The organism is Comamonas sp. C11, from assembly GCF_024496285.1.
GTDB classification, from domain to species: Bacteria; Pseudomonadota; Gammaproteobacteria; order Burkholderiales; family Burkholderiaceae_C; genus Comamonas; species Comamonas testosteroni_F.
Map to the genome: position 1 here is coordinate 4,740,184 of NZ_CP101743.1, position 228,799 is coordinate 4,968,982.

Here is a 228,799-nt window from a genome sequence, read left to right on the forward strand (position 1 = left end):
AGGGAAATGAAAATGCCTGCGCAGAGGACTAGCACGCAGCTATCCTCACAGCAGGCATTTCCATGAAATAGCACTTTGCATTATGCAGTGACAGCCGGAGGCTGCATCGTAGCAAACAGCACAAAGCACAAATTCATGCCGTTTGGCGGCAGTGGCACGGCAAGTAATCAGCTTTGCAGCAGGGGCAGCAGACCGCCCTTGGCATCCAGCGCCATCAGATCGTCGCAACCGCCCACATGGGTATCGCCAATGAAGATCTGGGGTACGGTGCGGCGGCCGGTGACCTGCATCATGTGATCGCGGGCAGCAGTATCGAAATCGATGCGCACTTCCTCGATCTGTTCCACGCCCTTGGACTTGAGAATCTGCTTGGCACGAATGCAATAGGGGCAGACGGCGGTGGTGTACATCTTCACGGCTTGCATGAGCAACTTCCTTGTAGTTTTTGCAATGCAGCATGCTGTGCTGCAGTCGTCAGAGTTCTCAGTTGCGGCCGAATCAGGCTTTTTCAACCGGCAGGCCGGCATCGCGCCAGGCCTTCATGCCGCCAGCCAGCGCCTGGGCCTTTTCGTAACCCAGCTTCTTGGCCACGGCTTCGGCACGCGCAGCACGGGCGCCCGATGCGCACACCAGCACCACGGGCAGCTGCTTGTTCTTGACGGTAGTGGGCAGCTTTTCCTCCAACTGGCTCAGGGGCAGGTTCCTGGCTCCGTTGACATGGCCGGCTGCAAACTCTTCAGGCTCGCAGACGTCCAGCACCACGGCTTTTTCACGGTTGATCAGGTGCACGGCAGCCGCTGCCGACAGCGAACCGCCTGTCGCTCCGCGCAGTGCGGGCAGCAGCAGCATCACACCCGAAGCCACGGCAATCAGGATCAAATACCAGTTATCAATGATGAATTTCACGTCATTCCTTGGGATGGCAAACCGAACGATTTTAGAGGCAGGCTTGCCGACGGATCGCGCCAGAGGTCCACAGCCCCTTCCCTCGCAAGCCCAAACCCTCTGTTTATATGCCCTACGCCGCAAGTGAGTGCTCTGCACAATCCCCGAAGGGCCCAACAGGAATAGCTTGGTGGCCACCGCTGGGGCCGACCGGCTTACCTTGCCTCAAGCCCGGACAAAGGCCTGCCCCTAAAATGCACGGTTTTGACTTTGTGTCATTACTGCTTTGCTACTTTGAGAGAATCCATGTACAAGCTCGTTCTGATCCGCCACGGTGAATCCACCTGGAACCTTGAAAACCGCTTCACCGGCTGGACCGATGTGGATCTGACTGCCACCGGCGTCGAACAGGCCAAGAAGGCCGGCCAACTGCTCAAGGCAGAAGGCTATGACTTCGATGTGGCCTATACCAGCGTGCTCAAGCGCGCCATCCGTACCCTGTGGCATGTGCAGGATGAAATGGACCGCACCTGGCTGCCCGTGGTGCATAGCTGGCGTCTCAACGAACGCCACTACGGCGGTCTGCAGGGTCTGAACAAGGCCGATATGGCCAAGCAGTATGGCGACGAACAAGTGCTGGTCTGGCGCCGCAGCTACGACGTGCCGCCTCCCGCCCTGGAAGCCACCGACCCCCGCAGCGAACGCAGCGATGTGCGCTACGCCAAGCTGCAGCCCGAGCAGATCCCGCTGACCGAGTGCCTCAAGGACACGGTTGCACGCGTTGTGCCGTTCTGGGACGAGTCCATCGCTCCCGCCATCAAGGCCGGAAAACGGGTGGTTGTGGCCGCACACGGCAACTCCATCCGCGCCCTGATCAAGTATCTGGACAACATCGCCGACGACCAGATCGTGGGCGTGAACGTGCCCAACGGCATTCCTCTGGTCTATGAACTGGACGCCGATCTCAAGCCCATCCGCCACTACTACCTGGGCGACGCCGAAGCCGCAGCCAAGGCAGCAGCGGCAGTTGCAGCCCAGGGCAAGGCCTGAAGAGACCTCTTCACCGTTCCTGTTCAGGCCGCTTGCGCAGTCTGAACAGGGCTGACACGGCAAAAGGCCTGTGGAACCTCATGGGCCTTCCGCCGTCCAAGGTGTATATTGCGAATGGTTTAAGGGGTGCTATGGGTCAAAAAATCAAAATTGCAGGCTGGATCTCTGTGGGCGTGGTCGCCGGTGCGTTGACCACCGTATCCCTGCAGACGCTGGCTCGCGGGGGTGTGACGCCTCTGCCACTTGAAGAAATCCAGCAGTTGTCGGCCGTCTTCGGCCTGATCAAGACCGATTACGTGGAGCAGGTCAGCGACAAGAAACTGATCACCGACGCCATCTCCGGCATGGTCTCCAGCCTGGACCCTCACTCCCAGTACTTCGACAAGAAAACCTATAAAGAATTCAAGGAAGGCACTTCCGGCAAGTTCGTTGGCGTCGGCATCGAGATCACCATGGAAGACGGGCTGATCAAGATCGTCTCCCCCATCGAAGGCTCGCCCGCTTTCCGCGCAGGTCTCAAGACCGGCGACCTGATCACCAAGATCGACGACACGGCCGTCAAGGGCCTGACGCTCAATGACGCTGTCAAGCGCATGCGCGGCGAACCGAATACCAAGGTGCGCCTGAACATCCTGCGAAAGGATGAAAGCCGTAGCTTCCCCGTCACCATCACCCGCGAAGAAATCAAGACCCAATCGGTCAAGGGCAAGGTGATCGAACCCGGTTACGCCTGGATTCGCCTGAGCCAGTTCCAGGAACGCACCGTGGATGACTTTGTCCGCAAGGTCGAGGAAATCTACAAGCAGGAGCCCAATCTCAAGGGCCTGGTGCTGGACCTGCGCAATGATCCCGGCGGCTTGCTGGATGCGGCCGTAGCCATCTCCGCGGCCTTCCTGCCCTCCGATGTGCCCGTGGTCTCCACCAACGGCCAGTTGGCCGAAAGCAAGGCCGTCTACAAGGCATCGCCCGAGTTCTACGCCCAGCGCGGCTTTGGCGACCCCTTGCAACGCCTGCCTGCAGCACTGAAAAAGCTGCCTCTGGTGGTGCTGGTCAACGAAGGCTCGGCCTCGGCCAGCGAAATCGTGGCCGGAGCTCTGCAAGATCACAAACGTGCCACCGTCATGGGCAGCCAGTCCTTTGGCAAGGGATCGGTCCAAACCGTGCGCCCTCTGGGGCCCGATACGGCTCTCAAGCTGACGACGGCACGCTACTACACACCTAGCGGAAAATCCATTCAGGCCAAGGGCATCGTGCCCGATGTGATGGTGGATGAGACTGCAGACGGCGACTTGTTTGCTGCATTGAGCATGCGTGAAGCAGACCTTGAAAAGCATTTGTCCAGTGGACAGGGCGCGGAGGTCAAGAACGACTCACTTGAAAAGGCCCGCGAGGAAGCGCGCAAACGCCTGGAAGAGGAAGCCAAGAAGCCGGCCGCCGAACGCCGCCTGCCGGAGTTCGGGTCTGAAAAGGACTTCCAGCTGCAACAGGCACTGAACAAGCTCAAGGGCCAGCCCGTCAAGGTCAGCAAAACCCTGACGGAGCGCAAAATCGAAGAGAAGCCCGGAGACGCGACGGCTGCAGACAAAAAGCCCGCTGACAAGAAAGCGCCCGAAAAAGGCGAATCCGACAAGAGCAAAAAATAAGCACCGGGTTATGGAACCCGCTCAAAATCAGCCGGGCTTGCCCGGCTTTTTTCTTGGAACCATGGAAGCAAACCGATGAATGACGATCAATTGCTACGCTATTCCCGTCACATCATGCTCGACGAAATCGGCATCGAAGGCCAGGAGCGCATTCTGGCGGCGCATGCAGTGATCATTGGAGCCGGCGGCTTGGGCTCGCCTGCCGCACTCTATCTGGGCTCGGCAGGTGTGGGGCGCATCACCATCGTCGACAACGACGTCGTGGACATGACCAATCTGCAGCGCCAGATTGCCCACACGACCGAACGCATAGGCATGCCCAAGGTGGAATCGATCCGCACTGCCGTACATGCCATCAATCCCGGGATCGAGATTCGCTGCATCCAGCAGCGTGCAACCGAAGCCCTGCTCGATGAACTGCTGCCCGAGGCCAGCATCGTGCTCGACTGCACCGACAACTACAAGACCCGCCAGGCCATCAATGCGGCTTGCGTGCGTCACGGCATCCCCCTGGTTGAAGGAGCGGCCATCCGTGTCGATGGCCAGCTGATGGTCATTGATCCACGCAACCCCGACAGCCCATGTTATGCATGCGTCTTTCCGCCAGAGGCTGAATTCGAAGAGGTTCAGTGCTCAACCATGGGCGTCTTTGCACCGCTGGTTGGACTGATAGGCACCCAGCAAGCTGCAGAAGCACTGAAGCTGATTGTCGGTTTTGGCCGATCTTCTGTCGGACAACTTCAAATGCTTGATGCACGTTCCATGGAGTGGAGTAGGATGAAAATTGCTAGGGTTAAAACCTGTGATATCTGCGGAATGACAAACACAAATTACAAAAAATGACAATACAATGATTTTCTCATGGGCCGTAATTGATTTTCCACATCGAGAATTGAAATGACTCTCATCGCTTGATCCTTGGCGTCCACCTCATCAGCTTGCTAACGTCGTGAAACTGCGTACTTTTTTTGTTGAAGACAATCCCACGATTCGCGACAACCTGATTGCGACGATGGCGGAGCTTGCCGATGTGGAAGCGGTCGGGGTGGCAGAGACCGAAACCGATGCAGTACGCTGGCTCAGCCACAACTCTGACGCCTGGGACTTGGTCATCGTGGATCTGTTCTTGCGCGAGGGCAGCGGTCTCGGCATCGTCACAAGCCTTCAGCATCGACCACAGCAGAAAAAGCTGCTCGTGTTGAGCAATTATGCGACTGCAGATATACGACAGCGCTGCCTTGAGCTCAACGCAGATGCCGTATTTGACAAATCCAACGAAATCGATGCGCTTATCGATTTCTGTATTTATTTAAATACCAGTAAATCTTGAAAATAACGAAAAATAAAAAAGGCTTGAATCTCTCAAGCCATTTTTATTTGGACATCCATTAATCGATCAATCTATTTTTCAGCGCATAGTATGTCAGATCGCTATTTGAGGAAAGCCCCATTTTTTCCATGAGTCTTGTCCGGTAAGTGCTCACTGTTTTCACGCTCAACGAAAGCGATTTGGCAATGTCTCCAGCCGTCTCGCCGCGCGCAAGCTTCAGAAATACCTGAAACTCACGCTCCGACAATTGCTCGTGTGCCGGAACATCATCCTTGCGGTTGAGTTGCTGGGCCAGGAGATCTGCGACCGCCGGCGTCAGGTAACGCCTTCCCAGAGCCACGGTCCGGATGGCCTCTGCAATATCCTGAGGATCGCACTCCTTGTTGAGATATCCGCTGGCCCCCTGACGAATCAAGTTGATTGCGTAATGTTCCTCAGGGTATCCACTTAGTATCAGGATACCCATGTCAGGTGCCTTGGCTCTGAGCATGGCCAAGGCATCTATGCCGCTTTGCCCCGGCATGGACAAGTCCATCAGCAGCACGTCAATTTCATGTTCCCGAACCAAGTCAATGGCCTCCCGCCCATTGCCCGCTTCTCCCACGACCCTCAGATCTACATGTTCCGACAGGAATTGGCGTAATCCCGAGCGAACAATCGCATGGTCATCCACTATGCCTACTTTTATCATGAACACCTCTTTTCATGAAACTGCGCTCATCTCCAGGGCGCATCACATTTTAAGACCCGCACTATGATGTCAGTCGTTGACGCTACCGTTATGCAGAATATCAGGTAATTGCCTTGTAGGTGAGAGGATGTAGATGCGTTGGACCAATATCCGCAAAATTGCAGTCAGCCTGACGATCGCAGTCATTGCGGCAGTCTTAATGGTAAGCATTAATGAGGCAGGCTATAAGCGCTCGTTGCATGCTCTGGACACGCTCACCAAGACGCAAGCCACCAGAGCAAAGCTCAATTTGCTGATGCAGCAAATGCTGGATGCGGAAACCGGCCTGCGCGGCTACCTGCTGACAGGAGAGGAGCGCTATCTCGAGCCCTATAACTCCGCCTCCGCCGCTATCAGCAGCAGCATGGATGACCTGCGCGGCATCTTCATCATGGATCCCAAAGAGCTGGCAACCTTTACTCCGCTGGCCCGCCAGGTCGAGCGCAAGACCAGCGAAATGGAGCTGAGCCTGCGCCTCTATCGCCAGGGCAACGATGAAGCATGGCGCTTTGTGATGTTTACCGACGTAGGCATGGAAAACATGGATGCCATACGGGGCCACATCAAGACCCTGATGGACAGCATCGACCAGCGCGTCAGGTCCAATCTCGCGGATATCGAACAGACGCTGGGTCTGTCACGCCTGGGAATTGCGACAGTGACCGCCCTGGGGATTCTGGGCTTCTTCATGTATCTGCGACAGGCGAATGCGCTGCAGCATTCACATCAGCGCGAACAGGAGATTCAGCGCGATGAACGCAATCGTCTGGAGGAGGTGGTTCGCGACCGCACAGCGGCCCTCACCGAGCTGGCAACCCATTTGCAGCAGGTACGCGAGGATGAGCGGGCGCACCTGGCACGCGAGTTGCACGACGAACTGGGCTCGCTGCTGACCGCAGCGAAGCTGGACGTTGCGCGCCTCAAGTCCAAGATCGACACCTCGACACCCGACGTCTCCGAACGCATCACCCATCTGATCGAGACGCTCAACAGCGGGATTGCACTCAAACGCCGCATCATTGAGGACCTGCGCCCCTCTTCTCTCTCCAACCTGGGCCTGACCACCGCGCTGGAAATCCTGACCCGGGAGTTCGGTGAACGCAGCAACATCGAGGTGGAATGCAGCCTGGAGCAGGTGGACCTGCCTGAATCCACGCAGCTGACGGTCTATCGCGTCGTGCAGGAGTCGCTCACCAACATCGGGAAATACGCCAGGGCCAGCCATGTCATCGTCACGGTGCACAACTATCCCACCTATGTGGCGGTGCAGATCCAGGACGATGGCCAAGGCTTCGAGACGGCCAGCATGCGCCCCAACTCCCATGGGCTGGCAGGCATGAAGCACCGCGTTGAAGCTGTCGGCGGCAGGCTTACCGTGGCATCCCAGCCCGGCAAGGGAACCACTATCTCGGCAGTCATTCCTTTGACAATGGCAAACACCTGAACCGGGTGGACAGGTCAGCGCAGTCCTACATGACTGTCCCTAAATACCCCGACCCTGGTGACAGAAGCTCACCGTCAGGCACGGGCTGCTCAGTTCTCTACAGTCAATACATGGCCACACGGCAATGCCTGTCGGCCTGCATTCGAAAGGAGAAAACCATGTTGCACTACGCCATTGTCTTTCTGGTGATTGCCTTGATCGCTGCAGTTTTCGGTTTCGGCGGTATCGCGGCCAGCGCCGTAGGCATTGCCAAGATCCTGTTTTTTGTCTTCCTGGTCATGGCCGTCATCACCTTCCTGATGGGCCTGGTGAAGAAATAGCAACGGCACCGAATGTGTAGAACTTTGTTCGCTCACATTGCACAAACCACCAGTATTCGCCATGATCACACTCAACTTCTGCCTCCTGGAGGCAGGGTTCCGCAGACAGGCGTTACTGCACGCTGTCACGAAAATTTCTAGATTTCAGGGAGTTCCAAACAATGAGCCAAGCCGTAAAAGACGCCAAGGACACGGTTGAAGATCTCAAGGGCGCCGCCAAGGATGTGGCTGCAGACGTCAAGGACACGGCAAAGCACGCCGCCCAATCCGCCCAGGATGCTGCACACAAGATGTCCGATGCAGCACAAGATGCGGTGGACTCCGGCAAGCAGGCTGCCCAGAAGATGGTCAATGAAGCACGCGACGTGGCCGAGGATGTTGCCGACAAGGTTGAGGACACCGCACGCCGCGCAAGGCGCACAGCCTCCGAGGCGATAGACTCCACGGGGCGTCACATGCGCAATCTCGACGACAGCGAAAACCCGCTGATCGACAACCTGGCCAACCGGGCTCAGGACCTGGCCGAGCGCAGCATCAACTTCTGGGCCGACAGCTCGCACCGCGCACGTCGTCAGTTCAACACCGCAGCGGATGCGACCACCAAGTATGTGTCCGAGCAACCCGGGCGTTCCGTGCTGATCGCCGCCGCGACCGGCGCAGCCCTGGCGACGGCCTTCTTTCTGGGTCGCTCGCGCAGGAAATAACTCTTGGAACGTGCCGACGTTCCAAGCTTTCGCAGGCCTGCTCTGCGCCTTTTCAAAACCAAGGGAGAACCATATGAAGAATCTGACTCGCGCTTTGGCTTTCAGTCTGGTCGCTGCGACGACCGTGCTGGGTACCACGGCCTGTTCGGTTGCCCGTGACCAGCAGACTGTGGGCTCCTATGTGGATGACGCAGGCATCACCACTGCGGTGAAAGCCAAGATGGCCGAAGACAAGAATGTCTCCGCAACCGCCATCAGCGTCGAAACCATGAACGGCACTGTGCAGCTGTCGGGCTTTGCCAAATCCGAAGCAGAAAAAGCCCGAGCCGGCGAAATTGCCCGCACGACCAAGCATGTGCGTGAAGTGCGCAACAGCATCGTGGTCAGACCCTGATGATGCGCGCCTGAAGCAAGACTCTTTCTGAGGGCCTCACTTCCCGCCACAAAGCCAGCTTTTGAGCTGGCTTTGTTTTTTCCTACACCCGGCGGCTGACTTCGCCATTAAAGTGCTCGAATGCAAGTTTTCAACTGCGAAGCCTGCGGGCACCTGATCTATTTTGAAAGCCTGCAATGCGTGCATTGCGGTGCAAGCCTGGCCTTTCTGCCCGATCAGCTGCGCGTCGGCATTCTTCCCTCGGTCGGAGGCCACGACGCACGCTATCGCCCCTGCGCCCACCGCCACAACATCAGCCTGTGCAATTTTGCGATCGAGGCTTCAGACCCGCAGCCACTGTGCGTTTCCTGCCGACAGACCGAATGGCTGCCCGACGGAGGCGATCCCGCCAATGAACTGCGCTGGGCCAAGATCGAGGTCGCCAAGCGCAGGCTGTTCTACACCCTGGCCAAGCTGGGTCTGCTGGACCCGCATGGGCACCGCGTGGCCGAGCCGCGCTTTTCCCTGCTCGCAGACCTTCCCGGTCAGAACCCCGTCATGACCGGCCATGCCAGCGGCATGATCACGCTCAATGTCGTCGAGGCCGACGACGATGAGCGCACCAAACGCCGCCAGGCCTTGCACGAGCCCTATCGCACGCTGATAGGACATCTGCGTCACGAATCGGGACATTTCTACTGGGATCAGCTCATAGCGAACAGCGAGTATCTGGAGCGCTTCAGAGCATTGTTTGGCTATGAGAATCAGGACTATGCCCAGGCGCTGCAGCGCCATTACGGCAAGAATCCGCTGGACAACAGCTGGCGCGGCCAGTTCATCAGCGCCTATGCCACGTCCCACCCCTGGGAGGACTGGGCCGAAACCTGGGCTCACTATCTGCACATGGTGGACTTGCTGGAGACCGCCGCCAGCTACGGCACCTGCATTACCGTGCCGGACATCCCCGGCGCGGGCCAGCAACTCATTCAAAACCCGCTGGGGCCGGTGCCGCCCGATTTTTCGGTGATGCAATCCCAGTGGGTGCCGCTGACCCTGCTGCACAACAGTCTCAATCGCAGCCTCGGTCATGGCGACGCCTATCCCTTTGCCATTTCCGGCCCGGCCTGGGACAAGCTGCGCTTCGTACACGAGACCATCAGCAGCTATCGCAGCAGGGCGACTAGCCAGGGACGCTGAAAGCTCAGACCTTGCGGCCGACCTTGAGCATCAGGCGCTCATGCACGCCCTTGGAGACAAACTTGTCCACATCGCCATTGAGCGTGGCAATCTCGCGCACAAAGGTGGAGCTGATGAACTGATAGCGATCGCTGGGCGTGAGGAACACGGTTTCCACTTCAGGCATCAGCGTGCGGTTCATGCCGGCAAGCTGGAACTCATAGTCGAAGTCCGTCACCGCGCGCAGGCCGCGTACCATGGCCTTGGCACCGCGCGCGAGCACGAAATGCGCCAGCAGTCCGTCAAAGCTCTCCACCTCCACCTGCGGGTAATTGGCACAGGACTCGCGCACCATGGCAATGCGCTCCTCCAGCGTGAACAGCGTCTTTTTGTGATGGCCTGCCGCCACGGCCACGATGACCTTGCCAAACAGCTGTGCAGCCCGGCGCACCACATCTTCATGCCCCAGCGTGATCGGGTCAAAGGTTCCGGGGTAAACAGCAATCAGGTCCTGGCTCATGGCTTATCTCTCTCCTGCGGGTCTTGATGAGGGTGAGGGCTGCTGCAGTGCAGCGTAAAGAGATTATGCATTCAGGCCTGAAGAGTGCTGACCCATGCAAAAAAGAGCTGCTGGCGCCTCTGCTCGAAGCGCCGGCAGCTCCCGGTTCGGCAGCAAAGCCCTACTGCTTCTTCAGCAGATGCGCATGGACGGCGCCCGCCTTCAGATAGCGGTGCAGCGCAAGCCCCATCTCCAGCAGGCGCTCCTCGGCCCAGGCCTCGGGGGCTTCCAGGTAAATGAAGCCGCCGTCGTTCAAGGCCGCGGTGGCAGCCTTGAGCGCAGGCTCGAACAGCTCGGTCTGACCGAAGGGCGGGTCCAGCAAGATCAGATCCTGGCCCGCCACGGTCTTCAGGCAGCTCAGCGCATCACCGCGCTGCACCTTGACCATCCTGGCATCGAGCTTTTGCTGCAGACGCTGCAGCTGCTGCACCAGGGCCGCATCCTGCTCGTTCATGATGACGCTGGTCGCGCCGCGCGATGCGGCCTCGAAACCCAGTGCCCCCGTGCCCGAAAAGGCGTCGACACATTTCCAGTTGCTCAGATCCTGACCCAGCCAGTTGAACAGGGTCTCGCGCACGCGATCGGGCGTGGGCCGCAGGCCGGGCTTTTGTGCCACGGCCAGACGCGTGCGACGCCATTGCCCGCCGATGATGCGAATTTCACCGGCCCCCGTGGCGGCCGGCTTGGCTGCGGCAGGCTGGGCGGCCTTGGCTCCGGGGCGGGCCGGACGGCTGGCTGCCAATTCCTGTGCCTTGCGTTCGGACTCGTGAATCATCTTGTCCAGCGCCTTGCGGCCTGCGGGGGTATGTAGCTTGATGGCACTGCGGCTCATGGCTTGGCTCCGAGAGTGATGGTGACCATGCGCTCGGGCTGGACCATGCGCTGCATCGCCTCCTTCACGTCCTTGGCGGTCAGAGCCTGAACGCGATCGGTCCAGTGCTCCAGATAGTCGAGCGGCAGGCCATTCCAGGCGATATTGGCCACATTGCCCAGCAGCTTGCGATTGCTGTCTATGCGCAAGGCAAAGCCGCCGATCAGATTGTCCTTGGCCGCCTTGAGTTCCTTGTCGCTAGGACCTTCGGCTATGAATTTGCGCAACACGTCCTGCGAGACCTTGAGCGCCTCGGCCGCCTGATCGGGGCGGGTCTGCAGGCCGATGATGAAGGCGCCGCGATCCAGGCCCGGCGAGAAGTCGCTGGAGACACCATAGGTCAGGCCCCGCTTCTCACGCACCTCTTCCATCAGCCTGGAGGTGAAGCCGCCGCCGCCCAGAATGTGGTTGCCCACCATCACGGCGAGAAAATCGGGGTTGTTGCGCGCAATGCCGGGCTGACCTATGAGCACCTGGGCCTGGGCCGACTCGAACGGAATGTTCTCGACCTTGGCTTGCTGCAGGTCCTGTACCTTGCCCACGGCAGGCAGCGGCGGGCAGTCGTTGCCATTGGTGGCCTGCAGCGGTCCCAGCAACTGCTTGACCATGGCATCGGCCTGCTGGCGATTGACCGCCCCCACCACGCTGACCTTGGCGCGGCAGGCGGCAATCAGCTTGCGGTGAAAGTCCTGCATGGCCGAAACATCGATCCGGCCCAGGCTGTCGACCGTGGTCTGATAACCATAGGGCGAGCTGCCGAACACGGCCTTGCGGAAGGCCTTGGAGGCCACGGTGCCGGGACGGGTGTCGGCTTCCTTGATGGAGGCGCTCCAGCGCTCGCGATCACGCTGCCACACGGCTTCCGGCCAGCTTGGCGAGGCAATCTGGCGCGCCGCCAGGGCCACGGCCTTTTGCTGCAGATTTGGCTCGGTCAACGTGCGCAGGCCATAGCTGAAGCTGTCGCGCCCTGCACTGGCGCCAAAGCTGGCCCCCAGGTCGGCCCAGGCCTGACCCAGGCCGTTTTCATCCAGCGCAGGCGCATCGCCAGCCGCCTTGACGCCCTTGGAGGACATCATGGCCACGGCTGTCGCCAGGCCCACCTTGTCCTCGGGATCTCGGCGGCTGCCGGCGTCGAAGTCCACCTGCACATCCACCATGGGAATGCCGGGACTTTGCACCAGCCAGACCTGGGCGCCACTGGGCTGGATCCAATGCTCTATCGGCAGCAAGGCCCAGGCAGATTGGGTTAAAAAACCCATTCCAGCGCTTACTACAAAAGCGCCAGCAGCTATCTTTTTCATAGTTTTCATAGGTTTCTCCGCTGCGCTCAGTGCATGGATTTATCTGCATCCGCCTTGCCCGACATGGGACGCTGGGGCTTGCTACCCGCCGGCAGAGGCTGAGGCACCAGGGTGCCGACAGTAAGCTGGTCATCGCCAAAATATTTGGCGGCCACGGCCTTCACATCGTCAGAGGTGACTTTGCGCAGTTCGGCCAGCAGCTTGTCCTCGGCATCCAGCGGCATGTTCTGGATCCAGTAGTTGCCCAGGTTCTGGGCCTGGCCCATGACGGAATCACGCTCATAGACGTTGGAAGCCATCCACTGCGTCTTGACGCGCTCCAGTTCATCGGCCTGCACGCCCTCATCAGCCACCTTCTTGATCTGGGCACGCAGTGCAGCTTCCACATCGGCCGCGGTCTTGCCCTGGGCCGGAACGCCGGTCAGCATGAACAGGCTGGGCCCGCGCCCCATCATGTTGGCCGAGCTGCCGGCACTGTCGGCCACGCGGCCATTGGCCTGGCCTTCGCCCTGCACCAGGGCGCGCTCCAGGCGAGCGCCGTCATAACCGTCAAGCACGGCAGACAGCACCAGCAGCGCCAGCGCGTCCTTGTCCTCTGGCTGCAGCTTTTCAACGTTCTTCAGGGTAGGCGTGCGATAGGCCATGGCGATAAAGGCCTGCTCGGCAGGCTGCTTGACCTCGATGCGGCGCACGCCGATCTGTCTGGGTTCGGTCTGCGGCTTGCGCTGCGGCAATGCGCGCGCAGGAATGCTGCCATAATACTTCTCGGCCCAGGCACGCACCTGGTTGACGTTCACATCGCCCACCACCACGACGGCCGCGTTGGCCGGCACATACCAGCGCTTGTGGAAGTCGCGCACATCGCCGGGCGTCATGGAGTTCAGGTCGCTCATCCAGCCCACCACGGGGCGGCGATAGGGCGAGGCCATGAAGGTGGCCGCCATCAGCTGCTCCATCAGCATTGCGCGGGGCTGGTCGTCGGTGCGCATGCGGCGCTCTTCCTTGATGACCTCGATTTCCTTCTTGAATTCGGAGTCCGGCCACTGGTTGTTGGCAAAACGGTCGGACTCCAGCTTCATCACGTCTTCCAGACGGTTGGACGGAATCTGCTGGTAATAGCCGGTGTAGTCACGCCAGGTGAACGCGTTTTCCTGGCCGCCCAGCGCCGCCACGCGACGCGAGAAGTCTCCGGGCTTGACGCTTTTGGAGCCCTTGAACATCATGTGCTCCAGCGCATGGGCCACGCCCGTGGTGCCGTCGACCTCGTCCATAGAGCCCACACGCACCCAGACCATGTGCACGACCGTAGGCGCGCGCCGGTCGGGCTGCACGATCAGCTGCATGCCGTTCTTCAGCGTGAACTGCTGCACTTGCGGCGCTGCAGCCGTGGCGGCAGCAGGCACAGGTTGCGACGATGCGCCCGGTGCAGCCAAGGCTGCCCCAGCGCTCAAACAGGCCATTAAGCCCAGTACAGGGAGTGCGCGTACATGTTTCATAGAATGATGCGATTCTAAAAACCCGCCAATGTTCAGTTTTTTCAAGAAAAAGCCCAATTCACCCGATGCGGTGAACACCACGCCCGCTGCCGAGGCAGCCGCGGCGCCCGCTCCTGCTACGCAAACCAGGCCCGCTCCACAGGATACGCCTGCTACGCCTGCCGAAAATGGCAGCAGCTCCTGGTGGCGCAAGCCCTTTGGTGGCGGCGCGACGGCCAAGGCCGGCGAAGATCAGCCTGCTACTCAGGATTTTGTAGCAGCCCCCGAGCCTACCGCAAAGCCGCAAGCCCCAAATTCCCGTCAAAGCTGGATGGAACGCCTGAAAGCCGGTCTGCGCAAGACCGGCTCCAGCATTGCCACCGTCTTTACCGGCACGCAGATCGACGACAGGCTCTATGAAGAGCTGGAGGACGCGCTGCTGATGGCCGACACCGGCGTCAAGGCCACCCAGCATCTGCTGGAAGACCTGAAACGCCGCGTCAAGGAAACCAAGACCACCGAGCCCGCCGCCGTCAAGGCGCTGCTGGCCGATGCGCTGACCGATTTGCTGAAGCCCCTGGAAAAGCCGCTGAGCATCGGCGAGCACACACCGACCGTCATCATGGTGGCCGGCGTCAACGGTGCAGGCAAGACCACGTCCATCGGCAAGCTGACCAAACATCTGGCCGACAGCGAGCAATCCGTGCTGCTGGCCGCCGCCGACACCTTCCGCGCCGCCGCGCGTGAGCAGCTCGGCGTCTGGGCCAATCGCAACACCGTGGAGATCATCAGCCAGGACGGTGGCGACCCCGCCGCCGTGAGCTTCGATGCCGTTTCCGCCGGCAAGGCGCGCAAGAAGGATGTGGTGCTGGTCGATACGGCCGGACGCCTGCCCACGCAGCTGCATCTGATGGAAGAGCTCAAGAAGATCAAGCGCGTGGTGAACAAGGCCGACGGCACGGCGCCGCACGAGGTGCTGCTGGTGATTGACGGCAATACCGGCCAGAACGCCCTGACCCAGGTGCGCGCCTTCGACGATGCGTTGCAGCTCACGGGCCTGATCGTCACCAAGCTCGACGGCACGGCCAAGGGCGGCGTGCTGGCCGCGATTGCGCAGGAGCGCCCCGTGCCCGTCTACTTCATCGGCGTGGGCGAGAAGATCGAGGATCTGGAAACCTTCAGCGCACGCGAGTTCGCCCAGGCCCTGCTGTCCTGAAGCACAAGAACCATAGCTGTCAGCGCTTTATCTATAAAGATTTCCGATAGATTCAGTACTGAAACCCAATAAAGGAGCGCGCAAGGCGCTCCTTTTTTATTCGGTCTTCAGAGCTGAACCTGCTGCTTAAGCCATTTGGCATAGTCGTTCAGGCAGCGCTCGGTGCGCATGGTGATCTGCGGTACCTCATAGCTGTGATGGCTGCGCAGCAGCGCGGTCAGCCGCGGCAGTGCCTCTGGCAGGGTCTTGCAGATCAGCCGCCATTCGGGAGCGGTCTGCAGCACGCCGTCCCACTCGTAATACGAGGTGATGCGCTCGGTCTGCACACAGGCCGCAGCCTTGGCCGCGATCAGCGCCCGCGCCATGTCCTCGGCCTCGGCCGAATGCCCCACGGTCGTCGTCACCACGCACAGCGTGGCCCAATGGCTGTCCTGCGCAGGGGCGGACTTGAGAGTGGCGGTCTGGGTAGATGTGGTGCTCATGCCGCCTAGTCTAGGCCCAAGACCGCCCTGCCCGCCACCGCCCTACACCGGATACAGACCCAGTTGCTGCGCACGCAGCCGCGTCAGCCCCAGCAGTGCATCGGTGAACGGCGTGCTCATGCCGCACATGCCCCCCATCTCGCGCACGGCGCCCACCAGCGCGTCCAGCTCCACCGGCTTGCCGGCTTCCACGTCCTGCAGCATGGAGGTCTTGAAGCCGCCCAGCTTGAGCGTGACCTGATGGCGGTCCTGCGGGCTGTCGGCAATCGGCAGGCCGATGCGCGCGCCGATTTCCCTGGCCTCCAGCATCACGGCCGTGATGAAGTTGCGCACCAGCTCATCGCCCAGAATCCTGTCCGTGGTTGCGCCCGTGATCGCACTGACGGGGTTCATGGTCATATTGCCCCAGAGCTTGTACCAGGCGTCGCGCTGGATGTTGTCGCTGAGCCTGACCTCGATGCCGCCCGCGCGCAGCAGCTCGGCCAGCGCCAGCAGGCGCGGCGTGGGCGCATCGCCGGGCAGGGCCGTGGGCTCGCCGACGATGAGGCTGTTGCCGAAATGACGGCGCACCACACCCGGCGCATCGAGCGAGCAGCTGGCATGCACCACCGAGCCGAGCACCTGCCCGGTGGGAATGGCACGCGCGATCTCGCCCTGCGGATCCACGGCCCTGAGCTGCAGGCCGCGCAGGCCGGCATCCACGCCACCGGCCAGAAACCACCAGGGAACGCCGTTCATGGCGGTCAGCACCAGGGTCTGCGGGCCGATCAGCGGTGCGACGGCACGCGCCACATCGGGCATGGACGGTGCCTTGACGGCAATCACCACCAGATCCTGCACGCCCAGGGCGGCCGGGTCCTGCTGCGCATTGACGGCCACGGTCTCGCTCTCCTCGCCATGCACCAGCGTCAGGCCGTTGTGCTGCAGCGCAGCCAGCGTCTGGCCTCGCGCCACGGCGCTCAACTCGCAGCCGGCCCTGGCCAGCGCCACGCCCAGCCAGCCGCCAATGGCGCCGGCACCGTAGATACAGACTCTCTTCAGACTCATGCTCTTGTCTCTCCTGTCTTATATAGATCTCAAAAACAGTAGCTGCCGGTGCTTTACCGCAAAGCATCTGAAGACCATCCGCCCTTGAAACCAGGCGAGGTCTTCGCGGCCGCTGCTCATTGTTGATACGTTAACAGCAGTATCCACCCGCGCGACACTGAAGGCCGTTGACAGCTTGGCACCCCGCACTGCGCGCCAGGCCAGCTGCCCTGTTCATCGACATTTCAAGGACCGACTCATGAGCTCCAACACCACCGTCGTCAATCTCACAGCCCAGATCACGGCACTGGCCTCCGCCTTGCGCATCGTGCTGGACGCCAGCCCCCAGGCGGCCCAGACACGCGAGCAACTGGCTGCCGCGCTGGACAAGACCATTCACGATGCGCTGGAAGAAGGGGTCTGGGACAACGCCGACGGCGTCAAGACCATCAAGGCAGCGCTGCTGGGCTGATCAGCACCGCACCATCAAAAAGCCGGGCACCAGGCCCGGCAAGGAGAAGCAGCCAACCGGAGAACCCTTCAGGGGCACGCTGGTGGCCACCGAGACCCACGCCGAGCCGCGTGACGCCCAGGCCTTCACGGCCGAGATGGTCGATGCGCTTTTGTGCGACCTGGCCCAGGTCGAGGCCGGCGTCGAATGGCTGCGCGGCGCCGGGAGCGACCCGTTCAGCGAGCTGGTGGTGCCCGCCACCACCATACGTCTGGCCCAATGGGTTGGCCGCGCCATCCGCACCGAGGAAGACCACGCCCACGTGCACTGCCACGACAAGCGGCTGGTGCGCACGGGCCGTCCACGGGCGGCACGGTGCGCATGGACAACCTGCAGGCCGGCTATTGGGCGAAGCTGAGCCAGGGCTTCCGGCGGCCGTGACAGCCGCGCAGGGTCACAGCGAAAGTGTCGAGCCGTCGAACACCGCCAGGCGCTCGATGAAGGGCCCCATGTAGGTCTTCATGGCAACGTGGGCCGGGCTGACCTGATAGGCGTCGTGCGCTCGGGAGTCATCGAAGGTGGACACGACAGCATGGGTGTAGCCCTGGGCACGGGCCGCTTCGTTCGAGCCGAAATGGTAGAGCCGCACGCCTGCGCATTCCTGGCGGATGCGCAAGGCATAGGCCTGCACCTGCTGAAGAAACGCGTGATCGGCCTCAGGCGTGAACCCCAGCATGACGATATGCATGTACATGGACTGTGCTTTCAACAAAGAAATGTCACATGCGCGCCAGCATGCCGCCGTCGATGGCAAGCACATGGCCGTTGACGAACGCGCCTGCGCTGGAGGCGAGGTAGACCACGGCGGGCGCGATGTCGTCCGGCTCAGCCCAGCGCGCCAGCGGTACCGCGTTCTGCAGAAAATCGTCAAAACCTTCGCGCTCCTGCAAACCGCGTGTGAACGCAGTACGCACGAAGCCCGGGGCCAGCGCATTGCTGGTGATGCCCGCGCCGCCGTACTCCACGGCCAGCGCGCGCGTGAAGGCGGCAATGGCACCCTTGGCCGAGGCATAGGCGGCAATACCGGGCATGGTGGCCTGCCCCGCGACGGAGGACATCAGCACGATGCGGCCAAAGCCCTTGCGCACCATGTGCGGCAGTACTGCATGGGCGCAGTTGAAGGCACCGTTCACATGCACGTCGAACAGCGATTGCCATTCGGCCAAGGTCATGTCGATCACCGGCTTGCGGTTCTGGTTGCCTGCGTTGCTGACCAGGATGTCGGGTGCCCAGCCTTGGGCGGCGAGCGCATCGATCGCTTCGCGCACGGTCTCGGCCTGCGATACGTTGAACACGGCAGGGCGCGCTTCGATGCCCTGCTCGGCCAGCAGGCGCACGGCCACGTCGCAACGCTGTGCGTCCAAGTCGTTGATGGCGATGCGCGCGCCCGCCAGCCCCAGATGGTGTGCGATGGCGAGGCCCAGGCCGGAGGCGCTGCCTGTGATGCACGCCACGCGGCCCTGCAGGCCGAAAGTCCGCTCGAAATAGGATGCTGCCATGCGAATGCTTTCTTTCAACGCAAGGCTTGAATGCCTGCGCACACGTTGAGGCTCTGGCCGGTGAAGCTGCGACCTGCGCGCGAGGCGAGAAACAGCGCGGTGTCCGCCACGTCGGCCAAGGGCACTTTCCGATGCAGGGCCACGTTGGCAAGGATTTCGTCGAGCATGGCCGCCTCGCTGATCCGACGTGCTTGTGCCTTGGCCGCCGTCACGCTGCGCGAGCGCTCGCTGTCGACGATGCCGGGCAGGATGGCGTTCACGGTGATGCCGTCGGCGCCCAGTTCCAGCGCCAGGCTCTGCGTCAACCCGATCACCGCCCATTTGGATGCGGCATAAGGCGAGCGCAGCGGATAGCCCAGGCGGCCGGCCACCGAGCTCAGGTTGACAATGCTGGCGCGGGTGGAGGCACGCAGCACTGGTACCGCGCGACGCACGCATAGATACTGGCTGCGCAGGTTCACGGCCAGCGTGTTGTCCCACTGCTGGGGCGTGATGTCCTCTAAGCGCGCCGTGGGGCCGGCAATGCCCGCGTTGTTCACGAGCACGTCCAGTCCTCCCAGCGCGGGCAGGGCGTGATTGAACCAGGCATCCACGTCATCAGGGCTGGAGGCATCAGCGCACCATCCACCGCCCCCGGGCAAGGCGGGCAGTGCCTCCTGCACGGCGCTAGCTGAGATATCGCTGATCTGCACATGGGCGCCGGCCCGGGCAAAAGCCTGGGCAGTGACCAGGCCGATGCCCGAGGCGCCGGCGGTCACCATGACCCGCAGGCCACGGAAATCGTCGTTGTCCATGACGGGTCAGGGCGCCTTGCGCACTTTCTCGATTGTCGCCAGGGTCTCTTTCACGAGATCGGCGCCCAGCTCAGGCTTGTATTTCTCGATCACGAGAGCAGTAGCCCGCACCATGCGCTCCTGTTCGGCGGGCTCGATCTTGTTGAACTTCATGCCGGCCTTGACCAACTCCTGTACCACATCAGCCTCCATCTTGCGGCTGATCGTGCGGTGATAGGCCGAGGCCTCCTTGCAGGCGGAGTCCATGATGTCGCGCTCCGCCACGCCCAGCCTGTCCCAGAACTTCTTGCTCACCAGCACCACGGCGGGCAGGTAGACGTGGCGGGTTTCGGTCAAGTAGGTCTGGATGTCCTGGTACGAACTCGATTTGGTGACCAGGTAGGCACTCTCCTGTCCGTCGATGGCCTTGGTTTCCAGCGCGGTGTAGGTTTCCGGGTAGGGCAAGGGCAGCGGTGTGGCACCCAGAGCCTTGAAGATGTCGATGTACACGCGGTTCTGCAGCGTGCGCAGCTTCAGGTCGCTGAAGTCTTCCAGCTTCCGGATCGGGTGCTTGCTGTTGGTCACCTGGCGGAAGCCGTAGTCCAGGTAGCACAAGCCGATGAGTTTCTTCTCGGGGAATTTTTTGAGCAACGATTGGCCAACCTCGCCATCGACCACGGCGTCGGCTTCCTTCTCGTTGCGGAAGATGAAGGGCAGGTCAAAGATCGCCAGCTCCTTGACGTTGCCTGCGGCGCCCGCGGTGGAAACCACGGACATTTCCAGGATGCCGCCCTGGGCCGATGCCATCGACTGAATCTCATTGCCCAGCGTGGCATTGGGATAACCGGTGACCTTGATCTTGCCATCACTCTTCGTGCCGACGATCTCGGCAAATTTGTCCACTGCCAGGCCCATCGGGTTGTCCTTGGCGACGGGGTAGCTGAGCTTGATCTTGCGCTCCTTGATGTCCTGGGCATGGGCCTGAAAGGCGCCTGCGGCCAACAGGCCTGCGGCGATTGCCAGGCCAAGGCGGCGAATGCGTGGGTGGAATGCGCTCATGGTTTGTCTCCTGCGATGTATCGGGTGGTTTATTTCAGTTCCTGGCCGTCCAGTTCTCCGCCCAGGAACTTGTTGGGCTTGAGGAAGAAGCACAGCACCAGCGCTCCCTTGGGTGAGCGCGCGATATGGCGGTGACCCTTGGGCCGCCAGACGAAGTTACCGGCGGGGTAGACACCGTCGTCGTCCTCGAACTCGCCTTCGAGCACGTAGCTCTGCTCGATCTCGACGTGCTCATGCAAGGCCAGCTCGGTGCCCGGCTGCCAGCGGAACAGTGCCGTCAGCAGGCCGGTGTCTTCGTCCTGCACCAGTACCTTCATGTCAATACCTTTTGTGGGTGTGGGCTTCCAGGGCAGATCGTCCACGGCCATGTTGCGCGAGTCGAGCGGGCCGTACTTGTCGGCGTTGGGCAGGAAAGGGGTCATGAGGGTCATCTTGTGCTCCTTGTTGATCGGGGGGGACGGCTCAGTCCACGATGGCGTTGACCAGCTCACCAATGCCCTCGACGCGGGCACGCATGGTCTGGCCCACCTGCAGGCAGCGTGGCGGGCGCTGGGCAAAGCCCACGCCCTTGGGCGTGCCGGTGGCGATCACGTCGCCGGGCATCAGCGTCATGCCCGCGGAAAGCTGGGCGACGACAGTGGCGACATTGAAGATCATCGAGCTGGTGTTATCGTTCTGGCGCTCCTCGCCATCCACCTCCAGCGACAGCGCTAGCGCATCCGGGTTGGCGATAGCGCTGGCATGCACAACCACGGGGCCGATGGGGCAACTCGTGTCCAGGCCCTTGCCCTTGAACCACTGGCCATGCAGGCGCTGCAAGTCGCGCGCCGTCACGTCGTTGACGATGGTGTAGCCGAACACATGCTCGCGCGCCCGCTCAGCGGGAATGTCACGCCCGCCCCTGCCGATGACGATGGCCAGCTCGACCTCATAGTCCAAGCTGTCCGTCAGCTTGCCGTGGCGCAGCACTTGGCCCCGATGCCCCACCAGCGCCGTGCGCGGCTTGGTGAAGAACTCGATGGCGGATGGAAACGCCTCGGCCGGGCGGCCATTGGCGAGATTGCCCTCGATGATGTGCTCGCGGTAGTTGCGCCCCACGTTGAAGACATTGCGTCCGATCAGGGCAACTGGCGGCAGGACAGTTACGTCGGCGAAGGGCAGCATGCCCGCCGTGCCACCGGCCGCAGCAATGCACTGGCGCGCCAGTTCCACGGCAGCATCGCCGCCCGCGATGAGTTCGTCGACCGACGCTGGTGCGGGCTGAACCGGCCAGGCAGCGGTCAGGTCAAGCACATGTGCGTCGCTCAGCAAGGCACCCAGACGCGGACCATGCTGGGGGTGGAGGAAATTGAGAAATTTCATGGGGGCCAGTTCAGTTGGAGAGTGCTTGGGAAGGCTTGAGCGCCGCTTCCTGCTCGACCGCCACATACAGCTCGTGCACATGGGTACGCGCCAACGCCTCGGCCTGATCGGCATCGCGCCGCTCGATGGCACCGATGATGGCGAGGTGCTCTCGCAGCGAATCAGCGCTGCGATGCAGCCGGGCGATGGTCTTGCGGCGGTAGCTGGTCTGGCGGTGGCCAAAAGAGGCCCACACGCGCTCCAGCAGGCGGTTGTTGGCCAGCCGGATGATCTCGGTGTGGAAGGCGACGTTTGCTTGCGAATATTCCGCCGCTTTGGATTCGGCCGCGCCCGGCTCCAGGAAGGGCTCGAAAATTGCGCGCAGGGCCAGCACGTCGCGCTGCGAGGCATTGAGCGCTGCCTCGCGCGCCGCGAAGCCTTCAAGCTGCTCGCGCAGTTGCAACCACTCGAGATAGTCGCGGTCGCTCACGGGCTGCAGCAGCGCGCCGCGCCCCGGGCGCAGGCTGATGAAGCCCGTACTGTCGAGCCGGATCAAGGCCTCGCGCACGGGCGTGCGGCTCACGCCCAATTGGGTTGCCAGGTCTTCTTCCCGGACACGGATGGGTTCGGTGATCGCGGCGCGCAGTTCATTAAGGTGCGCGCTCACGGCCTCAAAGACACACTGGCTCGTGGGCTTGTTGGATTCTTGGGTACTCATGGCGGATCAGTTGTGCAGGAAGTTCAGCGGCACCATCACGATCGATGGAAACAGCACCAGCAGGAACATGACGATGAACTGGGCGATCATGAAAGGCAGCACGCCCTTGGCGACATCGTCCAGGCGCATCTTGCCCACGCCCGCCACCACGTTCAGCACCGAGCCGACTGGCGGCGTCACCAGGCCGATGGCGTTGTTCATGATGAACAGCACGCCGAAATAGACCGGATCGATGCCCGCCTCCTTGATAACGGGCATCAGCACGGGCGTGAGGATCAGGATGGTGGGCATCATGTCCATCGCCGTGCCAACGATCATCACCAGCACCATGATGGCCACCAACAGCAGGGTGGGGCTGCCCATGAAGGGCTTGAGCAGGTCGACGATCTGGTCGGGAATGTCGGCCACGGTGATCAGCCATGCGGACACCATCGACGCCGCCACCAGGAACATGATGACCGAGGTGATCTTGGCGGCGGATACGAACACCGCATAGAGCTGGCGCAGGTTCAGCTCCCGGTACACCACGGTGGCTACGAACAACGCATATACCGCCGCCACCACGGCCGCCTCGGTGGGCGTGAAAAAGCCGAACTTCAAACCGACCAGCACGATCACCGGCAGGCCCAACGCCCAGGCCGCTTCCTTGAGCGCAAGCAGCTTTTCGCGGGCACTCGACGCGGCGGGCAGCGCCACGTTCTCCTTGGCCGCCACCAGCCACCACACCACGGCGATCGACAAACCCATCAACAGCCCCGGCACGATGCCAGCCATGAACAGCTTGCCGATCGACACATTCGCCGCCACGCCGAACACCACGAAGCCGATGGAAGGCGGAATCACCGGCGCGATGATGCCGGCCGACGCGATCAGGCCGCCCGCCCGCGCCTTGTCGTGCCCCGCCTTGACCATCATCGGCAATAGCAGGGCGGCCAGAGCAGCAGTGTCGGCCACGGCGGAGCCCGACAGCGCCGCCATCAGACAGGCCGCGATGATGGCGACGAAGCCCAGGCCGCCGCGGCGGTGCCCAACCAGCGCAATCGCCAGGTTGACGATGCGCTTGGACAGGCCGCCCACGTTCATGATCTCGCCCGCCAGCATGAAAAAGGGCACTGCCAGCAGCGGAAAGCTGTCCGAACCATTGATCACGTTCTGCGCCAGGATCTGTGCATCGAACAAATCCTGGTGCAGCATCAAGGCCACGCCCGAGAACAGCAGCGCATAGGCAATGGGCATGCCGATGGCCATGGCAGCCAACAGCGCGCCAACGAAGATCAAAACCGTCATTGTCTGCTCCCATCTGTTGCGTCGTCGGTGGCAGGCAGCACCAGGTGCGCGGTTTCTTCCGATTCCTGGACCATCACCAGCTCGGCATCGGTCAGCTTGCCGCTGACCGTCAGCCAGAGCTGGTGCAGCAGGATCACCAGCGTGGACGCACCGAACAGCACGCCCGAAAAATAGAAGATCGATACCGACAGACCGCTGACCGGCGCCTCGGTGCCGCGGTTCACTTCCACTTGACTCCAACTGCCGGCGAGCATCAGCCATGTGATGTAGAGCATCGCCACCTGCGCCAGCGCCAGGCACGCACGCTGAACCCAAGCAGGCAGGCGCACGATCACCATGTCGGTGCCCATGTGGCCGCGCTCGCGCATCACCACCACCGCGCCCATGAACACCATCCAGACAAACAGCCAGCGCGAAACCTCCTCGGAAATCAGCCAGCCGGTGCTGAAGAAATAGCGCAGCACCACGTTGCCGAACACCAGCACCACCATCGCCGCCATCAGCAGCGCGCACGCGGCTTCCAGGGCCCGGCAATAGGCATCCAACAAGCGGCTCATGAACCAGCCCTTCCACATCCAATAGTATGCAATTTCATTTTTTGTATGCAAAACAAATCTTTGGTGTACAGATTCTCATATTGAATGCAAAAATTTCATCTTTGGGTTTTCACTGATTTTTCAAAAACCATTCATTTCGGGCACCGGGAGCAGGCGCGACAATCGGCGCAGCAGCTCGTGGAGCACAGCCGCACCGCCATCTCGTGCGTGCTGCACGGGCAGGACGACCAGCTCGTCGTGGTCGTCGCCCCCCCTGCTCCATCCACGACCATGGCCAGGACATGGAGTACGCGCGCCTGCTGAAAGAGCAGGCCGATGCGCTGGGCCAGGACCTGCTCGTCGTGATGCGCGTCTATTTCGAGAAGCCCCGCACCACCGAGGGCTGGAAGGGCTTCATTAACGACCCGCACCTGGACGACAGCTTCGCCATCAACGAGGGCCTGGAGCGCGCCCGCGTGCTGCTGCTCGACATCCTGGCGCGGGGCCTGCCGGTGGGCACGGAGTTCCTGGACCTGCTCTCCCCGCAGTTCATCAGCGACCTCGTGAGCTGGGGCGCGATCGATGCCCGCACCACCGAGAGCCAGAGCCACCGCCAGCTTGCCAGCGGCCTGTCGTGCCCCATGGGCTTCAAGAACGGCACGGACGGCGGCGTGAAGGTGGCCGCCGACGCCATCCAGGCCGCGCAGGCGCCGCACGCCTTCATGGGCATGACCAAGAGAGCCAGGCCGCCATCTTCGGGACGTGCGGCAACCGCGACTGCCAAGTGATCCTGCGCGGCGGCAAGGCGCCCAACTACGGCGCGGCCGACGTGCAGGCGGCCTGCGTAGATGCTGGAGAAGGCCGGCCAGCGCGCGCTCGCCCAGGAGCTCGGTGGCCAGCGTGAGCAGCTTCTGGTGCGATTCGCTCCAGTGCAGCTTGGTGGCCGAGCCCTCGGGCCCGGGCGGGCCACCGCGCAGCGCATGGGTCAGTGCGCGCCAGGACTTGAGTTGGAGCACATGGCTGTCCACTGCCAGGCGCGCGATATCGCGGCGCAGGTGCGGGCTGTCCAGCATGCTTGTGCCGCTGTCGTCCTGCGTTTTCGCAGCCAGTTGCTTGAGCGCCTCGACCTCCTGCGCAAAACGCACCTGGCGCGGGATGAAGTAAGTGCCGCGCTCGAAGCTGGCCGCCAGCAGCAGCGTGTGGGCGTCGGGCGTGGCGCGCGCCACGTAGTCGGAGGCGATCACCGTGCCCGCGCCGGGCTTGTTCTCGACGATCACCGGCTGGCCCAGCCGGGTGGCCATGCGCCAGGCCGGCGAGGTGCAGGCCGTGATGGCATCGCTGGTGATGATGATTGCTGGCGCCGTCAACGTGCTGGCTGCCCCCTGGGTACGTGTGATCTTCTTCTGAAGCCATAGCTTGCAACGCAGACGTTGCAGGCGCTGTGGCACCATCAAAAAGCCGGGCACAAGGCCCGGCAAGGAGAAGCAGCAAACCAGAGAGTCCTTCAGGGCCGCGCTCAGGCCAGCGTATAGGCCGTCTTCACCGTGGTGTAGAACTCCTGGGCATGGCGGCCCTGCTCGCGCGGGCCGTAGCTGCTGCCCTTGCGACCGCCAAACGGCACGTGGTAGTCCACCCCCGCCGTAGGCAGGTTGACCATGACCATGCCGGCCTGGCTGTGGCGCTTGAAGTGGGTGGCGTACTTGAGGCTGGTTGTGGCAATGCCGGCCGACAGGCCGAACGGCGTGTCGTTGGACATGGCCAGGGCCTCTTCGTAGTCCTTGACGCGGATCACGCTGGCCACGGGGCCGAAGACTTCTTCGCGGTTGATGCGCATGCCGGCTTCGGTGTCCACGAACAGCGTGGGCGCCATGTAGAAGCCGTCCTTGCCGCTGCCCGTGTGGCAGGCGACGCGGCTGCCGCCAGCGGCCAGGCGCGCGCCTTCGGCCTTGGCGATTTCCACATAGCTCAGATCCTGCTCCAGCTGGGCCTGGCTGACCACGGGGCCCATGTCGGTGCCGGCGGCGCGTGCATCGCCGACCTGGATGCGCGCCATGCGCGCCTGCAGGGCCTCGATGAAGGCCGGGTAGATCTTGTCGGTGACGATGAGGCGACTGGAGGCCGTGCAGCGCTGGCCGGTGGAGTAGAAGCCGCTCTGGGCCGACAGCTCCACGGCCTGGGCGAGGTCGGCATCGTCCAGCACGATCTGGGGGTTCTTGCCGCCCATCTCCAGCTGCACCTTCTTGCCGCTTTTGACGCAGGCTTCGGCAATGCCGCGGCCCACGCCCGTCGAGCCCGTGAAGCTGATGGCCGCCACATCGGCGTGGTTCACCAGGGCTTCGCCGATCACGCGGCCCGGGCCCATGACCAGGTTGAACACGCCGGCGGGGATGCCCGAGCGGTGGATGATGTCGGCCAGGGCCCAGGCGCTGCCGGGCACCAGATCGGCGGGCTTCAGGACCACGCAGTTGCCAAAAGCCAGGGCCGGAGCGATCTTCCAGGCGGGGATGGCGATGGGGAAGTTCCAGGGCGTGATCAGGCCGACCACGCCAATGGGCTCGCGCGTGATCTCCACTCCGATGCCGGGGCGCACCGAAGGCACGGTCTCGCCAGTGAGGCGCAGGCACTCGCCGGCAAAGAACTTGAAGATCTGACCGGCGCGGCCGACTTCGCCAATGGCTTCGGGCAGGGTCTTGCCTTCTTCGCGGGCCAGCAGCTCGCCGAGTTCGGCCTTGCGCGCCAGGATTTCCGTGCCGATCTTGTCCAGGGCGTCGGAGCGCGCCTGGATGCCCGAGGTGGACCAGGCCGGAAACGCGGCCGCGGCGGCGGCCACGGCGGCCTGCACATCGGATGCACCGCCCTGGGCGTACGCGCCGATCAGATCGGACAGATCGCTGGGATTGGTGTTGGGGCAATAGCTGTCAGCAGCCGTCCACTGGCCGTTGATCAGGTTGAGATGTGGGGTCATGGATATGCTCTTGATAGAGGAGCTTACTGCGCCTGTTATTCATAGATATCAGCATGAAAGGCATCTGAATTCCTGAATCAAAAAGCGTAACCAGCTCCTGTATTCATAGTCGATTCAACGGGCCCAGCGCAGCACCAGCGGATCCAGCCGGCGGGCGATGTCCAGCAGCTGGCGCCGCACCTCGGGATGCATGGGCGGCCAGGGCGAGCGCGGTGCATCGCAGGTGATGACACCGCCCTCCTTCATCAGCGCCTTGGCGGCGAGGAAGCCGGCCTGGCGGTTTTCGTGGTTGATCAGCGGCAGCCAGCGCTGGTACTCGGCAAAGGCCTTGTCCTTGTCGCCAGCGCGGTGCGCCTCGATGATGGGGCGAATGCCGTCGGCAAAGCCGCCGCCGGTCATGGCGCCGGTCGCGCCGGCTTCCAGGTCGGCCAGCAGGGTGATGGCTTCCTCGCCGTCCCACGGGCCTTCGATGGCTTCGCCGCCCAGGGCGATCAGCTCGCGCAGCTTGCCCGCCGCGCCTGCGGTTTCCATCTTGAAGTAGCTGACCTGTGCTATCTCCCTGGCCATGCGGGCCAGAAAGGCGGGCGACAGCGGCGTGCCCGCGGCCGGCGCGTCCTGGACCATGATGGGGATGTCGATGGCGTCGGACACGCCCTGGTAGAAGGCCTGTACCTGGTCTTCGCCAAAGCGGAAGGTGGCACCGTGGTAAGGCGGCATGACCATGACCATTGCGGCGCCCATGTCCTGGGCACGACGGCTGCGTTCGGCGCAGATCTTGGTACTGGTGTGCGTGGTGGTCACGATCACGGGCACACGGCCGCCCACATGCTCCAGCGCCGTGCGCGTGAGGATTTCGCGCTCCTCGTCCGAGATCAGGAACTGCTCGGAGAAGTTGGCAAGGATGCACAGGCCGTCCACGCCCGAGGCTACCATGAAGTCCAGACAGCGCTTCTGGCTGGCCAGGTCCAGCGTGCCGTCCTCGTGGAAGGTGGTGGGCACGACGGGGAAGATGCCCCGGTAACGGGGATTGGAGAGTGCTGGCATGCTGCGGCTCCTTACTCGATGATGTGGAACTGGTCCAGGTACTCGGTCTTGAGCGTGAGGCCCAGGCCCGGCACGTCGTCGCGCAGTTGCAGGAAGCCGTTGTCGGCAACCGGTTCGCCGTCGAAGATGTACCAGAACAGCTCGTTGCCGACTTCCACGTCGAAGATGGGGAAGTACTCGGCCATGGGCGAGGCCAGCGTGCTCATGGTCAGGTGGTAGTTGTGCATCTGGCCGGCGTGCGGGATCACCGGCACTGAATAGGCTTCGCACAGTGCATTGATCTTGTGCGCCGCCGTGATGCCGCCCACGCGGTTGGTGTCGTACTGCACGACGGAGACGGCCTTCCTGTCCAGCAGCTGCTTGAAGCCGTAGAGCGAAAACTCGTGCTCGCCGCCCGAGATGGGAACGATGTTCATGGCGTTGAGCTCGGCGTAGCCGTCGATATCGTCGGCGATCACGGGCTCTTCCAGCCAGCGCGGCTCGAACCTGGCGAGCTTGGGCAGCATGCGCTTGGCGTACTCCAGGTTCCAGCCCATATAGCACTCCAGCATCAGGTCGGTGTCGTAGCCGATCACTTCACGGATGGCCTCGACGGACTTGAGGTTCTCCTTCACACCTTCCTGCAAATGGGCGGGTCCGTAGCCGAAGCGCATCTTGAAGGCCTTGAAGCCCTGATCCAGGAATTTCTGGGCCTCGTCCTGCATCTCTTTCAGGTCGGTGCGGTAGAGCTTGCTGTAGTAGCAGGGAATCTTTTCCTTGGTGCGCCCGCCCAGCAGCTTGAACACGGGCTTGTTCACGCTCTTGCCCAAGATGTCCCAGATGGCCAGGTCCACAGCCGAGATGGCGGCCATGGTCACGCCCTTGCGGCCCCAGGCGTGGGTGGCGCGGTACATGCGCTGCCACAGGTATTCGTAGTCCCAGGGGTCCTGGCCGATGACCAGGGGCGCCAGGTACTCGTCGATGATGGCCTTGGCTATTCTTGGTGCCAGGGCCACATTGCCCAGACCGATGATGCCGTCATCGGTTTCGATCTCGACCACGGTCCACGAATGGAAGCGGAAGGTGCTCATGGACTCGGTGTTGGAGTACACCAGATCCATGGCGTTGGAGCAGAAGTTGCCCTGGGGCGGAACGGTCTTGCCCTTCCATTCATAGACACGGGCGCGGACGGACTTGATCTTCATACAGACCTCGGGAGAAAAGAGTGAGTGGGACAGGCGGCCCAAGCCGCCCGGGAAATGGACTCAGACGGCTGGAGCGGCCTGGCGATCGCGGTGGGCGACCCCCATGCGTGCGGCAATCTGCAGCGCCTGCCAGGTGGCTTCCACATTGGCCTTGCCCTGGCCTGCGATGTCGTAGGCCGTGCCGTGGGCCGGCGTGGTGATGGGAATCGGCAGGCCGCCCTGCACCGTCACGCCGCGCGAGAAGCCCAGCAGCTTGATGGCGATCTGGCCCTGGTCGTGGTACATGGTCACGATGGCCTGGTACTCGCCGGCCTGGGCCTTGAGAAAGATGGTGTCGGCAGGGAACGGGCCGTGGAACGGCGCATCGCTGGGCCAGTCGCGCGCCTGCAGGGCCTGCACGGCGGGCGCGATGATGTCGATTTCCTCGCGGCCACAGGTGCCGCCATCGCCGTTGTGCGGGTTGAAGCCGGCAATCGCCACCTTGGGAGCAGCCAGGCCGCTGGCGCGCAAGGCGTTGTAGATCAGCTCGGCCGCCTGGCTGATGCGCTCCACGCTCAGATAGCTGGCCACATCCTTGAGCGGCACGTGCGAGGAAATGCGCGAGGTCCAGAGATCGCCCAGCGTGTTGAACTCGCAAAAGTAGCCGGTCACGCCCAGGTACTCGGCAAAGTGGTGCAGCTCGTCCTCATGGCGCAGGCCGCCCAGCTTCATGGCCTGCTTGTTCAAGGGCGCAAAGCAGATGGCGTCGATATCGCCGGCCAGGGCCGCATCCATGCATTGTTCAAGCACCTGCAGCACCGAGCGGCCGCCCGCCGCCCCCACCTGTCCCTGCACCACATCGGCCTGGGCGACGGTGTCCACGGCCACAAAAGCCGGCAGCCGCGTATCGGCACGCTCGCGCGCGGCCGACAGGCCGGCCAGCGGAACGGTTGCGACCTGCAGGCCGGCGATGCGCTGACCCTGCTCCCAGAGCCATGGATCGCCGACCAGCACCAGGTTCGCCTGCTCGGTGGCTTGCGGCCTGGCGAGCAAGCGTGCAATCAGTTCGGCGCCGATGCCACAAGGATCGCCCAGGGTCAGGGCGACAACGGGAAGAGAAGCCTTTCTCATGCTCAGTCCAGCTTGATGTTGTTCTTGCGAATGATGTCGCCGAAGCGCTTGTACTCGGCGAGGTGAAAACTGCCGAAATCTGCCTGAGGCATGGGCCGCAGCTCGGCCCCAACGGCTTCGAGACGGGTCTTGGTCTCGGGCATGGCGATGACCTTGTTGACCTCGTCATGCACCTTCTGCTGCACAGCCTTGGGCGTGGAGGCGGGCATGTAGATGCCGTACCAGGCGCTGATCTCCACGTCGCGCAGGCCCGCTTCGGCCATGGTCGGCACCTGGGGCAACTGGGGGTTGCGCTGGGGCGAAGTGACCGCCAGGGCACGCAGCTTTCCGGCCTTGATCTGGCCTATGACCGAGGGCATGGTGTCGAAGCTCATCTGCACCTGGCCGCTGACCAGATCGACCAGGGCTGCGGCACTGCCCTTGTAGGGCACGTGGGTGATCTGAATGCCTGCGGCATCCTTGAACACCTCGGCGGCGATATGCTGGGTGCTGCCCGTGCCGCTGCTGGCGAAATTGATCTGATTGGGATTCTTCCTGGCCATGGCCACCAGCTCCGCCACCGTGTTGGCGGCAACGGAGTTGCCTACCACCAGCACATTGGGCACCGAGCCGACAAAGGCCACGGGAACCAGATCCCGGTTGTTGTCATAGCCGAGCTTGAGCAGATGCGGCGCGATGGCATGGGCCGTGACCACGCCCATGACCATGGTGTGGCCGTCCGTGGCCTTGGCCGTCATGTCCACGGCCAGCGTGTTGGAGACGCCGGGCCGGTTCTCCACGATCACCGGCTGCTTGAGCAGCGGCCCCAGCCTGTCGGCCACGGCGCGGGCCATGGCATCGGTGCCGCCTCCGGGCGCAGAGCCCACCAGCATGCGCACGGGCTTGACCGGCCAGTTCGCAGAGTCCTGGGCCTGGGCCTGCCAGGGCAGCACAGCGGTGCCGCACAAAGCGGCTATGGAAAGTAGATGACGTCTTTGCACATTTGTCTCCTTGGCTTTTTTATTTCATCGCAGCCCGATGCTAGGGAAGCCGCTGATATGCGTAAACTGAAAGTTATTGATTAATCGATAACCTGAAGCGATAAGAAGCCATGCCATGGGATCGATAGACAAACGCGACAACACGCCACAGCTGCTGAACCGGCTGCGCATGCGTCAGGTGGCCCTGATTCTGGCCATCGACGAGCGCCAGACCTTGCGCGCGGCTGCGGCCCAGCTCGGTCTGACCCAGCCGGCAGCCACCAAAATGCTGCAGGAGCTCGAAGACGCCCTGGGTCAGCCGCTGTTCGAGCGCGTGGGACGCCGGCTGCAGCGCAATGCGGCAGGAGAGCGGGTGCTGGAGTATTTCCGTTCGCTGCGCGGCAATATCGAGGCCCTGAATCGCGAACTGGGCGAGCTGCGCCAGGGAAGCGCCGGACGGCTGGCCGTGGGCAGCATCATGGCCGCATCACCCGGGCGGCTCACCCAGGCCCTGCTGGAGCTGAAAAAGCAGCTACCCCTGCTGGAGCTGGAAGTAGCCGTGGACACCAGCGATCGCCTGCTGGCCCAGCTGCGTGAGGGGGTGCTGGAGGTGGTCGTCGGGCGCATGACCAATGAAGCGGGCAGCGATTGCCGCTTTTGCCCGATCGACGACGAGCAACTGGCCTTCATCGTGCGCAAGGAGCATCCTCTGCTGTCGCTGCAGAGGCCCGGTCTGCAAGCCTTGCAGGGGCATGGCTGGGTGATGCAGCCGCCCGGCAGCCCCATGCGCAGCTTGATCGAGCAGGAGTTCCGCGAGCACAGTCTGCCGCTGCCGCGCGGTCTGATCGAAACCGGCTCCATACTCACCACCATCAATCTGGTGCGAAACTCGAACATGGTGGGCGTGATTCCGCGCACGGTGGCCGATCTTCATGCCGCCCACGGCATGCTGCATATCCTGCCGTATCGGACAAGGCGCAGTCTGGAGGCTTATGGCAGCCTGGTGCGCAAGGACAGGCCCGTCAGCCGCTCGGCACAGATGTTCCTGGATCTGCTGCACCGTCACGACGCAGCGGCCTGAACAAGGACCCAGCCTCCAGCAAGTTCGATTCTGCGCAAGGGCCGCTCCGATCCAGCGCCCCGTGTCTTGGCCCCTCGGATCCAAGGCGCTCAAGTGCAATGCCCAGCCCCTGGCGCAATGCCGCCGCCCGGCGCATGCGCCATCAAACCCGAGGCCTCGATGAACATGGGCTGCGCTTGCTGAAAACGACGCTATCGGTATGCCAGGCCGGCAAGGCCTCGGGACTTTTCTGCTCGCTGTACAGCGCCAGCGATTGAGCATATAGCGTCTGCGCCTGCTCCTCATGGCGAAGGGCCTCGGCCGGCCGCTCTTCAACGTGGCGGCACAGCAATGCTGATCACTCCCGTCAATCTGAAAACCCTTTTCACCGGCTCTAAGGCAGCCTTTCAAGGCGGCCTCAACGAAGCACAGAGCATCTACCAGAAGCCACGCAACCATGGTACCCAGCACAACCGGCACCGAAGAGTATGGCTGGCTGGGCCAGATCCCCGGCATGCGCGAGTGGATCGGCGAGCGCGTCGTTCATGGCCTGGAAACGCACGGCTATCTGCGGGGTGACTGGTTCTGAATGAAGGTGCGACAACTATAGAGATACCCGAAGCAGGCAGTTGCTTCGCACGAGGACTCGAGAACGGCTTGAAAAGATATGAAGTCCCACGAAAACCAGACCTTCCCGGTTGAACATCTAGTCCAGCCAAGGCGCCACATCCCTGCCCATGCGCACAGCCAGCTTCTTCAGTCGGGGAAGATAGCGGGCAAGCAACTCTTCCCTGGCGACAGCAGACTTCGGAAAGACCAGATTCAGACCTCCGATCAAACGACGTCCGCACTTCAATGGCACTGCGACTGCTCCAAACGGCGCTTGCTGATGCCAATCACCATCGCTGATGCCATATCCTCGCTGGCGCGTCTCCTCAATCAAACGCTCTACCGATGCTCTATCCCTTGCCATGGCACCTGTCGCATCGTCACGTTGAGCGAGCAACGAGAGCAAGCCTTCCTTCTCATCTTTGGTGCAAGACGCCAGATAGGCTCGTCCCATCGCCGTGAAGAACAGCGGCAATTTTTCTCCAATCATGCCGCGATGCTGAGACAGCCGGCTGAAACGGTGCGTGCTTTCACGCACAACCATGAAGCCGCCTTCCACGGTCCCCAGATCGCAAGGCCAAAGCAGCTCGGGCACGGCAGCACGCATCAGCGGTAGTGCGACCTGCTCAACCCAGGCATCATCGACAAGCCCTTCGCTAAGGCTGCGCACTGCAAAAGTCAGGTAGTACTGCCCGTCTTTCTCACCCCTGCGCACGAAACCCTCCGCCCGCAAGGTCTCCATCAATCGCTTGACGGTGGTGCGATGAATATCGCATGCCTGTGCCAGTGCCGTGGTTGAAGCGATGCCGCCAGGGGCTCTATTCATTGCCTGCAGCAGAGCCAGGCCTCGCGACAAGCTGCGTACATCCTTGTAGTCATTCATGGGACTGTGCTCAAAGTGCAGATTTCTTGGGAATGCCCAAGTATGAATACCGCAAGCCATACGACGCAATCGCCGGGTGCTCTGCTGCTGCGCTCAAAGAATACTCCGACTCGATGCTCAACCACGCGCAGCTTTGCCATTCATCACCCCGACGCCCACCTTACGAGTCTCACTTCAACGGATTGGTAGCCGGCGCAAGCGGTGACAGCAAGGGTATGCACCTAGCATTATGTGCACCAGGTGCACACTGTTTTCAGACTCCTCGAGTGTTTTGACAATTATCAAAACAGCACTCGATGCGCTCACCAAATACGGAGACTGACAATGAACGCCCCCCAAGAAAACCAAGCGAGCCAAGACGATGCCGATGTCCTGATCATTGGAGCTGGCCCGGTAGGGCTGACACTGGCAAACACTCTGGGGATGGCTGGCGTACGCGTCATCGTGGCAGAGAAGCTGCCGCAGATTATTGACTACCCCCGAGCCATCGGCATTGACGACGAATCGCTGCGCACGCTGCAGGCAGCAGGTCTGTCCGATCAAGTACAGGCACACATCACCCCTCATCACTGGATGCGCTTCTACACCGCCAGCGGCCAGTGCTTTGCGTCCATCGAACCTCGCACCGATGAGTACGGATGGTCCCGCCGCAATGCCTTCATCCAGCCTCAGGTGGACGACATCCTGTACCGGGGTCTGCAGCGCTTTGAACAGGTCCAGGTACTGCTGGATCAGGAGCTGCACAGCTTTATCCAGGACGATGCTGGCGTCACCGCCACTCTCAGGAGTTCCGAGGGCGTAGAGCGCACACTGCGCGCCAAGTACCTGGTCGCCAGCGATGGAGGCAACAGTCTGGTGCGTCGCACGCTGAACGTGCCCTTTGAGGGCCGTACCAAACCCAATCAATGGATTGTGGTTGATGTACGCAATGACCCCCTGGGAACCCCTCATATCGACATGCATTGCGACCCGGAGCGCCCCTATGTCTCTGCAGCCCTGCCGCATGGCATCCGCCGCTTTGAATTCATGGTCATGCCCGGGGAGACCGAAGAGCAGCTCTCAAAGCCGGAGAATCTTGCCCAGCTGATGCGCAAGGTCGTCGCAGATCCAGACAAGGTCGACTACATCCGCAAGCGCGTGTATACGCACAACGCACGACTGGCGGCGCAGTTTCGGGTCGGACGAATCTTGCTGGCAGGCGATGCCGCGCACATCATGCCTGTCTGGCAGGGCCAGGGCTACAACAGCGGTATGCGGGATGCCAGCAATCTCGCCTGGAAGCTGGCCATGGTCATCAAGGGAGAGGCCAGCAGCGGCCTGCTTGATAGCTACGAACAGGAACGCCGCGACCATGCCCGCAGCATGATCCATTTGTCCGAGGTGGCAGGCGACATCTTTGCCCCTGAAAGCCATACCGCAGCCAAAGTACGCGACACGGTGATGCTTGCCCTGAACGCGGTGCCGCCCGTCAAGCAGTATTTCGCCGAGATGCGCTTCAAACCCATGCCGCGCTACGAGCAGGGCGTGGTGCTGCACCACACGGGCACCGGCAATCAAGGAGCCAGGACACCGTTCGCTGGTCTGCTGGACCGCTCGGGCAACACTCCCTTGAGCCGCCTTCTGGGCCTGATGGCGGAAAAGAAGGAGTCTCTGGTGGGGCGTCTGGTGCATGGCCTGGAGACGGCGGCGTCCAGTCCCGTAGGTCGGATGTTCATTCAGCCTCGTGTTGCCACTGCGAACGGCCACTCTGGCCTGCTGGACGACTTTGTTGGACTGAATTTCTGCATTCTGGCCTGGGGTACGGACCCCAGCTATGGCATGGACAAAGAGGCTCTGAATTTCTGGCAGCGCCTTGGCGCTCGCTTCATTCGTGCCATGCCCTCTGGCCAGCTGCTTCATCCAACGCCGACCCGCGATGGCGTGCTGACCGTTGGCGACGAACAAGGCCGCCTCAAGGACTGGTTCAGCGCTCAGGGCAAGTCGGTGGTGTTCGTGCGCCCGGACCGCTTTGTCGCGGCTCTGGCATCTCCGCAGGAGGTCAGCGCTGTCACCCGTCAGATGGCCCGGGTACTGCACTCCCCACTGGAGGCATGAAGATGAGTGATAGCGCCATCGCCACTGCGCGCCGGGCATTTCTTGGCATGTCGCACTCGCCTTTGCTCGGTCTCAATCCTGTCGCGGCAGACGATCAGATCGCCATCGACAAGGCGATTGCTGCGGCGCGCGCGGCAGTTCATGAGTTCGCGCCAGAGCTCATCGTGCTGCTGGGGCCGGACCACTACAACGGCTTCTTCAATGAACTTATGCCGCCGTTCTGCATCGGCAGCCAGGCTACAGCCGTGGGCGACTATCTGTCTCCAGCCGGTCCTCTCAATGTGGCTGGAGAACTGGCCATCGCACTTGCCGACCACCTGATGGATAAACATTTCGATATCGCGGTGTCGCGGCGCATGTGGGTCGATCACGGCTTTTCGCAGGCCCTGCAGTTTCTGTGGGGGGACGAGATGGACACGCCGCCTGTCATTCCCATCTTCATGAATGCAGTGGCCCAACCCGGTATTGCGCGCATGGCCCGATGCAAGGCACTGGGAGAAGGCATTGGCAGCTTTCTCGACCGGTTGCCACAGCGCACACTGCTGATTGGTTCCGGCGGGCTGTCGCACGAGCCTCCCGTCCCGACGCTGACCCATCCTGACCCTGCCGTACGCGAGCGCATTACCGTCCGCTCCACGCCCACAAAGCAGGAGCGCGAGCTCAAGACCGAGCGCGTCAAGGCCGCCGGTCTGGCTCTGGCCAATGGCGACAGCTCGATGAAGCCGCTCAACCCCGAGTGGGATCTGCAATGGATGGACGCCATGGCCAGCGGCCAGCTGGACGGACTATGTGCGATGAGCGAAGCCTCGATCGGCGCCATGGCCGGCAACTCTGCCCATGAGTCCAAGACCTGGCTGGTGGCGCGGTCCGCACTGCCTGCCAACACCCGTCTGCCTTGTCCGGTACGGACCTACCGCGCCATTCCATCGCTCATTGCGGGCTATGGCGTGATGTTCATGCACCACTGATCCTCATTCTTTCATGACTGCCATGCAGACCACCAAGCAAATACAGGCCTGCGCCACGCGGAAGCCACCGCCACCCCCATTGCTCCCCTGCGCGAGGAGATCGCCGACAACGACAGCGCCTATGCCGTGCAACTGGCCAATGTGCAATATGCACAGAGTCAGGGCCGCCGGATCGTGGGTCGCAAGATCGGGCTGACATCCCTTGCCGTGCAAAAGCAGCTGGGCGTGGACCAACCCGACTTCGGCACGCTGTTCGCAGACATGCTCTATGGCGACGATGAGGTCGTGCCCCTGTCGCGGACGCTTCAGCCCAAGGTCGAGGCCGAGGTGGCGCTGGTACTGGCCAAGGATCTGGAGCGACCCGACACCACGCTGGTGGATGTCATCAGCGCCACCGCCTATGTGCTTCCGGCCATCGAGATCGTGGGCAGCCGCATTGCCGACTGGAATATCCGCTTCATTGACACCGTGGCCGACAACGCATCCAGCGGTCTGGTCGTGCTGGGCGCCGTACCGACTGCGCTCAACGCACTGGATCTCAAGCTGTGCGAGATGCAGATGACGCGCAATGGCGATGTCGTCTCCACCGGATCCGGTGGAGCCTGCCTGGGCCATCCCCTGAATGCCGCCGTTTGGCTGGCCCGCCGACTCGCCAGCCTCGGCCAGGCGCTGCGAGCCGGCGACCTCGTGCTGACCGGTGCCCTGGGCCCCATGGTCGCAGTGAATGCCGGCGATCGTTTCGAAGCCCGCATCAGCGGCGTCGGCTCCGTGTGCGCGCAGTTTGAACGGTAAATCTTCTAGAAAGCATTCCCGCCCCCGTTTTCCATTGCTCATAACGATTATTCAGGAGACAAATCATGTGGAATCGACGTCAATTGTTCGCAGCCGGTGCTGCCTCGCTCGCTGCCTGCGTGGGTACACCCGCCATCGCGCAGAATTTCCCCAACCGTGCCGTGACCATGGTCGTTCCCTTCCCGGCCGGAGGCATCACCGATGCCGTGGCGCGTGCGCTGGCAAGCAAGATGGGGGAGCAGCTTGGCAAGCCTGTCATCGTTGACAACCGGCCCGGCGGAGGCGGCCAGATTGCGGCGGCCTATGTGCGCCAGCAAGCGGCCGACGGCCATACCCTGTATGTCGGTGCCACCGAGATGTTTGCCATCAACCCCTCGTTGTTTCGCAATTTCTCATATGACCCGCTGAAGGATTTCAGTCCCGTCACTTCGCTGATCGCTTCGCCGTTGGTGCTTGTCGTCCCTGCCAATAGTTCACTGACCAGCGTCAAGGAACTCATAGCCCAGGCCAAGAGCCGCAAGGACGGACTGAACTTCGCCTCGCAGGGCATGGGCTCCATCGGCCATCTTCTCGGAGAGACCTTCCGCGGCAAGGTTGGCGGAAAGTTCAACCATGTAGCCTACAAAGGCTCCGCACCCGCACTGCAGGATGTGATGGGTGGACAGGTGGACTTCATGTTCGACCCGGTCATCACCACAGCCCCACTGGTGGCCGGCAAGAAACTCAAGCCCCTGGCGATTGCGGCCGACAAGCGTTCGCCACAAATGCCGGACGTACCCACCCTGGCCGAGCTTGGCGTGCCCGGTGTGAATGCCGGCGTGTGGTTCGGTGCCGTGGTCAAGACAGGTACCGCTGCAGCTGTGGTTGAACGTCTGAACGATGCCATCCACCAGGCCATGAAGGACCCTGAAGTGGTCAAGCGTTTTGCCGATCAAGGCATGCAGGCGTTCCCGTCAACCCCGGCCCAGTTTGGCAGCTTCATGCAGTCGGAGCTGACCAAATGGGGTCCTCTGGTCAAGGCCAGCGGCGCTTCGATCGAGTGAGCAGGCAGCCAATGTTGCATCGTCGAACTCTTTTGCAGTCGGCTCTGGGCTTGGGCAGCCTGTCGATCGGCGGCCTCGGCTCGGTGCAGGCCTTTCCCGGCAAGCCCATCACACTCGTGCTGCCGTTTTCCGCCGGCGGCATCAGCGATGTCATGGCCCGAGCCCTCGGTCAGCATTTGGCTCAACAGCTGGGCAAGCCCGTGATTGTTGACAACAAGCCTGGTGCAGGAGGGCAGATTGCGGCCAGCACCGTGCTTCAACAGGCAGCCGATGGACACACCGTGTATGTGGCTGGCACGGCCATGTTTGCCATCAACCCAACGCTGTTCCGCAAGTTTTCCTACGACCCTGTCAAGGACTTCGAGCCGGTAACGTCTCTGGTCACCTCTCCTCTGGTGCTCGTGGTTTCGGCAGACAGTCCTGTCAGGACGCTGAGCGAGCTGGTGGCGCTTTCCCGCAGCAGCAAGCAAGGCCTGACATTTGCCTCACAAGGCCTGGGCTCCATCGGCCACCTGCTGGGGGAGCTGTTTCGCGGCAAAACCGGTGGAAGCATGTCTCATGTGGCCTACAAAGGCTCGGTGCCGGCACTGCAGGACGTGATGACAAACCGGGTCGACTTCATGTTCGATCCCACGAGTTCAACCGAAGCGCTGATCCGAGGCAGAAAGCTGCGCGCGCTGGCGATTGCCTCTGAAAGACGCAGTCCCCAACTGCCCGATGTTCCCACCATGGCGGAGCTGGGAGTGTCCGGTGTCGATGCAGGCGTCTGGTTCGGCGCAGCCGTGCGAAGCGGAACTCCTGCCACGGTGGTCCAGACATTGAACCGTGCGCTGGTCGCAGCCTTGCAGGACCCGGGCATACAGAAACGCTTCGAAAGCCAGGGCATGCAGGCCTATCCGCAAACCCCGGAGCAATTCAGGCAATTCATCCACAGCGAGATCGCACGCTGGGCACCGCTGATCCGGTCCAGCGGAGCCGGCATCGACTGATTTTTTTTCTGAAGGTAAACGCTATGACGCGCAAACTCAAGGCCGCCATCATCGGCAGCGGCAATATCGGCACGGATCTGATGATCAAGATCCTGCGCCATGGCAAGCACATCGAGATGGGCGCCATGGTCGGCATTGACCCCAACTCCGACGGTCTGGCCCGCGCCGCCCGCATGGGCGTGGCCACTACCCACGAAGGCGTGGAAGGCCTCACGCGCATGCCCGGGTTCGCCGACATCGACTTTGTGTTCGATGCCACCAGTGCCGGCGCACATGTGAAGAACGATGCCTTCCTGCGCAGCCTCAGGCCCGGCATCCGCATGATCGACCTGACGCCGGCGGCCATCGGCCCGTACTGCATTCCCGTGGTCAACGGCGACATGCATCTGGACGCGCCGAATGTGAACATGGTCACCTGCGGCGGCCAGGCCACCATACCCATGGTTGCCGCAGTCTCTCGTGTGGCCAAGGTGCATTACGGCGAAATCATTGCCTCGATTGCCAGCAAGAGTGCAGGCCCCGGCACCAGGGCCAATATCGACGAATTCACCGAGACCACCTCCAAGGCGATCGAGGTCGTGGGCGGCGCCACCAAGGGCAAGGCCATCATCATCATGAACCCGGCCGAGCCGCCCCTGATCATGCGCGACACGGTCTACACCCTGAGCGCGCTGGCCGACGAGGCCGCCATTGCCGCCTCGGTGGAGCAGATGGCCGCTGCCGTGCAGTCCTATGTGCCGGGCTACCGCCTCAAGCAGCAGGTGCAGTTCGACCGTATCGACACCCCGATCCGCATCCCCGGCGTGGGCGATGCCCTCACGGGCCTGAAAACTTCGATTTTTCTCGAAGTCGAGGGCGCGGCCCACTATCTGCCTGCCTACGCCGGCAACCTGGACATCATGACCAGTGCCGGTCTGCGCACTGCAGAGCAGATGGCCGAACGCATGCTGGCGACGCTCGCCGTGGCCGCCTGAGGAGACGACACACCATGACGCCAACCAAGAAAATCTACATCTCCGACGTGACCCTGCGCGACGGCAGCCACGCCATTCGTCACCAGTACAGCGTGGAGCAGGCCAGGCAGATCGCCCAGGCCCTGGATGAGGCCCGGGTCGACTCGATCGAGGTCGCCCACGGCGACGGCCTGCAAGGCTCCAGCTTCAACTATGGCTTTGGTGCCCATACCGACCTGGAGTGGATAGAGGCCGTGGCCAGCGTGGTCAAGCACGCCAAGATCACCACCTTGCTGCTGCCGGGCATCGGCACCGTCCACGACCTCAAGGCTGCCTTCGAGGCCGGAGTCCGCGTGGTGCGGGTAGCCACCCACTGCACCGAGGCTGACGTGTCCCGCCAGCACATCGAGTACGCGCGCCAGTTGGGCATGGAAGCCGTGGGCTTTCTGATGATGAGCCATATGACCTCGCCCAAGGCCCTGGCCGGGCAAGCCAAGCTCATGGAGAGTTACGGCGCCACCTGCTGCTATGTCGTGGACTCCGGCGGTGCGCTGGGCATGAACGATGTGCGCGATCGCTTCAGGGCCTTCAAGGACATCCTCAAGCCGGAAACCCAGACCGGCATGCACGCCCACCACAACCTGAGCCTGGGCGTGGCCAACTCCATCGTGGCCGTGGAAGAAGGCTGCGACCGTGTGGATGCCAGCCTGGCCGGCATGGGCGCGGGCGCCGGCAATGCTCCGCTGGAGGTGTTCATCGCAGCCGCGGAGCGCCTGGGCTGGAACCATGGCACGGATCTGTACAAGCTCATGGATGCGGCCGACGACATCGTGCGCCCGCTGCAGGACCGTCCGGTGCGCGTGGACCGCGAAACACTGGCACTGGGTTACGCAGGCGTTTACAGCTCGTTCCTGCGTCACTCCGAAGCCGCAGCGGCCAAATACGGACTCAAGGCCGTGGACATTCTGGTGGAGCTGGGCAAGCGCCGCATGGTCGGGGGTCAGGAAGACATGATTGTCGACGTAGCGCTGGACCTGCTGAGGCAACGCGAAGCCGCCTCCCTCTGATCTTTTCACCATCCTCGCGGTCAGCCAGCCGTGGCTGCCGCCTTCACGGAGTCATTTATGAACGCCCCTAACACGGAAGCCTCCAGTAGTCGCTTTGTCACGATCACCGAGGCGGGACAGCCCCTGAGGCTGCACTACAACGATGTCGGCTCCGGCAGTGAAGTCGTGGTCATGCTGCACGGCTCCGGCCCAGGCGCCAGCGGCTGGGCCAACTTCCACCGCAATATCGAACCGCTGGTGGATGCGGGATACCGTGTCATTTTGCTGGACTGCCCCGGCTGGAGCAAAAGCGATACCATCGTCAGCACAGGCTCGCGATCGGATCTGAACGCACGCTGCCTCAAAGGCGTGCTGGACGCGCTGGACATTGCCAAGGTTCACATCATCGGCAACTCCATGGGCGGTCATAGCGCCGTGGGCTTTGCGCTGGCCAACCCCGAGATGGTGGGCAAGCTCATCCTCATGGGCGGCGGCACCGGCGGCCCCAGCGCCCTCGTGCCCATGCCCGCCGAAGGCATCAAGCTCATCGGCGCGCTGTACCGCGACCCTACGGTGGAGAACCTCAAGCGCATGATGAATGTGTTTGTGTACGACACCAGCAGCCTGACCGAAGAGCTCTATCAGCAGCGTCTGAGCAATATCCTGGCCCGCCGTGATCACCTCGAAAACTTCGTCAAGAGCGCCCAGATCAACCCGAAGCAGTTCAGCGACTACGGCGCGCGTCTGCCTGAAATCAAGGCCAGGACCTTGATCATCTGGGGCCGTGACGACCGCTTTGTGCCATTGGACATCGGCCTGCGCCTGCTATGGGGTATTCCCAACTCGGAATTCCACGTGTTCAGTCAGTGCGGCCATTGGGCACAGTGGGAGCACGCCGAAGTCTTCAACAATATGGTTCAAGACTTTCTCGCACGCTGACCGGCCAGTGAGCCAGCAAGAAGTGGGAGCAAGCCATTGAGATGCATGCCATGCATGGGCAACAGTTCAATGGCTTGTTTGGGATGCGGGGCAGGAATTCAGGTCAGCGGCCCAACCATCCCTGCCTCAGGCAGGCTCCGCCTCCGATTGAGCTAGCTGGATGCGACAGCCTGGCTGTCACACGGATATTGGCATCAATCAAGCGAAATTCCACGTTTCGTCGTCAGGATCACTTCGAAGCATTTCACTCACTGTGATCCTTCTGCGGCTCAAACACATCCGCCCGGGCCATGCTCCGCTAGTGGAAAAGCGCGGCCCTTACCGAGAACGGATTGAATTGCCGTTTTTTGCCACCGAATCATCATCGACATTCAGCAAAGCCGGAATTTCAGCCACCAGTGCATCGATGGCCACCCGCAACTTGCGACGCAATTGCCGTGTCTGCGGCCAGAGAGCATGGATCTCATAGGAGCGGGCCCGATAGTCGGGCAGGATATGTACCAGCTCTCCACGCTTGGCATAGCTGCTCAGCAGCCAGCAGGGTACCCAGGCAATACCGTAGCCGGCCACGGCAGCAGCGGCAATGGCCTGGATATCGTCCATGCTGATCTGGGAGCGCACTTGCAGGCGGTAGTCTGAGCTGCCGCCTCGCCCAGCAACTGGCGAAACATTCCACGGAGCGACGACACCCGAGCGCGAGTAACTGATGACCGCATGACCATCGAGTTCCTCCAGTTTGCCGGGCGTGCCGTGGCGTGCCAGATAGGCCGGGGAAGCTCCGATGCTGATGTGCTGTGTGCCCAGCAGGCGCGCAGACAAGGTGCCGCTGTCATGCAGGGGGCCTATGCGTATGGCCAGGTCAAATCCCTCCTCGATCAGATCCACTGTCCGGTCGCCAAACGACAGATCGATACTCAGCTGCGGATACAGACGCGTCAGATTCAGCAGTATTGGCGCCACGCACAGCTGCCCAAAGCCTTCTGGCACGCTGACCCGCAGGCGGCCGATGGGCTCCATGCGGCCACTGTCCAGATCTGCCTCGGCTTCATCCAGCTCCTTGAGTGCCCGAGTGCAGCGCTCGTAGTAGATCTGCCCCTCCTCGGTCAGGGTCTGGCTACGCGTATTGCGCTGCAGTAGCCGCGTGCCCAGACGTGCCTCCAGCCTCGCAACGGCCTTGCCCACGGCAGAGCGCGTCACACCAAGCCGCTGGGCAGCAGGGGTGAAGCCGCCCGCTTCCACCACCTGCACAAAGGTGGAAACTCCTTCCAGAGGGTCTTGCACAGCCATTTCTATTAGGTCCTTTCATTCCCCAAAAATGGGAAATCAATGCGTGAATTTAAGAATTTTATTCCCATAGACTCGCATTGAACGTTCTGCGTCAGAACGCCGTTTCCCTTTTCTGGAATGCGCAACCATGTCCTCGAATGATGTTGATCTCTTGAACACCAGCCGCCTGGAGCTGGCACCGAACCGGCGCAATCGCATTGCACTGCTATCGGTCTGTCTGGCCGCACTGATGTTCAGCCTTGAAATCTCCAGCGTGCCTGTCATCCTGCCCACGCTAGAGTCCGTTCTGCACAGTGACTTCAAAGGCATTCAGTGGATCATGAATGCCTACACCATCGCCTGCGTCTCGGTGCTCATGGCCACCGGGACACTGGCAGACCGGTTTGGCCGCAAGCGGGTCTTTCTGATCTCCATAGCCCTCTTTGCATTTTCATCGCTGCTGTGCGGCCTGGCATGGAACACGCCGATGCTGATTGCCAGCCGCGTGTTCCAGGGGGCCAGTGGCGGGGCCATGCTGATCTGCCTGGTAGCCGTCCTCTCGCACCAATTTCCACAAGGCGCCGAGCGCAGCCGCGCCTTCAGCACCTGGGGAGTCATGCTCGGCATAGGCTTGGGCTTTGGCCCGCTGATTGGCGGCATGATCGTCGCCCTATCGGGCTGGCGCTGGGTGTTCTGGGTACACGTGCTGATTGCCACGCTGACCTTCTTCCTGGCCGCCATCGCCGTGCAGGAATCGCATGACCCCAAGGCCGGCGCGCTGGATCTTGCGGGCATCGTCACGCTGTCCCTCGCGGTATTCGGCCTGGCCTTCTTTGTGACCCAAGGCTCCGACACCGGTTTTGGCAGCATGTCTGCTCTGGCCGCCATGGCTGTGGGTCTGCTGAGTTTTGCGATCTTTGTGTGGGTGGAACTGCGTGCCCAGCATCCCATGTTCGACTTCTCGGTCTTTCGGGTGTGCAATTTCTCCGGTGCGCTGATGGGCTCCATGGGCATGAACTTCAGCTTCTGGGCGTTCATCATCTACCTGCCCATCTATTTCCAGAGTGCGCTAGGTCAGGATGTCACGGCCGCTGGCGTCTCGCTGCTAGCCTACACCCTTCCCACGCTGGTGTTCCCGGTGGTCGGAGAACGCATCGCCATGCGCTATGGCCCACGCATCGCCATTCCGCTGGGGTTATTCGCCATCGGTCTTGGATTCATGCTGATGCTCGCTGGCAGCCAGCTCGCCCACAGCCACTGGCTTTACATGCTGCCGGGCTGCCTGATTGCCGGCGCAGGGCTGGGCATCACCAACACCCCGGTGACAAATACCACCACGGCAGCGGTCTCCAGCACGCGCGCCGGCATGGCGTCCGGCATCGACATGAGTGCCCGCATGATTACGCTGTCGATCAATATCGCGCTGATGGGCTTCCTGCTGGTGCATGGCGTACAGCAGCATCTGCAAACCGCATTGCGCGATCCTGTCGATGCTGCAGCGCTGCGCGAGGTGGCCAACGGCATTGCCTCTGGCAACCTGCAAGCCCTGTATACCCTGCAGGCAGGAGCTGGCGCCTCCACTTCGCCACAGGCGCTGACAGACATTGCCCGCGAGGCACTGGTACACAGCTTTGGCGGCGTAATGCTCTATGCCGCCATCGCCGTGTGGCTGCTGGCACTGTGCAGCTTTGTGATCTTTTCGGGTCGCAGTGCAGCCCGGTAGCTTTTCTGGCGCTCCAGGCCGATGGACAGTCCAGTGAATGTTACCGCTCGAACGCTATCGGCGAAATGTTGCCGAAGGCAGCCTGGCGACGTGTTGAGTTCTAGACCATTTCGATCTAGAGGACGTCGGTTTTGCCGAGCTGGCCTTCAAGCTTGGCGTCGGACGTCATGGGCTACCAAGGCTGAAGCAACGGGCTTGAAAACTTGAAAGAGCACTCAATGGCCTCCCATAGAGGTGGAGGTGATACGTAGCAGCTTGGCCAACTACTTCGGTGGAGTGGATATCGTCGGGCCCTAGGAGCAGAACCTCGCCAGAGCCCACTGCAACGTGGGTGGTTTCGACGACGATTCCGGACTTAGCGGACTTCGTGTAGAGGCGGTTCAATTCCAAGCCCCGAATGCCCACCACGACAGCCCATGTTTCGTGGCAGTGAGGAGGACTTGTGACGCCAACTCCATCCGAGACAAGATACAGTGCCGGCCGATCCCCAGCGACGGCAAGTTCATAGAGAGCCTCCTCGCCAACTCGAGCTACAGGATAAGGAGCTACTTGCCACATAGGGGAGTTCGCAAGGTGTAGAAGGCTGTCTGCAATAGCCTCGAAATCGACCGCAGACTTTGGCGGCGTGCTGATGCGATCGACTAATTGATGCGCCTGCTCGACTATCGTGCCTGGTGATTGCATCAGAATTCCCCAACTTCCTAACATGATGTAGACCGACTCTGGTTGCGCGAGACAGCAACACTGCTGCGTGATGGCGAAAGTCCATTGGCTCACCCATTCACATAAGTGACTGCTCAGGGCCGCAAGCCAGCCATGAATCGACTCGGTTAAATGAGTCCCCTTTAGGGGGAAATATTCCTGGATATCGACTTCTGAGAGAAACCCGCGAGGTCACATGACGGGTCGTTCGAGTGACAACCTATTTCCTTTCCCCCAGCCTCATTTGATAGACCGCTGCGCTCCAGTACCGCGTACCGCTGCTTTCTCGGCAAATCCACCCCGCAGACTCCAACTGCTTCGCGATCAATCGATTCATGAAGCCATGGCCAAGCAGCAGAACGGGGCCTTCATTTGCGATCAATTGAAGTCGCTGAGCCGCTGTATTAGCTCTTGCTTTAGCTTCTCGGGCAGACTCGACTCCTCCAGAAAAACCGCACAGCCATGCAATCCGGAGAAAAAATGCCCATGTAAATGGGAAAAAAAAAAGCGAGGTCGTCTCCATCTTCCGTGAGGCAACTTCGCCTCGCCAAAAATCTCATCTATAAGATGAGGTCGAAGGCCCAATGCTCGAACAGACGCCAGTGCTCGAGGTGCATTGCTCGAAATGATCACTTTTGCTGTGGCGGCCAAGCCTATGCTGGCCACAGGGACGGGATGTTCTACGATTTCGGATAGCTCGTAATGCTCAATCCAGTACCTCATGTCAAGTGCCGAAACCTTGCCGCCTGGAGCCAAGTTCGGCCGACCGTGGCGCATCAAAATAATTTCTCGATTCATTGAGTGGGAGCAGAGTTAATCGATTGCTTGTCAGCGGTCCAATCAATGGCCGACTTTTAGCCGTCGCATGAGCCAGTTCGCGGTGAACTCGAAGTGCTCTCGCATGTTCGACTCTGCCGTGTGGCCGTCATCTCCAAAGACCAGTTGCGTCACATTGAAGCCGAGAGCGGTAAGAGAAGTAGACTCATTTCTGGATACGAGATCTTCGCGGGCGCCGTTCACCATGAGGATGGGTTTGCGCAACTGCGCCGCGGTGGGCATCTTCAATTGATAGGAGAGTTGGAATGCTTCGTAGTATTCGCACATCGCCTGACGAGGTGTCGTCAGCGGATTCATGTTGGCAAACACGGTGTAGGGAGCGACGATCCATGCAGGCGCTTTCTCGCAATGCTCTTGTCCGAAGCTCGAATCGCTAGGGCCACCTACATTGACAATCGCTTGGTAGAAGTCGTTTCGCAGCCCGCCAAGAGTTCCCAAATAGCCCCCCATACTCCAGCCGTACACGGCCACTCGGCTTGTGTCTAGGTCGTGGCGCGTCTTGATGTAGTCGGCAACCGTGTCCAGCATTGCAGAGGACTCCGGACGGAATCCCAGCGGGTTCTCCCCGGTGTCTGGATTTTCCACAATGAGGGTCGCAAACCCGCGGCCCATGAAGTAGTCGCTATGCCGGATCATCTCCGTCTTCAGGTTGTCAAGGCCACCGAGAATGACCAGCACCGGAGGCTTCTTATTGCTGCTGCTTCGTGTCGACAGTGTTCGGAAGTAGCCAATGAAATCCTTTTCGCCGGTCCTGAATTTGATCCGCTGGAGCGGTTTTCCCAGGACTGCGTAAGCTCGTTCGGTTGCCGACAGATCCGCAATGGGGACCTGCTTGGGCAGTCGATTCATTCGCAGATAGAACGCGGCCTTTTTGTATTCGGCCGATGCACTCTCGCTCTCGCCGCGCGCTTCGGCCGCATGCGCTCGTGCTAGATGCACCTGGGCGGGCTTGCTAAAAGTCGCCTGCCAAGCCGCCTGCGACGGCCCCGCGTTCTCCGGTAACCTTCCAACGATGCTATCGAACGTGCTTGCTTCGATGCCTGCATCCTCGAGCCACCAACAGATGTTGAACTTGAACGAAGGATGCATGCGAGCGATGCCTTCCGGGTACTCCGCCTGTCCTTTCCTGCAAAACTCGGCCATGCTGTCCGCTGCCCTGACGGAGAAGATGCTCTGCGCAGCGGATTGACGCGGGGCAACCGCAGAAAGAACGACGGCTCCAAGGAGCGTCAAGAGTTTCAAGATCAATTTTTCCGTCACAGTCGTTCCTTGTTTGGCTTCGGCAAATCCCCCAGAACAAGGGCGACGAAGAGGTTTACCTGGCGTTATTGAGGTGACGCAATGGGTAGCCAACCATGGCGGCGATACCAAGCGACCGTATCGGCAACAGTTTGCTCAATGGGTCGAAATATCAATTGAAGTTGCTGTTCGCTCTTCGTGTGAATGAAATGACTTCGTCCCGCCTCCTTGCGCATGAGCCGTACCGTCGCCAAGCTGAGTAAGATGGGTTTACCGCTGATCTTCGCGTAGAGTTCCTGCGCCGCCGCCAGGAAATACAGAAGCAAGAAAGGCAAGTTGCGTGTCGGCGTCTTGATTCCCGCGATCTGCCCCACCAAGGGAACCAATTCCTGCATCGTCATGTGGCGACCTGCGGCGAGATAGCGCTCACCGCGCTGGCCGCGTTCCGCAGCTGAAATTTGCGCCTTCGCTACATCGCGAGCATCGACAACCGAGAAGCTCCCTGGCAGCAACCCAGGCAATTTGCCAAGCACCACATCGTTGACAAATTGTCCTGACGAGGTTGGGCCGATATCGGCAGGACCCCACATCCAGCCGGGCAAGACAAAGCTCGCATGCATGTCCGGATGTGTGTCAAGAAAGGCCGATACGACTTGATCGGCCAGTATCTTGCTTCGGTAATAGTCGTCGTCAGCATCTGCTAGGTCACGCAGACAAGTCTCATCGATGGGCGCACCCGGCTCGCCATTCAGCACTGCGATGGATGAAGTCTGAACGAAGCGCCGGATGCCGGCGTCGTATGCCTGCTCAATAAGCTGCTGCGTGCCGTCTACATTGATGCGTTTGAGCTCTTCCCAGTGGCTGCCGCCTTTGAAGTTGTCTCGAAAGAAGGCCGCAGTATGGAACACCACGTCACATCCTTGCAGCGCCCTGGAGAAAGCGGGCACATCTGCCATATCACCCTGCACCAGTTCCACGCCCTTCACTCCTGTGAACTGTTGCATACCTTTGGTTTCCGAACGGACGAGAGCCTTGACGAAGACGCCACGCGCGACCAGCTCACGCACAAGGTTGTTGCCAAGAAGGCCTGTGGCGCCAGTGACAAAAGCTGACTGCGGATTGCTGTACTTTTTCATTTCGACTGATCTTCAAATATCACTTGAAATTTAAATGTACCGCTGGAACTTTGAAATCTCAAGTGATATCTGAAATTATTTTGGCAAGCATTCACACGAGGTCACACAACGATCGATATCTGAATCTCATGTGATATCTTTAAAGCCATGAGCACCACGACTGCAAGAAGACGCCTGACCCGAGACGAAAGCCGGGCACAGACTCGCGAGCACCTGATCGACGCTGCACGGCACTTGTTTGTGACAAACGGGTATGGAGGCGCATCGATCCGTGACATCGCGAACAACGCTGGCTATTCCCAAGGCGCTTTTTATTCAAACTTCTCAAGCAAAGAGGATGTCTTGCTAGAGTTGCTGCGGCGGCACATGGATGCAGAAGCGATGCAACTTACTACGCTCATGGGCGACAACGCGCAGTTGCCCGAGCAAATGCTGGCCCGACTGGAGGCCTGGGCTTCTACCCTCAATCACGATGCTGACTGGTGCATGCTTTCCATAGAACTGCAATTGCATGCGAGGCGTAGCCCATCTTTCGCTACGGAGTACCAAAAGGTTTGGGACAAACACCAATCCGAGATCGGCGGCGTGATCGACCTATTGTTTAAAAAGCTTGGTCGCTCAACTCCTGCCGAGCCTCACGAACTAGCTGCTGCTTTTATGGCACTTTCACATGGGCTTGCACTGCAAAAGACCACCGACCGCCAGGAGCTGACTGGACGCTTGATCATGGTGTTTCTACGTGGATTGATCGCAAGTTCGACACTCGATGGAGCGAAGAAACGGGCATTCAGGCCGGTGCGTGGTGAACCACGCAAGCGAGTGGCCAGTTACGAGGGTGATGTGGCCGTTCAAGACACTTGACGTTCAACGACTGGTGTTGGCGATTGCTGCTGTTTAGGCACTGAGTCACGAACGGTAATCCCCCCAAAAATCCAATACGCGAAGAAGTAGAGACTCTCAAAGGAGAATCTCTACCATGAAGAAATCGCGTTTCGCCGACAGCCAGATCATTGATGCACTCTAGCAGGCAGAGGCCGCTCGGACGGACCCCGAGCTCTGCCGAGAGTTGGGTATCAGCTCGGCGACGTTTTACAAGTGGTGAACCAAGTTCGGTGGCATGGACGCCTCGCTGATGGCGCGCATGAAGGAGCAGGAGGAAGAGAACCGACGCCTGCGCAAGATGTACATCGAGGAGAAGCTCAAGGCTGAGGTCGTGGCGGAGGCTCTTGCAAAAAAGTGGTGAAGCCATCTTGCCGATGCGAGATGGCTCAACGAGCTGTGCAACAACGAGGGCTGTCGATCCGGGCAGCCTGCCAAGCCTTCAAGATCAGCCAGGCCTGCTACTAGGGTGGATTACCAACAAAGTACAAATTCAAGAAGAATCGACAGGCAGGTCACAACCTGCGCCGTCAAAAACCAACAAAAGCTGTGGGAACTTTGTCTTTAGCACTCTCTCTAACGGAGTGCTAATATGAAGATCATGGAAGAAAGGAAACCTGCAATGAAAACTGCCTCCGGCTCCATTGCTACTGCCCTGGCGCCCGCGAACCCCTGGGCGCTGGTACCTCCGCTGGGCAACCTGGATGCCTATATCTCGGCGGTCAATCGTATGCCAATGCTCACCCTTGAGGAAGAGCAGGACTACGCTCGCAAGCTCAAAGAACACAATGATCTGGACGCCGCCGGGCGTCTGGTGATGTCCCACCTGCGTCTGGTTGTCTCCATCTCGCGCCAGTACCTGGGCTATGGCCTGCCTCACGGCGACCTGATTCAGGAGGGCAATGTGGGCCTGATGAAGGCTGTCAAACGCTTCGATCCCGATCAGGGCGTGCGTCTGGTCAGCTACGCCATGCACTGGATCAAGGCGGAAATTCACGAATATATCCTGAAGAACTGGCGCATGGTCAAGGTCGCGACGACCAAGGCCCAGCGCAAGCTGTTCTTCAATCTGCGCTCGATGAAGCATGACCTGAAGTCCGATGCCGCCATGGCCGACGAAGAGCTGGCCCTGCGCGAAACCCTGACTTCGAACGAAATTGATGCGGTTGCTGCAAAGCTCAACGTCAAGCGCGAGGAAGTCATCGAGATGGAAACCCGTCTGGCCGGCGGCGATGTGCTGCTGGATCCTTCTCCCAGCGATGATGGAGAACAGGCCTTCGGCCCTATCGCCTACCTGGCTGATGCCAGTCACGAGCCTACAGCCATGCTTGAATCGCGCCAGCGCGATCATCTGGCAACCGATGGTCTGGTCATGGCCCTGGAGGGCCTGGATGACCGCAGCCGCCGCATCGTTGAAGAGCGCTGGCTCAAGGTCAATGACGACGGCTCTGGCGGCATGACGCTGCATGAGCTGGCTGCCGAATACGGTGTGAGTGCCGAGCGCATTCGCCAAATTGAGGTAGCCGCCATGAAAAAGATGAAAAAAGCGCTGGCCGAGTTTGCGTAAACGCCAACTTGCGCTTCAAGCCTTTAAAAGGCTGAAATGCTGAACCTCAAACCCGGATAATTTCCGGGTTTTTTATTTTTCGGCATTGGTGCATGCTTTCACGCACACCGATCGCCTATCAAGAATTCAAAAGAGACCTGCCATGCCTATTCGCACTTCGCGCATCTTGAAGAACCTGTCCCGCCGCAGCCTGGTTGCAGCAGGAGTCGCCATGGCGGCGACAGCAATGGCTCCGGCCGTCCTGGCAGCCGACAACTGGCCCGACAAGCCCCTGCACCTGATCGTGGGCTTCCCCGCAGGCTCCTCGCCCGACCTGACAGCCCGCGCGTTGGCCGAGCCATTGGAGAAGAAGCTGGGTCAGACCATCATCGTGGAAAACCGCGTGGGTGCTGGCGGCAATATCGCCGGCGAGTATGTGGCCAAGGCAGATGGCTACACCTTCAGCGTGATGATCAACGGCAATATGACCATTGCCAAGATGCTCAACCCTGCAGTGCGCTATGACCCCATCAAAGACCTGCAGCCCGTGAGCCTGATCGGCGTGGCTCCGCTGGTACTGGTGGCCCCTGCGTCGGCCCCACAAGGCAAGGCCTTCATGGAAGCGGCCGCCAAGGCTGGCGACAAATGGAGCTATGGCTCGCCCGGTGTCGGTACCGTGGGCCATCTGGGCATGGAACTGCTCAAGAGCCGCTCGGCCATCAAGGCCGTGCACGTGCCCTATACCGGCTATCCCCAGGTGTTCAACGGCATTCAGGGCGGCGATTTGAAGCTGTCCATGCTCCCTCCGGCACTGGCCATGGCACAGATTCAGGCCGGCAAGCTGCACGGCATCGGCGTGACCTCTGCAGCACGCAGCCCTCTGGCTCCCGGCCTTCCCAGCCTCAAAGAGCTCGGCGTCAACAACTTTGATCTGGAAATCTGGAACGCCGTCGCTGCGCCCAGGTCCATGCCCAAGGCCCATGTGGACAAGCTGGCGGCCGCCGTCAGCGAGATCGTGCGTACGCCCGAGATGCGCCAGAAGCTGTCCATGCAAGGCTGGCAAGCCGTGGGCAGCTCGCCCGAAGGCCTGAGCAACCGCATCCAGCAGGATGTGAAGGCGCTGGGCGCCATCATTCGCGAGCAGGGAATCACGGCGCAGTAAACACGCCCCCTGAGCCGCTTTGCGGCTTCCCCCGAGGGGGGACGACAGCCTCGCTGCGCGGCGGCGCTTGCTCGCTGTCACGCAGATGACGTGCGCCAGTTTTCCTCCATCCCACACGCTGACGCAACTGCGGGTATCAACGAGAGCTACTGCGGCGTCCTTTATCATGCGCCCGACAGGCATGGGTTTACGCTATGCCGTCGGGCGCATTGTTGTATCTAGGGCAGCGCCACCGCTTTTGGAGCCTTCATGGACGCTGGTACCTGGTTCACGCAGCTCAATGCCTGGCAAGTCATGGCATTGGGCCTGGTTTTTTTCGGGGGTATTTATCTGCTGGGCGGCCTGCTTATGGGCGCTCTGACGGCATCTCTTGCCCGTGCCGGTATTGGCAGGCCGCTGGATATACGTCCGCTCAAGCCCGACCAGTTGCAGCGTGAATGGCGCCAGTCCTTTCATTCCATACTGATCTTCGGCATAGGCATGATCGTTCCCTGGGGCTTTCTGCAACTGGGCTGGGCCCAGCTCTCGCCCACCGCCAGTGCCGGACGCATCGCTGTGGAGATCTTTGCGCTGCTGATCTGGAACGATGTGCACTTCTGGATCAACCACCGCCTGCTGCACACGCGCCGCCTGGTGCGCTATCACGGCGACCATCATCGCTCCGTGGTGACCACGCCCTGGTCCACCTACAGCTTTCACCCCATCGAGGCGCTGATGCTGGGCAATATCATCTTGCTGCCCATGTTGGTGCATGACTTCAATTTCTGGTCGCTGGCCTCCGTGCCGGTGTTGAGTCTGATCCTGAATCTGATCGGCCATTCCAACTACGATTTTTTCCCTTCAGTCCCCGACACCCATCCACTGGCCGCCAGCCGCCGTCACCATCTGCACCACGCGCGCCCGGCAGGCAACTATGGCTTTGCGCTGGCCTTCATGGACCAGCTCATGCGCACGCGGGTCGCAGACAACACCCCCAAAAGCTCCAGTCACTGAATGAGCAGGCACCCAGGCCAGCGCCGGTATCCAGTCCTGCGCCACTGGCGGGACTGGCAATCCGTCTTCTACATGCTCCTGCTGCCGCTGCTCGTGTGGTGGCAATGGAGGCATGGCTTCAGCTTCATTCTCTACAGCATCGAGCTGTTTCTGACATTGGGAGTAGGCGTGATTCACCACAACCACACCCATGTGCGCATGTGGTGGGGACGCTGGACCAACCGCTTCACCGACTACTGGCTGACCCTGCTTCAAGGTCACCCCACCTTTGTGTTCTGGCCCGCCCATGTAGCCAATCACCATCGATTTCGCCATGGACCGCGCGATCTGGCACGCACCTACCGGCCTGAATGGGGTGGCGATACCAATCACCTGTGGGGCTATCTGCTTCACCCTGTTCAGGCGGCTTTCGTGCTGTATCCGTTGTTCTTTCGCTGGCTGAACAATCTGCGCCGTCACTGGCCTGGCGCCTTTCGCTACTGCATGGGGCAATACGCGTTGTGGCTGGGCAGCTGGAGCTTCTTTCTCTGGCTGGACTGGCAAAAGGCGTTGATCTTCATCATCGTTCCCCAGTTGCACGGCCTGCATTGGCTGCTGGCCACCAACTATCTGCAGCATGCCCACGCCGATGGCCGACCGCTGACCAGAGCGCAACGCAGTACTCCGAGTATCGAGCTGAACTACGCGCGCAACTTTGAAGGCCTGGTCAACCCCCTGCTTTTTAATATTGGCCTGCACACCGCGCACCATGAATGCCCGCATGCCCACTGGTCCGACCTGAGCGGGCTGCACGAACGCATTTATCGGCAACGGGTCACACCTTCATTGAACGAGGGTGGCCTGCTGCCCTATATGGGACGCGTGTTTGTATTGGGTCTGGTCTGGCCCGCGGCAAGAACCAAGCCGCAGATGCCAACCGACGCTGTGAAGTAAAAACCTGTTGAGGATCTATGCCTGTTGCCTATTCCAACGTCTATCTGCAATCTGCCGGCATGTTTCTGCCCGGCGCCCCAGTGGACAATGCTGGCATGGATGCGTTTGTCGCACCGCTGAACCGCATCTCCGAGCGCATCAAGCGCCGCATCCTGGCCGAGAACGGCATTCAGACCCGCCACTACGCCATCAATGGCGAAGGCCAGACGGTGTTCAGCAACGCCCGCATGGCAGCCGGAGCGATCGAGGAGACCCTGGCTCTGGCTGGCAAGAAGCTCTGTGATATCGGCTTTCTGTCCAGCGGCTCTTCGGGGGGTGATACGCTGATGCCCGGCTTTGCCAGCATGATTCAGGGCGAGATGGCCGCCCCGCCCATGGAAACGCTGTCCGTGCACGGGGTCTGCGCCGCCAGTGTGGGCGCCATGCAGGCCGCTGCCATGGCCGTGGAAAGCGGCGCCCATGCGTTGGCCCTGTCGGTGGCCAGCGAAATGCCTTCGCGCCTTTTCAAGCGTTCGCGCTTTGCAGCACAGGGCTATGACACCGACTTTGACGCCCACTTTCTGCGCTGGATGCTGTCCGACGGTGCGGGCGCCGTGCTGCTGGGCGGCCCCAAGGCCCTGCCCCAGGCCAACGGACTGCGCCTCAAGCTCAAGTGGACGCACCAGCGCAGCTTTGCCGGCGACTATCCCGTGTGCATGCAACTGGGCCTGACGGCCGATCGTGGCACAAGCCATCTGGACTTCCCCGCCTGGAGTGATGCCGAGGCCGCAGGCGCTCTGGCACTGCGCCAGGACATTCGCCTGCTGCCGCACCTGTTCGATGTCTGCATTCACGAATATGCAGCCCTTGCCCACCAGGGCTGGGTTCCCGAACGCGGCATAGACCACTTTCTCTGCCACTACTCGTCGGAGCGCTTCATCCCTGTTGTCGACGAGCTGCTGGACAAGGCCCAGCTCAGCATTCCGCGCGAGCGCTGGTGGAGCAATCTGGCATGGCGCGGCAACACGGGTGCGGCCTCCATCTTCATCATGCTGTCGGAGTTTCTGCAAAAACAGGGCCAGCGTCTGAAGGCCGGCGACACAGTGCTCTGCTTCATCCCCGAGTCGGGCCGTTTCACAGCAGGCTACATGCTATGGGAAGTAGAGCCGGATGCGAATACCGAGCAAACGCCAGAGGCCAGTTTCCGTCGGAAATCTGCACAGTCGACAGCACTGCCGGATGATGCTCTTCCCGATGTATCCACCATCGCCGCCCCCCATGACCCGGCCGCTGCGCCATCGCAACTGGCGCCGCTGCTGACCGAGCTGGCCAGCATCTGGCAGGACTACCGCAGCAATGTCTGGCGCACGCCCCTGCTCCAGCGCATGCGCACGCGCCAGTTGCAGATTACCGACTATCTGCGCTGGATGAGCCACTGGATTCCCCAGGTGCGCGAAGGCAGTCTGTGGATGCGAGAAGGCGCGGCCTCGCTGACCGGTGACTACGCCACGCTGGCCTCGCTGATCGACCTCCATGCAGGCGAGGAGCAGAACGACTTCAAGATTCTGCACAGCGACTATCTGAAGGCCGGCGGCACCGAGACCGACATCAACCGCCTGCGCCGCAACCCCGGCGGCGAAGCGCTCAATGCCTATCTGCACAGCCTGGCTGCCACGCCCAACCCGATCGGCCTGCTGGGCGCCATCTACATCATCGAAGGCACGGGCCAGCGCATCGTTCCCAGCCTGCTGCCCCTGCTGCGCCAGAGCCTGCCGCTGCCGCCCGATGCCTTCCGCTTTCTCGAATACCACGGCGCCAACGACGAGAACCATCTGGAGCGCTGGCTGCTGGCCGTGCAGATGGCGCTGGAGCTGGACAGCGAAGGCACGGCCCAGCAGGCCATACTGCAAACTGCGCGCAATACGGCCGCCATGTACCTGATGCAGTTCCAACATGTGCTCGCCGAGCGATAACGAGAAACAGCAAGAAGCACCGGGAGGATTCATGAAGAACGAGTTCAACGACCATGTCTGGGACGAGCGCGACCCCAGCCCCTGGCTGGCGCTCTACCTCGACCAGAGCACACCTCTGCCCGATGACGTCAAGGCCGCCTGGCTGCGCGACTGCAGCAGCAGCTCGCGCCAGTTCTTTCTGCCGGCCATGCGGCCGCTGGCGCGGCTGTCCATGATCATCATTCAGGCGCTGAAGATCTTTCTGCCCAAGCGCTGGTCGCACTCCATGCTGCTGCACCGCCTGCTGGCCTTCGGCATGAAGAAGTTTCTCTCGCCAGAGGCCAACTGGCTCATCATGCGCCACTTTCACCTGGGCTCCCAGGTGCTGGCCTTCGTCGCCGCCAATGCCCCGACCAAGGTCAGCACCGCACCCTTGATGCCCATGGAAATCGACGATGTGAAGGACGAACTGTTTCTCAAGCACGACCTCAACCTCTTCAACTTCGTGATTCGCCTGAACAAGGCACTGCGTGAGAACGGGCAGGAACTGGTGCCCGTGGCCGAGCCCGATTTCTCCATGATCCGCGAGCCCGATCTCAGACTCGAAGACATGCCGCGCGGGCGCTTCAACGTCATCGACCTGCAAAGCGCCATCGAGCTGTACACGCCCATCTACCAGTTGTTGCTGACCGACAACGACTTCTGGCGCGCCAGCAACTCGCTGCAGCTCGACGAAACCGTTGCCATCTACTGCGCCAAGATCCTGGCATCGCCAGAGCATCTGGTGCTGCTCAACAACAAACACCCCATGGTGCCCCTGTCTACGCTGTATGCGGCTTACCGCCTGGTGCTGCACGGCCTCTCCACCGAGATGCTGCACTCACTGCTGACACGCATGGCCAACGGCGAGCACCCCATTCCCGCGCGCGAGCTAGCCAAGATGCACCAGGCGGCCGAGACGGTGATGGATCAGACCGCCGCACAAAGCTGAGCCATGGACCCACAGAGCAATCGCATCAAAGGCGTTCGCATCGACGAGCAGACCATCTGGCTTGCACTGGCGGATGGACGTGAACTGGCCGAGCCCATCAAGCGGCATATCCGCCTGGAAAGCGCCGCGCCCGATCAAAGGCTGCACTGGGTTCTGACCGACGAGGATCACGGTCTGAACTGGCCGGCGCTTTGGCAGCCGGCTCCCGCAGGCATGGTCAGCGTCTGGGACCTGGATCAGGACAGTCTCTACAACCAGGCCATGGGCGCGCTGGCCTCCGCCCAATGGGACGTCACCCTGATATCCCCGGCCCAGCATCAGCTGGTGGCTCTGTGGCGCATGGAAGCCGATATCAACAACGGCGGCTTTCTGCAGTTTCTGGGCAACTGGGGAGTGGCGAACCATCAGCTCACACTGCAGGCTCTGCATGCCATAGGCGCGCCCGTCACGCAGCAATGCCTGCAAGACATGTTTGCGGTGGTCAGGCGCTTTGAAGACATGCCAGAAAATGTGGACCTCTCCGATCTGCCTGCGCTGCTGACGGACGCCGAACACGAGCAGTTGCAGGAACTGGAAGAAGCCTTCTGGGACTACCCGGAGCCTTTGAACAAGCTCATGGTCATGCACTACGGACCCGCCCAATGAAGTCTGATAACCAATCCGGCAAGACCTATTCGCTGGCATTTCGCAAAGCCCTGGTGGACGAAGCGCTGAATCGCACACCCGGCGGCGGGTTTCCGGAGCTGGAAAAGCGCCACCGCCTCAGGCCCGGCACCCTGTTCGACTGGGTCGATGAGCTGGGCCCGACACCGCCGCCTGCGCCTTTTTCTGCACTGCATTTCTGGATAGGCAATACGCCGCTGGGCGAGCCGGAATTTGCCCGCTACTTTGAACATGCAGACAGTTACTGGGATCTGGAAGTCGAAGACATCGAGGGCAGCAGCGAAGATGTCACAGGCTGCGGCTTCTGCCAGGACCTGGGCAGAAAATTTCTGTTCGACGAAGACCTGCTGCTGGTGATCTGGCTGCCCGAGCCGGTCCCTGTCTCTGCCTTGGTGAGCCACAGCACCCTGGACTCCGATATATCGCTCGCACTCATCGTGCAGGCCTGCGAGGCCCAAGGCATTCGTACGGCCAACGCCATGTTTGTCTATGCCGACCCCTGCGAAACGATCACCGATCCGGACAAGCTCTACAACGGACTGAGCTACATCGGTCTTTTTGACGACTGACGCAGCTCAGACGCTTTTTCCATCTTCTTCATGCAAGACTTGATTGCCCAGATTTCGCAGCAATGGCTACAGCTGCCGGATTGCCAGGCCGAACACAAGGACGCAGCCAGAACACGCATTACCAGCAGCGCGGCAGCCGGCTCCATGGATGTCGAATTCTTTGTGCACCACGGTGGCAACGGTGCTTTCTCGGCCACCAGGTATGAGGAGGCCATGCAGCTGAGTGCGGAGCATCGGCTTCATGCCTGGATCACGCTGCGCGATGTGGCCGGTGAAGTCATACACCATGAGGTCAGCTGCAACCCCGGGCGCTTTGCACATCTGCTGCATGAATGGCGTATAGCGCCTGATGCAGCGCCGGAACAGGTCACCATCCAGGCCATGGCCTGCACTCCATCTCTCGCGGAAACTGAAGCCCGTGCCCCGTCAATGGATCAGGACCTGAACCTCGGCCTGCTGGACCAGCTCGCGGATGCCCAGCAGGCGCTTGAACGGCTCAAGGCCGATGTGGCCGCTGTCGACCTCATGCGCCTGCTTCAATCCTGGCCGCGCGATGATCGTGGACGACCTGCAGCGCGCACCACCGCCATACTCGCGGCCTATGGCCCTGCCACACGCAAGCGCCAGCCCTGCCTGCTGGTTCGATCGGTCATGCAGTCAAAGATGCCCTACTGGCAATTGCGTCTGTCGTCCGAGTTTCTCTACAACTGCCGCCATCAATGGAGCGATGCCCGCTGGCTGTGGTCGCCGGCAGAGCTCCCCAAGGACTCGGCTCTGGAGCGCAAGGCACGCAATCTGATGGCACAAGGCAAGGTCAGCGAGGCCTGCGCACTGTATGGCATCGAACTGCATGAACGCGTGCGTAGACTTGCCGCAGGTCAGTCATTCCAGCGCTTCTCCCCCGCGCCAGAGGCCTGGGGGCAAGAGCTGCGAGCTGCGCTCCTGCAACTGGCCCCGTGGCGTCTCACAGCAGGCCTGCAACGCATACAGGAGCACCTGATTCAGGCCAACCGCAAGCCTCCCCAGCCCGGCAGCTGGGAACGCAAGCTGTTCTGGTTCTCAGGCCAGCGCCAACAGGCGCGCTGGGGCCCCGGAGTGCGCTTCGACAGGGAGGGCAATCCGGCGCTGGACCTGATCGTCACCGCATCCAACGAGCATTTTCCCGAGCCTGACTGGAAGCAGCAGCCACGCTAATCCCGTCAAGCCACTGCCAGCCAGTCCCGCACCTGCTCGGCGGGCATGGCTCGCGAATGCAGCCAGCCCTGGAAAAACTCGCAACCGATGTCGCGCAGCAGCTGCAGCTGATCGAGCTCTTCTACACCTTCGGCCACGACCTCCAGATCCAGCGCATGGGCCATATGCACAATGCCGCCCATCAGTCTGTCCCGGCAAGGCGAGGGAAACAGAAACTCCCGCCCCAGCTTGACGCGCCGCAGCGGCAGATATTGAAGATAGGCCAATGACGAATGGCCGGTGCCGAAATCATCCAGTGCAATCGTCACTCCCAGCCGCGCCAGCCCCTGCAGCACTTCGCTCCCCTGAGCAGGGTTGCTCATGGCCTGGGATTCGGTCACCTCCAGCTCCAGCCATTGCGGCGGTACCTGATAGCGCTGCAAACAGCTGCTGACCTGCTCGACCAGATTCACCTGCCGCAGTTGATAGGCAGAAAGATTGACCGCAACCCGCAGCGGCGTGCCAGCCCTGAGCCACAGCGCGATCTGCTTGCAGGCTGCGTCGAGGACATAGTTGCCCAGAGCCACGATCTGGCCCGAGGCCTCGGCCACCGGAATAAAGCGCGCCGGGCTGACATTGCCCAGCAAGGGATCATGCCAGCGAAGCAAGGCCTCAACAGCCACCACTGTGGCGCTCTCGACCTTGACCTGGGGCTGGTAATGCAGCTGCAAACCACCATAGCTGAGCGCCATGCGCAAGCGCTCGGCCAGTTGCACGCGTTCGGCCATTTCCTTGCCCATGGCGGGCTCAAAAAATACCGCATGGCCGCGCCCCCGGGCCTTGGCGCTGTACATTGCCATATCGGCGAAACGCATCAGGTCGTCACCGGTCTGCGCATCGTCGGGATAAAAGGCAATGCCCACGCTGGCACCAAAATCCAGCGCCAGCCCGTCATGCTTGAAGGGGATGGAGAGCGCAGCCAGTATCTGCTCGCTCCAGAAGCGGGCTCGAGCCGCATTCTCACCCACCAGCAGCACCATGAATTCATCGCCCCCCAGGCGTGCCAGCACGCCCTCGCTGCGCAGCTGGGACTTCAGCCGCCTGGCGACCTCCCGCAGCAGCTGATCGCCTGCTGCATGGCCGTAGCCGTCATTGATGGCCTTGAAGTTGTCGAGATCCAGCTGCAGCAGGGCCAGTGCTTCGCCGTCGGCCTGCGCCAGCTTGAGTTGCTCCTGCAGCTCCTGGCCGAATTGCCAGCGATTGTTGAGTCCCGTCAAGGTGTCCTTGGTGGCCTGGAACTTCAGGCGTTGCTGCATCTGATGCAGCTCCGTCACATCGCGCACAAAGGCAATGGCCAGGCCTTTGTCGTCATCGCCAAAATAGCCAAGAGCAATGTCCACCGGCACGGCATTGCCCTGCTTGCGCTTCAGCCACAGCACACCGCCAAGTCCCATGGGCCGGCGCGATGGCTGGGCAAAGTAGCTGCGCAGGTAATGACCATGCCCGGCCTGAAACTCGGGCGGCAGCAGCATGTCCAGCGCCTGCCCTTCGAGCTCGCCGCGCCCATAGCCTGAAATGGCCTGCATGGCGGCATTGGCCGTCACGATGTTACCGTCGCGGTCCACCAGCAAAATGCCGTCCGGAGCGGCATCCAGCGCCTGCTGCTCACGCCGGCTCAGCATGGCAGAAAGACTCACCCCCTCCTGCCAGGCCGACATGGCCAGTCGCAAACGGCGCTGGCATTCCGCCAGCGCTGGTTCAGACACCGGTTTGAGCATTGAAGAAAAAAGGCACTCGGCCATACACAGACTCCAGATATCCACTCTGGCGTCCCTGCGTGCAGCCACTCCCCATGCTGCATCAACGGCCTGCATGCCCAACTCTAGGAAGCCGGATCGAGCCTTGCCAAGTGTTTGAAGCGCTCACTATGCGCGTGACATCGCACGCTCTCATTGCGCTATATCAAACACCAACATGTAACAATAAATTTCAGAACCCAAAACCAATGCTGCTGGTCGCAACCGCTTCAGCCCAGCAGTGTCTTCACGTCCTGAGTCAGCAACTGCGGCCCCGCGCCGTAGCGCTCGTACACACGCAACCGGCCCTGGGGATCGAAAAGATAGGTACCGGCCGAATGATCGAGGGTATAAGTTCCTTCGACCTTGCCTGGCACCTTCTTGAAGAAAATCTTGAAATCCTTGGCCACGGCAGCAATCTCGTCTGCCGTACCGCTGAGCCCCACAAAGCTCTCGTCGAAATTGGCCAGATAGGCCTTGAGCACTTCAGGCGTATCACGCTCGGGGTCCAGCGACACAAACACGGCCTGCAGCTTGTCGCCATCGGCTCCCAAGGCCTGCTTTACTTCAAGCAGTTCCTGCAGCGTGGTGGGGCAGACATCGGGACACTGGGTGTAGCCGAAGAACACAGCCACCACCTTGCCCGAGAAATCCTTGAGGCTGCGCTTTTTCCCGTGAACATCGGTGAGCGGAATGTCCTTGGCATAGTCTGCGCCCGTCACATCCACGCCCTGAAATTTGGGCTTTTTATCGTCCTTGCAGCCAGTCAATGTCAATGTGGCCGCACCGGCCAGTGTTGCGGCGCCTAAAGCACCGAGTACGCGCAGCACAGCTCGTTTATCCATGGTCAGTCAGGCTAGGTAGTGATCCACCAGCAGCGCAGCAAACAGCAGGCTCAGATGGATCAGGGAAAAGCGGAAGGTCTTGCGTGCCAGCGCATCCGAGTAGTTGCGCAGCAGTGCCCAACCATAACCGCAAAAGCCCAACCCCAGAATCACTGCGGCAAAAAGGTAGAGATAACCGCTCATTCCCACCACAAAAGGCAGCAGACAACCGGCAAACAGCACCAGGGTATAGAGAAACACCTGCAGTCGCGTGAAGGCATTGCCATGCGTGACCGGCAGCATGGGCAGACCGGCGCGACGGTAATCCTCCACACGGTACAGCGCCAGCGCCCAGAAATGCGGCGGCGTCCAGAGGAAGATGATGAGAAAAAGCAGCAGGGCTTCATGCCCTACCTGTCCGGTCATCGCCGCCCAGCCCAGCACGGGCGGCATGGCACCCGATGCCCCGCCGATGACGATGTTCTGCGGCGTCAAAGGTTTGAGTACCAGGGTATAGATCACTGCGTAACCAATGAAGGTGGCCAGCGTCAGCCATAGCGTGAGAGCATTCACGGCCAGCAGCAAGATGGCGGCACCTGCTGCGCACAGCAAGGCCGAAAACAGCAAGGCCTGGGAATGCGAGAGCTCGCCGCGCGCCGTAGGCCGCCAGGCCGTGCGCTTCATGCGCGCATCGATGCCGCGCTCGACCAGGCAGTTGAACGCCGCTGCTGCCGCAGCCACCAGCCAGATGCCTGCGCAGGCCGCCAGCATGCGGCCCCAATCCTGCCAGCCGGGAACGCCCGGCACGGCCAGCACCATGCCGATGAAGGCGCAAAAGACGATGAGCTGCACCACCTTGGGCTTGGTCAGCGCGTGGTACTGTGCCCAGCGCGAAGAAGCCGCCATGGCGTCTGGAACAGCACCTTTCAAATCCGAGATTTCTGCCTGCATGCGGACCTCCTCGCTGACCATGATTCAGATCGCTGATAGCGCTTGCGAGAGCCGGCTATCGCGGGCTTCAACAGCTATTTCTGCACCGTGTCGGCCGTGGCTCGCCCAGCCTCGTCCCACGAGGCGGAAGCGCGCAGCAACCGCTCCAGATCGCGCTTGGCCTTGCCTGCCGCGGCTTTGTCCATGCTTGCCGGAAAGCGCATCATCCAATGGCCCTGCGGATCGACCACATACAGATGCTCGTCCAGCGCATGCCCGGCCTCGGGCTTGAGCCAGTTGCCGATGACTGCTGCAGGTACACGTAACGTTGTGGCTTGCTCGGCAGCCGGCAAGATTTTTTCAGGCACGGGCTGCTGGTCGCTGATGAGCCAGACCCAGTCCAGCCGGTCTTTTTCACGACCCAGGGTTTCACGCAGCTGGCGCTGCAGATAGAGATGATCCTGACAGCGCTGTCCGCAGTCCCCGGCACTGGTGCTGATCAGCAACCACTGGCCCTTGAGGCTGTTCAGATTCACGCTGCGGCCGTCCAGCGTCGTGGCCTGCACTTCGGGCAGGCCGGGCTGCTCGGCAATCAGCTCGCCATAGCTGCGCTGCTGCGTAGGACGCAATACGTAGTAGGTGAAGTAGGAGGCCAGCACCGGAGCTGCACAGACCAGCAGCACGGCCAGCATCTTCCAGCGACCGCTACGCGCCTGCTGCATCTGCCGTGTCTGGCTCTGCGCGGGATCGGGCAGGCTGTGAACCGCAAAGCTCAGCGGTTCATCACTGTGGCCGCGCTGCGTGGCGGCCGGGGTAATAGCGTCGGACGAGTTGAAACCAGACATAGAGCAACACCACCAAGACACTGAGTCCGAACCACTGAAATGCATAGCCGTAGTGCTTTTGCACACCGGCATTGATCTGCGGCCAGTCGCGCTGCAAGCCTTCGCTGGCGCTGCCGCTTTGCACCACGCTCAGCCCCAGCAGCGGCAAGCCGCTTTGCTGCGCCCACTGGGCAATGTCTGCATTCTGTCGGATGCGCGACTTTTGCCCATCAGGGTCTGCCCCGCCATGGGCAGCCTCCAGCTCCATCAGCCTGGATGGCGGCGCTTGCAGCCTGCCCTCGATGCTGACCATGCCTGCAGGTGTCTGCACCTCGGGCAGGACGGCGCGGTCCATGAAATTGCGCGGTGCCCAGCCACGCTGCACGACGACGACCCTGTGTCCGTGAGGCGCATTCAGCCTGAATGGCGTGAGCACGTAGAAGCCGGCCCGGCCCTGCATCTGCCGGTTGTCCAGAAACACGGTCTGCTCGGCCAGCCACTGGCCCTGCAGCTGCACAGTGCGATGCAGCAGCTTCGCCTGCTGCGCTACGTCAATGGATTCGGCTGCCAGCGGCACCTCGGCGGCCAGCTCTGCGTTATGCCAGGGCTGAAGCGCCTGCTGGCGCTCGATGGCATCAAAGATGGCCTGCTTCTGCGCTGCCCGGCCCAGCTGCCAGACGCCCAGCGATGCAGTGACGGCCACGCAGGCCAGGGCCGCCAGGGAGATCAGGAGAAACCGCCAGAGGTCTGGAAATCGGGAAATGCGCACCAGATAATCCGTTCATGAAATTCGTGATCATTCTCGCTTTTCTCGCCATTTTGGCGAGCCTTGGCAGTGCGCTGTTCTTCATGATGCGCAGGGGCGACGGCAGCGAAAGCTCGGAGGCCGACGATGCCGAGCGCAGCCGCAAGATGTTCCGCGCCCTGGCCCTTCGCGTGGCTTTGTCGATTGCGCTGTTTCTCTGCGTTCTGCTGGCTGCCAAGATGGGATGGATACAGCCCACGGGCTGGCAGCCCGGGCAATAGCCGGCTTGCTTGAGCGCTTTTTGCGCTCCCAAAATAAAAGCGCCTTGCGCCTGCCTTTCATGGAGTTCAGCGTTGTTTAATGCTGAACTCCATGCCGGCCTTGCGCAAGACGCTTCTATTTTTGAGAGTCTTACATCCAGTACACGAGAATGTAAAGAAAGACCCAGACCACATCCACAAAGTGCCAGTACCAGGCCGCACCTTCAAAGCCGAAATGGTGCTTGTCGGTAAAGTCTCCCTTCATCAGACGGATGGTGATGAAGAACAGCATCAGCATGCCCACCAGCACGTGGAAGCCGTGAAAGCCCGTCAGCATGTAGAAGGTGGAGCCGAATACGCCCGAGTTGAGCTTGAGGTTGTAGTCGTTGTAGAGATGGTGGTACTCGTAGCCCTGCACGCACAGGAAGACAAAGCCCAGAATCACCGTCATCCACATGAAGCTGATGCAGCGCGCCCGGTTGTTGACCTGCAGCGCATGGTGGGCGATGGTCAGCGTCACGCCCGAACTCAGCAGCAGCGCCGTGTTGATGGTGGGCAGCCAGAACGGCCCCACGGTCTTGAAGGGCTCGACGATATTCGCGGGCGACGCCGTGGCACCGGGGGCAACGCTGGGCCACACGGCCTGGAAGTTGGGCCACAGCAGCTCGTTGGCCAGACTGCCCAGCGCCGGCACCGAGTGCGCGCGTGCCCACCACAGCGCGGTGAAGAAGGCGCCGAAAAACATCACCTCCGAGAAGATGAACCAGCTCATGCTCCAGCGGTAGGACAGGTCGATCTTGCGGCTGTTGAGACCGGCCTCGCTTTCGCGCGCCGCATCGCGGAACCAGACAAACAGCACGGCCAGCCACCAGACCAGACCGACGAACAGGGAATACATTCCCCAGTCATGACCATTGATCCAGGTGCCTGCGCCCAGAATCACAAAGAACAGACCGATGGCCGCCATCACGGGATGGCTGGATTCGGCTGGCACATAGTAGTAAGGGGTTGCGCCCTGCGGGGTTGCACTCATCACTCGGCTCCTGACTCTGTTGATCGTTGTTTTGACCGACGCTCCACTATCACTTGCACTGCATTCGCCACACCTGTTTCAGCAAAGGCTAAACGACCAGGTTGACGATCCATATCAACGCTAATACCAAGGCAAAAATCGCCACCAGCCCCACGGCAATCACATGCAGCGGCGTGATGCTGGCGAAATCCTTTTCGTACTCCTTGCCCTTGCGCACGCCCAGCATGGCCCAGGCGACGGCCACAATGCTTCGCCAGAATCCGGTCTTCTTGACATCCTGTGTCATGAGCTGCCTCCTGGCGTGACGACTGCAGCCGTGCTGCCTTCGGGCGCTGCCGGGGTCTTGCCACCGACCTCGAAGAATGTATAGGACAGCGTGATGGTCTTCACATCCTTGGAGATGCGCGGATCGATGACGAAGGCCACCGGCCACTCACGCTTCTCGCCGGGCTCCAGCGTGTACTGCGAAAAGCAGAAGCACTCCAGTTTGTTGAAGTAGGCCGTGGCCTGGCGCGGCGCATAGCTGGGGATGGCCTGAGCAGCCATGCGCCGGTTCTGCACGTTCTGGAATTCGTACATCACCGTGGCCAGCTCGCCGGGGTGGACCTGCACCGAACGCAGGGCCGGCTTGAAGTCCCAGGGCCCGCGTGCATTGGCATCGAACTCCACGGTGATGGTGCGGCTGGTGTCGATCTGGCTGTTGGGCGGAAGCTTCACGTCGCGGCCCGCCACGCCGGCACCGGGCACCTGCTTTTCGGACAGCGACAGGATGTTGATGCCCGTCAGCTCGCAGATATGCTTGTAGATGGGAATGAGCACATAGCCGAACGCAAACATGCCCAGGGCAACGATCGCCAGCTTGCCCACCATCTTCGCGTTTTCCTTGGCTATGCTCACCTCAAGCTCCTCCAATCGGTTGCCATCGGGCTGCCTCAATGCAGCCAGGCCATCTTCACCACAAAGCCGATAAAGAACACGGCAGCCGTGGAGGCCAGGATCAGTCCCAGCCTCAGGTTCGCCTTGCGCTGTTCCTGCGTCGTCATATGCGCCTCCTCAGGCTATCACCTTGGTGGCGGTTTCATCGAGCTTGGGCGGCGTCTCGAAGGTGTGGAACGGAGCCGGAGAAGGCACTTCCCATTCCAGGCCTTCGGCCGCTTCCCAGGGCTTTTGCGATGCCTTCTCGCCATGACCGCGCATCGCGGGCCAGACGACGAACAGGAAGAAATACACCTGCATCAGGCCGAAGCCAAAGCCGCCGATGGAGGCAATCATGTTGAAGTCGGCGAACTGCATGGGGTAGTCGGCATAGCGACGCGGCATGCCGGCCAGTCCCAGGAAGTGCATGGGGAAGAAGGTGATGTTGAAGAAGATCAGCGAGCCCCAGAAGTGGATGCGGCCACGTGTCTCGGAATACATCACGCCCGTCCACTTGGGCGACCAGTAGTAATAGCCGGCGAACATGGAGAACAGCGAACCGGCCACCAGCACATAGTGGAAGTGAGCCACCACGTAATAGGTGTCCTGCAGCTGGATGTCGATGGGGGCCATGGACAGGATCAGCCCCGTGAAGCCGCCCATGGTGAACACGAAGATGAAGCCCACGGCGAACAGCATCGGGGTTTCAAAGCTCATGGAGCCGCGCCACATGGTGGCCGTCCAGTTGAACACCTTCACGGCCGTGGGCACGGAGATCAGCATGGTCGCGTACATGAAGAACAGCTGACCCGTGACCGGCATGCCCGTGGTGAACATGTGGTGCGCCCAGACGATGAAGGACAGGATGGCAATGGCCGCCACGGCATAGACCATGGAGGTGTAGCCGAACAGCTTCTTGCGGCTGAAGGCTGGCACGATCTGGCTGACGATACCGAAGGCCGGCAAGATCATGATGTAGACCTCGGGGTGGCCGAAGAACCAGAAGATGTGCTGATACATCACCGGATCGCCGCCGCCCGCAGGATTGAAGAAGCTGGTGCCGAAGTGGCGGTCGGTCAGCGTCATGGTGATGGCTCCGGCCAGCACCGGCATCACGGCAATCAGCAGATAGGCGGTGATCAGCCAGGTCCAGGCAAACAGCGGCATCTTCATCAGCGTCATGCCTGGCGCACGCATGTTCAGGATGGTGACAATGATGTTGATCGCGCCCATGATGGAGCTGGCACCCATGATGTGCATGGCAAAGATGCTGGTGTCCATGGACGGGCCCATCTGCAGCGTCAGCGGCGCATACAGCGTCCAGCCGGCCGCCGGCGCACCACCGGGCATGAAGAACGAGCCCACCAGCATGATGCCGGCGGGAATCAGCAGCCAGAAGCTGAAGTTGTTCATGCGTGCAAACGCCATGTCGGACGCACCGATCTGCAGCGGCAGCATCCAGTTCGCGAAGCCCACGAAGGCCGGCATGATGGCGCCAAACACCATGATCAGCCCGTGCATGGTGGTGAGCTGGTTGAACAGCTCGGGGTTGACGATCTGCAGACCGGGCTCGAACAGCTCGGCACGGATCAGCATGGCCAGGATGCCTCCCACCATCAGCATGGTGAAGGAGAACAGCAGGTACATCGTGCCGATGTCCTTGTGATTGGTGGCAAACAGCCAGCGGCGCCAGCCCGAGGGCATGGCGTGGTGATGGTCGTCGTGCCCATGGTCGTGACCATGGCCCTCATGGGTGTGGACGGGAGGAACTACGGCGCTCATATTCTTTTCTCCAATCGGTCTCTATACCCGGGGCTTACTTCGCGGCCGTGATGTCAACACGGCGTGCCTGCTGGTCCGAGCCTGCAGCAGCCGTGATGGTCTCGGGCTTGCGCAGCTCGATGCGGTCTCCCGCAATGCCGCTGTCCTCCAGCAGCTTGGCCACGGCCTTGGCTCGCTCCTTGGCCAGCTCCGCGTTCTTGTCGGCATTGCCGGTGGAGTCCACAAAGCCCGACAGGGCAATCTTGCCGTCCTTGTGGGCACTCCAGTACTCGGCCGCCTTCTTCACCGCAGCCTGAGCCTTGTCGTCCAGCACGCTCTTGCTGGTCTCGAAAAAGACCTGATAAGGGCCGGCATCGCTGGCCGCAGCGGCTGCGCCTTGCGCAGGGGCGGCGGAGTCAGCCGCAGGAGCTGCGGGTGCAGTACTGCCTCCGCCTTCAGGAAACTTGCCGCCACGCGCAGCCACGAACTGGGCGGGCTGCACCAGCTGGCCGGTCTGGTTGCTCCAGTGGTTCTTGGCAAAGGTCACCACTGCAGCCAGTTCGGTGTCGCTCAGCTGCTTCCAGGCCGGCATGGCACCGTTGGCGCGGCCTTCGAGCACGGCATGCATCATGTCGGCCGTGGGGCCCAGCACCACGGGACTGCCGTCCAGCGGCTTGATGGGACCGGCCCCCTTGCCATTGGCCTGGTGGCAGGCTGCGCAGTTGGCTGCATAGACTTTTTCGCCACGTGCCACCAGATCGGCCAGCACCCAGACCTTGTTCGGATCATCGGCCTTGGCGGCCAGCTTCTTCTTTTCTCCGGCCACCCAGGCGGTGTAGGCTTCGGCAGACAGCACCTTCACGTGAATGGGCATGTAGGCATGTTCCTTGCCGCACAGCTCGGCACACTGGCCGTAGTAGTCGCCGGTCTTCTCGGCCTTGAACCAGGTATCGCGCACAAAGCCGGGAATCGCATCCTGCTTGATGCCAAAGGCCGGCACCATGAAGGAATGGATCACATCGTTGGCCGTGGTGATGATGCGCACCTTCTTGCCCACCGGCACGACCAGCGGGTTGTCCACCCTCAGCAGATAGTCGTTGGGCGCCTTGCTCACATCGCCGCTGTTGGACATCTGGCGCTGGGCGTTATCCAGCGTGGAGATGAAGCCCAGGCCTTCGCCCTCTCCGCTCAGATAGTCATAGCCCCATTTCCACTGATAGCCGGTGGCCTTGATGGTGAGGTCGGCATTGGTCGTGTCTTTCTGTGCCACCAGCACCTTGGTGGCAGGCAGCGCCATCAGAATCACGATGATGAAGGGAGCCACCGTCCAGGCCACCTCCACCTTGACCGACTCATGGAAGTTCGCGGCCTTGGCTCCCTGGGATTTGCGGTGCTTCCAGATGGAATAGAACATCACCCCGAATACCGCGATGAAGATCACCGTGCAGATGATGAGCATCATCCAGTGCAGCCAGTGCTGCTCCACGGCAATGCGTGTCACAGGCGGATGCAGATTGAGTTGGTTGACGGCAGGGCCTCCCGGCAGATCCTGCGCCGCATAGGCCATGGAACTACCCCACGCCGCCAAGGCCAAACTCCAGGGAACCAGCTTGGTGGAAATGTTTTTCATCGTTTTCACTTACCTCTAAGCCTCAGTTGTCCACTCGCTCACACCGCTTCGTGCCGCTGCCGGCCAGAAGGCTGTGACACTCACACTACCTCGCGAACTTCAACGCAGCATGCCCCAGAATTTGATAGCACTGTCTGCGCGCATTCACTAATGCATGTACCGGAAACTCATGCCAACCGGGCTTGCGCAGGCAAGCCTGACCGGACTTGAAACTCGTACTGGCAAGCGCATCTCACGGCAAGTGCCGGAGATGGCTGAAACTGGCCTGACAGCCAAGACAGAAGGGGAGAAGATGGGACGCTCCTGCACCGCGGCCACCGCCGGGCACAGGGATGCGTCAGCGCAGCAAAAGGCTGGCTTGTGGTGATGATGAAATGCGAAAACCGGCCGCTGTCGAACCCGCTGGCCAGTCCCCTTGGCAAAGCGAAACACCCGATATCTCCCCTGGCGGCTTGGGCCGCACTGTCTGTTTTCCTTCAGGCAGGAGAGAAGCCCGAAGAATTGCTGCTATCCATGAAATAACTTGGAGAAATTGTAGGCAGCTTTGTGTCGAATCAATGACCGGAAAACGACAGATGTGCTATCGCAAACCCGCGTTGCGTGGCTGCTTGAGCATGGCCTTCATGTCTTCCAGCGACACGGCGCTATTTGCTTCCAGACGCAGCTTGGGCTGCGGTTTGTAGGCGTGGCCATAGACGATCTCGAAGGTCAGCGAGAGCTGGCCATCGGGCTGCTTGTCGGCCCAGCGCTCCTCGATTTTCTGCAGCAGCCCGGCCTTCCAGCCACGACCGCGCAGGCCGGCAAAACGCCCGGGGTGCAGATTGCGGCCCAGTTCGCGCAGCTCCTGCAACAGACGCTGTGGCGTGGCAAAGGTCAGGGTGATGCGCTCCATGTCCATCACCGGTTCGGCAAAGCCGGAGTGCACCAGCATGTCGCCCCAATCATGCATATCGGTAAACGTATGACCTGCCGGCCCCCAGCCCAGTTCGGCGTAGAGCCGATGCAGTTGCTGCACGGTATCCGGCCCGAGGCAGGAGAACATGACATAGCCATCGACCTTGAGTGCCTTGTGCCAGCGCTCGATCAGAGTCTGCGGATCGGCTGCCGTATGCAGCAGCATATTGGCCCAGAGCATGTCCATGCTGCCGTCTGCAGGCGCGGTCATGTGAGCAGCAGCCCCCTTCCAGCGAGAGAGCTGCCACCAGCGGCTGCCGAGCTTGTCCTGCGCCACGACCTCGCGGCGAGCCACGGGTTCATAAATCGTGCATTCGGCCTGCGGATAGCGCTCGCGCAGCAACTGGTGTGCCTGCATGCCGCCGCGCACCGGCTCCCAGTGGCACCATTTCTCAGGCGGCTTCACTATCCAGTCCAGGCGCTGCTGCATGCGACTGGCCACCTCTTCGTGCAACCAGGGGGACTCGGCCGGAGCGGCCATTTGCCAATGGTTTGCAGCTGCAGAATCGATTGTTGGAGGCAGGACGTGGGACATGGGCAGACAAAAGCAGGCAGAGAGTCGAGCAAGCGAGCCGCTCGCCAACTGCCGGAGTGAAGATCAATGCGGCGCGAGTATATTGATTCCATGCCCGACCTTCATGCGACATGGCTTTCACACCTTCGCCGCCAGCAGCAGCGTTGGCTGGATGCCTTGCCCAGCCAGTGCGCAGTCTGTGGACGCTGGCCGGGGCCACGCGTCTGCCGCGACTGTCATGCACGCTGGGCTCTGCACAAGCACCGCTGCCACAGCTGTGCCCTGCCGCTGCCTGCACTGGTCAGCCTCTGCGGCAACTGCCTCAAGCAACCACCCCGACTCAAGCGCTGCACCGCCGCGCTGGACTATGCCTACCCCTGGCAAAACCTCATCACACGCTACAAATTTCAAGCCGATCTGGGGCTGGTGCGCAGTCTGGGCAGGCTGATGGCCAGTCACCCCGAAGTCAGGGAGCTGCTGCGGGCCTGCGATGCCTTGCTGCCCATGCCGGCCTCCAATGAGCGCGTGCGCGAGCGCGGCTTTGACCACAGCCTGCTGCTGGCACGCTCTCTCTCGGAGCAATACGACAGCCCTTTGCCCTTGCTGAGCGAGGCTGTGCAACGCCAACATCTGGAGCTGCCCCAACATGCCTCCAGCCGGGAACAAAGGCTGCGCCAACTGCGCGGCATTTTCAGCCTCGCCCCGGCTCGGCAGGCTCTGGTGAAAGGACGGGAGATTTTGCTGCTCGACGACGTGATGACCACCGGTGCCACGCTGGATGCACTGGCAGACTGCCTGCTGTCGGCCGGCGCTGCATCGGTAAGCGCCGTCGTGCTGGCACGCACGCCTTGACCCATATTCGCCAGTCTGGAACTGCGCAGGCGGCAGCGTGGGTAACAGCCGGACTGCACAATAGCGCCCCATGTTTCATATCGTTCTTGTGGCGCCCGAGATCCCACCCAACACGGGCAATGTCATCCGTCTGGCTGCCAATACGGGTTGCAGCCTGCATCTGATCGAACCGCTGGGCTTTTCCATGGAAGACCGGCATATGCGCCGCGCCGGACTGGACTATCACGAGTACGCCAATGTGGCCCGCCACGCCAGCTGGGACGTCTTCCTCGAAACCTGTCAACCGCAGCGCGAGCGCATGTTCGCCATGACCACGCATAGCAGCAGTCCGGCCCATACCATGGAGTTCAAGGCCGGCGACTGGCTGGTCTTTGGTTCTGAAAGCAAGGGCCTGCCGCCCGAAGTGCGCGCCCAGTTCCCCAACGAGCAGCGACTGCGCCTGCCCATGCTGGCCTCTCAGCGCAGCCTGAACCTGTCCAACGCCGTGGCCGTGACGGTGTTCGAAGCCTGGCGCCAGCAGGGTTTCGCGGGAGCTGCCCTTGCGGAGCCCAAGACGGCTCTTTAAGTTCCCGCTTATTGTCTCTATTTTCGGAACAATAAGTTGCGCAACAGGGGGTTTTTCTCGCAATTAGATCGTCCTAAAGTACGACTCATGGACTTGCAGCCGACCGACGATATCCGCCAAGACTGCAGGCCCGATGTACCCAAAGGACGAATCATGAAATACGCCAACCGCCTCGCCATCGTTGCCACTCTGGCCATGTCCGCCGCCGCTGCACAGGCCGCAGGCTTTGACTTCACCGGCGATCACTACCCTCCCGAAGTTGCAGGTCAATCCACCCTGACCCGTGCTCAGGTCAATGCCCAGGTGCAGGACGCCATGGCCAAGGGCCAGCTGCAGCTCGTTGGCGATGCCTATCTGCCCCTGTCCCAGCAACAGCAATCCAGCAACCTCAGCCGTGAGCAGGTGCGCCAGGAAACCATTGCCGCAGGCAAGGCCGGTTTGCTGGACAACTATGGCGAATGACAGACTCTGCGCAGCACCCTGCTGTGCAAGGTGCGGCTCAATAACAAAGCCCCAAGGCATAAGCCAGGGGGCTTTTTTCATGGCTTGAAAATTACTCCGCGAATCAGGCCGCGGCACCAAAGCTGCGCGCCAGCGACTCGGCCACGCACACAGGCTTGTCGCTGCCTTCGCGCTCCACCGTCACCAGCCAGGTCATCTGAATGCCCTCAGGCTCGATGCGCTCCGCTGCCTGCAAGGTCATGCGAGCCCGCAAGCGGCTGTTGACGGGCACGGGAGCCATGAAGCGCACGCGGTTGAGCCCGTAGTTCACCCCCATCTTGGCGCCTTCGATCTTGAAAGTGCCTTCGAAGAACTTCGGCAGCAGGGACAGCGTGAGAAAACCATGGGCAATCGGTGCACCGAACGGCCCCTGGGCCGCACGCTCGGGATCGGTATGAATCCATTGCTGATCGCCTGTAGCGTCGGCAAACATTTGAATCTGGGCCTGGGTGATGGTGATCCAGTCGCTGACGGCGACTTCCTGCCCAATCGAGGCCAGCACTTCGGAGTAGGAGCGAAAGGTTTTCATGCCCCCAATGTAGAAGCCCCCTGCCCTGCGCCATGTCTGACGCGGGACAAGGGGCTTACCCTAAATCATTCGATCCAATATACCGCTAGCTCAATCTACTCATACACTGGCAGCTATGCTTTTCAAAGCGGCTCAGGCTTCGCTGGAGCGCTGAACAAAAAACAGGCCAGTGCCCACGGCCATCAGCAGGCCGCCGAAGACGCGGTTCTGATTGCGCATGGCGCGTGCGCTGCGCATCAGACCACGCAAGGCGCTGGCACCTGCTGCATAGCTATGCATCACCGTGGTGTCCACAGCCAGCATGGTCACGGCCAGAATCGCCAACTGAGGGGCCAGAGGACGGCTGGTGGTCATGAACTGCGGCAGCACGGCCACCATGAAGATGATGCCCTTGGGATTGGTGGCATTGGTCAGAAAGCCCGTCAGCACGCGCTTTTTGAGACTGGCCTCGGGCACGGCCTCTTGCGTTGCCAACGGCGAGCCACCGGAACGCCACTGGCTGATGCCCAGATAGATGAGATAGCCGGCGCCCACGATCTTGACGGCGTTGAAGGCCCACTCGGACGCCATGAGCAGCGAGCCCACGCCGGCACCTGCTATCAACAGGATGAGCAGCAGACCAAGTTGCAGACCCATGATGGTGGCGCTGGTCTTGCGCACACCGTAGGACAGGCCGTGGCTCATGGACAGCACGGCACCCGATCCAGGCGAGACCGCAATGATCCAGGAGGCCACAAAAAAAGCAAACCAGGTGTGCAAATCCATACTCACTCCAAACGCCGATCTAAAGCGCCAGTCACAAAGCGCCTATCTTAAAAGTTGCGCTGCCGACTTGCAGACGCATGGTTGACCAGGCGCTATAAGCACCAGGTAACCATTCGTCCCATTTTTCTTTCTGTCAAAAATCTGACGCCTGGTTGCGGGTGCCAAAATGGAATCTTTCTAGGGTTAACACCACATAACATTCCCATGGAACACGGCTCTCCCATCTGGCTGACTTACGGCTTCATCTATCTTACGGCGGCGGTTCTGGCTGTCCCCATCGCCAGAGCCCTGGGCCTGGGAGCCATCATCGGCTACCTGGGCGCCGGCATTGCCATGGGCCCCTGGGGTTTTGGCCTGGTGCGCAATGTGGACGACATCCTGCACTTTGCCGAATTTGGCGTGGTGCTGATGCTGTTCGTGATCGGACTTGAGCTGCAGCCCAAGCGCCTCTGGGAGCTGCGGCGACCGATCTTTGGCTGGGGCATGGCGCAAATGGCGGTCTGCACCGGGATTCTGTTTCTGGCCGCCTGGGCCTTTGGTCTGTCCTGGCGCGTCAGCCTGATTGCGGGCATGGGCCTGGCACTGTCGTCAACCGCTGTCTGCCTGCAGATCATGGCCGAACGCAATCTGATGCGCACTCCCAGCGGACAGGCCGCCTTCTCCATCCTGCTGTTCCAGGACGTGGCGGCCATCCCCATCCTGGCGCTGATTCCGATTCTGGGCGCTTACAAGGCCGCCCATGCCAGCCACGGCGACAGCCATGTCTGGCTGGCCATTCTCAAGACCGTGGGCACGATTGGCGCCGTCATCATTGGCGGCCGATTGCTGCTGCAACCGCTGCTGCGCTGGATTGCGCGCAGCAAGACCCCCGAGATCTTCACCGCCACCTCGCTGCTGCTGGTCGTGGGCATTGCCATGCTGATGACGCAGGTGGGCCTGTCCATGGCGCTGGGCGCCTTCCTGGCCGGTGTGCTGCTGGCCGACAGCGAATACCGCAGCGAGCTGGAAACCAATATCGAGCCGTTCAAAGGGCTGCTGCTGGGCCTGTTTTTCATGGCCGTGGGCATGAGCATTGACTTTGGCGTCATCCTCCAGTCTCCCTGGGCCATGGTCGCCATGGTGACGGGCTTTATTGCACTGAAGGCAGTGATGATCTTCGGTCTGGCTAGATTCATGCAGATTCCCTGGCGCGAACGCCCGGTGTTCACGCTGATGCTGGCGCAAGGCGGCGAATTCGCCTTTGTGGTGTTTCAGACCGCGGCGCAGTACAAGGTGTTTCGCCACAGCGTGTCTTCCATGCTGGTCGCGGCCGTGGCTCTGTCGATGCTGCTGGGCCCGCTGCTGCTGGTGCTGCTGGACAAACTGCTGCTGCGCCGCTTTTCCACCATCAAGGATGAGGAATGCGGCTCCGACAAGGCCAAGGAGATCTCCGAGCCTCAGGACTCGCCCATCATCATTGCCGGCTTCGGCCGCTACGGCCAGATCGTGGCTCGCGTGCTGCTGGCCCAGGGCATACGTCCGACCATCCTGGACCACAGCGTGGAAATGCTGGAGGCCGCGCAGATCTATGGCCACCGCGTGTTCTACGGCGATGCCACACGCATGGACCTGCTGCGCATCGCAGGCGCGGCCCAGGCCCATGTGCTGGTGATTGCCGTCGACACCACCGAGCAGTCCCTCAAGATAGCCAGTCAGGTGCGCAAGCATTTCCCCAACCTCGAGATCGTGGCCCGTACCCGTGACCTGGATCACTGGTTCCGCCTGCGCGATCTCGGGGTCGAGCATGCCCAGCGCGAAGTCTTCGAATCCAGCCTGATCTCGGCCCAGTCGGTGCTGGAGCTGCTGGGTCAGAGTCCGGCCGAAGCCAAACGCATCACAGCACGATTCAGGGAGCACAATCTGGCGCTGGCCGAGCGCATGTACCCGCATTACAAGGACAAGAACCAGCTGATTGCGGTGGCCAAGCAGGGCCGCCAGCAACTGGTGGAGCAGATGGCCAAGGAGCGTGCAGATCTGCTGGCCGACAACGCCGATGCACCCGATACGCCCCTGGCCAGCGAGCAAGACCACAGTCCGGCCGACGCTCGGCAGCCGTGATACGCTGCGCGCCATCATGTTCAACCCCAGCCAAGCCGACGTACGGCGATTTTTTTGCGGTGTGCGCGCCAAGATGATCAGCGGCGCGCCCATGGAGGCCATCGAGACGCTGGCCAGCCTGTGGATAGACGAGCACCCCGAGTACTTCGACGAGCTCTCCGACGTGGATGCCGCCGTGGCGCGCAACTACGACGCGGAGACCGAGCGTACCAACCCGTTTCTGCACCTGTCCATGCATCTGTCCATCAGCGAGCAGTGCAGCGTGGACTCGCCACGCGGCATACGCCAGGCCGTGGAACTGCTGACCAGAAAGCGTGATCTGCATGACGCCCATCACGCCGCCATGGAATGCCTGGGCCAGATGCTCTGGGAAAGCCAACGTTCGGGACGCCCGCCGGATGGCGAGGCGTACGTCGCCGGAGTTCAGCGCCTGGCCACCACTGACGGCCGTTTTAAAAGTACCCCCTGATGCGCCGCGCAGCCTCCGCAGGGAGATGACACAATCGCGGCAGGAGGGCTCCAGCTCTGCCTCCCAAGCCCTGCGTACCGGGCCCCTGAGCTGCATACCGTTGAGAAAAAGCAAAAGCCCGTCTTCACGGGCTTTTGCTTTTTCTGAGACAAGGTCTATTTCTGGCCCAGGCGGAAGTGCGGCTGCGCCACTACCTGCATCTCGCTGTCCAGGCTACCGATGTACTTGGCGAGCTGCTGCAGCTCGTCGTTCTTGAACTGCTTGGCAATACCCGCCATCACGCCATTGCTGCGCCCGATGAGCGAATTGCCATCGGTTTTGTATGACTGCAAGGCGCGGAAAACATAGTCCGAATACTGCCCCGCCACCTTGGGGTAGGACGGGTCAATGGGTTTTGAAAAGCCTTCACCGTGACAGGAGAAGCAGGCACCTTTTTGCAGCAGCGCCGTGACGGCCGGGTTCGCCTCCTTGGCCTTGCCATCCTTGGCCTTGCTATGACCTGCATAGAAGGCCGCCACATCGGCCATGTCCTGCTCGCTCAGCGAGTCTGCAATGCCACGCATGGTGGGGTGTTTTCGTTCGCCTTTTTTATAGGCATTCAGGGCCGAGACGATATAGGCCTCATTCTGCCCGCCGATCATCGGCACCTTGTAAACCTCAGGGAAACTGGCCTGATAGCCAGTGATGCCGTGACAGCCTATGCACATGGCGATCTTGCCTTCGCCGGCCTTTGCATCGCCCTTGACAGCCTGAGCGTTTGCGATGCCGGTCACTGATGCGACAACTACTGCCAATACCGTGGTCCAAGTTTTTATCATTTTGCGCGCACAATCCTTCAAGAGTTCAGACGGGTGCTCAAATGCCTTGCTGCAGTGCAAACGATTATGGCAGTGAGAATTTCGCACGCTTATCAATACTTACGCTGATACCGCCCATGAAGTTTCAAGGTTCCGACAAATACGTGGCCACGCAAGATCTGATGCTGGCCGTCAACGCCGCCGCTACCCTGCAGCGCCCTCTGCTCATCAAGGGCGAGCCCGGCACGGGCAAGACCATGCTAGCCGAGGAAGTGGCTCAGGCGCTGGACATGCCGCTGCTGCAGTGGCATATCAAGTCCACCACCAAGGCACAGCAAGGCCTGTATGAGTACGACGCCGTGAGCCGCCTGCGCGATTCGCAGCTGGGCGACGAGCGCGTCAAGGACATTCACAACTACATCGTCAAGGGCGTGCTCTGGCAGGCCTTCACTGCGGAGCGCCCCGTAGCCCTGCTGATTGACGAGATCGACAAGGCCGACATCGAGTTCCCCAACGACTTGCTGCGCGAAATCGATCGCATGGAGTTCTATTGCTACGAGACGCACGAGATGATCCGCGCCAAACACCGCCCCCTGGTGTTCATCACCTCGAACAACGAAAAGGAACTGCCTGACGCATTTTTGCGCCGCTGCTTTTTCCACTACATCAAGTTCCCCGATGCCGACACCATGCGCCAGATCGTGAACGTGCATTTTCCCAAGCTGCAGGGCGAGTTGCTGAGCGCCGCCATGAAGGTCTTCTACGATGTGCGCAATCTGCCCGGCCTCAAGAAAAAGCCTTCGACCAGCGAGCTGATCGACTGGCTCAAGCTGCTGGTCGCCGAGGAAATTCCTGCATCGGCCCTGCAATCCGAGGAAGGCAAGGTCAGCGTACCGCCCCTGGTTGGCGCACTGCTCAAGAACGAACAGGATATGAGCCTGTTTGAAAAGCTGGTCTTCATGAACCAGCGCAACCGCTAACCTTCCTGAAGAACCGAGGAGACACAGCCCATGAGCACCGCACAACAACTGCTGCTGGAAGGCGGCTCCGACGCCATCGGCTTTGTGGGTGGAGCCCTGCTGGGCTGGGGCCTGTCCCATGTGCTGGGCCTTGACCTGTTTGCCCAGGGCTATGGTGCCGGCAGCATTGCCGCCATCGCCATGGTGGGGCTGGGCGGAGGCCTGGGGCTCAAGCTGGCACGACTCTGGCGCAGCAAGCGCAATCCACTTTGAGTGAGCAAGCTATGACCTTTGTAGAACCTGTGACCTTGCGCGACCGCGGCGTGCGACTGGAGCCGCTGGATCTGAGCCATGAGCCTGGACTGGCTGCGGCCGCAGCCGATGGAGAGCTGTGGAAGATTCGAGTGACTTCCGTGCCCGAGGCTGACGAGGTGCGCAGCTATATCGAAACCGCGCTGCTAGGCCGCGACCAGGGCCACCGCTTTGCGTTCGCCGTGCTCGACGATGCCACCGGCAAGGTGCTGGGCACGACCAGTTATCACGACATCGTGCCAACCATTCGCCGTGTGGAAATTGGCTACACCTGGTATGCCAAAAGCGTTCAGCGCACCCATGTCAACACTTCGGCCAAGCTGCTGCTGCTGGCCCATGCCTTCGGTACGCTGGGCTGCCATGTGGTGGGCTGGCGCACGGACAACTTCAACTTCGCCAGCCAGCGCGCCATCGAGCGGCTGGGAGCCAAGAAGGATGGCGTGATTCGCGGCCATGCTCTGCGCCGCGACGGCACGATTCGCGACACCGTGATGTACAGCATGCGCAGTGGCGAATGGCCTGAAGCCCGTGCACAACTGCTCTACCTTCTGGAGCAGCATGCACCCGCTGCATAAGCGCTGGAGGCATTTTTCATGCTGATCGATTTCTTCTATACCCTGCGTGCTGCCAAACTGCCTGTGTCGGTCAAGGAATTTCTGGCTCTGCTGGAAGCACTGGACGCGGGCATCATCGGCCCCAAGAGCGAGGATCGCTGGAGCCTGGACGACTTCTACCACCTGGGCCGAACCATTCTGGTCAAGGACGAGAAGCACTACGACAAGTACGACCGCGCTTTTTCCGCCTATTTCAAGGGCGTGGAGATGCTGGCCGACCTGACCAAGGAAATTCCGCAGGACTGGTTGCAAAAGCTTCTGGAGCGCGAGCTCAGCCCCGAGGACAAGGCCAAGATCGAAGCCATGGGCTGGGACGAGCTGATGGAGACGCTCAAGAAGCGCCTGGAGGAGCAAAAGGAGCGCCACGAAGGCGGCAACAAATGGATTGGTACGGGCGGCACCAGCCCCTTCGGTCATGGCGGCTACAACCCCGCGGGCATACGCATTGGCGGACCGGGCCGCAACAAGAGCGCCGTCAAGGTCTGGGAGCAGCGAGCCTACCGCGACTATGACGACACCCAGGAATTGGGCACGCGCAACATCAAGGTCGCTCTGCGTCGCCTGCGCAAGTTTGCGCGCCAGGGCAGCGAACTGGAATTGGACCTGCCGGACACCATCCGCTCCACGGCAGCCAATGCGGGCTATCTCGACATCAAGATGATTCCCGAGCGGCATAACAATGTGAAAGTGCTGCTGCTCATGGACGTGGGCGGCACCATGGACGAGCATATACAGCGCGTGGAGGAGCTGTTCTCAGCCGTGAAAAGCGAGCTCAAGCATCTGGAGTTCTATTACTTCCACAACTGTGTCTACGACTTCATGTGGAAGAACAACCGCCGCCGCTTTGCCGAAAAATTTCCGACCTGGGACATCATTCGCAAGTACAACAAGGACTACAAGCTGATCTTTGTCGGCGACGCGACCATGAGCCCCTATGAAATCCTGCAACCCGGCGGCTCGGTCGAATACATGAACGAGGAACCCGGTGCCGAGTGGCTGCAGCGCCTGACGAATGCCTTCCCGCACTTTGCCTGGATCAATCCGGAGCCACAGGGCGTATGGCAGTACCGCCAGAGCATCAGCATCATCCAGCAGCTGATGGGGGACCGCATGTACCCTTTGTCGCTCAAAGGCTTGGAAGACGCCATGCGCATGCTGTCAAAATAGGGGCATGCCCCAGACCTTGCCCTTGAAAAAGCCGGCCTTGAGGCCGGCTTTGCTTTTGGGAGCCGCCTTGCTCCTCAGCGGCTGCAGCCTGCTTTCCCCCAAAGACAAAGAAGCCGAAGCCCTGGGCATCGACACCAGCGGCCCCCCCGCCTTCACTCTGGAAGTCGATGCCCCAAAACAAGTCCGTGCGCTGCTGGAGCAGCATCTTGAACTCAAGCGTTTTCGCCACCAGCCCGATCTGCAGCGACGCGAGCTGACGCGCCTGCTGGGTGCGACCGATGCCAATGTGCGCGAGCTGATAGGCACCCTGGGCTATTTCAGCCCCACGGTGACCGTGGAGCTGACCGATACTCCCGAGGAGGAAGCACCGCGCAAAGTGGTGGTCAGGGTCGATCCGGGCCCACCCACCATCATTGAGAAATCCGAGGTGCGTTTTGCCGGCATCAATGCCAGCGACGAGCTGGGAACCTCTCAGCGCCTGCAGATCGAGGAAACCTGGCCGCTGCAGGCCGGCGAGCAATTCTCGCAATCGGCCTGGAGCAGCGCCAAGAGCGGTGGTCTCAAGGAGTTGCAAAAGCGCCGTTACCCGCTGGCCCGCATAGATACCAGTCTGGCCGATGTGGATGCCGACACCAACAAGGCCCAGGTCAGCGTGAGCTATGACCCCGGCCCAGCCTATACGTTCGGTCCGCTGCAGATTGATGGTGCCGAGCGTTACGACCCGGTGCGCACGGCCCGTATTGCGCGCCTTCCGGAAGGTCAGGAATATGACTTGCAAAGCATGCTCGATGCGCAACAGCGCCTGGTCAGCAGCGGCTATTACGACTCGGTATTTCTCTCCCTGGCCGATTCGCCGCAACAGGCCGCTACCGACGCTGAGCGCGACGAACAGCGCAAGAATCAGGGTGCAGCCATCACCTCGCCGGTAATTGCCAAGGTGCGCGAAGCCAAGCTGCAGAAATGGGTGTTTGGTGTGGGTCTGAGCACGGACACCGGACCTCGTCTGTCCATCGATCACACTTACAACAAGGTCCCCGGTCTGAACTGGCGCGCCGTCAGCAAGCTGCAGCTGGACAGGAAGAACCCGCTGATCTCCACGCAGCTGGTCGGCCTTCCCGGAGAGGATCTCTGGCGCTGGTTTGCCAGCGGCAAGCTCGAACGTGCGCCTGCAGGCGACTTCTACACCAACAGTGCACAGATGCGCTTTGGCCGCTCCAAGGCCGAGGACCGCATAGAGCGCAATATGTACCTGCAGTACGACTACGCCAAGACCCAGGGCGCAGGTGCTCCGCCCGGTGCCTCCTCGCTGTTGGCCAACTATGGCTGGACGGCCCGCTATTTCGACAACAATCTGCTGCCCACCTCGGGCTTCGGCCTGGCCCTGGAGGCTGGTGCTGGCACCACGCTGACGCCGCAGCGCTCGCCGTTCGGGCGCCTCACTGGGCGCTGGCTCAGCCTGATACCGCTGGGCGAGCGCGACGAGGAAACCAGGCGCCACAGCCGCCTGCAGCTCAAGGCGGGAATCGGCGCCGTCATGGCCAAGAAAGATGTGGATCTGCCCACCACCATCATGTTTCTGACGGGTGGCGACAACACGGTGCGCGGCTACGGCTATCAATCTATTGGCGCTCGCACGGAAAACGATCGTGTGATTGCGGGTCGCTATCTGGCCATGGGCAGCGTGGAATGGCAGCGGCCCATCACCATCAAGGGCAATACGCAGGACTTCGAGCACGCCGTTTTCATCGATGCCGGCACCGTGGGCGATGACATCAACCGCCTCTACACCCGCGTTGGTTTTGGCACCGGCATTCGCTGGAAAAGCCCGGTTGGCCCAATTCAAGCAGATCTCGCCTGGGGCGCACAGGAGCAGCAACTGCGCCTGCACCTGCGTCTGGGCTTCACGTTTTAAGCATGGCAGAACAAAACACCTCCCCTCCCGCCAAGGCCTCCTCTTCGCCTCTCAAACGCCGCCGCTGGCTACGCGCGCTGGGCTGGACCTTTGCAGCGACCCTGCTCGCCCTGGTGGCGGCGCTTGGCAGCCTGCTGTGGTGGATTGGCAAGGACGACTCGCTCAACCAGACGCTGCAGCGTGTGGCCGGCTGGATGCCTGCAGACCAGTCCCTGGTCGCCAAAGAGGTCACGGGCAGTGTCAAGAACGGCGGCCGCATCGGCTGGCTGCAATGGCAGAGCCCGACCATGAAGGTCGAGGTCAGGCAAGCTCAGATCGGCTGGCAGTTCAGGCCTTTGCTACTGTCGCGCACGCTCAAGCTGGGCGAGGTTCGTATTGCCGAGTTGCACATTGCCAGCACCCACGACCCCGACAAACCCGCCAGCGAACCGCTGCAGTCGCTGACCCTGCCCGTGAAGATAGAGCTGCCCTTCAAGGTCGACCAGATCATCTGGCAAGGCCCGCCCGAAGCCGTGGTGCAGGACCTGCACGGTCGCTATGAATACACGGGAACCAACCACGAACTCAAAGTCAGCAGCCTGCGCTTTGCCCAGGGCACCTATCAGGCCCAGCTGAAGCTGCAGGGCGCCGCTCCCATGGCTATGCAGGCCGAGGCCACCGGCGATGTGCAAATGCCCAACCCATTGGACAAGGACGGCGACGCCGGCGCCACCATTGCCGTGCAGGCCAGGGTGACAGCCGAAGGCACGCTGGCCACCGAAGCGGCGAGGCTGGAGATCAAGGCCAATGCCAGCGCCGAGATCTCCGGCGCAGACCGTCAAGGCAAAACAGCTCTAGCCCCCGAGCAGAGCAGCAACCGGCAGCCCTCAGGCTCGAAGTCCGGGCCAGCTGCAGACACTCCCCCCATGCAGGCGGATGTGGCGGCCAGCATCATGCCCTGGCGCGGTCAGCCGCTGCTGGCTGCCAAGGCCCAGCTACGCAATCTCGATGTCTCTGCATTCTGGCCTCAAGGACCGCGTACCCTGTTGACCGGCCAATTGCAGGCCGGCCCCGACGAAACGGTAGCTGCCGCTACGAACCTGGAGGCTCAGCCCTGGAACCTGAGCACCAGCTTCAGCAACGCGCTGCCCGGCCCCTGGGACCGGCAGCGCCTGCCCGTGGCCGAGCTGATGGCCGGAGTCCATTTCGACGGCCAGCAATGGCAGGTCGACGACTCTAGTATCCAGATCGGCAAGGGCAAAATCGCGCTCAACGGTCAGTTCACGCCGAGCACCCGGTTGTTTGAAGGCCTGGCGGTCGTGGAACAGCTCAACCCGGCCGATCTCTACAGCACACTGGAAGCCGCCCCTCTGGAAGGCGAAATCAGCGCCAAGGCTGTGCAAGCCGAGCCTGGCAGCGGCGATGCCGCTGCCAGCAAGATTGTGTTTGCCGCCAATCTGCATGCAGTGGACGGCAAGCGCGACAACAAGACGCTGCGCATTCAGACCCTGGCTGCCAAAGGCCAGTGGCAGGCCCCGCTGCTGCAGCTGGAGAAACTACAGCTAGAAGCCCTGCAGGCCAGCGTCGACGCCCAGTCCGTGGAGTTCAATACAGAAACCCAGCAGGCCAAGGCTCGACTCAAGGCTGCGGTGCCCGGTGCGCAACTGAACTTTGACGGGCAGATGAGCCCTGCCAGCGGCACTGTCCAAAGCCAGCTGCAGCTCAGCTCCATGAGCACGCTCACACAATGGCTGCGCAAACTGCCGGGCGTGAAGGACCCGCTGGGCGGCGCTCAACTCGATGGCAGCGCAGATTTGCAACTGGCTCTGAAGGGCGGTTGGGAAAACCTGCTCAAGCGCTTGAGCGCCTCCCATGGCGCGGCCATTCCCGCCAGTGGCTTGCAGATCCAGGCCAAGCTGCGCGCCGAGAAGATTCGTTATCTGCCTGCCGGCACCGCAGTCGACCAGGGTGCCGTCTTGCCTGCGCTGGCACTGAACATTGACGGCAGCCCCGAAAATGCCAGGATCGGTCTGACCGCGCAGGCCCAGCAAGCTGGCAAAAGCATACAGATCGACACCGCTTTGCAAGCCGGCCTGACGGGCGGCAAGGGCACGGCACCGCTGGACTGGCAAGCCAGTCTGCAAAAGCTGCAGGCCCAGCTCACACCCGACAAGAACAAGCCCGCCCCCTGGGTGGTGCAGTTGCAAGCCGGAGCCCCCGTGCTGATCAAGCAGCGCACCAGTGGCAGCACGGTGCTGAGCACCGTCTATCAGTTCAGCGCCGGCAAGCTGCAGATCACGCCCCCGAAGTTGGGCATCAGGCGTACCAGCAGCGAGCCGCTGGCACCTGCGCAACTGGCATGGGATGATGGCTCCGTCACCCGTACCGGCAGCGGCCAATGGGGGCTGCGCAGCGCAGGGCAAGCCCTTGGAATTCCGCTGGCCTGGGTCGATGCATTCAGCCTGGGCGATGACGATCCACCGCTGGAGGCAGCCGGCATTTCCGGCGACCTGAGCTTCAACACGCGCTGGAACCTGGACACCTTGGGCAAGGATCTCAAGGCCGATCTCACTGTCGAGCGTGCCGCAGGCGATCTGCGGCTGGCAGTAGACGATGGCTCCAGCACTACCGTCATCCAGACTACCGGCCCCACCGCCACACGCGCTGGCGGCACACGCACGCGCCAGATCAGCGGCGCAGGCATGCGCTCGCGCATCAAGGACATTCGCCTCAACGTGCAGGCACAGGGTAGTCAGGTCAACGCCAAGCTGCTCTGGGAGAGCGAGCGTGCAGGCAAGCTCAGCGCCGACCTGCGCACCCAGCTCAGCTATCAGCAGGACCGCTGGACGCTGCCCGCCACGGCGCCTCTGTCCGGTCAGTTGCACGCCAATATGCCAGATATGGGACTGTGGGCCCTGTTTGCGCCACCAGGCTGGCGCATTCAGGGCACGCTGGCGGCGGACGCCAGCATCAGCGGCACCTTGCAGGACCCCAAGTGGCAGGGCGATATCAAGGCCGATGGACTCAATATCGTGTCTCTGCTCGATGGCGTTGACCTGCGCGACGGCATTCTGCGTGCCAAGCTGCAAGGCACCAGACTGGACATCACCGAACTGCGCCTCAAGGGCGGCAAAGGCAGCCAGGCGCGCATTCTGGGATATAGCGGCAACCTGACCCGTGCCCCCGAAGACGGTGGCCAGCTCACCGGCACGGGATATGCCCAATTCACACCGCCGGGTACAGGGAGCGAGTCAGGCCTGAGCATGAATCTGCAGGCCAAGGCCAGCAAGCTGCAGGTACTTGTGCGAGCTGACCGCCAGGTCAGCGTCTCCGGCGATCTGCAGGCACGACTGGAGCAAAGCCAGTTCACGCTGCGCGGCGACCTCAGCGTCGACAGAGCCTCCATCATCCTGCCCGAGGAATCCGCACCATCGCTGGACAAGGATGTGGTCGTGCGCTCGGCGGCATCGCGCAAGGCCGAAGAGGAAGAACGCCACCGCGCCGAGCAACAGGCCCGCAAGGAGCAGGCCCGGGCCACGCCGCGCAAGGTACCCGACATTCTCGTCAAGCTCGACATGGGCCGTGACTTTGCTCTGCAGGGCTTTGGCATCACCACGCGGCTGCTGGGCCAGCTCGAAGTACGAGGTGCCAGCTACATCGGCGGCCCGCCCAGCGTGACTGGAGAAATCCGTACCGAGCAAGGTCGCTACCGGGCCTGGGGCCAGTCGCTGAATGTGGAAACCGGCCTGATCCGCTTCAATGGTCCCTATAACAACCCCTCGCTGGACATACTGGCGCTGCGCCCGAATATTGCCGTCAAGGCTGGCGTGCAAGTGCTGGGTACGGCCAGCGCACCACGCGTGCTGCTGTACTCGGATCCCGCTCTGCCCGATGCAGAAAAGCTCTCCTGGGTGGTCATGGGCCGTGATCCCGCCTCTGGTGGGGCCAGCAGCGCCTTGCTTCAGCAGGCCGCCATGGCCTTGCTGGCCGGCGGCAACAGCTCAAGCGGCAAGATTGCGGGAAGCCTGGGTCTCGATGAGGTCGGCTTCAAGGGCGGCGGCGACGGCACGGATGCTGCAGGTGCTGCACTGACCATGGGCAAGCGCATCTCGGACAAGCTCTACCTGACCTACGAGCAGAGCCTGTCGGGAGCCATGGGCATCATCTACATCTTCTACGACCTGTCGCGCAGCGTCACCTTGCGCGCTCAGACCGGCATGACCAGTGCCATGGACATCGTCTATACCGTTCGCAAGGACTAAGCATGAAAACATCCCTAACCCCTTTCCTCGCATACGATAAATGCTATCAATTTTGCTATGCCACGCAACCGCACCGCGCTTGAGCAAGCCGCAGGCAAGCTCATACTCCGCATCCAGCAGGAATGGATTCTGGAACTGGGTGAGCCTGCGGCCGCAGACAGCGAGCAAGTCATGAACCGCGCCCATGACTTGCTGCAGGCCGCATCGGCCCGCCGGCCCGGCCTCGGGCTGCAGCAGCAGTCGATCGAAGAATTTCTGGGCAGGCAATGGCTGCACGGCCATCCTGGCGTGCAGCCATTCGTCAACGATCTGGCGGCGCTGGTGCAGTCCTGATCCATCTATTCAGGCCCTCAGCGGCCTGCTGCCACGCCTTATTTGACGTAGGAACGCAGCACCTTCACGACCAGTTCCAGGTCCTGCTCACGCTGCTCGGCCGTCGCGGACTCGGCGCCCAAATGCTCGCGCATATGGCCTTCAAGCAACTCCAGCATCAGGCCATTGACAGCCCCGCGCACAGCCGCCAGTTGCTGCAGCACCACGGCACAGTCCCGCCCCTCTTCCAGAGCCCGCTCCAGTGCCTGCGTCTGCCCCTTGATGCGGCGAATGCGCGCGAGCAATGGTTTTTGATTCGAAACGGTATGCGACATGGGCAGGAATTGTAGTCCTCATGCCTGCGCGGAAAATATACTGGGGTAGAGTATATAAAAACAAGCCAGCCATGACCTCATACACCGCCACCCCATTTACCCGACAGCACTCCCATAGCTTTGACCAAGGCAATCCGCTAGGTGAAAAAAATGCCAAGCAGGCCATGTTGCTGACGCTTGCCATGATGATGTTGGAAATCACCGCCGGCTATTACTTCAACTCCATGGCCCTGCTGGCCGATGGCTGGCATATGAGTTCCCACGCGCTGGCGCTGGGCCTGTCCGTCAGCGCCTATGCCGCTGCGCGCAAACTGGCCAATGACAGACGTTTCAGCTTCGGTACCTGGAAGATAGAAATCCTGGCGGGCTACACCAGCGCCATCTGCCTGTTGCTGGTTGCCGGCCTGATGGCTTTTGAATCCATACAACGCCTGCTCTCGCCTGCCGCCATTCACTATCAGCAAGCCATAGGTGTGGCAACTCTTGGCCTGCTGGTCAACCTGGCCTGTGCCTGGCTGCTCAAGAACGGGCACCACCATCACCACGGCCATGAGCCTCACCACGAGCACGACCATGCACATGGCGACCTGAACCTGCGCTCCGCCTATCTGCACGTGATTGCAGATGCGGCCACATCGGTCATGGCCATCGCAGCGTTGCTGGGCGGCATGCTCCTGGGCTTTGCCTGGCTGGATTCGATCATGGGTCTGGTCGGCTCCGTGATGGTGGCCATGTGGGCCTTAGGCCTGCTGCGCGATAGCAGCCGCGTGCTGCTCGATGCCGAAATGGATGCTCCCGTCGTGGAAGAAGTGCGTGAAGCTGTTGCACAGGGTCCGCAACCCGTCAACATCACAGACCTGCATGTCTGGCGCGTGGGCAAAAACCACTATGCCTGCATCATCGCAGTCGAGGGCGCTGCCACGGTCACACCGGACTACATCCGCCAGTTGCTGTCGGTACACGAAGAACTCACCCACGTCTCCGTCGAAGTCAACCGCACAGAGCAGGCATAAATACGTCGGTTGAAATCCGCAGGCTGGTAACGCAGGTAGAATCCAGCGTCCCTCCCCGTAGTTCAATGGATAGAACGGTCGCCTCCTAAGCGACAGATACAGGTTCGATTCCTGTCGGGGGGACCAAATTCAAGGCCGCGAAGGTTCACCACCTTCCGGCCTTTTTCTTTTTCCTCTCGACAGTGGCAATTTTATTGTCCACCGTAGTCCACTGAAGTGCACGGCAATCCGGGGGTATCTGGGGGTACATCTGGGGGTACATTTTTCTAAACTGGGGGTACATCCAAATATCACCCATTCAAGACAGCACCAGGGGCAGGCCACCGGCCCAAGGCACCCCCTCCCCCCAAAACCTGCGCACGTAAAAATTTCACGAACCAGTCGGTTTCCGGTCTATGCGTTCTCAGACTTTCTTACCCCCCTACCCCTGCATACCCAGACTCAAACCCCCAGGGGGTAGTTTTTCCTGTCCATGAATTGCCGCCTAAGCGCTCGGTTTCCGATGGCACTGCGTCAAAGTTTTGACCCACCCCCACCCCACGCAGTAAGCCCCCCTACCCCTTTTTTCCCGCATTTTGCAAACGGAGAGTACCGGTCGGTCTAGAACACTCGGGCCTGCAAATTTCCGATAGCCCCTCCCCATTGATTCAATTGATGAATAAATCATCACCACCATGCCGCGAACTTTCTTCGGGGTATCGTTAAAAAATCTTGGGGACATTGGGGACAAATGCAAAAACAACACCTAAATCATTGTCATCATTAATAAAATCTGTCCCCAAATTTCTTGGGGACAGATGATTTTTGCTTGGGGACATTGGGGACAAATTGCCTATTTCCGGGGATAAATCGCCCTAAAAGCCACTCAAGAGGCGCATTCATGCATTGAAGCAAGCGCGGCACCTGTTTTTCTTGGTGCGGCTTTCTCGCTTGCCTTCGCGCACTCACGCCGGATTATTTATTCCATCGCGGAATTAAATCCCCCTGCGCCCCACACGGCGCGCGGCTGCCCACCTTGCGGCATGCACACGCATGCATAGGCACAGGACAAGCAGCCCAAGCCGCAATGACTGGCCGTACCGTGCAGCCTCATGTACAGGCACGGCTACCGCCGTGCAAGGCAACGATGGGCCGCCTGTTGCTACGCACAGGCACCCCGGCCATGCCCATGCATGCTGCAGATAGCAAAAGGCCCAGGGCTGTGAACCTTGGGCCTTTGTACTGCTATGCCGGTGCATGGCGGCTGGCGCTGGCGACTGGCTATATGTCCAGCTCCATGATGGCGGGGCTGATGCGATAGCACCAGGTAGGCCCCATGCCCGGCAGGCGCGGCTTGGCATCGACCTCCCGGCCCTTGTCCGGCTTGAGACAACCATGCTGCAGCAGAACCTTGCACACCGCCTTGTGGTCAAAGCCTCGGCATATCTCGGTGCGGAACACTTCGGGCAGCACAAAGTATTCAATGCGGGTCTGCTCGCCATCAATGGCCGTCAACTCGTCATAGATTTCCTTGTCGGCGCGCGGCGTGTAAACCGTCTTCTGCACTTTAATGGGCTGCCCCTCTTCATCAATCAGACGCCGGAATCCGGCCCGCATCAGCGTCTTGGCATTGTGGTCATCCATGGCCCTGTGCCACCAGGTAAAGCGCCCCTCGCCGTGCGCTTCCAGGAAGCCGCGCACCTGACGCAGCATGGCCTTCACCTCACCATTGCCAGCACCACCACGAGCCTGCAGCCAGGCATCAAAGCAGGCCTTGGCCGCGTCTTCGCTCTCACCTTCATCCCAGCCCGTTAAGGCCGCCTCAGTAGCCAGCGCGCCCGCCACACCCACCAGGGCAAAGCGCGCGGCCACGCGGGCCACCTGGCCACTGGCACCGCTGGGCACCCAGGCATAGGACAGAACTGCAGCCGCATCACGCACACGCCGGGCCAAGGTATCCGAATGCTGGGCCGCCCACTGCAGGAAGGCATGGCCCACGGCACCATGGCACTGCCCCGCCTCACGCGCCAGATGGGAAGAGAAGGCCGCACCATCACCCAAGCCATGCAGACACTCAAACGCGCCCATACCAGCGCCAGCATCAGCGGGAATATCGGCCATGCGCACCTCTTGCCCTGTGCGTGTTCGCTTGCCGCCCTCGGCCATGTGGTCGGCCAGGCCCAGCTCACCCGCACTCAAAAACAGCAAGCGCCAGGAAAGGCGGGAGCGTGCTGCACCGTTACGCGTGGCGCGCGCCTTGCTTTGCTCATTGGCCAGCATGTAGGCGCACTCGCCCGCCACCTTGCCTTCAACCTGCGCCAGCTCATCCAGTATCAGCAGGCTATCGCAGTGCTGTGCAGCAATAGCCTCAAGCGCGTTATCCGTGGTGCGCCAACGCTGCATATAGCTGGGGCCACCGTACACGCTGGCAGCCAGGCGCAGCGCCGTGGTCTTGCCACTAGAGCTATCTCCCCGCAAGTGAAACCCGCCAGATTCCATACCCGCAGGACGCAGCAGCGGCCCCGCAAAGGCACAGGACACCGCAAACACTAAGCGGCTATTGCCAACGCACAAGCGGCCTATACGGTCTGTCCAGTCCTGCGCCTCGCGCTTGATACGGAAGGTGTTTTCCATCTGGTTTTCAGACTGGAACACGATGCGCTCAGCATCATCGCCAATGGTTTCATGCGGCAGCACAAAGGCGCGGCCATGCCAGCCTATGCGGTCTGTGCAACTGGCGAACTCTTCGGGCTTGCGCGTCTGTATGTACTCGGTCAGCCGGTTGCGCGCTGCTGGCGCTGTGGCAATGCGTAGGCCCATATTCAGCAGAGCGGCTCGGTATTCGCCACCATCCCCACTCAACATGCGCGCGGGCATGGCCCACTGCTTTGGCACACCTAGGGGATCAGCAAAGGTCAGCAGATAGCCCCAGCCTGCGCCCTCTTGGTTACGCGTCAATGCCTCCACATGCAGCGCAGAGCACAGCCACAGCGGGCGGGCCGGGTTGCCGTCCTTGTCACGACCATGAAACCACACACCGCCGTCATCCAGGGTAAAAGGATCATCCCAGCCAGGCGCATCGTCTGGATCATTTGCCTGGCCTTTGCGCTTGCCGCCGCGCCCGCCACCATTGCCACCGCCTGAGGCAGAACTACCAGAACCACCAGCACCAGAAGAAGGCAGGCCAGCGCCACCACCTTGACCAGCACCAGCATCATCGCCACCCGTCCTGGCATGCAATGCATCAATGGCTTGCTGTACACACGTCTGCACAGCCTCTAGGCCGTGCGCTTGGTGCATATCGTTGAAGTCTTTGCCGCCGTCCGGCAGCTCAATAGGAAACACGGCCACACCGCCCACAACGCGCGCCACGGCTTCGGCCTTGTCACGGCCAGGGTTGCGGCCTGTACGGGCTTGCGTGCCCGTATCGTCATCACCGCACACCACCACCAGCGCGCCCGCGTGCTGCTCCTGCAGCGCCTTAGCTACATGCATCAGGTTGCCAGCATCAAACGCAACCACTACCGGCCAGCCTGTGGCCATGTGCAAGCTGGCCGCCGTGGCATAACCCTCAGCCACCAACACCACCGCAGCGCCAGCCAGATCACCCAGCACATGCCACAGACCCGACTTGCGCCCACCCTTGCCCAGGAACTTGTCTGTCCCCTTGGCTGGCTTGACCGGCGCAATGCGCTGCACATTCCACAGCCGGCCATCGACATCGCGCAGCGGCACCAACAGCCAGCCATCAGCCCCGTAGCGCACGCCAAAGCCTTGCACACCCTTGCGCACCAGGTAAGCGCTGGAGCCGATTTCACTGGCACTAGCCCACAGTGCCACAGCATCGCCCGCTGCTGCCTCTTGCGCGGCCTGTATCGCGGCATCCTCGGCCTGCAGGCGCTGGGCTCGCTCCTGCTCTTGCTGCTGGCGCTGGGCAGCGCTCACAGGCTTGGAGTCTTGACCCTGGCGCGGTAGCTTGAAGCCGTGCTGCTTGGCCAGGTAGAGCAAGGTAGACACACCCACACCGCCCCCAGCCTTGATGCTGCGCCAGGTGCTGCCCACGGCATTGGTATCAAAGCCGCTGCCAGCGCCCGCCTCGCTCCAGTCGCTAAAGAGCTGCAGACCCGTATCGTCTGGGTACTCGCTCTTGATCGCCATGCCCACGCGCGCCCATTCGTCGCGCGGCAGGTTCGCTGGCACAAAGCTCAAGGCATTGCGCAACAGCTCGGGAGTGATTGTGGTTTGAGACATAGACATTCAATTACGGACGCCAGGCCAAAGGCCGCAGCAACTCCAATTCCGCAGCCTGCGCATAACGCACGCTGTCGCACAGCACCCCAGCCTCTATCTGCTTTCGGTGCAGCGCTTCCATCAAAGGCAGCAGACGCTCAACACTCTCAGCAGGCAGAGCCTTCAACGCCTTGAACACATCGCCCAATTGGCGGTCAGCATCGGCACTGGCCATCAAAAATTTCATGCTCCGATCAGCAATCAGGCCACCAACATCACCAGGCGCAACATCAGCCCGCTCGAAGAGCGGCTTGAACAGCTCCACGTTTTGGTACTCCATCCAAACTTGCAGAATCTCGGCGCGCTCATCCTTTTTCATCGCACCCGCTCTGACGTTGGCACCACTCACCACGCGCTTGTATTTATCGGCAAGCTGCAGCCGGTAAGCCACCGACGGCGATGCAGGCAGCGCAGGCACTGCATAGACGGGTTGATTCGCTGCGTCCTGCTTCATGCTTGGGCACCTCCAATACGCTCCTGCACCCAGGTCAACACAGCCGACTCAGGCCAGGCAACCATGCGACTGGTGACATACACGCAGCGGGGAAACTTGCCCTCTTTCATCAACTTGTAGATGGTGCTTTTCTTGCACCCCGTAGCGGCCTCCACATCAGCCAGGCGCAACAAGCGATCACGGGGAACCACAGGGCGGGCGGAATGAACTACTTGCATCACAGACCTTTCAACGCCATCAACGCCAGCGCACCAACACGGAGCACCTTGAACGCAGACAGTCATTGAGGGAAAGTTTTCACGGCATGAGGTACGGCAGTCGCCCGGCAGCAGTCCGGCAAAGTCCGTATAGAGCACGGTGAACACTGGCGAACAACCAGATCTGCAGGACGTTGCCGGGCAAACTGAAGGGCATCAGGCAGCTTTACCGCCACGGCCACCCATGCCACTCCAAGGCGTTGCAGGGGCTTGCTGCTTTTCTCCCGTCGCTTGGTTGAAGTCGTGCTTTTTCAGCAACTCCCCCACCGTAGAACGCACAGCTCTTAGCTCGCCCGCTAAGCGGCCCAATGCACCGCGCCCCTGCCCGGCCTGATGCTCTTCATGCAATCGAGCCGCCAGGATTTCCACATGTCCTGGCAACCACACTGGGCGCTTCTGAGCTGCCACGCTGGCGAACTGCAATCGATACCGCACCAAGGAAGGCCAATCGATCACGTCCTGAACCTCAATAGCTGGCGCTGTATCAGCAACGACATCCGACTGCACCGCAGCAACTGCACGACCCCAGCCCCAAAGCTCGTATGCAACAGAGACTGGCACCGCCAAACGGCTCAGAGAGCGCACAAATCGCTGACACCGCTCCTTCCAATCCCCAAGGTTGATGTAGTAATCCTCGCGGTACTTATCCTCCCAAAGTCTTGGCAATTCGTTCGCCTTCGCTACTCCCTTCATTGCCTTGCAATACTCCACCCAGCCAGCACGGTAAAAGGGATCAGCATTTGCCACATACCCCGGCCAGGATTCAGCCCACACGTCAGCCATCTCCCTAACCGTGCCCATGGAGTAGGTGTGCCCATATGAAAACGGCATATCCCCCCAAACATCAACAGCCGCAGGGTTCAGCTTGTCGCCAAGAGATAGTGGATATGCGTAGCCCTCATGGTTGAGCAAATACAGCACTTGACGCCGGTACGGTGAGTCCGCCTCATCCCATTGAATCAATGGACTGAAAACGGCGTACACCGATTTATCCCTCGGCCATTCCTTTTTGAAAGCCATCCAGTGCAGTGCCTCATCAAGCCGCAAGAGTCGATCATTGACACCAGGGCCACAGCGCTGCAGACCGTAAGGGCCAACGACCTCAAAGCCTTCTTCCGGCTCGATCTCCGCGCTACCTGCGTCTTGCTCAATGCCAGCCTCCATATGCACACCTCTTTAAAAGAAAAACGCCAGTACTGTGTACACGTATGCACAGTGCTGGCGCTGGTTTACCGACTGGCAACGCGTGAATGCAGGTGCGTTGCCATATCGCTCACAAGCCGCAACCCATTGAGCAAACTCACCTGGTTGGAAAGAAAAAACATCAGGCGCGGCAGATCATCTGAATCCTGAAAACTCCCTGAGTCAGCATCTGCAGCAACCAGGCAGCCGATACCTTCAGTCAGATCCTCAAGCTGCATTGCGAGCGTGCCCGCAAACTCAGACACATTGCGCTCAAGCCAAGTCAGCTCTTTCTGGGTCAAGTGAGGTGCAGCACGTACCAGAAGCAAATCCAGCAGGACTCGCAAACTGAACGGAGACATTTGTTCAGCCTCTGGGGCTGGTGCGCTCTTTGTCATTGGGCACCGCCTTTCTCAATGTCGCTACGCATTTCTGCATAGGCGCAGTCGGCAGAATCTGCGGCATCAGAAGCAAGATAACGCCCGATTTCAGCCAAACGTTTTGCATGCAGGCCAGCATCTGGAGCGTTAGCGATGCACACGAAAAGGTGTTCAAGCCAAGTCAGGCCCTCACTGGCTAAACGGATTGATTCCGCATGCATGGTCATGGATCGCACACTCATGCTGCGCCCCCTGCCTTTTCAAAGCCTTGACCGCAATGCCAAAGGCCCATGCCGCCAATAATTCCACCGCCCGTAGCTTCATCAGCCAGGCAGCCCACACCCTGTGCCAGCGCCTGTGCGGCATCGACCAGGCGGGCGCGCTCCCAATCTTCCTCACAGGTCTGAGCAACCAGCAGCAAGCCATTGAGTGCGGCCATCTGGGTTGCAATGCTCTGCATGAGCATCTGCAGTTGCACCAGGTTGTAGCCATCTCGGTCATTGTTTTGCGTTGCCATGGCTCAGCCCTCCATGCACAAGGACAAGCCACGCAGCGCGGCAAGGGCCTGCACGGCCTTGCGTCGCGCGCCGGGAACATTGGCGGCAGGCTGGCGCAGGTAGAACACGGCCATGCTCAGCGCGTTATGCGCATCGGCGTGCAGCTGGATAGGATCAAGGGCGCCCGTAGTGGGCAAGATGGGCGCAGCCTTGCGGCTGGCCAGGGTGATTGCGGTCATGGTCTGGATTCCTTCGAGAATCAAGCGAACCACCATTGCGTTTTCAAGCGCAGCAGGTGGACGGGATGTTGAAAACACGCTCGAAGACGTGCGGCCATCCTTACGGGTAGACCCATCCCGCCCGTAACCATGGGGGAGCGATGCAGGCGCACCAGTCCCCAGAATTTGGGCGTGACAAAACCCCGCTTAATGGTGGGGGTTGCGACCTCTTCGAGTTTGGTGTTTTCAAGCACCGGGCCTCTCGGCTTGCCACGATTGTGCCATGAAGTACGGCATGAGCGCCAAGCTTTGATTTGGCTTTTCTGTTCAGGTTTGAATCTGAGTGCGCAGTGCAACCTCATTGAGGACCTTGAACTGGTTCAGCACACGAGTTGAAAGGTCATTCACATTGGGCACTTTGATACGCACAATCAATGCAAAGGGGAGCGCACTTGGCTGCTGCTCTGCGGGCAGCAATTGACCATCGGTGCCCTTAAGAGCGCTCTCGTCGCTAGCCCCCTCTTCCCGCCCTTGATAGCGGATCACAAAACACGGATCTGTCATCTCGCTAACAGAAATGCGGCGTTGATGATGCCTGCAAGTTTCCCATTTCAATGCGTCTGCACGTAAGTCTTGTTCAGCGTCATATTCCGTCTTACTGAAAAAACTCTTCGACTTTTTACCGTCTGGCTGAAAGCGAATCTCAAGGCCAGCTCTGGTGTAACTCACGGGATGAGCTGGATCAATGGGTGCACGATAGGTAAAAGTTGCCGCAATAGTAGGCTTGAGCTCCAAGGGCAATCCTGCGGGCAACGGAATCTTCGCTTTCAAAGGCATTCCTTTAGCAATGAGGCCTTGGTACATAACCACAATCTCATCATCCGGCGAATAAAGGATGTCTTCGACCGCAGCAGGAAGCACCCCCCAACCGACCTCCGTCTGATCATGCTTATATGGGTTGAACTGCGCACGAGAAACCAGCAAAGCATGCAACATGATCGGATCTAGCGACTCATGCACAGTAGCCTGCACACCTGCTGCAAGACGTAAGGCTAAAGGCGCTGCGTAGCTGGTCCCTGCTCGATGGCGTATGACATGAGCGGCTGGATCGACAATACGCATCAAATCCGTTGCAGAGCCCCCAAACGCTACTGCATCTGGCTTAACCAACCCCGGGCTTCTCCCTGGCCCCAAGCAGCTGTAGAACGCCCGAGCTGCTTTGCCATGATGACCATCGCTAGCCCCCACAGCAAAGGCATTGACCGCGTCCCCCGGCGGCTGAATACGCCCCAGATCACGCCCCTCATTGCCATCATTACCGACAGCAACGGTCATGAACAAATCGCCAAAGGACAAAAAGTCATCCAATCGAACAGTCCATTCGTGCGGATCATCATCGAAGATGGGTACACGAGGGCCCAAACTCAGATTCGCCAGCGAATAAGGGCGCCCGCTGTCTCTTGCAGCCTGCAAAGTACTGATGATTCTGTCGATAACATCAGCTGCCTGCATATCGCCTGAGGTACTGGGCAATACACGCACATGATCGACATTGCAGTATGGGGGGGCGATCGTATGCTGTGTCGGCTCAATCGCACCAAACAGAAAAGCAGAGGTAACAGCCTGACCATGCTCCAGTTGATTGGGCTGTGCTGCTGCTAGATCCGGGGCATCAAGAGCATTTACCCATGGCAACAAATTCGGCGTGAAGCCCCCATCAAAAATCACAGCCCGCATGGACTCATCGACAGCCGCCTCAGTAGGAAGCGACGGAGCAAAAGCCAGTGAGCGAGTCATGCCAGAGTCTGGAGCGATTGGATCATCCGTAAGCACCGGCATGTTACGGATGGCTCGTAAGTGGGTGAATGACTCAACAACCCCGATAAACTCTTGTGCCGCGTCAGCCTTGATTTGCAAAGGCAAAAACGTCAGCCCTCCAATTGTTCTGGCGCGTTGATCGTCAAAACGGGCATTCAGTCCACGAGCTAGATCAAAAAATGCCCGGTTGATATCCAAATCATTGAGCGATGCGTGCAAAACGACCTCGACGTTACCGTCGAATTTCGTGAAATTCAAACCATGCTTGCGATCCTGTGGAGAAAAAGGATCAATGCTTTCCAAGCAAACGAAACAATCTTGCACCTTCTTGGACGTCTCCGTATCCGCTAGCAACGCCGACGCCCGCACATAGCTTTCGGCTGTCCCTGCCACGATGAGCACTGCCGTCGGCAAACGCCTTGGAGGTTTACCTCTCACCATCTTGCGCGGGGTGATATCCACGGCACGAGATCCTATAAGCCGCAGCCCAGCATTGCCTAACAACGAGGTTGGGAAATAGCTTTTAGCCAAGAACTCGGGATGGATAGTGATCTTGGCAGCGATCTCGCTGCGAGGTGCCAGCTTGGGGTTTTGGTGCAAGGCGGTCTGGGCCAACTTGTCCAGCATCGGCCCAAAAAGGGAACGTTGCTGCTCAATGGTGTAGGGCCTTGGCTTAGGCCGGCTATTGGCTTTCCAGTCCCCATTTTCGATGAGCTTTTCACCCTTACCAATCAACAGATTCCCTTTTGACTCAGCCATGATCGTCTCCCTGAATAGTTTTCAAATCTCGTAACACAGTGGTATGAGTAGTACGAAGCTGCTTGGCGATCTGATGGGAGCTATGCCCTGCACTATGAAGCAGGCGAACCATCTCTCGACGCGTTTGAATAGTCGTTTTCTGAGTACTCTGCTCCTGCGCACACAACTGCAGTGCTGTGGAGAAATCCATCTGATCCAACAGGGCGCGTTTCCTTGCCTGCATGACCAAGCGAGTTACGTCCGATAAAGGCCGCCCTTCAAACTTGGGGGCAAGTGCAGTTGACAGTGGTCCGGGTACATCCAGGGTCCTAAGGATCTGTGCAATTTGAGATCTCGCAGGAGCAGGAAAGCGAATATTCAGCTCAAAACGGCGCAGCATTGCCGGGTCTAAGACGTCCTCGAAATTGGTTGCTGCAACCAGCAAAGAGGGGCCATTCCACGAATCCACTGCCTGCAGTAATACGTTAACAACCCGCTTCAGCTCACCTATGTCCTGCAAGTCATCACGCCGCTTTCCCAGAGCATCAAATTCATCCAGAAAAAGCACGCATGGTGTGGCCTGCGCATAGTCGATCACCTGAGTGATGTTTTGCCCTGTTTTCCCAAGATAGCTGCTGATAGTGGAAGAGATATTCAAGGTAGCCAAAGGCAGCCCCAATTGCTGGGCAAGCCAACGCGCTGCCAAGGTCTTCCCTACGCCAGGCTGACCATGCAGAAGAACGCTTCGTACCGGTGTAAGACCAGCAGCCTGCAGCACTGAAAGTGACGACCACTCAGTGGTGATCCGGTGCAAGTCTGCCTCCACCGTATCAGACCAAATAGGCTCCTGCTGAAGCAGTGGAGCCTCTTCTATGGCCAAAGCCTCGGGCACATTTGGCCGTGAAGCGACATTGGGAGCAAAACGCGTCAAGGAACTTGGTGCAGCGCTCAGGCCTGCAGAGATGGCCTCCGACAGCTCAGGGGAAGTCCTTCGTATCAACTGCGCGAGCCGCATACCCCGAAGCCTGAAGCGCGTGGCGTGGCCACCTGCACCTTCCTGCATCAGTGCAGCCCACTCTTTTTTTAATTCTTCTTTCATGGTCATCTAGTGCACTTTGGAATATTTTGGAACATAGATGCAATTATGTTCCAAATTCACCAGGAATTGAGCACTCGATTTCAAAGTCTTAGCTTTGAAACCTCAAGAGCAGCTCAATAGCACGCGCAGTGCCCTGAAGTTCTTGCCTGCAAGGGGTGCTGCTCCAGGGGAATGCCTTTCGCGTGCATTTCCCGCACTGTCCGCCCACATGCACCACCGTGCGGCCCAGCGCCAGCACAGGCCAGCCAGACGCAGGTGCGCGCCATTGGCCCAAGCCCCATCACCCAGGCTTTGCCGCGCCTTTTTCTGGAGCCATGCACGCGCCCAAAAGCCAGATGCAGCACAAGCAGGCAAGAGGCCACAAACAAAGAGAAAAAGGTAAATATTTCATATGAAGAAAAACTCTTCCTTATGTCCCCAACTTGATCCCACTTTGACCCCAAAATGTCCCCAAACTATTTGATAGCGCTAAATCCTTTATTCATGAGTGTTTCAAGGCTATAGGCTTTTCAGGCAACGCCGTGTCCCCATGTCCCCACAGAAAATCATCTCCTACGCAAGTTGATTTGCCTTTCGGGCCGCGCCGCCGCCTGGCATGGGGGCACAAAAAAGCCGCCTCGGTGGGCGGCTGCTGGACTGAGTGCAGGCGTGTGGCTGGCGCTGCTGGCTGGGTCTGACCTGGCCAAGCTACCCGGCGCGCTGGCGCAGGTGCAGCACCTTGCCGGTTTTGCAGCCCTCCAGGTAATCGGCCCACCATTGCAGCAGCTTGGTGCGCTCGGCCATGTAGGTGCTGCGGTGGTAGGCGGCCCGCACTTCGTTGCGTTCCTTGTGGGCCAACTGGCGCTCAATCACATCAGGCCGCCATCCGGTTTCATTGGCCACGGTGGAGAACAGCGCCCGAAAGCCGTGGGCTGTTGCCAGGTTCTTATAGCCCATGCGGGCCATGGCTGAATTGAAGGTGTTCTCGCTCAGTGGCTTGCTGGGATAGAAGGGACTGGGAAAGATCAGCTCACGCCCGCCGCTCAGGGTATGCATCGACTGCAGCAGCTCCAGGGCCTGACTGGACAACGGGATGCGGTGCTCTTGCCGCATCTTCATGCGCTCGGCGGGAATGGTCCACATGGCTGCATCCATGTCCACTTCATCCCATCGCGCACCACGCACCTCGCCTGGGCGTGTGGCGGTCAGCATCAGCAGGCGCAGGGCATGCACTGTGTGGGGGTCACCGTCGTAGGCATCCAGTTGCGCCAGGAAGGCGGGCAACTCTTTCGCATCGAGCGCGGCACGGTGCTTGACTTCACGCGGCTTGAGGATTTCGGCGGGCATCAGGTCCAGCATGGGGTTGCTGTCCACACGGCCATGGATGACGGCCCAGCGAAAAATCGCCTTGACCCGCTGCAGCACCCGCCCGGCTTGCTCGCCTGCGCCGCGCGCCTCGACAGCCTTCACGGCATTCATCACCTCCAGCGGTTTGATGCTGGCCAGCGGGCGGGCGCCCAGCGCCTTGAGCACGTTGCTCTCCAGCGATGCATGGATGCGCTCTCGCGTCTGCTGCTCCCACCTGGCCGACTGGTGCTCCATCCATTCATTGGCCACGGATCGGAAAGTGTTCACAGACTCATGCACGGCTTTGGTCTTGGCTGCCTTACGCTGCTCGGCTGGGTCATCCCCCGACTGGATGACCTGGCGCGCCTGGCTGGCCAGTTCTCGCGCATCCTTCAGGCTCACTGCTGGGTATACGCCCAGCGCCAGCAGCTTTTCCTTACCTGCAATCCGGTACTTCAACCGCCAGTAACGGCCACCGGCAGCAGTCAAATCCAAAAACAAGCCTGCGCCATCAAAATATTTGCCTGGCTCAGACAAGGTGCGCAGCTTGGCGTCGGTCAGCTTCATGGGGGTATCCTCGGCAGTCTGGGGGTACATTTGGGGGTACATTTCTAAATCACACCCAGACTATCAAGCATTCATGCGGGTTTCAAGCCTAAGTGTGAGTTCTGTCGGGGGACCAAATTCAAGGCCGCGAAGGTGCATAACCTTCCGGCCTTTTTCTTTTTTCCCTCTCTAGACTTCAATTTGAAGTGCGCCGAAGTCCGTAGAAGTGTGCTGCAATCCGAGGACTTCTGGGGGCTCATTTGGGGGCACATTTTTAGGAATTGGGGGACATTCCAAATGCCCTCAGCTTTTGCCCCCAGGCTTCATCTCCCCCGCCCGTCGCCCAACCCCTGCCCGCGTCGGCGTGAATATAGACCAGCCCTTGTCTGGCGCTGGTATATGGGCCATGCTTTTCGACCCAGGCAGCCAGACAGCGCCAGGAATACTGGCCGCTCAATGCAAAATAATGTCCATACGCGTGCGAACTTCGCAATCAAGCCTTGGCACGGGGCGTGAAGAGATGGATGGTTTCGCCGCGGGCAAGCATCTCCACCAACTGAGCGATGCGCCTGGCACGTGTCTCGGCTCTCGCGGCCGTCTGGATACGCCAAAGTATCGCGTAGCGATTGGAAGCGTTGATGCTTGCAAAGAAGGCCTTGGCCGCCGGCTCGGCTTCCAGTGCAGCCAGCAGATCCTCAGGCACAGTGGACGTACGCGCACTGTCATAGGCCCGCGCCCAGCGCCCGTCAGCCTTGGCTGCCTCTATCTGAGCCTGACCCGGGGCCTGCATCCGGCCCGCTTCAATGAGTGCCTGTACCTTGTTGACATTGATTCTTGACCAGACGCTGCGCGCGCGCCTCGGCGTGAAGCGCTGAAGATAGTGCTGGTCGTCAAGACTTTTCTTCTGTCCATCGATCCAGCCCCAGCACAGCGCAATCTCCACCGCTTCGGGGTAGGTGACACTGGGCTCGTTGGCGCCTCGCTTGGCGATCTTGAGCCAGAGGCCTTCGGAAGCAGCGTGATTCTTCTTCAGCCAGGCCTCGAAGGCTTTGGCGCTTTTGAACAGCGTTGGAGCAAGTTCGAGCGGGACGATGGATTTGACGGTAGGCATCACCTGGACCTATGCGACATGAGCACCAGCGTGGCTCGTGACATAGAGACAGGAGCCTGATGGATGGTACGGCAGGGCAAGTTTAACCAGATCCCCAGGCCTGTGGCAGTCGCAAAATGCCCCACACCCTTGAGGCCCCCCGATCAGGGACTTGAGCAATCACCACAACTGCGCAAGCAATCCTGTCAGTCCTGCCGCCACAATGACGTAGATGACATTGATCTTGAAGCGGAGCAACGTGATGCCTGCTGCCAGCCCAATGGCAATCGACGGCCACTCTATGTGTCCTGCGAAGCCTTGGGGCCAAATGACATGGTAGGCAAAGAAAACCGCCAGATTCAGGATGACACCCACGACCGCAGCGGTGATTCCAGCCAATGGCGCAGTGAATTTCAGCTTGCCATGGGTGGACTCGATAAAGGGGCCCCCCAGGAAAATGAAGAAGAACGACGGCAGAAAAGTGAAGAAGGTCACTATCACTGCTGCGACGACTCCTGCGAACAGCAGCGAATCCGCACCGAAGATTGCTTTTGTCCAGCCGCCCACAAAGGCCACAAAGGACACCACCATGATGAGAGGGCCCGGAGTGGTCTCCCCCAAAGCTAGGCCATCGATCATTTGTGTTGCAGTCAACCAATGAAAGTTCTCCACTGCGCCCTGGTAAACATAGGGGAGCACCGCATACGCGCCACCAAAAGTCATCAGCGCGGCCTTGGTGAAGAACCACCCCATTTGTACCAAGGGTGACTTCAGGCCAAACGCCGTGGCGAGCACGCCCATAACGCTGCCCCAAAGCGTCAGGCAGACCAGCGACACCATCCAGAATCCTCGCCAGGAAAATTGTGCATGCGGCGGAGTTGGAGTGTCGTCATCGATCAATGCAGCCCCGAGTGGCTGACTCGCCTTGCCTTTTTCATGGCTGGAACCACCAAAGGCTTCAGGTCGCAATTTGCCACCGATGAAACCGATGACTGCAGCCGCAATGACGATGAGCGGAAACGGAACATTGAACGCAAAAATGGCGAGAAACGCAGCAGCTGCAATTCCCCAATGCCAGCGGCTCTTCAGCGACCTCGAACCCACTCGGTAGGCTGCCTGTGCCACAAGCGCCGTTACAGCGGGCTTGATGCCATAGAAAATGCCCGCAATGACCGGCATGTCGCCGTGGGCCATATACAGCCAGGCCAGAGCAATGATGATGAACAGCGATGGCAGGACAAAAAGAACCCCTGCAAAAATTCCGCCCCATGTCCGGTGCAGCAGCCACCCCAGATAGGTTGCAAGCTGCTGAGCCTCTGGCCCGGGCAGCAACATGCAGTAGTTAAGGGCGTGGAGAAATCGCTTCTCGGAAATCCATCGGCGGCGGTCTACAAGCTCCTCATGCATGAGTGCAATCTGACCTGCGGGACCACCAAAGCTGATGAATCCAAGCTTCAGCCAGAAACGCAGCGCTTCTGAGAGCGAAAGAGAGGCCGGCGCAACCGGATCGGTAGGCCTGGGTAAAACGGTGTCCATAAAAACTCCATAGAGAATATCCAGCTCTTGGACGGGACACCGTCTACCCTTGCGGGACGGGAGGCTGCTTTCCCGATACGGAAATTCTAGCCCAGTCTCCTGTGCTCTCATACACGCCGAAGACAAAGTCTGCAGCGACCGAGAGCAGCGCCAGTACGTAGAGCAGAGCTGTATTTGCTGTGTGCTACAAGGAAATGCATTTGAGTCCTCAACGCCCAGAGCTCCTTCGCTGCAGATCTCTCGCGCATACGAAGGCGCCGAGCGCCGAAATTCCCCCCTTGAAGCACGCCGCAGCTCGGATCGCTAGAACCGCATCACCGATGGAGCTGCTTTCAATATTCAGGCCGCTTCCACAATCGACGAGACATCCAGCACATACATCTGGCGCTGGCTCTCATGCACCGAGTCAATGCATACCTCCTTGCCATCACGGCTCCAACGTGGATGCAGGTCACAGCGGTTTTCCTTGCTCAGTTCCGGATTGGCATAGAAACTGCCCAGATTGCGACGCTCTCCGGTCTGCATGTCGAAAAGGAACAGAAAGCGTTCGTGTGTCCTGTCGTCCGGATAGGTGTCACTCAGCATCCAGCGGGTGCTCACCGGCGAGAATGTCATATGGCCATTTTCCACCAGTACGTCGCGGCCAATCACTTGCACCTCGCCTCCTTCAACGTCGTGATAGAGGTGGTAGTGAATCTCGCCGGCATGCGGCCCCCAGACAATGATGTGCTCGTTGTCCTGCCACAGGGGATGGGAGATCTGGCATTCCGACTTTTCATAGTCAAACGTGCCTACGGCACTGGGGTCGAAGTCGTCGGCAAGCTGCGGCAGCGGATGATCCGAGCACTCCATCAAGCGGATGTCCGAACCGTCCGGATTCATGGTGATCAGGCGATGCAAAAAGCAGGTCTCATCCTTCACACGCTCTGTCCAACGATGCAAAAACAGGATGCGTGAAGAAGCCGGGTTGATCTCGATATGGCTTACCCAGTGAATGGCCTTGTCCATCGACGACACATGATGGAATGCCTTGAGTTGCGCATAGCTGACCAGCAATCGGGAATCGCCTGTCGCCAGCTCCATGCGCCAGATGCCGTCGTCGGGGGGCCAGAGGCAATTCAAAAGGCTGGCCGGGCTCGCTGTAACCAATGGTCTCGTGCGTGATGTACAGACGCCGGTAATTGACCGACAGCGCCCAGGCACTGCTGGGCGCTACCACATACACGGGCATGGGCAGAACGCGGCGCTCCTGCGTATCCACATCCAGCACCACGGCGCCAAAGCCTGGGTAACGAGCGGACATATCGCCCGTGCGATCGTTATAGATCAGCTTGCGGCCCAGCTCTGCGGCAAAGGCTAGCCACTCAAGAAAACTCCAGCGTCAGATGACGGCGAACGCCAAATGCGCCTCAAAGGCCTGCGCCTGCAGCCGAGCACATGCGCATGGATGCGGTTGAATTCTGGCGATAGTCAGAGGGCCCCTTGCCGGGCCCTGCATTTGATCGGCACCATGCGGCCGATCTCGACCGTCAGATCCAGTCCTTTTCCTCGGATGGTATTGGGCCCGTTGCTGTAAACGAATCCGGAGCCGCTTGGCTGCTGTGGAAGCTCTACGCCTTGACCGCCGCGTATCAAGACTGCCTTGTTGTTGGCAGGCGAGAAACGCACCGAAATGGATTCTCCGTTTGCACAGGTGAAGGCAACTTCTCGGTCTGCATCTTGAGACGGTGCAGAGCTGCAGGCACTGACGGCGATTGCTGCGAACATGGCAAGCCCGATGACTTTCATAGACTTCTCCCGTGATATTTCAAGGCCAGACTCAAGCAGCCATGAAGAACTCTGGTGTCTTGTAGCACTTCCAAAACTTGGCTGATCGCCTTTGGTCTTTGTCTCGACAGATTGAAATGCACCAACCCGCTACAAGCTCCTACAGTCGGACCGCAACGCGAAGCGGAACTGGATTGACGCATACCTGAGCTCAGGCTGAGCTCACACGCCTGTCGCGCTCCTTGTCCCGGTAAAGGCGTGCTTTTTCAGCATACATGGCCTTGTCCGCCCCTTGAACAATGGCCTCTATAGGCGTGCCTTCCTGGCCACAGGCATGGCCCATGGAAACCTGGATGCTGTGACCCGGATAGAACTGATTGTTCAGCTCCAGCAATGACAAGATGCGCTCCTGCAATGCCACGGCACCGCGCTCATCGGTTCCCGGCAAAAGGACGACAAACTCATCGCCGCCGATGCGGGCGGCGCAAGCCGGCGCATCCACCGCCTTGGAGAGAACTTCCCCCATACGCCTCAGCATGGCATCGCCTGCAGTATGGCCATGCTCGTCGTTGACGACCTTGAGTCCATTCATATCTATGGCAAGCATGGACAAGGGCCAGGGCCCTTTGCGCGACAGTCTGTTCAGCTCTTCGGTATAGAAAGCGCGGTTGCGCAACTGGGTCAACACATCATGCTTGCCCAGGTATTCAAGATAAGCCTCAGCCTTCTTGCGAGCGGTGATATCCACGAGTGACAGCAGCACCAAGCCCCATTTTTCCGCATGGCTGCTCATGATGGCGAACTCCATATGAATATGGAGCACATCGCCGGCCAGCCCGTAGTTCACCACCTCCCGCTGCTGCACCAGCTTACCTTCCCAAAGGTCTATCAGCTGCTCGGCAAACGAATCATACATTTCGCCCCTGAAAACCTTGGACAGATTCTGCAGCAGTTGCTGCTTGCTCTCGGCACCGAACATCTGCAGCGTCTGGCGATTGACATCGAGCACCTGGATTTCCTGCATGCAGCGGGTCACGAATTCCGGATGCACTTTCAGAAAAGTCCGGAAATCGGTGATTCCGCGCGCTCTCACATCGTCCATCAGGCGCTTGACCACGCTGAAGTCCTCGACCCACAGCGACACCGGCGAGTACTCGAACAGGTCTCTGGAGTATTGCTCGCTGCGCTGAAGCTTCACCGTGCTCTGCACCTCCGTCGTCACATCCTCCAGGGAGACCAGCACCCGGCTCCAGCTTTTCTCGTAGCCCGGCAGCACACGCGCCCTCACCTGCACATCAAGCCGCCGTCCATCCAGGGCATAGTTGACCGAGCGGGTCTCGAAATTGAGCGCACCTTCCCAGAGAGCGACCAGTTCGCTCATGATGCTGTCGAGCATGTCGCCGCGAAAGACCTCGTTGAGCCTGCTCTTCAGGGTTTCCTCATCTGCGGCCTTGAACAGGTCAAGCGTGTATTGATTGACCCGCAGCACCTTGTAGGACTGACTGCAAAGCTTGAGCCGCTCCGGATCTTCTTTGAGAAAACTGAGCAGATCGCTCACGCCCTGCGCCCGCCATTGATCGAAAATCTGTCTCAGGCCGCTGTAATCCTCCATCCAGAGCGATACCGGGGCCAGGTTGAACATATCCTCGAAGTCCAGACCTTCTGCGAGCGAATTTTTCACAAACGATACCTCCGCCAACGATTATTACCGAGACTTCAAGCCTGCACGCAGCCCCCTTTTGCAAGGTCGACCGACTGTCGTGCAGCCATGAAAAAGACTCCCTGGGAGTCTTTTAAAGTCAGATCACCTCAGGCAGTCTCTGCCTTGCGGCTTTCACTTTGTACATCGCAGCATCGGCTTTCTGCAAAGCATCATCCACATCGGTGTCATCGGGCATCAAACAGACCATGCCCACGCTGGCTCCTGCGTACTCGATCTCACGTCCGTCGGCCAATTGCAAGCTGGCGGCAGAGGCTTTGCTCAGTCGCAACTGCATCTCCCTGATCACGGCTTCAGCGTCTTCATCCAGCAAAGGCCCTGCACCGACCATGACGAATTCATCGCCACCGAAACGAGCCAGCATGTCACTGCTGCGCAGTCCTGCTCGCAATTGCTCGGCCATGGCACGCAGCAACGCATCCCCAGCCTCATGACCAAACTGGTCATTGATCTGCTTGAAGCGGTCAAGATCCACAAAGCCTACGAGCACCCATTCACGGGTGCGGCGGCAATGAGCAATGAGCCGGTTGAGCTCCTCGGTCACGCAGCGACGATTGGGCAATCCAGTCAGGGAATCGAGCATGGCCAACGAGGCCAGCTCCTCGTTGGCATGCTGCAGCGATCTCACCAGTTGCTCGCGCTCGGCAAAACCTGCAATGATCTTGGCAAACAGGCGCAGCAAATCCTCGGCCTCTGCTGCCAGCGCGACGGAATGGTCGCTGGCTGCACACAAAGTGCCGAACAGCGCACCATTGGAAAAACGCACGGGCGTGCTCACATAAGTCTGGATACCCAGTTGACGCGCTGCATCCGAGTCGCCCCAGCACTCGCCGACATTGTCAGTAAAGGTACGCCCTTCATCGAGCGACCGCTTGCACAAGGTGTCGTGCCAGGGCACCTCCAACCCTTCAGGAATCTTCATTCCTCCCGTATTGAGGGAGTACAGAACATTCTGAATACCACGTGCCTCATCCACGGTGGTGAGATAGGCCGACTCCAGATCAGTCACTTCCACCATGATTTCCAGCAGAGGTCGCGTGAAGCTGGGCAGATTCTGAGATGCGGAGACGGTCTGGGAAAGGCGTTGAATAATTGATGGCATGGTGCAATTTGGGGGTACGGCCGCACGACAAGTGCAGCAGCTCAAGCAAAGCCGAAAGTCTAGGCATCATCACTTTCATTCGACTGAGACTATCTTTCAATCTTGCAATGAAAACCAGATCCCAACGCCCATATTTTCAAGCAATCGATTGTCAGACTAGGACTGAGGCCACAGGACCCTGACACGCAAACCGCCCAGTTGCGGCGACTCGTCAAGCCACAGCTGGGCACCGCTGCTTTGTGCAATGCTTTGCGCAATGGCCAGGCCCAGGCCACTGCCACCGGCCATGCCACCAGCCCCCTGACCGCGCACAAAACGATGCAGGACCCGCTGACGCTCGGCCGGTGCAATGCCGGGGCCCGAGTCTTCCACCACCAGTGCACGTCCGTGCTCGTCCTGCAACCAGCCCACATCGACTCGTCCCCCTGCGGGAACGTATTTGATCGCGTTGTCCAGCAGATTGCGCAGTAACACCGCCAGTGCCTCGGCGTCTGCGGCCACGCTGAATGCGGACTGCTGCTGCGGGTCTTCACTCAGGCCCATGTCCAGCCCCTTGGCCTGGGCAGCCGGCGCGGCATCAGCCAGGGCCTGCTCGACCAGCACGCGCAAGTCAGCCAGCGGCGCATCTTCAGTCTGTGGCCTGGCTTCCTGCCTGGCCAATGCAAGCAACTGCTCCACCAGTCGCCTGGCGCGCTCGATCCCTTGCGCCAGACGGGCCTGCGCCGACTCGCGCTCGGCACTGTCCGTCGCTTTGCGCAGCAGCTGCAATTGCAGCTGCAACGCGGCCAGCGGCGAGCGCAGCTCATGCGCAGCATCTGCCACGAAATTCTGCTGGGCCTCAAAAGCCTGCCGTACGCGATGCAGCAGGCTGTTGAGCTCCTCTACCAGCGGGCGCATCTCATCCGGCAGATCATGCTCCGCCACGGGTGCCAGATCCTGGGGCTGACGCAGGGCCAACTCCCTGCGCACACGCTGCACGGGAGTCAGTGAACGGCGAATCACCCACCACACGGCCAGCGCCAGCAGCGGCAACAGCAACACCACAGGCAGCAAGCTGCGCCAGGCGGCTTCACGCGCGAGCATCTGACGCACGCGCATGTCCTGTGCGATCTGAATCACCTGAGAGCGTGTCTGCAGTGAGAACACACGGTAGGTCGTGCCACGCGCAGGCACATCGGCAAAGCCCAGCACGGCCATCTGGGGCAAGGCATCGCCCAGAGCCGACTCGAAGATTCTCAGTCCCTCATTGGTCCAGACCTGGACGATGAACTCGTTGTTTTCATCTTCGGGCGGCGTTCCCTGCGGCCTGCCTTTGGCATCGAACGGCAGACCCGCCCGCAGCGCAAACGCCGTCTGCTGCATCTGGTAGTCGAACAGCGTATCGGTCTGCGCCAGTGCATTGCGATAGGCAAACACCCCTTGCAGCACGGCCACCATCAAAATCGCCATGCCGATGAAAAGCAACAGACGCCCGCCCAGCGAGCCAGGTAGCTTCAACCGCCGAAATGCTTGGTTTTCGCTCATGGCCTGGGCACCATATAACCAAGACCGCGCACATTGAGCACCGCTGCAGCGCCGAGCTTCTTCCGCAACCCGTGGATATAGACCTCCACCGCATTGCTGCTGACCTCATCGCCCCAGCCATAGAGTTTGTCTTCGATTTGCTGACGTGACAGCGTGGCCCCCGGCCTTGCCAGCAATGCCTGCAACACTGCCCATTCACGACCAGACAAAGTAACCGGCTGGCCATTCACGCTGGCCTCGCGAGTATTGGGGTTCAGCATGACGCCGCCATGTTCGTACACCGCATCCAGGTGCCCCGCAGCACGCCGCGTTAGCGCGCGAATGCGGGCCAGCAGCTCATCCATGTCATAGGGTTTGATGACATAGTCATCGGCCCCGGCGTCCAGCCCCGCAATGCGGTCACCCACGGCGTCCCTGGCGGTTGCAACCAGCACCGGCGTGGCATCCTTGCGCGCACGCAACTGGCGCAGCACCTGCAAGCCATCAAGCTTGGGCAATCCCAAATCGAGCAGCACCAGATCGTACTGGTGGCCATGCAAGGCCGTATCGGCCTGGGCTCCATCCTGAACCCAGTCCACCACATAGCCCTCACCGCGCAGCAGCGCCAGCACGGCCTGGCCGATCATGGTGTCATCTTCAACGAGCAGTAAACGCATGGCGCAAGGATAGCGCCGCCACAGCAGGAATGCCCAGCACCAGAAACAAAGGGTGCATCGCACGCAGCCTGCATGCCCGCAAGGCGGCAAGCGAGGCAGCCCCACCCCAAGCGGGCAAGCCGCCACCTCACATGAGGGGCTGCCGGTTACACCGCAGCTTCGATGCCGGGCATCGCCATGCGAGCCTTGGTCAATGCCATGCCCAGGTTGGCGGTACGGCGACAGACAAAGACTGCCACATAGTCGGGCACTGCCTTGCTACGCAGAAAGACGTGAATCAGGTTATCGCTGTTGACGATGATTTCCTGAAAATAGTGGTGACCATCATCACTGAGGCCGCGCGAACGCTTGAACAAGGTCTCGATCATGGAGATATTGGGGCCGTTGAACAGGTCGGCCGTAGCCGCCGCCACCAGATCAATCACCTCACGCGGATGGGAGTCCACGGTGCGAATCGACAGCAACATGCCCGAAGCAGCATCCACATAACCAGCGGCCAAGCACTCAGGGACCGAAGCCACGGCCTTCGTCAATACGGTATCCAAACTCATTACGCTCTCACTTTCCTGTTGCTAATCTTTCGTGTCATGGCCGTTTGCAGTCCGCAGCGGCCATGCTTTGGTGGTCTTGAAAACATCACGCCATCTTTTGCAGCAGTGCGTTTTCGAATTCATAAAGAAGCGCTTCCTGCGCCTCGGATTGCACATACTGAGCATCAATCAATCGCACACGGCGCAGCGCCTCTTCGGCAGTCAGGCCCTCGCGCACCAGCCAGGCGGCAAGCACGGTTCCGGTGCGGCCCAATCCGGCAAGGCAGTGCACGGCAAGCACTTCTCCACGGCGCAGGGCGACCGACATGCGTGCCAGCAGCATCTGCATCTGAGCCACTGTCGGTGGCTCTTGGTCATAGACCGGCAGGTGAAAGTTCTTGAGCCCATTGCGGGTCAAGGCATCCTGCGGGAAGTCCTTTTCCGTCAGCGTGATCAGCATGGTGATACCGCAACGGCTCAGAGCTCTGAGGTCGGCGTCCATGTCGTGCACCACGCCCGGCCAGGGCGTACCTGCCAGCCTCCCTGGCACCAGCCAGGAAAATCCGTTCGGGCCGCGGCTGGCTGGCATGGCATTTTCAGCAGCCAGCAATGGCTGCATTTCCATCAGCACAGCCGCATTCGGGGTGCGAGGCTGATAGCGGGCTGCGGGGGACAGGCCAGATGACGCGACCGCTGCCGGTTGCGGCAGAGCAGGTTCAGGCGCAGAGACCGACGTTGACGCAGGCAGCACGGGCTCCAGTTTGAGGGGAGCCACGACCTCACTCACGACCGCCGCAGATGCAGGCAGGTCGGAAAATTCGGCAATGGCCGCCAAGGCAGCGGCAGGCAAGGGAGGTGGCGGCAGCACATCGTCGGCCAGCTCATTCAAGGGGGTACCCGGCATGGGGACAGCGCAGCTGCCGGTACGCAGGAATTGCTGACCGGCGGCACTGAGCGGCCGCTGAGTGAACGCAGCCATTGCTGCGGCTTCCTGGATACGCCCGCCTGCGAGCAACAGCATCTGCTGCGCAGCAGCCTGGGCATGCTGCTGCTGATGCGTGATCAGCAGCACACTGCGCTGCTGACCGATCTGCCTGATCACGTCCAGCAGCAAAAATGCCTCATAGCCCTCCAGCTCGGCCGTGGGCTCATCGATCATCAACACCGCCGGCTTGGCCCAGGCCTCACGCAAAATGGCCACGGCGCGTTGCTGCACCGCACTCAACAGCATGGTGGGCTTGTCCAGCATCTGGGCCAGCTCGGCCAGTCCATAGTGCTGCAGCTGCTCGCTCACCCAATGGCGCCACTCCAGTGGCGCACGCGGATCCCTCTGGCGCGCCTTCTCGATCAGTGCATCCAAGGTGTTGGCGCGCATGAGCCGGGCATGCTGCTGTACCAGGCCCGGCAAGGCCTGCACGCCGTTGGCGCTCCAAGGCATGTCCAATGGCCGATCGGCATAGACCACCTGTCCCCAGCTGCGAAAGCGCGGATTGCTCGCATTCAGCCCGGCCAGCGTGCGCAGCAGCGTGGACTTGCCCGTGCCCGCAGGACCCAGCAATGCGGTTACGCCTGATTGCGGCAGCGTGAAATCCACTTCAGCCAGAACCACACGTTGACCAAATGAAGCGCCCAGGCCTTGCACCTGCAGACTGTGTTGCTGATTCAAAAACTCCTCCCGTCGCAACGCCTGCTCCGAGGAGCCGTCACGATGTATTTGCGGTCAAGCTGAATCGCCACCACATGACGTCAAAAAGACAAATGAATACGTCAACTCGACAGTCTATGGCATTACCTCTCCTGAAACTCGTTACTTCTTGAAATATGACAACATTATGTAAAAAATCATCGGATATTCATTTATTCATATATTTTTTGTTTTAAATCAATAAAAGCAGATAAAGAAAAACCGCAACCCGGGAGGTTGCGGTTTCTGCTTATTAAGTGCGTCTATCAGCCCAGTCGCACCGGCACAAAGATTTTGTTGCCATCACGCCAGATCAGCACAGCCACGGTCTTGTCCGCTTTGGCGACTGCGGCCCGCACCTCATCGATATTTCCGGCAGGTGCGCCATTGATGGACAGCAGCACATCTCCCTGGCTGATGCCTGCTGCTGCAGCCGGGCCGCTGGCCTGAGCCACCAGCAGGCCGGTGTCCACACCAATCTGCTTTTTCTCCTCTGGCTGCAGGGGGCGCAGCGCCAGTCCCAGCTTGCCCTTGTCTCCATCGGGTGAAGACTTGGCCACCTTCACCGCCTTATCGCTGGCATCGCCCAGGGTCGCACTCAGAGTCTTGGATTCACCCTTGCGCCAGACTTCCAGCGTTACTTTCTGCCCCGGCAAGGCCTGGCCGATAAAGGCTGGCAGATCGCCCGAACCAACAACGGGCTTGCCATCCACCTTGCGCACCACATCGCCTGGTTCCAGTCCGGCCTTGGCGGCAGGGCCATTCTTTTCGACACTGGCCACCAATGCACCTTCGGGCTTATCCAGCTTGAAGGAATCGGCAAAGGCCTGATTGACCTCCTGCACACTCACGCCCAGCTTGGCATGCTGTGCCTTACCCGTTGCCTGAATCTGCTGTTGCACTCGGGTTGCCAGTTCGATGGGAATCGCAAACGACACCCCTTGATACCCGCCCGAGCGGGTGTAGATCTGGCTGTTGATACCCACGACCTCGCCCTGTGCGTTGAACAGCGGGCCCCCAGAGTTTCCGGGGTTGATCGCCACATCCGTCTGCAGAAAAGGCACAAAGGAGTCGTCAGGCAGAGAGCGCCCCTTGGCACTCACCACGCCAGCCGTCACGCTGTTCTCAAAGCCGAAGGGCGAGCCGATCGCCAGCACCCAGTCGCCCACACGCAGCTGGCTGGTCTGACCCAGCTTGACCGTGGGCAGGCCGCTTGCGTCAATCTTGAGTACCGCCACATCGGTCTTGGGGTCGGCTCCCAGCACCTTGGCCCTGAACTCGCGACGGTCGTTGAGCTTGACCGTCACCTCCTTGGCGCCATGCACCACATGGGCGTTGGTCAGAATCACGCCATCGCTGGACACGATAAAGCCCGAGCCCTGTCCGCGCATGGGTGTATCGGGCTGCTGCGCACGTGGCCCCATGCCCTGACCACCGGGCATGCCTGGAATGCCGAACTGGCGGAAGAATTCAAAGAAGGGATCGTCGGGGCTGATGCCCGGGCCCTGTTGCTGGCGTTCGCTGGTCTGGTCGCCTTCATCGTCGCTCATGGCACGAGAGGACCCCACCACGCTGATATTGACCACGGCCGCGCCGTTGCGCGCCGTGATATCCGCAAAATTGGGAGCATTCACCGTAGGCAGGTTAAGCGCTGCGGGCTGCGCAGCCGCTGCAGATTGCGTCACCTGCGCCTGGGCAGCGCTGCGGGTTCCCACCAGGCCGGCGCCGGTGGCGCCCAGTGCGCCAATCGCACCTGCAGCCACCAGAGCCATCACCAGTCGGCGAGGTGTGGACAGAATTGTGTTCATGGTCATCCTTTCAAAAAAGCACCGGATCGGTGTCGTTGAAGGGAAGTTTGAACGTCCACACTTAGGCGAGACTTAGGCGCTTGAGGTATTCACCAATGCACCTGGGCCAGAAGCAGCCTGCATCTGCAGTTCAATGAGTTCAGGCCATTTTCAATCTGCCACCTGCCTCGTTCAGATCAGCTCCAGCACCAACTCTGGCGGGCGACAAAGCTTGGCCCCCTTGGGGGTGACCACAATGGGTCGATTGAGCAGCACCGGATGCGCAGCCACGGCCTGAATCAGCTGGACATCGCTGACCGCTGCGTTATCCAGGCCCAGTTCCTTGAACTGAGCTTCCTTGGTACGCAACAAGTCACGCACCGCAACGCCCAGGTGTGCCACCAGCTCTGCCAACTCTGGCGCCGTCAGCGGCGTGGCGATGTAATCCACGATATTGGGCTCGATGCCATGCTCGCGCAGCAGCGCCAGCGCGCCGCGCGAATTGCTGCAGCGGTTGTTGTGGAAAATGGTGATGTCAGGGCGATTCACGGGGGTGTCTGTACTTGTGCTCATGGCTGCAGTGTAGCCATGCCAGCCACCAATGGCCCCATGCAGGTCCATGCCTGCGTGGTCTGCGGCCAGGCCCGCCGACACACTGAGAAGGTACTTTCAGACCACGCTGAACCCTGAGCTTGGGCACACAGCGCGGCCTTGTGGCTGCACTCTTCACGTCGCGCGCACCAGATGCCCTTCAACAGCGCAGCAGACCTGATCTGCCTCAGGCACCGGTCAATACATCTCCCACGCACAGGTACTTGATTTCCACATAGTCATCAATCCCGTGATGCGATCCTTCACGGCCCAGGCCCGACTGCTTGACGCCACCGAAAGGCACATGTTCGGTTGCCAAAATACCGACATTCACGCCCACCATGCCGAACTCCAGCTCTTCACCCACACGGAAGATGCGGCCCACATCACGGGTGTAGACATAGCTTGCCAGGCCAAACTCGGTCACATTGGCAGCGGCAATGACTTCCCGCTCGGTATGAAAGCGCAACACCGGAGCCAGCGGCCCAAAGGTTTCCTCACGCGCACAGACCATGCCGGCCGTGACATCGGCAAGGACCGTTGGCTCAAAGAACTGACCGCTGCCCAGATTGCTCAGGCGGTTACCGCCCGCCACCACGCGCGCACCGCCTGCCAATGCATCGTCAATGTGGCGCTGCACCTTCACCAGAGCAGCTTCTTCAATCAGCGGCCCCTGCACCACGCCATCCTCAAAACCATTACCCACACGGGCCTGACGGACGCGCTGCGCAAATTTTTCGACAAACGCCTCATACACACCGTCCTGCACATAAAAACGGTTGGTGCAGACACAGGTCTGTCCAGAGTTGCGAAACTTGCTGGCAAACGCACCTTCCACAGCGGAATCCAGATCTGCATCGTCAAAAACGATGAAGGGTGCATTGCCACCCAGCTCCAACGACAGCTTCTTGACCGTGGGTGCGCACTGGGCCATGAGAATACGACCCACTTCCGTGGAGCCAGTAAAGCTCAGATGACGCACGATGTCGCTCGCACAAAGCAGGCGGCCAATGGCAATGGAGTTGTTGCTGTCGGCACACAGCACGTTGATCACACCTGCCGGAATACCAGCGCGCACGGCCAGCTCGGCCGCTGCCAGTGCAGTCAATGGTGTCAGCTCTGCCGGCTTGACCACCACGGTGCAGCCCGCAGCGAGCGCCGGAGCGACCTTGCGGGTAATCATGGCCAGAGGAAAGTTCCAGGGCGTGATCGCGGCGCACACGCCAATAGCCTGGCGCAACACCAGCAAACGGCGGTTGTTGTCAAAGGTGGGCAGCGTCTCGCCGTTGATGCGCTTGGCTTCTTCCGCAAACCACTCCACAAAACTGGCGGCATAGGTCACTTCACCGCGAGCCTCAGCCAAGGGCTTGCCTTGCTCCGCCGTCATGATGCGGGCCAGATCATCCGCGTTTTGCTGGAGCAGATCGAACCAGCGGCGTAGCAGCTGGCTGCGCTCCTTGGCGGTCTTGCGACGCCATTCCAAGCCTGCTGCTTCGGCTGCATCAATAGCCTGCTGGGCCTGCTCTACTGTCAGGTTCGCTACATCAAGCAGATGCTCGCCCGTAGCGGGGTCATACACAGCAAAGCGTGAAGGGGCGGACAGCCACTGCCCATTCACCAGTGCATCGGCACGCAGCAAAGAGGGATCTTTAAGCGCCAGCAGAGGGCGTGAAACATTGTTTTGAGTCATTTTTATATGATCAGTTCTGCGGAAAGAATGCCGCTGACGCAACAAAAGAGTACAGGCGCAAAGTGATGCTGCAAGCAACAGCGGCCATCACGGTAGCCAGGCACCGCCCGACATTGCCAGCGCGCACGTTTGCCCGCTCGCGCTGCCAACTGCCGGACATCAGGCCTGCCCACTGGTGTAGTCGCGCAGGAAATGCAGATTGCGCTGCGAGGTGAACGACGGGATGGTGCAGCCAGGAGCCAGAATGAAGTTCTGACTGCCCACCTGCTGCAGGCAGTCATCGATTTCTGCAGCGATTTCGGGCAGTGTGCGCTCCTGAATGCGCGTTTCGTCGATACCGCCCATCAGACACTTGTCGGTCATGGCACGCAACTGGGACAGGCTGGGGTTGGTGGGCAGACGATCCGAAACACTGAGCACTTCAAAGGGGTAGCCGCCAATGCGCTCCATCTCCAGCGCACTTCCATGCACGTGCAGCACGCGTGCCATGCCTTCGGCGGCCTTCAGCACGGCAACCGTAAAAGGCTTCTGGAATTGTTCATGCTGCTCCTCGGTGGCCCCACGTGCCATATGAGCAGGCATGGCTCCGTTGATAGACAGGAACATGCCCTCAATACCCAGTGCCTTGACGGCAGCCATGTACTCGCACATCACCTCGGTCACGACTTCCAGCGCAGCCAGCGCCTCGCCGCGATGGGCATACATGCGAGGGCCTTGAGAAAAGCCGATATTGCGCACGATCTGCTGGAAAGGCTCGAAACCGGTCTCGAGCAGCGGTGTCTCCGGGCAGGCATCCTGAATGCGCTGCAGACATTCGAGCTGGGCCACAAAGCCCGGGTCCTTGAGCGAGATGCGCGTGTAGGCACGCAGGCTCTCGGCGCTGTCCAGAGTCTGCACACCCGCCGGCACGGGGTAGCGATAGTCATTCATGACCTTGAGCACATCCCATTGGTACTCGCGCAGAAACTCAATATGCAGGTCGGCGGACTTGCTGCCGCTGAGGTGGTCGGAGAGAAAGTGCACCCATGCCGTGACAGGTGCTCGATCGACAGGCTGGCCTTTAACTGCAGCAAGAAAGCGTTGACGTTTATTCATGTTCCGGGGAAATCTCAAAAAGGGAAAGCAGGCAGCTTGGAGCTGAAAAAAGCGTTCTGAACCATGCGCCCGCGTTTACTGGGATTGCACATTCGCACCGCGCAGCAGCTCACCCACCGTGGCCATGCTGTCTTGCAGACGCTTTTGGTAGGCCGCTGGCGATGCGCTGGGTGCAGGGAACATGGCCTGGCCTTCCACCGCAGTACGAAACTCAGGGTCAGCCACAACCTTGCTGATCTCGGCATACAGCTTGTCCAGGATGGGCTGGGGTGTACCACCGGGCGCTGCCACACCAATGCGGGTCACAAAACGGTAAGAAGGAAAGCCTGCTTCGGTCGTCGTGGGCACTGCGGGCAGCATGGGAAGGCGCTGGGCCGATGTCACCGCCAGTGCCTTGAGCTTGCCGGCCTGAATATGAGGCAGCGGTGTCTGGGGCAGATCGAACATGACCTGTATGCGCCCTGCCAGCAAATCCAGGATCGCCTGCGATGCACCCTTGTACTGCACGTGATTGAGTTGCACCCCGGTCTGGCTCGAGAAGTTCTCACCTGCCAGATGCAGGGTATTGCCCAGCCCGGCCGAGCCGAAGTTCACCTCTGCTGGATGAGCCTTGGCATAGTCCACGAACTCTTTCAGGGTGGACGCCGGGAACGACTTGGGCACGGAGATCACCAACGGCGACTCCACCAGGTTGGTAATGCCGGAAAAGTCCTTGACCGGGTCAAAAGGCAGCTTCTTGTTGAGAGCCTGCAGCGAGGCATGGGTCAGCTCACCAATCAGGTAGACGGTGTAGCCATCTGGCTTGGCCTTGGACACATGCTCGGCAGCAATGATGGTGTTGCCACCGGGACGGTTATCCACAATGAAGCTGTGCTTCATGTTGTCACCCATCTTGCGTACCAGCAGTCGTGCGACAAAGTCGGACGAGCCACCGGCAGCGTAAGGAACCACGATGCGAATCGGCGTATTGCCGGCGGGGTAGCTCCCTGCCTGGGCCTGCGACAAAGCCGGGGCTCCAGCCAGCAAAGCGGCTGCACCCCATGCAAAGCTGCGACGTGTAATCGAGGACATGCTTGTCTCCTTGGAGTTCGTTAAAAATTATTCAAGGGTCATTCGAGCAGTCGGCGTTTATCCAACTGCAACTAAAGCCCGCTCTGTATCTGGAATCAGCCGTTCGGCTGCCTCCAGCGCCTGACACAGATCAGCGGCCAGATCACCGGCATCCTCCAGCCCTGCATGGATGCGCACCAGCGGCCCCTTCAGATCCCAAGTCTGGGTATTGCGCCTTGGTGCGTCCATGGGTAGCACCAGGCTTTCATAACCGCCCCAGGACAAACCAATACCAAACAGCTGCAAGCTGTCGATGAAGGTCGCCAGGGCCTGGCGTTCCATAGGGCGCAATGCAATCGAAAAGAGTCCGCTGGCACCGGTGAAGTCACGCTTCCACAAGGCATGGCCTGGGTCCTGCGGTAGCGCAGGGTGCATGACACGCTGCACCATCGGATGCTGCTGCAGCATCTGCGCCAGGTGCAGCCCTGTGGCCCAGTGATGCTGCATGCGCAATGGCAGCGTACGCATGCCACGCAGAGCCAGGAAAATGTCGTCCGGCCCAATGGTCTGACCAAAGTCCTGCACGCCCTTTTGCAGCAGCGGCCAGGCCCGCTCGTTGGCAGTAGCCACACCAAGAATGGCATCCGAATGGCCCACGATGTACTTGGTTCCTGCCTGCACCGAGACATCCACACCATGCTCGAAAGGCTTGAAGAACAACGGTGTGGCCCAGGTGTTGTCCATCACCACATAGGCACCAACGGCATGAGCCTGCGCGGCAATGGCCGGAATGTCCTGCATCTCGAAAGTGCCCGAGCCTGGAGCCTCCACAAACACAACACGTGTGCTCTTGCGCATCTGTGTGGCAATGCCCGCACCGATGCAGGGATCGTAGAACTCGGCTTCGATTCCAAAACGTGCCAGCACGCGCTCGCTGAAGGCGCGGGTCGGGCCGTACACGCTGTCGGGCAGCAATACATGATCCCCTGTACTGACCAGCGCCAGAATGGCGTGCGTGCAGGCGGCCAGACCGGAGGGCAGGACGATGGAGCGAAAGCCCCCCTCAGCTTCGGCCATCGCTTCTTCCAGTGCACCCGTGGTCGGCGTCCCAAACCGCCCATAGGAGGCATAGGGGTTGTCAGGCCGCTTGCGACTCTCCCACTGCGCAAGGCTTGTCGAGATGATGGTGGAGCCTCGGTAGATCGGCGTATTCACCATCCCATGGTGAAGCTCTGGCCGGCGTGCGGCATGCGCCAAGAGAGTGGAGGCCTGGTGTGCAGTGGACATGTAGGAGGGCATCAATTAAGTCTTGTAATGCCTCCAGTCTAGGAACTACCCGTTAGAAAAGGGATTTAATTCTCAGACTGCTATTTTTAATTCATGCAAAATATTTCTAAGAATATTTATTCTTTGAGTAAAAATTTTTCATGGACCGCATAGACATAAAAATCCTATCCTTGCTTCAAGAGGACTCCAGCCTCTCCTTGCAGCAATTGAGCGAAGCTGTTCACCTCTCCTCCACACCGTGCTGGCGGCGGCTGCAGCGACTTGAGCAAGAGGGCTATATCCAAAAGCGCGTGGCCCTGCTATCGCCACAAAAGCTCAATCTAGGGGTCACGGTCTTTGTCTCCATTCGCACCACCCAGCACAACGATCAATGGATGCACAAGCTCACGCGAGTGATTGACGACATTCCCGAAATCGTGGAGTTCTATCGCATGAGCGGCGACATCGACTACCTGCTGCGAGTGGTCGTGCCCGATGTCCAGAGTTATGACGCCGTGTACAAACGCCTGGTCAAAGGCATAGAACTCTCAGGTGTGTCATCGAGCTTTGCCATGGAGCAAATCAAGTGGACTACCGCCCTGCCGCTGGACTACATTCCGATGTCCAAATCCTGAAGACAGCATGGCCTGCAAAGAGCTTCTGCTCCAGGCAGACTTGCAGCCTTCATGCGCTGCGCAGGCAGTCCACCTCGGTGTGCAAGTCCTTGGCCCAGGCGCGGCGGTCGCGCCCTTGTGCGCTCTGCGCCTCGCCATAGTGCACCACGGCAATCAGCTGGTCCGAGCAAAGCACGCGCCAGATGGAGCCCAGCAGGGTCTCGTCGCCCACATAGGTGGCGGCATAGCTGGTGCCGCCTGTCTTGCCGTCGACAAAGCGCAGCCCCACGGGCTGCACCGGCGCATCGCATTGCACGGCGGCTTCGAGCAGATTGGAGTGAAACGAGAGCAGGCTGCGTCCATCGCCCGTCGTCCCTTCTGGAAAGACGGCAAGGATTTCGCCGCGCTTGAAGGCCTCTGCCATGGCTCCCACCATGCGCACCGCATCGCGGCGCGAGCTGCGCTGGATGTAGAGCGTGCCCGCAGCCGTCGCCAGCGTGCCGATGATGGGCCAGCCCTTGACGTCGGACTTGGAGATAAAGCGGCAATGGCGCGCCGCGTGCAGCAGCGGAATATCGAGCCAGGAGATATGGTTGCTGACCATGAGTACCGGCCCTTTGGCCGGTGGCTGCCCCTTGATCTCCAGCTGAACACCAGCGCGCAGCAGCAAGGTTGCAGCCCATGCCTGCACATGCTCGTGCTGCTGCAGATAGTGCAGCTGTGGAAAGCGAAACGCCACGATCCAGGCGCCCTTGGCCACATGGGCCAGCAGACGCAGTCCGCGCCATACCGCACGCGAGCCGGTTTTGATTTTTTGCAAGCCGTTTGCCATGATTCTCGAACAGTGTAGCGGCTCGTTGTGACTCAGTTGCTGCAACTTGAAACCGGCAAGCGCCTAAGACCGGCACAATGCAAAGTCAGAGGCACCGAGGAAGCGCCGCCGCGCACCGAAGGTGTCGTCCCCCTCCCGATGCAACGCATCGAGAGAGGGGGAAGCGGCAAAGCCGCTCAGGGGGAGCCTATCGTTGATAAGCGACAGCGCCGTCAACGATAGTCGTTACCACACGCACCGGCAGTTCGTAACCGTTGAATGGCGTGCTCTTGCCCTGGCTTTGCAGCGCCTTGGGATCGACCGTCCACTCAGCCTCGGGGTCGACGATGCACAGATCTGCCACGCCGCCCGCATTGAGCTGCCCCAGCTGGGACTGCTGCTCGCCCAGGGCGCTACCCAGCACGGCCACGGGTGCCGAAGTCACGACAGCCAGTGCGCGGTTCAGCGGCACCTTGTAGTCGCGGCTCCACTTCACGGCAATGGACAGCAGCAGCTCCACGCCGGTCGCACCGGGTTCGGCTTCGGCAAAAGGCAGCACCTTGGCGTCTTCGTCCACCGGGCAGTGATCGGAGACCAGCGCATCGATGGTGCCGTCAGCCAGCGCGGCAGACAGCGCATCGCGGTCGCGCTGCTGGCGCAGCACGGGCACCACACGGGCGCTGCTGTCGAAGTAGCCGATATCGTTCTCGGTCAGCAGCAGCGAATTGATGGACACGTCGGCGGTCACGTTCAGACCTTCGGCCTTGGCTCGGCGCACCAGCTCCACGCCGGCGGCGCTGGAGATGCGGCACAGGTGAACCCGGGTCTGCGAGCCACGGATCAGCTCGAAGATGGTGTGCAGCGCAATCGTCTCTGCCGCCACGGACACCCCGGCCAGACCCATGCGGGTGGCCAGCGCGCCGCTGGCGGCCACGCCCCTGCCCAGATCCTTGTCCTGCGGGCGCAGCCACACGGCATAGCCAAAGGTGTTGGCATAGCTCAGCGCACGGCTCAGCGTGGTGATGCTGGACAGCGGCACATCCGCCTGGCCGAAGGCCACGCAGCCGGACTCGGTCAGCTCGGCCATCTCGGTCAGCGTTTCGCCCTTGAGCCCCACGGTCAGCGCACCCATGGGGAACAGGCGCGACTTGTGCTGCTTCTCGGCACGGAACTTGAGCATTTCCACCAGGCCCTGCTCGTCGAGCACGGGCTCGGTATCGGGCGGGCAGACCAGGCTGGTCACGCCGCCGGCCACGGCAGCCGCCATCTCGGACTGCAGCATGCCCTCATGCTCGTGGCCGGGCTCGCGCAGGCGCACAGCCAGGTCCACCAGACCGGGCAGCACCCACTGGCCGGAGGCGTCGATTTCACGCTCGGCCACAAAACCTTCGGGCACCGTGCCGATGGCGGCGATCACGCTGCCATCGATGGCGATATCGGCCTGCTGGTCGAAACCTCGTGCCGGGTCCATCACCCGGCCATTGCGAATCAGAATCTTCATGGTTTGGCACCAAATTGGCTTCCAGCGCTTGCCACACAAGCGCTAGCAGCTACAAAAATACTACTTATCTGAAAACCGGCGCGCTCCAAGCCAGGGACGCCAGGCAAGAGCCGCCTCGCAGCGAAGGCGTCGTCCCCCTCCCGCGTAGCGAGAGAGGGGGAAGCCGCGCAGCGGCTCAGGGGGTGTTCAAGCCTCATTCCCCGCAACGATCGACATGACAGCCATGCGCACGGCGATACCGAAGGTCACCTGCGACAGGATCACGGCCTGCGGGCCGTCCACCACGGCGGAGTCGATCTCCACGCCGCGGTTGATGGGGCCGGGGTGCATGACGATGGCATCGGGCTTGGCCAGCTCCAGGCGCTTTTCGGTCAGGCCGAAGCTCTTGAAGTATTCCTGGCTCGAGGGCAGCAGCGCCCCGCTCATGCGCTCGTTCTGCAGGCGCAGCATGATGATGACGTCGCAGTCCTTGATGCCCTCCTCCAGATTGTGGAAGACGCGCACGCCCATGCTGGCCATGTCCGAGGGCACCAGGGTGCGCGGGCCTACCACGCGCACCTCGGCAGCGCCGAGCGTGGTCAGGGCGTGGATGTCCGAGCGTGCCACGCGCGAGTGCAGCACGTCACCCACGATGGCCACGCGCAGATTGGAGAAGTCCTGCTTGTAGTGGCGGATGGTGTACATGTCCAGCAGGCCCTGGGTGGGGTGGGCATGGCGGCCGTCGCCGGCATTGACCACATGCACATGGGGCGCCACATGCTTGGCGATCAGATAGGGAGCACCGGACTCGCTGTGGCGCACGACAAAGATGTCGGCCGCCATGGCCGAGAGATTGTCGATGGTGTCCAGCAGGGTCTCGCCCTTGCTGGCCGAGCTGCGCGCGATGTCCAGGTTGAACACGTCGGCCGACAGGCGCTTGGCCGCAATCTCGAAGGTGGTGCGGGTACGCGTGCTGTTCTCGAAGAACAGATTGAACACGCTCTTGCCGCGCAGCAGAGGCACCTTCTTGACTTCACGGTCGTTGACGCTGACGAAGTTGCTGGCCGTGTCGAGAATCTGGGTCAGGATGTCCTTGGACAGGCCTTCGGTGGAGAGCAGGTGGATCAGCTCGCCGTTCTTGTTGAGTTGGGGGTTGCGCTTGTACAGCACGATCAGGCCTCTTGAATGCGGAAGTGGAAAACACCGCCCTCGTCGCGCGCCAGCGCCAGGGAACGGTCGGCCGGCAGCGCCACGCGCGCTGCGGCAAAGTCGGCCTGGATGGGCAGCTCGCGCCCGCCACGGTCCACCAGGACGGCCAGTCGCACGCTGGCGGGACGGCCGTAGTCATAGAGTTCGTTGAGCACGGCGCGCACGGTGCGGCCGGTGTAGAGCACATCGTCGAGGACCAGCACATCGGCGCCGTTCACATCGAAGGCGATCTGGGTCTGGGCGCTGGAAGCCATGCCGCGCTGGGCAAAATCGTCGCGGTGCAGCGAGGAAGACAGCACGCTGGGCTTGCCCTTGAGGTTCAGATCCTTGTGCAGGCGCTCGACCAGCCAGGCACCGCCCGAGGTGATGCCCGCCAGACGGGTATTGGGGCCCATGATGCGCTGCACGCCGCGCAGCAGCTCGCTATACAGGGCTTCGGCGTCCAGGATCAGGCTGCCCTGACCCGCAATGGTTTCACTCATGGGAGACTCCTCAAAAACTGTTCAAGAATGATGCAGGCCGAAGCCGCGTCGGCGTCGCGTGCGCCACCCGCCAGGGCTTCGGTCGTGCTGTAGCGTTCGTCCACCTCGTACACCGGCAGCTTGAAGCGGCTTCTGAGCTGGCGGCCGAATTTCAGGGCCCGGGCCGTGTTCTCGTGGGCCGCGCCATCGGGGTGGTAGGGCACGCCTATCACCAGGGCATTGGGTTGCCACTCGCGGATCAGCTTTTCCACTGCGGCCAGGCGTGCATCCGCCCCTTCGGCCTTGATGGTGGGCAGCGGGTTGGCGCCGCCCAGCACGCGGTTGCCCGAGGCGCAGCCCGTGCGCTTGATGCCGAAGTCAAAGCCCAGGAACTGCTGGAAATGGGCCGGCAGCTCGGGCTTTTGCGGTGCGGGCGCCGCCGCAGACCTGGCAGCCGCATTTTCGGCCGAGGAAAAAGTCGAGGAAAAGGCCGCATCGGCGGCCTTGTTGGAAGAGGAAATATCGTTCATGCGCGACCCGACTCCGGGGACAACATCCAGCGCTGCAGGCCCAGCAGGCCCAGAGCGCGGTCATAGCGCTCGTCCACCGGGGTGCTGAAGATCACCTCGGGGTCGGCTTCCACGGTCAGCCAGGCGTTTTCGCCGATTTCGGATTCAAGCTGGCCCTCATCCCAGGAGGAATAGCCCAGCGTGACCAGCACGCGCTTGGGGCCGGCGCCGTCCGACAGGGCTTCGAGCACATCCTTGGAAGTGGTCATCTCCAGGCCGCCTGGAATGGTCATGGTCGAGGCATAGGCCGATTCGTTCTCTGGTGCGCCTTCGATGACCATGGGCTCATGCAGCACAAAGCCGCGATCGGTCTGCACCGGGCCACCGGTAAAGACCTGCTGATCACGCAAATCATCGCGCTTGAGACCCAAATCCACTTTTTGCAGCAGGCCTTGCAGGCTGAGCTTGGAGGGCTTGTTGATAATCAGACCGAGCGCGCCACGCTCGCTATGCTCGCACAGGTAGACAACGCTGCGCGAAAACGACTCATCTTCCAGGCCGGGCATGGCAATCAGGAAGTGGTGCGTCAAGTTGATAGGCGCAGATTCTGCAGACATACGGCGATTTTACTGGCGATCCATGACTCCTTCTTACCCTGTGGGCTTGATCTGGCTGCGGCGCGACCTGCGTCTGGCCGATAACGCAGCCATTTATCATGCATTGCAGCAATGTGAAAAGCTGTATTGCGTCTTTGTCTTCGACGACAGCATTCTTGCCGCCCTGCCCCGCGCCGACCGTCGCGTGGAGTTCATCTGCCAGAGTCTGACCGAGCTGGATGCCGCCCTGCGCGAGACTGCGGGACGTCCGCAGACAGGGCTGATCACGCAGCGCGGCCTGCCCCAGGACATCATCCCGGCCCTGGCCCGGCAGTTGGGCGCGGGCGCCGTCTTCTGCAACGACGACGACGAGCCGGCGGCCCTTGCCCGCGACGCCCAGGTGGCGCGCAGCCTCCAGAGCCAGGGGCAGTTGCTGCTGCGCTTCAAGGACCACCGCATCTTTGCGCGCGACGAGGTGCTGACTCAAAGCCTGTCGCCGTTCTCGGTCTTCACGCCCTACAAGAACGCCTGGCTGCGAAAGATCACACCGTTCTATCTCTCAGCCTACCCCAGCGAGCGCAATCTCGCTGCCAGGCTGGCCGATCTGCCGGACACCGAGCGCCGCCCGATCCCCTCGGCTGCGGATCTGGGCTTTGCCCCGGACACGCTGGCCGGCCTGCGCCTGCCCACCGGCGTCAGCGGCGCGCGCCAGTTGCTGGCCGATTTTCTGCCGCGCCTGCCACAGTACAAGGCAGCGCGCGACTTCCCGGCCCTCAAGGGGCCCAGCTATCTCAGCGTGCATCTGCGCTTTGGCACCGTCTCGATACGCGAGCTGGCCCGCCTCGCCCACGAGGCGGCTCACAACGAGGACTGGTCTGCCGCGGCACGCGAAGGTGCGGCCACCTGGCTCAGCGAGCTGATCTGGCGCGACTTCTACTTCCAGATCCTGGCCCATCAGCCCTATGTGGTGGAACGCAGCTTCAAGCCGGCGTATGACGCTATCGAATGGGAGACGGGAGCCGAGGCCGACGCCCTCTTCGCCGCCTGGTGCGAAGGCCGCACCGGCTACCCGCTGGTCGATGCCGCCATGCGCCAGCTCAATACCAGCGGCTATATGCACAACCGGCTGCGCATGGTCACGGCCAGCTTTCTGGTCAAGGACCTGGGCCTGGACTGGCGCCGGGGCGAGGCCTATTTCGCCGAAAAGCTCAATGACTTCGACCTGGCGGCCAACAACGGCGGCTGGCAATGGGCGGCCTCCACGGGCTGCGATGCCCAGCCCTGGTTCCGCATCTTCAACCCGGTGACCCAGAGCGAGAAGTTCGACCTGGACGGCAAGTTCATAGCGCGCTACGTCCCCGAACTGACGCCCTTGCCGGCCAAACTGCGGCATGCTCCCTGGCTGGCCAAGCCGCTGGAACTGGCCGAAGCTGGTGTCGTGCTTGGAAGCAGCTACCCGTTGCCAGTGGTGGATCATGCTGTCGCCAGAGAGAAAACGCTGGCGCGGTATGGGGTTTTGAAGAAGGACTCCTGAGGTTTTTTTCTGCTTGGCTGGCGACAGAGGCCGGGAATTCGCCCCGGCCTCTGCATCAAAAACAAACCACAACGCGACAAGAAGCGCACACCAAAAACAGAAGCGGCCTGCACCAGCTCCTTAAAGGTTTCAGATCATTTCCAATCTAAAACCCATAAATAACAAGCGCAAGCCGCTCCCTTATCAGTAGCAAACCTTATTCGGCTACAGCTCCCACCCCATCCACCACGGGCCCGCCAAGCGGGCTGCGCTCAGGTGCGGGGCCGCTGCGCTGCAAAGCGTAATGCTGGATCAGGCCCAGCAGCTCCTCATCGGAATAGGGCTTGCCCAGATAGTGATTGGCTCCCAGGTCACGGGCCATTTCACGGTGCTTTTGGGCAATGCGTGAAGTGATCATGACCACGGGCATGCCTTCGAGCTTCTGATCGGCGCGGATATTGCGCAACAGATCGAAGCCGTCCATGCGCGGCATTTCGATGTCGGACAGCACCAGGGTCGGGCGCTCGTCCTGCAAACGCTCCATGGCTTGCAGGCCGTCGGCAGCCAGCGTGACGCGGTAGCCTTCGCGCTGCAGCAGACGCTGGGTGACGCGGCGCACGGTGATGGAGTCATCCACCACCAGCACCAGTGGCACCGTGGTCTGTGCCGCTTCGGCGCCCAGCAGATCGGCACCGCCTGAACGAGCCTGCAGTTCGCCAGCGGCTGCGGCCTGCTCGGCCCTGGCCAGCATGGCTCGCACCTGCTCGCCATGGACGTTGGCCAGCGCCACCGGGTTGTAGATCTGCACCACGGCCCCCGAGGGCAGCACCGACATGCCGGTAAGCCCTGGCAGACGCGAAAGCTGCGGACCCAGGTTCTTGATCACCACTTCCTGGTTGCCCAGCACTTCGTCCACATGCAGCGCCACACGCTGCGAGGCACTGCGCGCTATCACCACGGGGCGCGTGCGCCCGAGGTTTTCCTCACTGCGCAGAGAGGTTTGCCACAGCGCGCCGGCCCAATAGAAAGGCATGACTTCGCTGCCGTCCTGGAACTCCTGCTTGCGGTAGCTGTCCTCCAGCACATCGACGGGCACGCGGCGCACGATTTCCACCAGATTGGCGGGCACGCCCATCGACACGGCGCCCATGCGCAGCATCACCACCTGGGTCACGGCCGTGGTCAACGGCACAACCAGACGGAAGGCGCTGCCACGGCCTGGCTCGGTATGGGTTTCGATACGACCGCCCAGAGCATTCACTTCGGAACGCACCACATCCATGCCGATGCCGCGGCCGGCAACACCTGTCACCTCGGTGGCAGTGGTAAAGCCCGGCTCGAAGATCAGGCGCCCCGCGTCTTCAAGCGTCATATGACGCTCGTCGGTCCACAGCTTGAGACTGATGGCCTTGGCGCGAATCCGCTCCAGGTCCAGACCAGCCCCGTCGTCTTCCACGGACAGTGCCACATCGTTGCGCTCCTGACTCAGCACAATCTCGATGGTGCCCACGGCCGGCTTGCCCAGCTCCTGGCGCCGCTCGGGCGACTCGATGCCGTGAGCCACGCAGTTGCGCAGCAGATGCTCGAAGGCCGGCATCATGCGTTCCAGCATGCCGCGGTCCATTTCGATGGTGCCGCCCAGGATGTTCAGGCGCACCTGCTTGCCCATTTCCTTGGACGTCTGGCGCACCACGGCATACAGACGCTCGGCAAAGGAGTCGAACTCCACCATGCGCGTGCGCAGCAGATCCCGCTGCAGATCACGTGCCTGCCGGCCCTGAGCAACCAGATCGTCTTCGGCAGCGGCCAGATCCCGCTGCAGATTGCGCTGCACGGTCGCCACGTCGTTGACCGATTCAGCCATCATGCGCGTGAGTTCCTGCACGCGCGTGAAGCGGTCGAACTCCAGCGGATCGAAACCGGCCGCCGTGTCCTTTGACAGGGCCAGACGCGACTGCATCTGACTTTCGGCCTGGACCTCGATGTCGCGCAGCTGCGCGCGCAGTCGCTCCAGGTTGCCCGTCAAGTCATTGAGCGCCGAACGCGCCTGCGACAGCCGCGCATCGACACGCGAGCGGGCAATCAGCACTTCACCGGTCTGGGAAATCAAGCGGTCCAGCAGTTGCGCCCGCACACGTACGGTCTGCTGCGACGCAGGACGCGGCACCACCGGAGCCGGCAGCTCAATGGCCTGCTCAGAATCTGCGGCAGTCTTTTCTCCGGCCTGAGCTTCCGCTGCTGCTTGCGCTACACCAGACCCCGCCACACTCAGATGCAGAGGCGCCTGAGCAAGAAGATCGTCCAGTTGCGCCAGTGGCTGCTCGGGCTCCTGCTCACCGGCCATGCGCAGCACATCGAAGCTGGCTTGCAAAGCGTCAAAGCTGCTCAGCAGCGGCTCGATCGCGTCGGCTGCGGGACGCTCCTGGTCAATACGCTCCACCGCCGACTCCAGGCGGTGGGCCATCTCCCCCATGCGCATGGCACCCGCCAGGCGGGCACTGCCCTTGATGGTGTGCAAAGCGCGCAGGGCTTCGTTGCGAGCCTCATCCAGCGTCGGGCGCCCATGCCAGCGGCGCAGTGCAGCACCGAGCTTGGGCAGCAGGTCGATGGCCTCTTCCTCGAAAATGGGAAACAGGTCGGCATCGACCTGATCGAGCACATCGATATCGTCTTCGTCATCACCGGCATGCACCGCCAGAGCAATGGCTTCATCGATGCGGCGCTGCAGCTCTGCCTCATGCTCCACGCTGCCTACGGCAGGCACCATGGAATACGGTGCCTGATCCGCGGCTTTTACCACGGCATCCAGCAACGAGTCGGCTGCCGATGCTCCCGCTTCCTCCTCGGCCACATCCTTGAGTCCATCACCCGCAAGCTCGGGCAAGGCCCCATCCTGCGAAAGCTCGGCAGCAAAGTCCAGCGGCAAGTCCTTGGGATCTGCAGGCAGCTGCAGCGCCTGCACCTCGGGCCACTCTGCCTCATCCAGCTCGGACAGCTCAAGATCGGCAGTTTCAGCTGCTGCACCGACATCGATCGGCGTATTCAGGATTTCACGCAGCGCGTCTTGGACAGCGGGCAAGGCGTCCTTGAGGAAACCTGCCGCAAACTGATGCAGCAAACGACGCACTTCATCGGCTGCGGTCACGCATTGCTGAATCTGCAGCGCACCGGCATAGCCCTGGGGCTGGAGATGCAGCAGCGCATGTTCGAGCAAACGCGCCAGCTCCGACAAGGCCTTGAAGCCCACGGTACCGGAGCTGCCTGCCAGGGAATGCGCCAGCGCGATCGCATCATCGGGAATGGTGGCAGCTGGCTCTTGCGACCACTGCTGCAACACCTCACCCAGACGCTCCGACCACTCGTCTGCTTCGTTGAGATAGACGTTGTACAGGGCTGCGCTGATGCGCAGCCCGTCAATATTGCGATAGCCGTCGTCCTGCTCACCTGTCTGCTCGAGCACCGCCTCAGTCGCCGAGACTTCGGGCTCTGGCACCTGAGCGGGTTCTTCGGCCACAACTGGACCGGGCACGCCATCCAGCAAGGCTTCAATGGCCTCCAGCTCGATCACGGCCTCTGCCGACGGCAGCTCGAGCGCCATCTCCACAGCGGTCGGCACCCCGGTAGCCACGTCCATGGCAGGGGGCTCCACGGCAGTCTGCATGTCTATGGCAGCCTGCTCGCTTTCACGCATGGCCGCTTCGAAGGCGGCGAAGTCCAGCTCCTGCAACTCTTCTGCCGCAGTGCTTTCCTGCAGCGAAGGCTGAACCTCCCCTGTGCCCTGCATCCGCTCCGGCTCGGGCCCTGCCGCCGACTCCAGAGCAGGCAGTGCGGACGCTTCGAGCGCATCGGGTGCCTGAAGCTGATGCAGCAGATCGTCAGGAATATCCAGCTCCGGCAAGGCAAAGTCGGCTACAGCCGCCTCCCGCTCGGCCACCGGCTCCTGATCTGGCAGTGCAGACAGTTCTTCTTGCGGGAACTCCAGCTCCGGCATCGCAAATACAGGCTCGATCCCGGCAGGCAGTGCATCGGGCCCGGGCTCTGCATCTGCATCTGCATCTGCAACCACGGCCTGCGGCTCCTGTGGCCACTCCAGCTCGTCGATCAGCTCGGGCACTGCTGGCAACTCGGGCTGCTCCAGCACAAGTTCATCCGCAGCAGTTGCCCCCTCGGCCATGTCCGGAGCCGACTCCAATCGCTGGGCACGCTCGCCACGACGCGGAACCAGAGCCACCTCGGCGCGCTCGCCTTGCAGGCGCATGGCGTCTGCAGCGGCACGGAAGGCCGTGGCCGACCAGTTCTGCGCCTGCTGGTTCTCGATATCCTGTGCCCAGACGGCAAAGGCCTTCAGGGCATCCTGAGCCAGCTGCTGCATGGCCTGCGGCATGGGCCGCTGCTCTGCCAGCCATGCATTGAGCATCTGCTCCATGGCCCAGCCGGCTTCACCAAACTCATCCAACCCCACCATGCGCGAGCTGCCTTTGAGCGTGTGGAACGCACGGCGCAGCGTGGTCTGCTCGCTCAGATTGCCGGGCTCCTCCGCCAAAACCTTGAGGGCCTGCAAGCCGTTATCCACGACTTCGCGGGCTTCCTCCAGGAAGATGGACAGAAGCTCATCGTCGCCATCCAGATCTACAGTATTCAGTTCGGCTGCCGGCACCATAGCAGCCGCAGGCACGCCCGCAGGAGCTGCGACTGCCGCTGCCAGATCCCGAGCGACATCCGCCTCGTCAGTTGCCTGCTTGCCCGACTGCATGCCCGCAAACACCTGAGCCATGGCGTCGGCCAGCGCATCGGAGCCCACGCCGGCCGACTCTGCCACGGCTGGTGCGGGTGTCGCCTCAAACTCGGGCAAGGCACCTGGCTCGGTCACTGCCCACGGCGGGGTGTCCTCGTCCTCGATGGGCCTGACTTGCAGCTGCTCTGGCTTCACCACAGCAGCGGGAACTGGTCTCACTTCGACAGGCGGTGGCGGTGCGGCGACCGAGGGCTCCACTGCCGGAGCAGCAATCACGGCAGCCGACGCGACCGGAGTCTGTCCAGAAGACGGTACGCCATCCATGGGAATATCCACGGTGGGACGGAAGGCTTCGGGGCCGCGACTGCGGCTATGGCCCATGACGATGCGCAGTTCGTCCTTTTCCTCGTCATAGACGAACAGCTTGCGCGCCATATTGCGCTGGTAGCTGAGCATGTCGATGAGAAAGCCCATGGCACCGAGACTGCTGCCCAGCTTCTCGAAGATGCGAGGCTGGTTCTCGACCGTCACCTCGCCAAGCATCAGGTGCTCGACAGTGTCACGCATGCGCTGCATGGCGGTCGCGGCCTGCTCGAATCCCAGCACCGACAGCACACCACGCATTTGCGCCATCTGGCCCGGTACCGAGGCCAGCACCGAGGTGTCCGCGGGATTGCGAAAGAACAGATCCAGCTGCTTCTCTGCCTCGCCAAGGGTGATGCGCAGCTCGCCAACCACCGAGCCCATGGTCTGCTGGTCGCTGGCCTGGCGGTAGAGCTCCTCCATCCAGATTTCCAGCGGCTCGGACTGCGCGCCATGCAGCGCCGCATCCAGACGCTGGACCAGCACGCTGGACTGGGCGGCCTGTATTTCGTCGTCATGCCCGGCCGTCATGAAGCTGGCCTGCAGATACAGTACCGCGGTCGCCACCTCCATGGCCAGCTCGGCCGGTGGCGGCTCGCCGATGCGCTCCACCGTCTCCGCCACACGAATCAGCGCGCGCGCCAGCCCATGGCTGACAGGCTGCAGCTTGACCAGCGACTCCGATACCAGCCCGAACTGCTCGGCCATGGATCTGATCTTGCTGCGGTCGCCGCCGGCGACCGCTGACCATGTCTCGGCGGCAGCAGCAATGCGCTTGCGCGCCTGCACCAGCACCGAGGGATCGAAGCGGCCATAGCGTGCCACGTGGTAATCCACCACCGGCATGTGCTCCATGGCATATGCCTCGTGCACGGCCTTGAGGCTGTCGCCGGCCTGCTCGCGGGGTCTGGCCTGCGCACAAAAGAACATCAGGTCCTGCATCAGGCGTGCGGGTGGCAGGCTGTCGCCCTTGGCCATGCTGGCGTACTGCATGAGCACGCGCGAAGCCATGCGCTTGACGTAGATATCGGCAGTGATGAGTCCACGAGCCTGGCCATCGAAGAAGGCCGCAGCGATTTTCCAGAAACTGCGCGCCGCCACATCCTCGGCCTGGCCGGCCGCAAAGCGCCGGCAAAGCTCGCACATCTGGGCTGCCGCCTCGCGGTCGTCGCTCTTGACCATGCGCAGCACCACTCCGTCCAGCATGGCACGTGCATGTGGGCCATAGGCCAGCGGCTCGGGCATGGTCCCGGTCCAGCGGGGCTCGCGCGCACGGCGCTCGGCAGGCCATAGGTCAGCCGGGTGGGCCTTGTCGTTGCCGGCCAGCACCTGGGTCTCACGGTACTGAGGAAACAGGGCTACAGCCGAGACCTGCTGACCGGCCAGAACGGCCTCCAGAAATTCCATCAGCGCAAAATGTGTGCGCTCCAGCGTGCTCGCCGCTTCCTGCGTGCAGTATTCGGGACGCTGTACAAAGCGGTTGACCGCAGCCTCCATGCTGCGCAGCACCTGAGCCGGGGCGGTGACACCCACCATCTCCAGAGCGCCACAGGCCTGATGCAGCTGCTGGCGTGCAATGCGCAGTGCCGATGTATCCAACTCCTCTAGATCAGACAAACGGGCCGCATCCGCATCGCGCATGAAACGGCTCACAGCCTTGGTCGCGGCCTCCAGCGACTTGCGCACTTCATCGAGCACCCAGGCCAGCGGGCCCAGATCCTGCTCTGCAGTTGCAGACATGGCTGTACGTATTGGCGAGTCGTCAACCACTGACATGCTCTAGTTCCTTAACCCTCAAGGGTCGTGCATTTTTATGAGAGAAAGAGCCAGTCAAATCAGGCAATCTTGAATCGGGAAACAGACTGACGCAGCTCTTCAGCCATGTGGGAGAGCTCTCGCACCTGCTGCGCAGTGGTGCGGGTTCCCTCACCGGTTTGCTCGGTCACTGCAAAAATGTGCTGAATGTTTTCCGCCACGCCGTTGGCCATATTGGCTTCACGTGATGTGGAATTGGAAATCTGCTCGATCAGCTCGGCCAGTCGGCGCGACACGCTGTCGATTTCAGACAGTGCAGTACCAGCAGAGTCGGACAGACGAGCCCCCTCCACCACACCCTGGGTAGAGCGCTCCATAGCGGCCACGGCATCCTGGGTGTCGGTCTGAATGGCCTTCACCAGCGCAGCAATCTGTCGCGTGGCGTCTGCGGAACGTTCCGCCAGGCGCTGCACTTCTTCCGCCACCACCGAGAAGCCACGACCGGCCTCACCGGCGGACGCGGCCTGAATGGCGGCGTTCAGCGCCAATACGTTGGTCTGCTCGGTAATGTCCGAAATCAGTTCGGTAATTTCACCGATCTCCTGGGACGACTCACCGAGACGCTTGATTCGCTTGGAGGTATCCTGGATCTGATCGCGGATGGAGTTCATACCGCCGATGGCGTTCTGCACAGCCTTGAGACCCGAGTCCGCAGCCTGCAGCGATTGACGTGCCACCTGGGCCGATTCCTGGGCCTGAGCCGAGACATTGTTGATACGGCCGGCCATGTCCAGAATCGACTTGCCGGTTTCGCGAATCTCATGCAGCTGCTCGTTCGATGCTGCCAGCAGCTCGGTCGACGTGACGTCCACCTGCTCGGTGGTCTGGGCCACGCGGGTCACCGTGTTCTGCACCGATCCCACCAGAGCGCGCAACTCTTCCACCGTGTAGTTCACCGAGTCGGCAATCGCGCCCGTGATGTCTTCGGTCACGGTAGCTTCCTGCGTCAGATCGCCCTCGGCCACCGATTGCAGCTCGTTCATCAAACGCAAAATAGCCGCCTGGTTGGCGTCGTTGATGCGCTTGGCTTCCTGCTCCTGCAAACGGGCATCGACCTGGTGGCGCTCGGCTTCCTGCTGGCGCGCCCGGCTGTCCAGCAGCTGCACACGCGAGATGCCGATAGCGCTCAGAACCGCGGCCAAAATGGCGACTGCCAGCAGCGCCAGCTGCAGCATGCTGGCCCCGCCCAGCCCCTGCAGCGCCGTCTGCAGCTGCTCGAGCTGCTGGCGCAGCGGTTCGCTGTCATTGTTGATGCTGGTCTGTGCTTCGCGGGCCGACACCAGCCCTTGCAGATTGCCCAGAATGGCGCTGGCCTGGGTACGTGTATCGTCGTACTGCTTGATCAGCGTCTCCAGCTGTTCACGCACCTGGGGATCGCGTGCCGCCGACAGCCGCATTTCAGCGCTGCCGTTGAGCAGACCTTCGGAGATTTCCTTGAAGGAGTTCAAGTCCTTGCCCAGCAGGAAAACGGCCTCGGGGCTCACGCCCTCCAGGGTCTGGAATTCGTTGGCAGACTTGGCAATACGCTGAGTCAACATCACCAGCTGACCGGCAGCAGAGATCTCGGCCGCGCCGGCGCCCTGCTGCAGCTTCAGCGAAGAGATGGTTTCCGCGGTTTCCAGCAGATCGGAGGACTGACGGTTGATGGTGCGCAGCGCGTCGCCCACTTGAGTCAGAGTCTTTTGCTGCCCGAGAATCAGACCGGCGCTCTTTTCCGCCCGCTCCGTCAGGGTGCTGATGGAGCTGAGCTCGTCCTGCAAGCCACCGCCCAGCGCGTTCACGCCCAGATCGGAATCGCCGGCAGCCAGCGCTCGCACGTTGCGCGCCAAAACACCGACGCTGTCCTTGACGTCGGCAAACGCAGGAGCGGCCCCCGTCATGGCGATGGAAACCGACTTGGCCAGACGCTGCGACTGCATCAATGCCTGACCGGTTGCCGCCAGTTGCTGGTTGGAGTTGCCCGCTTCGCGCAGCATCCATGCCGACAGCACCACCAGCACCAGCACCGAGCCGCCCAGCAAGGTAAACAAGGTGCGCTGATGCTTGGCAGTCGTGGCCGTGCCAAGAATAGGCAGGCTCACCAGTTCGTCTGCCCGACCTGCCTCCTCGACACCGAAGACGGAAGGTGCCCCCTGCACGCTGTTGAGCGATCCGTCGTACATATCCTGTACGACCGTGTCTCCCATCATGCCGCTATCACCACTGACGGCAGCCGCGATGGGCTTGCGTCGGAACAACTGATTTATTTTCTGTGCAAAGGACATAGCGCTGTATCCAGGAACCTCAAGCACGAATGCTCAAAAATTTGGCGGTTTGAGACAGGGACTGCAATTTCAGCTCCTGCCAGCGGCGGCCGCTCGCATCGATATGGACGGCTCCGAAGAAACTCGGGGAATGCTCAGGCGCAGGCTCGGCCTTGGAAAACGCGTCCGCGGCACGCAGGCCCAGCAGACGATCGACCAGCAGAGCCGCGTTGACCTCCAGGGCAGGGTTGAAGGCCAGCAGACTGCAGTCCATCAGTTCCTGCTCATTGCGGACATTTCCATGACCCAGCAATTGAGCCAGGTCCACCACCCCCATCAAAGCACCGCGCAGATTGGCGATGCCCAGAAACCAGGCCTGTGTGTATGGGACGGGCTGAACGCCGGTCCAGGGAAAGATTTCTCCTGCCTGATTCAGCGGTAGCAAATAATCCCGTCCGCCAGCTTGCACTGCCAGCCAGGCAGCAACGCTGACGCCTTCGCTGCGTGCTGCCTGCAGGCGCCCGGCCAGACGGGATTGAAGATCTCGGAGGGCTTCACGGTTCGCCATAAGCAGCGCAGCTCGTTATAGCGCTGCGATCTTGGCTTGGAGCTCGGCGGCATCCACGGGCTTGGTGATATAGCCACGTGCGCCCTGACGCATGCCCCAGACCCGATCGGTTTCCTGATTCTTGCTGGTGCACATGATGATGGGCACATCGGCATACAGGGGATCGCGAGAAATGGCACGCGTCAGCTGAAAGCCGTTCTGTCCAGGCATGACTACATCCATCAGGATCAGGTCGGGCTTGTCTTCGGCCAGGCGCTTCATGGCTTCCTCGCCATTTTCCGCAGTACGCACCTGCATGCCCTGCCTTTGCAAAATATCACTCAGAGCCATCAGCTCCGTCTTGGAATCGTCAACGACCAGAACTTTTTGGATTGTCATCATGCAGCTCCCACATCTGCAGCTTGCAGCGCGAACTGTTGTACGGCTTGCAGCAATTGATCTTTGGTAAATGGTTTGGTCAGATAGTCTTGGCAGCCCACCATGCGACCTCGAGCCTTGTCGAATACACCGTCCTTGGATGACAGCATCACGACGGGCGTATTGGCAAAGCGAGCATTGCGCTTGATGATGGCGCAGGTCTGATAGCCATCGAGCTTGGGCATCAGAATGTCGCAGAAGATGAGCTGGGGCTGGTAGTCATTGACCTTGGACAGGGCATCGAAGCCATCATCGGCCAGAAGAACTTCGTGACCACCTTGCTTGAGGAAAATTTCAGCGCTGCGGCGGATGGTGTTGCTGTCATCCACGACCAGAACGCGCAAAGGCGCACCAGATGCTGTCACGGTGAAATTCCTCCCAATACGGTCGTTGATGGAGTGAGCGGCTCTTGCACTCAGATTTCCACCATTTCAAAATCTTCTTTGCGTGCACCGCATTCCGGGCATGTCCAGTTCATGGGCACATCTTCCCAGCGGGTGTTTGGAGCAATTCCATGTTCGGGGCAACCTTGGGCTTCGTCATAAAGCCAGCCACAGGTCAAACACATCCAGGTTTTAGGGTCAGTCACAGCTTAAAGGGGCTTCACATAGAATGCAACGATTGTATCTAGTCACAACCCCGGCTCCCACCCTTGCATTCCCGGGTGCAAACTGGGGTGCGCCATGGCATTGAACCCCATCTCCCCCACTCCCCCTCGCCGCACCCGCCAGGAAGAAGCGACAGAATCAGCACCCGTCTGCGTGCTGTCTTTCAACAGCAGTGACCCCAGCGGAGCCAGCGGGCTCTCGGCCGACATCGCCACCATCTCCTCCATCGGCGGTCATGCACTGCCGGTGGCCTGCGGCGCCTACGCCAGAGACACGGCCCGCATCTACGAGCACTTTGCACTCGACGATGACGCGGTGACCGAGCAGGCACGCATGGTGCTGGAGGACATTGCCGTCACCGCCATCAAGGTCGGCTTTGCAGGCAGCCCTGCCAACCTGGCCGCCATTGCCACGATCTCATCGGACTACCCCGACATTCCCATCATCAGCTACATGCCGGACCTGTCCTGGTGGGAGGATGACAAGCAGGATCAGTACCTCGACGCGTTCAAGGAGCTTGTCCTGCCTCAAACCTCGGTGTTGGTTGGAAACCACAACACGCTGTGGCGCTGGCTGCTGCCGGACTGGGAAAACAGCCGTGCGCCTACGGCGCGCGACATCGCCATGGCCGCTGAGGCGCTGGAAGTGCCTTATGTACTGGTGACAGGCATCCCCCTGCCCGACCAGTTCGTGGACAACGTGCTGACCACGGCCCAGTCCGTATTGGGCAACAGCAAGTACGAGATGTTTGACGCCACGTTCACAGGTGCCGGTGATACCCTGTCCGCAGCGATTACGGCCCTGCTGGCCACCGGCAACGACCTGGGCGCAGCAACCCTGGAGGCGCTGGAATACCTGGACCACAGCCTGGATGCCGGTTTTCGCCCCGGCATGGGCCACTATCTGCCGGATCGTCTTTTCTGGGCCCAGCCCACCGAGGACGAGGAGTCCGAAGACGAGCAGGCCGAAGACTCCACCGATGACGAACCCGACTCCAAGCCGATTGAAGGCTTTGTGATTCCCTCTCATGACACAAAACACTGATCTGAATATCGCATTGTTCGAACGCGCCAAGGGCGTGATCCCCGGCGGCGTGAACTCGCCCGTGCGCGCTTTTGCCGCCGTGGGCGGCACGCCTCGCTTTGTGAAGCGCGCCCAGGGCGCCTGTTTCTGGGACCAGAACGATCAGCAGTTCACCGACTACATCGGCAGTTGGGGCCCCATGATCCTGGGCCACGGCCACCCCGAAGTGGTCGAGGCCGTGCAGGCCGCCGTGCTCGAAGGCTTCAGCTTCGGCGCCCCCACCGAACGTGAAGTCGTGCTGGCCGAGAAGATTCGCTCCCTCGTGCCCAGCATGGACATGGTGCGCCTGGTCAGCTCCGGCACCGAAGCCGGCATGAGCGCGCTGCGCCTGGCGCGCGGCTACACCGGCCGCAACAAGATCATCAAGTTCAACGGCTGCTACCACGGCCATGCGGATGCCCTGCTGGTCAAAGCCGGCTCGGGTCTGGCCACCTTCGGCGCCTCTTCCTCGGCAGGTGTGCCTGCCGATGTGGCCAAGGACACCATCGTGCTGGAGTACAACGACGTTGCCCAGCTCGAAGAGGCCTTTGCCAAGATGGGCAGCGACATTGCCTGCGTCATCATGGAGCCGATTGCCGGCAATATGAACTTTGTGCGCGCCTCGGTAGACTTCACCCGTCGCATCAGCGAGCTGACCCGCGAGCATGGCGCGCTGCTGGTGTATGACGAAGTCATGACGGGCTTTCGCGTGGCCCTGGGCAGCGCACAAAGCCTGTATGCCAGGGAAATCGAAGGCTTTGCGCCCGACATCACCGTGATGGGCAAGGTCATAGGCGGCGGCATGCCCATGGCGGCCTTCGGTGCCCGCCGCGAGATCATGGAAAAGCTCTCGCCGCTGGGCCCCGTCTACCAGGCCGGTACGCTGTCAGGCAACCCCATTGCCACGGCCTGCGGCCTGAAGACGCTGGAGCTGATCAGCCGTCCCGGCTTCCACGCCGAGCTTCACCTCAAGACCGGCCACCTGATGCAGGGCCTGAAGGCCGAAGCCAATGCCGCCGGCATTCCCTTCAGCGTGGACTGGCAAGGCGGACTGTTCGGCTTCTATTTCCTGCCCGAGCTGCCCACGCACTACGCCCAGGTCATGAAGACCGACGGCAAGGTCTTCAACAAGTTCTACCACGGCATGCTGGAGCGCGGTCATTACTTTGCTCCGGCGCTGTATGAGGCAGGCTTTGTCAGCGCGGCGCACAGCGACGAAGACATCGACCGCACCATCGAAGCGGCACGCGAAGTCTTCAAGACACTGTAAGTCCCCGCCCGCCCACCAGGCCCTGCAGCCCATGTCTGCAGGGCTTTTTCATTGGTGGCGGCAGACTGTGCCAGCACCGGCGGTCCGGCGTTTCACAGCCACGTCATGGACGCTTGCCACGCTCGCGTTTTTGTCAGCAATGAAAGCACCATGACCGACGAATCCAGCAAGCCGACGCTGCACAATCTGCTCAAAGACACCACCGCCGAAGCCAGCGACCTGAACCGCCGCCGCTTTGTGCGCCAGATGGCCTGGGGAGCCGGCGCCATGACCGTGCTGCCGCTCGCGGCCTGCGGCGGCGGCGATGACGGCAAGCCGACGACGGAGCCAGCCATCCCCAAGGTCAGCTTCGCCCATGGCCTGGCCAGCGGCGACCCGCTGTCCGACCGCGTGATGCTCTGGACCCGCATCACCCCACCCGCCGGCCACCAGGCGGACATTCCCGTGCAATGGGAGCTGGCCAGCGACGCGGCGTTCGCCTCCATCGTGGCGCGCGGCGAGAGCAGCGCCACCGCAGCCAGGGACTTCACGGTCAAGGTCGATGCCGGCGGCCTCAAGCCTGCCACGGTCTATCACTTCCGCTTCCGTGCCCATGGCGTGACTTCGGCTGCGGCGCGCACGCGCACCCTGCCAACCGGCTCCGTGGCCCAGGTCAGGCTGGCGGTCTTCTCCTGCGCCAACTATCCGGCCGGCTACTTCAATGTATACGCCGATGCGGCCAGGCGCAGCGACCTGGACGCCACGGTACACCTGGGCGACTACATCTATGAATACGCGCGCGGCGGCTACGCCTCGGCCCAGGCCGAGGCCATGGGCCGCCTGGTCAATCCTGCCGGAGAAATTCTCTCGCTGGCCGACTACCGCGAGCGCCATGCCCAGTACAAGAGCGATGCAGACCTGCAGGCTCTGCATGCTGCCGCGCCCATGATTGCCATCTGGGACGACCACGAATTTGCCAACGACACCTGGAGTGCGGGAGCCGAGAATCACCAGCCCGGTGAGGGCGACTTTGCCATGCGCAAGGCCGCCGCCATGCAGGCCTACCACGAGTGGATGCCCACGCGTACCGCGAGCGCCGAGCTGATCTATCGCAGCTTCGACTTTGGCGATCTGGTCTCGCTGCACATGCTGGACACCCGCGTGATAGGCCGCGACAAGCAACTGGACTATGCCGATTTCATGACCTCTGCCGGCATCGACTCGGCGGGCTTCGCCACGGCCATGGCGAGCCCCACGCGCCAGTTGCTGGGTCAGACCCAGACACAGTGGCTGCAGCAGCAGATGGCGGCCTCCCGTGCCACCTGGCAGGTGCTGGGCCAGCAGGTGCTGATGGGACGCATGAACATTCCCGCGCCCATACTCATGGAGACCATTCAAGCCGGTGCGGGCGTATCGGTCTCGCAGTATGCAGCGCTGGTGGCCAAGGCACAGACCGCACCCGCGACGCTCACGCCTCAGGAGCAGGCCATCCTGGCCCAGCCCTCGATTCCCTACAACCTGGACGCCTGGGATGGCTATCAGGCCGCGCGCGAGACCGTTCTGGGCTCCGCGCGTGAGCTCGGCAAGAAGCTGGTAGTGCTGGCCGGCGACACGCACAACGCCTGGGCCAGCGAGCTGCAGGACATGAACGGCAAGGCCGTGGGCGTGGAGTTTGCGACCTCCTCGGTCAGCTCGCCGGGCTTTGAGGAATATCTGCCGGGCGAAGACCCCGCCACGCTGGCCGCTGCGCTGCAGCAACTCATCAAGCCGCTCAAATACTGCGACACCTCGCGCCGCGGCTATATGCTGGTGACGGCCACGGCGGATGCCTGCCGCGCCGACTGGGTGTATGTGAACACCATCAGCAGCCGCCAGTTCACGGCCAGCACCGAAGCCTCCATGAAAGTCATGGCCAGCGCTCCGGGGCTGCTGGTCAAGGCCTGATCCCCGGGCCCGCAAGGCGGGACAAGCCCGCCCTCAGGGTCGCTGAAAAGCGGCTCTGGCGCGCTCCACTTCAGCTCTGGTGATGCAGCCCGGCGCATGGTCGTTGACCATGCCCATGGCCTGCATCAGCGCATACATGGTGGTCGGCCCGACAAACTTCCAGCCGCGCTTCTTGAGCTCCTTGGACAGGGTTTGCGACTCCGGCGTCTGGGCCTGAATGGTCGTGCCTGTCGATGGCACAGCCGGCTGATAGCGCCAGAAGAACGCGGCCAGCGAGCCTTCGGCCTGGACCATTTCGATGGCCCGCCGGGCGTTGTTGATCACGGCTTCGATCTTGCCGCGGTGGCGCACGATGCCCGCGTCCTGCAGCAGGCGCTGTACATCGGCCTCGCCAAACTGCGCCACGCGATGGAAATCGAAACCCGCAAAGGCCGCGCGAAAGTTCTCGCGCTTGTTGAGAATGGTCAGCCAGCTCAGGCCGGACTGAAAGCCTTCCAGACAGAGTTTCTCGAACAGGCGCTGGTCGCTGTCCACCGGAAATCCCCATTCGCGGTCGTGATAGTGCACATAGCCCGGCGTGGCCAGACACCAGCGGCAGCGCTGCTGGCCATCTTCGGCGGACTGGGTGGGGGAGCGGGTCGGCGTGGTCTCGGTGGGTTCGGTACTCATGCCCAGCACTCTAACCAATGCAAAAGCCCTGCAGAACGCTCTCTGCAGGGCTTTTGTTTTGATAGCTTCTGACGCCTGATATCAAACGATTTCAGAGATAAAACATATTGAAATCGATGAATATAAAGCGCTAACAGCTCACTTTTTATCTGCCTGGGCCAGGCGCGAATGACGCATGCCATAGGCCATATAGATCACCGCACCCAGCGCCATCCAGCCAAGAAAGCGCAACCAGGTCAGCGTGGTCAGATTCAGCATCAGATAAAAGCACAGCAGGGCCGAGAGCACTGGCAGCACAGGCACAAAAGGTACGCGGTAGCCGGCTCCGGCGTCGGGACGCTTCTTGCGCAGCACCAGCACGCCGATGCTGACCAGCACAAAGGCCGACAGCGTGCCGATGTTGATCATCTCCTCCAGCAGCTCCACCTTGGTAAATCCTGCCAGCAGCGCCACGATCACGCCCACAGCCAGTTGCAGGCGAACCGGCGTCTTGCGCCTGGCCGATGTCACGCCCCAGCTGCGCGGCAGCAGGCCGTCGCGGCACAAGGCCAGCAACACGCGCGAGCTGCCCATCAGCAGCACCATGACCACGGTGGTCATGCCGATCAGCACCCCCACCGAGATGACCTGCGCCGCCCAGCCGGCGCCCACGGCAATGAATGCAGTGGCCAGCGACGGGTTCTCGGCCCTGGCCAGTGCCGTATAGGGAACCATGCCGGTCAGCGCCAGCGTGACCAGGATGTAGAGCACAGTCACCAGCACCAGCCCGCCGAGAATGCCGCGTGGCAGCGTGCGCTGCGGGTCCTTGACCTCTTCGGCCGAGGTTGCCACCACATCAAAGCCCAGGAAGGCGAAGAACACCAGCGATGCGCCCGAGATCACGCCCAGCCAGCCGTACTGGCTGGGCTCGGCACCGAACAACCAGGCCAGCATGGGCTGCCCCCACTGGTCACCGCTTACGCGATGGGCCACCACGGGCAGCTGTGCGCTGGGCACAAAAGGCCTGAAGTTGTCGGTGTTCATATAGGTGAAGCCGACGACGATCACAAACACGGTGATCGCCAGCTTGATGACGGTGAACAGGTTGTTGACCTTGGCCGAGACCTGGGTGCCCGCAATCAGCAAGGCCGTGAACACGGCCACGATGAAGAACGGTCCCCAGTTCAGCGGGAAGCCGCCGATCTCGACGCTCTGCGCAATCTCCAGTCCTGCCGTGGAGAACACGGCCGACAGATAGATACCCCAGTACTTGGCCAGCACGGCAGCGGCCGAGATCATCTCCAGCAGAAGATTCCAGCCAATGATCCAGGCCAGGCCCTCGCCCAGCGTCAGATAGGTATAGGTATAGGCGCTGCCCGTGACGGGCACGGTGGAGGCGAACTCGGCATAGCACATGATGGCAAGCGCACAGGTCGCGGCCGCCAGAATGAAGGAGAAAATCACGGCCGGCCCGGCAAAGCTGCCGGCTGCGCGTGCCCCCACCGAGAAAATCCCTGCGCCCACGGCCACGGCCAGGCCCAGAATCATCAGATCGAAAACGCCCAGCGTGCGCTGGAGCTGTCGGCCCGGCTCGTCGGAATCGGCCAGCGCCTGTTCAATTGTTTTTGTTTTCAGCCACTGCATGCATATCCCCGGGCTCTTAGCCACGCTTTTGGCGCGGCGTCTTCGGCCCGGTCCTTTTGGTCAAAAAGGCATCCTAGGGATTTCACCGATGACGCGCAGATTCCCTGCAGCATCACCAGTCTATCTGCATGTTTTGTGCAGGCCTGGCTGCACACCCATCTCAAAACAGACTAGTCAGGCCCGCGCTTCACGAAGCCTGCACCGCGCTCAAAAATCGCGCTGCAGTCCTGCATGCAAGCGAGCACTGACGCAGGATTCAAAAAGACCCGAGGCAGAGCGATCCTGCCCGGCTCAGATACGCGGAGGCTGTGGCGGCACATCGGCCGGGCGAATCAGCAGGCAGAGCACCGGCACCAGCATCAGCGCCGTGACCACATCCAGCACATGGTGCTGATGCACCAGCATGGTTGAGGCGCAGATGGCCGCGCTCCATAGCGCAATCAGCAGACACAGCCCCCTGCGACCACGATGCCATTGCGCCTGGTAGATGGCCAGACAGGTCAGCGCCGTGTAGACGATGTGCAAAGAGGGCAGCAGATTGTGCGGCTTGTCCACCAAGAACATGGTCGCAAAAATGCTGCGATAGGGCTCGAATTCGGGAATCGCGCGCTCGAAGGCCAGATTTGCCGGGAACAGCACAAAGATCAGACCGCAGATCAGCGTACCCAACACCTGGCGCTTGCCCAGCGCCGCCGTGCCGGGCTGCCCCACCAGCCAGAACGGCAGGGCCAGAAACGGGAAGAACGAGAAATAGACAAAGATGAATTCCGGCACCAGCGGAATCATGGCATCCCAGCGCGTGATGAAGTCATAGCGCTGATCGCGCAGGCTGGCCAGCCAGTTGGCCGTGGGATAGATCGCGTAAGTGGCGATGTTCACCCAGATGGCCCAGAAGACAAAGCCACGCTGACGGGCCAGGTCATGCACAGGCCTGTGCAAGGCTTGATCGGTTTGACTCAGCACAGGTGCGGGCGCGGGTTTTCTCATGTGACGATTATGAAAGCAAGGCCGGCCACCGTGCGCAGGCTGCAAAGCAAAAAAGGCCACCAGCGCAAAGCGCTAGCAGCCCTTGAATTCACGCCGGATCTCAGCGACCCGGCTTATCGAGCCTCAGCCGATGGCGCCTGAGCCGACAGCACCCAAAGGGCCATCTGCAGAGAATCGGCCTCACTGATTTGCGGGTGGCGCGGCATGATCACATTGCCCCAGACACCCACACTACCGCTGCGAATCTTGGCCGCCAGATAGCTCTGGGCATCGAGTTGCGAGCCGTACTTCTGTGCGATCTCCGTAAATCCCGGGCCCACAAATTTGCGGTCCAGACCATGGCAGCGCATGCAATCTGCGCCCTCCACCAGCTTTCGGGCCGCCGCCAGCTCGGGCTTGGCAGCCACCAGCGCATCCGCCGCCTTCTCGGCCGTGCTGACCCGCATGATGCGCCAGCCAATATTGGCCACGCCCAGGGCCGACGCCAGCATGACCAGCCCGATCAGCCAGCCAATCCAGCGCGGCCTGGGCGGATAGTTTTCTTCGTCGTCGATAGGATCAGTCATACCAAAGCAGATTCGCAAAAAAGTATGGCCGGCAGACGCCAGCCATTGAGCACATCACCCCAACAGACATGTCCTATCAAAGGGACAGCGAGCAAGAGCCGCCTCGCAGCGAGGCTGTCGTCCCCCTCCCGATGCCAAGCATCGAGAGAGGGGGAAGGCGCGATAGCGCCTCAGGGAGAGCAATCAGTGCCTGAAATGGCGCACGCCGGTGAAGACCATGGCCACGCCACGCTCATTGGCCGCATCGATCACTTCCTGGTCGCGCATGGAGCCGCCAGGCTGGGCCACGCAGGTAGCGCCCGCATCGACCACCACATCCAGACCGTCACGGAAGGGGAAGAAGGCATCCGACGCCACGACGGTGTTCTGCAGCGACAGCTTGGCGGCTTCGGCCTTGATGGAGGCGATGCGGGCCGAATCCAGGCGCGACATCTGACCTGCGCCCACGCCCATGGTCATGCCGTTCTTGCAGAAGACGATGGCATTGGACTTGACGAACTTGGCCACGTTCCAGGCGAACAGCAGGTCCTGAAGCTCTTCGGGGGTAGGCTGCTTGACGGTCACGACCTTGAGGTCGGCCAGCTTGAGCTCATGGTTGTCCGAGGTCTGCAGCAGCAGGCCCGAGCCGATGCGCTTGGACTCGATGGCGTTGCGGCCGTTGTCCCAGTCGGTTGCGCCGCCGGCGGGCAGAGCGATCTTCATCAGGCGCACATTGACCTTGGCCTTGAAGATTTCCAGGGCTTCGGCGCTGAACTCGGGAGCCATCAGCACTTCGACGAACTGCTTGGACACGGCTTCGGCAGCGGCCTTGTCCACAGCGCGGTTGAAGGCGATGATGCCGCCGAAGGCGCTGGTGGGGTCAGTCTGGAAGGCCTTGGAGTAGGCTTCGAAGGCGTTGGCACCCACGGCCACGCCGCAAGGGTTGGCGTGCTTGACGATCACGCAGGCAGGGGTGTCAAAGCTCTTGACGCATTCCCAGGCCGCATCGGCATCGGCGATATTGTTGTAGCTCAGCTCCTTGCCCTGCAGCTGCACGCCCGTGGCCAGCGAGCCGGGAGCGGGGTACAGATCGCGGTACCAGGCGGCTTGCTGGTGGCTGTTTTCACCGTAGCGCAGATCCTGCACCTTGATGAAATGGCCGTTGGACTGGCCGCCGAACAGGGCGCGCTCGGGCACGTATTCTTCGCTGAGCTTTTCGTCTTCGAACTTGACCGAGGACAGGTAGTCGCTGATCGCACCGTCGTACTGGGCAATGCGGTTGAAGGCTGCCACGGACAACGCAAAACGCAGCTTGTCGGACAGCTTGCCGTTCGCCTTGAGTTCGGCCAGAACGGTTTCGTACTGGTCGGCGGCGGTCAGAACGCCCACGTCTTTCCAGTTCTTGGCAGCGGAACGCACCATGGCGGGGCCGCCGATATCGATGTTCTCGATGGCGTCGGCCAGCGTGCAGCCAGCCTTGGCCACGGTAGCTTCGAAGGGGTAGAGATTGACCACCAGCAGGTCGATGGTCTCGATGCCATGTTCCTTCAAGGCAGCCATGTGCTCGGGCAGTTCGCGGCGAGCCAGCAGACCACCGTGCACCATGGGGTGCAAGGTCTTGACGCGGCCGTCCAGCATCTCGGGGAACTTGGTGACTTCGGCCACTTCGGTCACGGGCAGGCCCACGCCTGCCAGCAGCTTGGCGGTGCCACCGGTGGACAGCAGTTGCACGCCCAGGGCGTGCAGGGCTTGCGCAAATTCGACGATACCGGTCTTGTCAGAGACGGAGATCAGAGCTTTCATGGGCGTCAATTCAAAGTTTGGATAAAAACAAGCTGAAAGTGCAGATATATCAAGCGCTTGCAGCTATGGATTCAGTAGCATCGTCGTTCAGAGCAACTCGTGATCGACCAGCTTTTTGCGCAGGGTGTTGCGATTCAGGCCCAGCCATTCGGCGGCGCGCGACTGGTTGTTGTCGGCCTGGCCCATCACCACTTCCAGCAGCGGTTTTTCGACAAGACGAATCACCATGTCGTAGACATTGGCCGGTGTTTCGCCCTCGAGATCGCGGAAATAGCCCTCCAGGCTATCGCGAACGACTTGTTCTAAATTCTGATTGCTCATGCAGCCATTTCTGCCGGTTCGTCCAGCTCGCTGCTTGCTTCAGCAGCGGCCGTGGCCGCCGGGATCCGCTCCATCTGCTGCCCCAGGGCATCCAGATAGTCGGCCACGGCCTGCCATTGCACCGCACAGTCCTCAATAGTGTTGATGTGTTTTCTGAACTCTTCCCCGCCCGGCAGAGCTCGCAGATACCACGCAATATGCTTGCGGGCGCTGCGCACGCCGACTCCCTCGCCATACAGGCTGTAGTGATCTTGCAAATGTTCGAGCAGCAGACGACGCAGCTCGGCCACCAGGGGGGGAGCCAGATGCTCTCCGGTGGCCAGAAAGTGCGCGATCTCGCGAAAGATCCACGGTCTGCCCTGAGCTGCACGGCCGACCATGATGGCGTCTGCCCCCGTATAGGCCAGCACATCGCGGGCCTTTTCGGGGCTGTTGACATCGCCATTGGCCACCACAGGCACTTTGACGGCCTGCTTGACGGCCGCAATCGTGTCGTACTCGGCAAAGCCCTTGTAGCCTTGCTCGCGCGTGCGGCCGTGCACGGTCAGCATCTGGATGCCGACATCTTCAAACTGGCGCGCCAGCAGAACTGCGTTCTTGTGCGTATCGCACCAGCCGGTGCGCATCTTCAGGGTGACTGGCACGTTGTAAGGACGTGCGGCCTCCACCACGGCCTGGGCAATCTCCACGGCCAGCGGCTCGTTCTGCATCAGGGCGGAGCCCGCCCATTTGTTGCAGACCTTCTTGGCCGGGCAGCCCATGTTGATGTCGATGATCTGCGCGCCGCGCTCGATGTTGTAGATGGCAGCCTCGGCCATCATGAGCGCTTCGGTGCCGGCAATCTGGACCGAAATCGGCCCAGGCTCGCCTTCATGGTTGGCACGGCGACTGGTCTTGAGACTGTTCCACAAGTCCTTGCGGCTGGTCACCATCTCGCTGACCGCATAACCGGCTCCCAGTGCCTTGCACAGCTGGCGAAACGGCCGGTCCGTCACACCCGCCATGGGAGCGACAAACAGACGATTTGCCAATGGAATATGACCAATGTGCAGGGCGGGCATGGAGAGAATTTGGTTTCTGCGGCAGGTAATGTCTGACACAGACCGGGCGCTGGAAAAGAGGGAACAATTATACCTGCTCAAATTTTCAGCAAAACCAAACTCCATGCATCACCCTGTGAGGCGAGTCACTATCGAGCAATGCACCACCGGCGTCTCAGTTTTTACGCACCGGCATATCAAAGTACTGCTCGGGATAGGGCTCGCTGACCAGCGTGTAATGCCACCACTCCTCTGGCAGGTTCTTCCATCCGTTGCGCTGCATCAGGCTGCGCAGCCAGCGGCGGTTGTGCTGCACATCCGGCGATTGCTGGGCATTGTCGGTATGCGACTGCTCGTCAAACAGATCGAAGGGCGTGCCCATGTCCACTTCGATTCCGTCGGCCAACGGCCCGCGCACCAGCTTTCTGGCGCGCTTGGCATCCACCACCAGCAGCGTCATGTCCACGGTGCTGGCACGGCTGTGACCCGATTTCTCGGCGATGTAGCCACGCTTGAAGAGCTCGCTCTTGGGCACGCGCGGGTAATACATATCCTTGTTTTTCTGATCGGCCATATCGCGCCCCCAGCGCACAAAGTCGTCGACGGCCGCCTGGGGTCGGTAACAGTCATAGACCTTCAGAGCCAGACCCTGTCCTGCCAGTTCCTTTTGAACAGTTGCCAGAGATTCGGCGGCCACGCGGCTGAGCCAGCAAACCCCGGCTTCATAGCCAGCCACGGGGCGGCCCATGAAGTTGTGCTTGGAGACATAGCGCATGTCCTGCTTGATGCCGGGCGCCAGCGTCGCCAGCGGCACCAGATCGGCAGCCGCCGTGACCGCTGGTTTGGCATCAAACGGCACGATGGTCTTCATGTTCGGTGCGCAACCAGCTATCAAAAGCAAAACGACCGCCAGGCCTGCTGCCTGACTCGATCGCATCATTTTTTTTAGAGGGCTGAAAGCCATTCCTACTCCCATTGATCTGGCGTTACCGGATAACACCCGTGTACGCATTTGAATAAGAAACCATATATCAACAGCCTGCAATCAGGCTGATGACCGAGAAATGACAGGATGCAAAGTTCAGGGAATTGAGCGACCCGCCTAAACTAGCCGCCCTATGGAAGCGTGGATACATCAGTTGCTGCAATGGCTGGCCCTGCCGGAGCTGGGCCTTAGCACCGTGTTTGTCGTGGCCCTGGTCTCTGCCACCCTGCTGCCGCTGGGCTCTGAGCCGGTGGTGGCCGCACTGGTCTCAGCCAACCCCGATCTGTTCTGGCCCGCCATTGTGGTCGCGACGACTGGCAACACGCTGGGTGGGGCCATCAGCTGGTGGATGGGACTGGCCGCCAAACAGGCCTGGAACAAGGCCAAAAAGCTGCGCCGACATGGAGAGCCGCCGCCCCAGAACATGCACCACAAGTCACGCTGGAACCGCGTCGCCCGTTACTGGCTGCGCAAATACGGCGCCAAGGCCTGCCTGCTGAGCTGGCTGCCCGTCGTCGGCGACCCGCTATGCGCGGTCGCCGGCTGGGTGCGCCTGCCTTTCTGGCCTTGCGTCGCCTATATGGCAGTTGGAAAATTCCTGCGCTATACCTTGATGACGGCAGGCCTGCACCAGATCATCCTGCGGTTTTTCTAGATCAGAACTCGGTGTGCAAACGCACAGCCAGTGCGTTGACGGGCCCACGGTCCGCGTTGTATGCAGGGTTACGGATATGCTGCCAGTCAAAGCTGATGCTGGATTGTTTGCCGATCCCCACGCTGTAGAACATCTCGAGAATATTCTCGGGCTTGTAGTTCAGACGCCCATCCCCAATGAACGGCCCCACCCCGCCCTCTGCCTGATACTGGCGGTGTGTGGACGAGAGGAAATTGCGCGCCACGCCTATGCCCAGCGTATCGTTCGCCCGTCCCCATCTGCGCCCCTGGATCAGCAGACCCGCAGAAAGAGAGCGGTCGATTTCCGTGAAGGCATAGATTTCCGTCTTGCCATCGGCCCAGCTGCCACGGGCAAAAAGACCCACGTCCTCACTCAGCGCCTGCTCCAGGTTGATGCCGAAGCCGTGCTTGCTTCTGGCACCGTAGCGCGCAACATTCAGATCCGGCACCGCCCCGGTCTGCGCCGCCAGGCTGAGTGCATCGTCATAGCGCGTCATCACGGCATGGTTGCGGAAGACCAAAGCACGCAACTTGCCCGGCTGGCCCGCCAGCGTGTGTGCGTGGGCTACTTCCAGCTGATCGCCGTAGTGTTTGAAAATTCGATAGTCCAGCGGCTGGCCGTTGGGCTCCTTGGGCTGGATGAAGCGACCGAAGCGCACCTCCCAGTCGTCGTGAAACCACTCCAGCACCGCTCCCCAGCTGTAACCTCTGGCATCGGCGGCATAGTCAAACGCGCCTTGAGTCATCAGCGACCAGTTCATGAACTGCGTGCGCGGATCATGGCTGTAGCGGTTGTCGTCAAAGATATCGATGACCGCCAGATTGCCCACCGTGAGCACAGTACGACGCTTGTCCACCGTGCCCGCCAACTGCCTTGCCTCTGACTCCACCGCCTCTTGCTCACCGCCATGACTCCAGGTCTGGCGCAAGAATGCACGGGCGCGATAGAGCTTCAACCTTGCTCCCGAAGTCTTGGCCAGTTCCCCATTGGTAAAGCCACCCAGGCCTGCCAGTCCCGACAGAGGAATGCCCTGCGCGCCTTCCAGATCAAGATAGACCTCCCCTCCGGCCCATGGACGGTATCCGAGAGATGCAGTGGTCGTGAAGGAGTAGCTGCGCTCGCGCCCTGGCAACAAGCTTTTCTCGCCGGTATAGGGTGCAGAAAAGGACGGCTTGCGCTGCCAGACATAGGTGGCCTGGAACTTGGCATTCCACTTCTCAGGCTCTGTGTTTCCCCCACCCGCATCAGCTGCTGATGCTGTTGCAGAGGCTGCTTCACTGCCTGCATGGACTGGCTCTGCACTCTGCTGCGCATGAGCAGTCGGCCCCCATATCATGCACAAGGACATCAAACTGCCCGTGCAAAGCTTGCCGAAACCCATTTTGTTATTGAATGTTCTTTGCTGACGCATTGACCGCTCCTGGCGAGCCCGCCATTGTGAACTGGCAAACCCGCACACGCTCCAGAAAATTCATGCGCAATCTGCACATGGAAACCGACACGAACAATTTTTACGTTCGCCGTACAGGCACCCGCGACGCCTGCTGCGCCTGCGAAGTGCCAGCCCGGCAGGCCAACCATGCGGCTACCATCAGCGGATGCCCAGCTTCTCCAGCATGCGCACCAGCTCGGCAACCGAGCCAGCTTCCATCTTGCGCATGGCTTGAGATCGCCTGACTTTGATGGTGATTTCGCTGACATCCAGCTCTCCCGCGATCTGCTTGTTGAGCAGGCCTCGCACCACGCCAATCAACACCGACTGCTCCCCACTGGACAGCGAGTTCCAACGCGAACGCAACTCCAGCAAATGCCCATCCTGCGCACGACGCTGGCGATCAAGGGCAATACCTTGCTGTATGGCATCCAGCAGATCCTGATCACGAAACGGCTTGGTCAGAAACTCTATGGCCCCGGTCTTCATGGCCTCCACGCTCATGGGAATATCGCCATGGCCGGTGATGAAGATGGTAGGAAAACGCAGTCCCTGCTCCAGCATCTGGCGCCTGAACTCCATGCCGCTCTGGCCCGGCATGCGAATGTCCAGCACAAGGCAGGCCGGCCCCTCGGGCGGGCTCAGCTCCAGATGGGCGAGAAAGTCGCGCGTCGCACCGAAGGCAGACACGGCCAGACCCACGGAGAGAAGCAAATCCTCGATGGCCGCGCGCACCGAGGCGTCGTCATCGATCACATACACGGTTTCGAGCTCAGCCAAGCTTGTGTCCTCCTGATACGGGATCACCCGATGCGACGAAAGCCGCGATGGTCACATGGAACACGGCGCCGCTGTGCCCGTCCTCGCGGTCCGTGGCCCAGATGCGGCCACCATTGGCCTCGGCCATGTGGCGACTGATGTTCAGCCCCAGACCCATGCCCTCACGCTTGGTGCTCCAGAAGGCATCGAACAAATGGCTTTTGGCCAGCGGCGATAGCCCCACTCCCGCATCGGTGACTGTCAGCACCAACTGCTGGCCCAAGGCCTGGGTAGCCACGGCAATGCGCCGCTGCACGGCCGGCGTGTCCTGCATGGCGTCCATGGCGTTGAGCAGCAGATTGCCCAGCACCTGCAAAAACTGCACTCGGTCGCACCAGGCCGGCGCCAGACCCGGCGCCAGTTGCAGGTCCATGGCAATGGCGCGCTGGTTCAGGTCCGCGCCCGACAGATTCACCATCTCGCGCACTGCCTCGTTGAGATCGAACTTCTGCTTGCTCGGTGCCTCGCCGCGCGCCATGGAGCGGATACGCGCAATGACCTCGCTGGCGCGCCGCGCATCACCCAGGATGCGCTCCAGCGCCTGGCCGGCTTTTTCGAGATTCGGTGGCTGCTGAGCCAGCCAACGCTGGCAGGCATTGCCGCTGGTGACGATGGCAGCCAGCGGCTGGTTGACCTCATGGGCGATCGAGGCCGTCACCTGTCCCAGGCTGGTGGCCTGAGTGATGCGCAGCAGCTGGGTCTGTGCTGCGTGGGCCGCATTCTGGGCGGCCACCATCTTCAGGCCCAGATAGGCCGTGATGACGATGGCCAGGATGCTGATGCCCGTGTTGATGAGTCCGGTGCGGTAGGCGCCAGCCGGCGTCAGCGCAAAGCTGGCCAGGGTGAGCGCTATGCACAGCACCGTGGTGCCTATCACCAGGCGCGGGCTGAACCAGCGCACCGCCACGAGGATGACGGCCGTGTGGAACACGGCGGCGGCCACCGCGTACTCGGTCAGCGTATCCAGCGCGAAGATGGCTGCCATGGTCGCTGCCATGCCGGTCAGGATCAGGGCCCGGCGCAGATGCAGGAAGCGTTGCGGTTTGGCTGTCATGGCATGCAGGGCGGAGCTCAGGGCGTGAAAGACCCGTTGATTGTGGCTCAAGATGCGCGCACGCCAGCCCCGCCCGCCTACTCCACTTATCACAGCGCGGGCCGCTGGCCTATGCTCAGTTGCAGATCGACCGTGGCCTTGGCCAGATCAGCATCGGCCTGCAGATAGCCGAGGTAGGCATCATCGGCCGAGCGCTGGGCCGACAGCAGCTCCAGCAATGAAGCCTGGCCGTGACGGTAGGACAGTCGGATGCTCTCGAGCACGCGCTGCGCATCCGCCAGCACATTGCTGCGATAGCGCTCCACATTCTCCTGCGCCGCCGCGAAACGGAAGTAGGCGGAGCGCACATCAGCCTCGGCCTTGTGTTGCGACTGCTGCAGCCCCAGCATGGCCTGGGTCACGATGGCCTCGGCCTGCAGCACCTCACCGCGGTTCAGGCGCGAGAACGGGATGGGCATGCTCACCGAGACCGACAACATGCGCGAGCGGTTGTTCGCATCGAAGACATTGCCTTTGGCATCCACACCCGCAGACGTGGCTGGTATGGCGGTCAATCCCACGGCCAGCGTGGGATTGACCCAGCGGTTGGCCTGGGCCAGGCCTGCATTGTCGCGCGCATTGTCCAGCATGGCCTGGGCCACGCGCACATCACTGCGCACCTGCAGGGCCTGGACCACCAGGGCGTCAATGTTCTTGTCGTTCGCAAAGGGCTGGAAATCGCATTGCAGATCCTCGGAGCCGAAGACCTCCGAGAGCTTGCGCCCCAGCGGCACGCTCAGGGCCAGACGTGAGGTCTGGGCATCGGCCCGTGCCTGCGTCACGTCGGCCTGGAACTGGTCGCGCTCCACGCGAGACTGCCGCCACTCAACGGTGCCGACGTCGCCGGCCTTGCGTCGCACCTCGTTGGCCTTGACTACATCGGACAGAGCATTGAGCGTCTGCTCCTTGCGCTCAAGCGCCTGGCGATCGCGGCAGGCCTGTGTGAAGTCCTGGGCCGCATCGGAGAACAGCTGGGTGCGGAATCCCTCGACCTCCGCCTCGGCCAGCCGCACCTGGCTGCGTGCAGCGCGAATGCGAGCCGAGCGCTTGCCGCCGGTCTCCAGCTCCATGCTGAGTTCATAGGTCCGGTTCTGCGGGCGCGGCAGGCCGCTATTGACCTGCTCGCGCGCAGCTCCCAGCGAGAGCTGGGGATCGGGTCGTATGCCCGCGATGCCGACGCCAGCCCGGGCTGACACCACGTTCTGTTGCTGGGATTGCAGGTCCAGGCTGTGCTGCTCGACAGCGCTCAGGTAGTCGCTGAAGTGCAGCCCGGCGGCGGCGGCAGGCTGCGCCGCGGCCTGGGCCAATGCCGTGCCACCCAGGCCCAGCGCCACCAGCAGCAGAGCCAGGCGCTTGAGGGAAAGAAAGGGAAATTGCATGGTGCATCCAAGTTTGTAGATATTGCGTGAACCCGAGCTCAGGGGGCCATGCGCTCCGCAGTGGCGGTGGCAACGGGGGCTGCATCCTCGTCGCCGAGTTCCCCGCGCTCGGCCGCCCGCCGGCGCTTGCGCTCAAGCGCACGCTGGGCACGCAGCTCGATCACGTAATAGAGATTGGGCAGAAGCAGCAGGGTAAGCAGGGTGGCGCTGGCCAGCCCGCAGACCACCACGGTGGCCAGCGGCCGCTGCACATCGCTGCCCAGGCCCGTAGCAAGCATGGCCGGCATGAGACCGAAGGCCGCCACCGTGGCCGTCATAAGCACCGGGCGCATACGGCTAGATGCCCCCTCGAGCACGGCCTCGCGCAACTCCAGACCGTCCTCGCGACGCAGCCGGTTGATCTGCGAAACCATCAGCACGCCCGACAGCACGGCCACACCGAACAGCGCAATGAAGCCCACGGCACTCGAAACATTGAGCATCATGCCGCGCAGATGCAGCCCGGCAAAGCCGCCGATCATGGCCAGCGGCACCACGCCCAGCACCAGCAGCGGCTGGCGCAGATTGCCGAACTCGCCAAACAGCAGCACCAGCATGATGCCCAGCGTCAGTGGCAGGATGACCAGCAGCCGTGCCTCGGCACGCTGCAGGTTCTCGAACTGGCCGCCCCACTCGATATGGATCTTCTGGTGGTCGTACTGGAGCCGGGCATCGAGAGCCTCATGCGCATCCTTGAGGAAGCCTGCTAGATCACGGCCGCGCACATTGAGCTTGACCAGGATGTGGCGCTCGCCGCCCTCGCGCACGATCACGCTCTGACCCACCGTGGTGCTGATGCGCGCCACATCGGCCAACGGCACATGGGCACCGTTGGCAGCGGCCAGACGCAGCGCACCTATGGCTTCGGGGCTGCTGCGAGTACCGGGCGCGAAGCGCACCGTCATGTCGTAGCTGCGTTCACCCACATAGAGCTGGCCTATGGAGGCCCCGCCCACGCCCGTGGAGATCAGCTGGGCAACATCGGCCGCGTTGATGCCGTAGCGCGCGGCAGCCGCACGGTCCAGGTCTATGCGCAGATTGGGCAGCGGCGGCTCGATGTCCACGGCCACGTCGGCCGCACCGGGCACCTTGGACAGAATGCCCACCATCTCGTCTGCCACGCGCCGGTCCTCGTTCAGGTCCTGGCCGTAGACCTTCACGGTCAGATCGCTGTGCGCACCCGAGAGCTTGTCCTGCACGCCGTCGATCATGGGCTGCATGAAGCCCACGGTATAGCCGGGCATCTGCTCGAAGCGTTCGGCCATCTTGGCGATCAGTTGCTGCTTGTTCAGGCCCGACTTCCATTGGTCGTAGGGATGCAGGCCCACGCTGGCCTCGATGTGCGAAGGCGTCCAGTAGTCGGTGCCGTCGTCGTTGCGGCCGGTCTGGGTCACGATATAGGACACCTCGGGGAACTGCAGAGTGGCCCGGCGCAGCTCGTCGGCCATGTCGCGGGCTTTGTCCAGCGTGATGCCGGGAGGCATCTGCACTTGCAGCCAGATCGAGCCTTCGTCCAGATAGGGCAGGAAGTCGCGGCCTATGGTGCCGGCCAGCAGCACCAGCGCCACCAACGCCGCCGCTACGGCCCCCACCAGCCAGCGCATCTGCCCCACGGCGACGCCGAGAAAGCGGTCATAGCGCTCGCCCAGAAAGCTGAGCACGGGGTTGTGGAAGATCTTGCGCGGACGGCGAAAGGCCAGCCAGGCCAGGCCCGGCGTGAGCAGCAGTGCCACGGCCAGCGCCCCCACCAGTGCCGCCCCAACGGCACTGGCCATGGGCGAGAACAGCTTGTACTCGATGCGCTCGAAACCGAACAGCGGCAGATAGGCGGCTGCGATCACGCACATGCCGAAGAAGATGGGGCGCGCCACCTGCAGCGTGGCCGAGATGGCGTCGCGCGGCGTCAAGGGCTTGTCCTCCTGGGCCTCGCGGCGGCGCAGAATGTTCTCGACCACGACCACAGCACCATCGACCAAAATACCGAAATCTATGGCTCCCAGCGACAGCAGATTTGCCGGAATCTTGGCGTGATGCATGAACACAAAGGCCAGCAGCAGCGCCATGGGAATCGTCAACGCCACGATCAGCGCCGCGCGCGGGCTGCCGAGGAACAGCAGCAGCACCAGAGTCACGACGATCATGCCTTCGGCCAGAGTCTTGCCCACGGTATGCGTGGTGCGCTCGATCAGCGTGGTGCGGTCCAGATAGGGCACGACCTTGACGTCGGGTGGAAGCAGCTTCTCGTTGAGCTCCTTCACCGCAGCATGGATGCCTTCCAGCGCCTTGGAAGGGTTCGCGTCCTTGAGCAGCAGCACGATGCCTTCCAGCGTGTCGGAGTTGTCGTCCTTGCCCAGAATGCCGCGGCGCTCCACGTTGCCATAGGTCAGGCGCCCCAGGTCCTTGACCAGAATCGGCGTGCCGTTGTCCGAGGTCTTGACCACCACATTGCCCATGTCGTCGAGCGATCTCAGCAGGCCCACGCCGCGCACCACATAGGAGACTTCACCACGGTCTATGACGCTGCCGCCGCCGCTGGCGTTGTTGGCATTGAGGGCCTCAATCACCTGGGACAGGGTCAGCCCGTACTGCAGCAGGTGCGCGGGGTCGAGTTCGAGCATGAACTGCGTGGTCAGGCCGCCGAAATTCGTCACATCCACCACGGACTGTGCTTTCTTGAGGCGCGGAATCACCACCCACTGCTGCAGCTCGGACAACTCGCGCAGGCTGTGAGTGGGGCTTTCCAGCGTATAGCGGTAAACCTCGCCCGTGGGTGAGCTGTAGGGGTCGAGCGCAGCGCGCGCGCCATAGGGAAGATCGACCTCGTCCATGCGCTCCTTGAGGCGCTGGCGCGCCCAGTAGCCGTCGACCCCGTCCTCGAACACCACGGTGATCAGCGACAGGCCGAACAGGCTGCGCGAACGCAGTACATGCATGGCCGGTGTGGCCAGCAGCGCACGCTCCAGCGGAATCGTGATCTGCTGCTCGATTTCCTCGGCCGCCAGACCCGGCACCTGGGTGACGATCTGCGAGGTCACATCGGCGATATCGGGATAGGCCTCGAGCGGCAGCTGCTTCCAGCTGAACCCGCCATACAGGGCCGCAAAGATGAAGATCAGCCACACCACGCCGCGACGTGCAAAACTGAGATTGACGATGCGCTCGATCATTGCAGCAGCACTCCACCGTTGACGACGATGCGCTCGCCGGACGCCAGGCCCGAGCGGATCTCCACCTTGCCATCCTGCTGCGCGCCGACCTGCACGTCGCGTGGCTCAAAGAGGGCGCCCTTGTCCGTGCGCCCCTTGTCTACGAAAATCCGTGAGCTCACATTGCCCTGGAGCAGCGCCGTGGTCGGCACCATGAGGGCGTCACGACCCGGTCCGTCAAAGCTCACGCGCGCAAACATTCCCGGGCGCAACCGCCCTTCGCGGTTGTCCACGGCCACACGCACCTTGACGCTGCGCGTGGCGGCATCAACGATCTCACCCACGTATTGCACACGGCCTTCGAGCCTGAGGTCGGGATAGGCGGTCAGCGCGATATGCGCCTCCTGGCCCACGTCCACATGGGCCAGGTCGCGCTCGGGCACGCTGGCGCTGAGCCAGACCTTGCTGAGATCGGCCACGGTCATCACCGAGGCATTCACGTCATTCCAATAGCCGCCCTGCGAGCCCGCCATTTCCACCACGCGTCCGCTGATCGGCGACTTGATCACATAGCTGCCCCGCGAGCTGGCCTGCACATCGGCGCCAAGCTGAGCCAGGCGGTCGGTCGCAGCGCGCGCATCGGCGCTGGCTGCGGCCAGCGCCTGCTGCGCGGCCTCGTAATCCTTGCGCGCCGCGATCTCGGCATCAAACAGCAGCTTCTGGCGATCGAACTCCTGACGCGCCAGCAGCAGCGCGGACTGGGCCTTGGCATTGTCCGCCCGAGCGACCGAGATGTCGGAGGAGTCCATGGTGATCAAGGCCTCGCCGACCTTGACCGGGTCGCCAAGCTGTCGATGCAGACGCACCAGCCGGCCCGCGACCGGAGGCGTGATCTTGACCATCTTTTCAGGCTCGGCCTCGATATTCGCCGGCGCCGAGATCAGGGTTTGGACCTGCTCCTGGGTGGCTTGTGCCAGCTTCAGCTGCGCCAGCACGGGAGATTGCGACGGCACCACGACCAGATTGCCTTCGCGGTACAGCGCAGTCTGGCTATCGGCAGCAGCGGCCGGCGTCTGCTTGTCGCCATTGCAGGCAGCGAGCGCCAGACACAACAGCAGGCAGACAGCCCCCACGGGACTGCAGGAGTTCAGGACTTGTTTCATAAGCAGCAAACAGTGGCATCGATATGGCCAGGGCAGGTCCCGGCCCAGGATTGATCCTGTCTCGCCCTTGCAACTTCTTGAATGCAGAAGCAGCTTTGCAGCAGGACAGAGAAGCGGGAGAGCATGGGGAAGCCGCGCGCCATAGCGCCGTCAAGGAATGGGCATCCAAGGGGGAACTTCTCCATGCGATGGGCGGCAAAGCATGCCGCCGTGGCGCCAGGGTCTGGAGCCCTGATCCCCGCCTTTGATTATCAAACCCGCCAGTCGACAAAGCGAGCCTGCCTTGGGAAGAGAGGCTTGGCTTTTGGTTGGTCCCAGCTATACCTTCGTATAGCGAACCCGTCATATGCCTGAAACAGAACAGGCCACCTTTGCAGGTGGCCCGTCACGAACATGGGCGTCTGGCGTCGGCCTGCACTCAATCAACCGTGAGCCCGAGCTGCGCGGTCACGGCCGCATAGCGCTCGATATCGGCGGCGATGAGCTTGCCGAACTGGGCAGCGGACTCCCCGGCCGGCGTATAGCCCTGCTCGCGCAGCGCCTGCAGCATCTCGGGCTCGGCCAGTATCTGCGTCAGCACCTGGTGCAGACGGGCGATCACAGGCTCCGGCGTGGCAGCCGGCGCCAGCAAGCCATGCCACTGCTCTACGGCAAAACCAGCCAGGCCCTGCTCGGCCATCGTGGGGACATCGGGCAGGGAAGCGACGCGGGCCGGTGCCGTGACAGCGATGGCCCGCACGCGGCCTGCAGCTATCAGGGGCGCGGCACTGCTGGCCGTGACCACGGCCACAGGTAGCTGTGTTGCGGCTACTGCAGTGATGGCCGGGCCGCAACCCTTGTAGGGCACATGCTGGAGGTTTGCATGGGCGGCCTGGGCCAGCATCTCGCCCGCCATGTGCTGGGGCGTGCCGTTGCCGCAGGAGGCAAAGGACAAAGGCTGGCCAATGGTCGCTCCAGCCAGCGCATCGTACAGATTGCGCACGCTGCTTTGGCTGGGCACCACCAGCACCGAAGCGATGCTGCCGACGTTGAATACAGCCTTGAAGTCCCGGCGCGGGTCGAAGTCCAGATGCCGGTAGACACCGGGGTTGATGGCAAACGAGCTGTTGACCATCAGCAGCGTGGCGCCGTCGGGTGCTGCCTCGGCCACAGCGCTCGCACCGATATTGCCGCTGGCGCCTGGCCGGTTCTCCACCACTACGGATTGGCCCAAGCGCTGCTGCATGGCAGCGCCCAGGCGGCGCGCCAGCAGGTCCGTGCCGCCCCCAGGCGGAAAGGTCACAACGATGGTGATGGGCTTTTCAAAACGGACTACCGCCGAGCCAGCGCAGGCATGCCAGATTCCCGCAGCCGTCACCGCCAGCGATGCAGCAACCGGTACCGCCCAGCTGCGGTACTTCTTCAGCATGGCCTTCATCAGTACACGCCCCAAGCAAGGGGCCGCAAGCAAGTGCCGCCGTCCCACGAGGCTGTCGTCCTCTCATGGAGGGAAGCGGCAAAGCCGCTCAGGGGGCAGGCCATCAGGCGTCAAGCCCTATATCGAGTACGCGCGCGCTGTGCGTGAGCCAGCCCACGGCAATCTGGTCCACGCCCGTGGCAGCCACTGCGGGTGCGGTTTCGGGGGTAATACGCCCCGAGGCTTCGGTAATGGCCCGGCCCTTGCACATGCCGACCGCAGTGCGCAAATCATCCAGGTTCATATTGTCCAGCAGCACCACATCCACGCCCAGTTGCAGCGCCACATCCAACTGGGCCAGCGTATCCACTTCCAGCTCGATCTTGACCATATGACCCACGCCGGCACGAGCACGCCCCACAGCCGTGGCAACATCGCCGGCCAGTGCAATGTGGTTGTCCTTGATGAGTACGGCATCGTCCAGGCCAAAACGGTGGTTGCTGCCGCCACCGACACGCACGGCGTACTTCTGCAAGGCTCGCAGGCCCGGCATGGTCTTGCGCGTGCAGGTCACCCGGGTGCCAAAGGGCTTGATGGCCTGGGCAATCGAATGCGTGGCGCTGGCCACGCCGCTGAGATGGCAAAGGTAGTTGAGCGCCGTACGCTCGGCCGTGAGAATGGCTCGGCTTTTACCGCGAATGCGGGCAATCTCCATGCCTGGCTGCAGCAGCGTGCCGTCTGCGCAGCGAACGTCAAACTCCATGTGTGCATCCATCAGCACAAAGGCCAGACGAGCCAGATCAAGTCCGGCCAAGATGCCATCCTGCCTAGCCACCAGACGCAGCTCGCCCGCTGCATCTGCGGGAACAATGGTGTCGGTGGTCAAGTCTGCGGCGCGTCCCAGATCTTCCAGCAAGGCCATGCGTACCAGCGGCTCCAGCATTACATCGGGCAGGGGAGGAACGGGCAAGGCTGCAATTTTATTAATGCTCATTTTGAGTATTTTTAGTTCAACAAAAAGCGCAAAGACTTCCAGATCGCTTTCAGGCCTTACGCAAACCGACTTATGCTAAATCTGAGCATTATTTAAGTCAAGCCGCCCCCACAGTGAAAAAAGTCCTGCATCCAAAGAGTGCGTCAGGGGCTAATGACTTCTTGCCAGCGGCAGCTTGTTGCCAGCTATGGCGCGCTCCAGCATTACATTGCGCCGGAAGCGGAACAGCTTGGCCGGGCGGCCCGCACCTACGGCCGTCATCTGGCCGGTTTCCTCAACCAGCGCCTGCTGCTCGATCAGGCGCCGGAAGTTCTGCTTGTGCAAGCCGCGCCCCGCCAACGCCTCCACCGTCTGTTGCAACTGCAGCAGCGAGAATTCCTCGGGCATCAGTTCAAACACCACGGGCCGATATTTGATCTTGGCGCGCAAACGGGCCATACCGGTAGCCAGAATGCGACGGTGATCATTACTCATCGCGGCACCGGGCAGCAATTCGGCTGCGCGTGCTTCATCACCCTCGCCCCAGGCTTCGGGCACCACAGCTGCCTCAAACAGCAGCTCGTAGCGCTGCAGAACCAGTTCCTCGTTCCATTCGTGCTCATCCAGACCAAAAGTCATTGAAGCTCTTTGCCATCGTGCGCTTCTGGCTACACTATCTGAAGCAGCGTCACTCCATGCATGCAGCGCTGGCGCAATGCGCTCGGCAATCACGCCGGGCATACCGTCGCGCCAGTCCTCCCATGGGAAGTAGCGATACCAGTCCTGCCAGCCCGGCTGTGCGGCGCCGACCTCATCCAGTTCCTGAGTCAGCGCCAGATAGCTGATGGAGATGACATGCATGCCCAGCTGCTGCGAGCGCTCCCGGTCTGCGAAGGTGTAGAGCTGCTCCACAAAGCCCAGAGGATGGTGGGTCTGTTTCTCCACCCAGGCACGCAAGCTGGCCTGCAGCGAGCGGTGGTTGCTGGTAAAAGGCCCGGCAGGCAAGGCTCGCCCGGACCCGGTGGTCAGGATACGGGGCTGGCCACCCGTGACGGCAACCAGCACTGCCACCAGATCGGCCTGCACGGAATGCAGTTCGGAATTGTTCAAACCACTCAAAAGCTATGAAGACGAGGACAGGGAGGAAGAGCAAATTCTACGGTGAGGCGGCCCCTGTCCAAGGCTTATCCGGACTCTTCCCCGAAAAGGTCAAGGAATCGCCCTGCGCCAGCAATTCGGGCGCTTGCACCAAAGGCATGTTCATCGACCCCGTGGCGATGGCCACCTGATTGCGCCCCCTATGCTTGGCCCTGTAGAGCGCCGCATCTGCGCGCTTGAGCAGATCATCCTCGGTTTCGCCTGGCTCCCAGAGCCCAACCCCTAAAGAAATGGTGAAACGCCCCACCTCGGGATCGGCGCATTCCGCCACGGCACAGCGAATGCGCTCTGCCAATCCTGCGGCCACACCGAGGCTGGCATCCGAGAGGATGATTAGGAACTCCTCCCCGCCCCAGCGCACGGCATGGTCATAGCGCCGAACCTTGCCGGAAAGCACCTGCGCCACCATCTTGAGCACGCGATCTCCGGCAACATGGCCAAAACGGTCGTTGACCCGCTTGAAAAGATCGATATCGCCCAATATCACGCCATAAGGCCGCAACTGATTCTGAGCCTGGAGCTGGTTGCGCTTGAGCTCGGTCTCGCCTGCATGGCGGTTGAGCAGGCCCGTCAGCTTGTCGCGGTTTGCGCGCTCGCGCAACTCCATCTCTCGCTGCACCATGCGGCTGATGTCCTTGGATGCCCCCACATAGTGGCTGATCTCCCCTGACTCGTCGCGCAGAGCTGCAATGCTTTGCTCGGCGTAGTACACGCCGCCGCTTTTGTGACGGTTGATGAAGGTGGCGCGAAAATTGTGGCCAAGACTCAATGCTTCCTGCAACTGGGCATAGAACTCCGGCTCATGCAGGCCCGAGCGCAGCATCTCGGTGGGCTGACCCAGCAGTTCCGCCGCGCTATAGCCCGTGAGAACTTCAAAAGCCTGGTTGACAAAGACGATGGTGGAGTCGCGATCCGTGATCAAGATGCCGTCATTGGTCGCATTCAATGCCCTGGCGAGCAGCGCGCGCTCTTGCTCGGCTTGCACACGCTCCGAAATATCGCGCTGCACCGCCACAAAATGCCGAATGACGCCCTTCTCATCACGCACGGGGGAAATATTCCACTCCACGTGGTAGGTGCAGCCGTCCTTGCGGTAATTCACCACACTGCCCTGAAATGGCAGGCCTTGCTCCAAAGACTCATGCAAGCGCTGCAACACCAGTTGATCCGTCAGCGGCCCCTGGAACATGCGCGGCGAGCGACCCAGAAGCTCTGCTTCGGTGTATCCGGTCATATCGCACATCGCTGCATTGCAGTACTCGATGACAGGTCCCTCTCCACCCAGCCTGGCATCGGTAATCATCACTGCGCAAAAGGACTGAGCCATGGCGATCTCCAGCAACTGGCCGGTGATCGTTCGCTTTGCAATGGCATTGGCACGAATCATGTTTGAACCTCGAGCGCGCTTGCAGTCGTGAAGTCTCATTATTCGTTACTTTGCGTCACTTGCGTATACCAAAAACATCAGCATCTCAGCTTGTCCACGCCGAGCTACCCTCGGCTGTGCAGGCACCAAGCCATAAACCGGAATCAAAGCCCAAGCATCTCGTGCTCCAAGCTGAAAAAAGGCGCAACGTCCCGGCCTCTGACTGGGAAGGTGCGCCACTGGACTCTCTGTCAGACCGCTTTCCAGAAAATATAGTCGGCCTGATACTGCACGATCTGCTTGCTGCCCAGATTCGCAGCTCCGCAGGCCATGCTCGGCGCGACGCCCCCCTTGGTTGCCACACGCTGGATATAGGTCACCCCCTGCATGGCTCCCATTCCGGTGGCAGGATTGGCCTTGACCAGCTGCAGCGGGATATTGCCCGCTCCGGCAGGAGCCACGGCAAGCTGCGTGGCAGTGACCTTTGAGCCGTCGTTGTTCTCCCAAGTCGCTGGCGGCCCCCAGTATTTGCCGATAACCGTGCCGCTTCGCGTTTGCAGCTTGGCATCAGGACCTACAAACACCCATTCGTGTTCGGCTGCCATGTCCTTCTTGGCCCGACACTCATAGGTGATCTGGCCAACACCCACGGTCTCCATGGCCACTTTGTGTCCGGCGGGCACTTGCACGGAAACCGGAAGTTCGGCTTGTGAATACATGGAGTGAGAGCCCATGGATGAGCAAGCGCTCAGGCCAAGCGCGGATAGGCACAGAGCGGTTAGCGAAAGTGTGTGTCGGTGCGTCATGATGATTCCCTCAAACAAAGTGAAAAAAATGCATTGGGCTCGACCGCCCGGTACTCGGGGCTTCGCCAAGTCAGCCGCCAAATGACAAGGCATTGCCTGGCAAGGGGCGGCCGAGAGCCGAGATCAGGGCCGTGTAGTGCATGGTTTCATCGGCGGCCAGGCGTCCTGCGACCTTGGCCAGGTCACGGTTTTCGAAAGCTGGAATGACGCCCAGATAGGCATTGGTCGCGCCAAGCTCCAGTCGTGCGGCCAGATTGAGCACGTCGGCCTGACTCTTGAGGGTTGCGGCCTTGAGAGAGTCGGCATAGGTCTGCATCGAGGCCTCGGCCACCGGCTTTCCGCCCATCTTCTGGATGGTTGCAATCAACGCGTCACGGTGGGCCTTGTGGTGGCTCTGGAACAACACGGCCACATCCAGAACGGGCTTTTGCAGCAGCCCGCTGCCGGCACCCAACTGGTAGGCGTTGATGGCCTCATGCTCCAGTCCCAGGGCCACATTGAGGATGGATACATCCTTGGCTGGATCATTGCTCATGCCTTGGGCCAGGGCCTCGTTGCCTGCCAGCATGGCGACCGCCACGGCTGACAAAGTGCCGGTGGCGCCAAGAAATCCGCGACGCGAGGCCCTGGGCGAGGCATGGCCTTCAAACAGATGGATGCTCATGATGACTCCTAATTGGATGTGGGGATCTGTCGGCCTTTGCGATGTCCGACACTTGGAATACGCATCCTTTGGCGCGGTGGATTCAAGTTTCTGAAAATTTTTTCAGCCATTTCGCGCGTTGTCCAAATCCAGTGGCTGGGTTGCTGCGTATAGGTGATTACCAGGAACTGCAACATGCCTTGGCAGTTATCCAACAGCACAACATGAAGCAGGTCCTACTGATCAAAATGGCTGCATGAGCGCCCAAACACCGGACAACCAACTGATGGACTTGATCGACCGCGTAGCAGCCCGGGATGAGGTTGCTCTCAAGCTGCTGTACGACCAGACCGCCTCGCGTCTGTATGGCCTAGCTTTGCGCATACTCGGAAACAAGGAGTGGGCCGAGGATGTGCTGCAAGAGAGCTTTCTGGGAATCTGGCGCAGTGCGGGGGCCTACCGGGACTCACTCAGCCCACCCCTGGCCTGGATGGGCATGCTGGTGCGCAGTCGGGCCCTGGACTTTTTGCGCCGGCGCAGAGCCGAGCGCCTGCATCTCAATGTACCGATTGAGGACTTTGAGGAGTTGCCCCAGGACAAGGACGCGCAAGGACCAATGCAATTGGTGGAGGCCAGTGAACAAGCCGTGGTCTTGCACCAGTGTCTGGAAAAGCTGGAGCAGCCACAGCGCCAGGTGGTGAGCCTGGCCTATCTGAATGATTTAAGTCATAGCGAACTGGCCAGCAGCCTGAAACTGCCGCTGGGCACCGTCAAGACTTGGATGCGCCGAAGCTTGGAACAGTTGCGCAAATGCATGGCGCGCCACGTCTGAGTGCCAGGAGTCGACATCATGAATCTGACCCAAAACCCTGAATTACTTGACCGCCTGGCTGCCTCCTATTCACTAGGAACTTTGCACGGAGGGGCACGCCGTCGCTTTGAGCAACTGGCACGCGAGTATCCTCAGGTGCGTGCGGCAGCCTTGCTGTGGCAAGGCCGCTGGTCGGCCTTCTCCGAGGTTCAGACTCCGGTACAGCCCGATGCGGTGGTCTGGACACGCATTGCCAACCTGCTGCAGGCCGAAACAGCTAGAGCCAAGTTGGCCCGACAGCGTGAAGCCGCATCGAAGTCGGCATGGCCGACACTCGCGTGGTGGCGTGGGCTGGCACTGGCAGGCGGTTTGGCCACGGTGGCGGCTATCTCGGTGGGGCTTTGGTCGCATCAAGGGCTCAGGGATGCATCGCACCAGAAATTGTCTGCGTTACAGACTCGGCTCCAGCTGGCGCAGGCTGAATTGCAGGCGGCGCCCCAAATTCAATATGTGGCGGTGCTCGCCGATGGCAAGGCTGATGCGTCCATGCTGGTGACCTTCGATCCCCGGCACCAGCAACTGGTATTGCAACGCGTGAGCGGCTTCAAGGAGGCTGATAACAAGTCTCTTCAATTGTGGGCCTTGCCTCAGCAGGGCGCGCCACGTTCCCTGGGGGTCATGGGTGATGGAAAGCTTGAGCAACTCACTGCGCAGGAGACAGACGTGAAAGCAATCCCGGCCCTGGCCATCAGCCTGGAGCCCAAAGGCGGCGTCCCCAGCTCAACGGGGCCGACTGGTCCGGTGCTGTTCAAGGGCGCGCTCATTCGCCGAGATCTCTGATTCCCGTCTCCATTGACACTGCAGCGAACTGTGTCCGAGCTGTCCAGAACCATTGAGGCTCCACGGCTGCCATAAGTAACGAGGCCTGTGATTGCTTTCCGCTGCAAACACGGTGTATCAGTCTGCTCCCCGAATGAGCGCTTCTAAATGCTTGGCAAATGCGCGGCCATCCTTCAGGCCTCTCGGAGGCGCAACATACGCTGCAACATCGCTCTGTATGACCACAGTCAGGACATGCTGACGCGGCCGCCCTGTATGGATGTAGCGACTACAGCCCTGATCTTCAGGCCAGCATCAACTCATCTTCCGGCAGCCTCGTGACAACTCAGCACGGCCAGGGTGGCCCGAGCGTTGAGATTGCAGGCACCAAATGCGCTTGATACTGCGTCAGCTTCGGACGCAGTACCTGCAGAACAATCTACAAAAATCGAGCATGGCTGAGCGTCGGGAGCGACAAGGCGTCGAGACGGCTATTGCCGCTCCCCTGCTTGCTATTTGCTCATGGTGCCCCTTGACATTCCTTCCTTACCCATGGCGTCCTTGCTCATCTTGTCCTTGCCCATGTGGTCAATAGAGGATTTTCCGTCCTTGGTCATTGCACCCTTGCTCATGCTCATGGAATCCTTGTGCTTGGAGTCCTTGTCCATGGAAGGCTTGTCCATGCCCATTTGATCTCTTCCCATTGGCTCCTTGGTCATCGCATCGGCTGCAAAGGCCGAAGTGACGCTCAATGCCAGACACATGGAAAGCGCGGTGGTGATGAATGCGTGTTTCATGATGGTACTTTCTTGGCTCAGGTGGAAAAAGACGGCATGTGCCGAAGTGGGAACAGGAGAAATCGGATTGAAGAGGTGTTTCCTCAGCTACCGCCGAACCAGTTGTAGCCCTGGTCTTCCCAGTAGCCGCGGTTGAAGGAGTTGCTCACGAAGATGGCCCGTATGTGCTTGGGATTCTTGTAGCCCAGCTTGGTAGGCATGCGAAGCTTCATCGGGAAGCCGTATCTGGATGGCAGAGGCTGTCCATCCCAGTCGAGTGCAAGCAGCGTCTGAGGATGCAGGGCGGCCGCCATGTCGATGCTGGTGTAGTAGTCATCGACACATTGAAAGCCTACATAGCGGGCACTGAGGTCAGCTCCCACTGCTCGTAGAAAGTCACCAAAGCGTGGACCACCCCATTTGCCGATGGCGCTCCAGCCTTCCACACAGATGTGGCGCGTGACCTGCGTGTACTGCGGCAGCGCGCGCAGCTCGTGGAGCGTCCAACTGCGCCTGTCGGCCACAAGACCTGTGACCTCCAAAAGAAAACTGGCTCCATCCACCTCCGGGACCCTGCTTTCAGCATAAAAAGCATTGAAGGGAAATGGCCTGGTGATCATGGATTCGGGGTAAGTGGGTGCAAGACGCGACGAGTCGAACAGCCAGCCCTGTATACGATCATTGAAGCGCGATATCCGGGAGAGCGCCTCTTCTGCTGTGGCGTTGTCGTCGATGCTGCATCCACTGAGCAGCCCGATACCGCCCAGCGTGAGACCTCGTGCCAGAAACTGCCGACGCGTTGATTGCGACAACTGCCTGCCGATCAGACGACTAGCCTCGGCAACCACTACTTCACCGTTGTCCCGATGCCAGAGGGATGTGCTCATGTCGTGCTCTCCTTGATCGCAGGGCGGAACGTCGGGCGGCCCAGCACCATGAGGAGCAAAGAGCGCGGAACCAGTAAAACCATGAGAAGATGAACGGCAACAAAGCAGACAATGGCCGCCATGCAGTAAAAATGAATGCGTCGTGCCATGTCGTAGCCACCCAGAAGCTCGCGCAGCAGCGGAAACTGCACCGACTTCCAGACCACCAAGCCACTGAGCACCAGCAATATCAAATCTGCAACGGCAAACAGGTAGGCAACGCGCTGCAGCTGGTTGTAGTGACTCAAGTCCGAATGCGACAAACGTGCCGTCAGTGCGAGCCAGGTGTCACGCAATATGCCGCGCACAGTGACGGCAAGCATGCGGCGCGCAAACCTGCCCGTGAACAGATTGAGCAGCAGATAGGCAAGTCCATTGAGCACAAACAGCCACATACCCGCGAAATGCCATTGCAGTGCGCCGCCCAGCCAGCCGCCCAGAGTGAGGCCAACAGGAAAGAAGAAGTCAAAAATGGGCGAGGCGTTGTAGATTCGCCAGCCGCTCATCACCATGACCAGCACGGCTAGTGCATTGATCCAGTGGGTCATGCGCAGCCACAGCGGCTGAACTGTGGCGCTGCGCTTCGACGGTTGATGTGCAGGAGAAGGCATGAGCGCATTGTTTTGCGCACCTGATCTCGAAGTCCTCACCGAAAGTTCAAAAAATCGTGATAGTTCGGCAAGCGCCGTTGATGAAACGAATCGAGCTGCTTCCACTAAGTGCTCAGCAATTGCCTTTGTTGTCAGTAGGACTCTGCAAACTTGCCGAATGCATGCCTCCATGCTTCAGGGCAATTGCAGTACAGCCAGGGCCAAAGGCTTCCAGCCTATTTCTCGAGGGCTCACACTCCCCCTTCCTCTTGAACGACAGGGCTGTCGAGGATTCGCAGTTGAGCAAGGTTGCAGAACCCATGTCTGCGACGACTGACTGGCCGGTCGCTCTGCTTTTCAGCAACTGGGCTCGGCTAGATGTCGGCATCAGACACCCCTGGTTGCGAGAGCGCTTCAAGCTTGACCAGGTTAAGGCGGATTGCTCGGGTTGCCTGATCAATGATGATCGACTGCATCAGGCCAGAAGCAACCGGTTCACGGCTCTCACTCAAAGCTGGGCGCAGTCAAGGCGACCGCAGCTCCGCTCTCGACAAGCGCGAATGCTCATCTCCCGGCCTCCCTGGCTTTTCAGCAGGAGTTTTCGACATGCGACGACCGAGAACATGCGGGTCTTTATAGAATCGGGCATGGATATCGACAAGATCAAGGGTCGCCTGACCTTTCTGCAAGAAGCGGAAAAGCTCAAGAGCGTGCTCCGAAGCGCACACACGTCGACAGGCAGGACGGAGAGTACCGCCGAACATACTTGGCGCCTGTGCCTGATGGCGATGACATTCGAGGACGAACTGGCCGGCATGGACATGCTCAAGCTGCTGAAAATGTGCCTTGTGCATGATTTGGGCGAAGCGATTCACGGAGACATTCCTGCCATCGAGAAAGACCAGCATCCTGACAAAAGCGAGCAGGAAAAGGCCGACCTGCTGCATCTCACACGCTCTCTCGATAAGTCGCACCAAACCGAGATCCTCTCTCTTTGGCAGGAGTATGAGGATGCCGCATCGCCCGAAGCCAAAGCCGTTAAGGCACTGGACAAGCTGGAGACCATTCTTCAACACAATCAAGGGGTCAATCCGGCCGACTTCGACTACGGTTTCAACCTGACCTACGGTCAGAAACACACCAGTGCCGAACCTTTGTTTTCATTGGTACGCGGGATCCTCGACGAAGGCACACGCCAGAGAATGGCCGAAGCCTCCCGCAATCCTGAGCAATCGCTCTAGGCCGCCGTCACGCAACTTGCCGGCAAGGCATTTTCTTGTCTGAGAGGGCGTTGTTGCACAAACACCGAGCCTGCGCCCTGTAGGCTCGGTGCATGAGCCAGCCCACACCCAAGAAACGTTATCGCACTACCGACTGGAAGCAGTACAACTCCACCCTGAAGGCTCGTGGCCCCCTGACGAGGGCAATTTGCGTGACCAGCAATGAAGTAAGTGATGCTGCAGTCATCGCCGATCTGCTCAAGCAAGTCCCACGCAACGAAGCTGTGCTCAATGCGGCTGTCGCCGCATGCCGGCGTTTGGGTCGAAGGATGTGGAAAGTGTGGAGCCATTACCACCGGAAAAGCTTGGTGGAGACCAAAATGAACTGCATCAGACGACTGGGCGAGCGGGCGATGTCCAGAGCCCTTGAACGACAAGCCAATGAACTGCACATCCGCGCAGCCATCCTCAATCGGTTCACTGAACTAGGGCGTCCGCAGACAGTGGCCGTGGCATAGCTGCGTCTGGGGTCAGGGGGGGTAACTCAACCTCGGACGGATTTGAATACGAAGGACTTCCCGCCATCTTGGCCTGCTGGATACGCAGTGCCACGATGGATCGGCAAGCCAATTTCTTCGTCATTCATCAGGAGTCGTGGCATGCAAACCATTGTCCGTGTTGGGGTAGATCTCGCAAAGAATGTGCTGCAGGTCCATGCAGTCGATGCTCAAGGGCGGATGGTCACTAACCGGGCCATCCAGCGCAGCGAGTTCTTGGCATGGTGTGCGCCATTACCTGCAGCGTGTCTGGTGGCCATGGAAGCTTGTGGTGGTGCGTACCACTGGTGTCGGCAGTTGCTGTGCATGGGCTTGGATGCACGCATGATGGCAGCGGCACGGGTTGCACCCTATCGCATGCAGGGCAAGAGCGGCAAAAACGATGCCAATGATGCGGCTGCCATTTGCGAGGCAGCCAGCCGTCCTCAGATGCGCTTTGTACCCGTGAAGACTCCAGAGCAGCCGGGCATCCTGTGTGTGCATCGGCTGCGCGAAGGGTTCAAAGAGGAGCGCACAGCATGCATTAACTGTAGAAGTTCCGATCTGATCTGACAGTTGCTCCCGTTTCGGACGGTACGGCTGTCAGATTAATTCAGCTCTTTTACCTTGTCGTCCCACACCTCCTTTGCATCCATCAGCGTTTGCATCGGCGTCCTGCCGCAGCACATCTTGCCCTGATGCGTGCGCTGGCTGTTGTAGTAATTGATCCAGTCGTCCAGATCCGTTTGCAGCTCGTCGATGGACCGGTAGATCTTGCGCCTGAACGTCACCTGGTAGAACTCCTGCAGGATGGTCTTGTGGAATCGCTCGCAGATGCCATTAGTCTGCGGGTGACGCACCTTGGTCTTGGTGTGTTCAATGTCATTGACGGCTAGGTACAGTTGGTAGTCATGCGTTTCGGCCTTGCCGCAATACTCCGTGCCCCTGTCGGTCAAGATTCGCAACAGCCCCATGCCTTGCTCGGCCAGGAACGGCAGCACCCGGTCATTGAGCAGATCAGCACCTGTGATCGGCGTTTTTGTGGTGTAGAGCTTGGCAGCGGCCCATTTGGAATAGGTGTCCACAAAGGTCTGCTGGTAGATGCGCCCGACTCCCTTGATCGAGCCCACATAGAAGGTGTCCTGGCTACCCAGATAACCGGGATGGGCGGTTTCGATTTCTCCGCAGGCCAGCTCATCTTCACGCTTTTTCTCCAAGGCTGTCACCTGGGCTTCGGTGAGCACAGCGCCAGTCTTGGCGACCTCGGCCTCCAGGTTTGACAGACGCTGTTTGAAGCTGGCCAGTTGATGGCGCATCCAGATGGATGCGTACACCGGATGGCGACGCAAAGATGCCCCGCTGGCGTAATTCATTGCTGGCACGCAACTGTCCATGCGCTGGCTGCTCCAGGGCATAGGTAATAACGGTCGCTTCGATGGCGTCATCAACCCGGTTCTTGAGATTGGGCTTGCGCCTTGAAGTCTGGATCTGGGCCTCGACGCCGCCTTCTTCGTGGGCATGCTGATAGCGGTAGAAAGTGTCACGGGAGACGCCCATGACTTTGCACGCCTTGGAGATGTTGCCCAGCTCGCTGGCCAGGTTGAGCAGGCCGACCTTGTGCCGGATGATGGTTTGGTTGAAACTATTCATGAGGTTTCTCCGTTGGGCGCTTGCGCGCCCGGATTGATAAAGATTCGTACCCTTATCAAAACGGGAAACCTCACCTGTTGGCAAGGCACACTGTCAGATCAAGTCTGAACTTCTACACATTAACCGCATTCGAGGCTTGCTCGCCGAGTTTGGCGTTGTGCTGCCGCAAAGCCCCCAGAGCCTTGCGCCCCCATTTGCACGATATCTTGGAAGATGCGAGCAATGACATCGCAAAGCAGTCTCCTGGCACACGACTGCATTGTGTCGATGCGTAACAGTCGCAAAACGTGCCGTTGTTGTCAATCGATTCTGCGATCTGCTGATTCCAGGGCCTCACTCCATATCAGACCCTGTGACGCCGCATACCGGAGCAAATTGCAGGTTCTGCAACCTCGCGCTTGGCAACCGTGCCCCACCTCTGGCATCCCTTGGCCCCAGGTTGTCAAGAACCGGCAGCTACCGTGAGCTGCACACACAGACATTAGCTTTAGCATTGGCTTGGCTTGTAAACCCAATCTGCCTGCAATAGGCTTTGATACCTCCTGTCAACATCTGTGAAGTGCGCATGGCGGATCATCACAGCCCAATTCAGGAGGCTCGTCCCTGATGGCGCGTGCGATGTCAGCGGCGGTGTGTATGGGTCGCGCGCAAGGAGACTCTGATGTCTCATTTCTCGTTCGCTCGCTCGGCCAGCCTCGTCGCGCTGGCAGTGATTCCTATGGCATCCTGGGCCATCCACGGCACCGAAGGTGTCGAGTGGGGAGCACCGCCTCCGGTTCTCGCCAAAGGAGCCAAATTCGCGGTACTCCTAGGTGACCCCAATCAACCCGGCCCTTATGTGGTGCGTCTGTCCGTGCCCGCCGGCTATCGCGTCTTGCCGCATTGGCACAGCCAAGCCGAGAACGTGACCGTCATCTCGGGCACGGTCATGATCGGAATGGGCGACAAGTGGGACTCGAAGGCACTCAAAGTCCAAAAAGCCGGCAGCTTCGGCTCGATTCCGGCCAAGACCAATCACTTCGCCATGTTCAAGGTTCCAACAGTGATCCAGATCCACGGAGAAGGCCCATTCGACCTGAACTACGTCGATCCGGCAGATGATCCGCAAAGGCGCACAAGTAAACCCAGGTTGCACTCCCAGCGTGCTCTCGGTGGGGCCGCTGGCGTGCCCCTCGTGCAGACCAAGCGCATCAAGAACAGCTTGGCAGATGGAGATGGCATCGTTCCCGGTCAGCACCGTTGACACAAGGCATTTGACATTCTCATGATGTCAGGGTTGAGACTTGACTCACAACCTTGAAAGGAGCATGCAATGACTGCTTTTCGTGTGACCGATATGACATGCGGTGGCTGCGCGGGGCGCATCAAACGATCAATTGTGGCCATGGATGACAAGGCCTGTATCGAGTTTGAGCTTAAGGAGCGAACCGTGCTGATATCGGGAACTGCATCTGACGCCGAGTTTGCAGAAGCCATCCAGGATGCGGGGTATACGCCTGAGCTGATTGATCCGGCCACCGCCCAGACAGGCAATGCAGGCCCAAATACTGCTTGATGCAAATGCCGGGCAGCTCATCCCGGTGTTCATGCTGCGGTGGCGATGAGGCACCCTCATGAGCTTCGACGACGACTCGGATAATGAGGAGACCGATTGGATCAAAGGGTCTCGCCAAAGCGATCGGTTCATCCCCTGAAGTGCAGGTGCATCCATCGTGCTCGTTATGACTCCCGGCGCTTCATATTGCGATTGCAACCCCGGTGATCCTCCAGGGATGAATTGAAAGCGGCCTAAAAGGCCGGCTTTCATTCTGGGAAGCACGCGACAGCACGAGCAGGACATGGATCCGGAATGCTACGAGCAGCATTTCGGTCCATTGCCCAGTTTTTTCCTCAAGGTGCCAGAACCAGATCCTTGGTGGTCACACTGTTGGCGGTTGTCAGCGTCACGGCTGGCGCTGTGGTCTGAGTGGTGTAGCCGGCAGCGCTGCCCAAGATGTTGTACTTGCCTGCGGCAGCGGTGTCTGCAGTGAACGCCAAAGGCCCGCTTGCGACGTAAGGTGCCTTGTTGGGTGCCAGCAATGGCAGGTTCAGGCTGTAGCTTGCATTGGCAGGATCAACCAAAGTCCATGCAACATCAAGCCTCTGACCTGTGCCGAGTACCTGCTGGGCATTCACATCAGCATCGGTCAAAGGCGTATTGGATGTGTTTGTCACCTTGCCCGCAACAGTCGCCGAAGCAGATGCCGGCAGTGCAATGGGGGCCGTCGATGCGTTGAGCGTGGTAGTGCCAGCAGCGATCGAGACAGGAATGCCAGTCACTGCGGCGGTGGTCAGGTTCTGGCCTGCAACGACGACGGTGTAGTTGGTGTTCTCCGGCAGGTAGGCCAGTACGAACTTGCCTGTAGTGGCGTTGGGCACGGTGGCACGCAGGTTGTTGTCCGGGTCGCGCGTGGACACCACGACGCTGGAGGCCAGAGCAGGATCCACATAGCCCACAATTGCTGTAGTCAACCGCTTGATGACGGCCACCACGGGCTTGAGGTTGTAGTTGCCGGAGTTACCTGCCTTGACAATGGACTTGCAGGCATCGAAGTCCAGAACCATATCGGCGACCTGGCCGCCGGTGACATTGAAGTTGGCCTTGAGCTTGAAGCCGCTTTGTTGACCGCTGGGAGTGGTCAGTGCGATCTCGTTGGTCGAACCCGACAGCACCAGTGCATTGGCCAACGGATTGGCAGATGTCGGGTTGGAAGGATTGTCAGCCAGCACCAAGCGGACCTGCTGGTAGTTGCCAGCCGGTAGCGGCAACGAACCCAATTCCTGCAGCACCCCATTGGTCAAGCCGAGCAGGTCGATGCGCTGGGCAGGAATCGTCAACTCGCTCCAGCCAGAATCAGTGGTAGCTGCCGTAGCACTCTGATGCACGCGGATTTTGGTGACTGTGACATAGACATGGTCGTAGCCACATGCCGGAGCGTCGGTCATGGCCAGCTTGAGCGTGCCTTGCTGTGGAGAGCTATCGCCACCACCACCGCCGCCACATGCTGCCAGGCCGGCAGCAATCAAACCCAGACCCGTCCAGCACAAGGCCTTGACAGGCCGAAATCCATGCAAGTTACTCATACGGTACCTTTTTGAAAACAAAGACAGCGCAATGCTAGGAGTGCCCTTGGATACAGTGTTACGACTCGTAGAACCCTGCATTCGAGCCGGTCTCTGAGCAGCTCCAATCATGCTCTACCTTCGGTAACAAAGCTATTGAAACCTGCCTCCATATGCCACGGTCATCGCCGAAAATAGGACATGGTCAAGGTGATTCAGGTATGGGGGTCCATGAAGGCTCGGATGCCAAGCCTGCATTGCCGCCATCGAACAACATTGATAGAGAAGTACAGACAAAAGCCATGCTGCGCAGCAAATTGGGAACACTGCTGGTGGTCAGTGCGGCACTTTCTTGTGCAGCAGTATTTGCCCTGGATGCCCAGGGCAGCATCGCGAACCTTGAGCTCTGGATAGCTTTGGCAGTCCTGCTACTCCTCAGCGGTGCAGTCCTGATCGTCTTGGGTCAGAACGACTAGCCCCTTGAGGCCGAACGGCGCTGTTGCCTGCATCAATCACGACGACTAGTTCCAGGCCCTGAGCAAAAGAAATAGTGACGCCACCGAGATCCCGCCGATCGTTCTCAAGGTCCCCTGCATCTCTCTGTGACATACGGAAGATCCAAAGGATTCATATGAAAAAAGCGCTAACGCTGGTCGCCACAGCTTTGCTGCTCAGCGGCTGTGTCGTGTATCCGAACGGCTACTACGACGACGGATACAGAAAGCCTCATCCTCATGGGTGCCCACCTGGGCAAGCCAAGAAAGGCAACTGCTAGCACTGAGCCTCCCAGTGTTCAGCCCGTATATTGCATGGAACGCTCGAATCTGCCAGCACCTGGGCGTTGTACAAGGCCAAGACGACAGGTCGCAACAAAGTTGTTGTATTCACCCAAAGTCCGACACAGCGAGCAGCAGACTTTCAGGACACAGCGAAAAGCCATAGCCAGTCCCTGATCTGAAGCGGTCATGGAGGCGGCACCGGTGCTGATGTTCGATGAACACAAGAAAGAATGACGAAAGATTGCAATACCGCTCAACAATGTCTGCGTTGTCCTGGCAGCAGCAAAGGCTGCAACGGATCTTGCCGACGGCCAGAAGCTGTCTGTCACAAACTTCAGCTTTTGCGCTGGTGAGCTGCATTACGATCGACGCGAAAACTGCCACTACGTTCCCAGCGAGCCAATCGACCGACATCAAGTTGAGGAGCAGGATGCATGTGCATTGGCTGCTCAGATTCCCGGTCACCACAGACAATCTTGAGAGACCATGCTCAGCCTGGATTGCTGGAGCGTGATCTGCGAGCTCCAGGGAGTCCAGGCTGAGAGCACTGCAGCCACCGGCCCTGCGGGCATTGTGAATGCGGCGCTAGCTTCGCATCTAACGGTCAATTCAGCAGGAGTGAAGAGATGTCATATATCGATGGTTTCGTGATCGCTGTCCCCACCGCCAACAAGCAGAAGTTCATCGAGCACGCGCGCAAGCTCGACCCGATATTCATCGAGCTGGGCGCAATCAGGGTGATCGAGGCTTGGGGAGATGACGTCCCCGATGGCAAAGTCACCGACTTCCGTCGCTCGGTTCAGGCCACAGCCGAGGAGACAGTGGCTTTTTCATGGGTCGAATGGCCGGACAAGGCCATGCGCGACGCAGCCATGAAGAAGATGATGGAAGACCCACGCATGGACCCATCCGCCCCCGGTAACCCGCCCATGCCCTTCGACGGCAAGCGCATGATCTCTGGGGGTTTCGAGCAAGTCGTCGAAGTGAAGCCCTGAGGTCTGATATTCAGCTCATTGAGCTGTCAGGTTCAAACCCAGGCGACATCACCCTCTCACCAGCTGCTTGATGCAATGCAGCCTGGTTTCCCGGTGATCCCCGCGCCAGCCATGGCTAGCCGGCGTCCAGAGCGACTGCATAAAGACATCGCCCTTGCGCATCCGGGCATTCTCTCCTGGGGATTGATGGGTGTGGCGTGACGGCATGCAGGGGCTGTGCGTCATGAGCTCCACGAGCCGTGACGGTCAACCGCTACTTATTGCCGTGGGTTGTACCTGCAATTGTGGCAGTACCGCCGCCCCGGGAATTTGAGTCCGATGGGCTCAGCAAGCAGAAGCGGCCCGCCCTCGCTGGATTGATGCGCCACTTGCCGATACCGGCTATCGCCACCTCCGGCACAAAGCCGGAGCTGAGCGATGCCTTGTACTGCGTCCCGTTGGTGTTCGATAGCGGGGCTGGACTACCTCCGCGACACTGATTGATTCAATAATGCAGCCGCAGGCATCTGCCAGATGCGCCCTTCAATGACGATAGCACCTGGGCACACATGGGCATCCAAATGTGGCCGGGGTGCATGTCAATCGTGCTTATTTGGGAGAGAACAGGAAGTTCATCACATCGCCGTCCCTGACGATGTATTCCTTGCCTTCGGCGCGCATCTTGCCGGCATCCTTGGCACCCTGTTCGCCCTTGAAAGCGACGAAGTCTTCAAAGGCAATGGTCTGGGCACGAATGAAACCACGCTCGAAGTCACCGTGAATCACGCCCGCAGCCTGGGGAGCCGTAGCGCCGACACGCACAGTCCAGGCACGCACTTCCTTTTCACCGGCGGTGAAATAGGTCTGCAGGCCCAGCAGCTTGAAGCCTGCACGGATCAGGCGGTTCAGGCCAGGCTCTTCGAGACCCAGCTCCTGCAGGAACATATCGCGGTCTTCGTCTTCCATCTCGGCCATTTCGGCCTCGATCTTGGCGCAGATGGCCACCACGGGTGCGCCCTGAGCTTCTGCATATTCCTTGAGACGATCCAGAAAAGGATTGTTTTCAAAGCCGTCTTCGGACACGTTGCCCACAAACATGGCGGGCTTGGCAGTGATCAGACAGAAAGGCTTGAGCAGGGGCGCATCTTCCTTGGACACCGACACCACACGGGCGGGCTTGCCTTCATTCAGGGCTTCCTGAATGGGAGTCAGCAGTGCCACCAGCTTGGCGGCTTCCTTGTCGTTGCCGGACTTGGCGGCCTTGCTGTAGCGGTTCAGAGCCTTTTCCACCGTGGCCAGGTCGGCCAGGCACAGCTCGGTCTGGATGACTTCGATGTCGGAAATCGGGTCCACCTTGCCGGCCACGTGGATCACGTTGGGATCTTCAAAGCAGCGCACCACGTTGACGATGGCGTCGGTTTCGCGGATGTGGGCCAGGAACTGGTTGCCCAGACCTTCACCCTTGGAGGCACCGGCCACCAGGCCGGCGATATCCACGAACTCCACGATGGCGGGAACAATGCGTTCAGGCGAGATGATCTCGGCGAGCTGATCCAGGCGCGGATCAGGCACTTCCACCACGCCGGTGTTGGGCTCGATCGTGCAGAAGGGATAGTTCTCGGCGGCGATGCCGGCCTTGGTCAGGGCGTTGAAAAGAGTGGACTTGCCCACGTTGGGCAGGCCCACGATGCCGCATTTGAGGCTCATGGAAATTCCTTATGTATCAATGCACTACCCGGCACCACACCCATGTGGCGGAAGTGCCCGATCCGCATCGTCGCGAATCCGGTTCTTTTGAAGCGTGACCCATAGGCACTCTGTTCACCCAGAGTTTTGTCCCGGTTTGGCCACGGAAAGCCCCCGATTGTAATGACCCGGCAATCTCTGCTCATCTGCGGTAGATTGCGCCGCCGTTCCGGCCAGAAGGCAAAAAAGCCTGCGCAAAGACAGGCTTGGGAGAAAAAATCCGGGAAATGTCGGATCAATCAGCGGTCAACGCCAGCGAACTCTGTCGCATGGGGCCAAACAGTTGCTCCAGCCCGGCAGTCTCCTCCAGCCGTCGGAACTGGGACTGCGGACTGCATAGATACTTGGTCATGCAGGGAGTCCGACAGTTGCGCATCAAGGCGGGCACCTTCTGGGCAAACTCCAGCACCCAGTCTCCGGCCTCACAGCCAATATGGCCATGACCGTCCGGCAGACAGAAATCTCTGTCAGGGGCACGAAAAGTCAGGCGAGCGATCTTTCCGGCAAAAGCACTGCTCCCGGTGAGAACCACGAAATCGCCAGATTTGAATTCAGCCATGCCGCCCTCCCCTCGTTGCTGCTGCCAATGGCTTTATTGGACACTGGTTCTGCTGCATCACTATTACAGGTATGCCCCTGGTCTTAGAGGGTCAAAGGCCTACACCCTCAATCAAAGCGCAGATTGCCCGCCAGTTGCTGGCCCACAGCCAGCTCTGCTACGGCATCCGCAACGTCCGGCAAACCCAGCACTATGGCATTCATACCAAAAGTAATAGCACCATCCACACGCGGATCTTGGCGATAAATGGAGATTGAATCACCCACTGCCGCGCCGGGTATGGCAGTGTCGGGATCTATATCGGGAATCGGGCAGCGCGTACAGGGCTTGCAGGGCAGCAGGCTCAGACCGGGCAACTGGGGCAGCTCCAGCTGTTCCACTCGATCTTCGTCATGGGCCTCGATATCGGCAATCACGATATTCGGACGAAAGCGCCGCGCATCGACAGCTGCCTCACCGGCCTGCGTCAGTCGCTGATTGAGCTCGTCCACGGCCGACTGACTGAGCAGCAGCAAAGGGTAGCCGTCGGCAAAATGCACAGGAGCATCGCTATCGCCCACCCAGCGTTCGCTGGCCCGACGCGGTTGCGAACTATCAAAGCGCACCAGATGGCAGTCCTCCGCCAGAGCCCGACTCAGCCAGCAGCGTGCAGGTGCGGCCCATTCACCGAGGTCCCAGGCATCGACCGTATCCTTCCAGACCCGCGCACGGCATTTGCCGCCCTGTACCAGCAAAGGAATCTGCAAGCTGTCCATACCCGGAAAATGCAGCAGCAAGTATTCATCCGTAATCTCGGGCCGGATCAGCGCCATGCGCGGATGACTGCGCTGGGTCAAGAAATCGCCATTGGCATCGACCACCATCCAGTGCCTGTCCCATTGCAGGCCATGGCGCGAGAGCTCGGCCTTCGGCACGGCAATACCGGCGCAGGATTTGACGGGGTAGATCCACAGTTCGGCAATCCGGCCCTGCACGTCATAGGCGGTGTCGGTCATCACATCTCCTTCGATTACGGATTCTTCATCATTTTGCCGCCAATCCCTTGCCCGACATCCGCAGGCCGCTATCAACAACATAGTTGCCCGCAACGGGTGGTCAACGGGCCTGAGGTTTCCTCTATGAGCGCAGGCCCTGTCCGCGCCTCCTACAATGCCGGACATGGCGCAAACCTTTGATGTATGTATTCGTGGAGCCGGCATTGCGGGCCGGACCTTGGCTCTTTTGCTGGCGCGTGAGCGTCTGCGTGTCGCGCTGGTGGTGCCGCCGCAGGCCAGGTCACAGCACAAGGATGTGCGTGCCTATGCGCTCAATGCCAGTTCCAGGGCCGTGCTGCAGTCGCTGCGCTGCTGGCCTGACGACGAGGACGCCACACCCGTGCTCGGCATGCAGGTGTTTGGCGATCTCGACGGCCAGGTTCAGTTCAATGCAGCGTCCCAGGACGTGCAGGCCCTGGCCTGGATCGTCGACGTGCCTGCTCTGGAACAGCGCCTGGCCGAGGCCGTGCGATATCAGCCCCAGGTGGAGATCGTCGCGGAACCCGTAGAGGCAGCCCTCACCTCCGTCTGCGAAGGCCGCCACAGCAGCTCACGCAGCGAATTCGGCGTGGAGTTCTCCGTCACGCCCTATTCCCAACACGCAATTGCCACACGCCTGCGCTGCGAGCTGCCCCATGGCGGCATTGCACGCCAGTGGTTCACGCCCGAAGGGATTCTGGCCTTTCTGCCTTTGGGCGGACCCGACGGTCAGGAAGTGGCCGTTGTCTGGTCGCTGGAGCAATCGCTGGTGCCTGACTGGCTGGAAAGCGACGAAGAAAGCTTTACCACCCGCCTGCAGTCCATCAGCCAGGATGCGCTGGGCCAGCTGGAGCTGGTGGCCGAGCGCGCCACCTGGCCGCTGCAGCAGGCAGTGGCCGACCGCTGGTGCGGACCGCTGGACAGGAACAGCCAACAAAGCTGGGTGCTGGCAGGTGACGCCGCCCACAACGTCCACCCGCTGGCCGGCCAGGGTCTGAACCTGGGCCTGGGCGATGTGCAGACTCTGGCACGCATCCTTCAGGAGCGCGACTACTGGCGCAGCCCCGCCGATCTGAAGCTGCTGCGCCAGTACGAGCGTGAGCGCAAGGCATCTCTGGCCCCCATGGGCCTGGCCATGGACGGGCTGCAGCAGCTGTTTGCCCGCCCCGAAGTGCCGGTGCAGATGCTGCGCAACTGGGGCATGAAGGGTTTCGAGCGCAGCGGCCTGCTCAAGTCCTGGATGGCCAAGCAGGCCATGGGTCTGCTCTGAGAAGACGGCTCAGGGAACCCTTGACTCAGTCCGTACTCCAAGCATCAGCCCTGCCGTCCATGCATAGTGGATGGCAGCCGAACTCATTCTTTCCACGCTGCAGCGCACTGCAGCGCACGACATCTTCCATGAAACTTGCTGCCTGCCTGCTGGCCACCGCCAGCCTGACCTTCGGCCTGAGCGTGCACGCCCAGGACGCCAACCTCAAGAAGACGCTGACCGAGCGCATTCCCCAGCTCGAAAAAATCGACGAGGTGCGCTCCACCCCCATGAGCGGCCTGTACGAGGTCCGCGTGGGCACGGACATTTTCTACACCGATGCCAAGGGCAACTATCTGATTCAGGGCGAGCTGATCGACACCAAGGCGCGCCGCAACCTGACCGAAGATCGCATGACCCAGCTCACGGCCGTGGACTTCAAGCAGTTGCCCATCAAGGACGCCATCACCATCGTGCATGGCAAGGGCGAGCGCAAGATGGCCGTGTTTGAAGACCCGAACTGCGGCTACTGCAAGCGCTTTGAGAAAGACCTGCAGAGCGTGGACAACGTCACCATCTACCTCTTCCTCTACCCCATCCTGAGCCCGGACTCGGCCGAAAAGTCGCGCAATATCTGGTGCGCCAAGGATCAGGCCAAGGCCTGGCAGGATCAGATGCTGAACAGCAAGAATGCCGCTGCCGCCCAGTGTGACCCTGCCGCCATCCAGCGCAATCTGGCTTTCGGCCGCAAGTACAAGATCACCGGCACCCCCACCGTGATCTTCTCCAACAATGTTCGTGTGCCCGGCGCCATCTCGGCTGCCGAGGTCGAAAAGCACCTGGCCGCCGCCAAGTAATCTCTGTCTCATTGCCGGAGCAGCGCACACCTGATGCAGTTTCAGGCGCGCTGCGCTAGGTTCGCATGCTCCGGCCCGCATTTCTGGAGCTGCCATGACCTCTGTTCTCAACGCATCCGGCATTCGCCCCGACATCCGCTTCGCCGTGCAGGCCAGCGCGGTGGACGCCCATCTTTTCGATGTGCAGCTGCATATCGCCCGGCCTGCGGCGCAGCAGCTGCTGTCGCTTCCGGTGTGGATTCCTGGCAGCTATCTGGTGCGCGAGTTTTCCAAGAATCTGCAGGGCTTGAAGGCCACGCAGAACGGTGAGCCCGTGACCGTGCAACAGCTCAGCAAGAATCAATGGGAAATTGCCTGCAACGCAGGATCAGCATGCGTTATCAGCTATCAGATTTGCGCCTATGACACTTCGGTGCGCACGGCCTGGCTGGATCGCCGGCGTGGTTTCTTCAACGGCACCAGCCTGTGCCTGCGCGTGCATGGTCAGGAGGACCGCCCCCATGCGCTGGAGCTGCTCGGCAGCCCCGCCACGCAGGACTGGCAGGTGGCCACCGGCCTCACGCCCGCGCAAGTCGATGCCAACGGCTTCGGCCTCTACACGGCTGCCCATTACGACGAGCTGGTGGACTGCCCCGTGGAGATGGGGCGCTTCTGGCGTGGCAGCTTTGTAGCCGGAGGCGTGCTCCACGAATTCGTGGTGGCCGGTGCCGCGCCCAGCTTTGATGGCGAGCGCCTGCTCGCCGATACGCAAAAGATCTGCGAGGCCGAGATCGCCTTCTGGCATGCCGACGGCAGCCAGCCGCCCATGGATCGCTATGTCTTCATGCTCAATGTGGTCGATGACAACTATGGCGGCCTCGAGCACCGCAACAGCACGGCACTGATCTGCGGCCGCCGCGATCTGCCGCGCAAGGCAGAGGCCAAGGCCGGCGAGGGCTACAACACCCTGCTGGGCCTGATCAGCCACGAGTACTTCCACACCTGGAACGTCAAGCGCCTGCGCCCGGCCGAACTGGCCCGCTACGACTACGAGCAGGAGAACTACACCGAGCTGTTGTGGTTCTTTGAAGGCTTTACCAGCTACTACGACGATCTGTTCCTGCGCCGCGCCGGATTGCTGGACAACAGCCAGTACCTCAAGCTCGTCACGCGCACCATCAACCAGGTGCTGCAGACGCCGGGCCGTCTGGTGCAGTCCGTGGCTGAGTCCAGCTTCGACGCCTGGGTCAAGTACTACCGCCAGGACGAGAACACTGCCAATCACACGGTCAGCTACTACACCAAGGGCTCGCTGGTTGCGCTGTGCCTGGATCTGGCCCTGCGCGCCAACGGTACGGGCAGCCTGGACGATGTGATGCGCAGCCTGTGGCGCTGCAGTGAAGGCGGCCCCATCAGCGAAGCCGATGTGCTGGCCGTGGTCAGCAAAGTGGGCAACCCCGAGATTGCCGGACAGCTGCAAACCTGGGTGCATTCCACCGAGGACCTGCCGCTGCGCGAGCTGCTGGCCCGGCATGGCATCAATAGCAAGGCCGAGCCCGCACAGCTGGCGCAGAAACTGGGTCTGCGTGTCCAGGAAAACCATAGCGTGCAGATCAAGACCGTGCTGCGCGGCGGCGCTGCCGAGCAGGCAGGCATGATGGCTGGAGACGAATGGCTGGCCGTCGAGGCCTATGGTCAGCGCTGGCGCATCAGCAAACTGGACGATGTGCAGCTGTACGCGGCCGGCTCCAATCAGCTCACGGCCTGGGTAGCACGCGACCAGCAGATTCTGCAGCTGACGCTGAACACGGGCGGCCTGCTCGCCAAAGCCGCCAGCGAGGATGCAGATAGCGCCAGCCCCATCAGCAATCTGGGGCTCGAAATCAGCGACAAGGCCGCCGCAGAGCGCTGGCTGGCGGGCATTGCGGCCTGAGCCCGGCCCCGAAGTGGCGCTGCTGTGCGACAGCCGGCAGCCAGACTCAGCGGTTATTCTTGGCAGCAGCCATTCATTCTTTAGCAGGAGACAAACTTGGCCTACGAAACCATCGAAGTCCGCGTGGAAGCGGAAAAAGTCGGCGTCATCACGCTGAACCGTCCCAAGCAGCTCAACGCCCTGAACGACCAGCTCATGGACGAACTCGGTGATGCGCTCAGGAAGTTCGATGCCGACAAAAGCATTGGCTGCATGATCATCACCGGCAGCGAACGTGCCTTTGCCGCTGGTGCCGACATCGGTGCCATGGCCAAGTACAGCTTTGCCGACGCCTATGGCGGCGACTACATCACGCGCAACTGGGAAACCATTCGCAGCATCCGCAAGCCCGTGATTGCCGCCGTCAGCGGCTTTGCCCTGGGCGGCGGCTGCGAGCTGGCGATGATGTGCGACTTCATCATCGCTGCCGATAACGCCAAGTTCGGCCAGCCCGAGATCAAGCTGGGCGTGATCCCTGGTGCCGGCGGCACGCAGCGCCTGCCTCGCGCCGTGGGCAAATCCAAGGCCATGGACATGGCTCTGACCGCCCGCATGATGGATGCCAGCGAGGCCGAGCGCGCCGGTCTGGTCAGCCGCGTCGTGCCTTTTGACAAGCTCATGGAAGAGGCGCTGGGCGCCGCCATCATCATCAGCGGCTTCTCTCAGCTGGCCGTGATGGCTGCCAAGGAGTCCGTGAACCGTGCGTTCGAAAGCGGCCTCTCCGATGGCGTGATGTTCGAGCGCCGCCTGTTCCATGCCCTGTTTGCCACCCAGGACCAGAAGGAAGGCATGGACGCGTTTGTGAACAAGCGCCCCGCCAACTTCACCCATCAGTAGGCACCAGATTTTTCGCAAGAAATTTCAGCAAACCGCTTGAAGCAGCTATTTTTTGCATATAATCGCTGTCTTCGGTCGTATAGCTCAGTTGGTTAGAGCGCAGCATTCATAATGCTGATGTCGCAGGTTCGAGTCCCGCTACGACCACCAGACAGGAAACCGCAGTGTTTGCAAAAGCACTGCGGTTTTTTCTTTGTCGCAACGCTCGCTGCAGTCTGCGCACAAAAATTCCCAACTTGGCTGCCAAGGCCATTTCTTCCTATACAATTGCGGGCTGTCGGTCGTATAGCTCAGTTGGTTAGAGCGCAGCATTCATAATGCTGATGTCGCAGGTTCGAGTCCCGCTACGACCACCAAATCCATGCCCCAGTTGCTCACGCAACTGGGGCTTTTCGCTTTTTACAGAGGCGACATTGCGCCGCACTGCCCTTTCTGCCCCGCAGAAATCAACGCAGTCCGCGCCGCCATGCTCCAGCCGCTCAAACCTCCCCTTCAAGGACTTTTTCGTGCCCGTTGCACCTCAAGGATGCTGCACGCACGCTGCGTGCCCGCGCGCTGGTCTTGCGCCCAGCGAGGACCTGCTTTTTTCTGCAAAAGCCGGCCTGCAGGCACCCAAAGTCCGTCTTCGCTCAAGGACTCTCCCGTGACCACACAAACCACAGGCGCCGTGGCAGGCATAGCCGCGCCCGCCGCTCCAACAGAAGTCAACGGATACAGCTGGAAAGCACTCATGGGCTCGGCCGTCGGCTACGCCATGGACGGCTTTGACCTGCTGATTCTTGGCTTCATGCTCTCGGCCATCTCCAAGGACCTGAACCTCACGCCCGGCCAGGCCGGCTCTCTCGTGACCTGGACCTTGATCGGCGCCGTCTTCGGCGGCATCGTCTTCGGCATGCTCAGCGACAAATACGGCCGCATCCGCGTGCTGACCTGGACGATCGTGCTGTTTGCCGTCTTTACCGGTCTATGCGCATTTGCACAAGGCTACTGGGACTTGCTGATCTACCGCACCATCGCCGGTATCGGCCTGGGGGGAGAGTTCGGCATCGGCATGGCACTGGCCGCCGAGGCCTGGCCCGCACGCCATCGCGCACGCGTCTCGTCCTATGTGGCCCTGGGCTGGCAGCTCGGCGTGCTGGGCGCAGCCATGCTGACCCCGCTGCTGCTGCCCTCCATCGGCTGGCGCGGCATGTTTCTGGTCGGCGTGATTCCTGCTGTCGTGGCCTGGGTCATCCGCAACAAGCTGCATGAGCCCGAAGTGTTCGTGGCACGCAGCAAGAAAGAGCAGCCCTCGGCCATGCAATGCCTGAAGCTGCTGATGAAGGACAAGGCCACGCGCAAGATCAGCCTGGGCGTGATCGTGCTGACCTCGGTGCAGAACTTCGGCTACTACGGCATCATGATCTGGATGCCCAGCTTTCTGTCCAAGCAGATGGGCTTCAGCCTGACCAAGTCGTCGGTGTGGACGGCCGTCACCATCGTCGGCATGTCGCTGGGTATCTGGGTCTTCGGCCAGTTGGCCGACCGCATCGGCCGCAAGCCCACTTTCCTGATCTTCCAGGTCGGCTCCGTGATCTCGGTGCTGGCCTATTCCCAGCTCACCGATGCCACGGCCATGCTGTGGGTGGGAGCCATCATGGGTCTGTGCGTCAATGGCATGATGGGCGGCTATGGCGCCGTCATCAGCGAAGCCTATCCCACCGAGGCCCGCGCCACGGCTCAGAACGTGCTGTTCAACATCGGTCGCGCCGTCGGCGGCCTGGGCCCGGTCGTCATCGGTGCGCTGGCCATGGCCTACTCCTTCCAGGTGGCCATTGCCCTGCTGGCCGCCATCTATGTGCTGGACATGCTGGCCACGGTCTTTCTGATTCCCGAACTCAAGGGCAAGGAGCTTCATTAAAGATAGCTGCCATTGCAGATCCATCAAGCGCCAGAGCCTTAAAGCCTGGCGCTTTTTTATTGCCGCCGGGGCCCCTCACGTGGGAGCCCGGCGCAGGGTCAGCGGCCACACGAAGTGGACATGTGTGGGGCTGAGCACCTTATCTGCGCTGCCCGAACACTTCGCTGACCAATTCCCGCAGCCACTGGTTCGCGGGCTCCTGCGCAAAGCGCCAGCTCCAGTGCAGAGAGACATCGAAAGCACTCTCTGGCAGATCGGCCTGCAGCACCACATATCCGCCCTGTGCTTCAAAGGTCTCGGCAATCTCGGCGGGCATGATGACGGCCAGATCCGTCTGATGCACGATGGAAGGCACGGCCATGAAGTGGGCCGCCGACAGCCGCACCTGATCCTGCAAATCGAGTTTGCGCAGAATGCGCAGCGTCTCGGAATGCGAGCGCACCGCCACATAGTCGAGCCCGCGCAAATGTTCAGCACTCAGCCTCTCGGTCTTCAAATCCTTGAGCACCGGATGCCCCTGACGCAGCAGCAGGGCGTAGTGATCGGACAGCAGCACCTTCTGCTGCGTGCCCGTCACACCAGGCAGAAAGCCGATGGCGATATCCAGCGAACCGCGATCCAGTGCATCGGCAATCTCGCCCATGGGCATGGGCAGGGTTTCCAGCTGCACATGGGGCGCCCGGCCTCTCAAGGCCTGCATCAGTGGTGGCAAGAAGCGCGCCTCGCCGATGTCGCTGAGGTGAATGCGAAAGCACTGATTCGCCTGCAAGGGATCAAAACTGTGTGCCTCTGCCAAAGCCACCTCCAGCGTTGCCAGTGCAGTTCTTACCGCCTGAGCCAGCCGCTCGGCACGCGGCGTGGGGCGCACTCCCCCATGCATGCGTTCAAACAGCGGATCGCCCAGCAAATGGCGCAGCCGCGTCACCGCCTGACTGGCTGCGGGCTGGGAAAGACCCAGCTCCTGCGAAGCGCGGCTGACGCTGCCGTGGCGGAACACCGCATCGAAAACACGCAACAGATTGAGATCCAGACCTGATATATCCATTAAACGAATATCTCTTAGATGAATTATTCAATTGCTGGAAATTATCTCCAAAGGCAGGATTGATGCCAACAGTGCCAAGGCCCAGTGCCAGCCCGATCCAAGGAGAATTTTTTGCCCGCCAACACCGCCCCCAATGCCCAGACCGCCGAAGTCTTCACCGTACGCCATGCCGTCATCAACATGCTGCGCGAGCTGGGCATGACACGCATCTTCGGCAACCCGGGCTCCACCGAGCTGCCCCTGTTTCGCGACTATCCCGAGGACTTCTCATACATCCTCGGCCTGCAGGAGACCGTGGTCGTGGGCATGGCAGACGGCTATGCCCAGGCCACGCGCAACGCCAGCTTCGTGAACCTGCACTCGGCCGCCGGCGTGGGCCACGCCATGGCCAATATCTTCACGGCCTTCAAGAACCGCACGCCCATGGTCATCACGGCCGGCCAGCAGACGCGCTCGCTGCTGCAGTTCGACCCCTTCCTGCACTCCAACCAGGCCGCCGAGCTGCCCAAGCCCTATGTGAAGTGGAGCTGCGAGCCCGCACGCGCCGAGGACGTGCCCCAGGCCCTGGCGCGCGCCTACTACATCGCCATGCAGGAGCCGCGCGGCCCGGTCTTCGTCTCCATTCCCGCCGATGACTGGGATGTGCCCTGCGAGCCCATCACACTGCGCAAAGTCGGCTTCGAAACCCGACCCGACCCGCGCCTGCTGGACAGCATAGGCCAGGCGCTGGAGGGGGCGCGCGCACCGGCCTTCGTGGTCGGAGCGGCCGTGGACCGCAGCCAGGCCTTCGAAGCCGTCCAGGCCCTGGCCGAACGCCACCAGGCGCGCGTCTATGTGGCGCCCATGAGCGGGCGCTGCGGCTTCCCCGAGGACCATGCGCTGTTCGGCGGCTTCCTGCCGGCCATGCGCGAGCGCATCGTGGACAGGCTCTCGGGCCATGACGTGGTCTTCGTCATCGGCGCACCAGCCTTCACCTACCACGTCGAAGGCCACGGCCCCTTCATCGCCGAAGGCACGCAGCTGTTCCAGCTCATCGAGGACCCTGCCATCGCCGCCTGGGCCCCCGTGGGCGACGCGGCCGTGGGCAATATCCGCATGGGCGTGCAGGAACTGCTGGCCCGCCCCCTGGCACGTCCGCGCCCTGCGCTCCAGCCCCGGCCTGCCATACCCGCCCCGGCGGCACCTGAGCCGGGCAAGCTGATGAGCGATGCCTTCCTCATGCACACACTGGCCCAGGTGCGATCGCGTGACAGCATCATCGTCGAGGAGGCACCTGGCTCGCGCTCCATCATCCAGGCCCACCTGCCCATCTACGCTGCCGAGACCTTCTTCACCATGTGCAGCGGCGGACTGGGCCACAGCCTGCCTGCTTCCGTAGGCATCGCGCTGGCCAAGCCCGACAAGAAGGTCATAGGCGTCATCGGCGACGGCTCGGCCATGTACGCCATCCAGGCACTGTGGAGCGCAGCCCATCTGGGGCTGCCGGTCACCTACATCATTGTCAAGAACCGCCGCTACGCTGCCCTGCAGGATTTCTCCAGGGTGTTCGGCTACCGTGAGGGCGAGAAGGTCGAGGGAACGGACCTGCCCGACATCGACTTCGTGGCCCTGGCCAAGGGCCAGGGCTGCGACGGCGTGCGCGTCACCGAAGCAGCGCAGCTGCCCCAGGTTCTGCGGGACGCCCTGCGCAGCCCGCGCGCCACGCTGGTCGAGGTCGAGGTCGCCTGACCCGGCATCGCACCCTCGGAGACAAGACATGCACAACACACAAGAGCCGCAAGCGGCCACCGTCGGCATCCTGGGAGCGGGGGCCATGGGCACCCTGTTCGGCACGCGGCTGGCCCGGGCCGGCATCCCCGTCACGCTGGTGGATGTCAACGCGCAGCTGCTCCAGACCATACGTGAGCACGGCGTGCACTGCGAGACCGACCAGGGCCCGCTGCACGCCGACGTTCAGGCCCTGCAGGCCCATGAGCTGACGCAGCCGCCCAAGCGCTGGCTGATCTTCACCAAGGCCGCCCACACCCAGGCCGCGCTGCAAAGCATTGCCCATCTGATAGGGCCTGGGACCCTGCTGCTCAGCCTGCAAAACGGCATAGGACATATCGAGACCCTGCATGGATTTGCCGATGCCCGGCAGATCGCCGTGGGCGTGACGACATGGCCGGCACGGTTGCTGGCTCCAGGAAAAGTGAGTTCGCTGGGCAGCGGCAAGATTCGCTTCATGCCGCGCACCGGACAGGTGGACGCCGGCTTCCAGGACTTCGGCGACGACCTCAACCGCGCCGGACTGCATTGCGAGATCGATCCCGAGGTCGAGACCGCCATCTGGGAAAAGCTGGCCTTCAATGCTGCCTTCAACGGTCTGTGCGGCATCACGCGCCAGCCCGTGGACGGACTGGCCAGCCCTCTGGGCCGCAGCCTGATCCGCGAAGTCCTGGACGAGGTCGTTGCCGTGGCTGCGGCCAACGGTATCGCTGTGGACGCCCACCGTATCCAGGCCACGGTGGAGGACGCCCTGAACCACCATATGGGACACCAGCCATCGCTGCTGCAGGACCTGCTGGCGGGGCGCCCCACCGAAACCGACTCCATCCACGGCGCGGTGGTGCGCGCGGGCGAGCGGCATGGCATCGCCACGCCCATGACACGTACCCTGCACCGGCTCATCAGCATGACGCAGCAGCGCACGCCATAGAACCAGGACTCGGCGAAGACGCATCAAAGGCTCGGGAAAAACAGCAAAAACAAAGAGAAAGACAGCAGGGACCGGGCCCACGGATTCAACAACAAGGAGACAACATGCGCAGAACCTTTCTCAAAGCCGGCGCTGCTTGCGGTGTACAGCTCATGCTGGGTAGGGCCCACGCCCAGCAGGCGTCCGGCAGGCCCATGGAATGGGTGGTCGGCTTTGCCGCAGGCGGCGGCTCGGATGCTGTGGCTCGGGGTGTAGCCGAGGCCTGGGCCAAGCCTATCCATCGCAACATCGTGGTGATCAACAAGCCGGGCGCCGGCACCAACATCGCCGCAGAATATGCGGCGCGCTCACGCGACTATGGCAACCTGGTCTTCACCGCCGACTTCGCAACCCTGGCCGCCAACCCGCATCTGTTCCCCAAGCTGGCCTACAACGCCGAGCAGGACTTCGTCCCCATCAGCCTGCTGGCACGCTTTCCGCTGCTGCTGGTCGTCAACAACGAATTGCCGGTGCGCAACTTCCAGGAGTTCGCGGCCTGGGCCAAGGCCAACCCCAGCAGGCTCAGCTATGGCTCTCCCGGGCTGGGCACCCCACACCATCTGGCCACCGAACTGCTGGCCCAGAAGATGGGCGCGAAGATGACCCACGCACCCTATCGCGGCGCCGGCCCGGCCATGCTGGATGTGATCGGAGGCCAGATTCCCTTCATGCTGGTGGACAGTGCCGCAGGCCTGCCCCACATCAACGCCGGCAAGGTCCGTGCCATCGGCGTGGCCAGCGCGCAGCGGCTCAAAAGCCTGCCCCAGACGCCCACGCTCATCGAGCAGGGCGTGGCCGGCTTCGAGGCCTTCGCCTGGCAGGGCCTGGTCGCTCCCAGGGGCACGGATGACGCCACCATACAGATATGGTCCAGGACGCTGCAGGAAACCCTGAAGACGCCGGCCGTGCAGGCCCGCTTCGAGGCCCTGGCCCTGGAGCCCCTGCCCAGCACTCCCGAGCAGATGCGAGAGTTCTGGCTCTCCGAGAAGAAGCGCTGGGGAGAGGTCATCAAGACCGCAGGCATCAAGCTGGACTGATCGATATCAATGACAAACAGGAAAACACCTATGGAGACCCCTATCACTCAACGCCCCTCTGCACACAGGCCGCTGCGCGCCCTGATCGCCAAAGGCTGGGCCAGCCTGGGCATGGCGCTTTGCCTGGCACCGGCCGCCCAGTCACAGACATGGCCGGATCGTCCCATCCGCCTGATCGTGAACTTCGCTCCTGGCGGCGCGGCCGATGTGATGGGGCGCGCTATCTCGCCCACCATGAGCCAGGTGCTGGGCCAGTCCGTGGTGGTGGACAACAAGCCCGGAGCCAACGGCAATATCGGTATCAGCGAAACCGTGCGCTCTGCCAAGGACGGCTATACGCTGCTGCTGAGCAGCGGCGGCGGCATCAGCATCAATCCGCTGATCTACAGCAAGCTGCCGTTCAACCCTGAAAAGGACTTGATCCCTGTGGCGGCCGTGGCACGCGTGCATGTGTTTCTGGAAACCAACCCCAGTCTTCCCGTGAGCAATGTGCAGGACTTCATCAAGCACCTGCAGGCCAATCCTGGCAAGCTGTCCTACGGCTCGCCAGGCCCGGGCAGCTCGCCTCATCTGGCCGGTGAAATGTTCAAGCGCGCAGCCAAGGTCGATGCCAGCCATATTCCCTACAAGGGAGCCGGTCCTGCCCTGACCGATGTGCTCAGCGGTCAATTGCAATACTGGTTCGATCCGGGCCCGGGCCTCAAGCAGGTCGAGGCCGGCAAGCTCAAGCTGCTGGCCATAGGCAGCCCGCACCGATCGCCTCTGTACCCCAAGGTACCCACGCTGGCCGAAAGCGGCCTGCCGGGCTTCGATGCCGACACACTGTTCGGCGTCTACGCGCCGGCCGGCACGCCCGCCCCCGTGGTGGATGCCGTGCGCGCCAGCGTGATCAAGGCACTGGAGCAAAAGAGCGTGGTCGATGTGATCCAGGGTCTGGGCGCCACGCCCGAGCCGCGCATGAGCCGCCAGGACTTCGTGGACCACCATGCCAAGGAACGCGCCCGCTTCGCACCGCTGATCAAGGAAATCGGCTTGAAAGTGGACTAGGAAATATCAGTTCAACGTGGGAGTCCGGTTGCCCGAAAACTCCCTTTGACCGCCGGTCTGAAAGGATCGGCGGTCTTTTTTCGGTTTACGCAGACAAGAATGCTCAACAGGCCTGCCTGCCGACAAAACACCAAGCCAGATCCGAATTTGCGCAAATCGTGTTTCAGTGAGAGGCCACCGCCACGACTACCGCAGACTCGGCCACCTCCAGCCAGACATTGTCATTGGCCACCAGCCCGCTCATGGCCGGCGCAAAGCCCACGATCTGAGCACCCCAGCTCAAACGACAGATGGCTTCGTCGCAAGCCAGGCTCTCTTCCGTCACCGTGGCCGCGCCATAGGTCGCGCGCTGCACCACGGCAGGCCAGATATTGATGGGCTGCGCGGCCCCCGCAGGCCGCTCCTGCCCCAGCCAGACCTTGACGGCCGTGGCCTTGCACAGCGCCAGCACCTGCACACCGGGTGCCAGACCCAGCAGCTCATAGCTTTCGGGCGTGATGCGCGCGGCAATCGTCCAGTCCGAGCCTGCATCGCTTGCAGCACGCAGCCAGACACGGATCTGCCCGCCTATGGACTCGACCTTGAGCACACTGCAAGGCCACTGATTGCGCATGCTGGTCATCAGGCCCAGATTGGGTTGCCCGCCACCTGGCGTGCCGGCCTGCATGCGCTGCAGCAACTCGCTGCGCAAGTGCATCATGGCCTCGGCCGCATGCAGCAACTCCTCGCCCGCCGGCGTGATCTGTGCGCCGCCGCCCCCGGCGCCGCCCACACTGCGCTCGACCAGCGGCACGCCAGCCAGATTGGTCAGGGTATCGATGGCCTGCCAGGCCGCCTTGTAGCTCACGCCCACGTCACGTGCTGCCTGAGAGATGGAGCCGCTTTGCGCAATCCCGCGCAGGATGGCAATGCGACGGTCGGCCATGTCATAGCCCAGCGCCTGGGAAACCGAGTCGGACGACAGCGCGCCACCCGGCACAGCCTCGTCGCCGGCCATATCCAATTGTTCTTGTTCGAAATTTTCTGTGTCTGACATAGACCGCCATCATGCCCTGACAGCCAATTTCCCCGCTCGACCTCAGTTGTTCATTCACGCTACACTCGCTATTCCATTAATGAATAGCGAAATTTCAATGACTCAGATCACTGCCCGCTCCACCGGTTTTTCCTTTCAACTGGCTCGCTCTGCGGCCGTGATCGGCACAGTCGTGCTGGGCCTGTGGTCTGCGCAGGCGCAGGCCGCTGAAGTGGCGGTCGCCGTGGCAGCCAACTTCACCGCGCCCATGAAGAAGATTGCGGCCGAGTTCGAGAAGGATACCGGCCACAAGGCCGAGCTGTCGTTTGGCGCCACCGGCAAGTTCTACGCCCAGATCAACAATGGCGCGCCCTTCGGCATTCTGCTGGCCGCCGATGACACCACACCCGAGAAGCTGGCCAAGGAAGGCAAGGGCGTGACCGATTCGCGCTTTACCTATGCCATCGGTACGCTGGTGCTGTGGAGCCCCAAGGCCGGCTATGTGGACGACAAGGGCGATGTGCTCAAGAGCGGCGACTACAAGCATATCGCGATCGCCAACCCCAAGCTTGCTCCTTACGGAACAGCTGCCATGGAAGTGCTGAACAAGCTCGGCCTGAGCGCACAGGTGCAGCCCAAGGTGGTGATGGGCGAGAACATCGCCCAGACCTACCAGTTCGCTGCCACCGGCAATGCGCAGCTGGGTTTTGTGGCGCTGTCCCAGGTCATGGAGAACGGCAAGATCCGCGAGGGTTCGGCCTGGCAGGTGCCCGGCAATATGCATGAACCCATCCGCCAGGACGCCATTGTGCTCAACAGCGCCAAGGACAACGAAGCCGCTGCGGCTCTGATGAAGTACCTGCGCAGCCCCAAGGCACATGACATCATCCGCTCCTATGGCTATAGCTTCTGACGCTTGACCGGCAAGTCCTGGCGCTCAAACCAGTCCGCTCTACCCTTGGCGCTGCTCGGCTAAGCTGGGCGCTCCAAGGGTCTTTTTTTACGACTTGCGCAAATTCGGATCGGACAGGGTGCTTTGCCGATAGAAATGTCCGTTGTGCATGCTTGTTTGCGCAAGTCCTGTTTTTGATTCCATGCAACTGAATGCCGAAGACTACGCAGCCATCTGGCTCACGCTCAAGCTCGCGGGCGTGACTACCGTGCTGCTCATGCTGCTGTGCACGCCGCTGGCCTGGTGGCTGGCCCATACCCGTTCGCGCTGGCGCGGCCCGATCGGTGCCGTGGTGGCACTGCCGCTGGTGCTGCCGCCCACCGTCATCGGCTTTTATCTGCTGGTCACCATGGGCCCCAATGGCCCCATCGGCAAGCTCACGCAGGCCATGGGTCTGGGCAATCTGCCGTTCACCTTTGCCGGTCTGGTGGTGGGCTCGCTGATCTACTCGATGCCGTTTACCGTGCAGCCGCTGCAGCGTGCCTTCGAGGCGCTGGGCTCGCGCCCCATGGAGGCTGCGGCCAGCCTCGGCGCCAGTCCGCTGGACCGCTTTCTGACCGTGGCCCTGCCGCTGGCGCGCCCCGGCTTCATCACCGCTGCCGTGCTGACCTTTGCCCACACCGTGGGCGAATTCGGCGTGGTGCTGATGCTGGGCGGCAATATCCCCGGCGTGACACGCGTGGTCTCGGTACAGATTTACGACCATGTGGAAGCCATGGAGTACGGCCACGCCCATATGCTGGCGGCCGGCATGGTGGTGTTCTCCTTCATCGTGCTGCTGGCTTTGAACTGGCTGCAACCCAAAGCGGAGCGCCGCGCATGACAGCCACCAGTTTCATCACCGCGCAGCTCAGGCTGAGCCGGCCCGACTTTGCACTCGATGTGGATCTGCAGCTACCCGGCCAGGGGGTCACGGCCCTGTTCGGGCCTTCGGGCTGCGGCAAGACCAGCTGTCTGCGCAGCCTCGCCGGGCTTGAGCGGGCGCAAGGTCGCGTCACCGTCAACCAGACCGTATGGCAGGACGACGCCAGCCGGCAATGGCTTCCCACGCACCAGCGCGCACTCGGCTATGTGTTCCAGGAGGCCAGCCTGTTTGCGCATCTGTCGGTGCAGCGCAATATCGATTACGGTCTCAGGCGCACGCCGCAGGAACGCCGCAAGGTCTCCAAGGAGCGGGCCGTTGAGCTGCTGGGCATCGCCCATCTGATGGATCGCATGCCCGCCACGCTGTCGGGCGGCGAACGCCAGCGCGTGGCGATTGCAAGAGCGCTGGCCACCAGCCCCGAAGTGCTGCTCATGGACGAGCCCCTGGCCGCGCTCGACGCCCAGCGCAAGGCCGAAGTCCTGCCCTATCTGGAGCAGCTGCAGCGGCATCTGCGGATTCCCGTGATCTATGTCAGCCACTCCATGGACGAGGTTGCGCGCCTGGCCCAGCATATGGTGTTGCTTGGTGCGGGCAAGGTGCTGGCGCAGGGCTCCGTCCCCGAGTTGCTATCCAGCCTCGATCTGCCGCTGGCCCATGGCGACGTGGCCTCCAGCGTGGTCCATGCCACGGTGCATGACCATGATGCTACCGACCATCTGAGCACGCTGATCTTTGACGGAGGCCGGCTCCAGCTCGTCATGGCCCGTCCGCGCGAATTGGGCAGCCAGGTACCGCTGCGCGTGCAGGCGCGCGATGTCAGCCTGAGTCTGCTCAGGCCCGAGGGCAGCAGCATTCTCAACATCCTGCCGGTGCAGGTGCTGGGCCTGCGCGAGGATGGGCCGGGGCAGGTCATGGTTTCGCTGCAGGCGGGCGACACCCGGCTGCTGGCCAGAATCACCCAGCACTCGGCCAAGGCCTTGCAGCTGAAGACCGGCATGCCGGTGTATGCACAGATCAAGGGAATGGCGCTGCTGGACTGAGCGCAGCGCATCCGCCCCTTGCCGGCAAGGAATGCGCCTGCTGACTATCATCAGCCCATGACCGAGTCCGCCTGCCCCATCCCTGCCCAGCCGATAGCACCGCTGCACACCCATGCCGTGAGCTTCTTCCACGCCGGGCAGCAGGAGCGGCAGGAGCGCGTGCTGGCGGCCGAGGTGCCGATCGCGCTGGTCTTCAACGGCATCTCGCATGCGGTGATGATGGGTTCGCCCACCGATGTGGAAGACTTTGCCCTCGGCTTTGCGCTGACCGAGGGCATTCTGGACAGCGTTGCCGATTGCTACGGCATCGAAGCCCGCCCCGTGTCTGCCGCGGCAGCCGGCCTGCCCGAAGGCATGGACGGCATGGAAGTGCAGCTCGACATCGCCTCGCGCTGCTTTGCGCGGCTCAAGGACAAACGCCGCAGCATGACGGGCCGCACGGGTTGTGGCGTCTGTGGAGTCGAGAGCTTTGCGGCGCTGGACCTGTCGTTTGACGCCCTGCCGCCCCAGGACTGGCTGGAGCGGGTCGACGCAGCCACCGTGCTCAAGGCGATTGACGCCCTGCCGCCACACCAGATTCTGAATGCCGAGGCCGGCGCCATCCATGCCGCAGGCTGGGCCACGCTGGCGGGCGACATCACGGACGTGCTCGAGGACGTGGGCCGCCACAATGCGCTGGACAAGCTGGTCGGCCGGCTGGCGCGCACGGGCCGCCTCGGCGAACCCGGCTTTGTACTGCTGTCCAGCCGCGGCAGCCATGAACTGGTGCGCAAATGCGCCAAGGTCGGCATCGCGGCGCTGGCCACGATTTCCGCGCCCACCTCCATGGGCGTGCGCATGGCGGAGCTGACGGGCCTGCGCTTCTGGGGGCTGTGCCGCCCGCCCCGGGCGGTTCTCTATGCCGCCGGCGGCAAAGCCTGAGCAAGCCCTGCTGCCAAGCGCCAGCCTCTAGAATCACGGCATTGCGGCCATGACTCCAGCTCTGACCGCCCCACGATCAGCCCCTGGATATACACCATGAACCGCTGCACCACCACCCGCTTCAGCCGTCGCCTTTGGGGCTGCGCCCTGCTGGCTGCCGCCGCCAGCGCCAGCCTGCCGACCCTGGCCCAGGGCCTGGCATCGGACGACACACGCAACTTTCCGCCCACGGCGCAGTTCGGCGAGCTGACGGTCACCAATTTCCCCGAAGTGGCCATCAACGGCACGGCCATTCGCACGACGCCGGGCTTTCGCCTGTTCAGCCGCGAACGCAGCCTGGTCTTTGCCAGCAACTATGCAGGCCAGAAGCTGCTGGTGGGCTATGTGATCGAGCCGCAGACCCAGGGCCTGCACACGGCCTGGATCCTGACCCCTGCCGAAATCGAGAAATACAAGCCGATCCAGCCGCGCACCCTGCTGCAGCGCGTTTTCGGCAGCTGAGTCCGGCCAACGCCGGCCGCTATTGATTTCAAAGCTGCTTGCGCCTTTTCTGCAAGCATTTCGAATCATTTACCTGTTCAAACCCAGTGATGGCGAGCGCCAGCCGCTATGACTTCGCGCTTGCAGACTCTGCAAGCCCCGCACCCGACAACACCTGACAAGAGCGCCCTCATGAGCAAGAAAGTCTTTATCAAAACCTTTGGCTGCCAGATGAACGAGTACGACTCGGACAAGATGGCCGATGTACTGGGCGCGGCCCAGGGTTACGAGCCCACGCAGAACGTGGACGAGGCCGATCTGATCCTGTTCAACACCTGCTCGGTGCGTGAGAAGGCACAGGAAAAAGTATTCAGCGATCTGGGCCGCATCCGCCACCTCAAGGAAAAAGGCGTGCTGATCGGCGTGGGCGGCTGCGTGGCCAGCCAGGAGGGTGCCGAGATCATCAAGCGCGCTCCGTTTGTGGATGTGGTCTTCGGTCCCCAGACCCTGCACCGCCTGCCCGAGCTGCTCAATCAGCGTGCGGCCAAGGCCAAGCCCCAGGTCGATATCTCCTTCCCCGAAATCGAGAAGTTCGACCACCTGCCACCGGCACGCGTGGAAGGCGCTTCGGCCTTCGTCTCCATCATGGAGGGCTGCTCCAAATATTGCAGCTACTGCGTCGTGCCCTATACGCGCGGCGAGGAAGTCAGCCGCCCGTTCGAGGACGTGCTGGTGGAAGTTGCGGGCCTGGCCGAGCAGGGAGTGAAGGAAATCACGCTGCTGGGCCAGAACGTCAACGCCTACCTGGGCAAGATGGGCGACAGCAGCGAGATGGCCGACTTCGCGCTGCTGCTGGAATATGTGGCCGAGATTCCCGGCATCGAGCGCATCCGCTACACCACCAGCCATCCCAACGAGTTCACACCGCGCCTGATCGAGGCCTACGCCAAGATTCCGCAGCTGGTCAGCCACCTGCACCTGCCCGTGCAACATGGCAGCGACAAGATCCTCATGGCCATGAAGCGCGGCTACACGGCCATGGAATACAAGAGCACCATCCGCAAGCTGCGCGCCATCCGCCCCGATCTGGCCATGAGCAGCGACTTCATCGTGGGCTTCCCCGGCGAGACCGAGGAAGACTTCCAGAAGATGATGAAGCTCATCCACGACGTGCGCTTCGACAACTCGTTCAGCTTCATCTTCAGCCCCCGCCCCGGCACGCCTGCGGCCAATCTGCACGACGACACGCCCCACGAAGTCAAGCTGCGCCGCCTGCAGGAGCTGCAAGCCGTGATCAACACCAACATCAAGGAGATCAGCGAAGAGCGTGTCGGCACGGTGCAACGCCTGCTGGTCGAAGGCGTGAGCAAGCGCGACGGCAGCGAGCTGATGGGTCGCACCTATTGCAACCGCGTGGTCAACTTCCCCGGCAACGAGCGCTTGATCGGCCAGATGGTGGATGTGAAGATTACCGAAGCCAAGGCTTACACCTTGCGCGGCGAAGTACTGGTCAAGGATTGACAGCCCGACAGTCCCTGGCCTCATCCACCAAAAGCCTGCCTGCAATGCCAAGGCAGGCTTTTTTCATGACTGGTTATAAATTCTGTAACAAATGGTGATGCCTTGCCGGATGGCACACGCCTCTTCAATCCGCCGCTAGGATGGTGGTCTATTGGGGCCAAGCTGCCTCGGATTGAACTCTGGACACCATGAACCAAACTGCCGCACTGCAGGGCGATTCCATCTACGCCCTGCTGGACCAAGCCCATGAGCTACTGAACGACTACAACGACGACAAGCCCGGCAGCATCAGCCGTCAGGACCGCATCGCCGCGGCGGTGGAATTGATGGGGCAGCAGAACTTTGCCCCCGCCACCGTGCAGGAGCTCGAGCGCATTCACGACTTCTGGCTCTACCTCGATCAGCCCGAAGCGGCCAACAAGCTGCTGCAGCAGCATCGCGACACCGCCCTTGCCGCTGCCGACGAACTGAGTCCCGCAGAAGCTGCGCTGCGCCTGAGCCTCAGCGACATCCAGAGCCGCATGGGCTTTGACCAGTCCTCCGCGCAAGCCCTGCTGGGTGCAGCGGCACAGGCCATTGCCCGGCTGCCCGAGGATGTGGACAGCGACAACTACTGGCATGGCTGGCACTGGATGGCCTCTCAGCTCCAGGCCTGGGAAGCTGCGGCCACAGGCCTTGAGCTGCAACGCGCACAGGAGCGTCGCAACCCCGATCTGGCCGAAGATGCGGCCTATCTCGATGCCATCCTCTGCGTTCGCAAGGCGGAAATGGCCCAGAAAAGCGGCCACGCCAGCGAGGCCGCCAGCCTGGTGCAGAACGCCATCAATCTCCTGCGCGATGCCGCGCCCGACCAGCAGGTGGACTTTGACCGCTGGATGACGCTGGCCGACCATGTGCTGCCGCTGGCCCCGCAAAGCCTGCCAGCCCTGCTCATGGCCTGTGAGCAACAGCTCGCCCGTCTGGAGAACCCGCCACCATCGCAGGCCGTCAAGGCGCATCGCCAGGTCAAGATCGTGCGGCTGCAGGCCCAGGCCTGCGCTCAGGCCGGTCAGCTGGAGGCGGCGCTGCAGCTGGCCCCTCAGGGACACTTCGGACTGACGGATGACTCGGGCGATCCCTTCACCGCCTCCTGGCTGGGCTGGCTGGAGCAGACCGGGCGCCTGAAGCAAGCCGCCGATCTGGCGCTTCAGAGCGTGCTCCACGCTCGTCCCGTCTCGGCCGTAGCCGCCTTCGAGCTGGCCAAGAGACAGTTCAGCAACGACCCGGAAAACGCCATCACCTGGGCCCTGGTTCTGGCCATTGGCCAGACCGACGAGGACATGCGCCAGCTGCTCGCGCAGGAAGAGAGGCCCCTGCACCCGGCGGATTTCTATCTGAACATGGTGCGCGCAGCCCAGCCGGCGCATCCGGTGCTGGCCTTGCTCGACGGCCTGCGTCTGGCACGCAAGCGCCAGATGGAGCAGGCTCTGCCGCTGCTGGAAATTGGCGTGGGCCAGCACCCCGAGATGGCCGACAGCGACAAGCTGCCCGCGCTCTGGGCTGCCCGCTTTGCCGCGTTGCCGCTGGAAGAAGCGCTGGCTCGGCCTTTTCCTCAGGGCCATGGCGCGCACTGGTGCTACGCCGCCGGCGTGGTCCTTGACGATGCAGACGATCTGGCACCGCTGATGGGTGGCAAGAAGAAAGTGCCTGCGCAGGAGGTGCGCGAGCCTCTGGTCGTGCGCTACTACGAGGAAGGTCTCGCCCGCTTCGAGCATTTCTGGGCGACTGGCCAGGGCCGCTTCAAGGATGGCGACCTGCATGTGTACTCCATGCTCTGCAACAACCTGGCCATCAAGTACCGCTTCATGGACCGCTACGACGAGGCCGCCGACCTGCACCACAAGGGACTGGGCAGCAGCCCGTTCGCCGAGCATCACAACGGCCTGCTGTGGTGCGCCGTGGGCAAGGACGACGATGCGCAGACCGTGGTCGAGGCCGAGCGCCTGTGGCATTTCGCCCAGGAGCATGGCTACAGCCGCCATGAGCCCACGCGTTATTTCTCCACCGTCGCCCTGTCGCTCTACAAGCTCAACCGCGATGACGAAATCAGCATCTGGATGGAGCGTCTGGACCAATGGTTCCACGACCTGGATGAGGACGAGCAGCGCGACGTGCGCCGCAACTACCTGGCGTCCTTGATGTCCATGCTGGACTTTTTCTCCAGCACACGCCCCGAGCTGGTGCTGCCGCGCCTGCGCATGCATCAGCAAGAAGTCATTGCGCTGCAGGACTGCTATCCGCTGCGCCGCCTGGCCTGTGCGCTGGAAGCCTACCCCGAGCTGCTGGAAGAATCCGTGGCACTGCACAAGCAGGCCAACAGCTATCTGGACAAGGATGACGACGAGGATGAGCGGCGCATGTCGCTGTCCGGCATAGAGCGCGCCGAGCGCAAGCTGGCCGAGCGCGACGCCCAGGCCGGCGCTGCAGCATCGGGTCGCAAACCATGGTGGAAATTCTGGTGAATCAGGTCGTCGAAAAAGCCGCTGCCGCCAGTGCCTACAAGGCACGCGATGTCGTCAACGCCCCGGCCATCAAGCAGCGCATCAAGGAGCGCAGCGCAGAGCGCGGCGACGCAGCCGACGTCGCGGCCTGGCTGGGCAACCATTTCTACCGCCATGTGGTGGGCAATCTGCAGGCCGACGAGCCTGCCGTGCTGCGCATTGCCGACGCCCGGCAGTTGCAGGAGCTGGCGGGTCGGCAGGAGCCGCCGGCCTGGGCGCTGGAGCGGCTGGCGCGCAGGCAGGCCGGCTTCGAGCTGCCCGACCTCTGGTGGGTGCAGCCCGACAGCGCCGCCCTGCTCGCGCTGGAGACACGGCTGGTGGAATTTCTCTCCACCCGCAAGGGCACCTCTCTCGAAGGCAAGCTGCAGCGCGTGAACTGCCCACAGGCGCTGGCGCGCTGGACGCTGGAGCATCTGGCTTTCGAGAAAAAACAGAACAGCGGCCGGGTTGAGCATAGCCAGAGTGCCGTGCGCGGGCTGCTGCGTGGCCAGCACGGTACCTTTGTGGAGTTTGACGGCACAAGTGCGCAGATGCGCCAGGAAATGGCCTATGAAAGCCAGATGATGGGCCACTGCGTGGGCCAGTTTGCCAACCGCAAGTCCTTCAGCGGCGGCTATGGAGAACATTACGCCGAGGGACTCGAATCGGGGCGCATGCGGCTGTTCAGCTACCGCACGGGCACGGCCCAGCCCCGCATCACCGTCAATGCCTATGTGCAAAAGGACGGCAAGCTTCAGATCGAGCAGATCAAGGGCAAGCAGAACCGACCGCCGATTGCACGCTATATGCCCGATGTGGTGACTCTGCTCAACCATCTGCCGCTCAACGACGAAGTCCCCGAAGACGCTCTGTCCATGGGCATTGTGCGCCGCCCACCCGAGCTGCTGCAGGCCCGCCCCGAGCTGGCGCCCTGGTGCTCGGTGCAGGAGCTGCAGACCGACGACGAGCAACTGTGGCTGATGCAGCAGCACCCTGCCCTGCTGCCTCGGCTCAATCTGCAGTCACCACTGATGCAGTGGATGGTGGCGGCACGCAAGGATTCGCTGGACAGCGAAGTCATTGAACGCATGCCCAAATCCGCCGCACTGAAACAGAGCTTGCTGATGGCCAGAAAGCGCCCCGGTCGACCAGGAGTTCGCACATGAGCGGATGGACGATCTTTGTGCTCATCGTGGCCCTGATCTACTGGGTGCTGCGCGGCGGCTTCAAGCGCCTCAAGGAGGCCAAGCAACGCGGCGACATCATCAGCTACCAGGCGGGCAGTCCGGAGCGCAACTGGGCCCTGGCCCTGGCCCACCCCATGGCCTACCACGCCATGCAAGGTGGCTTTGCCAGCGATCTGCATGGCGCTGACGAAGCGCTGGCCAGGCAGCTGCGCCCCATGATCCTGCACCATCTTGGCCTGCGCACCGACCTCAGCGACGAACAGGTGCGCCAGCAACTGCCCGATGCACTTCGCCAGCGCTGGTTCATGCTGGATCTGCAGCGCCTGCAGCGCAGCGACGACGTGCGCGCCGCGATGGCGTTTGCCTGCGCGCGCGTGACCTTTTTTGTGCGCAGCGCCAGGCTGCTGGAATGGACGGACGAAGCCCTGCATTGGGATATCCTTCAGCTCAACGCCCAACGCGCCCAGCAATGCTTCGACAGCTGGCTTGCTTTCGGCCAGGCCTATGCACAGGGCCGCGCTCAATGGCTGGCACAAGGTCGCAGCGATGTGCTGGGCAAGGCCTTCACGTCCGAAGAAGTGGCGCAATGGGTGACGCAGGAGCAGCACCCCTGGCATGCGATGAGCTGGAATCTGCCGCTGACCGGCGATGAGGCAAAGCCCGCCTCCGAGCCTGCGGCACAAGTGTGAGACACCCGCAGAAACCGAGGGACTGCCAGGCAGTCCCTTTTTTACATCCGCAGCGCAGGCGTTCAGGCAAAGATGCTTCGGGCTTCCGTGAATCGCTTGGCGAAGTACACATTGTCCATGCGTACCCGCTGCACCGTTCCGCCGCTGGACGGCGCGTGCACAAACTGTCCGTTGCCCACAAAAATTCCCATATGGGAATAGCGCCCGCCCAGGGTGTTGAAGAACACGAAGTCGCCGCGCATCAGATCGCGTCCATCCACCGGGTTGCTGGCCTGCGCCCATTGCGATGTGGTGCGGGGCAGGCGGATTTCCGTGATGCCCCCCACGGCCCACTGAATCAGACCGCTGCAGTCAAAACCGCCTTCAGGCGAGTTGCCGCCATAGGTGTAAGGCGTGTTGACCACCAGCATGGTGCGTGCCAGCAGCGACTCGCGCAGCTCAGCATCCAGACTCAGGGCATTGGCCGGGCGCGCGGAAGATCCGCCTTGCGCAGCAGGCCGGGGCCTGTCTTTGGTGGTGGAACACCCTGCCAGCACCGCAAGCAGCGAGCCCGCCAGCATCAGCGCGCAGCGGCGCTCCAGACATTGAGGCAGAGCTTGCCGCTGACCCGCCTCCACGAAAGTCCTGTCTTGTAGCTTCATGGAAAGGCATGTTCTCAGAAAGCCGCCCAAACAGCCACCGTCTACCCACAATTACTGCGCTTCTTTACAAAAAAGTGAGCTACTCTCGCTTGTCATGCCTTTGATTCAGATGCATTTCTCATCCAAATCCATAAACAACAAGCCAAGCAGCTCACTTTTTAAACACCCTTAGAAACTGACACGCCCCAGGAAAGGGACAGCCAGCAAGCGCCGCCGCGCAGCGAGGCTGTCGTCCCCCTTGGGGGCGCCCGGCCAGGGGAAGCCGCGCAGCGGCTCAGGGGGGGTGATCAATTATCAGAAAGGCAGCTTGGGCATGCCGCCGCCGCCCATCATGCCCTTCATGGCTTTCATGCCGCCCATCTTCTTCATCATCTTCATCAGACCGCCGCCCTTGAACTTCTTCATCATGGTCTGCATCTGCTCGAACTCCTTGAGCAGGCGGTTGACTTCCTGCACCTGCACGCCGGCGCCGTCAGCAATACGCTTTTTGCGCGTGGCCTTGATCAGGGCGGGGTTCTTGCGCTCCTTGAAGGTCATGGAACAGATGATGCCTTCCTTGCGCTTGATCTCGCGCTCGGCCTTGTCCATATCGACCTGACCGGCCTTGCCGGCCAGCTCGGCGGGCAGCTTGTCCATCAGGGTCGAGAGACCGCCCATCTGCTTCATCTGCTGCAGCTGGGCCAGAAAGTCGTTGAGGTCGAAGCCGTCACCGCTCTTGAGCTTCTCGGCCATCTTCTGCGCGGCTTCCATGTCCACGCCCTTGGTGACCTGCTCGACCAGGGCCACGATGTCGCCCATGCCCAGCACGCGCTGTGCGTGGCGGTCGGCATCAAAGACTTCCAGGCCGTCGATCTTTTCCGAGACACCGGCAAACTTGATGGGCGCACCCGTGATCTGGCGCACCGACAGCGCCGCACCGCCGCGCGAATCGCCGTCGAGCTTGGTCAGCACGATTCCGGTCAGCGGCAGCGCTTCCTTGAAGGCCTTGGCGGTGTTGACCGCATCCTGACCCTGCATGGCATCGACCACGAACAGGGTTTCGACGGGTTTGAGCGTGGCGTGCAAATCCTTGATTTCGGCCATCAGCAGCTCGTCGATGGCCAGACGGCCGGCCGTATCCACCAGCAGCACATCGAAGAAATGCTTCTTGGCGTAATCAATCGCGGCCACGGCGATATCGTGTGGCTTCTGGTCGGGCGTGGAGGGAAACCACTCGGCGCCAGCCTGGGCCGTCACGGTCTTGAGCTGCTCGATGGCCGCGGGACGATACACGTCTCCCGAAACCGTGAGCACCTTTTTCTTGCGCTTTTCGATCAGATGCTTGGCCAGCTTGGCCGTGGTCGTGGTCTTGCCTGCGCCTTGCAGACCCGCCATCAGAATGACGGCGGGAGGCTGGGCATTGAGGTTGATGTCGGCCACGCCTTCGCCCATGGTCGCCGCCAACTCCTTGTTGACGATGGACACCAGCACCTGGCCGGGCTGCAGCGAGCTGATGACTTCCTGACCCAGTGCCTTTTCCTTGACGCGGGCAATGAAGTCGCGCACCACGGGCAGGGCCACGTCGGCCTCCAGCAAGGCCATGCGCACTTCGCGCAGCATGTCCTGCACATTGGACTCGGTGATGCGGGCCTGGCCGCGCATCTCTTTGACAAGGCGCGAGAGTTTATCGGTGAGTGCGGAGGCCATAAGCAAAAAGCATTCGAAAGTTATGGATGGACGGAAGTCGTGCGCGAGCGCGCAGCACGACTCTCCGGGCAGCTTGCGGGCCCAGCTCAGGCGAGGCGAAGCTGCATGAACAGGCATTTTACCCGCTGCCCTTGATTGACGATGCCCCGCAGACTTGTCCGTGATCTGCCTCAGGCGTGCAAAGTCGCTCCGCTGTGCTCCACAGCGCCCTCGAAAGAAACCGGGCCGGCCCTGAATCTCGAGCAGAATCGAGCTACCCTGAGAGTCCTGACTCTTGGTGGAAGACTGGCCTGCGGGGCGGGAAGCCTGGAGACATCGTCCGACCGGAGAAAATCCTTGAAGACCGGGCTCAAGAGCCGACGATCTGCCCTGCAAACGCTCAAACCCGCGCTCATGACCGGGTTCAGGCAGTGCTTTATACGCAAAATTGACGGACGGCAGCGGCCTGCAAAAGATGAGTGCGGGCCAGCGGCACTATCATAGAAAGCATGCTCTCCCAACCGCTCACTGCAGCTGGCCCCATTGGCTGGATCCTGGCCATGGCAGCAGCCATTGCCTACGCCATTCCTGCACTTGCCACCCAGCGCCTGCAAGAAGCCGGTGCCCGTCGCTGCCTGCGCCTGGCCTGGGCACTGCATGCCCTGCTGCTGGGCTGGGGTTTGCTTGGCGAGCTGCCGCACTTCGGCTTTGCTCCCGCACTCTCGATCACTGCCTGGCTGGTGCTGACCGTCTATGTGGTGGAGCAGCAGCTCTACCCGCAGCTGCGCTCGCGCTGGCCGCTGTCCATCCTGGGAAGCGTGGCCGTGCTTCTGGCCGTGGTGTTCCCCGGCACACCGCTGCACGTCAACGCCTCGCCCTGGCTGCCTCTGCATCTGGCTCTGGGTATTGCTTCCTACGGCCTGTTTGCCGCAGCCGTCGTTCATGGCGCGCTGATGAGCCATGCCGAGCGGCAGATGCGCCAGGGCGGCGACCATGACAGCGGACTGCCGCTGCTGACGCTGGAGCGGCTGACCTTCCGTTTTGTCGGAGCGGGCTTTGTGCTGCTGACCGCCACACTGGCCGCAGGCTGGCTGTTTGGCGAACAGCTCTATGGCAAGGCATGGGTGTGGAATCACAAATCCATTTTCTCCCTGCTGTCCTGGCTGGCATTTGCCGTGCTGCTGTTCGGCCGCAAGCGATTCGGCTGGCGCGGCCAAAGCGCCGTGCGAGTTCTTTATATCGGCGCCATCTTCTTGCTGCTGGCCTATGTCGGCTCGCGCTTTGTGATTGAAGTCCTGCTGGAGCGCGCAGCATGAAGTATTTGCTGGTCCTGCTGGTCGTGGTGGTGGCTGTCGGAATCTGGCGCAGCAAGCGCCGCGCAGAAGTGGCTGAACAGACCAGGCCTGCCAGTGTCCCCAAGCACGCACAGACCATGGTAGCTTGTGCTCACTGCGGCCTTCACCTGCCGCTGGCTGATGCCGTGAGCGACGCCTCGGGCAAGATCTTCTGCAGCGCGGAACACCGCCGCCTGGCCCAGCAAGACACTGAGCGCCACTGACCGCATGGTGAACTCCGCCTCGCCCTGGCAGCACACCGCCATCCCGCTGGATGCGGCCATCAGCCGGCGCGCAGACGCCAGCCTCAACGCCCCGTTCGTGCGCCTGTGGCAGGCTTTCCTCAGCGGCCGCGTGCTTCTGGCGCTGGCCCTGGTGCTGCTGCAGACACTGAATCTGCAGCTGCAGAACATCAGCTCCCCCCTGGCCTGGCTGATCTGCTTCACCTATCTGACGCTGACCGTCGTGCTGCGCCTGACTGCCGGACGTCATTTGCCGGCGCCTCGCGCAGCCCTGCAATGGCTGCCCGTGATCGGTGTCGACATTGCCGTGATCTTTCTGCTGCAGCTCTTTCAGGTCGGCTCGCTCAACTACACCGCGCTGCTGGCCATTCCCGTCCTGATCTCCTCGGCCCTGGGCGGACTGATGCTGGCCTTTGGCACCACGGCCAGCATCACGCTGCTGACGCTGGCCTACACCTTCTGGCAATACCATGGCGGCCTCAACGACGGCGCCCAGTCTTATTACCAGGCGGCTTTTTCCTGCGCCGGCTATTTCTGCGTGGCCTATCTCACGCACGAGCTGGCCAAGCGTGTCCGGCGCGAGCGCTCCCAGGCCCTGTTCAACCGCTTGCGCACTCAGACCCAGGAGCAGGTCAACAGTCTGGTGATCAACCACTTCTCCGATGGCGTGCTGGTGGTCGACTCGAGCTTGCTGGTTCTGCAGGCCAACCCAGCTGCCTTGCAGCTGCTGGGCCTCGCCATGGATCACCCCCAGCCTTTTTCCCTGCAGGCCCACAGTTGGTGGGAGCCGCTGGCGCATTCAACACAAGCCAGCTTTGCCCATGCCCGCCCACTGTCCGCCACGATTCACCTGCAGGCTCATGAACGACACGGCGCCACGGGCATGCATGTGCGCACACGCATCACCGAAGTTTCGGCGCCCTATCTGGACGAGGGGCCACAGGCGCAAGCCAGCCATTCGCTTTGCGTCATGTTTCTTCACGACCTGCGCGAAATGGAAGCGCAGCTGCGCACCGAAAAGCTGGCCTCCATGGGCCGTATGTCGGCTGCCGTAGCCCATGAAATACGCAACCCGCTCGCGGCCATCACCCAGGCCAATGCGCTGCTGGCCGAAGACCTGGCGAGCCAGCCCGGCCCCCAACAGCTATGCCGCATCGTGGGGCAGAATGCCGACCGACTGGCCCGCATCGCCGAAGAAATCCTCAACCTGGCGCGCGTGCAGCAGGGCACAGAAACCCATCAGGGCCAGTCGCTGCCGCTGGACACCCTGCTGGCCCAGATCAGCCATGAATGGCGCATACAGGCCACTCCGCCGCGCCAGCTTCTGCTGCGGCTCAATGCAACGGCCCGCCATATCCTGTTCGATGAAGAGCATCTGCGCCGCGTGCTGATCAACTTGCTGGACAATGCCCAGCGCCACCGCAGCCATGCCGACAATGAGGCGGGCCTGCAGCTGATCAGCGGCCACGGGCCCTTGAACGGTCGGATCCAGGGTCTCGCACCGCAGGACGACACCTGCTGGTTCATGGTCTGGAGTGATGGGGCACCGCTGGAGTCCAGCGTCGAGCGCCATCTGTTCGAGCCGTTCTTCTCCTCTCAAAGCCGCTCCAGCGGCCTCGGACTCTATATATGCCGCGAGCTGTGCCAGCGCTACGATGCCTCCATCAGCTATCAACGCCTGGCTCGCAAAACACCGCAAGGCGAGGTGAACGGCAATGCCTTTATCGTGACTCTGCGCAGCGGCCCTTCATCCCTCGCGAGCCACTCTCTGTTTGACTCGATCATGGTGTAAGCCCAGTGACATCATCGCCTCACTCATCCGCAGCGGCCAGCATTCTCGTGGTCGATGATGAACCGGATCTGCGCACGCTCTACGAGCTGACCTTGTTGCGGGAAGGCTACCGCGTGGAAACCGCGGGCTCGGTCCAGGAAGGCATGACTCAGCTGCAAGGCCGCAATTTCGATGTCTTGATTACCGATATGCGCCTGCCCGACGGGATCGGCATGGAGCTGCTGCTGCAGCTGCGCGATCAGTCGCGCAGCGAGCGCTGCATCGTCATGACGGCCTACGGCTCTGCCGAAAACGCCGTCGAGGCCCTGCGCGCGGGCGCGTTCGACTATCTGACCAAGCCCGTGGACCTGCGCCAGTTCCGCCAGGTCGTGGCCTCGGCCGTGCAAGGCATTGGCGCAGTGCTCAAGCCCGGCAACCCAACGACCAGCGATAGCTCGGCGGCCAGCGGCACTGGTGCGGGAACGCCAGCTGGCGCCCTGGAGGCTCTGGTTGGCCAGTCTCAGGCCATGCAACTGGTCAAGCAGCGCATTGCCAAGGTCGCCAAAGGTATGGCTCCCGTGCTGATCCACGGTGAATCCGGCACGGGCAAGGAACTGGTGGCACGCGCCCTGCACGGCTGCAGCCAGCGGGCCGACGGTCCCATGGTCGCAGTCAACTGCGGTGCCATCCCGGAAAGCCTGCTCGAAGCCGAGTTCTTCGGTGCCCGCAAGGGCTCCTACACCGGCGCCACCCAGGACAGGCCCGGCTACTTCCAGGCCGCACAGGGCGGCACCTTGTTTCTCGATGAAATCGGCGACCTGCCCCTGGCCATGCAGGCCAAGCTGCTGCGCGCCATTCAGGAACGCAAGATTCGTCCGCTGGGCAGCACCCAGGAAGAAGCCGTCGATGTGCGCATCGTCAGCGCCACCCACCGCGATCTGGGAGCGGAAGTGCAGGCCGGCAATTTCCGCCAGGACCTGTTCTACCGTCTCAATGTCATCGAAATCGAACTGCCCGCGCTGCGCGAGCGCCGTGAAGACCTGGGCCAGCTATGCCAGGCTTTGCTGCAAAAGCTGGCCCGCGAGTCCGGACTGGCTACGCCGGAGCTGGACGACATCAGCCTGAGCCAGATAGCCCAGCTCCCGCTGCCTGGCAATGTGCGCGAGCTGGAGAACGTGCTGCACCGCGCCATTGCACTGGGCGAGGAAGGCCCGCTGCGCCTGCCCGAATCCGGCGTTCCGGCCGAGGGCACTGGTGTGGCGGCAGCCGCTTCCTCGGACGCTTTGGCATCGAGCGCACCGCCGCCGCAAACTCAGCACGCAGGCAGTCCGGCCACGCTGCCGGAGGATCTGCAAGGCTGGCTGGATGAACAGGAGCGCAGCATCTTGGTCAGAGCCCTGCAGGACAACGGCTTCAACCGCACAGCCACGGCGGCCAGACTGGGCATCAGCCTGCGCCAGATTCGCTACCGCATCGACCGTCTGGGCATAGACCTGCCGGCCGAAGGCAGCAAACACCAGAGCGACAATGTCTGATCCCGCACCCCATTCTCCATCCTTGCCGCTGCCACAGCAGCCCTGGCAGGCCGGCTGGTATGGTGCGGCGCGTCCGCTGAGATCTCCCAATTTCGGCCCTCGCCCCGTGGATGCGCAGATCGACCTCGTCGTCATCCACTCCATCAGCCTGCCTCCGGGCCAGTACGGTACAGGCGCGGTGCAGCAGCTGTTCACCAATCAGCTGGACTGGGACGCCCACTCCTATTACCAGGGCATTCGCGGCCTCGAAGTCTCGTCACATTTCTTTATCACGCGTCAGGGCGAAATCTGGCAGTTCGTCAGCTGCGACGACCGTGCCTGGCATGCCGGCGTGAGCCAGTGGCGCGGGCGCGAGCGCTGCAACGACGACTCCATCGGCATCGAACTCGAAGGCCTGGAAGGCCTGAGCTTTGAAGCTCCGCAGTACCAGGCCCTGCAGCAGCTTTGCATAGCCATCGCGGCGCAATATCCGGTGCGCTACATCGCCGGGCACGAGCACATCGCCCCCGGGCGCAAGCAGGACCCCGGACCCGGTTTCGACTGGCAGTGGCTGCAGCAGCAGCTGGCCAGCGCAGGCAGCACCCGAAGCTGGAAATTCCCCCCCGGTCCGGCAGACTCAGGCACTGCCTGAAATCTTCATAGCATCTCCCGCCTTTCAGCCGTCGATTTCATACATATTCGTAGCTGAAATCTTTTACTGGCAGGCGCTATGTGCTCCTCATTTTGAGAATCCCAAGCATCCATCGTTGCGGGGCTTCGAAACGGCATGTCAATGGCGCGCGCGCAACAACTGTCGCCTGCATCAAACACGCAAATTTTTTACATATTTCCGGCCCGATCTGCCGCCGCGCGCAACCGCGCCACAGGCCTTTATTCATGCGGGATGAAGTCATTTTTGCGGCTGTCAAGCGACGCTAGAAATGCCAGATTCAGTAGTTTCATCAGGTCGCTCGGATTTAAGCGCGATACACTACCGGTAGTGTTTTGAAGAGCCTCAGACCCCATATCTAGTGTTTACAAGTTGTGCACACCCTGTGCAAACCATGTGTAAACCGAGGCGCCGAATCGTGTTTTTGATGGCCTGCCCACAGTGCAGGCCTTTGTCTGCCTATCCACATATTGACTCAGAGGAACTTATGCAAGAAGCGTTGAACTCACTGCCTTCTGCCGCACCTGCCGGTGCAGCCAATTCTTCCTCCCCCAATGACAGCTATCAGATCATCCGCCGCAGCGGCGATGTGGTGGCTTTCGCGCCCCAGAAGATTGCCGTGGCCCTGACCAAGGCATTCCTGGCTGTGCGCGGCGCGCAGGGCGCAGCGTCTGCCAGCGTGCGCGACACCGTCAACGAACTGACCGAAGGCGTGGTGCGCGCACTGGTGCGCTCGCGTCCCGATGGCGGCACCTTCCATATTGAAGATGTGCAGGACCAGGTCGAGCTGGGCCTGATGCGCGCCGGTCATCAGGACGTGGCCCGCGCCTATGTGCTGTACCGCGAGCGCCGCAACCAGGAACGTGCCGAGCAGAAGAAGGCCGCCGAAGTGGCCGCCGCTGCCGCCGCCAAACCCGTGCTGCATGTGACCGACAACGGCCAGCGCGTGCCCCTGGACCAGGAGCGCCTGGAGGCTCTGATCGTCGCTTCCTGCCGCAATCTGAATGCCGACATCCAGTCCGCGCCCATCGTGGCCGAAACCCTGCGCAATCTGTACGACGGCGTGCCTCTGGCCGAGGTCTACAAGGCATCCATCCTGGCCGCCCGTACGCTGATCGAAAAAGACCCTGACTACACCTACGTCACCGCCCGCCTGCTGCTGCACACCATCGTGCGCGAAGTCATGGGCCGCGACGTGCAGCCCGCAGAAATGCAGGCCGCCTATGCCGACTACTTCCCCGGCTTTGTGCAAAAAGGCGTGGACAACGAGCTGCTCAACCCCGAGCTGCTGAACTACGACCTGCCCCGTCTGGCCAAGGCCCTGAAGGCCGAGCGCGACGAGCAGTTCGACTACCTGGGTCTGCAGACCCTGTACGACCGCTACTTCCTGCACGTGCGCAAGACCCGCATCGAGCTGCCCCAGTCCTTCTTCATGCGCGTGGCCATGGGCCTGGCGCTGAACGAGCCCGACCGCAACGCCCGTGCCATCGAGTTCTACGAACTGCTGTCGTCCTTCGACTTCATGTCGTCCACCCCCACGCTGTTCAACAGCGGCACGCTGCGCTCGCAGCTGTCGTCCTGCTACCTGACCACCGTGCCCGACGACCTGGACGGCATCTACGAATCCATCAAGGAAAACGCTCTGCTGTCCAAGTTTGCCGGCGGCCTGGGCAATGACTGGACCCGTGTGCGTGCCCTGGGCTCGCGCATCAAGGGCACCAACGGCGAATCGCAAGGCGTGGTTCCCTTCCTCAAGGTGGTCAACGACACGGCCGTGGCCGTGAACCAGGGCGGCAAGCGCAAGGGCGCAGTCTGTACCTATCTGGAGTCCTGGCACCTGGACATCGAAGAGTTCCTGGAGCTGCGCAAGAACACCGGCGACGACCGCCGCCGCACCCACGACATGAACACGGCGAACTGGATTCCCGACCTGTTCATGAAGCGCGTGATGGAAAAAGGCCAGTGGACCCTGTTCTCGCCCGCTGACGCTCCCGATCTGCACGACCTGTACGGCGAAGCCTTCGAGAAGGCCTACACCGCCTATGAAGCCAAGGTCGACAGCGGCGAGCTCAAGCTGTTCAAGCGCGTGCCTGCCGTGGATCTGTGGCGCAAGATGCTCTCGATGCTGTTCGAGACCGGCCATCCCTGGATCACCTTCAAGGACCCCTGCAACATCCGCTCGCCCCAGCAGCACGTGGGTGTGGTGCACTCGTCCAATCTGTGCACCGAGATCACGCTCAACACCAGCGACACCGAAACCGCGGTCTGCAACCTGGGTTCCGTGAACCTGGTCCAGCACATCAAGGACGGCAAGATCGACCACGACAAGCTGCGCAAGACCGTGAACACGGCCATGCGCATGCTGGACAACGTGATCGACATCAACTACTACGCCGTGCAAAAGGCCAAGGACTCCAATCTGCGCCACCGCCCCGTGGGCATGGGCCTGATGGGTTTCCAGGATGCGCTGTATGAAATGCGCACCGCCTACGCCAGCCAGGGCGCCGTCGAGTTCGCCGACGAGGCCATGGAAGCCATCTGCTACTACGCTTACTGGGCGTCGACCGAGCTGTCCAAGGAACGCGGCACCTACTCCACCTTCAAGGGATCGCTGTGGGATCAGGGCATCCTGCCCCCCGACACTCTGAAGCTGCTGGAAAAGGCCCGCGGCGGCTATGTGGAAGTGGATCGCTCCGCCAAGCTGGACTGGGACGCCCTGCGCGCCAAGATCGCCAAGGACGGCATGCGCAACTCCAACTGCGTGGCCATTGCCCCCACCGCCACCATCTCCAACATCGTGGGTGTGGATGCCTCGATCGAGCCTTCGTTCGGCAACCTGTCCGTGAAGTCCAATCTGTCGGGCGAATTCACCGTCATCAACCAGTACCTGGTGCGCGACCTCAAGCGTCTGGGCCTGTGGGACGACGTGATGGTCATGGACCTCAAGCATTTCGACGGCTCGCTGCGCGCCATCGACCGCGTGCCGCAAGAGATCAAGAACCTCTACGCCACCGCGTTCGAAGTCTCGCCCGAATGGCTGGTGGAAGCCGCCTCGCGCCGCCAGAAGTGGATCGACCAGGCCCAGAGCCTGAACATCTACATGGCCGGTGCATCGGGCAAGAAGCTGCACGACACCTATATGCTGGCCTGGCTGCGCGGTCTGAAGACCACCTACTACCTGCGCACCACCAGCGCGACCAATATCGAGAAGTCCACCGTGCAAAGTCGTGTGCTGAACGCCGTGTCCTCCGGCGCTCCTGCTGCTTCGGCTGCCCCCGCGGCCAAGCCTGCGGTGAGCGCACTGGAAGCCGCTGCCGCTGCTGCACGTGCCCAGGCACCCGCCACGGACATCAAGTTCTGCGCGATTGACGACCCTGGTTGCGAGGCTTGCCAGTAACTGGCAACACCCCCTGAGGCGCTCCGCGCCTTCCCCCTTCCTCGCTACGCGGGAGGGGGACGACACCTTCGCTGCGAGACGGCTCTTGCTCGGTGTCTTTGGGTTGGAGGGCGCCAGTTTTCAGTGGCGCTTATTAAATAGATAAATCAGAAGGCTGGATGTTGAATGCACTGCACCCAGCTTTTCCCTTGAAGGAATAAATCATGCTGAGCTTTGACGACGACACCTTTGCCCCTTCCGCCACCAGCGCAGAAGCTGGCGCGTCCACCAGCACCCACAAGCGCGTGAATGCCGCCGACAAGCGCATCATCAACGCCAAGACCGACGTGAACCAGCTGGTCCCCTTCAAGTACAAGTGGGCCTGGGAAAAGTATCTGGCCACCTGCGCCAACCACTGGATGCCGCAGGAAGTGAACATGACGCGCGACATCGCGCTGTGGAAGGATCCCAACGGTCTGACCGAAGACGAGCGTCGCATCGTCAAGCGCAATCTGGGCTTCTTTGTGACGGCCGATTCGCTGGCCGCCAACAACATCGTGCTGGGCACCTACCGCCACATCACGGCGCCCGAGTGCCGCCAGTTCCTGCTGCGCCAGGCCTTCGAAGAAGCCATCCACACCCATGCCTACCAGTACATCGTGGAGTCGCTGGGTCTGGATGAATCGGAAATCTTCAATGCCTACAACGAAGTCCAATCCATCCGCGACAAGGACGAGTTCCTGATCCCCTTCATCGAAGCGATCATGGACCCCAACTTCCACACCGGCACGCCCGAAACCGACCAGACTCTGCTGAAGTCGCTGATCGTTTTTGCCTGCCTGATGGAAGGCCTGTTCTTCTACGTGGGCTTCACGCAAATCCTGGCCCTGGGCCGCCAGAACAAGATGACGGGCGCTGCCGAGCAGTACCAGTACATCCTGCGTGACGAGTCCATGCACTGCAACTTCGGCATCGATCTGATCAACCAGCTCAAGCTCGAGAACCCCCATCTGTGGACGGCCGAGTTCAAGCAGGAAATCACGGAGCTGTTCCAGAAGGCTGTGGAGCTCGAATATCGCTATGCCGAGGACACCATGCCACGCGGCGTGCTGGGCATGAATGCATCCATGTTCAAGGGCTATCTGCGCTACATCGCCAACCGTCGCGCCACGCAGATCGGTCTGGAGGAACTGTTCCCCGGTGAAGAAAATCCCTTCCCCTGGATGAGCGAAATGATCGATTTGAAGAAAGAACGTAACTTCTTTGAGACACGAGTGATCGAGTATCAGACCGGAGGCGCACTTTCTTGGGATTAATTGCTTCTAAGCAGGCACAATGCGAGTCATGACTTGCTTCACTTCATTGCTACAAAAAACTGAGATTTTTGGCGTGAAGCAAATTTGTGTTCCTAGCGATGCGTAACTCCACATCGCTTTGAATCGTCCGGCACTGCAAAGAACCGGACGTCTTATGCAAATCAACGAAGGAGAAAATGATGGCAACTGCGAAGAAGACGGCCGCCAAGGCCACAACCGAGAAAAAGACACCTGCCAAGAAGGCGGCCGCGCCCAAGGCTGAAGCTGTGAAGAAGGCAGCTGCAACCAAGACCGCCGCCCCCAAGGCCGCTGCTCCTGCCAAGGCTGCACCCAAGAAGGCTGCAACCACTGCCAAGGCTGCTGCTCCTGCAAAGGCTGCACCCAAGAAGGCTGCAACCGCTGCCAAGGCTGCTGCTCCTGCCAAGGCTGCACCCAAGAAGGCTGCAACCGCTGCCAAGGCTGCTGCTCCTGCCAAGGCTGCAACCAAGAAGGCTGCAACTGCTGCCAAGGCTGCTGCTCCTGCCAAGGCCGCCCCCAAGAAGGCTGCAACCGCTGCCAAGGCTGCCGCTCCTGCCAAGGCCGCCCCCAAGAAGGCTGCAGCTGCTGCCAAGGCTGCTGCTCCTGCCAAGGCCGCCCCCAAGAAGTCTGCAACTGCTGCCAAGGCTGCACCCAAGAAGGCTGCAACCGCTGCCAAGGCTGCTGCTCCTGCAAAGGCTGCACCCAAGAAGGCTGCAACCGCTGCCAAGGCTGCTGCTCCTGCAAAGGCTGCACCCAAGAAGGCTGCAACCGCTGCCAAGGCTGCTGCTCCTGCAAAGGCTGCACCCAAGAAGGCTGCAACTGCTGCCAAGGCTGCTGCTCCTGCTAAGACTGCACCCAAGAAGGCTGCAACCGCTGCCAAGGCTGCTGCTCCTGCTAAGACTGCACCCAAGAAGGCTGCAACCGCTGCCAAGGCTGCTGCTCCTGCCAAGGCTGCACCCAAGAAGGCTGCAACTGCTGCCAAGGCTGCTGCTCCTGCCAAGGCTGCACCCAAGAAGGCTGCAACTGCTGCCAAGGCTGCTGCCCCTGCCAAGGCTGCACCCAAGAAGGCTGCAACTGCTGCCAAGGCCGCTGCTCCCAAGAAGGCTGCTCCCAAGAAGGCTGCCGCACCTGCACCTGCACCTGCACCTGCACCTGCACCTGCCGCCGTGACCGAAACCACTGCACCCGTGGCGCAGACCCGCCTGGCACCTCAAGCGGCCTGGCCCTTCCCCACAGGTAACAAGCCCTGATCGGTTCGCTGACCTGCACGCCATAAAAAAGCCCGAGCTCTCTTGCGAGAGCCGGGCTTTTTTACATGCACCGCGATCAGTACCCTCAGGGCACCGACATCGCATCAGGGCTGGAAGTCCAGCTGATAGTTCTGCGGGCCGCGTTGCGCAATCTTCAGCGCCCCCAAGCGGTTGCCCAGTTCGGCGCAACGCAGCAGATCCCAGCCACGCTCCAGACCAAACAGGAAAGCACCGCGCCAGGCATCGCCACAACCCGTGGGGTCGACCACGGCGGCGGGCTTCACCGGCGCCACCAGGGTCTTCTCACCCTGCTGCCAGACTTCGCAGCCTTCGGCACCCAGGGTCACGACCAGGCCGCGCACCTTGCGCGAGATCTCGTCAAAGCTCAGGCCCGTGCGCTCGCTGAGCATCTTGCCTTCATAGTCGTTCACTGCCACCCAGTCGGCCTGCTCGATAAAAGCCTTGAGCTCGTCGCCATTGAACATGGGCAGGCCCTGACCCGGATCGAACACAAAAGGAATCCCTGCGGCCTTGAACTGGGCGGCGTGCTCGATCATGGCTTGACGGCCATCGGGAGCAATGATGCCGATCTTGACATCGGCAGCCATGTCGGCGGTGATGCGGTTCTCGTGCGCCTGCATCATGGCGCCTGGGTGGAAAGCCGTGATCTGGTTGTTGTCATGGTCGGTCATGATCATGCACTGCGCGGTGTGCGTGCTCTGCAGCTGACCCACATGACGGGTCTCAATGCCCAGCTCCTTGAAGCGCTGCACATAATCCGCACCGTCACTGCCCACCATGGCCATGGGGTGTGCATCGCCACCGAGCAGTTTCAGGCTATAGGCAATATTGCCGGCACAGCCACCAAAGTCGCGGCGCAGCGTGGGCACCAGAAACGACACATTGAGGATGTGCAGCTGGTCGGGAAGAATCTGGTCGGCAAAACGACCTTCAAAGGTCATGATGTTGTCGAATGCCAGCGACCCGCAGATCAAAGCGGCCATGGTGCGTTCTCTTTCAGAAATGAATGAAGGGTGGCTTGCGCCAACAAGGATGTACAACGGGCATTTCTATTGACGAGACACCCTGCCTGATCCGAATTGGCACAAGCCGTATTAGGGATAAAAAACCAGCGCCCGGTAGCCCGCCACTGCAGCACCGAGGTCCTGCACCTGCACAGGAACGTTCACGCTCCACTCCTGGCGGGCATGCAGCTGCTCCGGGGCACCCAGCAGCCGCAGGTCGACCACCCGGCGCAGCAAAGGCCTGTCCTGTGCATCGGTCAAGGTCAGCTCGGCCATGGGCATGGCCACCGGCACATCGGAGCGGTTCTCCAATGTCAGGCTCCACTGGTACTGATGGTCATCGGCCAGCTGCTTGAAGCCCGAACCGCTGATCACCACATCGGCAATCGCGCGGCGGGCCTGCAGCTCGCAACCTGCCAGACTGCAGGCCTTGGCCAGCACAGGGGCCAGCGCAGGATATTGCGCAGCCAGCGCATCGCGCTGCAGCCAGGCATATTGGCCCACAACACCGACAACGGCTACCAGCGAGCCCAGCACCAGCGCCACACGCATGCCTGCAGAGTGCCAGAACGCCTGCCGGCGGGCCTGACGCACAAAGCCAGGTTCATCGCCAGCAATGGCAGCAAACTCATCCTGATCCGCATCCGTGACAGCCTGCGCCCGGTCCCTGGCGGGTTGTATCGCGCCGATATCGGCATGCAGCAACGCCTCCTTCGAGACGGCTTCGGCCTGGACCTCGTCCTTGAGGTCCTGCGCGGCCTCGGGCATCAGGACCTCGCTCGGCGGCGGCTGCACAAGCAGTTCCGGCTCCGGCTCGCTCGCTTCCGGATGAGGATCATGCTGAGCAGCTGCAGCATCCTCTTCAGCCAGAGGACGCGCCTGATCGACAAACGAGGGCTGTGCGTCCGCCATTCCGGGCATGGACCCGGACGGCTCGGATTCGGAAACCACATCGGCAGGCTCTGCTGCCGGTGCGGCTTCTGCGGCCTGAGCAACCGTCGCTGCCGCGTCCACCGAATCCGACGCCAAATCCTGCAAGGCCTCAGCCTTCTGCATGTCGGGGGCGGGAGCATCCGCGGCATCCTGCTGCGACCAAACCGGCGTCCGTTGCTCTCCGGCTTCCGTCGGATGCACCTCCTGCATGGCAGGCATCTGCGGCGCATCAGCAGCTTCCGGCTGCAGCAGCTCGTCGGGCACGGACTGCAATTCCTGCGAGGCATCAAAGACGCTTTGGCACATCCCGCAGCGCACCCAGCCCTGCGAGATGCGCAGCTGGTCGGCGACCACTTTGAAGCGGGTTCCACAGGAGGGGCAACGGGTGACTTGACTCATCAGGGTTCAATTGTAGGCAGCAACCACCCGCACACCTGCTGGCTGCGGGTTTGCGTCGCAATCAGGCGGCTCGCTGTGCCGTCATGAGAATCCAGCCGTCTTCGCTGTCGGCCACCTCCAGCTTGAGATAAGGCGCATAGGCCTCCTTCAGCTCGTCGGCCTGGCGCTCCAGAATGCCTGCCAGCACCAGATTGCCGCCAGCTTGCACACGACCGCACAGCAGCGGCGCCAGCACCTTGAGTGGCGTAGCCAGAATATTGGCCAGCACGGTCCGGTACTCGCCGCCAGCCGCATCTGGCAGGCCGGCCCTGACTTCCACATGGTTGGCACTGGTGTTGTAGTTGGTCGATTCCACGGCCGCGGGATCGATGTCCACCGCATCCACATCGGTCGCGCCGAACTTGGCTGCACCAATGGCCAAAATGCCAGAGCCGCAGCCATAGTCCAGCGTGCGTCCCAGGGTGCCCTTGGGCTGGCGTGCAATCCAGCGCAGACACATGCGAGTAGTGGGGTGGGTGCCGGTACCGAAAGCCAGGCCCGGGTCCAGACGGATGCTGACCTTGGCCTGCTCGGGCAGTTCATGCCAGGTGGGCACGATCCAGAACTCGGGCGTGATATCCACGGGCTCGAACTGCGACTGCGTCAGGCGCACCCAATCCTGCTCGGGCACGGGCTTGAGGGCGAGAATCTTGCAGCCCTCAAAAAAGTCCTGCGGCAGCAGCAGATCACGCGCCTCGGTGGCTGCGGCTTCGTCGGGATAGAGGGCGATCACGCGGCTGCGATTCCAGCCTTCCTTCGGTGCGGGCATGCCAGGCTCGCCGAACAGTGCCTGCTCGGCTTCGGTCTGCGCATCGGCATCTTCGACGGATACGCTCAATGCATCGAGTGCATCCAGCGCTTCGCTAATGGTTTCGACCCGATCTTCGGGGCACAGCAGGCTCAGCTCGAACATGGCCATCCTTTCTAGCAACTGCGTCATCCATGCCGGCTCAGGCCTGATGGAGAGAACGCACTTGTACTTTCCTGAAAAACGAAAATGCTGGCCTCCGTTGCCAGAGGCCAGCATGGGAACTCAGAGCAGCAATGCTCCTGATCTCATCGCTTGTTGGGCGTGCGATGCGTCAGCCACTCTTCCAGATAGTGGATGTTGGTGCCGCCTTCCATGAACTTGGAGTCGACCATCAGATCCTGGTGCAGCGGAATATTGGTTTGGATGCCTTCCACCACGGTCTCCAGCAAGGCCGTGCGCATGCGGGCCATGGCCTGCTCGCGGGTATCGCCATAGGCAATGATCTTGCCGATCATGGAGTCATAGTTGGGCGGCACGAAGTAATTGTTGTACACATGGGTGTCAACACGCACGCCAGGACCGCCGGGAGCGTGCCACATGGAGATGCGGCCTGGCGAAGGGATGAACTTGTACGGATCTTCGGCGTTCACACGGCACTCGATGGCGTGCCCCTTGAACTCGACCTGGCGCTGGGTGAAAGGCAGCTTCTCGCCGGCAGCGATCATGATCTGGGTGCGCACGATGTCGATGCCCGTGATCAGCTCGGTGATGGGGTGCTCCACCTGCACGCGGGTGTTCATCTCGATGAAGTAGAACTCGCCGTTCTCGTACAGGAACTCGAAGGTACCCGCACCGCGATAGCCGATCTTCTTGCAGGCCGCAGCGCAGCGCTCGCCGATCTTCTCGATCAGACGACGGGGAATGCCGGGAGCCGGAGCTTCCTCGATCACCTTCTGGTGGCGACGCTGCATGGAGCAGTCGCGCTCGCCCAGATACACGGCGCTCTTGTGCGTATCGGCCAGCACCTGGATTTCCACGTGACGTGGGTTCTGCAGGTACTTTTCCATGTAGACGGCAGGATTGCCGAAAGCAGCGCCGGCTTCCGCCTTGGTCATCTGCACGGCATTGATCAGCGCAGCTTCGGTGTGCACCACACGCATGCCGCGACCGCCGCCGCCGCCCGAGGCCTTGATGATCACGGGATAGCCGATGGTCTTTGCAATGCGCTTGATGAGTGCGGGATCATCGGGCAGTTCGCCGTCCGAGCCGGGCACGCAAGGCACGCCGGCCTTGATCATGGCTTGCTTGGCCGACACCTTGTCACCCATGGTGCGGATGTTCTCGGGAGTCGGGCCGATAAAGGTGAAGCCGCTCTTTTCCACACGCTCGGCAAAGTCGGCGTTCTCGGACAGGAAGCCGTAACCGGGATGGATGGCTTCCGCATCGGTCACCTCGGCAGCCGAGATGATGGCCGGCATGTTGAGGTAGGACAGCGGGGAAGGAGCCGGACCGATACACACGGCCTCGTCGGCCAGCTTGACGTACTTGGCATCACGGTCGGCTTCGGAGTACACCATCACCGCCTTGATACCCAGCTCACGGCAAGCGCGCTGGATGCGCAGGGCGATCTCGCCCCGGTTGGCAACCAAAATTTTCTTAAACATGAAGTTCCTCGCAGCTTGGTGCCTGTGCCGCGGCACAGACTACTGCCAATGACTCAGTCGCGCAGCCAGTGGCTAGCGCACATCGGCGCTGCCATGCGAACTGCACGCAACGCCTCATGATCTATCACTCGATCACGAACAGAGGCTGGCCGTATTCCACAGCCTGGCCGTTTTCACCCAGAACGCGAACAATGGTGCCGGTCTTGTCGGCTTCGATTTCGTTGAGGATCTTCATGGCTTCAACGATGCAGATGGTTTCGCCTTCCTTGACCTGGCTTCCCACATCCACAAAGGGCTTGGCGCCAGGGCTGGAGGCACGGTAGAAAGTACCGACCATGGGTGACTTGACCACATGACCTTCTACAGCAGCAGGGGCAGCGGCCGCCACGGGAGCCGCGGCAACGGGAGCTGCCGCCAAGGGGGCAGCCATCACAGGAGCCGCTTGCACGGGGGCTGCAACGTATTGGTGAACCACACCTTCGCTCTTGACGATACGGACCTTGCCCTCTGCTTCGGTGATCTCCAGTTCCGACACATTCGATTCGGACACCAGATCAATAAGGGTCTTGAGTTTTCGCAAATCCATGGGAGCTCCAGCGACGTATTTCTAAACAGGGCGCGAATTTACCTCAAATTCGGCCTTCTGCGTGCATTGGCAGATATTTTTCACTAACGTCGCCATGGAATTTAGTTACCTACACTTTTCTGACGACAAGAGCAATGTTCATTCGCTCTATTTGCTCCAATCTGTCAGATCTTCGCTGGAAAGCTCACCTATTTTACGTTGCCGCACTTGCCCCTTGGCATCAAAAAGAACCGTGAATGGCAAGCCTCCCTGCAAGTTCCCCAGGCTTCTGCTCAGTCCCAATCCCCCTTGCATGGCGATGGCCACGGGGAATTGCACAGGCTGACGCTGCAAAAAACGCAGCACGGCTTCGGATTTGTCAACCGCGAGGCCAACGACCTGAATACCTTTTGCACCTTGCTGCGCCGCAAATTCGCTGAGCATGGGCAGCTCCTTGACACAGGGCGGGCACCAGGTGGCCCAGAAGTTGACCAGCAAGGGGCGCCCCTGGAAACCAGCCATGGCAAAAGGCTTGCCATCGGGCGTTTCAAAGGTCTGACTCCACAGTTGCGCCTCGGCGCCAGGGCCCATGGCCTGAGGCTGGCTGCGCCACCAGGCCACACCGGCGCCGCCCCCGGCCGCCACGGCAGCCACTGCGCCAGTCAGCCACAGGCGGCGCGAGCCATTGGTCGTCTTGTTCTCAGAGGTGTTTTCACTCATTGCAGCTCTCCTGCAGCAGCTTGCGCAAGGCCTTGGCATCACCACGCGGGCTGCGGCCATGGCTGTCGGCCTTCATGGCACCGCGCATATCATCATGGTCGTAGACCAGCAGATGCACGCCCACGGTTTCATTGATCGGCTTGCACAGTGCGTGAATGGAAAGTGCCTCGACCGGCTTTCCCTGAAAGCCTGTGACCGTGCTCGGCTCGTATTGCACATGGTTGTTGATGAGTGCTATTTCGGCAGACTTGGGATCATCGCAGAACAGCTGCAGATAGATATCAGACAGCCGCGTGGCCGTGCCGCGCCAGACTGCTCCGGCCAGATGCGGGCGAAACTCCTGCAGCCTGTCCATCCAGACCAGGGCCAGCTCGCGCAGTGCCTGCAACTCCTGCGGCTGGGTGTCGCCGCAGAACAGCTCTATATATTCACGCACCGCTTCTTCAAGCTGGTCGTTGTCAGGCAGCGCCGTGCGGCCGGGCAGGCCGAGCTGACGCACGGCCCGTTGCTTGGCCGGACCCCATTCGAGGCCTTCCTCCACCACCAGGCGGGCCGCTGTCTGAGCGATTTCAGCAGTCACGTTATCCAAACTCATAGCGCTATTTCATCACGCCCGCCGCAGCAGGCGCGGCAGGTCATGCTTGCATTGTGACCCAGATGAATGACCGCACTTTGACCTGGACCGTACAGACCAAGGTTTTGATAGCTGCCAGCGCCCGTTTCGTATCGAACTGAAAGTAAAAATACATTTAGATCCATATAAATCATGCGAAACCAGCTATCAATTTGATAATAAAGGTTACCGTCAGTGCCCAGGCGGGGCATGGCTTGCCTCCAGGTCATGCAGGCAAACGTAGAATCCCCGGCCATGCACATACATATTCTGGGCATTTGCGGCACCTTCATGGGAGGCCTGGCCGCCTTGGCACGAGAAGCTGGTCACAAGGTGACGGGCTGCGATTCCGGCGTTTACCCGCCGATGAGCGATCAGCTGCGCCAACTGGGCATTGAGCTGATCGAGGGCTATGGTGCTGACCAGATTGCGCTCAAGCCCGATATGTATGTGGTCGGCAACGTCGTCAGCCGCAAACGTCTGCCCGACGGATTGC

General features: G+C 61.3%; 206 protein-coding genes, 3 tRNA genes and 10 pseudogenes (1 of these 219 cut by a window edge). 96 read left to right on the forward strand and 123 right to left on the reverse strand.

What is annotated here, in order from left to right; genetic code table 11:
- Positions 1–167: 167 nt before the first annotated feature.
- Entirely contained in the window at positions 168–425 is a 258-nt protein-coding gene (gene grxC / locus NOX35_RS21835) for a glutaredoxin 3 (protein ID WP_087080739.1), read from the reverse strand.
- A gap of 73 nt (positions 426–498) precedes the next feature.
- Complete coding sequence (locus NOX35_RS21840) at positions 499–906, reverse strand: rhodanese-like domain-containing protein (RefSeq protein WP_087080738.1); 408 nt, start codon at positions 904–906, stop codon at positions 499–501.
- A 285-nt stretch (positions 907–1,191) separates the two neighbouring features.
- Here NOX35_RS21840 and gpmA point away from each other — a divergent pair, with 285 nt between their 5' ends.
- The 4 genes from gpmA (at position 1,192) to NOX35_RS21860 (ending at position 4,908) form a co-directional block, all read left to right on the forward strand.
- The gene (gene gpmA / locus NOX35_RS21845) at positions 1,192–1,935 is read left to right on the forward strand and encodes a 2,3-diphosphoglycerate-dependent phosphoglycerate mutase (RefSeq protein WP_003066733.1); all 744 of its coding nucleotides are present in this window, start codon (positions 1,192–1,194) and stop codon (positions 1,933–1,935) included.
- A 131-nt stretch (positions 1,936–2,066) separates the two neighbouring features.
- Positions 2,067–3,578, forward strand: a complete 1,512-nt coding sequence (locus NOX35_RS21850) for a S41 family peptidase (protein WP_256494708.1) — start codon at positions 2,067–2,069, stop codon at positions 3,576–3,578.
- Positions 3,579–3,653: 75 nt separating this feature from the next.
- Positions 3,654–4,421 carry a HesA/MoeB/ThiF family protein gene (locus tag NOX35_RS21855; RefSeq protein WP_182284358.1) on the forward strand — a complete coding sequence of 256 codons (768 nt, stop codon included), beginning with the start codon at positions 3,654–3,656 and terminating at the stop codon, positions 4,419–4,421.
- Between the two features lie 106 nt (positions 4,422–4,527).
- Positions 4,528–4,908, forward strand: a complete 381-nt coding sequence (locus NOX35_RS21860) for a response regulator (protein ID WP_182284360.1) — start codon at positions 4,528–4,530, stop codon at positions 4,906–4,908.
- Positions 4,909–4,966: 58 nt separating this feature from the next.
- Here the strand turns inward: NOX35_RS21860 and NOX35_RS21865 are convergent, their stop codons facing one another.
- Complete coding sequence (locus tag NOX35_RS21865; protein ID WP_003051886.1) at positions 4,967–5,599, reverse strand: response regulator transcription factor; 633 nt, start codon at positions 5,597–5,599, stop codon at positions 4,967–4,969.
- Positions 5,600–5,732: 133 nt separating this feature from the next.
- Here NOX35_RS21865 and NOX35_RS21870 point away from each other — a divergent pair, with 133 nt between their 5' ends.
- From NOX35_RS21870 to NOX35_RS21890, 5 genes are all read left to right on the forward strand, one after another.
- Positions 5,733–7,082: a CHASE3 domain-containing protein gene (locus tag NOX35_RS21870; protein ID WP_182284362.1), complete on the forward strand. Its 1,350-nt coding sequence runs from the start codon at positions 5,733–5,735 to the stop codon at positions 7,080–7,082.
- Positions 7,083–7,240: 158 nt separating this feature from the next.
- A complete protein-coding gene (locus NOX35_RS21875) occupies positions 7,241–7,402 on the forward strand; it encodes a DUF1328 domain-containing protein (RefSeq protein ID WP_003051882.1) in 162 nt (53 codons plus the stop codon).
- 161 nt (positions 7,403–7,563) lie between these two features.
- Positions 7,564–8,106, forward strand: a complete 543-nt coding sequence (locus NOX35_RS21880; RefSeq protein WP_342760599.1) for a hypothetical protein — start codon at positions 7,564–7,566, stop codon at positions 8,104–8,106.
- A gap of 73 nt (positions 8,107–8,179) precedes the next feature.
- Positions 8,180–8,500, forward strand: coding sequence for a BON domain-containing protein (locus tag NOX35_RS21885; protein ID WP_182284366.1), 321 nt, complete (start codon positions 8,180–8,182; stop codon positions 8,498–8,500).
- Between the two features lie 120 nt (positions 8,501–8,620).
- The gene (locus tag NOX35_RS21890; RefSeq protein ID WP_256494711.1) at positions 8,621–9,676 is read left to right on the forward strand and encodes a putative zinc-binding metallopeptidase; all 1,056 of its coding nucleotides are present in this window, start codon (positions 8,621–8,623) and stop codon (positions 9,674–9,676) included.
- Positions 9,677–9,680: 4 nt separating this feature from the next.
- Here the strand turns inward: NOX35_RS21890 and coaD are convergent, their stop codons facing one another.
- From coaD to NOX35_RS21910, 4 genes are all read right to left on the reverse strand, one after another.
- Positions 9,681–10,175 carry a pantetheine-phosphate adenylyltransferase gene (gene coaD / locus NOX35_RS21895; RefSeq protein WP_182284368.1) on the reverse strand — a complete coding sequence of 165 codons (495 nt, stop codon included), beginning with the start codon at positions 10,173–10,175 and terminating at the stop codon, positions 9,681–9,683.
- A gap of 160 nt (positions 10,176–10,335) precedes the next feature.
- The gene (gene rsmD / locus NOX35_RS21900) at positions 10,336–11,046 is read right to left on the reverse strand and encodes a 16S rRNA (guanine(966)-N(2))-methyltransferase RsmD (RefSeq protein WP_256494712.1); all 711 of its coding nucleotides are present in this window, start codon (positions 11,044–11,046) and stop codon (positions 10,336–10,338) included.
- Entirely contained in the window at positions 11,043–12,395 is a 1,353-nt protein-coding gene (locus NOX35_RS21905; protein ID WP_256494713.1) for a pitrilysin family protein, read from the reverse strand. Before NOX35_RS21905 ends, rsmD begins: the two co-directional genes overlap by 4 nt.
- A 17-nt stretch (positions 12,396–12,412) precedes the next feature.
- Positions 12,413–13,846: a M16 family metallopeptidase gene (locus NOX35_RS21910; protein ID WP_371878557.1), complete on the reverse strand. Its 1,434-nt coding sequence runs from the start codon at positions 13,844–13,846 to the stop codon at positions 12,413–12,415.
- A gap of 64 nt (positions 13,847–13,910) precedes the next feature.
- On the opposite strand from NOX35_RS21910, the gene ftsY reads away from it, so the two are divergent.
- Entirely contained in the window at positions 13,911–15,077 is a 1,167-nt protein-coding gene (gene ftsY, locus NOX35_RS21915; protein WP_182284372.1) for a signal recognition particle-docking protein FtsY, read from the forward strand.
- Positions 15,078–15,184: 107 nt separating this feature from the next.
- On the opposite strand, the gene cutA is transcribed toward ftsY, so the two are convergent.
- Together cutA and NOX35_RS21925 are read right to left on the reverse strand one after the other, a co-directional pair.
- Positions 15,185–15,559: a divalent-cation tolerance protein CutA gene (cutA, locus tag NOX35_RS21920; protein WP_256494715.1), complete on the reverse strand. Its 375-nt coding sequence runs from the start codon at positions 15,557–15,559 to the stop codon at positions 15,185–15,187.
- A gap of 42 nt (positions 15,560–15,601) precedes the next feature.
- Entirely contained in the window at positions 15,602–16,606 is a 1,005-nt protein-coding gene (locus NOX35_RS21925; protein WP_256494716.1) for a 2-dehydropantoate 2-reductase, read from the reverse strand.
- A gap of 238 nt (positions 16,607–16,844) precedes the next feature.
- Here NOX35_RS21925 and NOX35_RS21930 point away from each other — a divergent pair, with 238 nt between their 5' ends.
- Together NOX35_RS21930 and NOX35_RS21935 are read left to right on the forward strand one after the other, a co-directional pair.
- Positions 16,845–17,057: a hypothetical protein gene (locus tag NOX35_RS21930; RefSeq protein ID WP_256494717.1), complete on the forward strand. Its 213-nt coding sequence runs from the start codon at positions 16,845–16,847 to the stop codon at positions 17,055–17,057.
- Between the two features lie 52 nt (positions 17,058–17,109).
- A pseudogene (locus NOX35_RS21935) lies at positions 17,110–17,454 on the forward strand (helicase C-terminal domain-containing protein); the annotation flags it as partial.
- 36 nt (positions 17,455–17,490) lie between these two features.
- Here the strand turns inward: NOX35_RS21935 and NOX35_RS21940 are convergent.
- The 9 genes from NOX35_RS21940 to NOX35_RS21980 are packed head-to-tail and all read right to left on the reverse strand — an operon-like array spanning position 17,491 to position 24,330.
- Complete coding sequence (locus NOX35_RS21940) at positions 17,491–17,790, reverse strand: Dabb family protein (protein ID WP_256494718.1); 300 nt, start codon at positions 17,788–17,790, stop codon at positions 17,491–17,493.
- A gap of 25 nt (positions 17,791–17,815) precedes the next feature.
- Positions 17,816–18,595: an SDR family NAD(P)-dependent oxidoreductase gene (locus NOX35_RS21945; RefSeq protein ID WP_256494719.1), complete on the reverse strand. Its 780-nt coding sequence runs from the start codon at positions 18,593–18,595 to the stop codon at positions 17,816–17,818.
- Between the two features lie 14 nt (positions 18,596–18,609).
- Positions 18,610–19,389 carry an SDR family oxidoreductase gene (locus NOX35_RS21950; RefSeq protein ID WP_256494720.1) on the reverse strand — a complete coding sequence of 260 codons (780 nt, stop codon included), beginning with the start codon at positions 19,387–19,389 and terminating at the stop codon, positions 18,610–18,612.
- A 6-nt stretch (positions 19,390–19,395) separates the two neighbouring features.
- Positions 19,396–20,427, reverse strand: coding sequence for a TRAP transporter substrate-binding protein (locus tag NOX35_RS21955; RefSeq protein ID WP_256494721.1), 1,032 nt, complete (start codon positions 20,425–20,427; stop codon positions 19,396–19,398).
- A 29-nt stretch (positions 20,428–20,456) separates the two neighbouring features.
- Positions 20,457–20,858: a cupin domain-containing protein gene (locus tag NOX35_RS21960; protein WP_256494722.1), complete on the reverse strand. Its 402-nt coding sequence runs from the start codon at positions 20,856–20,858 to the stop codon at positions 20,457–20,459.
- Positions 20,859–20,889: 31 nt separating this feature from the next.
- Positions 20,890–21,789 carry a fumarylacetoacetate hydrolase family protein gene (locus NOX35_RS21965; protein WP_256494723.1) on the reverse strand — a complete coding sequence of 300 codons (900 nt, stop codon included), beginning with the start codon at positions 21,787–21,789 and terminating at the stop codon, positions 20,890–20,892.
- Positions 21,790–21,799: 10 nt separating this feature from the next.
- Positions 21,800–22,486: a GntR family transcriptional regulator gene (locus NOX35_RS21970; protein ID WP_256494724.1), complete on the reverse strand. Its 687-nt coding sequence runs from the start codon at positions 22,484–22,486 to the stop codon at positions 21,800–21,802.
- Positions 22,487–22,492: 6 nt separating this feature from the next.
- A complete protein-coding gene (locus NOX35_RS21975) occupies positions 22,493–23,773 on the reverse strand; it encodes a TRAP transporter large permease subunit (protein ID WP_256494725.1) in 1,281 nt (426 codons plus the stop codon).
- On the reverse strand, positions 23,770–24,330 hold the full coding sequence (locus NOX35_RS21980; protein WP_256494726.1) for a TRAP transporter small permease: 561 nt from the start codon (positions 24,328–24,330) through the stop codon (positions 23,770–23,772). The genes NOX35_RS21975 and NOX35_RS21980 overlap by 4 nt, the downstream gene beginning before the upstream one ends.
- Positions 24,331–24,489: 159 nt before the next feature.
- On the opposite strand from NOX35_RS21980, the pseudogene NOX35_RS21985 reads away from it, so the two are divergent.
- Positions 24,490–25,153 (forward strand): annotated as a pseudogene (locus NOX35_RS21985) (3-deoxy-7-phosphoheptulonate synthase); the annotation flags it as partial.
- 16 nt (positions 25,154–25,169) lie between these two features.
- Here the strand turns inward: NOX35_RS21985 and NOX35_RS21990 are convergent.
- A pseudogene (locus NOX35_RS21990) lies at positions 25,170–25,613 on the reverse strand (tripartite tricarboxylate transporter substrate-binding protein); the annotation flags it as partial.
- Here NOX35_RS21990 and NOX35_RS28855 point away from each other — a divergent pair.
- Positions 25,612–25,716: pseudogene (locus tag NOX35_RS28855) on the forward strand (LrgB family protein); the annotation flags it as partial. The pseudogenes NOX35_RS21990 and NOX35_RS28855 overlap by 2 nt on opposite strands.
- A gap of 109 nt (positions 25,717–25,825) precedes the next feature.
- Here the strand turns inward: NOX35_RS28855 and NOX35_RS22000 are convergent.
- From NOX35_RS22000 to NOX35_RS22020, 5 genes are all read right to left on the reverse strand, one after another.
- Entirely contained in the window at positions 25,826–27,274 is a 1,449-nt protein-coding gene (locus NOX35_RS22000) for an aldehyde dehydrogenase family protein (RefSeq protein WP_256494727.1), read from the reverse strand.
- A gap of 114 nt (positions 27,275–27,388) precedes the next feature.
- Complete coding sequence (locus NOX35_RS22005; RefSeq protein ID WP_182284376.1) at positions 27,389–28,318, reverse strand: dihydrodipicolinate synthase family protein; 930 nt, start codon at positions 28,316–28,318, stop codon at positions 27,389–27,391.
- A gap of 11 nt (positions 28,319–28,329) precedes the next feature.
- Positions 28,330–29,502, reverse strand: a complete 1,173-nt coding sequence (locus tag NOX35_RS22010; RefSeq protein ID WP_256494728.1) for an L-rhamnonate dehydratase — start codon at positions 29,500–29,502, stop codon at positions 28,330–28,332.
- Between the two features lie 60 nt (positions 29,503–29,562).
- Entirely contained in the window at positions 29,563–30,612 is a 1,050-nt protein-coding gene (locus NOX35_RS22015; protein WP_256494730.1) for a 4-hydroxythreonine-4-phosphate dehydrogenase PdxA, read from the reverse strand.
- A 2-nt stretch (positions 30,613–30,614) separates the two neighbouring features.
- Entirely contained in the window at positions 30,615–31,592 is a 978-nt protein-coding gene (locus tag NOX35_RS22020; protein ID WP_256494732.1) for a tripartite tricarboxylate transporter substrate binding protein, read from the reverse strand.
- A 115-nt stretch (positions 31,593–31,707) separates the two neighbouring features.
- On the opposite strand from NOX35_RS22020, the gene NOX35_RS22025 reads away from it, so the two are divergent.
- From NOX35_RS22025 to NOX35_RS22035, 3 genes and pseudogenes are all read left to right on the forward strand, one after another.
- Positions 31,708–32,652, forward strand: a complete 945-nt coding sequence (locus NOX35_RS22025) for a LysR family transcriptional regulator (protein WP_182284380.1) — start codon at positions 31,708–31,710, stop codon at positions 32,650–32,652.
- A gap of 98 nt (positions 32,653–32,750) precedes the next feature.
- A complete protein-coding gene (locus NOX35_RS22030) occupies positions 32,751–32,909 on the forward strand; it encodes a hypothetical protein (RefSeq protein WP_182284381.1) in 159 nt (52 codons plus the stop codon).
- A 173-nt stretch (positions 32,910–33,082) separates the two neighbouring features.
- A pseudogene (locus tag NOX35_RS22035) lies at positions 33,083–33,220 on the forward strand (Mu-like prophage major head subunit gpT family protein); the annotation flags it as partial.
- 117 nt (positions 33,221–33,337) lie between these two features.
- Here NOX35_RS22035 and NOX35_RS22040 read toward each other — a convergent pair.
- Complete coding sequence (locus NOX35_RS22040) at positions 33,338–34,123, reverse strand: DNA-binding transcriptional regulator (protein ID WP_182287289.1); 786 nt, start codon at positions 34,121–34,123, stop codon at positions 33,338–33,340.
- A gap of 324 nt (positions 34,124–34,447) precedes the next feature.
- Between NOX35_RS22040 and NOX35_RS22045 the strand changes: the two genes are divergently transcribed.
- From NOX35_RS22045 to NOX35_RS22080, 8 genes are all read left to right on the forward strand, one after another.
- A complete protein-coding gene (locus NOX35_RS22045; protein ID WP_182284382.1) occupies positions 34,448–36,217 on the forward strand; it encodes a bifunctional 3-(3-hydroxy-phenyl)propionate/3-hydroxycinnamic acid hydroxylase in 1,770 nt (589 codons plus the stop codon).
- Positions 36,218–36,219: 2 nt separating this feature from the next.
- Positions 36,220–37,185 (forward strand): 3-carboxyethylcatechol 2,3-dioxygenase, encoded by a 966-nt coding sequence (locus NOX35_RS22050; RefSeq protein WP_256494735.1) that lies wholly within the window; start codon positions 36,220–36,222, stop codon positions 37,183–37,185.
- A 48-nt stretch (positions 37,186–37,233) separates the two neighbouring features.
- Positions 37,234–37,977: a 2-keto-4-pentenoate hydratase gene (gene mhpD, locus NOX35_RS22055; protein WP_256496956.1), complete on the forward strand. Its 744-nt coding sequence runs from the start codon at positions 37,234–37,236 to the stop codon at positions 37,975–37,977.
- A gap of 65 nt (positions 37,978–38,042) precedes the next feature.
- Positions 38,043–39,020, forward strand: coding sequence for a tripartite tricarboxylate transporter substrate binding protein (locus NOX35_RS22060; protein ID WP_256494736.1), 978 nt, complete (start codon positions 38,043–38,045; stop codon positions 39,018–39,020).
- 11 nt (positions 39,021–39,031) lie between these two features.
- Entirely contained in the window at positions 39,032–40,009 is a 978-nt protein-coding gene (locus NOX35_RS22065) for a tripartite tricarboxylate transporter substrate binding protein (protein WP_232538021.1), read from the forward strand.
- A 23-nt stretch (positions 40,010–40,032) separates the two neighbouring features.
- On the forward strand, positions 40,033–40,983 hold the full coding sequence (locus NOX35_RS22070; RefSeq protein WP_256494737.1) for an acetaldehyde dehydrogenase (acetylating): 951 nt from the start codon (positions 40,033–40,035) through the stop codon (positions 40,981–40,983).
- Positions 40,984–40,997: 14 nt separating this feature from the next.
- Positions 40,998–42,029, forward strand: coding sequence for a 4-hydroxy-2-oxovalerate aldolase (gene dmpG, locus NOX35_RS22075; RefSeq protein WP_256494738.1), 1,032 nt, complete (start codon positions 40,998–41,000; stop codon positions 42,027–42,029).
- Positions 42,030–42,086: 57 nt separating this feature from the next.
- Positions 42,087–42,947: an alpha/beta fold hydrolase gene (locus NOX35_RS22080; RefSeq protein WP_182284387.1), complete on the forward strand. Its 861-nt coding sequence runs from the start codon at positions 42,087–42,089 to the stop codon at positions 42,945–42,947.
- Between the two features lie 318 nt (positions 42,948–43,265).
- Here the strand turns inward: NOX35_RS22080 and NOX35_RS22085 are convergent, their stop codons facing one another.
- Positions 43,266–44,234: a LysR family transcriptional regulator gene (locus tag NOX35_RS22085; RefSeq protein ID WP_371878502.1), complete on the reverse strand. Its 969-nt coding sequence runs from the start codon at positions 44,232–44,234 to the stop codon at positions 43,266–43,268.
- A gap of 127 nt (positions 44,235–44,361) precedes the next feature.
- Between NOX35_RS22085 and NOX35_RS22090 the strand changes: the two genes are divergently transcribed.
- A complete protein-coding gene (locus NOX35_RS22090; RefSeq protein ID WP_256494739.1) occupies positions 44,362–45,936 on the forward strand; it encodes an MFS transporter in 1,575 nt (524 codons plus the stop codon).
- Positions 45,937–47,478: 1,542 nt separating this feature from the next.
- On the opposite strand, the gene NOX35_RS22095 is transcribed toward NOX35_RS22090, so the two are convergent.
- Both NOX35_RS22095 and NOX35_RS22100 read right to left on the reverse strand, forming a co-directional pair.
- The gene (locus NOX35_RS22095) at positions 47,479–48,735 is read right to left on the reverse strand and encodes an alpha/beta hydrolase (RefSeq protein WP_256494741.1); all 1,257 of its coding nucleotides are present in this window, start codon (positions 48,733–48,735) and stop codon (positions 47,479–47,481) included.
- Positions 48,736–48,800: 65 nt separating this feature from the next.
- Positions 48,801–49,850, reverse strand: coding sequence for an SDR family oxidoreductase (locus NOX35_RS22100; protein ID WP_182284390.1), 1,050 nt, complete (start codon positions 49,848–49,850; stop codon positions 48,801–48,803).
- A gap of 147 nt (positions 49,851–49,997) precedes the next feature.
- Between NOX35_RS22100 and NOX35_RS22105 the strand changes: the two genes are divergently transcribed.
- The 11 genes and pseudogenes from NOX35_RS22105 (at position 49,998) to NOX35_RS22155 (ending at position 60,711) form a co-directional block, all read left to right on the forward strand.
- On the forward strand, positions 49,998–50,711 hold the full coding sequence (locus NOX35_RS22105) for a TetR/AcrR family transcriptional regulator (RefSeq protein ID WP_182284391.1): 714 nt from the start codon (positions 49,998–50,000) through the stop codon (positions 50,709–50,711).
- A 115-nt stretch (positions 50,712–50,826) separates the two neighbouring features.
- Positions 50,827–51,194: pseudogene (locus tag NOX35_RS22110) on the forward strand (transposase); the annotation flags it as partial.
- A 157-nt stretch (positions 51,195–51,351) separates the two neighbouring features.
- Positions 51,352–52,296 carry an RNA polymerase sigma factor RpoH gene (gene rpoH, locus NOX35_RS22115; protein ID WP_003071304.1) on the forward strand — a complete coding sequence of 315 codons (945 nt, stop codon included), beginning with the start codon at positions 51,352–51,354 and terminating at the stop codon, positions 52,294–52,296.
- A 142-nt stretch (positions 52,297–52,438) separates the two neighbouring features.
- A complete protein-coding gene (locus NOX35_RS22120) occupies positions 52,439–53,437 on the forward strand; it encodes a tripartite tricarboxylate transporter substrate binding protein (RefSeq protein WP_182284440.1) in 999 nt (332 codons plus the stop codon).
- Between the two features lie 249 nt (positions 53,438–53,686).
- Positions 53,687–54,430, forward strand: coding sequence for a sterol desaturase family protein (locus NOX35_RS22125; RefSeq protein WP_182284441.1), 744 nt, complete (start codon positions 53,687–53,689; stop codon positions 54,428–54,430).
- Positions 54,431–55,363, forward strand: a complete 933-nt coding sequence (locus NOX35_RS22130) for a fatty acid desaturase (RefSeq protein WP_256494742.1) — start codon at positions 54,431–54,433, stop codon at positions 55,361–55,363.
- Positions 55,364–55,380: 17 nt separating this feature from the next.
- Positions 55,381–57,315, forward strand: a complete 1,935-nt coding sequence (locus NOX35_RS22135) for an iron-containing redox enzyme family protein (protein ID WP_256494744.1) — start codon at positions 55,381–55,383, stop codon at positions 57,313–57,315.
- Between the two features lie 31 nt (positions 57,316–57,346).
- Positions 57,347–58,285, forward strand: a complete 939-nt coding sequence (locus NOX35_RS22140) for a hypothetical protein (protein ID WP_256494746.1) — start codon at positions 57,347–57,349, stop codon at positions 58,283–58,285.
- 3 nt (positions 58,286–58,288) lie between these two features.
- Positions 58,289–58,930: a DUF4375 domain-containing protein gene (locus NOX35_RS22145; RefSeq protein ID WP_256494748.1), complete on the forward strand. Its 642-nt coding sequence runs from the start codon at positions 58,289–58,291 to the stop codon at positions 58,928–58,930.
- Positions 58,927–59,517, forward strand: a complete 591-nt coding sequence (locus NOX35_RS22150) for an immunity 22 family protein (protein WP_256494749.1) — start codon at positions 58,927–58,929, stop codon at positions 59,515–59,517. The genes NOX35_RS22145 and NOX35_RS22150 overlap by 4 nt, the downstream gene beginning before the upstream one ends.
- Positions 59,518–59,547: 30 nt before the next feature.
- Complete coding sequence (locus NOX35_RS22155) at positions 59,548–60,711, forward strand: hypothetical protein (protein ID WP_256494751.1); 1,164 nt, start codon at positions 59,548–59,550, stop codon at positions 60,709–60,711.
- A 5-nt stretch (positions 60,712–60,716) separates the two neighbouring features.
- On the opposite strand, the gene NOX35_RS22160 is transcribed toward NOX35_RS22155, so the two are convergent.
- The 5 genes from NOX35_RS22160 to NOX35_RS22180 all read right to left on the reverse strand — a co-directional run bounded on the left by NOX35_RS22160 (position 60,717) and on the right by NOX35_RS22180 (position 65,833).
- Complete coding sequence (locus tag NOX35_RS22160) at positions 60,717–62,492, reverse strand: bifunctional diguanylate cyclase/phosphodiesterase (protein ID WP_256494752.1); 1,776 nt, start codon at positions 62,490–62,492, stop codon at positions 60,717–60,719.
- A gap of 224 nt (positions 62,493–62,716) precedes the next feature.
- Positions 62,717–63,331: an SCO family protein gene (locus tag NOX35_RS22165; RefSeq protein ID WP_182284449.1), complete on the reverse strand. Its 615-nt coding sequence runs from the start codon at positions 63,329–63,331 to the stop codon at positions 62,717–62,719.
- A gap of 6 nt (positions 63,332–63,337) precedes the next feature.
- Entirely contained in the window at positions 63,338–64,261 is a 924-nt protein-coding gene (gene cyoE / locus NOX35_RS22170; protein WP_182284450.1) for a heme o synthase, read from the reverse strand.
- A gap of 74 nt (positions 64,262–64,335) precedes the next feature.
- Entirely contained in the window at positions 64,336–65,085 is a 750-nt protein-coding gene (locus tag NOX35_RS22175) for a hypothetical protein (RefSeq protein ID WP_182284451.1), read from the reverse strand.
- Positions 65,024–65,833, reverse strand: coding sequence for an SURF1 family protein (locus NOX35_RS22180; protein WP_182284452.1), 810 nt, complete (start codon positions 65,831–65,833; stop codon positions 65,024–65,026). Before NOX35_RS22180 ends, NOX35_RS22175 begins: the two co-directional genes overlap by 62 nt.
- Before the next feature lie 14 nt (positions 65,834–65,847).
- Here NOX35_RS22180 and NOX35_RS22185 point away from each other — a divergent pair, with 14 nt between their 5' ends.
- Positions 65,848–66,090: a twin transmembrane helix small protein gene (locus tag NOX35_RS22185; RefSeq protein WP_057093433.1), complete on the forward strand. Its 243-nt coding sequence runs from the start codon at positions 65,848–65,850 to the stop codon at positions 66,088–66,090.
- A 130-nt stretch (positions 66,091–66,220) separates the two neighbouring features.
- On the opposite strand, the gene NOX35_RS22190 is transcribed toward NOX35_RS22185, so the two are convergent.
- The 7 genes from NOX35_RS22190 to NOX35_RS22220 all read right to left on the reverse strand — a co-directional run bounded on the left by NOX35_RS22190 (position 66,221) and on the right by NOX35_RS22220 (position 72,843).
- Positions 66,221–67,102: a cytochrome c oxidase subunit 3 gene (locus NOX35_RS22190; protein WP_182284453.1), complete on the reverse strand. Its 882-nt coding sequence runs from the start codon at positions 67,100–67,102 to the stop codon at positions 66,221–66,223.
- A gap of 88 nt (positions 67,103–67,190) precedes the next feature.
- Positions 67,191–67,388, reverse strand: coding sequence for a DUF2970 domain-containing protein (locus NOX35_RS22195; RefSeq protein WP_003071276.1), 198 nt, complete (start codon positions 67,386–67,388; stop codon positions 67,191–67,193).
- Positions 67,385–67,999, reverse strand: a complete 615-nt coding sequence (locus NOX35_RS22200) for a cytochrome c oxidase assembly protein (RefSeq protein ID WP_182284454.1) — start codon at positions 67,997–67,999, stop codon at positions 67,385–67,387. Before NOX35_RS22200 ends, NOX35_RS22195 begins: the two co-directional genes overlap by 4 nt.
- Positions 68,000–68,034: 35 nt before the next feature.
- Positions 68,035–68,145, reverse strand: a complete 111-nt coding sequence (locus NOX35_RS22205; protein WP_232538029.1) for a cytochrome oxidase small assembly protein — start codon at positions 68,143–68,145, stop codon at positions 68,035–68,037.
- A gap of 10 nt (positions 68,146–68,155) precedes the next feature.
- Positions 68,156–69,799, reverse strand: a complete 1,644-nt coding sequence (gene ctaD / locus NOX35_RS22210) for a cytochrome c oxidase subunit I (protein ID WP_182284455.1) — start codon at positions 69,797–69,799, stop codon at positions 68,156–68,158.
- 34 nt (positions 69,800–69,833) lie between these two features.
- On the reverse strand, positions 69,834–71,408 hold the full coding sequence (coxB, locus tag NOX35_RS22215; RefSeq protein WP_182284456.1) for a cytochrome c oxidase subunit II: 1,575 nt from the start codon (positions 71,406–71,408) through the stop codon (positions 69,834–69,836).
- A gap of 580 nt (positions 71,409–71,988) precedes the next feature.
- A complete protein-coding gene (locus NOX35_RS22220) occupies positions 71,989–72,843 on the reverse strand; it encodes a class I SAM-dependent methyltransferase (protein WP_232538030.1) in 855 nt (284 codons plus the stop codon).
- 144 nt (positions 72,844–72,987) lie between these two features.
- On the opposite strand from NOX35_RS22220, the gene NOX35_RS22225 reads away from it, so the two are divergent.
- The 3 genes from NOX35_RS22225 (at position 72,988) to NOX35_RS22235 (ending at position 74,755) form a co-directional block, all read left to right on the forward strand.
- Positions 72,988–73,728 carry a ComF family protein gene (locus NOX35_RS22225; protein WP_256494758.1) on the forward strand — a complete coding sequence of 247 codons (741 nt, stop codon included), beginning with the start codon at positions 72,988–72,990 and terminating at the stop codon, positions 73,726–73,728.
- A gap of 70 nt (positions 73,729–73,798) precedes the next feature.
- Entirely contained in the window at positions 73,799–74,293 is a 495-nt protein-coding gene (gene trmL, locus NOX35_RS22230; RefSeq protein ID WP_256494759.1) for a tRNA (uridine(34)/cytosine(34)/5-carboxymethylaminomethyluridine(34)-2'-O)-methyltransferase TrmL, read from the forward strand.
- A gap of 153 nt (positions 74,294–74,446) precedes the next feature.
- Positions 74,447–74,755 carry a DUF4148 domain-containing protein gene (locus tag NOX35_RS22235; protein ID WP_182287296.1) on the forward strand — a complete coding sequence of 103 codons (309 nt, stop codon included), beginning with the start codon at positions 74,447–74,449 and terminating at the stop codon, positions 74,753–74,755.
- Between the two features lie 103 nt (positions 74,756–74,858).
- On the opposite strand, the gene NOX35_RS22240 is transcribed toward NOX35_RS22235, so the two are convergent.
- Entirely contained in the window at positions 74,859–75,323 is a 465-nt protein-coding gene (locus tag NOX35_RS22240) for a MaoC family dehydratase (RefSeq protein WP_034366233.1), read from the reverse strand.
- Between the two features lie 132 nt (positions 75,324–75,455).
- Positions 75,456–76,088, reverse strand: a complete 633-nt coding sequence (locus NOX35_RS22245) for a LysE family transporter (RefSeq protein ID WP_003075471.1) — start codon at positions 76,086–76,088, stop codon at positions 75,456–75,458.
- 204 nt (positions 76,089–76,292) lie between these two features.
- On the opposite strand from NOX35_RS22245, the gene kefC reads away from it, so the two are divergent.
- A complete protein-coding gene (gene kefC, locus NOX35_RS22250) occupies positions 76,293–78,185 on the forward strand; it encodes a glutathione-regulated potassium-efflux system protein KefC (RefSeq protein WP_256494760.1) in 1,893 nt (630 codons plus the stop codon).
- 16 nt (positions 78,186–78,201) lie between these two features.
- The gene (locus NOX35_RS22255; RefSeq protein ID WP_256494761.1) at positions 78,202–78,654 is read left to right on the forward strand and encodes a DUF1841 family protein; all 453 of its coding nucleotides are present in this window, start codon (positions 78,202–78,204) and stop codon (positions 78,652–78,654) included.
- A 155-nt stretch (positions 78,655–78,809) separates the two neighbouring features.
- Here NOX35_RS22255 and NOX35_RS22260 read toward each other — a convergent pair whose 3' ends face one another.
- Positions 78,810–79,472: a cytochrome c gene (locus tag NOX35_RS22260; protein WP_256494762.1), complete on the reverse strand. Its 663-nt coding sequence runs from the start codon at positions 79,470–79,472 to the stop codon at positions 78,810–78,812.
- A gap of 116 nt (positions 79,473–79,588) precedes the next feature.
- Here NOX35_RS22260 and NOX35_RS22265 point away from each other — a divergent pair, with 116 nt between their 5' ends.
- The 7 genes from NOX35_RS22265 to NOX35_RS22295 are packed head-to-tail and all read left to right on the forward strand — an operon-like array spanning position 79,589 to position 88,989.
- The gene (locus NOX35_RS22265) at positions 79,589–80,431 is read left to right on the forward strand and encodes a MoxR family ATPase (RefSeq protein ID WP_182284464.1); all 843 of its coding nucleotides are present in this window, start codon (positions 79,589–79,591) and stop codon (positions 80,429–80,431) included.
- A 30-nt stretch (positions 80,432–80,461) separates the two neighbouring features.
- A complete protein-coding gene (locus tag NOX35_RS22270) occupies positions 80,462–80,683 on the forward strand; it encodes a hypothetical protein (protein WP_003071240.1) in 222 nt (73 codons plus the stop codon).
- 11 nt (positions 80,684–80,694) lie between these two features.
- A complete protein-coding gene (locus NOX35_RS22275) occupies positions 80,695–81,297 on the forward strand; it encodes a GNAT family N-acetyltransferase (RefSeq protein WP_182284465.1) in 603 nt (200 codons plus the stop codon).
- 18 nt (positions 81,298–81,315) lie between these two features.
- Positions 81,316–82,503 carry a VWA domain-containing protein gene (locus tag NOX35_RS22280; protein WP_003071236.1) on the forward strand — a complete coding sequence of 396 codons (1,188 nt, stop codon included), beginning with the start codon at positions 81,316–81,318 and terminating at the stop codon, positions 82,501–82,503.
- A 4-nt stretch (positions 82,504–82,507) separates the two neighbouring features.
- Positions 82,508–84,415, forward strand: a complete 1,908-nt coding sequence (locus NOX35_RS22285; RefSeq protein WP_256494763.1) for an autotransporter assembly complex family protein — start codon at positions 82,508–82,510, stop codon at positions 84,413–84,415.
- A 2-nt stretch (positions 84,416–84,417) separates the two neighbouring features.
- Positions 84,418–88,656, forward strand: a complete 4,239-nt coding sequence (locus NOX35_RS22290) for a translocation/assembly module TamB domain-containing protein (protein WP_256494764.1) — start codon at positions 84,418–84,420, stop codon at positions 88,654–88,656.
- A gap of 57 nt (positions 88,657–88,713) precedes the next feature.
- Positions 88,714–88,989, forward strand: a complete 276-nt coding sequence (locus tag NOX35_RS22295) for a hypothetical protein (protein ID WP_182284468.1) — start codon at positions 88,714–88,716, stop codon at positions 88,987–88,989.
- Between the two features lie 38 nt (positions 88,990–89,027).
- Here the strand turns inward: NOX35_RS22295 and NOX35_RS22300 are convergent, their stop codons facing one another.
- Positions 89,028–89,303 carry a metal/formaldehyde-sensitive transcriptional repressor gene (locus NOX35_RS22300; RefSeq protein ID WP_256494765.1) on the reverse strand — a complete coding sequence of 92 codons (276 nt, stop codon included), beginning with the start codon at positions 89,301–89,303 and terminating at the stop codon, positions 89,028–89,030.
- Positions 89,304–89,374: 71 nt separating this feature from the next.
- Between NOX35_RS22300 and dmeF the strand changes: the two genes are divergently transcribed.
- Positions 89,375–90,316, forward strand: coding sequence for a CDF family Co(II)/Ni(II) efflux transporter DmeF (dmeF, locus tag NOX35_RS22305; protein ID WP_256494766.1), 942 nt, complete (start codon positions 89,375–89,377; stop codon positions 90,314–90,316).
- A 51-nt stretch (positions 90,317–90,367) separates the two neighbouring features.
- Positions 90,368–90,442: transfer RNA gene (locus NOX35_RS22310), tRNA-Arg, on the forward strand.
- Between the two features lie 1,134 nt (positions 90,443–91,576).
- Here the strand turns inward: NOX35_RS22310 and NOX35_RS22315 are convergent.
- The 27 genes and pseudogenes from NOX35_RS22315 to metC all read right to left on the reverse strand — a co-directional run bounded on the left by NOX35_RS22315 (position 91,577) and on the right by metC (position 122,209).
- Positions 91,577–94,546: a DUF927 domain-containing protein gene (locus NOX35_RS22315; RefSeq protein ID WP_256494767.1), complete on the reverse strand. Its 2,970-nt coding sequence runs from the start codon at positions 94,544–94,546 to the stop codon at positions 91,577–91,579.
- 10 nt (positions 94,547–94,556) lie between these two features.
- Complete coding sequence (locus tag NOX35_RS22320; RefSeq protein WP_034366365.1) at positions 94,557–95,039, reverse strand: hypothetical protein; 483 nt, start codon at positions 95,037–95,039, stop codon at positions 94,557–94,559.
- Positions 95,036–95,323, reverse strand: coding sequence for an AlpA family transcriptional regulator (locus NOX35_RS22325; protein WP_332835643.1), 288 nt, complete (start codon positions 95,321–95,323; stop codon positions 95,036–95,038). Before NOX35_RS22325 ends, NOX35_RS22320 begins: the two co-directional genes overlap by 4 nt.
- A gap of 129 nt (positions 95,324–95,452) precedes the next feature.
- Positions 95,453–96,460, reverse strand: a complete 1,008-nt coding sequence (locus tag NOX35_RS22330; RefSeq protein ID WP_256494770.1) for a hypothetical protein — start codon at positions 96,458–96,460, stop codon at positions 95,453–95,455.
- A gap of 65 nt (positions 96,461–96,525) precedes the next feature.
- A complete protein-coding gene (locus tag NOX35_RS22335; protein WP_034366370.1) occupies positions 96,526–96,876 on the reverse strand; it encodes a hypothetical protein in 351 nt (116 codons plus the stop codon).
- A complete protein-coding gene (locus tag NOX35_RS22340; protein WP_157839516.1) occupies positions 96,873–97,085 on the reverse strand; it encodes a hypothetical protein in 213 nt (70 codons plus the stop codon). Before NOX35_RS22340 ends, NOX35_RS22335 begins: the two co-directional genes overlap by 4 nt.
- Positions 97,086–97,096: 11 nt before the next feature.
- Positions 97,097–97,375, reverse strand: coding sequence for a hypothetical protein (locus tag NOX35_RS22345; RefSeq protein ID WP_034366375.1), 279 nt, complete (start codon positions 97,373–97,375; stop codon positions 97,097–97,099).
- A gap of 3 nt (positions 97,376–97,378) precedes the next feature.
- The gene (locus tag NOX35_RS22350) at positions 97,379–97,594 is read right to left on the reverse strand and encodes a hypothetical protein (RefSeq protein WP_034366576.1); all 216 of its coding nucleotides are present in this window, start codon (positions 97,592–97,594) and stop codon (positions 97,379–97,381) included.
- A gap of 306 nt (positions 97,595–97,900) precedes the next feature.
- A complete protein-coding gene (locus tag NOX35_RS22355) occupies positions 97,901–100,150 on the reverse strand; it encodes a S8 family serine peptidase (RefSeq protein ID WP_052084726.1) in 2,250 nt (749 codons plus the stop codon).
- Positions 100,143–101,234: an AAA family ATPase gene (locus tag NOX35_RS22360; RefSeq protein WP_256494771.1), complete on the reverse strand. Its 1,092-nt coding sequence runs from the start codon at positions 101,232–101,234 to the stop codon at positions 100,143–100,145. Before NOX35_RS22360 ends, NOX35_RS22355 begins: the two co-directional genes overlap by 8 nt.
- A gap of 681 nt (positions 101,235–101,915) precedes the next feature.
- A complete protein-coding gene (locus NOX35_RS22365) occupies positions 101,916–103,121 on the reverse strand; it encodes a tyrosine-type recombinase/integrase (RefSeq protein WP_256494772.1) in 1,206 nt (401 codons plus the stop codon).
- Between the two features lie 472 nt (positions 103,122–103,593).
- Positions 103,594–104,211, reverse strand: coding sequence for a YdeI family protein (locus NOX35_RS22370; protein WP_182284471.1), 618 nt, complete (start codon positions 104,209–104,211; stop codon positions 103,594–103,596).
- Positions 104,212–104,370: 159 nt separating this feature from the next.
- Positions 104,371–105,726 carry a chromate efflux transporter gene (chrA, locus tag NOX35_RS22375; RefSeq protein ID WP_256494774.1) on the reverse strand — a complete coding sequence of 452 codons (1,356 nt, stop codon included), beginning with the start codon at positions 105,724–105,726 and terminating at the stop codon, positions 104,371–104,373.
- Positions 105,727–106,065: 339 nt separating this feature from the next.
- Positions 106,066–107,095: pseudogene (locus NOX35_RS22380) on the reverse strand (hypothetical protein); the annotation flags it as partial.
- A 101-nt stretch (positions 107,096–107,196) separates the two neighbouring features.
- Positions 107,197–107,514, reverse strand: coding sequence for an MliC family protein (locus NOX35_RS22385; protein ID WP_256494776.1), 318 nt, complete (start codon positions 107,512–107,514; stop codon positions 107,197–107,199).
- Positions 107,515–107,704: 190 nt separating this feature from the next.
- The gene (locus NOX35_RS22390) at positions 107,705–109,174 is read right to left on the reverse strand and encodes a GGDEF domain-containing protein (protein WP_232538033.1); all 1,470 of its coding nucleotides are present in this window, start codon (positions 109,172–109,174) and stop codon (positions 107,705–107,707) included.
- Positions 109,175–109,292: 118 nt separating this feature from the next.
- Positions 109,293–110,315, reverse strand: coding sequence for a sensor domain-containing diguanylate cyclase (locus NOX35_RS22395; protein WP_256494778.1), 1,023 nt, complete (start codon positions 110,313–110,315; stop codon positions 109,293–109,295).
- A 156-nt stretch (positions 110,316–110,471) separates the two neighbouring features.
- Positions 110,472–111,839 (reverse strand): ATP-binding protein, encoded by a 1,368-nt coding sequence (locus NOX35_RS22400; protein ID WP_256494779.1) that lies wholly within the window; start codon positions 111,837–111,839, stop codon positions 110,472–110,474.
- Positions 111,836–112,495, reverse strand: a complete 660-nt coding sequence (locus NOX35_RS22405; protein ID WP_256494780.1) for a response regulator transcription factor — start codon at positions 112,493–112,495, stop codon at positions 111,836–111,838. Before NOX35_RS22405 ends, NOX35_RS22400 begins: the two co-directional genes overlap by 4 nt.
- Before the next feature lie 146 nt (positions 112,496–112,641).
- Positions 112,642–113,046 (reverse strand): hypothetical protein, encoded by a 405-nt coding sequence (locus NOX35_RS22410; protein ID WP_182284477.1) that lies wholly within the window; start codon positions 113,044–113,046, stop codon positions 112,642–112,644.
- Between the two features lie 85 nt (positions 113,047–113,131).
- A complete protein-coding gene (locus NOX35_RS22415) occupies positions 113,132–114,691 on the reverse strand; it encodes an ATP-binding cassette domain-containing protein (RefSeq protein ID WP_182284478.1) in 1,560 nt (519 codons plus the stop codon).
- A 284-nt stretch (positions 114,692–114,975) separates the two neighbouring features.
- Positions 114,976–116,517: a Do family serine endopeptidase gene (locus tag NOX35_RS22420; RefSeq protein ID WP_182284479.1), complete on the reverse strand. Its 1,542-nt coding sequence runs from the start codon at positions 116,515–116,517 to the stop codon at positions 114,976–114,978.
- Between the two features lie 171 nt (positions 116,518–116,688).
- On the reverse strand, positions 116,689–117,069 hold the full coding sequence (gene arsC / locus NOX35_RS22425) for an arsenate reductase (glutaredoxin) (protein WP_182284480.1): 381 nt from the start codon (positions 117,067–117,069) through the stop codon (positions 116,689–116,691).
- A 205-nt stretch (positions 117,070–117,274) separates the two neighbouring features.
- Positions 117,275–118,777, reverse strand: coding sequence for an NAD-dependent succinate-semialdehyde dehydrogenase (locus NOX35_RS22430; RefSeq protein WP_256494781.1), 1,503 nt, complete (start codon positions 118,775–118,777; stop codon positions 117,275–117,277).
- Between the two features lie 159 nt (positions 118,778–118,936).
- Positions 118,937–119,872, reverse strand: a complete 936-nt coding sequence (locus NOX35_RS22435; protein ID WP_182284482.1) for a uroporphyrinogen decarboxylase family protein — start codon at positions 119,870–119,872, stop codon at positions 118,937–118,939.
- 75 nt (positions 119,873–119,947) lie between these two features.
- On the reverse strand, positions 119,948–120,943 hold the full coding sequence (locus tag NOX35_RS22440; RefSeq protein WP_256494782.1) for a tripartite tricarboxylate transporter substrate binding protein: 996 nt from the start codon (positions 120,941–120,943) through the stop codon (positions 119,948–119,950).
- Between the two features lie 57 nt (positions 120,944–121,000).
- Entirely contained in the window at positions 121,001–122,209 is a 1,209-nt protein-coding gene (gene metC / locus NOX35_RS22445; RefSeq protein ID WP_182284484.1) for a cystathionine beta-lyase, read from the reverse strand.
- A 140-nt stretch (positions 122,210–122,349) separates the two neighbouring features.
- Here metC and NOX35_RS22450 point away from each other — a divergent pair, with 140 nt between their 5' ends.
- Positions 122,350–122,823 (forward strand): Lrp/AsnC family transcriptional regulator, encoded by a 474-nt coding sequence (locus tag NOX35_RS22450; protein ID WP_182284485.1) that lies wholly within the window; start codon positions 122,350–122,352, stop codon positions 122,821–122,823.
- 49 nt (positions 122,824–122,872) lie between these two features.
- On the opposite strand, the gene NOX35_RS22455 is transcribed toward NOX35_RS22450, so the two are convergent.
- The 6 genes from NOX35_RS22455 to NOX35_RS22480 all read right to left on the reverse strand — a co-directional run bounded on the left by NOX35_RS22455 (position 122,873) and on the right by NOX35_RS22480 (position 127,889).
- Positions 122,873–123,634, reverse strand: coding sequence for a 1-acyl-sn-glycerol-3-phosphate acyltransferase (locus NOX35_RS22455; RefSeq protein WP_256494783.1), 762 nt, complete (start codon positions 123,632–123,634; stop codon positions 122,873–122,875).
- A gap of 187 nt (positions 123,635–123,821) precedes the next feature.
- A complete protein-coding gene (locus NOX35_RS22460; protein WP_256494785.1) occupies positions 123,822–125,114 on the reverse strand; it encodes a dihydroorotase in 1,293 nt (430 codons plus the stop codon).
- Between the two features lie 186 nt (positions 125,115–125,300).
- Positions 125,301–126,263, reverse strand: a complete 963-nt coding sequence (locus tag NOX35_RS22465) for an aspartate carbamoyltransferase catalytic subunit (protein WP_003051536.1) — start codon at positions 126,261–126,263, stop codon at positions 125,301–125,303.
- A 2-nt stretch (positions 126,264–126,265) separates the two neighbouring features.
- Positions 126,266–126,784 (reverse strand): bifunctional pyr operon transcriptional regulator/uracil phosphoribosyltransferase PyrR, encoded by a 519-nt coding sequence (gene pyrR, locus NOX35_RS22470; protein WP_003075383.1) that lies wholly within the window; start codon positions 126,782–126,784, stop codon positions 126,266–126,268.
- Positions 126,781–127,293 (reverse strand): Holliday junction resolvase RuvX, encoded by a 513-nt coding sequence (ruvX, locus tag NOX35_RS22475; RefSeq protein WP_182284488.1) that lies wholly within the window; start codon positions 127,291–127,293, stop codon positions 126,781–126,783. Before ruvX ends, pyrR begins: the two co-directional genes overlap by 4 nt.
- The gene (locus NOX35_RS22480; protein WP_003051525.1) at positions 127,290–127,889 is read right to left on the reverse strand and encodes a YqgE/AlgH family protein; all 600 of its coding nucleotides are present in this window, start codon (positions 127,887–127,889) and stop codon (positions 127,290–127,292) included. The genes ruvX and NOX35_RS22480 overlap by 4 nt, the downstream gene beginning before the upstream one ends.
- Positions 127,890–127,911: 22 nt before the next feature.
- Between NOX35_RS22480 and NOX35_RS22485 the strand changes: the two genes are divergently transcribed.
- Positions 127,912–129,402, forward strand: a complete 1,491-nt coding sequence (locus NOX35_RS22485; protein WP_256494787.1) for a deoxyribodipyrimidine photo-lyase — start codon at positions 127,912–127,914, stop codon at positions 129,400–129,402.
- Positions 129,403–129,598: 196 nt separating this feature from the next.
- Here NOX35_RS22485 and NOX35_RS22490 read toward each other — a convergent pair whose 3' ends face one another.
- The 6 genes from NOX35_RS22490 to NOX35_RS22515 are packed head-to-tail and all read right to left on the reverse strand — an operon-like array spanning position 129,599 to position 140,090.
- Positions 129,599–136,255 (reverse strand): Hpt domain-containing protein, encoded by a 6,657-nt coding sequence (locus NOX35_RS22490; RefSeq protein ID WP_256494788.1) that lies wholly within the window; start codon positions 136,253–136,255, stop codon positions 129,599–129,601.
- A gap of 59 nt (positions 136,256–136,314) precedes the next feature.
- Positions 136,315–138,558: a methyl-accepting chemotaxis protein gene (locus NOX35_RS22495; RefSeq protein WP_182284491.1), complete on the reverse strand. Its 2,244-nt coding sequence runs from the start codon at positions 138,556–138,558 to the stop codon at positions 136,315–136,317.
- A 19-nt stretch (positions 138,559–138,577) separates the two neighbouring features.
- A complete protein-coding gene (locus NOX35_RS22500) occupies positions 138,578–139,105 on the reverse strand; it encodes a chemotaxis protein CheW (protein ID WP_182284492.1) in 528 nt (175 codons plus the stop codon).
- Between the two features lie 15 nt (positions 139,106–139,120).
- Entirely contained in the window at positions 139,121–139,483 is a 363-nt protein-coding gene (locus NOX35_RS22505; RefSeq protein ID WP_182284493.1) for a PleD family two-component system response regulator, read from the reverse strand.
- A complete protein-coding gene (locus NOX35_RS22510) occupies positions 139,483–139,887 on the reverse strand; it encodes a PleD family two-component system response regulator (protein ID WP_003071158.1) in 405 nt (134 codons plus the stop codon). The genes NOX35_RS22505 and NOX35_RS22510 overlap by 1 nt, the downstream gene beginning before the upstream one ends.
- Before the next feature lie 50 nt (positions 139,888–139,937).
- Entirely contained in the window at positions 139,938–140,090 is a 153-nt protein-coding gene (locus tag NOX35_RS22515) for a rubredoxin (protein WP_034399566.1), read from the reverse strand.
- A 115-nt stretch (positions 140,091–140,205) separates the two neighbouring features.
- Here NOX35_RS22515 and NOX35_RS22520 point away from each other — a divergent pair, with 115 nt between their 5' ends.
- The 3 genes from NOX35_RS22520 (at position 140,206) to NOX35_RS22530 (ending at position 144,385) form a co-directional block, all read left to right on the forward strand.
- Positions 140,206–141,174: a bifunctional hydroxymethylpyrimidine kinase/phosphomethylpyrimidine kinase gene (locus tag NOX35_RS22520; protein WP_256494789.1), complete on the forward strand. Its 969-nt coding sequence runs from the start codon at positions 140,206–140,208 to the stop codon at positions 141,172–141,174.
- Complete coding sequence (gene hemL, locus NOX35_RS22525) at positions 141,158–142,462, forward strand: glutamate-1-semialdehyde 2,1-aminomutase (protein WP_256494790.1); 1,305 nt, start codon at positions 141,158–141,160, stop codon at positions 142,460–142,462. The genes NOX35_RS22520 and hemL overlap by 17 nt, the downstream gene beginning before the upstream one ends.
- 150 nt (positions 142,463–142,612) lie before the next feature.
- Positions 142,613–144,385: an alkaline phosphatase gene (locus NOX35_RS22530; protein ID WP_256494791.1), complete on the forward strand. Its 1,773-nt coding sequence runs from the start codon at positions 142,613–142,615 to the stop codon at positions 144,383–144,385.
- Positions 144,386–144,418: 33 nt separating this feature from the next.
- Here NOX35_RS22530 and NOX35_RS22535 read toward each other — a convergent pair whose 3' ends face one another.
- The 8 genes from NOX35_RS22535 to NOX35_RS22570 all read right to left on the reverse strand — a co-directional run bounded on the left by NOX35_RS22535 (position 144,419) and on the right by NOX35_RS22570 (position 152,244).
- Positions 144,419–145,054: a DNA-3-methyladenine glycosylase I gene (locus tag NOX35_RS22535; protein ID WP_256494792.1), complete on the reverse strand. Its 636-nt coding sequence runs from the start codon at positions 145,052–145,054 to the stop codon at positions 144,419–144,421.
- A 138-nt stretch (positions 145,055–145,192) separates the two neighbouring features.
- Positions 145,193–146,677, reverse strand: coding sequence for an amino acid permease (locus tag NOX35_RS22540; RefSeq protein WP_256494793.1), 1,485 nt, complete (start codon positions 146,675–146,677; stop codon positions 145,193–145,195).
- Between the two features lie 291 nt (positions 146,678–146,968).
- A complete protein-coding gene (locus NOX35_RS22545) occupies positions 146,969–147,664 on the reverse strand; it encodes a hypothetical protein (protein ID WP_256494794.1) in 696 nt (231 codons plus the stop codon).
- A 113-nt stretch (positions 147,665–147,777) separates the two neighbouring features.
- The gene (locus tag NOX35_RS22550; RefSeq protein WP_256494795.1) at positions 147,778–148,230 is read right to left on the reverse strand and encodes a c-type cytochrome; all 453 of its coding nucleotides are present in this window, start codon (positions 148,228–148,230) and stop codon (positions 147,778–147,780) included.
- A 183-nt stretch (positions 148,231–148,413) separates the two neighbouring features.
- Positions 148,414–150,012: a bifunctional phosphoribosylaminoimidazolecarboxamide formyltransferase/IMP cyclohydrolase gene (purH, locus tag NOX35_RS22555; protein WP_256494796.1), complete on the reverse strand. Its 1,599-nt coding sequence runs from the start codon at positions 150,010–150,012 to the stop codon at positions 148,414–148,416.
- 87 nt (positions 150,013–150,099) lie between these two features.
- Positions 150,100–150,333, reverse strand: coding sequence for a Fis family transcriptional regulator (locus tag NOX35_RS22560; RefSeq protein ID WP_003071135.1), 234 nt, complete (start codon positions 150,331–150,333; stop codon positions 150,100–150,102).
- The gene (dusB, locus tag NOX35_RS22565; RefSeq protein WP_182284500.1) at positions 150,330–151,394 is read right to left on the reverse strand and encodes a tRNA dihydrouridine synthase DusB; all 1,065 of its coding nucleotides are present in this window, start codon (positions 151,392–151,394) and stop codon (positions 150,330–150,332) included. Before dusB ends, NOX35_RS22560 begins: the two co-directional genes overlap by 4 nt.
- 154 nt (positions 151,395–151,548) lie before the next feature.
- The gene (locus tag NOX35_RS22570; RefSeq protein WP_256494797.1) at positions 151,549–152,244 is read right to left on the reverse strand and encodes a M15 family metallopeptidase; all 696 of its coding nucleotides are present in this window, start codon (positions 152,242–152,244) and stop codon (positions 151,549–151,551) included.
- 247 nt (positions 152,245–152,491) lie between these two features.
- Between NOX35_RS22570 and NOX35_RS22575 the strand changes: the two genes are divergently transcribed.
- Positions 152,492–153,013: a YqaA family protein gene (locus tag NOX35_RS22575; protein ID WP_256494798.1), complete on the forward strand. Its 522-nt coding sequence runs from the start codon at positions 152,492–152,494 to the stop codon at positions 153,011–153,013.
- A 1-nt stretch (position 153,014) separates the two neighbouring features.
- Here NOX35_RS22575 and NOX35_RS22580 read toward each other — a convergent pair whose 3' ends face one another.
- From NOX35_RS22580 to NOX35_RS22635, 12 genes are all read right to left on the reverse strand, one after another.
- Entirely contained in the window at positions 153,015–154,382 is a 1,368-nt protein-coding gene (locus tag NOX35_RS22580) for a carbohydrate porin (protein ID WP_256494799.1), read from the reverse strand.
- A 243-nt stretch (positions 154,383–154,625) separates the two neighbouring features.
- A complete protein-coding gene (locus NOX35_RS22585; protein WP_256494800.1) occupies positions 154,626–155,246 on the reverse strand; it encodes a response regulator transcription factor in 621 nt (206 codons plus the stop codon).
- Positions 155,239–156,339 carry a sensor histidine kinase gene (locus tag NOX35_RS22590; protein WP_182287299.1) on the reverse strand — a complete coding sequence of 367 codons (1,101 nt, stop codon included), beginning with the start codon at positions 156,337–156,339 and terminating at the stop codon, positions 155,239–155,241. Before NOX35_RS22590 ends, NOX35_RS22585 begins: the two co-directional genes overlap by 8 nt.
- Positions 156,340–156,428: 89 nt before the next feature.
- On the reverse strand, positions 156,429–157,757 hold the full coding sequence (locus NOX35_RS22595) for a TolC family protein (protein ID WP_256494801.1): 1,329 nt from the start codon (positions 157,755–157,757) through the stop codon (positions 156,429–156,431).
- Positions 157,758–157,795: 38 nt separating this feature from the next.
- Complete coding sequence (locus tag NOX35_RS22600) at positions 157,796–160,963, reverse strand: efflux RND transporter permease subunit (protein WP_256494802.1); 3,168 nt, start codon at positions 160,961–160,963, stop codon at positions 157,796–157,798.
- Complete coding sequence (locus NOX35_RS22605) at positions 160,960–162,105, reverse strand: efflux RND transporter periplasmic adaptor subunit (protein WP_256494803.1); 1,146 nt, start codon at positions 162,103–162,105, stop codon at positions 160,960–160,962. The genes NOX35_RS22600 and NOX35_RS22605 overlap by 4 nt, the downstream gene beginning before the upstream one ends.
- Positions 162,106–162,523: 418 nt before the next feature.
- On the reverse strand, positions 162,524–163,522 hold the full coding sequence (locus tag NOX35_RS22610; RefSeq protein WP_256494804.1) for a tripartite tricarboxylate transporter substrate binding protein: 999 nt from the start codon (positions 163,520–163,522) through the stop codon (positions 162,524–162,526).
- A 103-nt stretch (positions 163,523–163,625) separates the two neighbouring features.
- Positions 163,626–164,495 (reverse strand): carboxylating nicotinate-nucleotide diphosphorylase, encoded by an 870-nt coding sequence (gene nadC / locus NOX35_RS22615; protein WP_182284508.1) that lies wholly within the window; start codon positions 164,493–164,495, stop codon positions 163,626–163,628.
- Between the two features lie 150 nt (positions 164,496–164,645).
- Positions 164,646–165,584, reverse strand: a complete 939-nt coding sequence (locus NOX35_RS22620; RefSeq protein WP_256494805.1) for a hypothetical protein — start codon at positions 165,582–165,584, stop codon at positions 164,646–164,648.
- Between the two features lie 46 nt (positions 165,585–165,630).
- A complete protein-coding gene (locus NOX35_RS22625) occupies positions 165,631–167,019 on the reverse strand; it encodes a diguanylate cyclase (RefSeq protein ID WP_182284510.1) in 1,389 nt (462 codons plus the stop codon).
- A 230-nt stretch (positions 167,020–167,249) separates the two neighbouring features.
- The gene (locus NOX35_RS22630) at positions 167,250–167,804 is read right to left on the reverse strand and encodes a DUF3455 domain-containing protein (RefSeq protein ID WP_371878503.1); all 555 of its coding nucleotides are present in this window, start codon (positions 167,802–167,804) and stop codon (positions 167,250–167,252) included.
- A gap of 70 nt (positions 167,805–167,874) precedes the next feature.
- The gene (locus NOX35_RS22635) at positions 167,875–168,468 is read right to left on the reverse strand and encodes a ferritin-like domain-containing protein (RefSeq protein WP_256494807.1); all 594 of its coding nucleotides are present in this window, start codon (positions 168,466–168,468) and stop codon (positions 167,875–167,877) included.
- 235 nt (positions 168,469–168,703) lie between these two features.
- On the opposite strand from NOX35_RS22635, the gene NOX35_RS22640 reads away from it, so the two are divergent.
- Together NOX35_RS22640 and NOX35_RS22645 are read left to right on the forward strand one after the other, a co-directional pair.
- Entirely contained in the window at positions 168,704–169,279 is a 576-nt protein-coding gene (locus NOX35_RS22640) for an RNA polymerase sigma factor (RefSeq protein ID WP_256494808.1), read from the forward strand.
- A gap of 18 nt (positions 169,280–169,297) precedes the next feature.
- Positions 169,298–170,098 carry an anti-sigma factor domain-containing protein gene (locus NOX35_RS22645; protein ID WP_256494809.1) on the forward strand — a complete coding sequence of 267 codons (801 nt, stop codon included), beginning with the start codon at positions 169,298–169,300 and terminating at the stop codon, positions 170,096–170,098.
- Positions 170,099–170,589: 491 nt separating this feature from the next.
- On the opposite strand, the gene NOX35_RS22650 is transcribed toward NOX35_RS22645, so the two are convergent.
- The 3 genes from NOX35_RS22650 to NOX35_RS22660 form a co-directional block, all read right to left on the reverse strand.
- Positions 170,590–170,874 carry a hypothetical protein gene (locus NOX35_RS22650; RefSeq protein ID WP_256494810.1) on the reverse strand — a complete coding sequence of 95 codons (285 nt, stop codon included), beginning with the start codon at positions 170,872–170,874 and terminating at the stop codon, positions 170,590–170,592.
- Positions 170,875–170,957: 83 nt separating this feature from the next.
- Positions 170,958–171,740 carry a molybdopterin-dependent oxidoreductase gene (locus NOX35_RS22655; protein WP_182284516.1) on the reverse strand — a complete coding sequence of 261 codons (783 nt, stop codon included), beginning with the start codon at positions 171,738–171,740 and terminating at the stop codon, positions 170,958–170,960.
- Complete coding sequence (locus NOX35_RS22660) at positions 171,737–172,390, reverse strand: cytochrome b/b6 domain-containing protein (protein ID WP_182287300.1); 654 nt, start codon at positions 172,388–172,390, stop codon at positions 171,737–171,739. The genes NOX35_RS22655 and NOX35_RS22660 overlap by 4 nt, the downstream gene beginning before the upstream one ends.
- A 626-nt stretch (positions 172,391–173,016) precedes the next feature.
- On the opposite strand from NOX35_RS22660, the gene NOX35_RS22665 reads away from it, so the two are divergent.
- The 3 genes and pseudogenes from NOX35_RS22665 to NOX35_RS22675 all read left to right on the forward strand — a co-directional run.
- Entirely contained in the window at positions 173,017–173,610 is a 594-nt protein-coding gene (locus NOX35_RS22665; RefSeq protein ID WP_182284517.1) for an HD domain-containing protein, read from the forward strand.
- Between the two features lie 269 nt (positions 173,611–173,879).
- A pseudogene (locus NOX35_RS22670) lies at positions 173,880–174,107 on the forward strand (IS5/IS1182 family transposase); the annotation flags it as partial.
- A gap of 141 nt (positions 174,108–174,248) precedes the next feature.
- A pseudogene (locus NOX35_RS22675) lies at positions 174,249–174,674 on the forward strand (transposase); the annotation flags it as partial.
- A 59-nt stretch (positions 174,675–174,733) separates the two neighbouring features.
- Here NOX35_RS22675 and NOX35_RS22680 read toward each other — a convergent pair.
- A pseudogene (locus NOX35_RS22680) lies at positions 174,734–175,775 on the reverse strand (IS481 family transposase).
- Positions 175,776–176,436: 661 nt separating this feature from the next.
- Here NOX35_RS22680 and NOX35_RS22685 point away from each other — a divergent pair.
- A complete protein-coding gene (locus tag NOX35_RS22685; protein ID WP_256494811.1) occupies positions 176,437–177,018 on the forward strand; it encodes a cupin domain-containing protein in 582 nt (193 codons plus the stop codon).
- A 69-nt stretch (positions 177,019–177,087) separates the two neighbouring features.
- Entirely contained in the window at positions 177,088–177,330 is a 243-nt protein-coding gene (locus tag NOX35_RS22690) for a heavy-metal-associated domain-containing protein (protein WP_182284518.1), read from the forward strand.
- 335 nt (positions 177,331–177,665) lie between these two features.
- Here the strand turns inward: NOX35_RS22690 and NOX35_RS22695 are convergent, their stop codons facing one another.
- Positions 177,666–178,898, reverse strand: a complete 1,233-nt coding sequence (locus tag NOX35_RS22695; RefSeq protein WP_256494812.1) for a DUF4382 domain-containing protein — start codon at positions 178,896–178,898, stop codon at positions 177,666–177,668.
- Positions 178,899–179,098: 200 nt separating this feature from the next.
- On the opposite strand from NOX35_RS22695, the gene NOX35_RS22700 reads away from it, so the two are divergent.
- Both NOX35_RS22700 and NOX35_RS22705 read left to right on the forward strand, forming a co-directional pair.
- Positions 179,099–179,353 carry a hypothetical protein gene (locus NOX35_RS22700; protein WP_256494813.1) on the forward strand — a complete coding sequence of 85 codons (255 nt, stop codon included), beginning with the start codon at positions 179,099–179,101 and terminating at the stop codon, positions 179,351–179,353.
- Positions 179,354–180,282: 929 nt separating this feature from the next.
- Complete coding sequence (locus tag NOX35_RS22705; protein ID WP_256494814.1) at positions 180,283–180,651, forward strand: DUF1428 domain-containing protein; 369 nt, start codon at positions 180,283–180,285, stop codon at positions 180,649–180,651.
- Positions 180,652–181,239: 588 nt separating this feature from the next.
- Here the strand turns inward: NOX35_RS22705 and ychF are convergent.
- The 3 genes from ychF to NOX35_RS22720 form a co-directional block, all read right to left on the reverse strand.
- Positions 181,240–182,337 (reverse strand): redox-regulated ATPase YchF, encoded by a 1,098-nt coding sequence (gene ychF / locus NOX35_RS22710; protein WP_182284521.1) that lies wholly within the window; start codon positions 182,335–182,337, stop codon positions 181,240–181,242.
- 274 nt (positions 182,338–182,611) lie between these two features.
- Positions 182,612–182,935: a hypothetical protein gene (locus tag NOX35_RS22715; protein ID WP_182284522.1), complete on the reverse strand. Its 324-nt coding sequence runs from the start codon at positions 182,933–182,935 to the stop codon at positions 182,612–182,614.
- Positions 182,936–183,042: 107 nt separating this feature from the next.
- On the reverse strand, positions 183,043–183,930 hold the full coding sequence (locus tag NOX35_RS22720; protein ID WP_182284523.1) for an MOSC domain-containing protein: 888 nt from the start codon (positions 183,928–183,930) through the stop codon (positions 183,043–183,045).
- A 163-nt stretch (positions 183,931–184,093) separates the two neighbouring features.
- Here NOX35_RS22720 and NOX35_RS22725 point away from each other — a divergent pair, with 163 nt between their 5' ends.
- The 7 genes from NOX35_RS22725 (at position 184,094) to NOX35_RS22755 (ending at position 190,742) form a co-directional block, all read left to right on the forward strand.
- Positions 184,094–185,218 (forward strand): FAD-dependent monooxygenase, encoded by a 1,125-nt coding sequence (locus tag NOX35_RS22725; protein ID WP_182284524.1) that lies wholly within the window; start codon positions 184,094–184,096, stop codon positions 185,216–185,218.
- A gap of 128 nt (positions 185,219–185,346) precedes the next feature.
- On the forward strand, positions 185,347–186,054 hold the full coding sequence (locus tag NOX35_RS22730; protein ID WP_182284525.1) for a DsbC family protein: 708 nt from the start codon (positions 185,347–185,349) through the stop codon (positions 186,052–186,054).
- 94 nt (positions 186,055–186,148) lie between these two features.
- On the forward strand, positions 186,149–187,966 hold the full coding sequence (locus NOX35_RS22735) for a M61 family metallopeptidase (protein WP_256494815.1): 1,818 nt from the start codon (positions 186,149–186,151) through the stop codon (positions 187,964–187,966).
- A 96-nt stretch (positions 187,967–188,062) separates the two neighbouring features.
- On the forward strand, positions 188,063–188,842 hold the full coding sequence (locus NOX35_RS22740) for an enoyl-CoA hydratase (protein WP_179626843.1): 780 nt from the start codon (positions 188,063–188,065) through the stop codon (positions 188,840–188,842).
- A 73-nt stretch (positions 188,843–188,915) separates the two neighbouring features.
- Positions 188,916–188,992 (forward strand) — tRNA-Met (locus tag NOX35_RS22745).
- Between the two features lie 129 nt (positions 188,993–189,121).
- Positions 189,122–189,198, forward strand: a tRNA-Met gene (locus NOX35_RS22750).
- A gap of 374 nt (positions 189,199–189,572) precedes the next feature.
- On the forward strand, positions 189,573–190,742 hold the full coding sequence (locus NOX35_RS22755) for an MFS transporter (protein ID WP_182287301.1): 1,170 nt from the start codon (positions 189,573–189,575) through the stop codon (positions 190,740–190,742).
- A gap of 139 nt (positions 190,743–190,881) precedes the next feature.
- Here NOX35_RS22755 and NOX35_RS22760 read toward each other — a convergent pair whose 3' ends face one another.
- Positions 190,882–191,787 carry a LysR family transcriptional regulator gene (locus NOX35_RS22760; RefSeq protein ID WP_182284527.1) on the reverse strand — a complete coding sequence of 302 codons (906 nt, stop codon included), beginning with the start codon at positions 191,785–191,787 and terminating at the stop codon, positions 190,882–190,884.
- 111 nt (positions 191,788–191,898) lie between these two features.
- Between NOX35_RS22760 and mdlC the strand changes: the two genes are divergently transcribed.
- The 4 genes from mdlC (at position 191,899) to NOX35_RS22780 (ending at position 196,608) form a co-directional block, all read left to right on the forward strand.
- Positions 191,899–193,515, forward strand: coding sequence for a benzoylformate decarboxylase (gene mdlC, locus NOX35_RS22765; RefSeq protein ID WP_256494816.1), 1,617 nt, complete (start codon positions 191,899–191,901; stop codon positions 193,513–193,515).
- Between the two features lie 28 nt (positions 193,516–193,543).
- On the forward strand, positions 193,544–194,485 hold the full coding sequence (locus tag NOX35_RS22770; protein WP_256494817.1) for a ketopantoate reductase family protein: 942 nt from the start codon (positions 193,544–193,546) through the stop codon (positions 194,483–194,485).
- A 104-nt stretch (positions 194,486–194,589) separates the two neighbouring features.
- The gene (locus NOX35_RS22775; protein WP_256494818.1) at positions 194,590–195,561 is read left to right on the forward strand and encodes a tripartite tricarboxylate transporter substrate binding protein; all 972 of its coding nucleotides are present in this window, start codon (positions 194,590–194,592) and stop codon (positions 195,559–195,561) included.
- Positions 195,562–195,591: 30 nt separating this feature from the next.
- Positions 195,592–196,608: a tripartite tricarboxylate transporter substrate binding protein gene (locus NOX35_RS22780; RefSeq protein ID WP_182284531.1), complete on the forward strand. Its 1,017-nt coding sequence runs from the start codon at positions 195,592–195,594 to the stop codon at positions 196,606–196,608.
- Between the two features lie 163 nt (positions 196,609–196,771).
- Here NOX35_RS22780 and NOX35_RS22785 read toward each other — a convergent pair whose 3' ends face one another.
- Positions 196,772–197,644: a TOBE domain-containing protein gene (locus NOX35_RS22785; RefSeq protein ID WP_232538036.1), complete on the reverse strand. Its 873-nt coding sequence runs from the start codon at positions 197,642–197,644 to the stop codon at positions 196,772–196,774.
- A 97-nt stretch (positions 197,645–197,741) separates the two neighbouring features.
- On the opposite strand from NOX35_RS22785, the gene modA reads away from it, so the two are divergent.
- From modA to NOX35_RS22830, 9 genes are all read left to right on the forward strand, one after another.
- Positions 197,742–198,536 carry a molybdate ABC transporter substrate-binding protein gene (gene modA / locus NOX35_RS22790; RefSeq protein WP_003075262.1) on the forward strand — a complete coding sequence of 265 codons (795 nt, stop codon included), beginning with the start codon at positions 197,742–197,744 and terminating at the stop codon, positions 198,534–198,536.
- 181 nt (positions 198,537–198,717) lie between these two features.
- Positions 198,718–199,398, forward strand: a complete 681-nt coding sequence (gene modB, locus NOX35_RS22795; protein WP_057093512.1) for a molybdate ABC transporter permease subunit — start codon at positions 198,718–198,720, stop codon at positions 199,396–199,398.
- Positions 199,395–200,480 carry a molybdenum ABC transporter ATP-binding protein gene (modC, locus tag NOX35_RS22800; protein ID WP_182284534.1) on the forward strand — a complete coding sequence of 362 codons (1,086 nt, stop codon included), beginning with the start codon at positions 199,395–199,397 and terminating at the stop codon, positions 200,478–200,480. Before modB ends, modC begins: the two co-directional genes overlap by 4 nt.
- Before the next feature lie 57 nt (positions 200,481–200,537).
- The gene (gene fdhD, locus NOX35_RS22805; protein WP_182284535.1) at positions 200,538–201,401 is read left to right on the forward strand and encodes a formate dehydrogenase accessory sulfurtransferase FdhD; all 864 of its coding nucleotides are present in this window, start codon (positions 200,538–200,540) and stop codon (positions 201,399–201,401) included.
- A gap of 96 nt (positions 201,402–201,497) precedes the next feature.
- Positions 201,498–201,902: a hypothetical protein gene (locus NOX35_RS22810; RefSeq protein ID WP_182284536.1), complete on the forward strand. Its 405-nt coding sequence runs from the start codon at positions 201,498–201,500 to the stop codon at positions 201,900–201,902.
- Between the two features lie 171 nt (positions 201,903–202,073).
- A complete protein-coding gene (gene miaB / locus NOX35_RS22815; RefSeq protein ID WP_003071003.1) occupies positions 202,074–203,402 on the forward strand; it encodes a tRNA (N6-isopentenyl adenosine(37)-C2)-methylthiotransferase MiaB in 1,329 nt (442 codons plus the stop codon).
- A 188-nt stretch (positions 203,403–203,590) separates the two neighbouring features.
- Positions 203,591–205,903, forward strand: coding sequence for a hypothetical protein (locus tag NOX35_RS22820; protein WP_182284537.1), 2,313 nt, complete (start codon positions 203,591–203,593; stop codon positions 205,901–205,903).
- Complete coding sequence (locus NOX35_RS22825; RefSeq protein ID WP_182284538.1) at positions 205,885–207,087, forward strand: hypothetical protein; 1,203 nt, start codon at positions 205,885–205,887, stop codon at positions 207,085–207,087. Before NOX35_RS22820 ends, NOX35_RS22825 begins: the two co-directional genes overlap by 19 nt.
- A complete protein-coding gene (locus NOX35_RS22830) occupies positions 207,084–207,797 on the forward strand; it encodes a DUF1266 domain-containing protein (protein WP_182284539.1) in 714 nt (237 codons plus the stop codon). Before NOX35_RS22825 ends, NOX35_RS22830 begins: the two co-directional genes overlap by 4 nt.
- 62 nt (positions 207,798–207,859) lie before the next feature.
- Here NOX35_RS22830 and NOX35_RS22835 read toward each other — a convergent pair whose 3' ends face one another.
- Positions 207,860–208,438, reverse strand: coding sequence for a C40 family peptidase (locus NOX35_RS22835; RefSeq protein WP_182284540.1), 579 nt, complete (start codon positions 208,436–208,438; stop codon positions 207,860–207,862).
- 294 nt (positions 208,439–208,732) lie between these two features.
- On the reverse strand, positions 208,733–210,124 hold the full coding sequence (gene ffh, locus NOX35_RS22840; protein WP_003070990.1) for a signal recognition particle protein: 1,392 nt from the start codon (positions 210,122–210,124) through the stop codon (positions 208,733–208,735).
- 488 nt (positions 210,125–210,612) lie between these two features.
- On the opposite strand from ffh, the gene NOX35_RS22845 reads away from it, so the two are divergent.
- The 8 genes from NOX35_RS22845 to NOX35_RS28860 all read left to right on the forward strand — a co-directional run bounded on the left by NOX35_RS22845 (position 210,613) and on the right by NOX35_RS28860 (position 221,594).
- Positions 210,613–211,419, forward strand: a complete 807-nt coding sequence (locus NOX35_RS22845; protein WP_182284541.1) for an inner membrane protein YpjD — start codon at positions 210,613–210,615, stop codon at positions 211,417–211,419.
- Positions 211,416–211,661 carry a PP0621 family protein gene (locus NOX35_RS22850; RefSeq protein ID WP_182284542.1) on the forward strand — a complete coding sequence of 82 codons (246 nt, stop codon included), beginning with the start codon at positions 211,416–211,418 and terminating at the stop codon, positions 211,659–211,661. The genes NOX35_RS22845 and NOX35_RS22850 overlap by 4 nt, the downstream gene beginning before the upstream one ends.
- 4 nt (positions 211,662–211,665) lie before the next feature.
- On the forward strand, positions 211,666–213,471 hold the full coding sequence (locus NOX35_RS22855) for a PAS domain-containing sensor histidine kinase (RefSeq protein ID WP_182284543.1): 1,806 nt from the start codon (positions 211,666–211,668) through the stop codon (positions 213,469–213,471).
- Positions 213,472–213,518: 47 nt separating this feature from the next.
- Positions 213,519–214,985, forward strand: coding sequence for a sigma-54 dependent transcriptional regulator (locus tag NOX35_RS22860; protein ID WP_182287303.1), 1,467 nt, complete (start codon positions 213,519–213,521; stop codon positions 214,983–214,985).
- Positions 214,978–215,616, forward strand: coding sequence for a 1,6-anhydro-N-acetylmuramyl-L-alanine amidase AmpD (gene ampD / locus NOX35_RS22865; RefSeq protein WP_182284544.1), 639 nt, complete (start codon positions 214,978–214,980; stop codon positions 215,614–215,616). Before NOX35_RS22860 ends, ampD begins: the two co-directional genes overlap by 8 nt.
- A gap of 505 nt (positions 215,617–216,121) precedes the next feature.
- On the forward strand, positions 216,122–219,031 hold the full coding sequence (locus NOX35_RS22870) for a ribonucleoside-diphosphate reductase subunit alpha (RefSeq protein ID WP_182284545.1): 2,910 nt from the start codon (positions 216,122–216,124) through the stop codon (positions 219,029–219,031).
- Positions 219,032–219,234: 203 nt separating this feature from the next.
- Entirely contained in the window at positions 219,235–220,326 is a 1,092-nt protein-coding gene (locus NOX35_RS22875) for a ribonucleotide-diphosphate reductase subunit beta (protein ID WP_034357815.1), read from the forward strand.
- A gap of 179 nt (positions 220,327–220,505) precedes the next feature.
- Positions 220,506–221,594: a hypothetical protein gene (locus NOX35_RS28860; RefSeq protein ID WP_371878504.1), complete on the forward strand. Its 1,089-nt coding sequence runs from the start codon at positions 220,506–220,508 to the stop codon at positions 221,592–221,594.
- Between the two features lie 104 nt (positions 221,595–221,698).
- On the opposite strand, the gene NOX35_RS22885 is transcribed toward NOX35_RS28860, so the two are convergent.
- The 8 genes from NOX35_RS22885 to NOX35_RS22920 all read right to left on the reverse strand — a co-directional run bounded on the left by NOX35_RS22885 (position 221,699) and on the right by NOX35_RS22920 (position 228,515).
- Positions 221,699–222,598 carry a carbohydrate kinase family protein gene (locus NOX35_RS22885; RefSeq protein ID WP_182284547.1) on the reverse strand — a complete coding sequence of 300 codons (900 nt, stop codon included), beginning with the start codon at positions 222,596–222,598 and terminating at the stop codon, positions 221,699–221,701.
- A 111-nt stretch (positions 222,599–222,709) separates the two neighbouring features.
- Positions 222,710–223,951 (reverse strand): zinc-ribbon and DUF3426 domain-containing protein, encoded by a 1,242-nt coding sequence (locus NOX35_RS22890; protein ID WP_256494826.1) that lies wholly within the window; start codon positions 223,949–223,951, stop codon positions 222,710–222,712.
- Positions 223,952–224,012: 61 nt separating this feature from the next.
- Positions 224,013–224,903, reverse strand: coding sequence for a 50S ribosomal protein L11 methyltransferase (gene prmA / locus NOX35_RS22895; protein ID WP_034355260.1), 891 nt, complete (start codon positions 224,901–224,903; stop codon positions 224,013–224,015).
- Between the two features lie 143 nt (positions 224,904–225,046).
- Positions 225,047–226,405: an acetyl-CoA carboxylase biotin carboxylase subunit gene (accC, locus tag NOX35_RS22900; protein ID WP_256494830.1), complete on the reverse strand. Its 1,359-nt coding sequence runs from the start codon at positions 226,403–226,405 to the stop codon at positions 225,047–225,049.
- Positions 226,406–226,529: 124 nt separating this feature from the next.
- Positions 226,530–226,991 (reverse strand): acetyl-CoA carboxylase biotin carboxyl carrier protein, encoded by a 462-nt coding sequence (gene accB / locus NOX35_RS22905; protein ID WP_182284549.1) that lies wholly within the window; start codon positions 226,989–226,991, stop codon positions 226,530–226,532.
- Between the two features lie 147 nt (positions 226,992–227,138).
- Positions 227,139–227,690 (reverse strand): TlpA disulfide reductase family protein, encoded by a 552-nt coding sequence (locus NOX35_RS22910; protein WP_182284550.1) that lies wholly within the window; start codon positions 227,688–227,690, stop codon positions 227,139–227,141.
- On the reverse strand, positions 227,683–228,285 hold the full coding sequence (locus NOX35_RS22915; RefSeq protein ID WP_182284551.1) for a hypothetical protein: 603 nt from the start codon (positions 228,283–228,285) through the stop codon (positions 227,683–227,685). The genes NOX35_RS22910 and NOX35_RS22915 overlap by 8 nt, the downstream gene beginning before the upstream one ends.
- The gene (locus NOX35_RS22920) at positions 228,282–228,515 is read right to left on the reverse strand and encodes a hypothetical protein (RefSeq protein WP_182284552.1); all 234 of its coding nucleotides are present in this window, start codon (positions 228,513–228,515) and stop codon (positions 228,282–228,284) included. The genes NOX35_RS22915 and NOX35_RS22920 overlap by 4 nt, the downstream gene beginning before the upstream one ends.
- Positions 228,516–228,558: 43 nt before the next feature.
- Between NOX35_RS22920 and mpl the strand changes: the two genes are divergently transcribed.
- Positions 228,559–228,799, forward strand: partial view of a UDP-N-acetylmuramate:L-alanyl-gamma-D-glutamyl-meso-diaminopimelate ligase gene (gene mpl / locus NOX35_RS22925; RefSeq protein WP_182284553.1) — the beginning only. The gene runs 1,178 nt beyond the window's last position; 241 of the gene's 1,419 nt are visible here — the first part of the coding sequence; its start codon is at positions 228,559–228,561; its stop codon lies beyond the right edge, outside the window.

Excerpts from the sequence above, each read along its gene's own strand:
- grxC (WP_087080739.1), bottom strand. The coding sequence starts at position 425 with ATGCAAGCCGTGAAGATGTACACCACCGCCGTCTGCCCCTATTGCATT.
- gpmA (WP_003066733.1), top strand. The coding sequence starts at position 1,192 with ATGTACAAGCTCGTTCTGATCCGCCACGGTGAATCCACCTGGAACCTT.
- NOX35_RS21850 (WP_256494708.1), top strand. The coding sequence starts at position 2,067 with ATGGGTCAAAAAATCAAAATTGCAGGCTGGATCTCTGTGGGCGTGGTC.
- NOX35_RS21855 (WP_182284358.1), top strand. The coding sequence starts at position 3,654 with ATGAATGACGATCAATTGCTACGCTATTCCCGTCACATCATGCTCGAC.
- NOX35_RS21865 (WP_003051886.1), bottom strand. The coding sequence starts at position 5,599 with ATGATAAAAGTAGGCATAGTGGATGACCATGCGATTGTTCGCTCGGGA.
- NOX35_RS21870 (WP_182284362.1), top strand. The coding sequence starts at position 5,733 with ATGCGTTGGACCAATATCCGCAAAATTGCAGTCAGCCTGACGATCGCA.
- NOX35_RS21875 (WP_003051882.1), top strand. The coding sequence starts at position 7,241 with ATGTTGCACTACGCCATTGTCTTTCTGGTGATTGCCTTGATCGCTGCA.
- NOX35_RS21880 (WP_342760599.1), top strand. The coding sequence starts at position 7,564 with ATGAGCCAAGCCGTAAAAGACGCCAAGGACACGGTTGAAGATCTCAAG.
- NOX35_RS21885 (WP_182284366.1), top strand. The coding sequence starts at position 8,180 with ATGAAGAATCTGACTCGCGCTTTGGCTTTCAGTCTGGTCGCTGCGACG.
- NOX35_RS21890 (WP_256494711.1), top strand. The coding sequence starts at position 8,621 with ATGCAAGTTTTCAACTGCGAAGCCTGCGGGCACCTGATCTATTTTGAA.
- coaD (WP_182284368.1), bottom strand. The coding sequence starts at position 10,175 with ATGAGCCAGGACCTGATTGCTGTTTACCCCGGAACCTTTGACCCGATC.
- rsmD (WP_256494712.1), bottom strand. The coding sequence starts at position 11,046 with ATGAGCCGCAGTGCCATCAAGCTACATACCCCCGCAGGCCGCAAGGCG.
- NOX35_RS21905 (WP_256494713.1), bottom strand. The coding sequence starts at position 12,395 with ATGAAAACTATGAAAAAGATAGCTGCTGGCGCTTTTGTAGTAAGCGCT.
- NOX35_RS21910 (WP_371878557.1), bottom strand. The coding sequence starts at position 13,846 with ATGGCCTGTTTGAGCGCTGGGGCAGCCTTGGCTGCACCGGGCGCATCG.
- ftsY (WP_182284372.1), top strand. The coding sequence starts at position 13,911 with ATGTTCAGTTTTTTCAAGAAAAAGCCCAATTCACCCGATGCGGTGAAC.
- cutA (WP_256494715.1), bottom strand. The coding sequence starts at position 15,559 with ATGAGCACCACATCTACCCAGACCGCCACTCTCAAGTCCGCCCCTGCG.
- NOX35_RS21925 (WP_256494716.1), bottom strand. The coding sequence starts at position 16,606 with ATGAGTCTGAAGAGAGTCTGTATCTACGGTGCCGGCGCCATTGGCGGC.
- NOX35_RS21930 (WP_256494717.1), top strand. The coding sequence starts at position 16,845 with ATGAGCTCCAACACCACCGTCGTCAATCTCACAGCCCAGATCACGGCA.
- NOX35_RS21940 (WP_256494718.1), bottom strand. The coding sequence starts at position 17,790 with ATGTACATGCATATCGTCATGCTGGGGTTCACGCCTGAGGCCGATCAC.
- NOX35_RS21945 (WP_256494719.1), bottom strand. The coding sequence starts at position 18,595 with ATGGCAGCATCCTATTTCGAGCGGACTTTCGGCCTGCAGGGCCGCGTG.
- NOX35_RS21950 (WP_256494720.1), bottom strand. The coding sequence starts at position 19,389 with ATGGACAACGACGATTTCCGTGGCCTGCGGGTCATGGTGACCGCCGGC.
- NOX35_RS21955 (WP_256494721.1), bottom strand. The coding sequence starts at position 20,427 with ATGAGCGCATTCCACCCACGCATTCGCCGCCTTGGCCTGGCAATCGCC.
- NOX35_RS21960 (WP_256494722.1), bottom strand. The coding sequence starts at position 20,858 with ATGACCCTCATGACCCCTTTCCTGCCCAACGCCGACAAGTACGGCCCG.
- NOX35_RS21965 (WP_256494723.1), bottom strand. The coding sequence starts at position 21,789 with ATGAAATTTCTCAATTTCCTCCACCCCCAGCATGGTCCGCGTCTGGGT.
- NOX35_RS21970 (WP_256494724.1), bottom strand. The coding sequence starts at position 22,486 with ATGAGTACCCAAGAATCCAACAAGCCCACGAGCCAGTGTGTCTTTGAG.
- NOX35_RS21975 (WP_256494725.1), bottom strand. The coding sequence starts at position 23,773 with ATGACGGTTTTGATCTTCGTTGGCGCGCTGTTGGCTGCCATGGCCATC.
- NOX35_RS21980 (WP_256494726.1), bottom strand. The coding sequence starts at position 24,330 with ATGAGCCGCTTGTTGGATGCCTATTGCCGGGCCCTGGAAGCCGCGTGC.
- NOX35_RS22000 (WP_256494727.1), bottom strand. The coding sequence starts at position 27,274 with ATGACCCCACATCTCAACCTGATCAACGGCCAGTGGACGGCTGCTGAC.
- NOX35_RS22005 (WP_182284376.1), bottom strand. The coding sequence starts at position 28,318 with ATGCCAGCACTCTCCAATCCCCGTTACCGGGGCATCTTCCCCGTCGTG.
- NOX35_RS22010 (WP_256494728.1), bottom strand. The coding sequence starts at position 29,502 with ATGAAGATCAAGTCCGTCCGCGCCCGTGTCTATGAATGGAAGGGCAAG.
- NOX35_RS22015 (WP_256494730.1), bottom strand. The coding sequence starts at position 30,612 with ATGAGAAAGGCTTCTCTTCCCGTTGTCGCCCTGACCCTGGGCGATCCT.
- NOX35_RS22025 (WP_182284380.1), top strand. The coding sequence starts at position 31,708 with ATGGGATCGATAGACAAACGCGACAACACGCCACAGCTGCTGAACCGG.
- NOX35_RS22030 (WP_182284381.1), top strand. The coding sequence starts at position 32,751 with ATGCCCAGCCCCTGGCGCAATGCCGCCGCCCGGCGCATGCGCCATCAA.
- NOX35_RS22040 (WP_182287289.1), bottom strand. The coding sequence starts at position 34,123 with ATGAATGACTACAAGGATGTACGCAGCTTGTCGCGAGGCCTGGCTCTG.
- NOX35_RS22045 (WP_182284382.1), top strand. The coding sequence starts at position 34,448 with ATGAACGCCCCCCAAGAAAACCAAGCGAGCCAAGACGATGCCGATGTC.
- NOX35_RS22050 (WP_256494735.1), top strand. The coding sequence starts at position 36,220 with ATGAGTGATAGCGCCATCGCCACTGCGCGCCGGGCATTTCTTGGCATG.
- NOX35_RS22060 (WP_256494736.1), top strand. The coding sequence starts at position 38,043 with ATGTGGAATCGACGTCAATTGTTCGCAGCCGGTGCTGCCTCGCTCGCT.
- NOX35_RS22065 (WP_232538021.1), top strand. The coding sequence starts at position 39,032 with ATGTTGCATCGTCGAACTCTTTTGCAGTCGGCTCTGGGCTTGGGCAGC.
- NOX35_RS22070 (WP_256494737.1), top strand. The coding sequence starts at position 40,033 with ATGACGCGCAAACTCAAGGCCGCCATCATCGGCAGCGGCAATATCGGC.
- dmpG (WP_256494738.1), top strand. The coding sequence starts at position 40,998 with ATGACGCCAACCAAGAAAATCTACATCTCCGACGTGACCCTGCGCGAC.
- NOX35_RS22080 (WP_182284387.1), top strand. The coding sequence starts at position 42,087 with ATGAACGCCCCTAACACGGAAGCCTCCAGTAGTCGCTTTGTCACGATC.
- NOX35_RS22085 (WP_371878502.1), bottom strand. The coding sequence starts at position 44,234 with ATGGCTGTGCAAGACCCTCTGGAAGGAGTTTCCACCTTTGTGCAGGTG.
- NOX35_RS22090 (WP_256494739.1), top strand. The coding sequence starts at position 44,362 with ATGTCCTCGAATGATGTTGATCTCTTGAACACCAGCCGCCTGGAGCTG.
- NOX35_RS22100 (WP_182284390.1), bottom strand. The coding sequence starts at position 49,850 with ATGAAAAAGTACAGCAATCCGCAGTCAGCTTTTGTCACTGGCGCCACA.
- NOX35_RS22105 (WP_182284391.1), top strand. The coding sequence starts at position 49,998 with ATGAGCACCACGACTGCAAGAAGACGCCTGACCCGAGACGAAAGCCGG.
- rpoH (WP_003071304.1), top strand. The coding sequence starts at position 51,352 with ATGAAAACTGCCTCCGGCTCCATTGCTACTGCCCTGGCGCCCGCGAAC.
- NOX35_RS22120 (WP_182284440.1), top strand. The coding sequence starts at position 52,439 with ATGCCTATTCGCACTTCGCGCATCTTGAAGAACCTGTCCCGCCGCAGC.
- NOX35_RS22125 (WP_182284441.1), top strand. The coding sequence starts at position 53,687 with ATGGACGCTGGTACCTGGTTCACGCAGCTCAATGCCTGGCAAGTCATG.
- NOX35_RS22130 (WP_256494742.1), top strand. The coding sequence starts at position 54,431 with ATGAGCAGGCACCCAGGCCAGCGCCGGTATCCAGTCCTGCGCCACTGG.
- NOX35_RS22135 (WP_256494744.1), top strand. The coding sequence starts at position 55,381 with ATGCCTGTTGCCTATTCCAACGTCTATCTGCAATCTGCCGGCATGTTT.
- NOX35_RS22140 (WP_256494746.1), top strand. The coding sequence starts at position 57,347 with ATGAAGAACGAGTTCAACGACCATGTCTGGGACGAGCGCGACCCCAGC.
- NOX35_RS22145 (WP_256494748.1), top strand. The coding sequence starts at position 58,289 with ATGGACCCACAGAGCAATCGCATCAAAGGCGTTCGCATCGACGAGCAG.
- NOX35_RS22150 (WP_256494749.1), top strand. The coding sequence starts at position 58,927 with ATGAAGTCTGATAACCAATCCGGCAAGACCTATTCGCTGGCATTTCGC.
- NOX35_RS22155 (WP_256494751.1), top strand. The coding sequence starts at position 59,548 with ATGCAAGACTTGATTGCCCAGATTTCGCAGCAATGGCTACAGCTGCCG.
- NOX35_RS22160 (WP_256494752.1), bottom strand. The coding sequence starts at position 62,492 with ATGGCCGAGTGCCTTTTTTCTTCAATGCTCAAACCGGTGTCTGAACCA.
- NOX35_RS22165 (WP_182284449.1), bottom strand. The coding sequence starts at position 63,331 with ATGGATAAACGAGCTGTGCTGCGCGTACTCGGTGCTTTAGGCGCCGCA.
- cyoE (WP_182284450.1), bottom strand. The coding sequence starts at position 64,261 with ATGCAGGCAGAAATCTCGGATTTGAAAGGTGCTGTTCCAGACGCCATG.
- NOX35_RS22175 (WP_182284451.1), bottom strand. The coding sequence starts at position 65,085 with ATGTCTGGTTTCAACTCGTCCGACGCTATTACCCCGGCCGCCACGCAG.
- NOX35_RS22185 (WP_057093433.1), top strand. The coding sequence starts at position 65,848 with ATGAAATTCGTGATCATTCTCGCTTTTCTCGCCATTTTGGCGAGCCTT.
- NOX35_RS22190 (WP_182284453.1), bottom strand. The coding sequence starts at position 67,102 with ATGAGTGCAACCCCGCAGGGCGCAACCCCTTACTACTATGTGCCAGCC.
- NOX35_RS22195 (WP_003071276.1), bottom strand. The coding sequence starts at position 67,388 with ATGACACAGGATGTCAAGAAGACCGGATTCTGGCGAAGCATTGTGGCC.
- NOX35_RS22205 (WP_232538029.1), bottom strand. The coding sequence starts at position 68,145 with ATGACGACGCAGGAACAGCGCAAGGCGAACCTGAGGCTGGGACTGATC.
- ctaD (WP_182284455.1), bottom strand. The coding sequence starts at position 69,799 with ATGAGCGCCGTAGTTCCTCCCGTCCACACCCATGAGGGCCATGGTCAC.
- coxB (WP_182284456.1), bottom strand. The coding sequence starts at position 71,408 with ATGAAAAACATTTCCACCAAGCTGGTTCCCTGGAGTTTGGCCTTGGCG.
- NOX35_RS22220 (WP_232538030.1), bottom strand. The coding sequence starts at position 72,843 with ATGGCCGCTCCGGCCGAGTCCCCCTGGTTGCACGAAGAGGTGGCCAGT.
- NOX35_RS22225 (WP_256494758.1), top strand. The coding sequence starts at position 72,988 with ATGCCCGACCTTCATGCGACATGGCTTTCACACCTTCGCCGCCAGCAG.
- trmL (WP_256494759.1), top strand. The coding sequence starts at position 73,799 with ATGTTTCATATCGTTCTTGTGGCGCCCGAGATCCCACCCAACACGGGC.
- NOX35_RS22235 (WP_182287296.1), top strand. The coding sequence starts at position 74,447 with ATGAAATACGCCAACCGCCTCGCCATCGTTGCCACTCTGGCCATGTCC.
- NOX35_RS22240 (WP_034366233.1), bottom strand. The coding sequence starts at position 75,323 with ATGAAAACCTTTCGCTCCTACTCCGAAGTGCTGGCCTCGATTGGGCAG.
- NOX35_RS22245 (WP_003075471.1), bottom strand. The coding sequence starts at position 76,088 with ATGGATTTGCACACCTGGTTTGCTTTTTTTGTGGCCTCCTGGATCATT.
- kefC (WP_256494760.1), top strand. The coding sequence starts at position 76,293 with ATGGAACACGGCTCTCCCATCTGGCTGACTTACGGCTTCATCTATCTT.
- NOX35_RS22255 (WP_256494761.1), top strand. The coding sequence starts at position 78,202 with ATGTTCAACCCCAGCCAAGCCGACGTACGGCGATTTTTTTGCGGTGTG.
- NOX35_RS22260 (WP_256494762.1), bottom strand. The coding sequence starts at position 79,472 with ATGATAAAAACTTGGACCACGGTATTGGCAGTAGTTGTCGCATCAGTG.
- NOX35_RS22265 (WP_182284464.1), top strand. The coding sequence starts at position 79,589 with ATGAAGTTTCAAGGTTCCGACAAATACGTGGCCACGCAAGATCTGATG.
- NOX35_RS22270 (WP_003071240.1), top strand. The coding sequence starts at position 80,462 with ATGAGCACCGCACAACAACTGCTGCTGGAAGGCGGCTCCGACGCCATC.
- NOX35_RS22275 (WP_182284465.1), top strand. The coding sequence starts at position 80,695 with ATGACCTTTGTAGAACCTGTGACCTTGCGCGACCGCGGCGTGCGACTG.
- NOX35_RS22280 (WP_003071236.1), top strand. The coding sequence starts at position 81,316 with ATGCTGATCGATTTCTTCTATACCCTGCGTGCTGCCAAACTGCCTGTG.
- NOX35_RS22285 (WP_256494763.1), top strand. The coding sequence starts at position 82,508 with ATGCCCCAGACCTTGCCCTTGAAAAAGCCGGCCTTGAGGCCGGCTTTG.
- NOX35_RS22290 (WP_256494764.1), top strand. The coding sequence starts at position 84,418 with ATGGCAGAACAAAACACCTCCCCTCCCGCCAAGGCCTCCTCTTCGCCT.
- NOX35_RS22295 (WP_182284468.1), top strand. The coding sequence starts at position 88,714 with ATGCCACGCAACCGCACCGCGCTTGAGCAAGCCGCAGGCAAGCTCATA.
- NOX35_RS22300 (WP_256494765.1), bottom strand. The coding sequence starts at position 89,303 with ATGTCGCATACCGTTTCGAATCAAAAACCATTGCTCGCGCGCATTCGC.
- dmeF (WP_256494766.1), top strand. The coding sequence starts at position 89,375 with ATGACCTCATACACCGCCACCCCATTTACCCGACAGCACTCCCATAGC.
- NOX35_RS22315 (WP_256494767.1), bottom strand. The coding sequence starts at position 94,546 with ATGTCTCAAACCACAATCACTCCCGAGCTGTTGCGCAATGCCTTGAGC.
- NOX35_RS22320 (WP_034366365.1), bottom strand. The coding sequence starts at position 95,039 with ATGAAGCAGGACGCAGCGAATCAACCCGTCTATGCAGTGCCTGCGCTG.
- NOX35_RS22325 (WP_332835643.1), bottom strand. The coding sequence starts at position 95,323 with ATGACTGTCTGCGTTCAAGGTGCTCCGTGTTGGTGCGCTGGCGTTGAT.
- NOX35_RS22330 (WP_256494770.1), bottom strand. The coding sequence starts at position 96,460 with ATGGAGGCTGGCATTGAGCAAGACGCAGGTAGCGCGGAGATCGAGCCG.
- NOX35_RS22335 (WP_034366370.1), bottom strand. The coding sequence starts at position 96,876 with ATGACAAAGAGCGCACCAGCCCCAGAGGCTGAACAAATGTCTCCGTTC.
- NOX35_RS22340 (WP_157839516.1), bottom strand. The coding sequence starts at position 97,085 with ATGACCATGCATGCGGAATCAATCCGTTTAGCCAGTGAGGGCCTGACT.
- NOX35_RS22345 (WP_034366375.1), bottom strand. The coding sequence starts at position 97,375 with ATGGCAACGCAAAACAATGACCGAGATGGCTACAACCTGGTGCAACTG.
- NOX35_RS22350 (WP_034366576.1), bottom strand. The coding sequence starts at position 97,594 with ATGACCGCAATCACCCTGGCCAGCCGCAAGGCTGCGCCCATCTTGCCC.
- NOX35_RS22355 (WP_052084726.1), bottom strand. The coding sequence starts at position 100,150 with ATGGCTGAGTCAAAAGGGAATCTGTTGATTGGTAAGGGTGAAAAGCTC.
- NOX35_RS22360 (WP_256494771.1), bottom strand. The coding sequence starts at position 101,234 with ATGACCATGAAAGAAGAATTAAAAAAAGAGTGGGCTGCACTGATGCAG.
- NOX35_RS22365 (WP_256494772.1), bottom strand. The coding sequence starts at position 103,121 with ATGAAGCTGACCGACGCCAAGCTGCGCACCTTGTCTGAGCCAGGCAAA.
- NOX35_RS22370 (WP_182284471.1), bottom strand. The coding sequence starts at position 104,211 with ATGCCTACCGTCAAATCCATCGTCCCGCTCGAACTTGCTCCAACGCTG.
- chrA (WP_256494774.1), bottom strand. The coding sequence starts at position 105,726 with ATGGACACCGTTTTACCCAGGCCTACCGATCCGGTTGCGCCGGCCTCT.
- NOX35_RS22385 (WP_256494776.1), bottom strand. The coding sequence starts at position 107,514 with ATGAAAGTCATCGGGCTTGCCATGTTCGCAGCAATCGCCGTCAGTGCC.
- NOX35_RS22395 (WP_256494778.1), bottom strand. The coding sequence starts at position 110,315 with ATGCCATCAATTATTCAACGCCTTTCCCAGACCGTCTCCGCATCTCAG.
- NOX35_RS22400 (WP_256494779.1), bottom strand. The coding sequence starts at position 111,839 with ATGAGCGAAAACCAAGCATTTCGGCGGTTGAAGCTACCTGGCTCGCTG.
- NOX35_RS22405 (WP_256494780.1), bottom strand. The coding sequence starts at position 112,495 with ATGCGTTTACTGCTCGTTGAAGATGACACCATGATCGGCCAGGCCGTG.
- NOX35_RS22410 (WP_182284477.1), bottom strand. The coding sequence starts at position 113,046 with ATGAGTTTGGATACCGTATTGACGAAGGCCGTGGCTTCGGTCCCTGAG.
- NOX35_RS22420 (WP_182284479.1), bottom strand. The coding sequence starts at position 116,517 with ATGAACACAATTCTGTCCACACCTCGCCGACTGGTGATGGCTCTGGTG.
- arsC (WP_182284480.1), bottom strand. The coding sequence starts at position 117,069 with ATGAGCACAAGTACAGACACCCCCGTGAATCGCCCTGACATCACCATT.
- NOX35_RS22430 (WP_256494781.1), bottom strand. The coding sequence starts at position 118,777 with ATGACTCAAAACAATGTTTCACGCCCTCTGCTGGCGCTTAAAGATCCC.
- NOX35_RS22435 (WP_182284482.1), bottom strand. The coding sequence starts at position 119,872 with ATGAATAAACGTCAACGCTTTCTTGCTGCAGTTAAAGGCCAGCCTGTC.
- NOX35_RS22440 (WP_256494782.1), bottom strand. The coding sequence starts at position 120,943 with ATGTCCTCGATTACACGTCGCAGCTTTGCATGGGGTGCAGCCGCTTTG.
- metC (WP_182284484.1), bottom strand. The coding sequence starts at position 122,209 with ATGTCCACTGCACACCAGGCCTCCACTCTCTTGGCGCATGCCGCACGC.
- NOX35_RS22450 (WP_182284485.1), top strand. The coding sequence starts at position 122,350 with ATGGACCGCATAGACATAAAAATCCTATCCTTGCTTCAAGAGGACTCC.
- NOX35_RS22455 (WP_256494783.1), bottom strand. The coding sequence starts at position 123,634 with ATGGCAAACGGCTTGCAAAAAATCAAAACCGGCTCGCGTGCGGTATGG.
- NOX35_RS22460 (WP_256494785.1), bottom strand. The coding sequence starts at position 125,114 with ATGAAGATTCTGATTCGCAATGGCCGGGTGATGGACCCGGCACGAGGT.
- pyrR (WP_003075383.1), bottom strand. The coding sequence starts at position 126,784 with ATGAGTGAAACCATTGCGGGTCAGGGCAGCCTGATCCTGGACGCCGAA.
- ruvX (WP_182284488.1), bottom strand. The coding sequence starts at position 127,293 with ATGAACGATATTTCCTCTTCCAACAAGGCCGCCGATGCGGCCTTTTCC.
- NOX35_RS22480 (WP_003051525.1), bottom strand. The coding sequence starts at position 127,889 with ATGTCTGCAGAATCTGCGCCTATCAACTTGACGCACCACTTCCTGATT.
- NOX35_RS22485 (WP_256494787.1), top strand. The coding sequence starts at position 127,912 with ATGACTCCTTCTTACCCTGTGGGCTTGATCTGGCTGCGGCGCGACCTG.
- NOX35_RS22490 (WP_256494788.1), bottom strand. The coding sequence starts at position 136,255 with ATGTCAGTGGTTGACGACTCGCCAATACGTACAGCCATGTCTGCAACT.
- NOX35_RS22495 (WP_182284491.1), bottom strand. The coding sequence starts at position 138,558 with ATGTCCTTTGCACAGAAAATAAATCAGTTGTTCCGACGCAAGCCCATC.
- NOX35_RS22500 (WP_182284492.1), bottom strand. The coding sequence starts at position 139,105 with ATGGCGAACCGTGAAGCCCTCCGAGATCTTCAATCCCGTCTGGCCGGG.
- NOX35_RS22505 (WP_182284493.1), bottom strand. The coding sequence starts at position 139,483 with ATGACAATCCAAAAAGTTCTGGTCGTTGACGATTCCAAGACGGAGCTG.
- NOX35_RS22515 (WP_034399566.1), bottom strand. The coding sequence starts at position 140,090 with ATGTGTTTGACCTGTGGCTGGCTTTATGACGAAGCCCAAGGTTGCCCC.
- NOX35_RS22520 (WP_256494789.1), top strand. The coding sequence starts at position 140,206 with ATGGCATTGAACCCCATCTCCCCCACTCCCCCTCGCCGCACCCGCCAG.
- hemL (WP_256494790.1), top strand. The coding sequence starts at position 141,158 with ATGACACAAAACACTGATCTGAATATCGCATTGTTCGAACGCGCCAAG.
- NOX35_RS22530 (WP_256494791.1), top strand. The coding sequence starts at position 142,613 with ATGACCGACGAATCCAGCAAGCCGACGCTGCACAATCTGCTCAAAGAC.
- NOX35_RS22535 (WP_256494792.1), bottom strand. The coding sequence starts at position 145,054 with ATGAGTACCGAACCCACCGAGACCACGCCGACCCGCTCCCCCACCCAG.
- NOX35_RS22540 (WP_256494793.1), bottom strand. The coding sequence starts at position 146,677 with ATGCAGTGGCTGAAAACAAAAACAATTGAACAGGCGCTGGCCGATTCC.
- NOX35_RS22545 (WP_256494794.1), bottom strand. The coding sequence starts at position 147,664 with ATGAGAAAACCCGCGCCCGCACCTGTGCTGAGTCAAACCGATCAAGCC.
- NOX35_RS22550 (WP_256494795.1), bottom strand. The coding sequence starts at position 148,230 with ATGACTGATCCTATCGACGACGAAGAAAACTATCCGCCCAGGCCGCGC.
- purH (WP_256494796.1), bottom strand. The coding sequence starts at position 150,012 with ATGAAAGCTCTGATCTCCGTCTCTGACAAGACCGGTATCGTCGAATTT.
- NOX35_RS22560 (WP_003071135.1), bottom strand. The coding sequence starts at position 150,333 with ATGAGCAATCAGAATTTAGAACAAGTCGTTCGCGATAGCCTGGAGGGC.
- dusB (WP_182284500.1), bottom strand. The coding sequence starts at position 151,394 with ATGCCCGCCCTGCACATTGGTCATATTCCATTGGCAAATCGTCTGTTT.
- NOX35_RS22570 (WP_256494797.1), bottom strand. The coding sequence starts at position 152,244 with ATGAAGACCATCGTGCCGTTTGATGCCAAACCAGCGGTCACGGCGGCT.
- NOX35_RS22575 (WP_256494798.1), top strand. The coding sequence starts at position 152,492 with ATGGAAGCGTGGATACATCAGTTGCTGCAATGGCTGGCCCTGCCGGAG.
- NOX35_RS22580 (WP_256494799.1), bottom strand. The coding sequence starts at position 154,382 with ATGTCCTTGTGCATGATATGGGGGCCGACTGCTCATGCGCAGCAGAGT.
- NOX35_RS22590 (WP_182287299.1), bottom strand. The coding sequence starts at position 156,339 with ATGACAGCCAAACCGCAACGCTTCCTGCATCTGCGCCGGGCCCTGATC.
- NOX35_RS22595 (WP_256494801.1), bottom strand. The coding sequence starts at position 157,757 with ATGCAATTTCCCTTTCTTTCCCTCAAGCGCCTGGCTCTGCTGCTGGTG.
- NOX35_RS22600 (WP_256494802.1), bottom strand. The coding sequence starts at position 160,963 with ATGATCGAGCGCATCGTCAATCTCAGTTTTGCACGTCGCGGCGTGGTG.
- NOX35_RS22605 (WP_256494803.1), bottom strand. The coding sequence starts at position 162,105 with ATGAAACAAGTCCTGAACTCCTGCAGTCCCGTGGGGGCTGTCTGCCTG.
- NOX35_RS22610 (WP_256494804.1), bottom strand. The coding sequence starts at position 163,522 with ATGAAGGCCATGCTGAAGAAGTACCGCAGCTGGGCGGTACCGGTTGCT.
- nadC (WP_182284508.1), bottom strand. The coding sequence starts at position 164,495 with ATGAGCATTAATAAAATTGCAGCCTTGCCCGTTCCTCCCCTGCCCGAT.
- NOX35_RS22625 (WP_182284510.1), bottom strand. The coding sequence starts at position 167,019 with ATGATTCGTGCCAATGCCATTGCAAAGCGAACGATCACCGGCCAGTTG.
- NOX35_RS22630 (WP_371878503.1), bottom strand. The coding sequence starts at position 167,804 with ATGACGCACCGACACACACTTTCGCTAACCGCTCTGTGCCTATCCGCG.
- NOX35_RS22635 (WP_256494807.1), bottom strand. The coding sequence starts at position 168,468 with ATGAGCATCCATCTGTTTGAAGGCCATGCCTCGCCCAGGGCCTCGCGT.
- NOX35_RS22640 (WP_256494808.1), top strand. The coding sequence starts at position 168,704 with ATGAGCGCCCAAACACCGGACAACCAACTGATGGACTTGATCGACCGC.
- NOX35_RS22645 (WP_256494809.1), top strand. The coding sequence starts at position 169,298 with ATGAATCTGACCCAAAACCCTGAATTACTTGACCGCCTGGCTGCCTCC.
- NOX35_RS22650 (WP_256494810.1), bottom strand. The coding sequence starts at position 170,874 with ATGAAACACGCATTCATCACCACCGCGCTTTCCATGTGTCTGGCATTG.
- NOX35_RS22655 (WP_182284516.1), bottom strand. The coding sequence starts at position 171,740 with ATGAGCACATCCCTCTGGCATCGGGACAACGGTGAAGTAGTGGTTGCC.
- NOX35_RS22660 (WP_182287300.1), bottom strand. The coding sequence starts at position 172,390 with ATGCCTTCTCCTGCACATCAACCGTCGAAGCGCAGCGCCACAGTTCAG.
- NOX35_RS22665 (WP_182284517.1), top strand. The coding sequence starts at position 173,017 with ATGGATATCGACAAGATCAAGGGTCGCCTGACCTTTCTGCAAGAAGCG.
- NOX35_RS22685 (WP_256494811.1), top strand. The coding sequence starts at position 176,437 with ATGTCTCATTTCTCGTTCGCTCGCTCGGCCAGCCTCGTCGCGCTGGCA.
- NOX35_RS22690 (WP_182284518.1), top strand. The coding sequence starts at position 177,088 with ATGACTGCTTTTCGTGTGACCGATATGACATGCGGTGGCTGCGCGGGG.
- NOX35_RS22695 (WP_256494812.1), bottom strand. The coding sequence starts at position 178,898 with ATGAGTAACTTGCATGGATTTCGGCCTGTCAAGGCCTTGTGCTGGACG.
- NOX35_RS22700 (WP_256494813.1), top strand. The coding sequence starts at position 179,099 with ATGGGGGTCCATGAAGGCTCGGATGCCAAGCCTGCATTGCCGCCATCG.
- NOX35_RS22705 (WP_256494814.1), top strand. The coding sequence starts at position 180,283 with ATGTCATATATCGATGGTTTCGTGATCGCTGTCCCCACCGCCAACAAG.
- ychF (WP_182284521.1), bottom strand. The coding sequence starts at position 182,337 with ATGAGCCTCAAATGCGGCATCGTGGGCCTGCCCAACGTGGGCAAGTCC.
- NOX35_RS22715 (WP_182284522.1), bottom strand. The coding sequence starts at position 182,935 with ATGGCTGAATTCAAATCTGGCGATTTCGTGGTTCTCACCGGGAGCAGT.
- NOX35_RS22720 (WP_182284523.1), bottom strand. The coding sequence starts at position 183,930 with ATGACCGACACCGCCTATGACGTGCAGGGCCGGATTGCCGAACTGTGG.
- NOX35_RS22725 (WP_182284524.1), top strand. The coding sequence starts at position 184,094 with ATGGCGCAAACCTTTGATGTATGTATTCGTGGAGCCGGCATTGCGGGC.
- NOX35_RS22730 (WP_182284525.1), top strand. The coding sequence starts at position 185,347 with ATGAAACTTGCTGCCTGCCTGCTGGCCACCGCCAGCCTGACCTTCGGC.
- NOX35_RS22735 (WP_256494815.1), top strand. The coding sequence starts at position 186,149 with ATGACCTCTGTTCTCAACGCATCCGGCATTCGCCCCGACATCCGCTTC.
- NOX35_RS22755 (WP_182287301.1), top strand. The coding sequence starts at position 189,573 with ATGGGCTCGGCCGTCGGCTACGCCATGGACGGCTTTGACCTGCTGATT.
- NOX35_RS22760 (WP_182284527.1), bottom strand. The coding sequence starts at position 191,787 with ATGGATATATCAGGTCTGGATCTCAATCTGTTGCGTGTTTTCGATGCG.
- NOX35_RS22770 (WP_256494817.1), top strand. The coding sequence starts at position 193,544 with ATGCACAACACACAAGAGCCGCAAGCGGCCACCGTCGGCATCCTGGGA.
- NOX35_RS22775 (WP_256494818.1), top strand. The coding sequence starts at position 194,590 with ATGCGCAGAACCTTTCTCAAAGCCGGCGCTGCTTGCGGTGTACAGCTC.
- NOX35_RS22780 (WP_182284531.1), top strand. The coding sequence starts at position 195,592 with ATGGAGACCCCTATCACTCAACGCCCCTCTGCACACAGGCCGCTGCGC.
- NOX35_RS22785 (WP_232538036.1), bottom strand. The coding sequence starts at position 197,644 with ATGTCAGACACAGAAAATTTCGAACAAGAACAATTGGATATGGCCGGC.
- modA (WP_003075262.1), top strand. The coding sequence starts at position 197,742 with ATGACTCAGATCACTGCCCGCTCCACCGGTTTTTCCTTTCAACTGGCT.
- modB (WP_057093512.1), top strand. The coding sequence starts at position 198,718 with ATGCAACTGAATGCCGAAGACTACGCAGCCATCTGGCTCACGCTCAAG.
- modC (WP_182284534.1), top strand. The coding sequence starts at position 199,395 with ATGACAGCCACCAGTTTCATCACCGCGCAGCTCAGGCTGAGCCGGCCC.
- fdhD (WP_182284535.1), top strand. The coding sequence starts at position 200,538 with ATGACCGAGTCCGCCTGCCCCATCCCTGCCCAGCCGATAGCACCGCTG.
- NOX35_RS22810 (WP_182284536.1), top strand. The coding sequence starts at position 201,498 with ATGAACCGCTGCACCACCACCCGCTTCAGCCGTCGCCTTTGGGGCTGC.
- miaB (WP_003071003.1), top strand. The coding sequence starts at position 202,074 with ATGAGCAAGAAAGTCTTTATCAAAACCTTTGGCTGCCAGATGAACGAG.
- NOX35_RS22820 (WP_182284537.1), top strand. The coding sequence starts at position 203,591 with ATGAACCAAACTGCCGCACTGCAGGGCGATTCCATCTACGCCCTGCTG.
- NOX35_RS22825 (WP_182284538.1), top strand. The coding sequence starts at position 205,885 with ATGGTGGAAATTCTGGTGAATCAGGTCGTCGAAAAAGCCGCTGCCGCC.
- NOX35_RS22830 (WP_182284539.1), top strand. The coding sequence starts at position 207,084 with ATGAGCGGATGGACGATCTTTGTGCTCATCGTGGCCCTGATCTACTGG.
- NOX35_RS22835 (WP_182284540.1), bottom strand. The coding sequence starts at position 208,438 with ATGAAGCTACAAGACAGGACTTTCGTGGAGGCGGGTCAGCGGCAAGCT.
- ffh (WP_003070990.1), bottom strand. The coding sequence starts at position 210,124 with ATGGCCTCCGCACTCACCGATAAACTCTCGCGCCTTGTCAAAGAGATG.
- NOX35_RS22845 (WP_182284541.1), top strand. The coding sequence starts at position 210,613 with ATGCTCTCCCAACCGCTCACTGCAGCTGGCCCCATTGGCTGGATCCTG.
- NOX35_RS22850 (WP_182284542.1), top strand. The coding sequence starts at position 211,416 with ATGAAGTATTTGCTGGTCCTGCTGGTCGTGGTGGTGGCTGTCGGAATC.
- NOX35_RS22855 (WP_182284543.1), top strand. The coding sequence starts at position 211,666 with ATGGTGAACTCCGCCTCGCCCTGGCAGCACACCGCCATCCCGCTGGAT.
- ampD (WP_182284544.1), top strand. The coding sequence starts at position 214,978 with ATGTCTGATCCCGCACCCCATTCTCCATCCTTGCCGCTGCCACAGCAG.
- NOX35_RS22870 (WP_182284545.1), top strand. The coding sequence starts at position 216,122 with ATGCAAGAAGCGTTGAACTCACTGCCTTCTGCCGCACCTGCCGGTGCA.
- NOX35_RS22875 (WP_034357815.1), top strand. The coding sequence starts at position 219,235 with ATGCTGAGCTTTGACGACGACACCTTTGCCCCTTCCGCCACCAGCGCA.
- NOX35_RS28860 (WP_371878504.1), top strand. The coding sequence starts at position 220,506 with ATGGCAACTGCGAAGAAGACGGCCGCCAAGGCCACAACCGAGAAAAAG.
- NOX35_RS22885 (WP_182284547.1), bottom strand. The coding sequence starts at position 222,598 with ATGGCCGCTTTGATCTGCGGGTCGCTGGCATTCGACAACATCATGACC.
- NOX35_RS22890 (WP_256494826.1), bottom strand. The coding sequence starts at position 223,951 with ATGAGTCAAGTCACCCGTTGCCCCTCCTGTGGAACCCGCTTCAAAGTG.
- prmA (WP_034355260.1), bottom strand. The coding sequence starts at position 224,903 with ATGTTCGAGCTGAGCCTGCTGTGCCCCGAAGATCGGGTCGAAACCATT.
- accC (WP_256494830.1), bottom strand. The coding sequence starts at position 226,405 with ATGTTTAAGAAAATTTTGGTTGCCAACCGGGGCGAGATCGCCCTGCGC.
- accB (WP_182284549.1), bottom strand. The coding sequence starts at position 226,991 with ATGGATTTGCGAAAACTCAAGACCCTTATTGATCTGGTGTCCGAATCG.
- NOX35_RS22910 (WP_182284550.1), bottom strand. The coding sequence starts at position 227,690 with ATGAGTGAAAACACCTCTGAGAACAAGACGACCAATGGCTCGCGCCGC.
- NOX35_RS22915 (WP_182284551.1), bottom strand. The coding sequence starts at position 228,285 with ATGAGTTTGGATAACGTGACTGCTGAAATCGCTCAGACAGCGGCCCGC.
- NOX35_RS22920 (WP_182284552.1), bottom strand. The coding sequence starts at position 228,515 with ATGCCCCGCCTGGGCACTGACGGTAACCTTTATTATCAAATTGATAGC.